This is a genomic window from Streptomyces sp. CNZ287, assembly GCF_007827615.1.
In genome coordinates, this window is sequence record NZ_VISV01000009.1 from 113,476 (window position 1) to 280,794 (window position 167,319).

The 167,319-nt window shown below is 74.7% G+C and carries 144 protein-coding genes (1 of these 144 only partly in view); 95 read left to right on the forward strand and 49 right to left on the reverse strand.

Annotation, left to right across the window (positions count from 1 at the left end; translation table 11 throughout):
* The 6 genes from FB457_RS18085 to FB457_RS18105 form a co-directional block, all read left to right on the forward strand.
* Positions 1-572, forward strand: the 3' portion of a protein-coding gene (locus FB457_RS18085) for an SAM-dependent methyltransferase (RefSeq protein ID WP_253911505.1). 244 nt of this gene lie to the left of the window's left edge; 572 of the gene's 816 nt are visible here — the last part of the coding sequence; its start codon lies off the left edge, out of view; the stop codon is at positions 570-572.
* Positions 573-953: 381 nt separating this feature from the next.
* Positions 954-1,856, forward strand: coding sequence for an aromatic prenyltransferase (locus tag FB457_RS18090; RefSeq protein WP_078898544.1), 903 nt, complete (start codon positions 954-956; stop codon positions 1,854-1,856).
* A 37-nt stretch (positions 1,857-1,893) separates the two neighbouring features.
* On the forward strand, positions 1,894-2,025 hold the full coding sequence (locus FB457_RS36245) for a hypothetical protein (RefSeq protein WP_301540191.1): 132 nt from the start codon (positions 1,894-1,896) through the stop codon (positions 2,023-2,025).
* A complete protein-coding gene (locus FB457_RS18095) occupies positions 2,025-3,251 on the forward strand; it encodes an FAD-dependent monooxygenase (RefSeq protein WP_047019093.1) in 1,227 nt (408 codons plus the stop codon). The genes FB457_RS36245 and FB457_RS18095 overlap by 1 nt, the downstream gene beginning before the upstream one ends.
* Positions 3,252-3,541: 290 nt before the next feature.
* Entirely contained in the window at positions 3,542-4,048 is a 507-nt protein-coding gene (locus FB457_RS18100; RefSeq protein ID WP_047019094.1) for a PhzA/PhzB family protein, read from the forward strand.
* Positions 4,049-4,158: 110 nt separating this feature from the next.
* The gene (locus FB457_RS18105) at positions 4,159-4,512 is read left to right on the forward strand and encodes a DUF1330 domain-containing protein (RefSeq protein ID WP_047019095.1); all 354 of its coding nucleotides are present in this window, start codon (positions 4,159-4,161) and stop codon (positions 4,510-4,512) included.
* 109 nt (positions 4,513-4,621) lie between these two features.
* Here the strand turns inward: FB457_RS18105 and FB457_RS18110 are convergent, their stop codons facing one another.
* Positions 4,622-5,518, reverse strand: a complete 897-nt coding sequence (locus FB457_RS18110; RefSeq protein WP_052770561.1) for a S1 family peptidase — start codon at positions 5,516-5,518, stop codon at positions 4,622-4,624.
* Between the two features lie 782 nt (positions 5,519-6,300).
* Here FB457_RS18110 and FB457_RS18115 point away from each other — a divergent pair.
* From FB457_RS18115 to phzG, 6 genes are all read left to right on the forward strand, one after another.
* Positions 6,301-6,762: a PhzA/PhzB family protein gene (locus FB457_RS18115; protein WP_047019096.1), complete on the forward strand. Its 462-nt coding sequence runs from the start codon at positions 6,301-6,303 to the stop codon at positions 6,760-6,762.
* A 56-nt stretch (positions 6,763-6,818) separates the two neighbouring features.
* Positions 6,819-7,988 carry a 3-deoxy-7-phosphoheptulonate synthase gene (locus FB457_RS18120; protein ID WP_486589058.1) on the forward strand — a complete coding sequence of 390 codons (1,170 nt, stop codon included), beginning with the start codon at positions 6,819-6,821 and terminating at the stop codon, positions 7,986-7,988.
* 92 nt (positions 7,989-8,080) lie between these two features.
* Positions 8,081-8,704, forward strand: a complete 624-nt coding sequence (locus tag FB457_RS18125) for an isochorismatase family protein (protein ID WP_145782413.1) — start codon at positions 8,081-8,083, stop codon at positions 8,702-8,704.
* The gene (locus FB457_RS18130; RefSeq protein WP_047019099.1) at positions 8,701-10,716 is read left to right on the forward strand and encodes an anthranilate synthase family protein; all 2,016 of its coding nucleotides are present in this window, start codon (positions 8,701-8,703) and stop codon (positions 10,714-10,716) included. Before FB457_RS18125 ends, FB457_RS18130 begins: the two co-directional genes overlap by 4 nt.
* Before the next feature lie 77 nt (positions 10,717-10,793).
* Positions 10,794-11,633, forward strand: a complete 840-nt coding sequence (locus FB457_RS18135; RefSeq protein ID WP_047019100.1) for a PhzF family phenazine biosynthesis protein — start codon at positions 10,794-10,796, stop codon at positions 11,631-11,633.
* A gap of 42 nt (positions 11,634-11,675) precedes the next feature.
* The gene (gene phzG, locus FB457_RS18140; protein WP_047019101.1) at positions 11,676-12,314 is read left to right on the forward strand and encodes a phenazine biosynthesis FMN-dependent oxidase PhzG; all 639 of its coding nucleotides are present in this window, start codon (positions 11,676-11,678) and stop codon (positions 12,312-12,314) included.
* 126 nt (positions 12,315-12,440) lie between these two features.
* On the opposite strand, the gene FB457_RS18145 is transcribed toward phzG, so the two are convergent.
* Both FB457_RS18145 and FB457_RS18150 read right to left on the reverse strand, forming a co-directional pair.
* Positions 12,441-13,448, reverse strand: coding sequence for a methyltransferase (locus FB457_RS18145; protein WP_047019102.1), 1,008 nt, complete (start codon positions 13,446-13,448; stop codon positions 12,441-12,443).
* An 88-nt stretch (positions 13,449-13,536) separates the two neighbouring features.
* The gene (locus tag FB457_RS18150) at positions 13,537-14,418 is read right to left on the reverse strand and encodes a sigma-70 family RNA polymerase sigma factor (RefSeq protein ID WP_047020581.1); all 882 of its coding nucleotides are present in this window, start codon (positions 14,416-14,418) and stop codon (positions 13,537-13,539) included.
* A gap of 164 nt (positions 14,419-14,582) precedes the next feature.
* Between FB457_RS18150 and FB457_RS18155 the strand changes: the two genes are divergently transcribed.
* Complete coding sequence (locus tag FB457_RS18155) at positions 14,583-15,104, forward strand: pyridoxamine 5'-phosphate oxidase family protein (RefSeq protein ID WP_145782415.1); 522 nt, start codon at positions 14,583-14,585, stop codon at positions 15,102-15,104.
* 112 nt (positions 15,105-15,216) lie between these two features.
* Positions 15,217-15,714 carry a lamin tail domain-containing protein gene (locus FB457_RS18160; protein ID WP_145782416.1) on the forward strand — a complete coding sequence of 166 codons (498 nt, stop codon included), beginning with the start codon at positions 15,217-15,219 and terminating at the stop codon, positions 15,712-15,714.
* A gap of 53 nt (positions 15,715-15,767) precedes the next feature.
* Here the strand turns inward: FB457_RS18160 and FB457_RS18165 are convergent, their stop codons facing one another.
* Both FB457_RS18165 and FB457_RS18170 read right to left on the reverse strand, forming a co-directional pair.
* Positions 15,768-16,481 carry an N-acetylmannosamine-6-phosphate 2-epimerase gene (locus FB457_RS18165; RefSeq protein WP_145782417.1) on the reverse strand — a complete coding sequence of 238 codons (714 nt, stop codon included), beginning with the start codon at positions 16,479-16,481 and terminating at the stop codon, positions 15,768-15,770.
* Positions 16,478-17,410 carry an ROK family protein gene (locus FB457_RS18170; protein WP_145782418.1) on the reverse strand — a complete coding sequence of 311 codons (933 nt, stop codon included), beginning with the start codon at positions 17,408-17,410 and terminating at the stop codon, positions 16,478-16,480. Before FB457_RS18170 ends, FB457_RS18165 begins: the two co-directional genes overlap by 4 nt.
* 193 nt (positions 17,411-17,603) lie before the next feature.
* On the opposite strand from FB457_RS18170, the gene FB457_RS18175 reads away from it, so the two are divergent.
* A complete protein-coding gene (locus FB457_RS18175; RefSeq protein ID WP_145782419.1) occupies positions 17,604-18,404 on the forward strand; it encodes an FCD domain-containing protein in 801 nt (266 codons plus the stop codon).
* A 94-nt stretch (positions 18,405-18,498) separates the two neighbouring features.
* On the opposite strand, the gene FB457_RS18180 is transcribed toward FB457_RS18175, so the two are convergent.
* The 3 genes from FB457_RS18180 to FB457_RS18190 form a co-directional block, all read right to left on the reverse strand.
* Positions 18,499-19,848 (reverse strand): hypothetical protein, encoded by a 1,350-nt coding sequence (locus FB457_RS18180; protein WP_145782421.1) that lies wholly within the window; start codon positions 19,846-19,848, stop codon positions 18,499-18,501.
* Between the two features lie 164 nt (positions 19,849-20,012).
* Entirely contained in the window at positions 20,013-20,471 is a 459-nt protein-coding gene (locus FB457_RS18185) for a hypothetical protein (RefSeq protein ID WP_347614237.1), read from the reverse strand.
* Positions 20,472-20,529: 58 nt separating this feature from the next.
* Positions 20,530-21,786, reverse strand: coding sequence for a DUF6745 domain-containing protein (locus tag FB457_RS18190; RefSeq protein ID WP_486589059.1), 1,257 nt, complete (start codon positions 21,784-21,786; stop codon positions 20,530-20,532).
* A gap of 204 nt (positions 21,787-21,990) precedes the next feature.
* Between FB457_RS18190 and FB457_RS18195 the strand changes: the two genes are divergently transcribed.
* Together FB457_RS18195 and FB457_RS18200 are read left to right on the forward strand one after the other, a co-directional pair.
* The gene (locus tag FB457_RS18195; protein ID WP_145782424.1) at positions 21,991-22,890 is read left to right on the forward strand and encodes a phosphotransferase; all 900 of its coding nucleotides are present in this window, start codon (positions 21,991-21,993) and stop codon (positions 22,888-22,890) included.
* Positions 22,891-22,963: 73 nt separating this feature from the next.
* Positions 22,964-23,620: a maleylpyruvate isomerase N-terminal domain-containing protein gene (locus FB457_RS18200; protein WP_047020583.1), complete on the forward strand. Its 657-nt coding sequence runs from the start codon at positions 22,964-22,966 to the stop codon at positions 23,618-23,620.
* 74 nt (positions 23,621-23,694) lie between these two features.
* Here FB457_RS18200 and FB457_RS18205 read toward each other — a convergent pair whose 3' ends face one another.
* Positions 23,695-24,291, reverse strand: coding sequence for a DUF4291 domain-containing protein (locus tag FB457_RS18205; RefSeq protein WP_047019111.1), 597 nt, complete (start codon positions 24,289-24,291; stop codon positions 23,695-23,697).
* Positions 24,288-25,157 (reverse strand): alpha/beta fold hydrolase, encoded by an 870-nt coding sequence (locus FB457_RS18210; protein WP_047019112.1) that lies wholly within the window; start codon positions 25,155-25,157, stop codon positions 24,288-24,290. The genes FB457_RS18205 and FB457_RS18210 overlap by 4 nt, the downstream gene beginning before the upstream one ends.
* Before the next feature lie 137 nt (positions 25,158-25,294).
* Here FB457_RS18210 and FB457_RS18215 point away from each other — a divergent pair, with 137 nt between their 5' ends.
* From FB457_RS18215 to FB457_RS18230, 4 genes are all read left to right on the forward strand, one after another.
* A complete protein-coding gene (locus FB457_RS18215) occupies positions 25,295-25,984 on the forward strand; it encodes a helix-turn-helix domain-containing protein (protein ID WP_486589060.1) in 690 nt (229 codons plus the stop codon).
* On the forward strand, positions 25,981-26,784 hold the full coding sequence (locus tag FB457_RS18220) for an SRPBCC family protein (RefSeq protein WP_145782425.1): 804 nt from the start codon (positions 25,981-25,983) through the stop codon (positions 26,782-26,784). The genes FB457_RS18215 and FB457_RS18220 overlap by 4 nt, the downstream gene beginning before the upstream one ends.
* Before the next feature lie 88 nt (positions 26,785-26,872).
* A complete protein-coding gene (locus tag FB457_RS18225) occupies positions 26,873-27,625 on the forward strand; it encodes an SDR family NAD(P)-dependent oxidoreductase (protein WP_047020585.1) in 753 nt (250 codons plus the stop codon).
* A 123-nt stretch (positions 27,626-27,748) separates the two neighbouring features.
* Complete coding sequence (locus tag FB457_RS18230) at positions 27,749-29,092, forward strand: extracellular solute-binding protein (RefSeq protein WP_145782426.1); 1,344 nt, start codon at positions 27,749-27,751, stop codon at positions 29,090-29,092.
* A gap of 27 nt (positions 29,093-29,119) precedes the next feature.
* On the opposite strand, the gene FB457_RS18235 is transcribed toward FB457_RS18230, so the two are convergent.
* Positions 29,120-30,589 (reverse strand): aminotransferase-like domain-containing protein, encoded by a 1,470-nt coding sequence (locus FB457_RS18235; RefSeq protein WP_047019115.1) that lies wholly within the window; start codon positions 30,587-30,589, stop codon positions 29,120-29,122.
* A 73-nt stretch (positions 30,590-30,662) separates the two neighbouring features.
* On the opposite strand from FB457_RS18235, the gene FB457_RS18240 reads away from it, so the two are divergent.
* Both FB457_RS18240 and FB457_RS18245 read left to right on the forward strand, forming a co-directional pair.
* The gene (locus tag FB457_RS18240; RefSeq protein WP_047019116.1) at positions 30,663-31,484 is read left to right on the forward strand and encodes a DMT family transporter; all 822 of its coding nucleotides are present in this window, start codon (positions 30,663-30,665) and stop codon (positions 31,482-31,484) included.
* Between the two features lie 131 nt (positions 31,485-31,615).
* Complete coding sequence (locus FB457_RS18245; RefSeq protein ID WP_047020586.1) at positions 31,616-32,194, forward strand: TerD family protein; 579 nt, start codon at positions 31,616-31,618, stop codon at positions 32,192-32,194.
* Here FB457_RS18245 and FB457_RS18250 read toward each other — a convergent pair.
* Positions 32,181-33,470: an MFS transporter gene (locus FB457_RS18250; RefSeq protein ID WP_145782428.1), complete on the reverse strand. Its 1,290-nt coding sequence runs from the start codon at positions 33,468-33,470 to the stop codon at positions 32,181-32,183. The genes FB457_RS18245 and FB457_RS18250 overlap by 14 nt on opposite strands.
* A gap of 214 nt (positions 33,471-33,684) precedes the next feature.
* The gene (locus FB457_RS18255) at positions 33,685-34,473 is read right to left on the reverse strand and encodes an MBL fold metallo-hydrolase (protein WP_047019118.1); all 789 of its coding nucleotides are present in this window, start codon (positions 34,471-34,473) and stop codon (positions 33,685-33,687) included.
* Between the two features lie 85 nt (positions 34,474-34,558).
* Here FB457_RS18255 and FB457_RS18260 point away from each other — a divergent pair, with 85 nt between their 5' ends.
* On the forward strand, positions 34,559-35,158 hold the full coding sequence (locus tag FB457_RS18260) for a CGNR zinc finger domain-containing protein (protein WP_047019119.1): 600 nt from the start codon (positions 34,559-34,561) through the stop codon (positions 35,156-35,158).
* Here FB457_RS18260 and FB457_RS18265 read toward each other — a convergent pair.
* Together FB457_RS18265 and FB457_RS18270 are read right to left on the reverse strand one after the other, a co-directional pair.
* Positions 35,125-35,670: a SigE family RNA polymerase sigma factor gene (locus FB457_RS18265; protein WP_047019120.1), complete on the reverse strand. Its 546-nt coding sequence runs from the start codon at positions 35,668-35,670 to the stop codon at positions 35,125-35,127. The genes FB457_RS18260 and FB457_RS18265 overlap by 34 nt on opposite strands.
* A gap of 164 nt (positions 35,671-35,834) precedes the next feature.
* On the reverse strand, positions 35,835-36,677 hold the full coding sequence (locus FB457_RS18270) for a peptidoglycan-binding domain-containing protein (protein WP_047019121.1): 843 nt from the start codon (positions 36,675-36,677) through the stop codon (positions 35,835-35,837).
* A gap of 592 nt (positions 36,678-37,269) precedes the next feature.
* Between FB457_RS18270 and FB457_RS18275 the strand changes: the two genes are divergently transcribed.
* Positions 37,270-38,361: a glycoside hydrolase family 5 protein gene (locus FB457_RS18275; RefSeq protein ID WP_145782429.1), complete on the forward strand. Its 1,092-nt coding sequence runs from the start codon at positions 37,270-37,272 to the stop codon at positions 38,359-38,361.
* A gap of 87 nt (positions 38,362-38,448) precedes the next feature.
* On the opposite strand, the gene FB457_RS18280 is transcribed toward FB457_RS18275, so the two are convergent.
* From FB457_RS18280 to FB457_RS18295, 4 genes are all read right to left on the reverse strand, one after another.
* On the reverse strand, positions 38,449-39,135 hold the full coding sequence (locus FB457_RS18280; protein WP_047019123.1) for a glycoside hydrolase family 11 protein: 687 nt from the start codon (positions 39,133-39,135) through the stop codon (positions 38,449-38,451).
* Between the two features lie 264 nt (positions 39,136-39,399).
* A complete protein-coding gene (locus FB457_RS18285) occupies positions 39,400-42,072 on the reverse strand; it encodes a protein kinase domain-containing protein (RefSeq protein ID WP_145782430.1) in 2,673 nt (890 codons plus the stop codon).
* A gap of 13 nt (positions 42,073-42,085) precedes the next feature.
* Positions 42,086-44,278 carry a bifunctional serine/threonine-protein kinase/ABC transporter substrate-binding protein gene (locus FB457_RS18290; protein ID WP_047019125.1) on the reverse strand — a complete coding sequence of 731 codons (2,193 nt, stop codon included), beginning with the start codon at positions 44,276-44,278 and terminating at the stop codon, positions 42,086-42,088.
* The gene (locus FB457_RS18295; protein ID WP_253911509.1) at positions 44,278-45,138 is read right to left on the reverse strand and encodes a hypothetical protein; all 861 of its coding nucleotides are present in this window, start codon (positions 45,136-45,138) and stop codon (positions 44,278-44,280) included. The genes FB457_RS18290 and FB457_RS18295 overlap by 1 nt, the downstream gene beginning before the upstream one ends.
* Before the next feature lie 412 nt (positions 45,139-45,550).
* Between FB457_RS18295 and FB457_RS18300 the strand changes: the two genes are divergently transcribed.
* Together FB457_RS18300 and FB457_RS18305 are read left to right on the forward strand one after the other, a co-directional pair.
* The gene (locus tag FB457_RS18300; RefSeq protein WP_145782431.1) at positions 45,551-47,257 is read left to right on the forward strand and encodes a TlrC/CarA/OleB/SrmB family ABC-F type ribosomal protection protein; all 1,707 of its coding nucleotides are present in this window, start codon (positions 45,551-45,553) and stop codon (positions 47,255-47,257) included.
* Between the two features lie 152 nt (positions 47,258-47,409).
* Positions 47,410-48,630 carry a PP2C family protein-serine/threonine phosphatase gene (locus FB457_RS18305; RefSeq protein ID WP_047019127.1) on the forward strand — a complete coding sequence of 407 codons (1,221 nt, stop codon included), beginning with the start codon at positions 47,410-47,412 and terminating at the stop codon, positions 48,628-48,630.
* Here the strand turns inward: FB457_RS18305 and FB457_RS18310 are convergent.
* Positions 48,570-49,931, reverse strand: a complete 1,362-nt coding sequence (locus tag FB457_RS18310; RefSeq protein ID WP_047019128.1) for a cation:proton antiporter — start codon at positions 49,929-49,931, stop codon at positions 48,570-48,572. The two genes, FB457_RS18305 and FB457_RS18310, sit on opposite strands and share 61 nt — an antisense overlap.
* Positions 49,932-49,935: 4 nt before the next feature.
* A complete protein-coding gene (locus FB457_RS18315; protein ID WP_047019129.1) occupies positions 49,936-50,409 on the reverse strand; it encodes a cation:proton antiporter regulatory subunit in 474 nt (157 codons plus the stop codon).
* A gap of 271 nt (positions 50,410-50,680) precedes the next feature.
* Between FB457_RS18315 and FB457_RS18320 the strand changes: the two genes are divergently transcribed.
* The gene (locus FB457_RS18320; protein WP_047019130.1) at positions 50,681-51,346 is read left to right on the forward strand and encodes a response regulator; all 666 of its coding nucleotides are present in this window, start codon (positions 50,681-50,683) and stop codon (positions 51,344-51,346) included.
* A 152-nt stretch (positions 51,347-51,498) separates the two neighbouring features.
* On the opposite strand, the gene FB457_RS18325 is transcribed toward FB457_RS18320, so the two are convergent.
* Entirely contained in the window at positions 51,499-52,908 is a 1,410-nt protein-coding gene (locus FB457_RS18325) for an MFS transporter (protein ID WP_047019131.1), read from the reverse strand.
* A 90-nt stretch (positions 52,909-52,998) separates the two neighbouring features.
* Here FB457_RS18325 and FB457_RS18330 point away from each other — a divergent pair, with 90 nt between their 5' ends.
* Positions 52,999-53,610, forward strand: a complete 612-nt coding sequence (locus FB457_RS18330) for a TetR/AcrR family transcriptional regulator (RefSeq protein WP_047019132.1) — start codon at positions 52,999-53,001, stop codon at positions 53,608-53,610.
* 39 nt (positions 53,611-53,649) lie between these two features.
* Here FB457_RS18330 and FB457_RS18335 read toward each other — a convergent pair whose 3' ends face one another.
* On the reverse strand, positions 53,650-53,892 hold the full coding sequence (locus FB457_RS18335; protein ID WP_164492608.1) for a hypothetical protein: 243 nt from the start codon (positions 53,890-53,892) through the stop codon (positions 53,650-53,652).
* 38 nt (positions 53,893-53,930) lie between these two features.
* Between FB457_RS18335 and FB457_RS18340 the strand changes: the two genes are divergently transcribed.
* The 6 genes from FB457_RS18340 to FB457_RS18365 all read left to right on the forward strand — a co-directional run bounded on the left by FB457_RS18340 (position 53,931) and on the right by FB457_RS18365 (position 61,757).
* Entirely contained in the window at positions 53,931-54,929 is a 999-nt protein-coding gene (locus FB457_RS18340; RefSeq protein ID WP_047019133.1) for a HAMP domain-containing sensor histidine kinase, read from the forward strand.
* Between the two features lie 194 nt (positions 54,930-55,123).
* Complete coding sequence (locus tag FB457_RS18345) at positions 55,124-57,628, forward strand: GH116 family glycosyl-hydrolase (protein ID WP_047019134.1); 2,505 nt, start codon at positions 55,124-55,126, stop codon at positions 57,626-57,628.
* 325 nt (positions 57,629-57,953) lie between these two features.
* Positions 57,954-59,240, forward strand: coding sequence for an ABC transporter substrate-binding protein (locus FB457_RS18350; protein WP_486589061.1), 1,287 nt, complete (start codon positions 57,954-57,956; stop codon positions 59,238-59,240).
* The gene (locus FB457_RS18355; protein WP_145782432.1) at positions 59,237-60,181 is read left to right on the forward strand and encodes a carbohydrate ABC transporter permease; all 945 of its coding nucleotides are present in this window, start codon (positions 59,237-59,239) and stop codon (positions 60,179-60,181) included. Before FB457_RS18350 ends, FB457_RS18355 begins: the two co-directional genes overlap by 4 nt.
* Positions 60,178-61,023: a carbohydrate ABC transporter permease gene (locus FB457_RS18360; protein WP_047019136.1), complete on the forward strand. Its 846-nt coding sequence runs from the start codon at positions 60,178-60,180 to the stop codon at positions 61,021-61,023. The genes FB457_RS18355 and FB457_RS18360 overlap by 4 nt, the downstream gene beginning before the upstream one ends.
* Positions 61,020-61,757: a hypothetical protein gene (locus tag FB457_RS18365; RefSeq protein WP_486589062.1), complete on the forward strand. Its 738-nt coding sequence runs from the start codon at positions 61,020-61,022 to the stop codon at positions 61,755-61,757. Before FB457_RS18360 ends, FB457_RS18365 begins: the two co-directional genes overlap by 4 nt.
* A 67-nt stretch (positions 61,758-61,824) precedes the next feature.
* Here FB457_RS18365 and FB457_RS18370 read toward each other — a convergent pair whose 3' ends face one another.
* From FB457_RS18370 to FB457_RS18410, 8 genes are all read right to left on the reverse strand, one after another.
* A complete protein-coding gene (locus FB457_RS18370) occupies positions 61,825-64,239 on the reverse strand; it encodes a phosphoinositide-specific phospholipase C-related protein (RefSeq protein WP_145782433.1) in 2,415 nt (804 codons plus the stop codon).
* 140 nt (positions 64,240-64,379) lie between these two features.
* Positions 64,380-66,302 (reverse strand): LamG-like jellyroll fold domain-containing protein, encoded by a 1,923-nt coding sequence (locus tag FB457_RS18375; protein WP_145782493.1) that lies wholly within the window; start codon positions 66,300-66,302, stop codon positions 64,380-64,382.
* Positions 66,303-67,195: 893 nt separating this feature from the next.
* Entirely contained in the window at positions 67,196-68,035 is an 840-nt protein-coding gene (locus FB457_RS18385; RefSeq protein WP_047019138.1) for a carbohydrate ABC transporter permease, read from the reverse strand.
* Positions 68,025-68,978 (reverse strand): carbohydrate ABC transporter permease, encoded by a 954-nt coding sequence (locus tag FB457_RS18390; protein ID WP_047019139.1) that lies wholly within the window; start codon positions 68,976-68,978, stop codon positions 68,025-68,027. Before FB457_RS18390 ends, FB457_RS18385 begins: the two co-directional genes overlap by 11 nt.
* 10 nt (positions 68,979-68,988) lie before the next feature.
* Positions 68,989-70,284 carry an ABC transporter substrate-binding protein gene (locus tag FB457_RS18395; protein ID WP_145782435.1) on the reverse strand — a complete coding sequence of 432 codons (1,296 nt, stop codon included), beginning with the start codon at positions 70,282-70,284 and terminating at the stop codon, positions 68,989-68,991.
* 42 nt (positions 70,285-70,326) lie between these two features.
* The gene (locus FB457_RS18400) at positions 70,327-71,925 is read right to left on the reverse strand and encodes an FAD-dependent oxidoreductase (RefSeq protein ID WP_047019141.1); all 1,599 of its coding nucleotides are present in this window, start codon (positions 71,923-71,925) and stop codon (positions 70,327-70,329) included.
* 74 nt (positions 71,926-71,999) lie between these two features.
* A complete protein-coding gene (locus tag FB457_RS18405) occupies positions 72,000-73,022 on the reverse strand; it encodes a LacI family DNA-binding transcriptional regulator (RefSeq protein ID WP_047019142.1) in 1,023 nt (340 codons plus the stop codon).
* Between the two features lie 327 nt (positions 73,023-73,349).
* A complete protein-coding gene (locus FB457_RS18410; protein ID WP_486589063.1) occupies positions 73,350-74,594 on the reverse strand; it encodes a beta propeller lectin in 1,245 nt (414 codons plus the stop codon).
* Positions 74,595-74,812: 218 nt separating this feature from the next.
* Here FB457_RS18410 and FB457_RS18415 point away from each other — a divergent pair, with 218 nt between their 5' ends.
* Positions 74,813-76,465 carry an FAD-binding oxidoreductase gene (locus tag FB457_RS18415; protein ID WP_145782436.1) on the forward strand — a complete coding sequence of 551 codons (1,653 nt, stop codon included), beginning with the start codon at positions 74,813-74,815 and terminating at the stop codon, positions 76,463-76,465.
* 43 nt (positions 76,466-76,508) lie between these two features.
* Here FB457_RS18415 and FB457_RS18420 read toward each other — a convergent pair whose 3' ends face one another.
* On the reverse strand, positions 76,509-77,627 hold the full coding sequence (locus FB457_RS18420; protein WP_486589064.1) for a hypothetical protein: 1,119 nt from the start codon (positions 77,625-77,627) through the stop codon (positions 76,509-76,511).
* 290 nt (positions 77,628-77,917) lie between these two features.
* On the opposite strand from FB457_RS18420, the gene FB457_RS18425 reads away from it, so the two are divergent.
* Positions 77,918-78,970, forward strand: a complete 1,053-nt coding sequence (locus FB457_RS18425; protein WP_145782438.1) for a LacI family DNA-binding transcriptional regulator — start codon at positions 77,918-77,920, stop codon at positions 78,968-78,970.
* Between the two features lie 78 nt (positions 78,971-79,048).
* Here the strand turns inward: FB457_RS18425 and FB457_RS18430 are convergent, their stop codons facing one another.
* On the reverse strand, positions 79,049-80,854 hold the full coding sequence (locus FB457_RS18430) for a coagulation factor 5/8 type domain-containing protein (RefSeq protein ID WP_145782439.1): 1,806 nt from the start codon (positions 80,852-80,854) through the stop codon (positions 79,049-79,051).
* Positions 80,855-81,098: 244 nt separating this feature from the next.
* On the opposite strand from FB457_RS18430, the gene FB457_RS18435 reads away from it, so the two are divergent.
* From FB457_RS18435 to FB457_RS18450, 4 genes are read left to right on the forward strand one after another with little or no spacing between them, the layout of a single operon-like run.
* Entirely contained in the window at positions 81,099-81,314 is a 216-nt protein-coding gene (locus FB457_RS18435; RefSeq protein WP_101420395.1) for a hypothetical protein, read from the forward strand.
* Entirely contained in the window at positions 81,311-81,772 is a 462-nt protein-coding gene (locus FB457_RS18440) for a Clp protease N-terminal domain-containing protein (protein WP_047019148.1), read from the forward strand. The genes FB457_RS18435 and FB457_RS18440 overlap by 4 nt, the downstream gene beginning before the upstream one ends.
* Positions 81,769-82,665 (forward strand): ABC transporter ATP-binding protein, encoded by an 897-nt coding sequence (locus tag FB457_RS18445; RefSeq protein ID WP_145782440.1) that lies wholly within the window; start codon positions 81,769-81,771, stop codon positions 82,663-82,665. Before FB457_RS18440 ends, FB457_RS18445 begins: the two co-directional genes overlap by 4 nt.
* Positions 82,662-83,501 carry an ABC transporter permease gene (locus tag FB457_RS18450; RefSeq protein WP_145782442.1) on the forward strand — a complete coding sequence of 280 codons (840 nt, stop codon included), beginning with the start codon at positions 82,662-82,664 and terminating at the stop codon, positions 83,499-83,501. The genes FB457_RS18445 and FB457_RS18450 overlap by 4 nt, the downstream gene beginning before the upstream one ends.
* 37 nt (positions 83,502-83,538) lie before the next feature.
* Here the strand turns inward: FB457_RS18450 and sigJ are convergent, their stop codons facing one another.
* Positions 83,539-84,480: an RNA polymerase sigma factor SigJ gene (gene sigJ / locus FB457_RS18455; protein ID WP_047019151.1), complete on the reverse strand. Its 942-nt coding sequence runs from the start codon at positions 84,478-84,480 to the stop codon at positions 83,539-83,541.
* A 190-nt stretch (positions 84,481-84,670) separates the two neighbouring features.
* Between sigJ and FB457_RS18460 the strand changes: the two genes are divergently transcribed.
* Complete coding sequence (locus tag FB457_RS18460; protein ID WP_047019152.1) at positions 84,671-85,264, forward strand: flavodoxin family protein; 594 nt, start codon at positions 84,671-84,673, stop codon at positions 85,262-85,264.
* 72 nt (positions 85,265-85,336) lie between these two features.
* Here FB457_RS18460 and FB457_RS18465 read toward each other — a convergent pair whose 3' ends face one another.
* Positions 85,337-87,232, reverse strand: coding sequence for an ABC transporter transmembrane domain-containing protein (locus FB457_RS18465; RefSeq protein ID WP_145782443.1), 1,896 nt, complete (start codon positions 87,230-87,232; stop codon positions 85,337-85,339).
* Positions 87,229-89,067, reverse strand: a complete 1,839-nt coding sequence (locus FB457_RS18470) for an ABC transporter ATP-binding protein (protein WP_145782444.1) — start codon at positions 89,065-89,067, stop codon at positions 87,229-87,231. The genes FB457_RS18465 and FB457_RS18470 overlap by 4 nt, the downstream gene beginning before the upstream one ends.
* A 251-nt stretch (positions 89,068-89,318) precedes the next feature.
* Here FB457_RS18470 and FB457_RS18475 point away from each other — a divergent pair, with 251 nt between their 5' ends.
* From FB457_RS18475 to FB457_RS18510, 8 genes are all read left to right on the forward strand, one after another.
* The gene (locus tag FB457_RS18475) at positions 89,319-90,539 is read left to right on the forward strand and encodes an FAD-dependent monooxygenase (RefSeq protein ID WP_145782445.1); all 1,221 of its coding nucleotides are present in this window, start codon (positions 89,319-89,321) and stop codon (positions 90,537-90,539) included.
* 358 nt (positions 90,540-90,897) lie between these two features.
* Entirely contained in the window at positions 90,898-93,402 is a 2,505-nt protein-coding gene (locus FB457_RS18480) for a sensor histidine kinase (protein ID WP_253911516.1), read from the forward strand.
* Positions 93,402-93,806: a roadblock/LC7 domain-containing protein gene (locus FB457_RS18485; protein ID WP_047019156.1), complete on the forward strand. Its 405-nt coding sequence runs from the start codon at positions 93,402-93,404 to the stop codon at positions 93,804-93,806. Before FB457_RS18480 ends, FB457_RS18485 begins: the two co-directional genes overlap by 1 nt.
* A 156-nt stretch (positions 93,807-93,962) precedes the next feature.
* Positions 93,963-95,174, forward strand: coding sequence for an ABC transporter substrate-binding protein (locus tag FB457_RS18490; RefSeq protein WP_047019157.1), 1,212 nt, complete (start codon positions 93,963-93,965; stop codon positions 95,172-95,174).
* Position 95,175: 1 nt separating this feature from the next.
* Entirely contained in the window at positions 95,176-97,263 is a 2,088-nt protein-coding gene (locus tag FB457_RS18495; protein ID WP_145782446.1) for an ABC transporter permease, read from the forward strand.
* Between the two features lie 136 nt (positions 97,264-97,399).
* On the forward strand, positions 97,400-98,233 hold the full coding sequence (locus FB457_RS18500; RefSeq protein WP_047019159.1) for an ABC transporter ATP-binding protein: 834 nt from the start codon (positions 97,400-97,402) through the stop codon (positions 98,231-98,233).
* Positions 98,234-98,241: 8 nt separating this feature from the next.
* Positions 98,242-98,958 (forward strand): branched-chain amino acid ABC transporter ATP-binding protein, encoded by a 717-nt coding sequence (locus tag FB457_RS18505; protein WP_145782448.1) that lies wholly within the window; start codon positions 98,242-98,244, stop codon positions 98,956-98,958.
* A gap of 159 nt (positions 98,959-99,117) precedes the next feature.
* Positions 99,118-100,014, forward strand: a complete 897-nt coding sequence (locus FB457_RS18510; RefSeq protein WP_047019161.1) for a universal stress protein — start codon at positions 99,118-99,120, stop codon at positions 100,012-100,014.
* 66 nt (positions 100,015-100,080) lie between these two features.
* Here FB457_RS18510 and FB457_RS18515 read toward each other — a convergent pair whose 3' ends face one another.
* Positions 100,081-101,583: an MFS transporter gene (locus FB457_RS18515; RefSeq protein WP_047019162.1), complete on the reverse strand. Its 1,503-nt coding sequence runs from the start codon at positions 101,581-101,583 to the stop codon at positions 100,081-100,083.
* 97 nt (positions 101,584-101,680) lie between these two features.
* Between FB457_RS18515 and FB457_RS18520 the strand changes: the two genes are divergently transcribed.
* Entirely contained in the window at positions 101,681-102,322 is a 642-nt protein-coding gene (locus FB457_RS18520) for a TetR/AcrR family transcriptional regulator (RefSeq protein ID WP_052770563.1), read from the forward strand.
* A 252-nt stretch (positions 102,323-102,574) separates the two neighbouring features.
* Here the strand turns inward: FB457_RS18520 and FB457_RS18525 are convergent, their stop codons facing one another.
* The 3 genes from FB457_RS18525 to FB457_RS36250 form a co-directional block, all read right to left on the reverse strand.
* Positions 102,575-105,757 (reverse strand): AfsR/SARP family transcriptional regulator, encoded by a 3,183-nt coding sequence (locus FB457_RS18525; protein ID WP_486589065.1) that lies wholly within the window; start codon positions 105,755-105,757, stop codon positions 102,575-102,577.
* A gap of 268 nt (positions 105,758-106,025) precedes the next feature.
* Complete coding sequence (locus FB457_RS18530) at positions 106,026-106,622, reverse strand: TetR/AcrR family transcriptional regulator (RefSeq protein WP_047019164.1); 597 nt, start codon at positions 106,620-106,622, stop codon at positions 106,026-106,028.
* Between the two features lie 19 nt (positions 106,623-106,641).
* The gene (locus FB457_RS36250; protein ID WP_276314984.1) at positions 106,642-106,773 is read right to left on the reverse strand and encodes a hypothetical protein; all 132 of its coding nucleotides are present in this window, start codon (positions 106,771-106,773) and stop codon (positions 106,642-106,644) included.
* 188 nt (positions 106,774-106,961) lie between these two features.
* Here FB457_RS36250 and FB457_RS18535 point away from each other — a divergent pair, with 188 nt between their 5' ends.
* Entirely contained in the window at positions 106,962-108,086 is a 1,125-nt protein-coding gene (locus FB457_RS18535) for a M24 family metallopeptidase (RefSeq protein WP_145782450.1), read from the forward strand.
* 31 nt (positions 108,087-108,117) lie between these two features.
* Here FB457_RS18535 and FB457_RS18540 read toward each other — a convergent pair whose 3' ends face one another.
* Positions 108,118-108,876 carry a DUF427 domain-containing protein gene (locus FB457_RS18540; RefSeq protein ID WP_145782451.1) on the reverse strand — a complete coding sequence of 253 codons (759 nt, stop codon included), beginning with the start codon at positions 108,874-108,876 and terminating at the stop codon, positions 108,118-108,120.
* Between the two features lie 367 nt (positions 108,877-109,243).
* Between FB457_RS18540 and FB457_RS18545 the strand changes: the two genes are divergently transcribed.
* From FB457_RS18545 to FB457_RS18575, 7 genes are all read left to right on the forward strand, one after another.
* Positions 109,244-110,785 (forward strand): glycoside hydrolase family 3 N-terminal domain-containing protein, encoded by a 1,542-nt coding sequence (locus FB457_RS18545; RefSeq protein WP_145782452.1) that lies wholly within the window; start codon positions 109,244-109,246, stop codon positions 110,783-110,785.
* A 39-nt stretch (positions 110,786-110,824) separates the two neighbouring features.
* Positions 110,825-111,931, forward strand: coding sequence for a phytanoyl-CoA dioxygenase family protein (locus FB457_RS18550; protein ID WP_347614274.1), 1,107 nt, complete (start codon positions 110,825-110,827; stop codon positions 111,929-111,931).
* Complete coding sequence (locus FB457_RS18555; protein WP_145782453.1) at positions 111,913-113,226, forward strand: DUF6271 family protein; 1,314 nt, start codon at positions 111,913-111,915, stop codon at positions 113,224-113,226. Before FB457_RS18550 ends, FB457_RS18555 begins: the two co-directional genes overlap by 19 nt.
* Positions 113,227-113,285: 59 nt before the next feature.
* Entirely contained in the window at positions 113,286-114,452 is a 1,167-nt protein-coding gene (locus FB457_RS18560; protein WP_486589066.1) for a type III PLP-dependent enzyme, read from the forward strand.
* Entirely contained in the window at positions 114,415-114,942 is a 528-nt protein-coding gene (locus FB457_RS18565) for a GNAT family N-acetyltransferase (RefSeq protein ID WP_047019170.1), read from the forward strand. The genes FB457_RS18560 and FB457_RS18565 overlap by 38 nt, the downstream gene beginning before the upstream one ends.
* Before the next feature lie 2 nt (positions 114,943-114,944).
* Entirely contained in the window at positions 114,945-116,099 is a 1,155-nt protein-coding gene (locus tag FB457_RS18570) for an MFS transporter (protein ID WP_145782496.1), read from the forward strand.
* Between the two features lie 61 nt (positions 116,100-116,160).
* Positions 116,161-117,036 carry a 4'-phosphopantetheinyl transferase family protein gene (locus FB457_RS18575; protein WP_052770564.1) on the forward strand — a complete coding sequence of 292 codons (876 nt, stop codon included), beginning with the start codon at positions 116,161-116,163 and terminating at the stop codon, positions 117,034-117,036.
* 26 nt (positions 117,037-117,062) lie between these two features.
* On the opposite strand, the gene FB457_RS18580 is transcribed toward FB457_RS18575, so the two are convergent.
* A complete protein-coding gene (locus FB457_RS18580; RefSeq protein WP_347614279.1) occupies positions 117,063-117,569 on the reverse strand; it encodes a DUF4188 domain-containing protein in 507 nt (168 codons plus the stop codon).
* 474 nt (positions 117,570-118,043) lie between these two features.
* Here FB457_RS18580 and FB457_RS18585 point away from each other — a divergent pair, with 474 nt between their 5' ends.
* From FB457_RS18585 to FB457_RS18700, 24 genes are all read left to right on the forward strand, one after another.
* Complete coding sequence (locus FB457_RS18585; protein WP_253911520.1) at positions 118,044-118,685, forward strand: HAD-IA family hydrolase; 642 nt, start codon at positions 118,044-118,046, stop codon at positions 118,683-118,685.
* Positions 118,686-118,774: 89 nt separating this feature from the next.
* Positions 118,775-120,328: an acyltransferase domain-containing protein gene (locus FB457_RS18590; protein WP_047019173.1), complete on the forward strand. Its 1,554-nt coding sequence runs from the start codon at positions 118,775-118,777 to the stop codon at positions 120,326-120,328.
* Positions 120,321-125,345: an SDR family NAD(P)-dependent oxidoreductase gene (locus FB457_RS18595; RefSeq protein ID WP_145782456.1), complete on the forward strand. Its 5,025-nt coding sequence runs from the start codon at positions 120,321-120,323 to the stop codon at positions 125,343-125,345. Before FB457_RS18590 ends, FB457_RS18595 begins: the two co-directional genes overlap by 8 nt.
* Positions 125,342-126,271 carry a 3-oxoacyl-[acyl-carrier-protein] synthase III C-terminal domain-containing protein gene (locus FB457_RS18600; RefSeq protein ID WP_145782457.1) on the forward strand — a complete coding sequence of 310 codons (930 nt, stop codon included), beginning with the start codon at positions 125,342-125,344 and terminating at the stop codon, positions 126,269-126,271. The genes FB457_RS18595 and FB457_RS18600 overlap by 4 nt, the downstream gene beginning before the upstream one ends.
* A 53-nt stretch (positions 126,272-126,324) precedes the next feature.
* A complete protein-coding gene (locus FB457_RS18605; protein ID WP_486589067.1) occupies positions 126,325-127,701 on the forward strand; it encodes a preATP grasp domain-containing protein in 1,377 nt (458 codons plus the stop codon).
* Positions 127,698-128,969, forward strand: coding sequence for an alanine racemase (locus tag FB457_RS18610; protein ID WP_145782459.1), 1,272 nt, complete (start codon positions 127,698-127,700; stop codon positions 128,967-128,969). The genes FB457_RS18605 and FB457_RS18610 overlap by 4 nt, the downstream gene beginning before the upstream one ends.
* 63 nt (positions 128,970-129,032) lie before the next feature.
* Positions 129,033-129,314, forward strand: coding sequence for an acyl carrier protein (locus tag FB457_RS18615; RefSeq protein WP_125938269.1), 282 nt, complete (start codon positions 129,033-129,035; stop codon positions 129,312-129,314).
* A gap of 9 nt (positions 129,315-129,323) precedes the next feature.
* Entirely contained in the window at positions 129,324-130,085 is a 762-nt protein-coding gene (locus FB457_RS18620) for a beta-ketoacyl-[acyl-carrier-protein] synthase family protein (RefSeq protein ID WP_347614287.1), read from the forward strand.
* The gene (locus FB457_RS36255) at positions 130,082-131,002 is read left to right on the forward strand and encodes an acyl-CoA dehydrogenase family protein (protein ID WP_486589068.1); all 921 of its coding nucleotides are present in this window, start codon (positions 130,082-130,084) and stop codon (positions 131,000-131,002) included. The genes FB457_RS18620 and FB457_RS36255 overlap by 4 nt, the downstream gene beginning before the upstream one ends.
* Complete coding sequence (locus tag FB457_RS18630; protein ID WP_145782462.1) at positions 130,999-132,225, forward strand: acyl-CoA dehydrogenase family protein; 1,227 nt, start codon at positions 130,999-131,001, stop codon at positions 132,223-132,225. Before FB457_RS36255 ends, FB457_RS18630 begins: the two co-directional genes overlap by 4 nt.
* The gene (locus FB457_RS18635; protein WP_145782463.1) at positions 132,218-133,576 is read left to right on the forward strand and encodes an MATE family efflux transporter; all 1,359 of its coding nucleotides are present in this window, start codon (positions 132,218-132,220) and stop codon (positions 133,574-133,576) included. The genes FB457_RS18630 and FB457_RS18635 overlap by 8 nt, the downstream gene beginning before the upstream one ends.
* Positions 133,577-134,293: a 4'-phosphopantetheinyl transferase superfamily protein gene (locus tag FB457_RS18640; protein WP_145782464.1), complete on the forward strand. Its 717-nt coding sequence runs from the start codon at positions 133,577-133,579 to the stop codon at positions 134,291-134,293. It abuts the gene before it with no gap.
* Positions 134,278-135,756 (forward strand): condensation domain-containing protein, encoded by a 1,479-nt coding sequence (locus FB457_RS18645; RefSeq protein ID WP_145782465.1) that lies wholly within the window; start codon positions 134,278-134,280, stop codon positions 135,754-135,756. The genes FB457_RS18640 and FB457_RS18645 overlap by 16 nt, the downstream gene beginning before the upstream one ends.
* Complete coding sequence (locus FB457_RS35285) at positions 135,753-137,459, forward strand: hypothetical protein (RefSeq protein WP_186462002.1); 1,707 nt, start codon at positions 135,753-135,755, stop codon at positions 137,457-137,459. Before FB457_RS18645 ends, FB457_RS35285 begins: the two co-directional genes overlap by 4 nt.
* Positions 137,460-137,728: 269 nt before the next feature.
* Positions 137,729-138,472, forward strand: coding sequence for an ABC transporter ATP-binding protein (locus FB457_RS18655; protein WP_047019175.1), 744 nt, complete (start codon positions 137,729-137,731; stop codon positions 138,470-138,472).
* Position 138,473: 1 nt separating this feature from the next.
* On the forward strand, positions 138,474-139,319 hold the full coding sequence (locus FB457_RS18660; protein WP_145782467.1) for an ABC transporter permease: 846 nt from the start codon (positions 138,474-138,476) through the stop codon (positions 139,317-139,319).
* Between the two features lie 38 nt (positions 139,320-139,357).
* Positions 139,358-140,464 (forward strand): ABC transporter substrate-binding protein, encoded by a 1,107-nt coding sequence (locus tag FB457_RS18665; protein WP_047019177.1) that lies wholly within the window; start codon positions 139,358-139,360, stop codon positions 140,462-140,464.
* 52 nt (positions 140,465-140,516) lie between these two features.
* The gene (locus FB457_RS18670; RefSeq protein ID WP_253911521.1) at positions 140,517-141,665 is read left to right on the forward strand and encodes an FAD-dependent oxidoreductase; all 1,149 of its coding nucleotides are present in this window, start codon (positions 140,517-140,519) and stop codon (positions 141,663-141,665) included.
* Positions 141,666-141,679: 14 nt separating this feature from the next.
* Positions 141,680-142,288 carry an amino acid synthesis family protein gene (locus tag FB457_RS18675; protein ID WP_047019178.1) on the forward strand — a complete coding sequence of 203 codons (609 nt, stop codon included), beginning with the start codon at positions 141,680-141,682 and terminating at the stop codon, positions 142,286-142,288.
* A gap of 14 nt (positions 142,289-142,302) precedes the next feature.
* Positions 142,303-143,043 (forward strand): class II aldolase/adducin family protein, encoded by a 741-nt coding sequence (locus tag FB457_RS18680; RefSeq protein ID WP_047019179.1) that lies wholly within the window; start codon positions 142,303-142,305, stop codon positions 143,041-143,043.
* Positions 143,044-143,096: 53 nt separating this feature from the next.
* On the forward strand, positions 143,097-144,029 hold the full coding sequence (locus tag FB457_RS18685) for a 3-hydroxyacyl-CoA dehydrogenase NAD-binding domain-containing protein (protein ID WP_145782469.1): 933 nt from the start codon (positions 143,097-143,099) through the stop codon (positions 144,027-144,029).
* A 17-nt stretch (positions 144,030-144,046) separates the two neighbouring features.
* Positions 144,047-144,982: an alpha/beta fold hydrolase gene (locus FB457_RS18690; RefSeq protein WP_145782470.1), complete on the forward strand. Its 936-nt coding sequence runs from the start codon at positions 144,047-144,049 to the stop codon at positions 144,980-144,982.
* Positions 144,973-145,434, forward strand: a complete 462-nt coding sequence (locus FB457_RS18695) for a YbhB/YbcL family Raf kinase inhibitor-like protein (protein ID WP_047019182.1) — start codon at positions 144,973-144,975, stop codon at positions 145,432-145,434. Before FB457_RS18690 ends, FB457_RS18695 begins: the two co-directional genes overlap by 10 nt.
* Before the next feature lie 44 nt (positions 145,435-145,478).
* Positions 145,479-146,243, forward strand: coding sequence for an IclR family transcriptional regulator (locus tag FB457_RS18700; protein ID WP_253911522.1), 765 nt, complete (start codon positions 145,479-145,481; stop codon positions 146,241-146,243).
* Positions 146,244-146,569: 326 nt separating this feature from the next.
* On the opposite strand, the gene FB457_RS18710 is transcribed toward FB457_RS18700, so the two are convergent.
* On the reverse strand, positions 146,570-147,103 hold the full coding sequence (locus tag FB457_RS18710) for a TerD family protein (protein WP_047019183.1): 534 nt from the start codon (positions 147,101-147,103) through the stop codon (positions 146,570-146,572).
* A gap of 374 nt (positions 147,104-147,477) precedes the next feature.
* Here FB457_RS18710 and FB457_RS18715 point away from each other — a divergent pair, with 374 nt between their 5' ends.
* From FB457_RS18715 to FB457_RS18725, 3 genes are read left to right on the forward strand one after another with little or no spacing between them, the layout of a single operon-like run.
* Positions 147,478-147,903 carry an RlpA-like double-psi beta-barrel domain-containing protein gene (locus FB457_RS18715; RefSeq protein WP_047019184.1) on the forward strand — a complete coding sequence of 142 codons (426 nt, stop codon included), beginning with the start codon at positions 147,478-147,480 and terminating at the stop codon, positions 147,901-147,903.
* A 14-nt stretch (positions 147,904-147,917) separates the two neighbouring features.
* A complete protein-coding gene (locus tag FB457_RS18720) occupies positions 147,918-148,535 on the forward strand; it encodes a hypothetical protein (RefSeq protein WP_047019185.1) in 618 nt (205 codons plus the stop codon).
* A 31-nt stretch (positions 148,536-148,566) separates the two neighbouring features.
* Positions 148,567-149,505, forward strand: a complete 939-nt coding sequence (locus tag FB457_RS18725) for a MauE/DoxX family redox-associated membrane protein (RefSeq protein WP_047019186.1) — start codon at positions 148,567-148,569, stop codon at positions 149,503-149,505.
* Positions 149,506-149,574: 69 nt separating this feature from the next.
* Here FB457_RS18725 and FB457_RS18730 read toward each other — a convergent pair whose 3' ends face one another.
* Positions 149,575-150,744, reverse strand: coding sequence for an LLM class flavin-dependent oxidoreductase (locus FB457_RS18730; protein WP_486589069.1), 1,170 nt, complete (start codon positions 150,742-150,744; stop codon positions 149,575-149,577).
* A gap of 232 nt (positions 150,745-150,976) precedes the next feature.
* Positions 150,977-151,126 (reverse strand): carbohydrate-binding protein, encoded by a 150-nt coding sequence (locus FB457_RS18735; protein WP_145782472.1) that lies wholly within the window; start codon positions 151,124-151,126, stop codon positions 150,977-150,979.
* Between the two features lie 85 nt (positions 151,127-151,211).
* Between FB457_RS18735 and FB457_RS18740 the strand changes: the two genes are divergently transcribed.
* Positions 151,212-151,670, forward strand: coding sequence for a type 2 periplasmic-binding domain-containing protein (locus tag FB457_RS18740; RefSeq protein WP_486589070.1), 459 nt, complete (start codon positions 151,212-151,214; stop codon positions 151,668-151,670).
* A 121-nt stretch (positions 151,671-151,791) separates the two neighbouring features.
* A complete protein-coding gene (locus FB457_RS18745) occupies positions 151,792-153,024 on the forward strand; it encodes a S8 family peptidase (RefSeq protein ID WP_047019188.1) in 1,233 nt (410 codons plus the stop codon).
* Positions 153,025-153,135: 111 nt separating this feature from the next.
* On the opposite strand, the gene FB457_RS18750 is transcribed toward FB457_RS18745, so the two are convergent.
* Positions 153,136-156,060, reverse strand: a complete 2,925-nt coding sequence (locus FB457_RS18750; protein ID WP_078898552.1) for a glycoside hydrolase family 2 TIM barrel-domain containing protein — start codon at positions 156,058-156,060, stop codon at positions 153,136-153,138.
* Positions 156,061-156,188: 128 nt separating this feature from the next.
* Positions 156,189-157,295 (reverse strand): chitinase, encoded by a 1,107-nt coding sequence (locus tag FB457_RS18755; protein ID WP_047019189.1) that lies wholly within the window; start codon positions 157,293-157,295, stop codon positions 156,189-156,191.
* Positions 157,296-157,477: 182 nt separating this feature from the next.
* On the opposite strand from FB457_RS18755, the gene FB457_RS18760 reads away from it, so the two are divergent.
* From FB457_RS18760 to FB457_RS18790, 7 genes are all read left to right on the forward strand, one after another.
* Complete coding sequence (locus tag FB457_RS18760; RefSeq protein WP_145782474.1) at positions 157,478-158,632, forward strand: hypothetical protein; 1,155 nt, start codon at positions 157,478-157,480, stop codon at positions 158,630-158,632.
* Positions 158,633-158,840: 208 nt separating this feature from the next.
* Entirely contained in the window at positions 158,841-159,617 is a 777-nt protein-coding gene (locus tag FB457_RS18765; RefSeq protein ID WP_047019191.1) for an ABC transporter ATP-binding protein, read from the forward strand.
* Between the two features lie 51 nt (positions 159,618-159,668).
* Positions 159,669-160,862 (forward strand): hypothetical protein, encoded by a 1,194-nt coding sequence (locus tag FB457_RS18770; RefSeq protein WP_047019192.1) that lies wholly within the window; start codon positions 159,669-159,671, stop codon positions 160,860-160,862.
* A 130-nt stretch (positions 160,863-160,992) separates the two neighbouring features.
* Positions 160,993-161,811, forward strand: coding sequence for an SAM-dependent methyltransferase (locus FB457_RS18775; protein ID WP_047019193.1), 819 nt, complete (start codon positions 160,993-160,995; stop codon positions 161,809-161,811).
* Positions 161,808-162,611 (forward strand): ABC transporter permease, encoded by an 804-nt coding sequence (locus FB457_RS18780; protein WP_047019194.1) that lies wholly within the window; start codon positions 161,808-161,810, stop codon positions 162,609-162,611. Before FB457_RS18775 ends, FB457_RS18780 begins: the two co-directional genes overlap by 4 nt.
* Positions 162,612-162,779: 168 nt before the next feature.
* Entirely contained in the window at positions 162,780-163,679 is a 900-nt protein-coding gene (locus FB457_RS18785; protein ID WP_047019195.1) for a DUF5753 domain-containing protein, read from the forward strand.
* A gap of 210 nt (positions 163,680-163,889) precedes the next feature.
* Positions 163,890-164,132: a DUF397 domain-containing protein gene (locus FB457_RS18790; protein WP_047019196.1), complete on the forward strand. Its 243-nt coding sequence runs from the start codon at positions 163,890-163,892 to the stop codon at positions 164,130-164,132.
* Between the two features lie 24 nt (positions 164,133-164,156).
* Here FB457_RS18790 and glpK read toward each other — a convergent pair whose 3' ends face one another.
* Together glpK and FB457_RS18800 are read right to left on the reverse strand one after the other, a co-directional pair.
* Complete coding sequence (glpK, locus tag FB457_RS18795) at positions 164,157-166,163, reverse strand: glycerol kinase GlpK (protein ID WP_145782477.1); 2,007 nt, start codon at positions 166,161-166,163, stop codon at positions 164,157-164,159.
* A gap of 69 nt (positions 166,164-166,232) precedes the next feature.
* Positions 166,233-167,000: an IclR family transcriptional regulator gene (locus tag FB457_RS18800; protein WP_047019198.1), complete on the reverse strand. Its 768-nt coding sequence runs from the start codon at positions 166,998-167,000 to the stop codon at positions 166,233-166,235.
* Between the last annotated feature and the right edge of the window lie 319 nt (positions 167,001-167,319).

Here is a 167,319-nt window from a genome sequence, read left to right on the forward strand (position 1 = left end):
TCCTCGACATCGGCGGGGGCATGCCCACGGGCATCTACGACAACGTCCACGAGGTCGCCCACCGCATCGCGCCGGACACCCGGGTCGTCTACGTCGACAAGAACCCCGTCGCCGTCGCGCACATGGCGGCCCTCCAGGCCGACGGCGAGTACACGGTGGCCCTCGAGGGCGACGTGCGCGACCCGGACACCATCCTCTTCGACGAAGTCGTCAGGTCCACCCTGGACTTCACGTTGCCGGTCGGCGTTCTGCTCTCGGGCATCCTGCACTTCATCACCGACGAGGAGGACCCGGCGGCCATCGTGTCCCGGATCCACGAGGCGGTGGTGCCGGGCAGCTTCCTGTCGGTCAACCACATCTCCTCCGACATCGACCCGCGCGTTCCCGACGTCATCGAGATCTTCCGCCGGGCCAGCGACCCGCTGATCGACCGGGACCGCGCGGAGCTGGAGCGGATCCTGGCGCCCTGGACTCCGGTCGACCCCGGTCTGGTTCCGGTGAGCCGCTGGCGCCCGGCAGGCGAGGCGCAGAACGCGTGCGACGCCTACGGGGCGGTGCTCCGCAAGGCGTGAGGCGAACCGCGCCGTGAGGCGCGTGCGGTGACGGCCGCCGCCGGGGACTCCCCGGCGGCGGCCGCCCGCGTGCGGTGCGGGTCCGGTCCCGCCGCCGTGAATGCGCGGCCCCCCGGCCGCTGCCCGCCGGTTTAATTGACTAATTGTCCCCGGCCGTACACTGGCTGTGAATATCCAGCATTCCATTTCCGGCGGCGGCGCGGCTGTCAAGCGATCGCCAAGCCATCGTAAAGTCAAAGGCAAGCGAGGGCTGGGAGGATCCGGGCGTGTTCCCAGGCCGACAGCGGGGTGTTCACCCTTGCCCACGCCTGCTTCGGGCAGTCCGGCTAGGAATTTGCGGTTCCGATGACTCAACCGAGGTCGACCCCTCTGGAGGGAAGAATGCCCGAGGCCACCAAGCTGGAAACCATCTATTCGGCCGTCGAGCAGACTTCCAGACTGGTGGATGCGCCGTGTGCCCGGGAGAAGATCTGGCCGGCCCTGGACACGTTCGGCAAGTGGCTCGTGGACGACGCCCACATCATCTTCAGCATGGGAACGGGCGAGCGTTACCGGGGCGAGCTGGCCTTCGACTTCACCCTGCCCACCGAGGCGGGCGACCCTTATGCCGCCGCGGTCGCCGGCGGTCTGCTCGAAGAGACCGACCACGCGATCACGGGACTGTTCACCGAGATCCGCGACCGTTTTCCCGTCGACGCCTACGCGGTGGATTTCGGCGTCGTCGGCGGTTTCCGGAAAGCGGTGACGTTCTTTCCGCTCGCCAAACCGCAGAGCATGAAGGCACTCACGGAATTGCCGTCCATTCCGCCGGGCCTCGCCGCGCACGCCGATTCCTTCGCCGAGGCCGGGCTCGACGGCAAGGTCTCCGCCATCGGCGTCGACTACCGCAGCCGCAGCTGGAACCTCTACGTCAGCGGGCTCACCCCGGAATACACCCGCCCCGACGCCCTCATCCCCACCCTGCGCGACATGGGGCTGCCGGAGCCGAGTGAGCACATGCTGGAGTTCATCGGCACCTCGTACGCCATGTACCCGACCTTCGGCTGGGACACCACCCGGATCGAGCGTATGTGCTTCTCCACCCGGACCTCGGACCCGGATCTGCTGCCGTCCCGGATAGCGCCCGAGGTCGGGAGGTTCGCCCGCGACATGCCGACCGTGCACGGCGGCGAGCCGAGTTACGTCTACGCCGGCACGGTGGCGAGGGGCGAGGAGTTCTTCAAGCTCGCCTCGTACTACCAGATGTCATCCCAGGTTTCCGACCGCGTACGCCCCGCGGACTGAAACCGGCCGGAAAGCAAGTGAGCACAAGGAGCCGAGCATGACCGAGACCCGAGAACGCACCGAACCCGAGGACCCGGCCACGCTGTCCGTCCACCTCCGCAACCACGAACCCGCATCTGCCGGAAACGCCTCCACCCGGCGTTCCGGCGCAACCGGGGGAGGCGCCTGATGGCCGCTCCCGTGCTCATCGCCGGCGGCGGCATCGGCGGGCTCACCACCGCGCTGAGCCTGCACGCCGCCGGCATCCCCTCCCTCGTCGTCGAGAGCGCCCGCCGCATCGAACCCCTCGGCGTCGGCATCAGCCTCCTCACCCACGGCGTCCGCGAGCTGACCGAACTGGGCCTCGGCGACCGACTCGCCGAACTCGGCGTGCCCACCGCGGAGTACTTCTTCTGCGACAAGTCCGGCAACAAGCTCTTCGCCCAGCCCCGCGGCAAGGCGACCGGCTCCGAGTGGCCGCAGTACTGCATCCACCGCGGCGAACTGCACCTGCTGCTCCTGGACGAGGTCCGCAGCCGGCTCGGCGCCGACGCCGTCCGCACCGGCACCCGGCTGCAGGACTTCACCCAGCACGGCGACGGCGTCGAGGTCGTCGTGACGGACCGCGACAGCGGTGCCGCCGAGACCCTCCGGGCCGCCGCGCTGATCGGCGCGGACGGCCTGAACTCCACGGTCCGCGCCCGGCTGCACCCCGACGAGAGGGAGCTGGCCTGGTCCGGCCAGCGGATGTGGCGCGGTGTGACGGAGGGCGTCCCGCCGTTCCTCACCGGCCGTTCCTGGGTCGGGGCGAGCGACGGCGACGTGACGCTCGTCGCGTACCCGATCGGCAAGGACCGCACCAACTGGGTCTGCCTGGTGCGGGTCGCGGAGCCCGGCCTGCTGCCCGAGGCCGCCGACGGCCCGGTCGACGACCGCCGCGAGGGTCTGCTCAAGGAGGTGCTGTCGCACTACGAGGGCTGGTCGCTGGGCTGGCTCGACGTGCGCGACCTGCTGGAGCGCTCCGTGGAGGTCCTGGAGTACCCCATGGTCGACCGCGACCCGCTGCCCGCCTGGGGCAGCGGCCGCGTCACGCTCCTCGGCGACGCCGCCCACCCCATGTACCCGGCGGGTGGCAACGGCGCGGCACAGGCCATCCTGGACGCGCGGGTGCTCGCGTACGAACTGGCGCGGGCCGACGGGGACGTGTCGGCGGGGCTGGCCGCGTACGAGCGCACCCGGCTGGAGGAGGCCAACGGCGTCGTCATGGCCGCCAGGGCGATGGAGCGGGCCACGAGCCCCGACACCTGGGACCGCGCCCAGATCACGCAGATGATGGAGATGTACCGGAAGAAGGCCGAGAGCGAGGTGGCGCAGCTCAACTCCCGCCCCTCCTACACCCCGCCGCGCCGGGAGTAGAGCCGCCGTCACGACCGGCCCCGGCCGGAACGAGGACTCGGTGCGCGGGCACACAGCGGTGCCCGCGGCGTCCCGGCGACGGGAACACCGCGGAGTCGAGACCGAAGGGGCCCGCCGGCATCCGCCGGCGGGCCCCGGCTGCTCTCCGGCGCCGTCCCCGCACCCGCCCCGGCCGGGCCGGCTCCCGGCCGGGGACCTGCGCGTAGGTCCGCATCCGTCCCCCACGGCGGCGTACGCGTTTCTCCCCACGGCACCACCGACCACATCCGACACATGCGCCAGGAGACGCCATGACCCCGTCCGTGTCCCGACCACCCGACACCGCCGCTCCGGTGTTCACCGACCACCACGACCTGCGGGCCCGCAACCTCCTGGCCGTCGAGCAGTACATGCGGACCGGCGCGGAGGCCCGGCTGCGCCGCTACACCCTCTACACCGACGACGGCACCGCGTCGCTCTTCTACACCGACATGGGGCGGCCCATCGTCGTCAGGGGGCGCGAGAAGCTGAAGCGCCACGGCGAGTTGTCGATGCAGGTGCTGCCGGACTGGCAGTGGCACGACGTGCAGATCTACCAGACGCAGGACCCGTCGGTCATCTGGGTCGAGTGCCAGGGCGAGGGCACCATCCGCTTCCCCGGCTATCCCCACGGCCGCTACCGGAACCACTTCATCCACGGCTTCACCCTCAGCGACGGACATATCCTGGCGAGCCGCGAGTACACCAACCCGATCGAGCACATGCGCGCGCTGAGCATCGAGACCCCCCACATCGAGCGGGACTGGATCCCCTCCTGACGGGTGCGTCCCGCGTGCCGGGGTCGCCCTACCCGGCGGGTAATCGACCCCGGTCCGCCCTGCTGCGAAGATCGGCAGGGAACGGACCGCGAGGGAACGGAAGGACCGCCATGACCGCCTACGCCATCGCCAAGCTGCAGGACGCCGCCCCCCACCCGGAGGTCGCCGACTACATCGAGCGGCTGCCGGCCACCTTCGAGCCGTACGGCGGCCGCTTCCTCGTGCACGCCACGCCGCACGAGGTGAAGGAGGGCGACTGGCCGGGCGGCGTGGTCATGATCGGCTTCCCCGGCATCGCCGAGGCGCGGGCCTGGTGGGACTCGCCGGCCTACCGGGAGCTGGCGCCGCTGCGTTCGCGGCACATCGACGGCGACATCATCCTGGTCGAGGGCGTGCCCGAGGACTACGTCCCGACCGCCGCGGTCCGCGCGATCCGCGAGGCCGCCGCCGGGGGCGCCGCGTAGCGGCGGTCCGTCACCGCGGCCGGGGGCCGGGGCGCCCGGGAACGCGCGAACCCCGGCCGGCGGGTGCCGGCCGGGGCGAGGTGCCGTGTGCCGCGTGTGCTGCGCCGGGTTAGAAGACGCTGACGCCGTAGGCGTTCAGGGCCTCGACGACCGGCTGGTAGAACGTCGTGCCGCCGGAGGAGCAGTTGCCGCTGCCGCCGGAGGTGAGGCCGAGGGCCGTGCTGCCGGCGAAGAGCGGGCCGCCGCTGTCGCCGGGCTCGGCGCAGACGTTCGTCTGGATCATGCCGTACACGACGTCGCCGCCGCCGTAGTTGACGGTGGCGTTCAGGCCCGTGACGGACCCGCCGTGCAGACCGGTGGTGCTGCCGCTACGCCGGACCGACTGGCCGACCGAGGGGTTGGCGGCGTTGGTGATGTCCTGGTAACTCCCGTTCCACAGGTACACCCGGCCGTCGGCCGCTGCGGGGTTGGAGTGCCGGATGATGCCGTAGTCGTTCGTCGGGAAGCTGGTGCCGGACCTGGTGCCGATCGACCACGAACTGCCGATGTTGGTGCAGTGACCGGCGGTCAGGGCGAACTTGGTACCACTGCTGTTCTGGACGTTGAAGCCGAGCGAGCAGCGGGCGCCGCCGGTGGTGATGGCTTCGCCGCCGGCGATGTACTTGGTGAACTTGCCTTCGGTGCGGTTGATGTCGACGGCTCCGGCGTGCTCGCCGGCCGCCTCGGTGATCCGGGCCACCTCGGCCTTCGAGACGGTGCTGTCGACGGTGACCACGACGGTGTCGCTGGCGCGGTCGACGTACCAGGCGCTGCCCGCGACGTCCGCGTCGCCGACCGCCTGGTCGACGGCCCGGAGCTCTGCCGCGCTGAACGAGGGCGAGGCTTCCTGTGCGTTCGCACCCGCGGGCAGCGCGAGCGCTGCCACGGCGGCGAGGCCGGCGGTCGCGGTGAGGAACCGCAGTCTGCCGCGGGAAGCCCCGGTGGGGGTGGTGCGAGGGATCTTCACAGATGTCTCCTCTGGTCTGGGGGAAACCAGGGCCCGAAGTGACGGGCCCGTGAGACACACCGTCAGCGGCCCGGTTTTTGCCGTGCCCCTGACATGTCGTAGGGGAGTCTTGGGCACCCGGCGGCGAAGCGCAAGACCGCCCCGGGGGCGGTCCGCCCCGTGCGCCCCGCGGGCACGCCCACGCCCCACGCGTACGCCCCGCCGCGCCCGTCCGCCGCCCGCCCGCCCAAATGCCCGCGGGATCCGGCCCGCAGGCGGCCGCCCCAGCGGTTTTCGACCCGTACTCTATGAAGGCGCACATTCACGTCACGGCGCCCGCGCGACGTATTGAACATGCTGCCGGAATCAGAATGGCAAATCATTGCCACGCATCCGCGCAGAGGCGCTTGCGCGCATTGAAACGGCCCGGCGGGCGGATATGGTGCTGTAGTAGATCCGATCCGTACAAGGGACAAGGGGGGCTCGACCCGGTGGTGCGTGTTTCAGTCCGATCTTCCACCGTGGCCACACCTCCGCTGCGGCACCTCCAGGTCCCGAGAAGCCGACCCGCGCGGTGGTTTGCCCGCGGCGCGCCAAGGCCGTCATGGAATTACGCCCGGACCCGCTGACGCGCGGGTCCTGTTCACTGCACTAACCGGAATTCCATGGAAACCGCCGGTTCCGCAAGGGCCTCCGACGCCCGCGTCCCCGGCGGCTGTTCGACCGTATTCGGGACGACGGAGTCCGCACGGTCCTTCACCCTCCCATCCGCCCTCCAGAGTAAAAGGGAAGCGAGAGCACGTATGTCCACAGATAAAGAGGTACGTGACCACAACCGTGCCATCGTCGAGAAGTACATGCACTGCCGCGGCCAGGACCGGCTGGAGCGGCACCTGCTGTTCACCGAGGACGGCACCGGCGGCCTGTGGACCACGGAAACCGGCGAGCCCATCGTCATCAGCGGCCGGGACACCCTCGGCGAGCACGCCGTCTGGTCGCTGAAGTGCTTCCCCGACTGGGCCTGGATCAACATCGAGATATTCGACACCCAGGACCCCAACCGCTTCTGGGTGGAGTGCGACGGCGAAGGCAAGATCCTCTTCCCCGGTTACGAGCCCGGCCACTACCGCAACCACTTCCTGCACTCCTTCCTCTTCGAGGACGGCAAGATCAAGCAGCAGCGCGAGTTCATGAACCCCTGCCAGCAGTTCCGCGCCCTGGGCATCGAAGTGCCCTCGGTACGCCGCGAAGGCATCCCGACCTGACCGCTGCCGGCCCACCACCCGCGAACCTCGACATGCACACCCGGCAGGGGGAGACCGTGCCAACCTCAGTCCAGGACTTCCACGCACGACCCGCGCTCCAGCAACCCGTGTGGGAGGACACCGGCCAGGTGCGACGGGTACGCGAGGCCCTCGACGCCGCGCCGCCGCTCGTCACCGACGACGGCGCGGCGCGGCTGCGGCGCTTACTCGCCGACGTCGCCGAGGGACGCGCCGACCTCATCCAGGCCGGCGACTGCGCGGAGGACCCCGCGGAGTCCACCCCGTACCACGTGCGGCGCAAGAGGGACCTTCTCGACGCGCTCGCCGGCACCGCGGCCGGGATCACCGGCCGTCCCGCCCTGCGCGTCGGCCGCATGGCCGGGCAGTTCGCCAAACCCCGCTCCAAGCCCGTCGAGCAGATCGGCGACACCACCCTGCCCGTCTACCGCGGGCACATGGTCAACGCCCCCGAGCCGGACGCCCAGGCGCGCCGCCCCGACCCGTGGCGCATCCTCACCTGCTTCCGTGCCGCCCAGGCCGTCGTCCGCGAACTCGACAGCGTCAACGCCGGCCGCCCGGACGCGGAACAGGTGTGGATCAGCCACGAGGCGCTGCTCCTCGACTACGAGACGCCGATGCTGCGGCGCACCGCCACCGGCGCGAGCTACCTCGCCTCCGCGCACCTGCCGTGGGTCGGCGAGCGCACCCGCCGGCCCGACGGCGCCCACGTCGGGCTGCTGGCCGGTGTCGTCAACCCCGTGGCGTGCAAGGTCGGTTCCGGCACCACCGCCGAGGACGTCACCGAACTCGCCGCCCGCCTCGACCCCGACCGCAGCCCCGGGCGCCTCGTGCTCATCGCCCGCATGGGCGCCGGCTTCGTCAGCAGCCGGCTGCCCGCCCTCGTCCAGGCCGTGCGGGCCGCCGGCCACCCCGCCGTGTGGATCTGCGACCCCATGCACGGCAACACCATCACGGGACCCGACGGGCTGAAGACCCGTCTCATGGGCGCCATGCTCGCGGAGATCCACGGGTTCTGCGACGTCGTCGGCGCCGCCGGCGGCATCAACGGCGGACTCCACCTGGAGACCACCCCGGACCCGGTCACCGAGTGCGCCACCGACGTGGCCGCCATCGGGTCCGCCGGCCGGCGCACCACCTTCTGCGACCCCCGGCTCAACCCCGGCCAGGCCCACCGGCTCGTCGCCGCGTGGGCCGAGGCCCGCTGACAGCCACACCGGGCACCGGGCCCTCCCGGCCCCGGCGGCGCGGCCCCGCCCCTCAGCCCGCGCACCCACCGCACCCCGAAAGGAGCCCCACCATGGTCGGCATACCTGCCATCGACCCGTACGAGCTGCCGACGGCAGAGACCCTGCCGGCCAACCTCGCGGCGTGGACCCCCGACCCCGCCCGCGCGGTGCTCGTCGTCCACGACATGCAGCGGTTCTTCCTGCGCCCCTTCCCCGAGCCGGTCCGCGGCCAGCTCGTCCACAACGCGGCGCTGCTCCGCAGGCGCGCCGCCGGACTCGGCGTCCCCGTCGCCTACTCCGCGCAGCCCGGCGGCATGACCCCGGAAGAGCGCGGCCTGCTCGTCGACTTCTGGGGCCCCGGCATGCGCACCGCACCCGAGGACCGCGAAGTCGTCCCCGAACTCGCCCCCGCCGACGGCGACTGGCTGCTCACCAAGTGGCGCTACAGCGCCTTCCACAAGTCCGGCCTGCTCGACAGGCTGCGCGCCGAGGGCCGGGACCAGCTCGTGCTCTGCGGCGTCTACGCCCACGTCGGCGTACTCGCCACCGCCATCGACGCGTTCACCCACGACATCCAGGTGTTCCTCGCCGCCGACGCCGTCGCCGACTTCTCCGCCGACCGGCACCGCATGACCCTCGAATACGTGGCCCAGCGCTGCGGCATGGTCGTCCCGAGCGCGGAGATCTTCGCATGACCACCGCCCCCGGTTCCCGCCGGTCCGCCGCCGCCGGCGCCGCGCTGCTCGACCGGCTGCTGGCCGGGCCCCTCCCGCCCGCGTACGCCCTCCTGCACCGCCCGGAGAGCGGCACCCCGGGAACCGTCGACGTCCTCCTCGGCGACGTCACCCACCCCGCCACCCTCGCCGGCCTCCCGCTGCCCGACCAGGGCGCGGAACCGCCGGCCGCGACCGCCCACCGCACGCTCCTCGTCGTGCCCTACCGGCAGCTCACCGAACGCGGCTTCGCCGCCCCCGACGACGGCGCCCCGCTCATCGCCATGAACGTCACCGAGCAGGCCGCGGTGCCGCTCGACGACACCCTCGCGCGGCTCCCCGACACCCCCGCCGCGCTCACCGGCCACCGCTTCGACCTCTCCGACGAGGAGTACGCCGACGTCGTACGGCGCGTCGTGACCGGCGAGATCGGCACCGGCGAAGGCGCCAACTTCGTCATCAAGCGCACCCTCCTCGCCGACGTCGGCGACGACCCCGCGCGCGCCGCGCTCACCGTCTTCCGGCGGCTCATCGCCCTGGAGCCCAGCGCCTACTGGACGTTCGCCATCCACGCCGACGGCCGCACCTTCGTCGGCGCCACCCCCGAACGGCACCTCTCCGTCCACGAGGGCCGCGCCGTGATGAACCCCATCAGCGGCACCTACCGCTACCCCGCCGGCGGCCCCACCCTCGACGGCCTCACCGCCTTCCTGCGCGACCGCAAGGAGACCGACGAGCTGTACATGGTGCTCGACGAGGAACTGAAGATGATGTCCCGCATCTGCCCCGCGGGCGGCCGGGTCACCGGGCCCGCGCTGAAGGAGATGGCGCGGCTCGCCCACACCGAGTACTTCATCGAGGGCCACACCACCCGCGACATCCGCGACGTGCTGCGCGAAACGCTCTTCGCGCCGACCGTCACCGGCAGCCCTCTCGAGAGCGCCGCGCGTGTCATCGCCCGCCACGAACCCCACGGCCGCGGCTACTACAGCGGCATCGCCGCGCTCGTCAGCGACGAGCCCACCGGCAGCCGCAACCTCGACTCGGCCATCCTCATCCGCACCGCCGACATCGCCGACGACGGGCGGCTCGCGCTCTCCGTCGGCGCCACCCTCGTACGCCACTCGTCCCCGGAGGGCGAGGCGGCGGAGACCCGCGCCAAGGCCGCCGCGCTGCTCGACGCCCTCGGCGCGGACGGCACCGCGGACACCGCCGCAGACCCGGCCCGTACCCCGGCGACCGCCGCGGCCGACGCGGCACCGGCCGCGGAGCCCGGGGCCGCCGGCACCGCGCCCCGCCCCCCGGGCTTCGCCGACCACCCCGCCGTCCGCGACGTGCTGCGCGGCCGCAACACCGGCATCGCCGACTTCTGGCTCGCCGCCACCGCCGCCCGACCGCTGACCGTACCCGCGCTGGAAGGCATGAAGGTCCTCGTCGTCGACGCCGAGGACACCTTCACCGCCATGATGGTCCAGCAGCTCGAAGCCCTCGGCCCCACCGCCGAGGTACGCCGCTTCGACGAGCCCTACGCCGTCGACGGCTTCGACCTCGTCGTCATGGGCCCGGGACCCGGCGACCCCCGCGCCACCGCCGACCCGAAGATCGCCGCACTCGACACCGCCGTCGCGGGACTGCTCCGCGACCGCACCCCGTTCCTCGCCGTCTGCCTCAGCCACCAGGTGCTCAGCCTCCGCCTCGGGCTCGACCTCGTCCGCCGCGACCGCCCCAACCAGGGCGTCCAGCGCGCCATCGACCTCTTCGGCCGCCGCGAACACGTCGGCTACTACAACACCTTCGCCGCCGTCAGCCCCGCGGACGCACTCGACGTCCCCGGCGTCGGCCGCGTCCGCGTCAGCCGCGACCCGGCCACCGGCCAGATCGACGCGCTGCGCGGCCCGCACTTCGCGTCCTACCAGTTCCACGCCGAATCCGTCCTCACCGTCGAAGGACCCCGGCTCATCGGCGACGCCCTGCTCGGGGCGATCGGCCGGTGAGCCACCCGGTGCCCACCACCTGAACCCCGCCACCCGGGGCCACCCACGAACCCGTATCCGCCCGTCAGGAGCCGTACATGCCCGAACTCGACTACATGCTGGTGGACGCCTTCTCCCGCAAGCCGCTGAGCGGCAACCCCGTCGCCGTGTTCCTCGACGCCAGGGAACTGACACCCGACCTGATGCAGCGCATCGCCCGGGAGATGAACCTCTCCGAGACCACCTTCGTGCTCCCGCCCGGCGAAGGCGGCGACGCCCGCATCCGCATCTTCACCCCGGTCAACGAGCTGCCCTTCGCGGGACACCCCCTGCTCGGCACCGCCGTCGCCCTCGGCGAGACCCGCAAGCAGGACGAACTGCAGCTCGAAACCGCGATGGGCGTCATCCCCGTCCACCTCACCGACGACGACGGCGCCGTCAAGGTCAGCATGCGCCAGCCCCACCCCGTGTGGGAGCCCTACGCGGAAGCCGACGAACTCCTCGCCGCCCTCGGCGCCGACACCTCCGTCGCCCCCGTCGAGGTCTACCGCAACGGCCCCCGGCACGTCTTCGTCGGCCTCGAAAGCGTCCCCGCGCTCTCCGCACTGCGGCCCGACCACCGCGCCCTGTCCGAGTTCCCCGACATGGCCGCCAACTGCTTCGCGGGACAGGGCCGGCAGTGGCGCGCCCGGATGTTCTCACCCGCGTACGGCGTCGTCGAGGACGCCGCCACCGGCTCGGCCGCGGGTCCGCTCGCCATCCACCTCGCCCGGCACGGCCTCGCCGCGTACGGGGAACAGGTCGAGATACTCCAGGGCGTCGAGATGGGCCGCCCCTCCCTGATGCTCGCCACCGCGGAAGGCGACGGCGACCGGATCCACGCCGTGCACGTCGGCGGCAACGGCGTCACCGTAGGACGCGGCACCCTCTTCCTCTAGACCCCGCACGCCCGGCGGGCGGCCACCGCAGAAAGGCACCACATGCACACCAGCAAGTTCGAAAGCCTCACCGTCGAGAACGACGCGGACTTCCCCGAGTACGACGATCCGCCCGCCGACCCCGTGGGCCTCGTCCAGCGCTGGCTCGACCGCGCCGTCGAACTGCAGGTCCGCGAACCCAAAGCGCTCGCGCTGGCCACCGCCGACAAGCGCGGCCGGCCCTCCTCGCGCATCGTCCTCGTCAGCGCGATCGACGACCGCGGCGTGCTCTTCACCAGCCACGCCACCAGCCGCAAGGGCCGCGAGATCGAAGAGAACAACTGGGCCGCGGGGCTTCTCTACTGGCGCGAGACCGGCCAGCAGATCAAACTCTCCGGGCCCGTCGAGCCCGTCTCCCTCGCCGAGTCCGACAGCCTCTGGCAGGCCCGGGCCGTCCCGCTGCACGCCATGTCGGCGGCCTCCCGGCAGAGCGAACCGCTGGCCGACCCGGCGGCGCTGCGCGCGGAAGCCGCCCGCCTCGGCGCCGACGGCAAGGCCCTCGACCGCCCCGAGCGCTTCTACGGCTACCGGCTGCAGCCCCACGACATCGAGTTCTGGGCCCACCGCCCGGACCGGCTCCACCTGCGGCTGCGCTACGACCGCGACGGCGACGGCTGGACCTCCGTCCGCCTCCAGCCGTAGCCGCGCGCGGCGCCCGCGGGCGCCGCGCCCGTACCACGGCGAACGGCGCGGGCGGCCGGCGCCCCGGATCCCTCCGGGCCGCCGGCCGCCCGCGCCGCATGTCGCGCGCCCCGGCCGCCGGGTCTCTCAGGCCTTCGTCGCCTCGATGATCGCCGCGTGCTGCGAGACGTGCAGCACCTGCCCCGGTACCAGCCCGGCCTTGCGCATCAGGTCCTCGTACTCCGCCTGCGTCCTGCCCTTGCCGTTGAGGACCGTCAGCATCACCATGTCGACGTCCTTCGCCGGATGCGGCTCGTTGCCCTCCGGCACCAGCGCGTTGACCATGAGCAACCGGCCGTCGTCGGGCATCGCGTCCCGGCACACCTCCAGGATCCGCACGCACTGATCGTCGGGCCAGCTCGCCAGCACGTGCTTCAGGATGTAGACGTCCCCGCCCTCCGGCACCGCCGAGAAGAAGTCACCGCCCACCGCGCGCCACCGGCCCGTCAGCTCCGGCACGTCCAGCACATGCCCCGCCACCACCGGCTCGCGGTCCATCAGCGTGCCCTCGAGATGCGCGTTGCGCCGCAGAACCGCCAGCAACTGCCCGCCGCGGCCACCGCCCACGTCCACCACCGAGCGGGCGGAACCGAAGTCGTAGGCCGCGGCGACCTGGTCGCTCAGCGCCTCGGAGAACGACGCCATACTCGCGTCGAACTGCATGCCCAACTCGCGGTTGCCGAAGAGGTACTGGTAGAAGGGCATCCCGAACTCGGCCTCGAACGGGTTCCCGCCCGTGCGGACCGCCTGGGCGAGCCCCGTCGCCGACCGCACGAAGATGTCGTGGCCGTGCATCTCCACGTACGAGCGCATCGACCCCGGCACATCCGAGCGCAGCAACTGCGCCAGCGGGGTGAGCGCGAACCGGCCGTCGTCCTCCTGCCGGAACACCCCGAACGCCGCCAGATAGCGCAGCAGCCGTGCCAGATGGGGGGCGTCGAGACCCGCCTCCGCCGCCAGATCGTCCGCGCCGCGCGGACCCCCGGCCAGCAGATCGGCGAGCCGCAGCTCCGCGGCCGCGTGGAGCGAGGCCGTGCGCAGATAGCCCTGAGATAAATCCAGTAACCGCTCGGTGAGATCGGTAGATTCGTCCATGCACACACCTTAGGTCGCGCCTCGATCGGCTGATAGCAGCCCGGTCGTGGCAGGTTCCTGTTACCATTCGCCCCCGCGGTCGGGGCGCTTACTCGAAGACGATGCCGAGACCGTCGAGATCGGCCTTGATGTCGATCGCCGTGATCCTGTCGTTCTCCGTGGCGAAGCAGAACGCCACATGCGGCCGCCCGCGTACGAGCCACACCAGCCCCGCCGCACCGTCGATCAGCGCCGGAGCCGGATTCCACGTCCGGCCCGCGAACACGCGCGTCACCGCGTCCGCGCCGCGGATCTCGGGCACGTCCGTGATCGGATGCATTCCCCGCAGCCCGGCCTCCAGACTCATCCGCATCGCCGCCGCATCCGTACGCAGCACGATGTCCGGTGCCAGCATCGCCAGCAGCGCCTCGAAATTCCCTTCCCGGGACGCCGCGAGGAACGCCGTCGCCAGATCCGCCTTCCCCGAGGGGAGAGAGGCGGCGGCGTCGTACACACCGAAGGACTCCCCGCGCCGCGCGGTCGGCGTCGACCGCTGCACACGCCGCCGCGCCCGGCTGGCGAGCTGCCGGGCCGCGGCGGGGGAGCGGTCGACTATCGTCGCGATCTCCTCGAAGGGCACGGCGAACATGTCGTGCAGCACGAACGCGAGCCGCTCGGCCGGCGTCAGTGTGTCCAGGACGACGAGGAGCGCCAGCCCGACCGAGTCGGCGATCACCGCCTCCTCCTCCGGGTCCTCCGGCGACAGCTCGTCCTGGGGATCGCCCGCGTCCGTCGTGTCCACCAGCACCTCGGGGCGGGACCTGCGGGACTGCAGCATGTTCAGGGACACCCGGGCGACGATCGTCGTGACCCAGCCGCTGAGGTTCTCCACCTCGCTGGTGTCGGAGCGGCTGAGCCGGATCCACGCCTCCTGGACGGCGTCATCCGCCTCCGGGACCGACCCCAGCATCCGGTACGCCACCGCGCGCAACCGGGGCCGATCGGTCTCGAAGCGCTCCGCCAGCCAGTCGTGTTCACTCTTCAAAGCCCGGTCCTCTCCCCGTTCCCTGTCATGTATCTGACCCGCGAGAACACGCCGATGTGACGCGCGCCCGAACACCCGGCCGAGGGCTACTGCCCCGCTACGGTGACCGGATGCGCGAAACCCCGGAAGAACTCCGACGCCTCCAGGACCTGCTCGACACCTCGCTGGCCCGCTCCACCGGCCATCTCCGCTCGATCATCGACGCCGACCGCACGCTCACCGCGGACCAGCTCACCCGCGTCCTCACCGGGATGTGCACCCTCGCCCTGTCGACCGTGACCGCCAAGGGCGAACCCCGCATCAGCGGCGCCGACGGCCACTTCCTCCACGGCACCTGGTACTTCGGCACCGCCCGCACCGCGGCCAAGGCCCGCCACCTCGCTGCCCGCCCCGGGGCCAGCGTGGCGCACATGCGCGGCGAGGACCTCGGCGTGTTCACCCACGGCGACGCGGTCACCCTCAACCCCGCCGAGGGGGAGCCGGACCCAAAGTGGCCGGAACTCCTCGCGTACTTCAAGGACTTCTACGGCGAGAACGCCTTCCGCTGGGACGAGGAAGTCGTCTTCTACCGGCTCACCCCGCACTGGATGACGGTCTTCGCCCCGGACGCCGCCAAGCTGGGCGTCGCCTAGGGGCCGGGGCGCAAGGGCCGGGCAGGCCGTTTCGGGTGCCCTCTCGGCACGCTCGCGTGCGGTGCTACGCGCATAACCTCCTGCCGAATCGAGACATGGGGGGTTCGCACACATGCGTAACCACGGAGTCGTCTCCGCCATCGCCGCCGCCGGCGGCGCGCTGACGATGCTCGCCGTCACACCGGCACAGGCCGCCGAGTACAGCTCGCCGCTGAAGGTCCGCGGCGTCCAGTACGACGCACCCGGCCGGGACTCCCACAGGTGTTCCGGCGGGAACACCCACAAGGAGTACCTGGCGATCAAGAACTATTCGTCCAGCCGGACGGTGAACCTGAAGGGATGGGTCGTCAAGGACGCGGCCGGGAACCGGTTCGAGTTCCGCGCGAACCACTATCTGCAGCCCGGTGACCACGTGAAGCTGCGCGGCGGGAACGGCCGCGACTCGGACGCGGACAACGTCGTCTACCGCGACAACTGCAACTTCATGTGGAACAACGACAAGGACACGATCTACCTGGTCAAGTCGAGCGGCAGCCGGGCGGACGTGCACGGGTACACCAAGAGCGCCGACGACCGGGACGGCAACGGCTACATCACGTACCACGGCTGAACGCCGGGGGACGGACGGCCGAGGGGGCGGGCGCCGGTCGCCCGGTGGATGCGTCACCCACGGGTGGCGTCGAGTGCGGCGGTGAACCGGCGGGTGAGCGTCGTCGGGTGGGTGATCGCCGTGCCGACGACCACCGCGTACGCACCGTGCGCCAGCGCCTCCGCCGCCTCGGCCGGCGTCCCGATCCGCCCCTCCGCGAGCACCGGCACCCGCACCGCCGCCGCCAGCCGCTCCACCAGACCGAGGTCGGGACCCGTGCCGGGGGCGGGGGAGCGGCCGGTGTAGCCGGAGAGGGTGGTGCCGATCAGGTCGGCGCCCGCGTCGGCCGCCCGCAGCCCCTCCTCGTACGTCGAGACATCGGCCATCACGAGCCTGCCCGCCCGCCGCACCGCCTCGAACGACTCCGCCACGTCCCGGCCGTCCGGCCGCGGGCGGTCCGTGGCGTCGACGGCGACGATGTCCGCGCCGGCCTCCGCGACCGCCCGCGCGTGCGCCGCCGTGGGCGTGATCACGACGCCGCCGTCCCCGTCCTTCCAGAGCCCGATCAGCGGCGCACCGGTCGCGGCCCGGATCGCCCGCAGGTCCGCGAGCCCCTGTGCGCGGATGCCCGCGGCCCCGCCGTCGAGCACGGCGAGCGCCATGCGGCGCATGGTGTCGGGGTCGCGCAGCGGCTCGCCCGGATACGCCTGGCAGGACACCACCAACCGCCCGCGCAGCCGCGCGAGAAGACCACCATCCCGGCCGCCATCGTCGCTACGCGCGCTCACGCGATCGCCTCCCGTGCGAGCCGTGCGGCGCCGAGCAGCGCCGCGTCGTCTCCCAGCTCTCCCGGGACGACCGGGACGTCCGACAGCAGGGGCAGCGCCGTCGTGGTGATCGCCGCCCGCAGCGGTCGCCACCAGACCGGGCCGCACCGGCTCACGCCGCCGGTGACGAGGACGAGTTCGGGATCGAGCGCGTTGACGAGCCCGCCCACCGCCTCGCCCAGCGCCGCGGCGCCCTCCGCCAGCACCGCCACCGCCGCCGTGTCACCGGCCGCCGCCCGCTCCGCGACGACCGCGAGACCGCGGCCCCCGGCCGGGTCTCCGCCCGCCGCCTCCCCCGCGCGGCGGTGGTACTCCGCCGCCATCGCCGGGCCCGCCGCGACGGCCTCCGCGTGGCCCGTACCGCCGCAGGTGCACGGGCGGCCCGCCGCGGCCGGGACCGGCAGGTGGCCCAGGTGTCCCGCCGCGGAGCGGGCGCCCCGCAGGGGCCGGCCGTCGAGGACCAGCGAGCCGCCGATGCCGGTGCCCGCGGCGACGAGCAGGACGTGCGTGCGTCCTGCCGCCGCGCCGCGCCAGGTTTCGCCGAGCGCGTGCGCGTGCACGTCGTTGTCGACGGCGACGGGGACGCCGAGGCGGCGGCCGAGTTCGTCGCGGAGCGCGGTGCCGGCCCACCCCGGCAGCGCGGCGGTGGCGGAGAGCACGGTGCCGGCCGCGGCGTCGATCACGCCGGCGCTGCCGACGCCGACGGCCGCGTACGGGCCGCCGGCCGCGGTGAGTTCCGCCACGGCCGCCGCCGCGGCGTCGAGGACCGCCGCGGGCCCGGCCGCGGCCGGCGTGGGCGCGGTGCGGCGGTGCAGCATCCGCCCGTCCTCGCCGACCAGGGCGGCGGCGGTCTTCGTACCGCCGATGTCGAGCGCGGCGACGACGGTCATCGCGGCCCGGCGGCGGGTCGGTTGCGGCGGGGCACGCGTCCTCCCGGTACGTACGGCATGTCAACGAAGGCGGAGGCAGAGGCGGTTGGAGCGGAGTGAGGGGAGTAGGAGATCGGATGTCTGATGTCCGATGCCTGATAGCGTGTGACCGTAGCCCGGGGGTCGAAGCGGGTCAAGAGGCGGGAGCGCGCGCATGACCGAAGCCCGTGCCAGGGAAGTCCGTGCGAGCGCGGCCCGCGCGGCGGGTACGCCCACCGGCAGATCCCTGCTCCGGCTGGAGGTCACCGAGGGCATCAAGCGCTACATCCTCGCCAACCGGCTGCGCCCCGGCGACCCGCTGCCCACCGAGGCCGACCTGTGCGCCGCCCTCGGCGCCAGCCGCTCCAGCGTCCGCGAAGCGGTCAAGACGCTCCACGCCCTCGACATCGTCGACGTACGGCACGGGCACGGCACCTACGTCGGCAGGCTGAGCCTGTCGGCGCTCGTCGAGAGCCTCGCGTTCCGCGGGCTGCTCGGCCCGGAGGGCGACGTGCAGGTGATGGCCGATCTCGTGGACGTGCGCGAGCTGTTCGAGCGGGGCATGGCGGAGCGGATCGTGGCCCGGCTCGACGGCGACCGGCTCGACGCGCTGGACGCGCTGGTGGAGGAGATGCGCGCGGACGCGGGCGGCGCCGAGGCGGACTTCGTGGCGGCGGACCGTGCCTTCCACGCCCTGCTGGTCGAGCCGCTGGGCAACGATCTGATGGGGCAGCTCTCGATGGCCTTCTGGGACGTGTACGCCATCGTCGCCCCGCAGTTGCGGATGCCCACGGGCGAAGACCGGGCGCAGACGACTGCCGCGCACGCGGGCATCGTGCACGCGGCGCGCAGCGGCGACCCGGCCGCCTTCACCCGGGCCGTCGCGGCGCACTACGCCCCCGTACGCCGCCGCCTCGCGGCCGTCGGCAACGGCGGCGGGGACGCGGGGCACCGACCCGCGGGAGCCCGCCGGTAGTGCGGCGGAACGGAGGGTGCGTACCGTCAACGCCCCTGCGCACACCCGGCACCCGGCCCGCCCGACCCCGGCGGGGCCGGCCGGCTCCGCCCGCTCAACGCCGCTTGAACCTGCGCACCAGCCGCCCCCACGTGCCCATCCGCAGCGCCTCGTACTCGGCGAACCGCTCCCGGTCCGCCGGCTCGGCGACGTCCTCGAAGACCGCCCGGGCCTCCTCGCGGAGCACCGCGTCCTCGTGCAGCATCAGCACGAACAGCATCCCGTCGCGGCGCAGCGCGCGCAGCGCGCCCGCGCGTCCCGCCGGGTACGAGGTGAGTCCGTGCAGCGCGCGGAGCAGCGGCAGGTGCTCCGCCACCCGGTCGGGATGGAGCCGCAGGGCCAGCCGCAGCGCGAGTTCCAGCTCGGCGTCGGGGGCCCGCGGCTCGCGGGCGAGAACGGCGGTGACGGCCCGGGCGGCGGCCGGGGCGTCCTCGGCCATGTGCCGCAGCCGGCGCCGGAGTTCGCCGTCGTGTCCCGGCGGGTTGCCGTGCGCGGCGAGGACGATCGCGGCGTGGACCGCCTCGGCGGGCGGCGGCGCCTCCATGACGGCGCCGCCCGGGGCCGCGTCCCACGAGCCGTGCGCGTCCACCGCGTCCCCCGGCAGGGCGTCGAGCGTGCCGAGAGCCTTCAGCTCCCTGAGGGCCCCGTGCCGGTCCGTGGCCGACCGGCTCATCGCGAGGAAGACGAGCGCGTCGGCGATCTCCTCGTCCGCCGGCCGGCCGGAGCCGTCACCGGGCAGCTTCCTCATCACGTGCATGAGGCTGACCCGGGCCCGCGGCCCGGACTCGGCCTCGAACCGGGCCCGTACCTGCGCCTTCGTGGCGCCGTAGTGCTCCAGCGTGCGCAACACCTCGGGGAAGGCCATGTCGTCGGGCTCGATGCTCGCGGCGGCGTCGAGCAGCGCGGGCACGGCGCCGTCGAGGTGCGTGCCGCGCAGCGCGGTCGCGGCGTAGCGGATGCAGGCCCGGTCGCGCAGCGCGCGGCCGTAGACGGGCGCCGCCCGGTCGTCGCCGATGCGGCGCAGCGCCTCCACCAGGCCCTGCTTGAGGTCGTACGGGTCCTGGTAGTGCTCGTCCCGGGGCTCGCGCTGGGGGAGGCTGTCGCTGGGGACGGTGCGGTACCGCTCCAGCTCGAACACCTTGCCCACGCCGTGCTCGTCGACGAGGGCGTCGCCCTCCTCGTACCAGGCGTCCCACACCGCGGTGACGGCCGCGACCCGCTCCAGGTGCGCGGCGTGGTCGGCGAGGAGGGCGTCGAGCCGGTCGACGAGCACCGGGACGACCTCGGGTCCCCGCTCCTGGAGCGCGACGATCGCCCGCTCCCGGAGGCTCACCTCGTCGTAGCCGCCGTCCCCGGTCCGCCACAGGGCGAGCCGCTCGATCAGCTCGCCGACGTCGTCCGCCACTGGTTCACCCCTGTGCTACGGGCCGATTCCGAAGCCAGGACCGTACCGGAACGAGAAGGGGAAGGCTCCCGAACGACAGAACCGGTCCGGTTCCGTCACCTCCCGGGTCCACCGCGCGGGCCACGGCCCGCCCCGGGGCGTGCCGCCCCGGGGGTGGCCCGCCGTCAGTCCGCGATGAACCGGTTGCCCAACCGCCCCGTGCTCTCGCTCCGTTCGCGCTGGCGCCGGATGACGTACGTGCCCGGGGCGATGCCCGTACCGCCGTGTTCCGGGTGGATGAGGTACGCGACCGCCGTGGCGTCGAGGACGCCGAGGGCGAGGCGCTGCGGGTCGTGCACGCGCCGGCTCCAGCGGCAGGTGCCGGGGTCGGCGACGAGCGTGTGCGGGTTGCCGCCGGCGGCGCCGCGCAGCAGCTCGACGCCGCCCGCGGGGACGGCCGTCCAGCGGGTGTGCGGCGGGACGGTGACGTCGTCGAGGAGCGCCAGCGGTACGACGATGAGGTCGCCCTGTGCCTGGAGGCCGGCGACGACGGGGATGGTCACCTCGCGCTCCAGGTGGGCGAGGACGTCGAGGCCGGTCCTGGCGGTGAGGTCGGCGAGGGTCACGGCTGCGGACGTGGTCATGTGCATCACCTCGGGGTGAGAGAAGGGGAGCAGGTGGGAGGAGAAGGAGGGCCGCACGTCAGGTGCGGCGGGCGAGCCGTGCGTACTGCGGGCCGCTGAGCCCGTACGACCAGCCGGCCGCGGCGACCGGGTCGTCGATGCCGGCGGGCACGCTCAGCCCGTACCGGCGGCGCCGCCCGTCGGGTTCGACGGAGCCGTTGACGACGAGCAGGACGCGCCCGGGTGTGCCCCACACGCGCCGCGGCACGTGGTAGAGGTGCAGGTGGGACCCGGGGTTGCCGGGGTCGGGGGCCTGCGCGAGCAGGTGCAGTCCCGCTCGGTCGACGTACGTGTCCCAGCCGATGCGCTCGATGGCGCAGCGGCGCACCTCGACGTTCGGCTCGCGGTGGATCCGCGCCACCGTCGGCTCCGTGACGACCCACCGCGGCACGGCGGTGCCGTGCAGCGCGTACACCTCGGCACCGTCGCCGTACCGGACGGCGGGGCGGCCGGGGTGGTGCAGCCGCAGTTCGCCGTGGCGGGCGCCGGGCAGCGGCTCCGTGTGCACCTCGGCGGGCCGCTCGGCGACGACGCACACCCCGTCACCGGGCCACCACCAGCCGGCGGCGCGGGCCAGGGCGGCCCACAGGGCGAGTTGGCGGGTGTCGGCGGCGCGGTAGGCGGCGAGGCCGAGGCGGGCGTGGATGTCGTAGTGCCCGATCCAGTGCGCGTCGTGCTGGCCGTGGAAGGTGAGCCCGAGCGGTCCGGCGTCGGCGGCCGGCAGCAGGGCGGTGCGGAGCGCGGGCCGCGGGCCGTCGAGCAGCGTGGCGGAGAGCGGGTCGTGGACGGCGGTCCACAGGACGTCGCGCAGCGCGTACCCGTCGCTGAGCGCGTCCTCGGCCGTCATGGTGTGCGCGACCTGGTGCCATGCCGGGCGCGGGCGGTGCCCCACCGACCAGGGGCGCGGGACGCGCCGGTCCAGCCGGGTGCGCAGCGCGGAGAGCAGCGACGCGAGCCGGGAGGCGACGGGCCAGTCCGCCCACCGCGCCGGGGCGTCGGCGGCCCGCAGCCGCGGGCGGGCGAAGGCGGGTTGCTCGTCCCGCAGCGCCGGCGGGGCCGCCGCGGGGGAGGGGATCCAGACGAACCGCGGTGGCGGCGCGCCCGCCAGGCCGTAGAGCCCGGTGACGGCGGCTTCTGCCGCCGGCCGGTCCGCGGGCAGGGTGGAGAAGGCGTGCCCCAGCCAGTCGTCGCGCAGGGCGACGGCGAGGGACAGGCGTTCGCGGGAAGAGGAGAGTGAACCGTCGAAGCGGGGAGAAGCCCCGCGCGCAGAGGTCACCGCGGTCACCAGAGGGAGGCGGTGTGCGCCTTTCCGTGAGTCATGGCGGCCAGGGTGCCAGCGGCGGCGCGGGGGCGCAAGGGGATTACGGGCCGCGAGCGCGGGCCGGCGCCGTGGCGGGGAAAGGGCGCGGCGCCGCCGCGCCGCCGTGTGATCGAATGCGGGGAGAGGACGTCGTAGCGCGAAAGGGGCAGGTGAACGCTCGTGGTCTTCGTGGAGGTGCCGCTGACGGCGGCGGTACGGGAGGCGACGGGCGTCACCGGCTTCGCGGAACGGCTCTACGGCGGCGAGGAGTCCGCCGCCTGGCGGGTCGGCGCGCACGTGGTGCGGATCGGCGCGTACGACAAGGACACCGCGGAGACGGAATGGTGCCACCGCGTCGCGGTCGCCGCGCGGACCGGCGGCTGCCCCGAGGCGGTAGCCCCGTTGCCCATCCCGGGCCGGGACGGCGCCACGGTCGTACGGGTCGAGGGCCGCACGGTGTCGCTCTGGCCGTACGTCGACGGGGTCTGGGCCGACGGCGACGACCCCCGCTCCGCGACGGCCGCGGCCCGCATGCTGGCCCGTCTGCACCGCGCGCTGGCCGGCGCCCGACTGCCGCCCCGGCCGCGGCGGAACTTCCTCGAAGCCGGCCTCGCCGGCGACGAGGCGTACGACGACCCGCGGCTGCACGACCCGCAACTGGACACGTGGCTGGCCGGGTTCACCGCCCGCGCGCTGCCGCGCCACGCCCTGCACGGCGACTACCACCACGGCAACCTGCTGGTCGACCGTGGTGACCCGGCGCGGATCGTCGCCGTGCTCGACTGGGACGAGTCCTTCGTCGCCCCGCCGGAGGTGGAAGTGGGCGGCGCGGCGCTGGAGTTCGCCGACGAGTTCTGCGAGAACCCGGCGGACGCGCGCCGGTTCGCCGACGCCTACCGGGAGGCCGGCGGCACCGCCGAGGCGCTGGACGAGGAGACGCTGACGCAGTTGATGCGGCACCGGCTGCGGCGCGAGGGCGCGTACTTCGCGCTCGCCGTGGCCCGGGGCGTCCGGCACGACGAGGAGGACCTGGAGTACCACCGGCGCCGCATGGAGGCGTTCGCCAGACTCCGGCCGTAGCCCTGCGCGCGTGAGCGGGGGGTGCCGGCAAATCGGGTTGTCCGGCGGCACGGCAGCCGACTACGTTGCCGAGGTGGAACAATTCGTGCCCTCCTGGGCGGCGTTGCGCGCCGCGGTCGCGGGTCTGAGAGACGAGGACTTCGCACAGCCCTCCGGCTGCACCGGCTGGCTCGTCCGCGACCTCGCCTCCCACCTCGTGATCGACGCGCAGGACGTGCTCATCACCCTGGTCACCCCCGCCGACGGCGAGCCGACGGTCGACGCGGCGCGCTACTGGCACGTCAGCGACGAGCCGCCGACCGGCGCGGACCCCCTCGACGCACTCACCGTCCGGCTGGCGGCGGCGTACGAGGATCCGGCGCTGCTGAAGTTCCACCTCGACGACGTCGGCTCCGCCGCGGGCCGGGCCGCGCAACTCGCCGACCCGGCGCTGCGGGTGAGCACGCAGGACATGGTCCTCACCGCGGGCGACTACCTCGCGGCGTACGTCCTGGAGTGGACCCTGCACCACCTCGACCTGACCGCGCACCTCCCCCACGTGCCGGGACCGCCCGCCGCGGGCCTGGCCGACACCCGGGCCCTGCTGGAGCGGATCGCGGGCGCGGCGTTCCCGGCGTCCTTCACGGACACCGACGCCCTCCTGATCGCCACCGGCCGCCGCACCCCCACCGAAGCGGAACGCACCGCCCTCGGCCCCCTGGCGGCGAAGCTCCCCCTGATCCTGGGCTGACCGTGGACCGGCGGCCACGGCTCTACGGGACCGGAGGCCGCCGCCGCACGCGGGGGAGGCCCGCAGGTCACCGCCTAGCCGGCGCCGATGCGGGCCAGGACGTCGTCCGGCAGCGGGCAGGGCTCCTCCCTCGGCAGCAGCGCGGCCGCCTCCTCGCGCCGCCGCTCCCGCAGCAGCGCGCGCACTTCCCGCGCGAGCGGCGTGACGTCCTCGATCCCGCGGATCCACTCCTCGACGTACCCACCGACCGCGGGACCGGAGAGCCCGATCTGGATCGCGCGCCGCTCCAGCGGCCGCAGAGCCGTGTCCCGCTCCGGATCCCACTGGATCCGCACCGGGCTGGTCCTCTTCGCCGCCAGCCAGTCCTCCCGGGTGGCGTACACGCGGCCGTCGTGGTGGCTCAGGCAGGAGTGGCGCAGCGCCCACTCGAAGCCCCGCCGGCTGATCTCGACGGCCAGCACGCGCTCCTGGCCGGGCTTCTCCGCCCAGCCGCAGCGGTACATCATCCACAGGAACGACGGCTTGATCCACGTCATCCGCTCGCGCTTGAACGGCGGCACGAACGTGCCCGCCCGCAGCGCCGGCCCGGCGACGGCGGGCGCGTACGCCTGGTAGACGGTGACCGTGTCCGCGGTCTGCCGCGCGCGGACCTGCCGTGCTTCCGTCGTCATGCCGGCAACTCCTCCGCCCGCGTGGGGGATCCGGTCAGGAACGCCGCCGTGGCCGCCGTGAAGAGCGCCGGGTCGTCCAGCCACGGGTGGTGGCCCGCGGCGGGCTGGACGGCACAGCGGGCGTTCGCGAAGAGGGCCGCGTACGCGGCCATCGCCGGGGGCGGCGAGTTGACGTCCACCTCCCCGGCGAGGACCAGCGCGGGGGCGGTCAGGCGGGCCAGGGCGGCGCGGGTGGCGGGCGGGTCGTAGGCGCCGGGGGCGCCGTAGGCGGCCGCGGCTTCGGCGTTGCGGTCCTCGCCGGACGCGGCGTCCAGGGCGCGGGCCGCGTCGTCCCAGCGGCCGTGGAAGAACGGTGCGATGGCGCCGCGTTCGCCGCCGCGGCCGGCGGTCAGGTCCGCCAGCGCCGCGTACGCCCCGGGGAACCACGGCTCCGCCGCCCGCAGCCGGGCCGCCGCCAGCCGGTCCTCCGCGGTGACGTCGATGCCGACCGCCGCGACGCTCGGCGTGATCAGCGCGAGCCGGCGGACGCGCTCGGGGTGGCGGGCCGCGTAGAGCACCGCGAGGTTGGCGCCGGCGCAGTGCGCGAGCAGGTCGAGGCGGTCCAGACCGAGGTGCGCGCGCAGCGCGTCGACGTCGGTGACGAGGCGGTCGCAGCGGTACGACGCGGGGTCGGCCGGGGTGGCGGAGTCGCCGGTGCCGCGCGGGTCGAGGCGGATCAGCCTGCGGTGCGCGGTCAGCCCGCCGAGGTCGCCGAGGTAGGCGGAGGACTGCATGGGCCCGCCCGGCAGGCAGACGACGGGCGCGCCGTCGCCACCGGAGTCGTGGTAGGCGAGCGCGGTCCCGTCGGGGGCGGTGAAGTCCTTCATGGCGACGACCCTGTCAGCGGCGTTCCCCGCGCGGCAACCGGATTCCGGCCCGCCGGCCGGGTGCCCGCGTACCCGATCGGGCGCGGGCGCCCAGGTCAGCGCTTGACAAATTTATTTGTCAAGGGAAGTCTTGCGGCATGGAGGACATCGACGTGATCGCGGACCCGGCCTCGGCCGCCGCCGCCCTGGATCCGGTGCGGGCCCGGCTGCTCGCGGAACTGCGCGCGCCCGCCTCGGCCTCCGCCCTGGCGAGCCGGCTCGGCGTGCCCCGGCAGCGGGTCAACTACCACCTGCGGCTGCTGGAGAAGCACGGCCTCGTGGAGGTCGCGGGCACCCGCGTCTGGGGCGGGCTGACGGAGCGGCAGCTCGTCGCCAGCGCCGCCGGGTACGTGGTCTCCCCGGAGGCGCTCGGAGCCGCCGCCGGAGGGCCGCGGGCGGACGGCGACCGGCTGTCGGCGGCGTACGTCGTCGCGCTGGCGGCCCGGGTCGTCGCGGAGGTCGGCGGCATGGCGCGTAACGCCTTGCGCGGACGCAAGCGGCTGCCGGTCTACGGGCTGGACGCCGCCGTGCGGTTCCGCTCGCCGGCCGACCGGGCGGCGTTCGCCGAGGAGCTGACGGCCGCGGTGAACGGGCTGGTCTCCAAGTACCACGACGAGGCCGCGCCGGACGGTCGCTGGCAGCGGCTGACGGTCTCCGTCCACCCCGTGCCGAAGGGCGTCGACCCCGGCGCACCGGAGGCACCGGAGGCACCGGAAGCGACGGACGCGGCGCAGGCGACGGACGTACCGGAGGCGCCGGACGGCGCCGAGGGCGGCGAGCGGCCGTGACGGACGACGACCCCACGGCCCGCCTCAGCAGCCACGAGATCACGGTCCCCGGCACCCCCGACGAGGTGTGGCGCGCCATCGCCACCGGGCCGGGACACGCCGCCTGGCTCTTCCCCGCCGACATCGACCCCGCCGCGGGCGGCGCGATGACCGTGCACCGCGAGCCCTACGGCGAGACCGCGCACGCCACCGTCACCGACTGGGACCCGCCGCACCGCTTCGGCTACGAGGAGCCCGCGGGCCCCGACGCGCCGCCGCTGGCCACGGAGTTCCTCGTGGAGGCCGCGGGCGGCGGCAGTTGCGTCGTCCGCGTCGTCAACGGCTTCCGCCACGACGGCGAGGGCTGGGAGGACCTGGTCGAGGGGGCGGGCGAGGGCTGGCGGATGTCGCTGACCGTCCTGCGCGCCTACCTCACGCACTTCGCCGGCCGCCCGGCCGGCAGCGTCGGCGTGCTCGTCGGCCTCGGCCTGCCCGCCGCCGAACGGCCCCGCGCCGCCGCCGTCCTCGACCGCCTCCTCGGCATCGGGGCGGCCCCCGCCGGCGCCGCGTTCCGCACCCCCACGGGCGCACCGGAGCTGACCGGCACGGTCGAGGCCAGGAGCCCGGGCTACGTACTGCTGCGCGCCGCCGAGCCGTACCCCGCGCTGTACGCCTTCTCCTGCTTCCCGATGGCCCCCGGCGCCCCGCTCTCGGTCAACCTCCTCGCCCGCCTGTACGGCGCCCCGCCCGGCGCCGCCGCACGCGAGGAGGACAGGTGGCGCGCCTGGCTCACCAGCGCCCGCCACGCGTTCGGCAACTGAGGACGACGACCCCGAAGGGGGCCGCGTACCACCACCGCGTTCGACAACTGAGGACCATCACAGCCGCGTTCGACAAGTGAGGATCATCATGCTGCTGAAGGAGAAGAACGCCCTCGTCTACGGTGCAGGCGGCATCGGCCGCGCCGTCGCGCTGGGCTTCGCCCGCGAAGGCGCCACCGTGCACCTGGCCAGCCGGACCCCCGCGCGCCTGGAGGCCGTTGCCGCGGACGTGCGCGAGGCCGGCGGGAAGGTGTCGACGGCCGCCGTCGACGCGCTGGACGAGAGCGCCGTCGACGCGCACGCCGACGCCGTGGCCAAGGAGGCGGGCAGCGTCGACGTCTCCATCAACCTCGTCTCCGTGGGCGACATCCAGGGCACGCCCCTGGCCGAGATGACGCTGAGCGACTTCGAAGCGCCCGTCCGCAACGCCGTACGCACCACCTTCCTGACCTCGAAGGCCGCCGCCCGGCACATGATCCGGCAGAAGTCCGGCGTGCTGCTCACCTTCGGCGGCGTCGGCGACCCGATGCACGACTACTTCATCGGCGGCTTCCAGGTCGCGCTGAGCGCCGTCGACATGCTGCGCAAGCAGTTCGCCGCCGAACTGGGCCCGCACGGCGTGCGCGTCGTCGGGCTGAAGACCGGCGGTATCCCGGAGTCGATCCCCGAGGGCTTCGAGGGCCGCGACGAACTGGTCGCCTCGCTGGTCGAGCCGACCATGCTGGGCCGGACGGCGACGTACGAGGACGTCGGCAACGCCGCCGCGTTCGCGGCCTCCGACCGGGCCGCGTCGATCACGGCGGCCGAGCTGAACATCACCTGCGGTGCGATCGTGGACTGAACCGTTCCGCGGCGATCGAAAAATGTGCAGATGGGCTGACTCGGGAGCGCTCCCACGCTACGCTCCCAAGCCACGCCGCGCCCCGTCACCGGGAGGGGGCGCGGCGGCTTCCGGGGGAGTCCCATGCGCATACGCCCACGTACCAGCAACCGCACCCGTACCCGCACGTCCCGTGGTCTCGCCGCCGTGCTGGCCGCCGGCCTCCTCGCCGGCTGCGCGCTGCTCGACGACGGCCCGCCCGCCGCGGAGCCGGACGGGGGAGGCGGCGACGGCGGGCCCGTCACGCTGACGGTCGGCGTCTTCGGCGTCTTCGGCTTCGAGGAGGCCGGGCTCTACGACGAGTACGAGAAGCTGTACCCCGACGTCACCATCGTGGAGAAGGCGGCGCCCAGCAACGAGGAGTACTACCCGGCGCTGCGCGACGCCCTCGACTCCGGCCGCGGGCTCGCCGACATCCAGGCCGTCGAGGTCGGCAACATCAGCGAGGTCGTCGCCACCCGCGCCGACCGGCTCATGGACCTCGGCACCGCGACCGGCGTCGACGAGGGCGCGTTCCTGCCCTGGAAGTGGGACCAGGCGACGACCGACGAAAACAAGACCGTCGGCCTCGGCACCGACATCGGCCCGATGGCGGTCTGCTACCGCAAGGACCTCTTCCGCGCCGCCGGGCTGCCGACCGACCGCGAGGAGGTCGCCGCGCTGTGGTTCTCCGACTGGGAGAAGTACCTCGGGATCGGCGCGGACTACATGGCGAACGCCCCCGCGGGCACCGCCTTCGTCGACTCGGCCGCCGGCGTCTACAACGGCTCGATCAGCAGCTTCCCCGTGCGCTACTTCGGCCGCGAGGGCGAGGTCATCTACCAGGACAGTCCCGCCGTCGAGGTCTCCTGGGACCTGGCGATGCAGGCGGCACAGGGTGAAATGACGGCCCGGCTCAAGCAGTTCACCCCCGCCTGGGACGAGGGCTTCGCCGAGGGCGGCTTCGCGACCGTCATCTGCCCGTCCTGGATGCTGGGTTACATCCAGGAGAAGGCGGGGCCGGGGGCCGCGGACAAGTGGGACATCGCCACCGCACCCAAGCCCGCCAACTGGGGCGGCTCGTTCCTGACGGTCCCCGAGGCCGGCGAGCACCGGGAGGCGGCGGCCCGGCTCGCGGCCTGGCTGACCGCGCCCGAGCAGCAGGCCAGGCTCTTCGAGAAGCGGGCGAGCTTCCCCAGTTCGCAGGCCGCGTACGAGCTGCCGCAGGTCGCGGACGCCACCCACCCGTACTTCAACGACGCGCCGACCGGCGAGATCTTCTCCATCGCCGCGAAGAGCATCCCGACCCTCGAACTCGGCGCGAAGGACCAGCCGATCCAGCAGCAGATCACCGACGCGGGCATCCTGCCGGTCGAGCAGGGGAAGCTGACGCCCACGCAGGCATGGCGGGCGGCGGAGCGGAAGATCGACGCGCTGCTGAACCGCTGACGTCACGGGGTCCCGCCGCTGCCCCCCTCAATCCCCGCCCGCGAGCGGCGAGTCGGCGGGGAACGCGCGGCGCAGCCTGCGTACGCCCTCGCGCAACTGCGCCGTGCCCGAGCCGGCGGCGTAGCTCAGCCGGAGGTGCGGCGCCGGCGCCTCGGCGGTGAAGTACGGGGCCCCCGGGGTGACCGCGACGCCGTGGCGCAGCGCCGCCGCGGCCACGGCCGCCTCGTCGGCGCCGTCCGGCAGCCGCAGCCACAGGTGGTAGCCGCCGAGGGGCGGCCGGTCCGGTACGAGCCCCGGCAGCTCGGCGTGGAGCGCGGCCAGGACGGCGCTCCGGCGCTCGCGCAACGCGCCCGCGAGCGCCCGCAGATGGCTCGCCCAGGCGGGGGAGCCGACGAGTTCGAGCGCGGTCTCCTGCAGCGGGCGGGGCACGAAGAGGCTGTCGACGACCTGGACCGCGCGCAGCCGCTCCAGCACGGGCCCGCGCGCCGACAGCGCCCCGACCCGCAGGCTGGGCGAGGCCGCCTTGGTCAGCGAGCGGACGTGCACCACCACGCCGTCCGGGTCGTCGGCGGCGAGCGCCGGCGGAAGCGGCGCGGCGTCCGCGTGCGCGAGCCGGCGTGCGAAGTCGTCCTCGACGACGAACGCCCCGGCGGCCCGCGCGGTGCGGAGCACGGCCGCACGCCGCCCCGGCGCCAGCACGGCGCCGGTGGGGTTGTGGAACAGCGGCTGGCAGACGAACACCCGGGCGCGGGTCGCGGCGAACGCCTCGGCCAGCAGGTCGGCCCGTACGCCGTCGGCGTCGAGCGGCACCGGCACCGGCCGCAGCCCCGCCGCGCGGGCCACGGCGAGCAGCCCCGGGTACGTGGGCGACTCGACCAGCACCGCGGAGCCGGGAGCGGCCAGCGCCCGCAGCGCGGTCGTCAGCCCGCTCTGCCCGCCGGCGGTGACCAGTACGTCGGCGGCGCCGAGCGGCCCGGCGGGGCCGCCGATGTCGCGGGCGAACCAGTCGCGCAGCTCGGCCAGCCCCGCGACCGGCGGCCGGGACCAGGTGCCGGGCCGCCGGCCGGCCCGGGCCAGCGCCCCGGCCAGCGCGCGCTCCGGGCGCAGCGAGGCGTGCGGATAGCCGCCGCTCAGGTCGACGACCTCAGCGGGCGGGGCGGCGAGCGTGGCCAGCACCCCGGCCGCGTCGGCGGCGCGCGGGCCGGTGTCGACGGCGGCGTACGGCGGGTCCGCGGTGAGCGCCACCTCCTGCCACGAGACGTCGCCGAGGGCGCGGGCGGGAGCGCGGACGGGGGCCTTGAACACGCCGGCGCCCGGCCTGCTGGTCACCAGGCCCTCGGCGGTGAGGGCGGCGATGGCGCGGGAGACCGTCACGGGGCTCACCCGGTGGCGCGCCACGAGCGCCCGGCTGGACGGCAGCTTCTCGCCCTCGGAGTAGCGGCTCAGCTCGTCACGCAGGACCGCGACCAACTGGGCGACACTGCTACTGTCGTTCATGACAGCACAAGATAGCGCTACTCTGCCGGCGGCGATATCGGTCCGCAGCGGCACGCTCCTGGCCGCCCTCGCCGTGGTGTCCTTCTCCTTCAGCTTCCCCGCCACCGTCTGGGCCCTGGACGGCCTCGGCCCGTGGACGGCCACGGGCGTACGCGGCCTGCTGGCCGGCCTGCTCGCCGCGGGCTGCCTCGCCGCCGCCCGGGCGCCGGTCCCGCCGCGCCGCGACCTGGCCGCGCTGCTCACCGTCGCAGTCGGCTGCGTCCTCGGCTTCCCCCTGCTGACCACCCTGGCGCTGCAGACCTCCACCACCGGCCACTCCGCCGTCGTCATCGGCGTGCTGCCGCTGGCCACCGCCGCCTGCTCGGCCGCGCTCACCGGCCGCCGCCCGTCGCGTACGTTCTGGACCGCCGCCGGCGCCGGCGCCCTCGCGGTGCTCGCCTTCACGCTGAGCCAGAGCCGCGGCCTGCCCGGCACCGGCGACCTCTGCCTCTTCGGTGCGCTGCTGCTGTGCGCGGCGGGCTACGCCCAGGGGGGCCGGCTCGCCGGGCGCATGCCCGGCTGGCAGGTCATCGCCTGGGGCTGCGTCGCCGCCCTGCCCGTCACCGCCCTCGTCGCCGCGCTGGCCCTGCCGCGGGAGCCGGCAGACCTGACGGGGCAGTCGGTGGCGGGACTTGCGTACATCGCGGCGGTGGCCCAGTTCGGCGGGTTCGTGCTCTGGTACCGCGGCATGGCCGTCATCGGGGTGCCGCGGGCGAGCCAGCTCCAGCTCGCCCAGCCGCTGCTCACCCTCGTCTGGTCGGTGCTGCTCATGGGCGAACACCTCGCCCCGCTCGCCCCGGTGACCGCGGTGATCGTCCTGGCCTGCATCGCCGTCACCCAGCGGGCGCGTACCTGACGTCCGGCCGTTCCGGTACGCCCCCGGGCGGCCGGCCGATCGCGTCCCGTACGGCGTACGACAGAAGGTCTCCGCACGTGCGGCGACCGCCTGTAGGGTGGCGAAGGGACATCAGAGGTGGAGGGGTGATCGTGGGAGTTTCCCTGGCCAAGGGCGGCAACGTCTCGCTCAGCAAGGAGGCACCGGGGCTGACGGCCGTGACCGTGGGGCTCGGCTGGGACGTGCGCACCACGACGGGCGCCGCGCACGACCTGGACGCCTCGGCGCTGATGTGCGGGGCTTCCGGGAAGGTGCTGTCCGACCAGCACTTCATCTTCTACAACAACCTCACCAGTCCGGACGGCTCGGTCGAGCACACCGGCGACAACCTCACCGGCGAGGGCGACGGCGACGACGAGTCGATCAACGTGGACCTCAGCCTGGTCCCGCCGCAGGTCGAGAAGATCGTCTTCCCGGTCTCCATCCACGACGCCGATCTGCGCGGGCAGAACTTCGGCCAGGTCAGCAACGCCTTCATCCGGGTCGTCAACCGCAGCGACGGCGTCGAGCTGGTCCGCTTCGACCTGAGCGAGGACGCCTCGACCGAGACCGCGATGGTCTTCGGCGAGCTGTACCGGCGGGCCGGGGAGTGGAAGTTCCGCGCCGTCGGCCAGGGTTACGCCTCGGGGCTGCACGGCATCGCCACCGACTACGGCGTCAACGTCGGCTGATCCCGCCCGCCGCGGCGACGGCCGCGGGCACGACGGCAAGGGCGAGTATGCCGCCGCCCACGGTCAGCAGCGGATAGCCGGCGCCGGCCACCACCGCGCCCGACGCCAGCCCGCCGCCGGCGCCCGCGGCCGAGATCGCGACGTCGACCAGGCCCTGGGTACGGGCCCGGGTGGCGGGCGGTATGGCGCTGGTGACCATCGCCGTACCGCTGACGAGCCCCAGGCTCCAGCCCACCCCCAGCAGTGCGAGGGCCACCGCGAACACGGCGGTGGACTCGGCGGTGGTGGCGGCGACCACGCCCGCGGCCAGCATGGCGAGTCCCGCGGCGACGGCGACGACGAGCGGGCCGCGGCGGTCCACGAGCCAGCCGGACAGCGGCGCCGGCAGGTACATCGCGCCGATGTGGACGGCGATGACCAGTCCGGAGGCGGCGGTGCCGTGGCCGTTGTCGTGCATGTGGACCGGTGTCATCGTCATGATCGCGACCATGACGAGCTGGGTGACCACCATGACCAGCGCACCCGGCAGCACCCCCGGGCCGCGCCGTCCTGCCGGCGGCTTCGCGCCGGGCTCCGCCCCGATAGCCGCGCCGGGCTCCGCCGCGGGCGGCGCGGCGGAGCCCTCCGCGGCGTCGAGTTCGCGCGCGAGCAGGAGCGGGTCGGGGCGTAGCCACACCGCCAGCACCAGGGCGGCGGCGCCGTACGCGGCGGCCGAGACGAGGAACAGCCCGGACAGCCGCGGGACGCCGAGCGCGGCGCCCAGATCGCCCGCGGGCACGGCCAGGTTGGGACCCGCCACCCCGCCCAGCGTGGTGGCGACCAGCACGGTGGACACGGCGCGGCCACGGTACGCGGGCGCGGCCAGATCGGCGCCCGCGTAGCGGGCCTGGAGGTTCGTGGCGGTGCCTGCGCCGTAGACGACCATCGCCGCGAACAGCAGCGCCGAACTGCCGGCCACCGCCGCCGCGACGGCCCCCGCGCTGCCGACGGCGCCGGCCAGATACCCGGCGGCCAGCCCGGGGCGGCGGCCGTACGCGTCGGAGAGCTGCCCGACGACGGCCGCCGCCAGCGCGGCCCCAGCGGTGGCCAGCGCGCCGAGCAGCCCGGCCAGGCTCGTGGAGCCGAGCATGTCCTGCGCGAGCAGCGCGCCGTTGACCACGCCCGCGGCAAGTCCCGCGCCGCTGAGGACCTGGGCGGCGAAGAGGACGGTGAGGGCCCGGCGTTGCGCGCGGGCCCGCGTGCGGACGGCGGGCCCGGCGGGCGCGGTCGTGGTCACCTGGGGTTCCTTCACTCGGGGATGCGACACATGTGCGATTCGGGCGTACGGCGCCGACGGTACGCGGCACTCTCCCGCCGACTCCCGCCGGGGTACGGGTGCGGGCCACGGCGGCAGACCGCGCCCGCGGCCCGGCGACCGGCCCGGCCGGACGGCGCGGGGCGGTCACCGGGCCGGGGCGGCCGGCGCGCGCCCGGCGGGACGGTCCGCGGGATCAGCCCCGCAGCCCCCAGTCGAGCCGGTCCCGCAGCCCGGCCGCGTCGAACGCGGCGGCCAGTTCGGTGCGGCCCTCGGTGAAATGCGACCAACTGTCGTAGTGGACGGGGACCACCCGGCGGGCGCCGAGGACCCGCGCCGCCTCGGCGGCCTGCGCGCTGTCCAGGACCAGCGGTTCGCCGCCGAAGAGCACCGGCACCCGCGGTGCCCCGGCGAAGAGGATCGCGGTGTCCACGGGGCCGAACCGCCCGGCCGTCTCCGCGACCGCCGCCGTCGAGGCGTTGTCGCCGCTGACGTAGACGACGGGCAGCCCCGCCCCGGTGAGGACGAACCCGGTGACCTCCCCGATCGCGGCCTCCACGACCGCGCGCGGCTCGGGGCCGTGCACGGCGGGCACGGCGGTGACCGTGACCGTGCCGCCGCCGGGCCGGTCAAGCTCGGCCGTCTCCCAGCCGGCCAGCCCTCTGGCGCCCGCGCCCAGCCGCTTTCCGCCGCCGGGCGTGGTCAGCGTCAGCGGGACGTCGGCGAGCAGCGCCCGGCCGGACTCGTCGAGGTTGTCGGGGTGTTCGTCGTGCGAGAGCAGGACCACGTCGATACGGCCCAGCGCGGCCGGCGCCGCCGCCGGGGGCGCGGTCTTGGTGAGCGACCCGCCCGGCACCTCGTAGACGCGGGGCTCGTCGAAGGTGGGATCGGTCAGGAAGCGCAGACCGCCGTACTCGAAGAGGGCGGTGGGCCCGCCGAGGACGCGTACGGGGAACTGCTCGGCGGACGTGCCGGTTTCGGCCATGATGAACCTCACGGATAGCAGTTGAATTATCCGTGAGGACCATAGCCCTGCCTCACGGATGACGGCAACCCGTACCATGAGACCTATGCCCGAGAGCCCGACCGGCGACTTCACCGCCACCCCCGCCCCCGGGGCCGCGGACTACCCGTCGCTCGACTTCGTCAACAGCGCCATGGCGCTGCCCGGGGGGCAGTTCACCGACCTCCTCGGCACCCCCGCGGACGCCAACCGCTGGCTCACCGGGCACGGCCTCGCCCCGGCGGACGCCGGGATACGGGAGATGTGCGCGGCGCAGCTGCGCTCGCTGCGCGAGCATCTGCGGGTGCTCTTCGCCGCCCGCGCCGAGGGGCTGCCCGCCCTGCCGGCGGCGCTGGCCGCCGTGAACGACGCGCTCAGCCGTGCCCCCACGGCCGCGCTGCTGTACTGGGACGAGAAGAACGGCCCCTACCGCGCGGCGCCGTGCCCCACCAACGAGATCCTCGACCGCGCCCTCGCCGTCCTCGCCGCCGACGCCGCCGACCTGCTGACCGCGCCCGACGCCGACCGCCTCACCCGCTGCGGCTCCAGCCCCTGCAACCGCTACCTGCTACGCCACGGCCGCCGCCACTGGTGCTCCACCCGCTGCGGCGACCGGGCCCGCGCCGCCCGCGCCTATGCGCGGCGCACCCGGCCGGACGGCGGCTGAGCCCCGCCGGCCAGCGCCGCTTCCAGTTGGGCGACGCCCTTGGCGGTCTGGCTCTTGACCGTGCCCACCGAGATGCCCAGGGTGTGCGCCGTCTCGCGCTCGGAGAGGTCGAAGGCGTGCCGCAGCACGACGCAGGCGCGCTTGCGGAACGTCAGCCCGCGCAGCGCGTCGCGTACGTCCACGACCGCCGGCACGTCCGGTCCCTCGGCGTGCTCGTGGCCGCCGGTCCAGTACAGGGCGAGGCGGCGGCGTTCGCGTACGGCGCTGCGGATGCGGCTGCGGACGAGGTTGGCGACGACCCCGCGGGCGTACGCGGCCGGGTGGTCGGCGGCGCGCACCCGGTCCCAGCGGTGCCAGAGCGCGGCCAGCGCGTCGGCCGCCACGTCGTCGGCGCCCTCCGCCTCGCCGCTCAACGAGTTCGCCAGCCGGGTGAGTTCGGCGTAGTGGTGCTCGAAGAACTCGCGGAACTCCGCGGTCGCCGCGGCGTCGTGACCGGCGCTGGGTATGCCCACGGTGGCCTCTCCTCGCTCTCGCGTGTCCAGGCCCCTGTTCACGTCGTCAGTCATCGTTCAAGATGGTGAACGCAATCTAAGGCAGGGCGACCCGGGCGGCAACCCCCGCGACCGACACGGGTCTTCGCCGCCGGCAGGGTCCTGCCCCGCGGGCGCGGCCGGACTCAGGGCTCGTCCGTGCGCGACTCCAGTTCCCGCCGGGTCTCCGGGCCGTAGACGCCGCGCTCGTCCTCCTCCAGGTTGTTGACCGACTGGAAGGTGCGCACGCTGGTGCGTACGCCGTCGTCGTACGCGCCGTCCGCGGGCTGGAGCAGGCCCAGCCCGACCTGGCGCAGCCGGTGCTGGAGTTCGGTCACCTCGGGTCCCGAGTCGCCGGGCCCGAGCACCGGCGGGAGGACGGGGACGGCGGGGGCGCCGTCGGTGGGGGAGGAGGATGGCGGGGGGTGGGAGGCGCCGTACGCGGGCGGGGCGGTGGGGGCGATCGAGCCGATCTGCCCGTTCGTACGGCCCGGCGCGAGGTCGCCGGCGTGGTCGTCGCCCGCGGCCCGGCGGCCGGCGGGGGGCGCGTTCCCGTCCCCGCGGTCGCGCCCGGCGCGGTCGTCGGGATGTGCGCCCGTACCGTCCGCCGGTGCGCCCTCGTCGTCGCCCAGCGGGCCCCCGTCCGCCTCGCCGCCGCCGGACGGACCGGTGCTGATGCGGGCCGGTCCCGGGCCCGCCTCGTCCGACTCCGGACCGCCGGTCAGCAGCCCGGCGGTGACGACGAGCCCGGCGATCACCGCCGCCGCCCCGCCGGCCGCGAGCAGCAGCCCGGTGGGGCGGCGGCGGTGCCCGCCCCCGACCACCGTGTCATCCGGCTCCGGCTGCGCCGCCTCGATGCGCGCGACCGCACTCCCCGGCGCCACCTGCGGCAGGAACGCCGCGCGCGGCACCGGCAACAGCTCGGTTCCGGGCCCCGGTTCGCTCCCGCCGTCCGCGTCCTGCCCGCCCCCGGCCTCGGTCGCGCGCATGACGTACGGTCTGATCAGCCGGGGTTCGGCGCGCTGCCCGGTCGCAGGCGTGCTGCCGGTCGTCGGCGTATCCGATTGCGGTGCCGCGTCCGCCGCACACGCGCAACTCGGCCTGCCGTCCTCCTTGAGCGGTGCGAAGCACCGCGGACACCCGTCGGATGGCACTGGCGTTCCCCTCCAGTTCGATGCCGACGATTATGCAAGCAGGCCGCGGTTCGCGCGGCCGATTCGCCCCCCGTCCCCGGCCTGTTTGCCGTACATGTGCTCGGGCAAAACGCCCCACCACCCGCTCAATCCGACGCATACTGGCGTCGCCCCCCTCTTGGCCGATTCTCGGCTGTACCAGGGAGGCCCCTATGGACAACGACCGCACTTTCGGCGTCACGGCCTGGATCATCGCGCTGACCATCACGGTCGTCGCACCGCTGGCGCTGGTGTTCTACCTCGTGCTGTAGCCGGCCAACGGCCCGCTCTCCGGGCGTGGTTAGGAAAGTTTCCTTCCAGTCTTGACGGCGTGCGGAAAGGACCTTAGCTTTCCGGCCACGCCCATCCGCACTCCGGATGGGACGACCCCCAAAACTGGAGACCCCCCATGCGAAGGACCAAGCCCCTCCTGCTCGGTTCCGCCAGCGTCGCGACCGCCGCGCTGCTGTTCGCCCTCACCCCGCAGCTCAGCGCGGGAGCCGACGAGGACTCCGCCGCGACCGGCCGCGACGCCCGCGGCACGACCTCGGCCCAGGCCGCCGCCCGCGCCGCGGCCCCGGCGGGCTCGCCCGTCGCCGAGAACGGCCGGCTGGCGGTCTGCGACACCAGGCTCTGCAACGAGCAGGGCCAGGCCGTCCAGTTGAACGGCATGAGCTCGCACGGCACCCAGTGGTACGAGCAGTGCCTCACCGACGGCTCCCTCGACGCGCTGGCGCAGGACTGGGACGCGGACGTGCTGCGCGTCTCCACGTACGTACAGGAAGACGGCTACGAGACCGACCCCGAGCGCTTCACCGCCCTCGCCCAGCGCGTCGTCGACCAGGCGGTAGACCGCGGCATGTACGCGGTCTTCGACTGGCACATGCTCAGTCCCGGCGACCCCAACGCCAACACCGCCCTCGCCAAGCGCTTCTTCACCGACATGGCGAGCAGGTACAAGGACCAGCCCAACGTCTTCTACGAGATCGCCAACGAGCCCAACGGCGTCGGCTGGGGCGCGGTCAAGAGGTACGCCGAGGAGATCATCCCCGTCGTCCGGCAGCACGACCCGGACGGCGTCGTCCTCGTCGGCACCCGCGCCTGGTCCTCCTTCGGCGTCTCGGACGGGGCGGACGAGCGCGAGGTGATCGACAATCCGGTCGACGCCGGGAACATCATGTACACCTTCCACTTCTACGCCGCCTCACACGGGGACGAGTACCTGCAGACGCTCTCCCGCGCCGCCGACGCGCTGCCGGTGTTCGTCACCGAGTTCGGCACCCAGGACTACGCGGGCGAGGGCGCGAACGACTTCGCGATGTCGCAGCGGTACCTGGACCTCATGAAGCAGAAGGGCATCTCCTGGACCAACTGGAACTTCTCCGACGACTGGCGCTCGGGCGCGGTGTTCAAGGAGGGCACCTGCGACGGTGACCAGTGGACGGGAACCGGCGTGCTGAAGGAGGCCGGGGTCTGGATCCGGGCGCGTATCAAGGAGTGACGGCGGGGGCCACGACACCGCGGGACCGGCTCGGTGCGGGCCGGTCCCGCGGCTCTTTCCCGCCGCCTTCCTCGGTTTTCCCCGGTTTCAGCCGACGTTGATGTTGGAGCTGCCGCTGCTCTGGAAACCCTCCGTTGCCATGATCATGTAGTAGCTGAAGTTGCCGAGTTGCATCCCGGCCCGGGACCACGCGTCGAAGTGCGTGCCGGTGTTGATCGTGCCGCCGACCCGCCGCGACCTGTTGACGCTCCAGAACTGCGGGAAGGTCTTCGTGCCCTCGACGGAGGGGGCGTTGTAGCGCATCGTCCGGTAGATGTCGTACGTGACGCCGTCGCTGCTCACCGAGCCGTGGTTCTCGCCGGTGGGCCGGTAGGTGCCGTAGCTGTCGACGATGTAGTACTCGACGAGCGGGTTCGAGGTCCAGCCGTAGAGGCAGAGGTAGCCGTTGCCGGAGGGGCTGAAGCTGCCGGAGTAGTTCACGTTGCGGCGGCTGCCGTTGCTCCAGCCCTTGCCGCAGACGAAGTTGCCGGTGTTGCGCCACGAGGTGCTGTAGTTGCCGCCGTTGCCCAGCGTCATCGAGACCGTGCCCTGCGCGTCGGTCCAGAACGAGTAGTAGTACCCGTTGTGGTTGCCGGTCTGGTTGGTCGTGATGGTCTGCGCGTGGGCGACGCCGGCGGGCAGGAGCGTGGCCGCGGACGCGCCGAGGGCGACTGCTCCGGCGCGGCCGACGAACTGCCGGCGGCTCACGCCGTGGGGGGTGCCGTTCGTGTTCATTCTTCCTCCTCGTGACGGCAGGCGGGAGGGCCTGCCGCCGGGCCAGTGTGGCGCCGAACGGGTCGTGCGTCAGTGTTGAACCGCCGGGGAAGGGTGTCAATAGTTTCGGCGGTGATTCCGAAACATTGCAGTGAGGTGTCCTCGAGGTGGGTAAGTATCGCCGCAGTTCAGGCGGTTATACGCGAGAGAGGTGCAACGCAAGTCCGTCGGGGGAGTATTGAGAAGATCCCAAGAGAGGATTCTGCGCCCGAAAGTTTCGAAGGATCAGGTGACCTGGTCGTGACGGCCGAGAAAACGGAACGCTCCGTTGTGGGCCTCGTAGAGGAACGCCGTCCTGCTCGGCTCCAGCATGTGCACCAGGTCCGCGGTGAAGCGCAGCGGCTTGGCCACGCCCGCGTGGCTCACCTCCACGATCCGCTCCGCGACCTGGCCCGGCACGATCTCCGTGCCGCCGCCCAGCGCGTCGAGCGCGGCGGCGATCAGGCCCACGGCGTCGTACGCCTCGGCGGCCCAGCGGGGCGGCGGGCCGTCGTAGCGCTCGCGGTACGCGGCCGTGAAGGCGCGGGCCGCCTTCGACGTCGCCTGCTCCGCCGCCGTGTACGGCGCGCCGAAGACCCAGCCCTCGGCCGCTGCCCCCGCCTCCCGCAGGAACGCCGGCCGCATCACCGGCTCGAACGACGTCCGCGGCCCGTCGAAGCCGGCCGCGGCGAGCGCGCGGGCGCACGACGCCGCGCGCCCGGGTGAGGCGCCGGCGTAGACGACGGCCTCCGGCCGGCGCGCGAGCGCCGCGGCGACGGCCGCGCCGAACCCGTCCGCCGCCGCCACCGGATGGAAACTCGCCTCGCCCTCCCCGGGCGGCGACTCGCGCAGGGTGTCGACCACGCCCTGCACCTCGCCGCCCGCGGCGGCGTCCTGCACGACCGCGGTACGGACCACGCCGCGTACCCGCGTCAGGTAGTCGAGGACCGGGTGCGTGTGATAGGCGCCCGACAGCCGGGTGCCGACGAGCGACGGGGCGTCGGTCCTGCCCACCCCGACCGCTTCGGTGTCGACCGACACGTTCACGGCGGCCAGCGACTCCTCGCCGTAGAGCGGGAGCGCGGCGCGCAGGGTGCCGGCGGTGGTCGGGCCGAGTACCGCCCGGAAGGACCGCTCGCCGAGCACCTGCCGGGCCACGTCCTCCGCCCGGCCGGGGTCGCCGCGGTCGTCGTACGGGACGAGGGCGAGCCGGTAGCGGGCGCCGTCGCGGGCGTTGTGCAGCGCCACGGCGAGCCGGGCGCCGCGCTCGTGGGCGACGCCGACGGCGCTCTGATCACCCGTCAGGGCGGCGTGCAGGGCGATGGGGTGGGTGGGCAGGCGCGGTGAAGCGCCGCCGTCCCCGCCGCCGTTGCCGTCGCGGAAGAGCGCGGCCGCCCCGCCCCCCGCGGCGGTGAGCACGGCGGCGGCGCCGCCGACGAGGAACCGCCGCCGGGAGGGCCCGTGCCGGCCCGCGGTGACGGTGTCCGCCGCGCCGGGCGGCGCGGCGCCGGCGAGCGCGCTCTGCCGCGGCGGCGGGTCGAGTGCCCGGGCGGACCGCTCGGCGACGAGCCGCAACACGGGCGACGGCAGCCAGTCATGGGGGCCGGCGGGCAGGCCCGCAACGGGCGCGGGGGGCGGGGCGGCCGGGATACGGGGCGCCGGGTCGCCGGGCCGGTCCGCGGCGCGTGCGCGGGGGAGCCGCGGATCGCCCGCGCCGTCCGCGGCCCGTACGCCGGAGGGCCGTGCCTCACCGGCGCCGTCCGCGGCGGGCGGGCCGTCCGCGGAGCCGTCCTCGCGCCCCTGCGGGTCGTCGGCGTTCCCGCCGGACTCCCGGCCCCCGGCGCCGCGGTCGTCCACCGCGCGGCGCTCACCCGCGAGTTCGTCCGCCTCCGTCCAGCGGCCCGCCGCGCCGTGTCCTGCGGCCTCCGTCGCTTCGTACGGCAGCGTCTCCGACGCCGGCCCGCCTTCTCCGGCCTCTCCTGCCACCTGGTCCCGCAGGACCCGGGTGGCCGCGTCCGGCGGCGGGGGCGCCGGGACCCGCGGGTCGACGGGTCCCTCCGCGGGCGCCGCGGACGCGTCACCCGGTGCCCGGCTCGCGGCGGCGCCCGGCTCCGCCGCCAGCGCCGTCCGCAGCTCCGCCGCCGTGGGCCTGTCGTCCGGGGCCTTCGCCAGGCACGCCGTGATCGCCGCCCGCAGTCCCCGCGGCAGCACCTCGAGTCCCGCCAGATCCGGCGCCTCGTGCACCGTGCGGTACAGGACCGCGGCCGGGTTGCCCGTGCCGTACGGGCGGCGGGCCGTGGCCGCGTACGCCAGTACGCAGCCCAGCGCGAACACGTCGCTCGGCGGCCCCGCCCGGCCGCCCGCCCTGATCTGCTCCGGCGCCAGGTACCCGGGCGTCCCGATCACCGCGTCCGGTGCCGTCAGCGCCGTTGCCCCGGAGTCGTGCGCGATGCCGAAGTCGATCAGCCGCGGCCCGTCGAGCGCGAGCAGCACGTTGCCCGGCTTGACGTCCCGGTGCACGAGCCCCGCCGCGTGCACTTCCGCCAGCGCCTCCGCCAGCCGCGCGCCCAGTGCCGAGACGGCGTACGGCGGCAGCGGCCCGTACCCGTCGACCGCCTCCACCAGCGCGGGCCCCGGCACGAACGCCGTGGCCAGCCACGGCGCCCGGGCCTCGGCGTCGGCCGCGGTCACCGGCACCACCCAGCGGCCCGTCAGCCCCGTCGCGAGACGCACCTCGCGCCGGAACCGGGCGCGGAACGCCGGGTTCGCCGCGTGCTCGGGCCGGATGACCTTCAGCGCCACCAGCGTGCCGTCGCCCGCGCGCGCCAGGTAGACCACGCCCATGCCGCCCGCGCCGAGCCGGGCGAGCAGCCTGTGCCCGCCCAGCTCGTCCGGGTCGTCCGCGCGCAGCGCCCGCATCGTCCGCCCCCCGTCAGGAGCCGGGGAGGGCCACCGGGCCGACGTAGCCGAACCGGCCGTCCTCGACGCGGTAGTGGTGGATCTTCCCCTGCTCGATCTCCCTGCTCTCGTCGAAGCTGTACGTGGCCGTCAGCCCCTTGAACCGGGCGGCGGTCAGCGACGCGGCCAGCGCCTCGCGCGTGGGCCTGCGCCTGCTCTTGCGCGCGAGCGCGGCCAGCCGGTCGGCGATCAGCCGCGTCACGTCGTACGCCTCCGCCGCCCACGGCCCCGGCGCGCCGCCGAACCGCTTGCGGTACGCGGCGGCGAAGTCCCGTACCGCATCGGCGTCCGCTCCGACGTACGGCGTCAGCGTCTGCCAGCCCTCCGCCGCGTCGGCGGCCGCGGCCGTGAACGCGCCGCCGGCCGCGGGCTCGTCGAGGAACCGCGGTCCGTCGAAGCCGCGCTTCGCCAGCTCGCGCGCGACCGCCGCGGCGCGCTCGGGCGTGCCGGTGTAGAAGAAACCGTCGACGCCGTGGTCGACGATGTCCGCGACCACCGGGCCCAGCGCACCGGCGTCCGCGGCGGCGGGTACGACGCGCAGGTACAGTCCCAGCTCCGCGCCCGTCGCCGCGTTGTGCGCGATGGTGCTGTGTTCGAAGGCACGGATCCCGCCCGCCCGGTCGGACAGCAGGCCGATGTTCGCCGCGCCCTGGCCCAGGAGCACGTACACGGTGGTCAAGGCGGGCCGCAGGCTGAGAGCAGTGGCGTGGAAGTACGCCTTCGGCTCCCCGTTGACCAGCGCCGCCTGCGCGGCGCTGTACGACCCCTCCGAGACCGTCAGCAGCGGCATCCCCGCGCCGTTGTAGGCGTCCAGGGACGCCTGGGCGGAGCCGTAGCCGGTCGGGCCGAGGACGGCGAGCACATCGCGGTCGCCGACGAGCCGCCGGGCGACGGTGAGCGCGCGGGCCGGGTCCCCGCCGTCGTCGGCGACGGTCAGCTCCAGCGTGAACGGCGCGTTCTCACGGGCGTTGAACTGCTCCACCGCCAGCCGCGCGGCCCGCTCCTGGGCCGCCCCGGCTTCTCTCTGAGGTCCCGTCAGGTCCGCGTGCAGCCCGAGGGTGCGGCGCGGGCCGCGCGCCTCAGCGGGCGCCTCGCCGTCGTCGCGCAGCACCGCCCACAGCGCCGCTCCGCCGCCCGCGGCGAGGAGCGCGCCGCCGCCGGCCAGCGCGAGGATCCGGCGGCGGCCGGGACGGGCGGGTGCCGCCGGGGCCGCGGTGGTGTCCACGTCCCCCGCGTCTCCGGCACGCGTCCCTGAGACCTCGGTGGGCTCCACGCCGGGCAGTCGCAGCATCTCCGCAGAACGCTCGGCGACCATCCGCACCACCGCGTCCGGCAGCCAGTCGATGTCGCCCTCGGGCGCGTCCGCGACCAGTTCGGCGTCCAACCCGGCCGCGGTCGGCCGCCCTTCTGCCTCCTTCGAAAGGCACCGCACGAGCAGCGCCCGCAGCCCCTCGTCCGCGAGGCCGTCCAGATCCGGCTCGTCGTGCACCGTGCGGTAGAGCAGCGCGTCCGCGGCGCCCGTACCGAACGGCGGCCGGCCGGTGGCCGCGTACGCCAGCACGCACCCCAGCGAGAAGACGTCGCTCGCCGGGCCGACCCGCTGCGCCCGCGCCTGCTCGGGGGAGAGGAACCCGGGCGTGCCGACGACCATGCTGTCCGACGTCAGCTCCGTCTCCTCGGCCGCCGTGGGCCGGGCGATGCCGAAGTCGATGAGCCGCGGGCCGTCGAGCGCGAGCAGCACGTTGCCCGGCTTGAGGTCGCGGTGGACAAGACCGGCGTCGTGCACCGCGGCGACCGCGCGCGCGAGCACCTTGCCCAGCACCCGTACGCCGTGGCCGGGAAGCGGACCGCACGCCTCGACCGCCTCGGCCAGCGAGGGGCCCGGCACGAAGGCCGTGGCCAGCCACGGCGCGTCGGCCTCGGTGTCGGCGTCGAGCACCGGCACCACCCACGGGCTGGCGACCCGGCGGGCGGACGCCGCCTCACGGCGGAACCGGGCCCGGAACTCGGGCCGTTCCGCGTACTCGGGCTGGATCACCTTGACCGCGGCCGGGGAGCCGGCCCGGGTGCGGGCGAGGTAGACCACGCCCATGCCGCCGGCGCCGAGCCGGCCCAGCAGCCGGTTCCCGCCGAGGTGCGCGGGGTCGGAGGGGAGCAACCGCTCCATCAGTCGCCCTCCTTCGTTCCCGGTGAGCCGTCTCCGGCGTCTCCCGCGTCTCCCGGGTCCTCGCGGGCGATCGCGCCCTGGGCCCGCTGCATCATCGTCACCAGCGGCTTGACGCTCATGGTCGCCACGTCCCCGGCGACGGTCTTCTCTCCGGCGCAGACGGACACGCCGACGACCACCGGGCCGAACGTCGACTGGTCCCACGTGTACGGGTACGGCCCGCCCCGGCTGTCGCTCACGCACTCGCCGCGCTCCGAGAGCGCGTCGTCGCTCGTCTCGTTGGCGCCCTCGCCGTACGCGAGCGCCAGCGACGTCAGGCCCGTCAGCCGCTCGCCGGCCCGCAGCGTCTGCTCCGGGCAGCCGACCGCCTCCTCCAGCATCCGCGCCTGCTCCCACGCCGCGTCGAGAGTCGTACGGTGCACGGTGACGGTGGCGGAGACCTCCATGGCCCCCTTGCCGCCCGCGGCGGGGATCTCGAAGTAGCGGGTGCGCGTGGCCAGTACGTCGTCCGGAAGCCCCTCCGTGCGCCACGCGCAGTCCTCGGCGAGCACGGTCCAGCGCGCCGGATCGCTCTCGTACGGCGTCGCCTTCACCGTGCCGGGGCCGAAGTGCTCCGGCTCGGCGAGGACGTCCTGGACCAACCGCCGCGCCTGCGCCGCGGTCCGCGGGACCTTCTCCGGGTCGGCCTCGGGCCTCGGTGCCCGCGTGGGCGCCGTATCGCCGCCGGCCGTCGCGCTCCTGCTCGCGGTCGCCTTCTTCCCGGGCTCGCTTCCGCTGTCGCAGGCGGCCGCGCCCGCGAGCAGCATCGCGACTAACGCCGCCGGAACACCCCGGCGGCGCACGCGTCTTCCGTACGCCATGACTCCCACCCCTGCCCCCTGCCCTCCGCGACCCTCCGGCCCGGCGTGCCGAACGCCACGCGGCGGCCACCCCTACGGATGCCGCTCCGGTGTCCGGCGGTTCCGCTGCCGGACACCGGAGCGGCATCGCGTCTTGGCGGTGAACTCTACAAGGGCGCCGGGCCTCCGTCTGCGCCGGAAAATGGCCGTTGCCCGGGCGGGCTGGCATGCCGTACGTTGTGCGTATGGGAACTCTGTGATCACCGCCGGGCGCACGACCGCGTAGAGCCACGCTCCGCGTGCCGTCGCGCCCGTCCGTGCGCGAGTCCCGCTTCCCCCGCCCTTCCGTGCGGCGCCGCGGCGCGCTCTCGTGTACGGACCCGTCCTCGATCCGTCGCGAACGGCCACGGCCGGGAACAGGGGCACCCACCTCATGACCACCGCACAACTCTCCCTCCACACCGTCACCAAGCGCTACGGCGAGCGCGTCGTGCTCGGCGACGTGACGCTCACCGTCCGCCCCGGCGAGAAGGCCGGCGTCATCGGCGACAACGGCTCCGGCAAGTCCACGCTGCTGCGCCTCCTCGCCGGCAGGACCCGTCCCGACACGGGCGAGGCGACCCTCGTCACCCCCGGCGGCCTCGGCTATCTGCCGCAGAGCCTCGACCTGCCGCAGGAGGCCACCGTCCAGGACGCGGTCGACACGGCGCTCGCCGGGCTCCGCGCGCTCGAAGCGGAGCTGCGGCGGGCCGAGTCGGGGCTCGCCGGAGCGGCGCCGGGCGCGCTGCTGGACGCGGCGCTGGCCGCGTACGGGCGGCTCGTCGAGGAGTACGAGACCCGCGACGGGTACCGCGCGGACACCCGCGTCGACGCCGCCCTCACCGGCCTCGGCCTCCCTGCCCTCGCCCGCGACCGCCGCCTGGGGACTCTCTCCGGCGGCGAGCGCTCCCGCCTCGCGCTGGCCGCGACCCTGGCGGCCCGCCCGGAGGTCCTGCTGCTCGACGAGCCGACCAACGACCTGGACGACCGCGCGGTCGCCTGGCTGGAGGACCACCTGCGCGCCCACCGCGGCACCCTCGTCGCGGTCACCCACGACCGGCTGTTCCTGGAGCGGCTGACGACGACGGTCCTGGAGGTCGACGGCGGCCGGGTCACCCGCTACGGCGACGGCTACGACGGCTATCTCGCCGCGAAGGCCGCGGAACGCGCCCGCATGCTGCGCGAGTACGAGGAGTGGCGCGCGGAACTCGCCCGCAACCGCCGCCTGGCCGAGTCCGCCGCGACCCGTCTCACGGCGATCCCGCGGTCGCAGCCGCTGGCGGTCTTCGGCCACGGCGCGTTCCGCACCCGCAGCAGGACGCACGGCGCCGCGGTCCGCATCCGCAACGCGAAGGAGCGGGTGGCCCGCCTCACCTCGAACCCGGTCCGGCCCCCGCCGCAGCCGCTGGTGTTCCGCGCCCGGCTGGAGTCCGGCGGCCCCGGTGCGGCGCCGCCCGGCGGAAGCGCGGCAGTCGCGGACGCGGGCGGCACCCCGGCCGGCCCGGAACCGGCGGCGGAGGTGCCCGCCGCCGAACTGGCGGACGTCGTCGTCGGGGACCGGCTGCGGCTGCCGTCGCTGCGCCTGGGGGCCGCCGAGCGGCTGCTGGTCACCGGGCCCAACGGGGCCGGGAAGACCACCCTGCTGCGGGTGCTGGCCGGTGAGCTGCGGCCGGACTCCGGGACGGTGCGGGTGCCCGGCAGCGTGGGGCACCTGCGGCAGGGGGAGACCGCGTGGCCGCCCGGCGCCACGGTGTTGCGGGCGTTCGCCGCCGACCGCCCCGGCACCCTGGACGAGCACGCCGAGCGACTCCTGTCGTACGGCCTCTTCCGCCCGGCGGACCTGCGGCTGCGGGTGGGGGAGCTGTCGTACGGGCAGCGCCGCCGCATCGACCTCGCCCGGCTCATCGCCGAGCCGGTCGACCTGCTGCTCCTGGACGAGCCGACGAACCACCTGTCGCCGGCGCTCGTCGAGGAACTGGAGCAGGCGCTCGCCGGCTACGCGGGCGCGCTGGTCGTGGTCACCCACGACCGCCGCATGCGCGCCCGCTTCACCGGCAACCGCCTCCACCTGGACGCGGGCACCCCTCGCCCACATGAGTGACGCCCGCCGTACCCGTCCCGCCGGTCCTTCACCCGGCCGGTCCCCGGGCGGGCGCCGTTCCGCGGCCCGCCGGCCGCTGCCGCGCCCGCCGCTGGGGGTACCTTCCGGCGGGCCGTCCCCGAGGGTGGGGATCCGCCGCGCATGCTGGGGAGATGTCCGTCGCCGCGTTCGTTTCGTCCCGGTGGTTCGTGGCGGCGCTCTTCGTCGTCATCACGTTCGCCGACCTGGTGACCGCCCGGGGGCAGTCGCTCGGCGCCCTCTTCTCCATCCTCCCCGTGCTGGTCGCGGTGAACGGCGGGCGGCGGGCCGTCGTGGCCGCCGGGGCGCTCGGGGTGGTGCTGGCCGCCCTGCTGAGCTGGTACAACCACGACGCCGGGCAGGCCCGGTTCTTCGCCCGGTTCATCGCCGTCGTCGGCGCCACCGGGCTCGGGCTCGTCCTCCAGGCGGTGCGTGTCGACCGCGAGAGGCGGCTCGCGCGGGCGCAGCGGATCGCGGACGTGGCGCAGCGGGCGCTGCTGCCGGTGCCGCCCCGCCGCGTGGGGCCCTTCGAGGTCGCCGCGACCTACGCGTCCGCGGCGCACGACGCGCAGGTCGGCGGCGACCTCTACGACGTCGTGGGCACCGGCTCCGGGCTGCGTGCCGTGATCGGCGACGTACGCGGCAAGGGGCTGCCCGCCGTCCGCATCGCCGGCGGCGCGCTCGGCGTCTTCCGGGCCGTCGGGCACGACGAGCGGGATCTGCCGCTGATCGGCCGCCGGATGGAGCACAGCGTGCTGCGCGAGGCGGGTCCGGAGGACTTCGTCACCGTGCTGCTGGTGGAGGTCACCACGGGCGGCCGCTGCACGCTCCTGTCGTACGGGCACCCCCCGCCCCTGGTCCGCAACGTCGCGGGCGAGGTGCGCGAGGCGCCCGTCGCCGCGCACCCCCCGATCGGCCTCGGGCTGCTGCGGGACCCCGCCCCCGAGGACCGCGCGGACGGCGGGTACGGGGCCGCCGGGGCAAGCGGCGGCCCCGGCGACGCCGGCGTCGTCTCCGCCGCCGACCCCGCCATCGACCCCCTCGCCACCCCCGACAGCGCCTCCGCGCGGACCACCGAACTGATCCTCGTCCCCGGCGACGAACTGCTCCTCGTCACCGACGGCGTCCTGGAGGCCCGCAACGCCGCCGGCGAGTTCTACCCGCTGACCCCGCGCTACGCCGGCTGTCTGGGCCCTCACGACCCGCCCGCCGAGGTGCTCGCCGCGCTCAACGCCGACATGCGCGTCTACTGCGGCGGCGAACTCGACGACGACTCCGCGCTCGTCCTGCTGCGCTACACGCCGCCGCTGCCCGGCGAACGCTCGTCCTCCACCGGGGCCGTCTCGCCCCGCTGAGCCGGCAGCCGCGGCACCTCGGCCGCACCGGCCTCCGCGTGCCCCTCCTCGTCACCCGGGGAGCCGGCCCGCGCGTCCGCCGCCTCGACGGGGGCCGCCGCGTGCTCCGCCGCCGGCGCCGCGCGCTCCGCCTGCCGTTCCTCGCGCCACGCCGTCACCCGCAGCGCGACCGGCTCCGTGTACCGCGCCGCGAGCGGTCCGACGATCACCAGCACCAGCACGTACGCCGTCGCCAGCGGCCCCAGCTCCGGCTCGACCCCGGCGGTGACCGCGATCCCGGCGATGACGATGGAGAATTCGCCGCGCGCGACGAGCGTGCCGCCCGCCCGCCAGCGGCCCTTCTCCGAGATGCCGGCGCGTTTCGCCGCCCAGTGTCCCGTCGCGATCTTCGTCAGCGCCGTCACGACCGCCAGCGCCAGCGCCGGCAGGATCACCGGCGGGATCGACTGCGGGTCGGTGTGCAGGCCGAAGAAGACGAAGAACACCGCGGCGAAGAGGTCCCGCAGCGGACTGAGCAGGTTGTGCGCGCCCTCCGCGACCTCGCCCGACAGGGCGATGCCCACCAGGAACGCGCCCACCGCCGCCGACACCTGGAGCTGCTGCGCGAACCCGGCGACAAGCAGCGTGAGCCCCAGGACGACGAGCAGCAGCTTCTCGGGGTCGTCGCTGGAGACGAAGCGGGAGATCAGCCGCCCGTAGCGGACGGCGATGAAGAGCACCGCGCCCGCCGCCCCGAGGGCGATGGCCAGCGTGGCGCTGCCCTGCGCGATGCCGACGCCGGCGACCAGCGCGGTGACGATCGGCAGGTACACCGCCATCGCCAGGTCCTCCAGGACCAGCACGCTGAGGATGACCGGCGTCTCGCGGTTACCGAGCCGGCCGAGGTCGCCGAGGACCTTGGCGATGACGCCGGAGGAGGAGATCCAGGTGACGCCGGCCAGCACCACGGCGGCGACGCCGCCCCAGCCGAGCAGCAGCGCCATGATCGCGCCCGGCAGGGCGTTGAACGTGAAGTCGACGAGGCCGGCCGGGTACTGGGTCTTGAGGTTCGAGACCAGGTCGCTGGCCGTGTACTCCAGGCCCAGCATGAGCAGCAGCAGGATGACACCGATCTCGGCGCCGATCGCCACGAAGTCCTCGCTGGCGCCCAGCGGCAGCAGCCCGCCCTCGCCGAAGGCGAGCCCGGCCAGCAGGTACAGCGGGATGGGGGAGAACTGGAAGCGGCCCGCGAACCGCCCGAGCAGACCGAGTCCGAGGATGATCGCGCCGAACTCGATGAGGAAAACCGCGTAGGAGTGCAAGCGCTCACTCCCGCCCGAGCAGCGCCGCGGCCGCCTCGATGCCTTCGCGGGTGCCGATCACGATGAGCGTGTCGCCGCCGGCGAACCGGAAGTCGGGGGCGGGGGAGGGGATGGCCTCCGCGCGCCGCAGCACGGCCACGATCGACGCGCCCGTCTCGGTGCGGACCCGCGTCTCGCCCAGCACCCGGCCGTTCCAGTACGACGTCGCCGACAGCTCGACGCGCTCGGCGACCAGCCCCAGGTCGGTGGTGTGCAGCAGGTTCGGGCTGTGGTGCGAGGGCGTGAGCGCGTCGATGAGCGCCGCCGTCTCGGCGCCGTTCAGATGCAGCGACTGCATGCAGGCGTCCGGGTCGTCGGAGCGGTAGACGTTGATCGACCGGGTGCCGTCCCGGTGCGCGATCACCGACAGGTGCTTCTTCTGCGCACGAGTGGTGAGGTCGTACTTCACGCCGATGCCCGGCAGTGGCGTGGTGCTCATCCTTGGAGCAGGCACGGCCCGTCCCCTTTCCGACGTCCGCTGAATGTCGCGTGTCCGCGGCCCCTGGGATGCGGGCAGCCGATCCCCCGCGCGGCGCAGCAGATATCGTGCCATCCCGCCGTACGGCGGGAACATGGGTGTCAGCACGGATGGACAGCCCGGCCCGTGGCGGGCCACCATCAGTGCCGGGACAGTCGTCGTCTCCGCCGGTCGCAGCCCCGGTCAGGCCCGGTCCCGCCCGCTGCGTCCACCGTCCCCGGGGAACCCGCGAATGAACCGAGCGGTCAAGGCCCGCGTCCTGCTCGCCGACGACCACGCCCTCGTACGCCGCGGGATCCGGCTCATCCTGGACGCCGAACCCGACCTGACCGTCGCCGCAGAGGCGGGCGACGGCGCCGAGGCCGTGGCGCTCGCCCGGGACCCGGCGGTGGCCGTGGACCTGGCGATCCTGGACGTCGCGATGCCCCGGCTGACCGGACTCCAGGCGGCGCGCGAGCTTTGCCGCGTACGGCCGGGGCTGCGGATACTCATCCTGACGATGCACGACAACGAGCAGTACTTCTTCGAGTCGCTGAAGGCCGGTGCCGCCGGCTACGTGCCGAAGTCCGTCGCGGACCGGGACCTCGTCGAGGCGTGCCGGGCCGCGCTGCGCGACGAGCCGTTCATCTACCCGGGCGCCGAGACGGCCCTCGTCCGCCGCTACCTCGACCGCGCCCGGCAGGGCGATCCGCTGCCGGCCCGGCCGATCACGGAGCGGGAGGAGGAGATCCTCAAGCTCGTCGCCGAGGGGCACACCTCGAAGGAGATCGGCGACCTGCTGGTCATCAGCGCCAGGACGGTGGAGCGGCACCGGGCCAACCTGCTGCAGAAGCTGGGCCTGCGCGACCGCCTGGAGCTGACCCGGTACGCGATCCGCGCGGGCCTGATCGAGCCCTGACGCCGCACCGGGCGCGGACCGGGTCGCGGCCGGGGCAGTGGACCGCCCGGCCCGCGTGCCCCGGCCGGGAGACCGGCGGGGTACGGCCCGTGGCCGCACCCCGCCGCCCCCTGTTCTCCGGCGGCCCGCTCAACCGCCGTCCCGGTGGCCGCTCAGGCCGCCGGCTCCGCGGCCGCCGGTGCCGTCCGTGCCGGGGTCAGCGCCCCCGCGACCGCCGCCGACACCGCCGCCGCGACGGCCGCCACCGTGAACGCCTCCGTGAACCCCTCCAGCGTGCTGCCGACGAGGCTCGCCGCCGCCACGCTGGAGACCACCGCGGCGCCCAGCGAGGCGCCGAACTCGTGGAACGTGCTCACGATGCCGGAGGCGATCCCCGCCTCGTGCGGCGCCACCTGCCCCAGCGCCGTGGCCGAGGCGACCACGAACATCGCGCCCGTGCCCAGCGCCGCGACCGTCACCCCGATCGCGACCGTCACCGGCCGCATCGAGACCGCGGGCACCGCGAGTCCGGCCGCCGCCGCGGTCAGCGCGGCGATGGCGGGCGCCCGCGCGCCCGTCCGGCCGATCAGCCGCCCCGTCAGGTCCGCCCCCACCATCGCCGCGAACGCGACGGGCAGGAAGAGCAGCCCGGTGTGCAGCGCCCCGTAGCCGCGGGCGTGCTGGTAGTAGAAGGTGCCCAGGAAGAACACGGCCACCATCAGCGCCGTCGCCATCAGGATGAGGAACGCGCCCGTGGCCACCGGCCGCCGGGCCAGCAGCCGCACGTCCATCAGCGGGCTGCGGGCGCGCCGCTGCCAGACGGTGAACAGCAGGTAGCCGACGGCCGCGAGCAGGACGAGCCCGCCGGTGCGGGCGGTGAGCCAGCCGCGTTCGCCGGCGTCGATGAGCCCGTAGATCAGCGTCGCCGTCGAGGCGGTCACCAGCGCCGCGCCGAGCAGGTCCACCCGCGACCGCTCCGCGGGCGCGGGCCGGTTCGGCAGCAGCACGGCGAGCACGGCGACGATGACGAGCCCGATGGGCACGTTGACGTAGAAGACCCACGGCCAGCCCGGGCCCGCGGTGAGCAGCCCGCCGAGGAGGACGCCGAGCGCCGCCCCGCCGCCGCCGAGCGCGGACCAGATGCCCAGGGCCTTGTTGCGCTCCTCGCCTTCGAAGAGCGTGACCACGAGCGAGAGCGCCGCGGGCGACAGCAGCGCCGCGCCGACGCCCTGCGCGATGCGCCCGCCGACGAGCATGCCGCCGGACTCGGCGAGCCCGGTGGTCAGGGACGCCGCGGTGAAGACCAGCAGCCCGGCGAGGACGACGCGCTTGGGGCCGATCAGGTCGGCGATCCGCCCGCCGAGCAGCATCAGCCCGCCGAACGTCAGCGTGTACGCGCTGACCGTCCAGGTCAGCGCCGCGCGGCCGAGCCCGAGGTCGGCCCCGATGTGCGGCAGCGCGATGGCCACCACCGTGACGTCGAGGATCAGCATGAGCTGGGCGACCCCGAGGAAGCCGAGGATGCGCCAGCGGGCGGGATGCCGCCCTTCCTTGGTCGTGTGCCCGACCCCGTGCGAAGTCATCAGTGCCCTCCTGGTATCTCGTACGTTGACGTACGAGTTCTAACGGAGGACTGTAACGTAAACATTCCCGTACGAGTTAAGCTGGCCCGCATGGCCGCCTCCCCCCGCCCCCGGGCCGCCGCGCGCCCGCGCCGCCGGGCCGACGCCGAGCGCAGCATCGCCCGCATCGTCGCCGCCGCCCGGGAGGAGTTGCGCTCCGATCCCGCCGCGACCACCGACGACATCGCCAAGGCCGCGGGCGTGGGGCGGATGACGCTCTACGGGCACTTCAAGACCCGCGCCGACCTGGTCGACGCGGCGCTGAGGGACGCGGTGGAGGACGGCGACAGGACGCTGGCGGCGGTGGATCTGGCGGGCGACGCGTACGAGGCGATGCGCCGGCTGCTGGTGTCGAGCTGGGCCCTGGTCGCCGAGTCCGCGGCGCTGCTGACCGCCGCCCAGGGCGTGCTGCCCGCGGGCCGGGTGCGGGAGCTGCACGAGGGTCCGGCGGCGCGCGTCGGCGAACTCGTCCGCCGCGGCCGGGACCAGGGCGTCTTCCGCACCGACATGCCGACCGCCTGGCTCGTCGGCGTCGTGCAGCACATCCTGCACGGCGCCGCGGAGGAGGTCCGCGCCGGCCGGCTGGAGATGGCGCCGGACGAGGTCTCCGACGTGGTCACGAAGTCGGTGCTGGCGGTGCTGGCGACGCCGCCCGGTTCCTAGCCCGCGGTCCGTACGGTCAGGCGGGGACGGGCCGCGGGCTCAGCTTCCGTCCGGGTACGCCCTGTTCGTGATCTCCACCGCGTCCTGGTGCACCAGCCGGCGCGTCAGATACGCCCAGCCCGCGTGCATCGCCACCCACTCCTCCCGGCCCTGGTACGGGTCCGCGTCCTCGGGCGCGTACGTCCGCCCGTCCGCGTGCCGCTCCTGCACCGCCAGCGCCCGGCCCGCGTGAACCCCTCCCGCGCCCGGCCCGCCCCCGGCCGCCGCCCGCCGATCGCACATAGTGGTACGCACCGTACGAACCGAGGAGGCCCCGCCCCGTGTCCCTGTTCTGGCGGATCTTCGGGCTCAACGCCCTGGTGCTCGGCACGGCCGCGGGCGTGCTGATGCTGGCGCCCGTGACCGTCTCCGCGTCGGTCCTGCTCGCCGAGGCCGTGGTCCTGGTGGCGGGCATGGGCGTCATGCTCGTCGCCAACGCCGCGCTGCTGCGCGTCGGGCTCGCCCCGCTCGAACGCCTCACCGGGCTGATGACCACCGTCGACCTGCTCCGCCCCGGCCAGCGGCTCACCGTGCCGGGCACCGGCGACGTCGCCGACCTCATCAGCACCTTCAACGCCATGCTCGACCGGCTGGAGGCCGAGCGCGCCGCCAGCACCGGGCGCGCGCTGTCGGCGCAGGAGGCCGAGCGGCGCCGTATCGCGCAGGAACTCCACGACGAGGTCGGGCAGAGCATGACCACCGTGCTGCTGGAGCTGAAGCGCGCCGCCGAGCGCGCGCCCGATTCGCTCCGCGAGGACCTGCGGCGGGCACAGGAGACCACCAGGGAGAGCCTGGAGGAGGTGCGCAGGCTGGCCCGCCGGCTGCGCCCCGGGGTGCTGGAGGACCTGGGCCTGGTCAGCGCGCTGACCGCGCTGGGCACGGACCTCGCGGGGCACACCGGGATGCGGGTGGAACGGCGCCTCGATGCGGAGCTGCCGGCGCTGGACCCGGACGTCGAGCTGGTGCTCTACCGCGTCGCGCAGGCGGCGCTGACGAACGTCGTCCGGCACGCCGCCGCGGACCGGGTGGAGCTGAGCCTCGTGCGCACCGGGGCCGCGGTGGAGCTGCGGGTCGCGGACGACGGCCGCGGGGTGGGGGCCACCCGCGAGGGCGCCGGGATCCGCGGCATGCGCGAGCGGGCCCTGCTGGTCGGCGCGGCGCTGGACGTCACGCGCGCCCCGGGCGGCGGCACGCAGGTGGTGCTCACCGTCCCGGCCGGTGGCCGCCCCCGCGCGGAGGCGCCGGACGGCGGCCGGGACCCGTCCGCGGTGAGGCGGTAGCCGAGCGGAACCGGCCACCCCGTTCCGGCCCCGGTCCCCTCGTATCGGACCACGATCACCCCTGTACGGCATCTGCCGGATGAAATCGATTTCGGATACGGTCCCCTACCAGCGGGCGCCCGGGGGACGTACGCCGCGCACACGGGGGCGTACGTCCCGGGCGTCCGCACCGGCACCCGAGGAAACGAGGAACCATGCACGACACCCCCTGGCCGGTGGTACGCCGCTACCGAGGCGACCGGCTCGCCCGCATCGCCATGCCGGTCGGCGGTATCGGCACCGGCTCCATCGGCTTCGGCGGGCGCGGCCAACTGCTCGACTGGGAGCTGTTCAACCGACCCGCCAAGGGCTTCACCCCCGACTCGTTCTTCTGCCTGCGCGCCGAAGGCGCCGCCGGGTCCTTCACCCGCGTCCTCGAATCGGCGCTGCTCCCCGGCGAGTACGCGGGCCACGGCGGCAGCCCGTCCGCGCTGCACGGCCTGCCCCGCTTCCGCGAGGGCGAGTTCGCCGCCGCCTACCCCTTCGGCCAGGTGCGGCTCACCGACCCGGAGCTGCCGGTCGCGGCCACCGTACGGGTCTTCAACCCGCTCGTCCCCGGCGACGCCGACGCCAGCGGCGTCCCCGCCCTCGTCTACCGGGTGACGGTCCGCAACACCGGCGCCGGGGAGCTGGCCGTCGACGTCTGCGGCAATCTCCAGCATGTCGCGGGCCGCCGCCCCACCGGCGGCCTGCCCGCGGGCAACGCCTTCCGCCTCGTCGAACTCGACGGCGCCACCGTGCTGTCCGGCCACACCACCGAGGTCGCCGAGGGCGACGAGAGCTGGGGCACGCTGGCGCTCGCCGCCCTCGAAGGCCCCGTCACCAGCCACCGGCTGACCTGGGCGCGCCGCTCCTGGGGCGACTCGCTGCTGGACTTCTGGGACGACTTCGCCGCCGACGGCCGGCTGGCCGAGCCCGCCGAGGGCGCCCGCGTGCCCACCGGATCCCTCGTGGTCTCCGACCGCCTCCCGGCGGGCGCCGAGCGGGAGTTCACCTTCGTCCTCGCCTGGCACTTCCCGAACCGCCGCGGCTGGAGCCACCGCTTCCAGGGCCCGCCGGACTACGGCCACAGCGCCGACACCGTCGGCAACCACTACGCCACCCGCTACACCGACGCCGCCGACGTGGTCCGCAGGATCGCGCCCCGGCTGCCGGACCACGAGCGCCGCACCCGCGCCTACGTCGAGGCCGTCACGACCTCCAGCCTGCCGCCCGCCGTCCAGGACGCCGTGCTCTCCAACGCCGCCGTGCTGAAGACGCAGACCTGCTTCCGCATCGCCGACGGCACCTTCCTGGCCTGGGAGGGCGGCAACCCCGACCACGGGAGCTGCCACGGCAGTTGCACGCACGTGTGGAACTACCAGTACGCGCTGGAGCAGCTCTTCCCCGACCTGGCCTGGACGATGCGCGAGGTCGAGTTCGCGCACGCGCTGGACGGGCGCGGCATGATGAGCTTCCGCGCCGGGCTGCCGCTGGACCGCGAGGGTACCGGCTGGCGGATCGCCGCCGCCGACGGGCAGATGGGCGCCCTCGTCCGGCTCTACCGCACCTGGCGGCTGACCGGGCGCGACGACCTGCTGGCGGCGCTCTGGCCGGGTGCGCGCCGGGCGCTCGAGTTCGCCTGGATCCCGCTCGGCTGGGACGCGGACCGCGACGGGCTGATGGAGGGCTGCCAGCACAGCACCAGCGACGTCGAGTACTACGGGCCGAGCGGCGTCAACCAGTCCTGGTACCTGGCCGCACTCGCCGCCTGCGAGCGGATGGCGCGGGCCCTCGGCGACCACGCCTTCGCCGCCACCTGTGCGGAGGTGCTGGCCGGCGGCGCGGCCAGGACGGACGCGGAGCTGTTCAACGGCGCGTACTACGAGCAGAAGGTGCTGCCCGCCGGCTCCGCGGACAACATCGCCGACGGGCTGCGCATCCGCTACGACGGCGACAACCCCGACGTCGGCTCCGACGACCTCGTCGACCCGGACCTGCAGATCGGCCCCGGCTGCATGGGCGACCAGCTCGCCGGCCACACGTACGCCGTGCTCTGCGGCCTCGACGACCGGCTCGACGCCGCGCACACCAGGACCGCGCTGCGCAGCGTGCTGCGGCACAACCACCGCGGGGAGTTCCACTCGCACATGAACCACCTGCGCACCTTCGCGCTCGGCGACGAGCACGGGCTGCTGAACTGCACGTATCCACACGGCGGCCGGCCGACGCGACCGTTTCCGTACTGCAACGAGGTGTGGACGGGCGTGGAGTACACCGCGGCCCTCGGGCTCGCCGCGCAGGGCGACCGGGAGGCGGCGGAGCACGTGGTGGCGGACGTCAGGGACCGCTACGACGGCCGGGTGCGCAATCCGTTCAACGAGGTGGAGTGCGGCAACCACTACGTGCGCTCCATGGCCTCGTTCGGGCTGGCGCACGCGTGGCCGCGGACCGTCGTGGACGCCGGCGCCGGGACCGTCGAACTCGACCCGCTGCCGGGCCGCTGGCCGGTCGTCGCCGGGGGGCACGTGGGGACCGTGCGCGTCACCGCGGGCCCGGAAGGGGCCGCGGCTGAGGCGGTGTGGGAGTCGGTGGCGGAGGGGAGCGGAGGGCCGCTCACGGTACGGCTGCGCGCCGCGGCCGCGGGCGCGGGGGAGGCCGCCGCGCCGCCGCCCGCGTAGCGGGGGTCCCGGCCCGTACGGACCGGGGCGCCCGGCTCGTACGGGCAGAGGGCTCCCGGTCCGCACGGAGGGGCAAACCGCCCGCGTACGGCACGGAAGTCCGCCCCGTACCGTCCCGGACGGCCGCACCCGCGGCAGCCGTACGGCGATTGCGCGTGCACGCCTCTTGACCCCCGCGGTGACGCGCTGCTTCCATGGCTGGCCATCAGGTAAGAAATCGATTTCACGCCCTGTTCTGCCCGTACATGCCGAAAAGTCCGCGCTGCCGAAAACCGGCGCAGGACCAGCGAGAGGAGCCGCAATGGGTTGGGTCGGACCGGGAGGAATGTCGCGCCGTCAGGTGCTGCGGTCACTGGGCGCGGCGGCGCTCGCCGCGCCCGCCGCGGGGAGCCTGGCGGCGTGCGGGGGGTCGGCGTCGGGGGACTCGTCCTCGCTCGACCTCGTGTATCTGGGCGACGCCACCCAGCAGGAGGCGTTCAACGCGCTCTTCGCCGAGTTCAACAAGTCCAAGCCGAAGGTGAAGATCAAGGCCCGCGGCATCGCCGCCGAGACCTGGGGCAACTTCGCCAACACCGTCTCCACCCAGATCGCCGGCGGCAAAGTCCCCGACATCGTCCAGGTCGCCACCGAGGGCCAGCGGCTCTTCGCCTCCAAGGACCTCCTGGAACCCCTCGACCCGTACCTGGACCGGGACAAGAAGATCGTCGAGGACTACTTCTCCGACACCGACCCCAAGCTGAGGGAGTGGACCGAGACCTACGGCTCCACCGACGGCAAGACGTACTACATACCCGGCGGCTACAACACCTCGGTCCTGTACTGCAACACCAAGGTCTTCGCCGACGCCGGCGTCGACCTGCCCGAGGCCGAGTGGACCTGGGACGACTTCCGTGCCGCAGGCGAGCGCATCAAGGCGAAGACCGGCGCGTTCCTGCTGCCCGCCGGCTTCGCGTTCCCCTTCCTCGACATCATGCCGTGGCTGCTCACCAACGGTGCCAGCACCCACAACGCCGCCTGGGACGAGGCGACGTTCGACAGCCCCGCGGCCGTCGAGGCCGCCGAGTACGTCAAGAGCCTCATCGACGCGGGACTCTCGCCCAAGCCGGGCGGCAACTTCAACGCCGCGGGCCAGCTCCGGAAGGGCAAGCTCGCCGCCTTCGGCGCCGGCCGGTGGGCCACGCTCGACATGCGCCGGCTGGGGCTCACCGACTCCGTGCGCATCGTGCCCTGGCCGAGCAACGCCCAGGCCGGCGCCACCGTCGGCTGGGACGGCTGGCCGATCCTGCGCGCCTCCAGGAACAAGGACGCCGCCTGGGAGTTCCTCACGTGGATGATGTCGAAGAAGGCGTCCACCTTCTACGCCTCCGCCGGCGGCACCAACATCCCCGCCCGCAACTCGGTCGCCGCAGGACCGGCGTTCACCGACGACGCCCCGGCCGGCACCGAGAACCTGCCCGCCGCCCTCGGCTACGGCACGCCCATCCCGTCGCCCGAGCGCGGCGCGGAGGCCCAGGCCGCCATCACCCAGGGCTGGCAGGCGGCCATCCTCGGCAACCAGCCCGCCGCCGAGGCCCTGGGCAGCGCGAACGACAAGCTCAGCGGGCTGCTGTGACCCTGACCCAGGTACGGCCCGAGCGGGCCGCCGCCCCGCGCCCGGCGGGGCGCGGCGGCGGCCGGTTCCGGCGCGGCGAGTGGGTCGGGTACGCGTTCCTCAGCCCGGCGCTGCTGCTCTTCCTCGCCTTCGTGGCCGGGCCGTTCGCCGTCGCCATCGTGCTGGCCTTCTTCAGTTGGGACATGCTCACCCCCGCCGAGTTCAACGGCGTCGGCAACTTCACCGAGATGTTCTCCGACCCGCTGCTCTACGAGGCGCTGGCCAACACGTTCGTCTTCGCCTTCGCCTCCGTCCTCACCCATCTCGGCGGCGGGCTGCTGCTCGCCATGGGCGTCAACCGGATGATGAGCAGGGCGCTTTCGTACTTCGTCCGCACCACGCTGTTCTTCCCGTTCGTCATCTCCTGGGCCGCGGTCGCGCTGCTCTGGAAGTACGTGCTCGACCCGACGTTCGGGCTCGTCACGCACTACGCCGGCGAGATCGGCGTCGAGCCGCCCGAGTGGTTCACCGACCCGGCGTGGGCGCTGCCCGCCATCATCGCGATCGACTTCTGGCACACCATCGGCTTCACCTTCGTCATCATGCTCGCCGGGCTGCAGACCGTTCCGCGCGAACTCCACGAGGCGGCACGCGTGGACGGCGCCCGGCCGCACCAGGTCTTCTGGCGGGTGACCCTGCCGATGATGTCCCCGACGATCTTCTTCGCCGCCGTCGTCACCTTCATCGGGGCGTTCCAGATCTTCGACCCCGTGCAGATCATCACGCCCGACGGCGGGCCGGAGAACTCGACCATCACCATCGTCATGTACCTCTACCAGAAGGGCTTCCAGTCCTTCCAGATCGGCTACGCCGCGGCCGTGTCCATCCTGGTCTTCGTGATCATGATGGCCGTCACGCTGCTGCAGTTCTGGGGCTCGCGGAAGTGGGTGCACCAGCAGTGACCGTACGGATCCGCAGCCGCCGGCGCGTACGCCCGGCCCCTCTGCTCCTCGAACTCCTCCTGGTCGCCGTCGGGCTCGTCATGATCGCCCCGCTGGTCTGGCTCGTCGTGCAGAGCCTCACGGCGGAGGAGGCGGCCTTCGAGCTGCCGCCCACCTGGATCCCCAAGCCCTTCACCACCGACAACTTCGCCGCCGTGCCGGACGCCATCCCGTTCGGCCGGATGGCACTCAACAGTCTCCAGGTCGCGGTGATCGCCACCGTCGGCTCGCTGCTGGTCAGCGTGCTCGCCGCGTACGCCTTCTCCCGGCTCACCTTCCGCGGCCGGGACGGGATCTTCCTCGTGCTGCTGAGCGCGCTGATGATCCCGGCGCAGATGACGGTCATCCCCGTCTTCGTGCTCATGCGCAACCTCGGCCTCATCGACTCGCTGCCCGCGCTGTGGCTGCCCGCGCTGATCAACGTCTTCTCGATCTTCTTCTTCCGGCAGTACTTCAACACCATCCCGCGCGAACTGGACGAGGCCGCGCGCATCGACGGCGCCGGGCATCTGTGGATCCTCTTCCGGATCATCGTGCCGCTGTCGGGCCCCGCGCTCGCGGCGATGGCGATCCTGACGTTCCAGGCCGTCTGGAACAACTACCTCGGCCCGCTGATCTTCCTCAGCACCCCGGAGAACATGACGCTGCCGGTGGGCCTCGTCACCCTCCAGGCCAGCCACGGCGGTTCGCCGGTGGTGGTGTTCGCGGCGATCACGGCGGTGGTGGTGCCGGTGCTGGCGCTGTTCCTGGTCTTCCAGCGCTCGTTCGTGGCGAGCATCGCGCAGGCGGGACTGCGCGGATGAGCGGGCACACGACGGCGCTCCCGCGGACAGGCGCCGTGCCGGGCGCGTCCGACACCGAGAACGAGGCGCTGCGGCGCGTGCTGCGCGGCGCCTGGCCGAGTCTGCCCGCGCTGGCCGTCGCGGGCGCGGCGGTCTGCGCCGCCGGCACCCTCGCCGTGCTCCTCGCGCCGGGCGTCACGCCCGTCTCCGTCCTCGTTGCCGCCGTGCTCACCGGCCCCTGGCTGGCCGCGCTCGGCGCCGCGGCCGACCGGATCGCCGCGGCCGGCGAGGCCGGGATCCGGGACTGGTGGCGCGGGCTGCGCGCGCTGTGGCGGTTCGGCCCGGCGCAGGCCCTGGTGCCCGCCGTGCCGGCGGCGGCGTTCCTGGCCACGCTGGATCTGTGGCAGCAGACGCGGGGCCCGTGGCTGCTGCCGTCGCTGGCGGCCGGCGGCGCGTGTGCCGTGGCCGGGTTACTCGCCCTGCCGGCCGCGCTGTCGCTCGGCGCCGCCCGCCCGGGGCTGCGCGGCCGGCTGCTGTGGATCTGCGCGGTGCACCTCGTCGCCCGCCACCCGACGCGGTTCCTCGCCGCCCCGTCGCTGGCGCTGCTCGGCCTCGCGGCCTCGCTGCGCTGGACGGCCTCGCTGCTGCTCCTCGTCCCGCCGCTGGTGGCGCTCGTCGCTGCCGCCGCGACGGCGACGGCCCTGGTGCGGCACGACGCGGCCGGCGCCGGGGGAGGGGAGCCGGGGCGGGGCTGACGCGCGTACGGCGGCGCCGGCACGCCGCCCGTACGCCGTCGGCCCCGGGTACGGGGCGCCGCGCCGCTCAGCCCTCGCGGCGGGCGAGGCGCTCGTCGTTGAGTACTTTCACGGCGCCGCGGGCGTCGCCGATCGTGGCGTAGTCGACGGCCACCAGGTTCACCGGCCGGCCGCGCACCCGCTCGCACTCCCGGGCCCGGTCGAGCACGAAGTCGCGGGCGTTGATCCGGCCGGCGTCCAGGCGGCTGCCGCCGCTGTTGGTGATGAAGTGGTTCATGAGGAACAGCTGCTTGTCCTCGCCGCCGCGGTTCGCCGTGCAGGTCATGTCCTCGGGCGTACGGAACGCGAACGGGGTCTCCATGCCGTACCGGTAGAAGTTGCGGTACCAGGGCGCCGGGCCGTCCGCCTTCTCCGCGAACACCACCAGGCGCCGGTCCTCGTCGATCATCTCGCCGAGCGTGGGCCACGGCTCGTCCGGGTCGTCTGCCGGCGTGAACGCCAGGTCCTCCAGCCCGGCCTGGCGCATCGCCGTGCGGGTGTCGGCGCCGCTGATGCCGTCCTGGACCACCAGCGTGACGACGTCGGACGGGTTCTGCTCCAGCCAGTCGCCGATCTTCTGGAGCTCCGGGACCAGCGGCAGCGCGCCGCCGCGGCAGACGGCGTGGCACAGCCATTCGCCCTTGCGGGGCGGGTCGACGGTGTTGAGCACGGAGCGGATCTGCCGCTGCATGGTCGGGGTGAAGTCCGACTCCGCCAGCCGGTCGGTGATCTCCGGCGGTGTCTCCCAGCGGTGGGTGTCGATGAGCAGGGCGCGGACGCCGTCGTTGAGCTGGCCGGTGATCGACGGGTCCTGGAGCGGGGCGATGAACCGGTCCTGGGAGGTGGCCATCGCGTTGTGCGAGGCGAGCTGGGCCACCTCGTCGTAGCGCAGCTCGCACAGCTCCTCGCGCCCGTTGCAGCGGCGGTCGGACTCACCGCCGAAGGCGTTGGGGACGAAGACGGCGCCGGCCAGCGCGGCGGCGACGACGCCGACCGCGCCCCAGCGGTAGCGCGGCGGCAGGGGCGACACGGGCGCGGGCACGGGCGGCCAGGCGGCACCGGCCGGGCCCGCCTCCCCACCGTCTGCTTGACCTGTCTCCGGCGTCGCAACGGCCTCCGGCCCGCCGGCCTCCCCGGTCGCCGGCTCCGCGCCCGCCACCGCCTCCGCGTCCCGCTCGGCCGCCGCGGTCCGTGCGGCGGCGATAGCGGTCGCCCTGCGGTGCCACAGCCAGCCGCCGGCGGTCAGCAGCACTCCCGCCGTCAGCGGTACCGCCGCGGTCGTCAGGGCGACCGTGTAGAGCCGGTCGAGCGCGGTGCGCTGTACGTCGTCAAGGAGCCGGGCGGCGGTGTCCGGCCAGTTCCGCGGTGCGGCGGCGATGTTGCCGCCGACGTTCCCGCGCACCACCAGTGCCAGCACGAAGGTCAGTGCACCGCCGCATGCCAGTGTCCCGCCGATGCGCACCAGCCGGCGGCCCGGGGCGCGTGGCCCGTACCGCCACAGCACGCCCAGGGAGGCCAGCCCCAGCAGGATCGCGCCGGTCTGCACCCAGCCGAGGCCCAGCTTGGTGAAGGCGCGGGCCTCCCGCGCCGGGCCCAGCTCGTCGCCGCCGGAGCCGAACTCGGAGGCCAGGTCCCACGACACCCCGTCCGCCGTGTTCCGCAACGCGGAGGACGCGCTCTCCTCCCGCCCGGAGAAGAGCGCGGGCCCGACCTCCGCGAGCGCCGTGGCCAGGTCCCCGACGCCGAGCGCGGCGAGCAGCCGCGGGCGCAGTTCCGCCCGCTCGTCCGCGGGTACGGCCCGCAGCACGGTGTCGGTGGCGGTCCTCGCCTGCGCCTCGGTGAGGTCGAGGGTCGGCAGGCCCTCGGGGCGCTCGCCGTCGGCGATCCGGTCTACGGCCTCGCCCAGGTCGGACTGGAAGGCGGCGTAGTCGGGGGCGGGCTTGTCCTGGAGGTTCGCGACGACGTCGGCGAAGTGGACGTTGCCCACCGCGCCCAGGTTGTCGAGCACCGGCCGCAGGTCGACCTCCAGGGTCAGGTCGTCCTTCTCGCCGCGCAGGTAGGCCACCGCGTCCCCGATGACGTCCTCGGCCAGGGCCCGCGCGGTGGTCGGCGGCAGCACCGTCTTCAGGTTCGAGGTGACGACGGACTCGGGCACGGGCAGCCGGGCGAGCAGGTCGCGGGTGACGCCCGATGCCTCGGGGTCGACGAGCACCTGGTCGTAGAGCCGGTCGTAGGCGTGCTCCCGGTCGAGCGCGGCCCGGTAGAAGCCGGCGTCGGCGACGGTGGAGCGGGCCGTACCCGCGATGACCAGCACCGCGGTGGCGAGCGCCGCCACCACGAAGGCGAGCCACCGCAGGACGGCGGCGTTCCGCGGCGGCGCGGCCTCGCCGACCCGCCGCACCGCGTGGGCGAGCCGGGCTCTGAGCTTGTCGAACGAGGTCATACGCTTCCTGCCTGCTGTTACCCCTTGAGCCTAGGGGGTGCGCGCAGGAAACGTCCCGGCCGCGATCGGACCCGCCGCCGGACCCGGCCCGGAGCGGGCCCGGACCGGCCCGGCGGCGGGTTCCGGCGGCGGGCACGGCGTCAGGGGGCGGCGGGGGCCAGGAAGTCCCGCGGGGCCAGCGCCCGGGCCACGATGCGGGTGTCGCCGATCCAGCCGTAGAAGCCCTGCCCGAACTTCTCGTCGAACTGCGTGGCCCCGACGACGAACGGCTTGCCGAGGGTGGCGATGCCGGTCGAGCGCTGCGCGGGATTGCGGGCGATCTTCGAGCCGTCCACGTAGACGACCGTGCGGCGGCCGTCGTTGACGACGGCCAGGTGCATCCAGCGGCCCACCGGCAGTGTGTGGCTCCACGAAGTGGGATCGGCGTCCTGGCGGTGCGGATAGACGACGTACTGGAGGAACCGCTCGGGGGAGAGGTTGAGGCTGCACGTCGGCTCGTCCGGCGACCAGCCCGTGGTCTTGCCGGCGTCGCCGTTGCGGCCCTCCCAGCTCAGGATCCCCATCCAGGCGTGGTCGCCCTCGAAGGGCTCGGGCAGCTTGACGAACGTCTCGATCGTGTAGCCGGACGTGAACTTCTCGCTGTTGAGCGGCGCGCCCGCCGCCGTGGTCAGGACCGCGCCGCGATCCGGGCCCTTCCCGCCGTCGAAGCGCAGGCTCGCGTGCGCCGGCTGGCCCTCGTGGTGGCCGTCCGACCAGGTCAGCGCCGCGGGGCCGCTGTCGTGCAGCCGCCGTACGGTCAGGTCGTTGCCGTTGCCGCTGAGGTCCCGGGCGCGTGCCCCGTCGGCGACCGGCTCGCCGTCCCGGCCGGCCGCGGCGAGGCCGTCGGCGTCGAAGCGCCAGTACGCGACCGTGCCGCGCGGCAGCACCGTGGCCGGCGGCCGGGGCCGCGGCCGTACGGGCGGGGCGAAGCCGGCGAACCGCCCGGTGAAGCCGATCTCCATCGAGAACCGGTCGGCCGGCCCTGTCAGCTCCACCGTCTCCGCCGCCAGCGGCGACCTGCGCCCCGGGTCGCGGGCCAGGAACCACGGCGAGAACGTCTCCACGTCGATCACGCCGCGCGCCAGGTCGAAGCCGTACAGCCGGATCATCCCGGCGCCGCCGTAGTAGCGGTCCTGGTAGTTCGTGAGGTGCACGTGGACATCGTTGCCCGCGTCGTTGGTCAGCACCGTGCGCCCCGGCGGCCAGTAGTGCCCGCCCAGCGCCAGGAAGATCTGGTCGTTGCCGCGGATCAGCCCGTCCCACAGCCGCCGCCCGTGGTCGGAGAGCTGTGCCGCGCCGTCGTCGCCGGACCAGGCCAGGTCGTGCGTGGTCAGGATCGCCGGCAGCTTCGGGAACCGGTCCAGGACGCCCTGCGCCCAGCGCAGCCCGCGGTCGGAGATCCGCCAGTCCAGCGCCAGCACCAGCCACTCGCGCCCGCCGCCGCGCAGCACATGGCAGGTGTTGTAGCCGTCGTCGGAGGCGCCGCGGAACGTCGGCATGCGCCGGTAGCGGTCCGGGCCGAAGTCGTCGAGGTACGGGCTGTCGCCCCGCTGGTCGTCCTGGGAGCCGTCGACGTCGTGGTTGCCCGCGAGCACGCTGTACGGAACCGAGCCGTCCAGGGCGCGGAAGGTGGCGGCGGCCAGCCGGAGCTCGTCGGCCGTGCCGTGCTCGGTGACGTCCCCGAGGTGCGCCATGAACGCGATGTTCGCCTTCCCGCGCTCGGCGGTCAGGTACCGGAACGTGGCGCGCAGCGGCTCGGGGTCGGCGCTGTCGGCGTCGAAGAGGTACTGCGTGTCCGGCAGCACGGCCAGCGCGAAGCGCGGGCTCTCGGCGTCGTACCCGTGCCGTCCGCCGGTCCCGGCCGCCCCCGGCGCGGCGCCGCCGGCCGCCACCGCGGGGTCGGCCGCCAGCGCCGCCACCGCGCCGGCGGCCGGCACGGCGACGGCGCTCTGGAGCAGCGCCCGTCTGTCGAGGCGGGTGCGCTGCCCGCCGCGGTCCTCTTCCTCTTCAGTTGTCCGGCCCATGGGAACTCCGTCCGCGAGACGTGGTGTCAGCGGCACTGTGCTGATCATCCGTGGCCGCGGGATGGCACGTACCTGAACGACGCATGTTCTTCGCCGTACCAAAGCGGCCCCGGACGGCCCGCTCCGCACCGCCGCCCGGCACTGCCCCTCGAAGCGGCAGTCCAGCAGCGTCGTCTGCCAGCCCGCGGATGCGGCGTACGCGTGCAGCCCGCCCCCGCCGCCGCGCACCCGGACCTGGTAGATCTGGTTCGCGTTGTGGTCGATGCCCGCGCGGGCGTCACCCGCGTCGATGTCGAGGTCCTGGAGCAGGCACAGCTGCGCGCCGCCGAAGCGCACGGCGATCGCCTCCGGGTTGCGGGGCCGATCCGGATGTCGAGGTTGACCAGGCCCGAACCGAAGGTGCCGTTGTGCGCGTACGACACGGGCCCGCCGACCGGTCGCCGCCGGAAGGCGAACACGTCGCGGGCCGTCCCGCGGCGTACCCGGGGGTGGCCGAGCCGAGCACGAACACCGGCCGCCGGGCGCCGAACCTGACGATGCGCACCGAGTCGTGCACGTCGACGGGCCCGGTCAGCAGGTACGTACCGGCCGGGACGAGGACGACGCCGCCGCCGTCGCCGTACGGGAAGTCGCGTGCGCCGCCGAGGAGTACGGCACCGGGGTCCGGCGGCCGGGCGGTGTACGTCGAGCCGAAGCGGACCGGGTCCCACAACGGACCGCCGGACGGTGCGGCGGCGGAGGGGACGGCGGCTCCGGCGGCTCCGGCGGTGAGGCCGCCGAGGGCGAGCGCCGTGCCGCCGGCGGCGGCGCCGAGCAGCACGCCGCGCGGTTCAGGGCAGATGAGGACATGACGGCTCCCGTGGCAGGAGGGGACGTACGGGAAGGGAAGGCGGTCACTTCAGACCGGTGTGCGCGAGGCCCTCCACGAACTGGCGCTGCGCGAAGACGAACACGGCCAGCACCGGCAGCGCGGTCAGCGACGCGGCGGCGAGCTGCACGTCCCACATCGGGCCGCCGTAGGCGTCGGTGAACTGCGTCAGCGCCTGCGGCAGCGTGAACTTCTCCGGCGTGGAGAGGTACACGATCGGCTCCAGGTACAGGTTCCAGCTGTGCAGGAACGTGAAGATCCCGACCGCCGCCAGCGCCGGCCGCGCCAGCGGCAGCGCGATGCGCCAGTAGAGGGCGAAGCGGCCCAGGCCGTCCATCCGCGCCGCCTCCTCCAGCTCGGCCGGCAGCGTGATGAAGAACTGCCGCATGATGAACGTCGCCAGCACGCTCGGCGCGCCGAGGATCGGCACCAGGACCAGCGGCCAGTGGGTGTCCGTCAGCCCCCAGTCGTTGAACATCTGGAAGAGCGGCACGATGGTGACCTCGCTGGGGATCAGCAGGCCGGTGAGGACCACCAGGAACAGCGCGTTCTGGCCGCGGAAGCGGATGCGCGCGAACGCGTAGCCGGCCATCGACGACACCGCGAGCGTGCCGATCGTCACCACCACCGCGATGTACATGCTGTTCCAGTACTGCTGCGCGAACGGCTGGAGGTCGAAGACCCGCTCGTACGCGCCGAACCCGGGGTCGCCGGGGAGCAGCGACGGCGGGAACGCGAAGATCTCGCTCGCCGGCTTCAGCGAGGACGTCACCATCCACCACGTCGGGAAGACGAACGGGACGAGGAGCACCAGCAGCACCCCGTAGAGCACGAGCCTGGCGCGCCGGGGCAGCTTATGACTCATGGAAGACCCACTTCTTGCGCATCTGCCACTGCACGACGGTGAGCACGAGCACGATGAGGAAGAGCAGCACGGAGAGCGTCGCGCCGTAGCCGAAGTGGTGGAACTCGAACGCCTGCTGGTAGAGGTAGTAGACGAGGACCGTGGTGGAGTTGCCGGGGCCGCCCTGGGTGAGCACGGCGATCTGGGCGAACACCTGGAGCGAGCCGACCACCGTGATGATCGAGGTCAGCAGGATCGTCGGGCTGATCAGCGGCACCGTGATGCGGAGGAACTGCCGCCACCGCCCGGCGCCGTCCACCGTGGCGGCCTCGTACAGCTCCCGCGGCACGCCCTGCAGCGCGGCCAGGAACAGGACCATGTTCAGGCCCACGTTCTTGAAGACCTGCACGACGACCACCGAGATCATCGACGAGGTCTCGCCGCGCAGCCAGTTGGGCCCCTCGACGCCGATCAGGTCGAGCCCGGCGTTGATGCCGCCGTTCTTCTGCAGCAGGAAGCCCCACACGATCGTCCAGGCGACCAGCGAGACCACGACGGGCGAGAAGAACAGCGTGCGGAGGACGATGCTGCCGCGCAGCTTCTGGTTGAGCAGCACTGCGAGCGCCAGCGCGAGGCTCAGGTTCAGCACCACCAGGCCGACGGAGAAGAACGCGGTGGCGCGCAGCACGCCCGGCAGCTTGGGGTCGTCGGCCAGCGCCCGGTAGTTGTCCGCGCCGACCCCGTGGAAGCTGCCGGCCAGCACGTTCCACTCGTGGAAGCTGTACCAGAAGACCAGGACCAGCGGGATGAGGACGAACAGGACGCTGCCCAGCAACTGCGGGGCGATGAACAGGTAGCCGGCCAACTGGTCCCGGCGGCGGGCGGTCCAGAAGGGCCGCCGGGAGCCGTCCCCGCGCGGGCGCGGGTCCGCCGCCTTGGTCCGGGCGCGTTCCAGGGTCGCCATGGCGGCGCCGTCACTTCTCCAGTTGCGGCTGGATCGCCGAGCAGACGTCCTGGAGCGTCTTCGCCACGTCGGCGTCCGGCTTCCAGAGCGGGTCGAGCGCGGCGCGTACGGCGTCGAAGAGCTCGGCCTGGTTGGTGTGGGTGGGCTTGACCTTCCCGTTCTCGATGCCGCCGATGACGACCTCTTCGAGCTGCGCGGGCTTGAGCTGCGGGTTGCTCGTGGCGAGGGTGTCCGCGTCCAGTTGGGAGGCGCGGGCCTGCGGGAAGTAGCGGCCGAGTGCGGCGGAGTTCTTCTCGTTCGTCATGAACGCCAGGAAGTCGACGGCCTCCTCCACGTTGTCGCCGTTGCCCAGGACTCCGAGACCGGCCTGCCCGATCACGTCGTACGAGCCGGCGGGGCCCTCCGGCAGCGGCACGAAGTCCCAGCCGAAGCTGTCGTCCAGCAGCGAGGCGCGGCTGATCTGGGTGACGGTCATCGCCGCCTCGCCGGCGAAGAAGTCCGCGGTGGTGCCCGGCGCGGGCATCGCCTCGTCGGCGAAGATCGCGTCGTGCAGGAAGGTCATCGCCTCGGTCATCTCCGGCTCGTCGAACGCGCAGGTTCTGCCGTCCTCGCTCCAGGGCTCGGCGCCCCAGCCGTCCCAGACGGTGGCGAGGTTGTCCCACATCTTGTAGTCGAAGTCGCGGATGACCATGCCGGCCTCGCCGGTCTCGGCCCGTACCGCGCCGCCGACCTTCGCCACCTCCTCCCAGGTCCACTTGGATTGCTCGATCAGCTCGGCCGGGGCGGGCTGGCCGGCCTCCTTCAGCATGTCGGTGTTGACGAAGACGCCGAACGGGGAGGTGGAGAAGGGGTAGGCGTAGAGCTTGCCCTCGTGCTGCCACAGCTTCTTCGCCGCCGGCAGCACGTCCTCGTCGTCCTCGATCTCGGCGAGCGCGCCGGAGGCGACGAAGTCGGGCGCAGAGTTCTCGAAGATCCAGGCCAGGTCCGGGGCCTTGCCGCCGGCTATCTGGGTGGTCAGCGCGGTGGTGTAGCTCTCGACCGGCAGGGTGTCGAACTTGATCTCCTTCACGTCCGGGTTCTTCTTGCGGTAGTCCGCGGCGATCGAGTTCAGCAGCTTCAGATGCTCCTCGTTGCCGGTCCAGATGGTCATGCGCAGCGTGACCGGGCCGCCGTCGGAGCCGGAGCCGCCGTCGGAGCCGCCGCACGCGGTGAGTGCGAGCAGGCCGGCGGCGGCGAGGGCGACGGGCCTTCCGCGGACGAGTGTTCCCCGGCCGGGCCGGGTGCGATGCCGTGTTGACGAAGACATGCGGGTGCCTCCTGTGATGTCGGGTCGGTCGGTGACCGCCGGTCAGTAACCGCTGATGTCGGGCCAGCGCAGTTCGACGCCGTGGGCGGTCAGCGTGCGCTGGAAGTCCTGGAGAAGGCGGGGGGTGTTGCGTACGGCGCGGGGGGTGAGGCCGTGCGTGAGGCAGTGGGCCGCGAGCAGCCCGGCGGCCTCGCCGATGTTCCACTCGACGGGGTGCAGGCGGTAGCAGCCGTTGGTGATGTGGGTGGTGCCGATGTTCTTGCCGGCGGGGACCAGGTTCTCCGTGCGCTGCGGAAGCAGCGCGCCGAGCGGGATCTCGAACGGGCTGGACGGCACGTCGATGTAGGTGTCGCGGCCGGTGGAGGGGTGCAGGTCGATGCGGTACATGCCGATGCCGACCGAGTCCGGGTAGCTCACCGCACCCTTGCCGCCGCGCACGTCGAGCGACAGGTCCTGCTCCACGACGGTGTACTCGGCCCGGATGCGCCGCGATTCGCGGATGTACGGGGCCATCGCCAGCCCGTCCGCGCCGCCGCCGGTGACGTCGCCGCGCAGCCGCAGGCCGGGGAAGCCGGTGCCGCCGTCGGGCCGCGGGGCCTCGGTCTGCATCCAGTACAGCAGCGACAGCGACAGCCCGCGGGCTTCCTCCAGCCGCGCCGCCGCGTCCGGCACGTCGATCACCGGGGCCTCGAAGTAGTCGACCATCGGCCAGTTGACGAGCGTGACGTCGCTGGCGTACGTCCCGGGCGCGAACTGGTCGCGGGCGGCGATCCGCCGGAACGTCCACAGGTTCGTGTCCCCGCCGCTGCGCCGCTGGTCGGCGACGACGGCGAGCGGGTCGTCGCCCGGGTTCGGGGTGAACTCGCGCTCCACCAGCTCCAGCGTCCGCGGGTGCGGGGCCCGCCAGGAGAGCAGCGGAGCGCCCCAGAACTCCGGCTCGTAGTCGCGCCAGAAGCCGTACGAGGCGGGCCGGTCGATGGTGTGGTCGCCGTCGACGTGGTCGACCGCGAAGCAGTACGACACCGCCTGCATGTTGAGCGGCTGTGCCTCGTCCGGGCCGCTTGGCTCGCCGGTCTCGGCGCCGGACTCGAAGCCGGTGACGTACTCGGTGCCGGTCAGCGGCAGCAGTTCGCCGGTCTCGGTGGCGTCCAGCACGTACGGCGCGGTGAGCACCAGCGGCTCGCCGCCGCCGGGGCGCTCCACCGTCACCGAGACGACCCGGTCGCCGTCCGTCTCCGCGGCCACCGGGCGGTAGGGCTGCAGCACGGTCAGCCGGCCCGCGCCGCGGTACGGGGCCAGCAGCTCGTCGATCACCGCGACGGCCACCCGCGGCTCGTGGCAGAGCCGGCTGACGTGCCCGGCACCCGGGTTGAGGTCCGGCTTGGCGCGGGCGGCGGCCGTGAGCGGGTAGTGGCGGCGGTAGTAGTCGCGGATGCCGTCGCGCAGCGCCCGGTACGAGGCGGTGGCGCCGAACTGCTCGATCCAGGTGTGCTCGTCGGGGGGCACGGCCTGGCTGGTGAGCTGGCCGCCCAGCCACTCGTACTCCTCGGTGAGGATCACCGAGCGGCCGGCGCGCAGCGCGCCGAGCGCTGCGGCGACGCCTCCGGTGCCGCCGCCGACGACGAGGACGTCCGCGTGCATGGGCTACTCCTTGGGGTGCTGAGTGGGAGGTGGGGGCAGGTGGGTCGCGGGCAGGTGGGTCGCGGGCAGGGGTGTCAGCGGGCGGGGGCGGCGAGCGTGACGCCCTCGACGAGGCGGCAGTCCAGCAGCCGGCGGGTGTGCTCCGCCCGGCCGTGCAGCATGCCGGTGAGCAGGTCGACGGCCTGCCGGCCCATCTCGGTGCGGCGCAGCCGGAAGCCGGTGAAGTCCACCGGCGGGTCCACCGGCGCGGTGGGGTCGCCGAGCGCCAGCATCGACAGATCCCGCGGTACGTCCAGGCCGCGGGCCGCAGCCGCCTCGTACAGCTTGACCGCGTCGTGCAGGAACTCCACGAACACCGCGGTCACCCCCGCGTCGAGCAACTGCTCCAACTGCTCCGCGGCCGGCTCCCCGCGCGCCCCCAGGTGCGGCGCGCCGGATCCTGCCACCTGCCGGAAGCCGGTGAGCCGGTCGTCGGACGACTCCGCGCCCGCGCCCGGCCCGGCGAACGCCAGCCGCCGGTGCCCCAGGGCCCGCACCCGCTCCACGAGCCGGGCGGTGGCGGAGACGTAGTCGGCGCCGATGTACGGCACGGGCCCGCCGTCCGCGTCGTCGCGGCGGCCCACGCAGACGAAGGGGTAGCGCTCGGCGACCAGCCGGCTCAGCTCCTCGTGCGGGATCTCGCGGCCGAGGAGCACGCAGCCGTCCGCGACCCGCAGCCGGTTGTTCTCGTGGAAGATGCGCCGCCGCCCGGCAGTCACCGGGGCGGAGGTGAAGAGCAGCAGGTCGCAGCCGCTGCGCTCGGCGCTCTCCTCGATGCCGCGCAGGAACGGGTGGTAGAAGTCGGCGCTGGTGCTGGGGAAGACGGGCTCGTAGGTGAAGACCCCGAGTATCTGGTTGAGCTGCTTGGTCAGCCGGCGGGCCATGGGGTCGGCGGCGTAGCCGGTCTCGCGGATCACGCGCAGCACCCGCTCGCGGGTCTCGGGGGCGATCCGGGCGGCGTCGGGGCGGTCGTTGAGCACGAGCGAGACCGTGGTCTGACTGACGCCGGCGAGCCGGGCGATGTCGCGCTGGGTGAGCCTGCCGGGGGCTTCTGGCATGGGAGTCGGGGCCTTCACAGTGGGTAGCTAATGCGTATTGCCTGACTGTTGTGCGAGGAACCTAGAGCTGCCCGCGGAGGGCCGTCAAGGGGTGTTGCAGCAGTGGTAATGCGAATTAGCAGATTACCGAGGGGATGGGCGCCCCGATTGCACCAAGTTCGTGGCATACGCGGGGGAATGCGTACCGCGCGGCCGTGGCGGCGGCCAACCGGACGCGGACCGGCCCGCCTTCGCCGTCGCTGCGGCCCGCCGGTCCCGGACCGAGGAAGGGCGGCCACGGGCCCTCGCGGCAGCGGCCGCGAGCGGCACCGGGCCCCGGCCGCGCCCTCACGCGCCGGGCACGGGCCCCCGGTGGGTCAGCGACACGGCCGCCCCGCGCGCCGCGGACCCCGGCGGCGCGATCTCCTCCGGCTCGCGCCAGCTCCCGTCCCGCAGCGTCCACGTGGCGTGCACCGCGCCGTCCGCGCCCGCGAAGACCGCGTCCAGCCGCTGCGCCGCCGCCCGCTGCCCGAGGCCGATCGCGGTCGCCGGCGCGCACATGCCCGGCGGGGCGGCGGTCACAGGACCGCGCCAGCCCTCCTCGCCGCCCGCCGACAGCGCCAGCACCGAGCCGTCGACGCCGGCGACCATCGCGGTCAGCCGCTCCGCGGACTTCCCGTACGCGAGCGAGACCGGTGAGCCGGGCGCGCAGTTGCCCGCGGGCGCGACGACCTCGGGACCGGTCCACGGGCCGCCGCCGTCGGCCAGCATGACCTGCACCGAGCCGTCCGCGCCGGTGAACAGCGCGGTCAGCCGGCCGGCGTCGGCCTGGGACGCGAGCGTCACCCCCGTGCCCGGCGCGCAGGTGCCGGGCGGGGCCAGGACGGCGGGCCCGTGCCACGGGTGGTCGACGTCCGCCCACAGCACCTGTACGGACCCGTCGGCACCCGCGAACACCGCCTCCAGCCGCTCGGCGGGACCGCTCCGGCCCAGCCCGACCGGGGTACCGGGCGCGCAGGTGCCGGGCGGGGTGAGGGGCGCGGGCCCGCGCCACGGCTCACCGCCCGCGGCCCACAGCGTCAGTACCGCGCCGTCGGCCCCGGTGCACAGGGCGTCCAACTGGTCCCGCGTCCGCTGGTGCCCGAGCGTGACGGCGGCGCCGGGCGGGCAGGTCCCCGGCGGGGCGACCGCCGCCGGGGCGTGCCAACCCCGGTTCCGTACGGACGACATGACTTGAATCGACCCGTCCCTGCCCGCGTACGCCGCGTCCAGCCGGCCGGCGGACGCGCGGTGGGCCAGCCTGACGGGGGCGCCGGGACGGCAACTCCCCGCGGGTGCGACGACAGTGGGCCCGCGCCAGGGTCCGCCGTCCGCCGCCGACAGTGAACACACCGTTCCGTCCGGTCCGGTGAAGAGCGCACCCGCCTGGGAAGGGGCGTCCGATTGCGGCATCGTGGCCTCCGGGTCAGAGGCCGCCGGCCCCGTTTCGAGCGCGACGACCTGGGGGGACCTCACCACGTGTTCGACGGCGATCACGCCGTGCGGCGGCGGGTCCCGGAATGCGGAACCGCCGTCGTGTCGGAAGTGCGTCACGTCATCCCCTTCAGATGGCACGGTGCTGTCCCCGTGCGGTGCCCCTCGTTGGTAACACCCTGCCCCCCGGCAGTCGATCGTCGTTTGAGGCTATGCCGCGCCCCGGCCGTGCGGCGGCTGTCAAGACCGCGGAGACGCCTGAAGGGGTGATCACGTGGGGGGAATTCCAGCCATGATGCGGCCGGATTCGGCCCCGGGCGCGGGGGAAGGAGGGGCCTATGACGCGATCGTGGTGGGGCTGGGGCACCGTCGAGGACGCCGTGCGGGGCACCGAACTCGCCGCACTGCTCGACCGGGTGCGGCTGCTGTCGAGCGCCGAGCCCGTCGACCACGCGCCCCCGCCCGTCGCCGCCCTCGGCCTGCCCCCGCCCCGGGTCGAGCCGCCCGCCGCGCTGGCCGGCCTCTGCTCCGCCGACCCCGGGGACCGCGCCGCGCACACCCACGGCAAGGCGTTCCGCGACGTCGTACGCAACCTCCACGGCGACCTGCGCCACCCGCCGGACCTCGTCGCCCGCCCGCGCCACGAGCGCGACGTCGCCGACCTGCTCGACTGGTGCACCGGCGCGGGCGTCGCCGCGATCCCCTACGGCGGCGGCAGTTCCGTGGTCGGCGGCATCGAGCCGCGCTTCACGGACGGGCGCCCGGCCGTCACCCTCGACCTGGGGCGGCTGGACGCCGTGCTGGAGGTGGACGCGACGAGCCGCGCCGCCCGCATCCAGGCGGGCGTGTACGGGCCGCGGCTCGCGGCCCAACTGCGCCCGCACGGGCTGGCGCTGCGGCACTTCCCGCAGTCCTTCGAGTTCTCCACCCTCGGCGGCTGGCTGGCCACCCGCGCCGGCGGCCACTACGCCACCCTCCACACCCACATCGACGATCTCGTGGAGTCCCTGCGGGTGGTCGCGCCGGTTGGCACCGGTGAGTCCCGCCGGCTGCCGGGCTCCGGCGCGGGCCCGTCGCCCGACCGGCTCTTCCTCGGCAGCGAGGGCGCGCTCGGGGTGATCACGGAGGCGTGGCTGCGGCTCCAGGCGCGGCCGCGGTGGCGCGCGCGGGCGTCGGTGCGCTTCGATGACTTCGCCGCGGCGGTGGCGGCGACCCGGGCGGTCGCGCAGACCGGCCTGCACCCGGCGAACTGCCGGCTGCTCGACCCGGCCGAGGCACTGGTCAACGCGGGGGTCGGCAGCGGCGGTGGCGTACTGGTGCTGGGCTTCGAGTCCGCGGACCACCCGGTGGCCGGCCGGCTCGCGCGGGCGCTGGAGCTGTGCCGCGACCACGGCGGCGTACCGGACGAGCCGGGGGAGTCGGGCGTACGGGACGAGTCCGGCGGTGCTGCGCAGCGGGGCGGGCGGCCCGGCGCCGGGGAGCCGGGCGAGCCGGGTACCGGCGGCGGCGCGGGCGCGGCCTGGCGGTCGGCGTTCCTGCGGATGCCGTACCAGCGCGACGCCCTCGCCCGGCACGGCATGATCGCCGAGACCTTCGAAACCGCCTGCACCTGGGACGCCTTCGGCGCGCTCCACCACGCCGTCACCGACGCGGCGCACCGCGCCGTGCGCGCGGTCACCGGCGGCGCGGGCGTGGTCACCTGCCGCTTCACGCACGTCTATCCGGACGGCCCGGCGCCGTACTTCGGCGTCATCGCGCCGGGCCGCTGGGGCAGCACCGTGGCGCAGTGGGACGACATCAAGGCCGCGGTCTCGGAGGCGATCGCGGCGCACGGCGGCACCATCACGCACCACCACGCCGTCGGCCGCGACCACCGGCCGTGGTACGACCGGCAGCGCCCGGACCCCTTCGCCGCGGCGCTCGCCGCCGCCAAGTCGGCGCTCGACCCGGCCGGCATCCTCAACCCCGGGGTGCTCGTCCCCGAGCGCTGACACCGCGTGGCCCCACCGCGGGGCGGCGGCCGCGGCGGAAGCGCTACTGCCCCGGCTGCCCGGTCGCGGGCTGCTGCGCCGGCTGCGGCGGTACGGGCGGGGGCCGGTGCTGCGGCTGCTGCGGGACTGCCTGCGCGGGCGGCTGCGGCTCCCGGGCCTCCTGGCCGGGCGCGGACTGCCGTGCCTGCGCGGCCTGTTGCGGCTGCCGGTCCTGCGGTTCCCGGTGCTGCGGCTCCCGGTCCTGGGGCTGCCGGTCCTGCGGCTGCCGGTCCTGGGGCCGGCCCAGGCGCCGTCCGGCCGGGTCCGCGATGGCGACCACCGACTGCTGCGCCTCCGCGAGCCGTGTGCGCGCCTCCTCGATGCGCTTGGCGTAGCGTTCCTGCTCCACCGCCGCCCGGATCTCGATCCGCTCCGCGGCCTGCCAGGCCCGGTCGCGCAGGTCCGCCGCCTCCAGCTCGGCCTCGCGCAGCAGCCCGGTCGCGTACTTCGCGTTGCCGTCGCGCCGCCGCAGATACTCCGAGCGCACCGCCTCGGCCTGCCGCTCCGCCGCCCCCAGGGCGTCCTCCAGTTCCTGCAGCCGCGAGCCCGTCTCGCCGGCCAGCTTGCCCTCGCGCTCGGCCTGCGCCGCCTGCTGCGCACCGATGTGCGCGGCGGCCTCCAGCGTCACCTGCTGCGCGCGCTGCCGGGCGTCCTCGCGGGTGGCGTCCGCCTGCCGCTGCGCGTCGGCGACGATCTGCCCCGCGGTCTCGTGCGCCTGCTTGATCCGCTGCCGCGCCCGCTGCTCGGCGTCGGCCCGTATGCGCTCGGCGTGCCGCTCCGACTCCTTGGCGCGCTCGGTCGCGGCGGCGCGGGCGGCCTCCTTCAGCTCCCGGCACTCCTCCGCGGCCCGGGCGAGCACCCGGTCCGCCTCGGCCTTGGCGTCCAGGAAGAGCTTGCGGGCGGTCTCACCCAGCGACTCGTACGTCTGCGGGCCCAGCGCGGCGGCCTGTTCGAGGAGCTGTGCCAGATGCCGCCCGCTCGCCTCCACCCGCGCTTCCAGGTCTCTGGCGTGGCGTACGGCGGCCTCCCGCTCGGCGAGCAGGTCGCCGACGACGCGGTCGACCTGCTGCGGCGAGTAGCCGCGGCTCCTCGTGGCCATCATGAAATCGCCGGGTTGCATCATCTCGCCCATCGTGCCCTGTCGTCTCGGCTACGCACTTCACCCCATGATGCTGCATCCGCGACCCGGAACCGGTGCCCGGGCCGGGTCGCAGGCGGGTAGCGTGGCGTCGTCGGCGCGCTCGCGCAAGTCCCGTGGCAGAGCCGCGCGGTGGCGCCCCGGGGAGCACCGCGCCGCCGCCGCGGGCGGGCGCCGCCCGCGGTGTCGGACGCGTCACATTTCGGCGGCGTACGGTCCCGGGTGCGGGAGAGAGCGCTCTCTCACCGCCGCCCCCCGGACGGTATAAAGGCTGCATGGCAACAGAACCCCGGCCGCCCGGCCGCCCCGCCACCCTGGAGGACGTGGCCCGGGAGGCGGGGGTGTCCCGGGCGACGGCCTCGCGGGTCATCAACGGCTCGTCCACCGTCGACGCCGCGCTGCGCCGCAAGGTGGAGGAGGCGATCACCGCCACCAGCTACGCGCCGAACCGGGCCGCCCGCTCCCTGGTCACCCGGCGCACCGACTCCGTCGCGCTGGTGGTCTCCGAGCGCGAACAGCGCCACGTCGCCACGCCGTTCATCGGCCGGATGTTCACCGACCCGCACTTCGGCCGCGTCCTCAGCGGGCTGCTCCAGGTGCTGCGCCCGGCCGGGATGCAGACGGTGCTGATGGTCGCCGACGACGACGCGTCGCGGCGGCAGGTGCTCGCGTACCTGCGCCAGGGACACGTCGACGGCGTCGTCCTCATCTCCTCGCACCCCGACGACCCGCTGCCCCGGATGCTCTCGGAGACGGCGCTGCCCACCGTGCTGGCCGGCCGCCCGAACCGGGCGGCGGTGCTGCCGTACGTGGAGGTGGACCAGCGCGCGGGCGCCAGGCTGGCCGCGGAGCGCCTGGTCGCCCAGGGGCGCCGGCTGATCTGCACGGTGGCGGGCCCGCAGGACATGCCGGCCGCGCAGGAGCGCCTGGAGGGGTTCCGCGACGCGCTCGCCGCGCTGGGCGTGGCCGGACTGCCGTGGGCGGAGGGCGACTTCACCCGGGCGGGCGGCGCCGCCGCGATGCGCCGGCTGCTGGGGGAACATCCCGGAGTGGACGGGGTGTTCGTCGCCTCCGACCTGATGGCGCTGGGCGTGGTGCCGGTGCTGCTGCGGGCCGGGCGCCGGGTGCCGGAGGACGTGGGCGTGGTCGGGTTCGACGACAGCGAGGCCGCGGAGGCGTCGGAGCCGGCCCTGACGACCGTGCGGCAGCCGGTGGAGGACATGGCGTGCGAGATGGCGCGGCTGCTGCTGCGGCAGATCAGGGAGCCCGCCGCCGCGCCGCCCTCGGTGGTCTTCCGCCCCACGCTCGTCGTACGGGAGTCCTCCTGAGGCCCGGTCCCCGCGGGACCCCCCCGCCCCCGGCGTCCGCATGACCGGGGGCGGGGCCTGCGCACCCGCCGGTGCGGCTCAGGGGTAGGAGACGACCTTGGAGGGGATCGTCGAGGTACCCGAGGTCGGTGCGCCGTGGTCGTTGATCACGTGGGCGTACTGCCCCTGACCGCCGAGCGAGACGACCATGATGTGGTGGAACGTGATCCCGGAGCCGGTCGGCGTGGCGAAGCCGTGCTCCTGCACGATGCTCGGGGCGACGTTGTAGTAGCAGTAACTGCCCATGCCCCAGCCCTCGTGCTGGCCGACGTCGTCGGCGACCTTGTACGCGGCGTAGCCGCGCAGGCTGCCGTTCTGGATGGCGGCCTGGTTCGGCGCGTCGTACGCCTTCTCGTTCTGGAAGAAGATCGTCCGGCCGCGCTCGCCGTTCCACTGCACGTCGTACTTGTTGAAGTGCTCGACGAAGAGCCCGGTGGCCAGCACGTCGTCGCCGTTGACCACGACGCCGTAGTCGCACCGGTTGGTCTCCCAGCCGACGCCGTCGCCGTGGTCGGCGCGCCACACCCAGGTGTGGTCGACGACCACGTGCCGGCTGTTGATCACCATGCTGGTGGTCGCCTTGCCGGGACCCGCCCCGCCGATGCGGATGAACACGTCCTGGAGCGTCGTCGGGTTGTTCGCGTGGTCCGCGGCCGAGCCGTCCGGGCCGACCTGGAGCAGCACGTCGGAGTTCTGCGGCCCGGCGTCCAGCAGGAAGCCGGCGAGGCGTACCCCGTCGACGTCGGCGACGGTCATGGCGCGCACCCCGCCGTCCGGGATGATCGTGGGGTAGCCGATGCCGAGCACCACGGTGTCCGCCCGGTCGATCGCGATCGGCGCGTCGACGTGATAGATGCCCGGGGTGAGCAGGAGGTGCTTGCCCTCCCGCAGGGCCGCGTTGATGCTCGCGGCGGTCGCGCCCTGCTTGACGATGTGGAAGTCGGACAGCGGCAGTGACTGTCCCTGCGGGCTGCCGCCGCCCCAGGTGGTGCCGCGGGCGTTGCGGCGCAGCGCGGGGAGGAAGACGCGGTACCCGTCGCCGTCGACGTAGAGGAACGGCTTCTCGCGGGAGATCGGCGTGGTGTCCAAAGTGGTGTACGGCGGGTCGGGGAAGGACTGCGCCGGGGCGCCCTCGACGCCGGAGAAGACCATGTTCCACACGGCGTTGAGCCAGCCGCCGATGCTGCTGCCGCGGGTGTACCACTGCTGCTGCGAGTACGGCTGCACCGTGCCGTCGATGCGGCTGTCGGCGATGTAGCCGCCGCTGGCCCAGCCGTAGCCGTCGGGCGCGAGGTTGAGGTTGCCGCGCACGTGCATGCGGCGGAACGGGGCGGCCTGGGAGACGGCGAAGCGGTTGGTGCCGTTGACGGGGCTGAGCGACAGGTTCTCCGCGGAGCGCCAGAAGTTCTGGGTGGCGTTGCCCTGGAACCAGCCGGCGTCCACGGTCACGTCCCCGTTGATGTGCGTGTCGTCGGGGGAGAGGCCCAGGCCGATGATCGAGGTGTAGAAGCCGAGCTGGGCGTTGAGGCCGTTGTACGTGCCGGGCTTGAAGAGCAGCGCGTAGCGGCCGGTGCCGAACTGCGCCGACTCCTGCTGCCGGAAGATCTGGTCCAGCCGCCCCTGGATGTCGGGCGAGGACGGGTCGAAGAAGATCACGTTGGGCCCGAGGTCCGGGTCGGCGAGCGGCCGGGCCGCGGACCGCCGCGGCGCCGCGGTCGCCTGGGAGACCGCCGCGCCCGTGGCCGGCACCGCGGCCGCCGCCGCGGCGGCGGCGAGCACGGTGCGGCGGGACGGGCCGGATCTGGCGGGCGGAGCGGGCGAGTCACCGGTGGGGGGTACGCGCATGGGTCACGTCTCCTGAGTCGTCGGCTCTTCGATCAGGCTTCAAGGAATGAACGCTCCAGCGGGAGAGAGCGCTCTCTCGTGCCCGATTCGGTTTACGCCCGCGGGGACGCGCCGTCAAGGGGATGCGCACACAACGGCCGTAGCCGCGTGGTGAGTTCAAGGAGTGTGCACAGGCGGGCCCGCCTTCCCCGATGCTAAGCAACCCGGGTTGACTATCTGCCGTTAGTCAACTTAGGTTGCCTGTATGGCAGACGACGATCCGGCAGACGCGCTGGCGGCGGTCGCGGCCCTGCGCCGCCTCGCCGACCGGCTGGAGGACGCCGCCGTGGAGCGGGCGATGCGCACCGGCTGGAGCTGGCCGCAGGTCGCCGAGGCGCTCGGCGTCACGCGCCAGGCGGTGCACAAGAAGCACGCCAAGCGGCTCATCGCCGCCGGCGTGACGCTGAGGAGGCGGGGATGAGCACGTTCGACAGGTATCTGCAGGCGGTGCTCCTGACCGCCGAGGCCGAGGCCCGCGAGGACGGCTCCGCGGCCATGGAGGCGCGGCACGTGCTGCTCGCGGTCGCCGCCCAGGACGGCACCGAGCCGCAGCGTGTCCTGGCCGCCGCCGGTCTCGGCCGCGCGGAGCTGAAGGCCGCGCTCGACCGGGAGTTCGCGCACAGCCTCGGCGCCGCGGGCGTCGCGCCCGGCGCGTTCGACCTGCGCGCCACCCCCGACCCCGGCCGCCGGCCGCAGTTCGGCGCCTCGCTCAAGCTCGTCCTCGACCGGATGGCCGGCGCCCACCGCAAGAAGGACCTCACGCCGCTGCACGTGCTGGACGCCCTCCTCCGGGCCGAGGTCGGCACCGTGCCCCGCGCGCTGGACCTGGCGGGCGTCGACCGGGCCGCCCTCGCGGCGCGCGTACGGGAGGCGCTGTGAGCGCCGCCGCGGCCGTCGCGGTCGAGGGGCTGCGCATGCGCTACGGCGCCGCGGACGTCCTGCACGGCGTGGACCTGCACGTCCGGTACGGCGAGACGGTCGCCCTCCTCGGGCCCAACGGCGCCGGCAAGACCACCACGATCGAGATCCTCGAAGGCTTCAGGCCCCGCTCCGCCGGCGAGGTCGCCGTGCTGGGCACCGACCCCGCGCAGGGCGACGAGCGGTGGCGCGCCCGCGTCGGCGTCGTGCTGCAGTCCTGGCGTGATCACGGCAAGTGGCGCGTCCGTGAACTGCTCGCCCACCTCGCCTCGTACTACGCCTGTGCCGGCCGCACCCCCTGGGACCCCGGCGAACTCGCCGACGCCGTCGGCCTCGGCGGCCGGGGCGAGCAGAGGATCCGGACCCTCTCCGGCGGCCAGCGCCGCCGCCTGGACGTCGCCATCGGCATCGTCGGCCGCCCCGACCTGCTCTTCCTCGACGAGCCCACGACCGGCTTCGACCCCGAGGCCCGGCGCGGCTTCCACCGTCTCGTACGGGACCTGCGCGCCGCCGGCACCACCGTGCTGGTCACCACCCACGACCTGCACGAGGCCGAAGTCCTCGCCGACCGCATCGTCATCCTCGACGCCGGCCGCGTCCTCGCCGACGGCACCCCCGCGGAGCTGGCCCGCCGCATCGCGGGCGCCGACCGCGTCCGCTGGCGCCACCGCGGCCGGCCCCGCGTCCACGCCACCGACGACTCCACCGCCTTCGTCCGCGGCCTCTTCGAGCGGCACGGCGAGGAGATCGCCGAACTGGAGGTCCGGCGCGCGTCGCTGGAGCAGACCTACCTCGCCCTCGTCCAGGCGGCGGAAGGCGCGCCCGCGGGCGCGGCGGAAGGCGGCGCCCGGTGAACGCCTGCGTGCTGCGCGCCGGGCTGCGGCGCGGCGCCATCGAGCTGCGCCAGTCCTTCACCAACGGCGCCGAGCTCTTCAGCCACCTCTTCTGGCCGCTGCTGATGCTGGGCGTGCTCTGGTTCCTGCGCGGGCGGGAGTTCGGCTCCACCGGCTTCATGCTCGGCGCCCTGACCCTCCCCGGCATCCTCGGCATGAACGTGTCCTTCGGCATGGTCACCATGAGCCAACTGCTCACCGCCGAGCGGGAGGACGGCACCCTGCTGCGCGCCAAGGCCACCCCCCACGGCATGGGCGGCTACCTCGTCGGCAAGGTCGTCTCCGTCGCCGGCGGCCTCCTCGCCGACCTCGCGCTCTTCCTCGTCCCCGCGCTCTTCCTCGTCGGCGGCCTGCACCTCGACCCGGGCGCCTGGCTCCACCTGGCGGGGATCGTCGCGCTCGGCATGGTGGCGACGCTGCCCGCCGGGGCCGTGCTGGGCTCGGTGTTCGGCGACGCCCGTGCACAGGGCCTGATCCAGCTCCCGGTGCTCGCGCTGATCGGGATCTCCGGCATCTTCTACCCGATCACCGCGCTGCCCGAGTGGCTGCAGTGGACCGCGCAGGTCTTCCCGCTCTACTGGCTCGGGCTCGGCATGCGCGCCGTGATGCTGCCCGACGCGGCGGCGGCGGTGGAGCTCGGCGACTCCTGGCGGCAGGCCGAGACGGTGGGCGTGCTCGGCGCCTGGGCGGTGCTGGGCCTGGCGGTGGCGCCGGTGGTGCTGCGCCGGATGGCGCGCCGGGAGTCCGGTTCGAAGGTGGCCGCCCGCCGCGAGCGCGCCCTGCAGCGGGTGCGCTGAGCGCCGGTACGGGCCGCGCCCCGGCCCGCCGGGGTCGTCAGGCTGCCGTCCAGGCGCGGAGCTTCTCCGGGTTGCGCATCGCCCAGATGCGCGTGATCCGCCCGTCCGCCACGGCGAACGCGAGCACCGACACCGTGACCCCGTCCAGCCGTGCCACCACCCCGGGCTGCCCGTTCACCGTACGTTCGAGCAGCTCGATGCCGGGCTGCTGCTCCCGTACCTCCGCCAGCCCCCGCGCGATCGACTCGCTCCCGACCACGGGCCGCAGCACCGCCGGCACCAGCCCGCCGCTGTCCGGGGTGGACGTCGCGGCCGGGTCCAGGAGCCCGACCAGGGCGCCGATGTCTTTCGCCGCCCAGGCCCGCCGGAACTCCCGTACCAGCGCGGCGTGGTGCTCCGCCGCCGCGGGGCGCCGCGCCGTACGGATCCGGCGGCGGGCCGACGACGCCAGCTGCCGGCACGCCGCGGGCGACCGGCCGACGATCCCGGCCACCTCCGGGAACGGGTAGCGGAACACGTCGTGCAGCACGAACGCCACCCGCTCCGCCGGTGTCATCGACTCCAGCACCACGAGGAACGCCATGTGCACCGACTCGTCCATCGTCACGAGGTCCGCCGGATCCACCGCGTCCGCGTACGCCCCGCCCACCCGGCCGCCCACCAGCTCCGCCCGGTCCGGCAGCGGCTCCGGCAGCCACTCGCCCACGTACCGCTCCCGCCGGACCCGCGCGGACCCGAGCAGGTCCAGGCAGACGCGCCCCGCGACCTTCGTCAGCCAGCCGCCCGGGGAGACGACGGCGGCCCGCCGCTCCGCGGGCATCGCATACCAGCGGGCGTACGTCTCCTGCACCACGTCCTCGGCGTCGGCCAGGGAGCCGAGCAGCCGGTAGGCGAGGTTCGTCAGCCGCCGCCGCTCGCTCGCGATCCCGGCGGGCCCCGGGTCGAGGCGGCCGGGTTGCTGCGCGGACGGTGTGGTCATGGTGCGGGTGCTCCTCGGTCGCGTGACAGGTCTCCCCCGTAGGACGAAACGGGCCGCCCGACTGTGAGGCCGGGCCCGCGGTCTCACACTTGGGGCGGCCGGTACGTCTTAGTCACAGGGATCGCGCGGGCGAAGCGCGTGCCCCGTCGTGAACCACCCCCGAGCCGGACCGCGGAGTGAGAGGCCCACCATGGAATCCGAGAGCCCCGTCAAGGCGGCCGTCATCTACTACAGCGCCACCGGCATTGTGCACTCGCTCGCGCTCGCGGCGGTGGAGGGCGCCGAGAAGGCGGGTGCGGAGGTGCGGCTGCGGCGCGTGCCGGAGACGGCGGGGGAGGGGGCGATAGCGGCGAGACCCGAGTGGGCACGGCACCGCGGCGGGACCGCGGACGTGCCCGAGGCCGCCGTCGACGACCTGGACTGGGCCGACGTGGTGCTCTTCGGCACCCCGACGCGGCTCGGGAACATGTCCGCCCAGGTGAAGGCGTTCATCGACACCACGGGACCGCTGTCGTCCGCGGGCGGGCTCGCGGACAAGGTGTACTCCGCCTTCACCGCCGTCGACACCGCCCACGGCGGGCAGGGCGCCGGCCTCCTGGCCCTGGCCAACGTCTTCTACCACTGGGGCGGCATCATCGTGCCGCCCGGCAGCCCGGAGCCCGTCCCGGACGGCTCGGGGGAGGGGCCGCCCGGCGACGTGGCGCTGGAGGCGGCCCGCTACCAGGCGTGGCGCGCCGTCACGACCGCCGCCGCGCTCGGCGCCCGCCGCCCGCACCCCGTCTGAGGGCCGCGGCGGTACGGGCCGGGGGCCGGGGCCCGTTCCCCTGCCGACGGCGGGCGTGATCCGTACGATCCGCTACGGCCCGGAGCGCCCGGCGCCGCCCGCCTGCCGCTCCGTGCTCCGCTCCGCGACCCGCTCCGCATCCTGCTCCGCGTCCGCCGCGCGCCCCGCCGACCACGCCCGCCACAGCGCCGCGTACGGCCCGTCCGCGGCCCGCAGTTCGTCGTGCGTCCCGCTCTCCGCGACCCGGCCCCCCTCCATCACCACGACCCGGTCCGCCGCCGCGGCCTGGCTCAGCCGGTGCGCGACGACCAGCGCCGTACGCCCTTCGAGCGCGCGCTCCGCCGCCTCCTCCAGCCGCCGGGCGCCGAGGCTGCCCGCCTCCGCGGTGGCCTCGTCGAGCACCGCGACCGGCGGGTCGGCCAGCACCAGCCGGGCCAGCGCGAGCTGCTGGGCCCGGTCCGCCGTCAGCCGGTGACCGCCCTCGCCCACCACCGTGTCCAGTCCCTCCGGCAGCGCCTCGGCCCAGCCCAGCGCGCCCACCCGGGCCAGCGCCTCGCGCAGCTCCTCGTCGTCGGCGCCCGGCCGGGCCAGCCGCAGGTCGTCGGCGAGCCGGCCGGCGAAGACGTGCACCTCCTGGGTGACCAGCGCGACAGTACGGCCCGGCTCGTCCGGTGCCGCGCCGCCCACGTCGATGCTCCCGGCGGCCGGGACGTGGATGCCCGCGAGCAGCTTGGCCAGCGTGCTCTTGCCCGCCCCGCTCGCACCCACCAGCGCCACCTTCTCCTTCGGCCGCAGCTCCAGGTCCACGTCGCGCAGCACAGGACGGCCCGGCTCGTACGCGTGGGAGACCCCGCTCACCGACACCCCGACCGCGGGCCGCGGGCCCTCCGCGGGCCCCGTCCGGCCGGCGCCTGCGCGCGCGTCCACGACGCCGACCAGCCGTGCAAGACCCGCCGTCGCCGCCTGCGCGTCGTCGAGGAGCACCAGCGCCACGTTCACGGGCCCGAACAGCGAGTGGAAGTAGAGCGCGGCGGCCGTCGCCGTGCCGATCGACGCGGAGCCGTCGCGCACCAGCACGTACCCCGCCACAAGCACCGCGGACAGTCCCAGGTACTCCGCCACGTGCAGCCGGTTGTAGAAGCCCGTCAGCAGTCGCACCCCGCGCAGCCTGAGGTCCACCGCGGCGCGCGAGCGGGCGTCCACGCGCCCGGCGTGCAGCGCCTCCAGCCGGTGCGCGCGTACGGTGGCCGCGCCGCTGACGGTGTCGAGGAGCTGCTGTTGCTGCGCCCCGGTGGCGACGCGCTCGCGCGCGTAGAGGGGCACCGCGCGGCGGACGTACCAGCGGGCCGTGTACGCCTGCACGGGCACCGCGAGCAGCGCGGCGAGGAGGAAGCGCCAGTCGAGGACCGCCAGCGCGCCGAGCGTGAGCACGATGGCCAGGACGGAGGAGGCGAGTTGGGGCAGCGCGCCGCGGACCGCCTCGGCGACGCGGGAGACGTCGCGGGTGACGCGAGCGGTCAGGTCGCCGGAGCCGGCCTTCTCCAGCCGGTCGAGCGGCAGCCGCAGCGCGCGCTCGACGAACCGTTCGCGCAGCTCGGCGAGGACGGTCTCGCCGAGCCGGGAGACCATCGTCCGGCCGATCGCGGTCAGCACGCCCTGGCCGGCGGCCACGGCGACCAGCAGCACGACGGGCAGCGTGAGCGCGCCGGCCTCGCGGCGGTCGGTGACCAGGTCGACGATGTGGCCCAGCAGTGGCTGGGTGAGCAGCCCGACGGCGGTGGCCGCGGCCATCATCGCGAACGCGGTCCACGCCAGCGCCCGGCGCGGGCGCAGCAGTTCGCGCACGGCGGCGCGGGTGCGGGCGGGGGTGGCGGTGGGGAGCAGGTCGCGGGCGTCGCCGCCGCGCCGGTCCCGGGCCCCGTCGGGGCCGTCGTGCGCGTCGTCGTACGGGCCGGGAGCCGCGGTCATGCGAGCACCGCCGCCCGGTAGGCCGACTCGTCGCGTACGAGGTCCGCGTGCGGCCCTTCGGCGGCGACCCGGCCGGCGTCGACGAACACGACCCGGTCGGCGACCGCGAGCAGGGCGGGGCTGTTGGTGACCAGCAGGGTGGTCATCCCGGCGCGGTGGTCGCGCAGCCCCTCGGCTATCCGGGCCTCGGTGACCACGTCCACGGCGGTGGTCTGGTCGTGGACGACGAGCACGGGCCGCCCGGCGTGCAGCGCGCGGGCCAGGGCGACGCGCTGCCGCTGCCCGCCGGAGAGCGCGCGCCCGGCCTCGCCGACCTCGGTTTCGCTGCCGCGGGGCAGCGCCCGGCACACCTCGTCGGCCGCAGCGGCGGCCATCGCCGGTCCGGGGTCGCGCCCGGGCGGCTCGGGCCCGGAACGGGCGGCCCCTGCAGGTGCTTTGCCGCCGTCCGCGGGTCCGGTACTGCCGGCGTCGCCTCCCGCGCCGCCGGCTCCGGTACGGGCACCGTCCGCGAGCCCGCTGCCCACGGCGGCCGTACCCCCCTGCCCCGCGCCCGCCGCGACGTTCTCGCCCACCGTGCCCGCGAAGAGGTCCGCGTCGTGCGCCGCCACCAGGACCGCCGTCCGCAGCTCCGCCGGGTCGAGCCCCGTCAGCGGGACCCCGTCCAGCTCCACCACCCCCGCCGCCGGGTCCTCGATCCGGCCCAGGCACCGCAGCAGGGCCTCCGCTGCGGCCGGTTCCGTCGTTGCGACCCCGACCAGCTCCCCGGCCGCGACCGCCAAGTCCACCTCGGTGAGCGCCCCGAGTTCCACGCCGCGCAGCCGCAGTTCGCCGCGGACGGGCTCGGCGAGCCGCCGGTCGCCGGGCACCACGGCGGGCGCCGCGGCCAGCACCTCGGCGACCCGCGCCGCCGACGCCCGCGCCTGGGCGAACTCGGCGTTGACGTAGGCGAACACCTGCAGCGGCGTCAGCAGGAACTGCGCGAGCCCGACGGCCGCGACGAGCTGCCCCAGCGTGATGTCGCCGCTGAGCGCGAGCCGGCCGCCGACCAGCGCCACCAGCGCGATGAAGCCGCCGGTCAGCGTGAGTACGACGCCGTTCTGCCAGCTCTCGGCGCGCGCGGCGCGCAGCGTGGCGGCCAGCGAGTCGCGGCTGGTGGCCCGGTAGCGCTCGACGGCCGCGTCCCGCGCGCCGATGCCCTTGAGCACCCGCAGCCCGGCGATCAGGTCGGCGGCGACGCCCGACGCGGTGGCCGCCTGCTCCTGCTCGGCCGCGCTGCGGTGCTCCAGCGGCTTGCTCAGCAGATGGCCCAGCCACACCAGCACGGGCGTGCCGGCCAGCACGAGAAGTCCCAGGGGTACGGAGATGAGCAGCAGCGCCACCGCGCTGACCGCCGCGCCCGCGAGCCCCGAGACGCCGACGGTCACGACCATGACGATGGAGCCGACGCGCTTGGCGTCGTCGGTGGCGATGTTCGCCACCGCGCCCGGCAGCCGGCCGCGCTCGGCGCCGCCGCGCGGGTCGAGCACCCGGCCCACCAGCTCCAGCCGCACCCGGTGCGCGGCGAGTTCCGCCGCCCGCTCGGCCGCCCTGACCCCGAGGCGGAAGCTGAACGCGAGCATGACGTACACCGCGACGAGCACGAGGAGCCAGCGCACCAGCGCGCCCGCGTCGTCCCCGGCGACCGCGTCGTCGATGACCATGCCGATGAGCACCGGCACCAGTGCCTCGCCGAGCTGGTGCCCGACCGCCAGCACCGAGCCGATCGCGACACCGCGCCGCTGTCCCGCGATCGCGCCCTTCAGCACGTCCCGCCCCGACGGTTTCTGCGCAGCCACCCGCCACCCCACCTCTTCTTCTCCCGGTTCGGAACCGAATAGGTAAGGCTAGCCTAAGTAATCGATCCGGATCCCGGGGGTCCGCGAGCGGGTTCGCGGACCCGACTCGGCCGTACGCAGGGGTGGTTGGGGCCCCGCCGATCTCTTGACGCGGTGATCGCGTTGGGGAAGGTTGTTGCCCGGACGTGCGGGAGAGCCGGCCCGGCGCGGAGCGTCGCGGTGCCGGCCCGAGGAACAGAGGGGAGACCGTGGTGGACGAGGACTCCGTCGCCGTGGTGGGCGGGAGCATCGCGGGGTGCGCCACGGCGCAGGCGGTGGCGCGGGCGGGTGCGGGGCGGGTCACCGTCTTCGAGCGGGCCGGCGGCGAGCTGCGCGACCGCGGCGTGGGCATAGGTCTGCACGACGCGCGGTTCGCGGAGCTGGAGGCCGCGGGGTACGTGGACTCGTCGATGCCCTGGTCGGGGCTGAACCGCCGGGTGTGGACGATCCGCGACGGAGACGCCGAGCTGGGCCACGGGTTCGCCGAGCAGCACTTCCCGTTCCGCTCCTACAACTGGGGCTCGCTCTGGCACGAGCTGCGCAACCGGGTGCCCGAGTCGGTCACGTACCACACGGGCGCGGCCGTGACCGTCGTGGAGCAGGACGCGGACGGCGTCACCCTCAAGCTCGCCGACGGCCGGCAGGAGCGCTTCGCCGCGGTGATCGGCGCGGACGGGTACCGCTCGGTGGTCCGCGAGGCGATGTTCCCCGGGCTCGCCCCCGACTACGCCGGCTACCTCGGCTGGCGCGGCACGTCTGCCCCGGTCGCGGGCGACCCCGAGACGGACGGCGCCGAGGCGCGCGTGGTCGTCTTCCCCGGCGGCCACTGCATGATGTACCTCATCCCCGCCGCGGGCGGCGGCTTCCGGATGAACTGGGTGCTCTACGCCGTCCCGCCGGACGACCCCGACCTGCTGCTCGACCTGCGCACCCCGACCTCGCTGCCGCCGGGCCGGGTCGCCGCGAAGCTCACCGCGTACCTGCGCGACCTGGTCGCCGAGCACTTCCCCCCGTACTGGGGCCGGTGCGTGCTGCGTACCGCGCCCGAGGACTCCTTCATCCAGCCGATCTACGACCTGGAGGTGCCGCGGCTCGCCGTGGGCCGGCTGCTGCTCGCGGGCGACGCCGCCACCGTCGTACGGCCGCACACCGGCGGCGGCAGCGTCAAGGCGCTTCAGGACGCCACGGCGCTGGAGGCCGCCTGCCGCGCCGGGGGCGACTGGCCGGAGATCGCCGCCGCGTACGACGCGGACCGCACCGCCGTCGGCGCCGCCATGGTCGCCCTCGGCCGCCGGCTCGGCCGGGCCCAGGTCGAAGAGACCCCGGACTGGCAGAAGATGGGGCAGCAGGAGTTCGATGCCTGGTGGCAGGAGCAGAACCAGGGCTCCGACCGCAGCAGCGGCTTCGGCGGGCACGCGCTCAAACGCGGCTGAGGGGTGCCGACTTGACCGTGCCCCGGTTCGAACTGCCGTACTATCTCTGAAATTTCAGACGGAACCTGATCGAAACGGATTGGTCGCAGGTAGAGATTGCATCTCCCTCGTGCATATTTTGATGTTGTACTCGCCCGTAACTTATACTTCCGACTTAGCATCAGACACATCGCTCAGCCCACCCTCAGCAGGAGCGATGGATGCACCGACCCCCACATGTCACACCCTCCCCATCGCAAGGTAATCCCGTGTCAGCTTTACTGTGTCATGACCCCGACGTAGGGGTTGCGTAGTGAGGATCAACCGTCGACTCGTCCTCCTGGTCGCCGTTCCCCTTGTGGTGGCCATCGCTTTTTCCGTGCGAGCACTCGCGCCGGCGACCACCCAGGCGTTCCAGGCCAACAGGCTGGCGCAGATGGTGGATGCCGCCGAGTCCGCCGCGGAGCTGACCGCCCGGTTGCAGGACGAACGTGCCGCCGCAACCGCGCTGGTCGCCTCCCAGGGCGATGCCACCGCGTTCCGCAAGGCGACAGACGCCACGGACGCGGGTATCTCGGAGTACACCGAGAAGCGCAGGAAGCTCGAGTCCCTGCCGCACAACGCCAATCTCGCCGTGCAGCGGATCGACCGCTCGCTGGCCGAACTGCCCTCGCTGCGCGCTCAGGCGCGCTCGGGCAGCGGCACGCTGTCCGCGCTCGCGTTCGGATACCGGATCACGATCGCCGACCTCGTCGACTACCGGGACGGCATCGCCCAGGCCGACGGCGTCGACGCCGACATCGCCGACCGGATCCGGGCCTCCGCCTCGTTCGCGCGCGCCGAGGAGCACTCGGCTCAGCAACAGGTCGTGGTCCTCAGGGCGTTGGACAACGGCGGCTTCACCGCGGCCTCCCGGCGCACCTTCGACGCCACCGAGATCGGCTTCTTCGAGACGATGAGCTCCTTCGTCGCCCTCGGTCCGCAGGAGTGGCGCGCGTGGCTGGAACACGCGCTCTCCGCTCCTGGCACCCTGCCCGCGCAGGGGATGCAGGACCAGGTGAGCCGCACCCCGATCGGGGCGGAGCTCAGCATCTCCGCCACCGAGTGGAAGGAGGCCACGGCCGACCGGCTTACCGAGCTGCGCTCGGTGGAGCGCCGCGTCAACGCGGCCGTGCACAAGGAGGTCACCGAGGAACGGTCCACGCTCATCTGGTGGGCGGTCATCGAGACCATCGTGGTGCTGGTGACGCTGGTCGGCGTGCTGCTCTTCGCGCTCCGGGTCGGCCGCGTTATCATCCGCCGGCTGCGCGACCTGCGCAACGCGGCGCACTCGGTGGCCACGGAACGGCTGCCGCAGATCGTCACCGACCTCTCCCAACCCGGCGCGCTCGGCGGCGCCACCCCGGAACAGGTCGCCGACAGCTCCGGCAGCCCGGTGGAGACCACCGGCGAGGATGAGATCGGCGAGGTCGGCGAGGCGTTCAACTCCGTCCACCACGAGGCGGTACGGCTCGCGGCCCAGCAGGCGCACGCGCACGAGCAGTTCGCGGAGACCCTGGTCGGCGTCGCCCGCCGCGGTGCGCAGCTCACCTCCGTCATGGTGTCCGAGCTGGACGCGGTCCAGCGCGACGAGGCCGACCCGGAGCGGATGAAGATCCTCTTCGCGCTCGACCACCTCGCCATCCGCATGGAGCGCAACACCAACAACCTGCTGGTGATGGGCGGTTACGGACACGCCCGGGTACGCGAATCCGACGCGCCCTGCGCGACGGTGGTCGTCGCCGCCGCCCAGCAGATCGAACGGTTCGAGCGCGTCGCCATGGGGATCGTGGAGCAGGGGATCGGCATCGCCGCCCGCGCGGTGCACGACCTCGCGCACATCCTCGCCGAACTCCTCGACAACGCCACCCGGTTCTCGCCCCCCGACAAGCAGGTGGGCGTGGCGGTCTGGCGGCTGTGGGACCGCGCCGTGGTGCAGATCGTCGACGAGGGCGTCGGCATGACCCCCGAGCGCCGCGACGAGCTGAACGCCCGGCTGGCCAACCCGCAGACCGGCGTCGGCGCCGTGCGGTCCATGGGTCTGCACGTCGTGGCCCGGCTCGCCGACCGGCACGGCATCGTGGTCGAGCTGCGCTCCTCCGCGGGCCCCGGCACCATCGCCGAGGTCACCCTCCCGCCGACGGTCCTCGTGGCCGTCGAGGAGGAGACGATGGTCGAGGGCGAACGGCCGCTGACGGAGGGGGAGACGAGCGTCTTCGCCGCCCCCAACCGCGCCGTGCCGGGCCCGCGCAAGCCGGTGGACGAGCCCGTCGCCGCCGCCGCGCCCCGGCGTGGCGCGGCGGGCGCGGGCGGTGCCGCCCCCGGCGGCACCACCCCGCGCGGCGGGACCCCTGGCGCCGCCGCTCCGGGCGGCGCCGTGCCGGGCAGCGGGGAGGCGGAGGCCGGAGACGGTGGCGCCCGGCGCAACCTGCCGTTCGGCCCGGACTACGACCCGGCCGACCGCGTCGCCGGCGTCAGCCCCTCGGGGCTGCCCGTGCGGATGCGCCAGCCGGCGGACCAATGGCCGCGGTTCCCCAAGCGCGACGGGGAGAACAAGCCGGGCGGCCGGAGCGAGCGGAAGGCGGCGCCCACGAAGCGCCGGGACTCCCGGCAGATCTCCGACGTGCTGGCCGCTTACACCCAGGGCATCAGCAGGAGCACCGGCCGCCGTGAGGGAGCCGGAGGGGCCGCCGATCGCGGCCGCCCGGCAGGTACGGGCGGCAGCGGTGGCGACGGCAACGGCGACGGCCGTCCCCGTAACGACGACGGAGGCCGTGCCCGTACCGCCAGGAACAGCGGCCGTACCCGGACCGCAAAAGACGACGACTCGCAACGGAGCACGTGATGACTACCCCATCCACCGCCGACCTGAGCTGGCTGCTGAGTGACTTCGCCCGTCGTATTCCCGAGGTCACCCAGGTCATCGCCGTCTCCGTGGACGGCCTCGCCCTGGCCTTCACCGGGGTGGACCAGGACGACGCGGACCGGCTGGCAGCCATCGCCTCCGGCATCGTCAACCTGCTCTCCGGCGCTGCCCAGTTGATCGAGGCCGACCCCGTCGAGCACAGCCTGACGGCCATGGAGGGCGGCTACATGTTCTCCATGGCGGTCTCCAGCGGTGCGTCCCTCCTGGTCACCACCAACAGGGACGCCGACATCGGCGAGGTCAGCTACATGATGTCCGAGCTGATCAACCAGGTGGGCGACGCCCTCAGCCCGCAACTGCGCGACTCGCAGCCCGCTTCCTGACGCCGCCGCACGGGCGGGACCCCCCTCACCCCGCCCGCGCGCCCGGTCGCAAGCTCCGTCGTTCGTCTGCCTGTCGTCGCCCCTCTTCTGCCCCCACCCCGCCCCCCCCGGATCGACCCCCAGCCCATCCCTCATACTTTTCCCTCGGGAGCCTTCGTGTTCGTCAACGCATCCATACGCCGTCCCGGCCGTAGCAGAACCCGGGCCGTCGCCGCCACAGCAGCAGCAGTCTCGCTGGCCCTCGCCGGCTGCAGCGGCGGCGACAGCGGCTCCGGCGACGAGACGGTGAAGGTGGGCCTGCTGGCCGCCCTCTCGGGGACGTACGAGGCCGTGGGCACCGACCTGCGCAACGGATTCCAGCTCTACCTGGACACGCACAACGGCAAGCTGGGCGGGCGCGAGGTCGAACTGTCGGTGGGCGACGAGGGGGACGGCCCGCCCACCGCGGTGCCGGCGGCCACCAAGCTGGTGAAGAAGGACCGGGTCGACGTGATGACCGGCATCGTCGCCAACGGCTCCTACCAGGCCGTGCTGCCGATGCTGGAGCAGAACAAGATCCCGCTGGTCAGCTCCAACGGCCGGCCGGAGCTCAAGGACGTCTCCCGCGTCTGGCACACCAGCTTCCTGTCGAAGGACTACGGCACCGCCATCGCCCAGTACGTCAAGGACGAGGTCGACGGCCCGGTCTACGCCATCGGCCCCGACTACCAGGGCGGCTACGACCAGCTCGGCGGCTTCACCGAGACCTTCGACGAGATCGGCGGTGAACTGGCCAACTCCGACGGCGAGACCACCTGGACGCCGTTCCCCGACACGACCAACTTCACCCCGTACTTCGCCGACATCGCCCAGTCCGACGCCAAGGCGGTGTACACCTTCTACGCGGGCAAGGCGGCGATCGACTTCGTCAAGCAGTACGCCCAGTCCGACGTCGCCGACCTGCCGCTGTACGCCTCCGGCTCGCTCACCGAGGGCAGCGTCCTCCAGGCCCAGGGCGAGGCGGCGGACGGCATCCAGTCGGTCTCCAACTACGTCGCGGACCTGGACAACGACGCCAACCGGAAGTTCGTCTCCGACTGGACCGCCAAGCACGACACCCCGCCCACCGGGTACGCCATGGCCTCGTACGATGCCGCCGCCGTGCTCGACATGGCCATCGCCGCGGCCGCCGAGAAGGGCGAGGTGAACTCGGACACCATCAACACCGCCCTCGGCAGTCTCGGTCAGATCGAAAGCCCGCGCGGCATCTGGGCGTTCGGCAAGAAGTCGCACGCGCCGGTGCAGAAGTGGTACCTGCGCGAGGTCCGCAAGGACGGCAAGCAACTCTCCAACGTCACGGTCCAGGACCTGGCCACGCTCGGCGACTGACATGGGGGCGCTCGATGCCCAGCTCGTGCCGGCGGTCGACGGCGTCGCCTACGGGCTGCTGCTGTTCGTCGTCGCCGCCGGTCTGAGCCTGGCGTTCGGCACCGCCGGGGTGCTGAACCTGGCGCACGGCACGCTGTACGCGGTCGGCGCCTACACCGGCGCCGAGCTGAGCGACGGGACCTGGGGCGGCCTCGCCCTCGGTCTCGTCGCCGGCACCGCGGCCGCCTGCGCGGCGGGAGCCCTGCTCTCCGCGGCGACGGCGCCGCTCGCCCGCCGCGGGCATCTGGACCAGGCGCTGCTCACCTTCGGCCTCGCGCTGATCGGCGGCAACCTGCTCGTGGAGGGGTTCGGCGCGGACGAGATGCCGGTACGCATCCCGGACGCGCTGGACACCTCCGTCGACCTCCTCGGCCACCGCTACCCCGCCTACCGGCTCGGGTTCATCGTCATGGCCGTCGTCCTCGCCGCGGCCGGCACCTGGGTGCTCACCCGCACCCGCGCGGGCGCCGCCGTACGGGCCGCCGCCGACGACCCCGAGATGCTGGCCACCACCGGGCTCAGCCCCCGGGTCGTGCACACCGGCGTGCTCGCCGCGGCGGGCGCGCTGGCCGGCGCCGCGGGTGTACTCGGCGCGCCGATCATCGGCCCCGGTCCCGGCACCGGGGACACCGTGCTGATGCTCTCCCTCGTGGTCGTCGTCCTCGGCGGGCTCCGCTCGCTGTGGGCGACCCTGGTCGCCGCCATCGGCGTCGGCGAGGTGCAGACGCTGGGCGTGTCGGTCGCCCCCGACTGGGCGCCGTACCTCCTCTTCGCCGCCATGGCCGCGGTGCTGATCCTGCGCTCGGGACGCGGGCTCGCCGAGCCGCACGGCCCGGAGCACGACGCCGACCCGCCGCCCGACCCGGCGGAGCGGCTGCGCCGCAGGCTGGCCCGAGTGCCGTGGCCCTGGCGGGGGATGCGGGCGGCGCGCGGTGCCCAAGCGGCAGCCGCCGTTTCCGGCGCCGCGCGGACCGCCACGGCGGTCCGCGCCGCCGCCCCGCTGCTCGCGCTGGTCGTCGTGCTGGCCGTGCTGCCGACGATGCTCGACGCGTACGCGCTCTCCCTCGCCGGCTACGCCCTGGCCCTCGGCCTGCTCGCGGTGAGCGTCACCGTGGTCACCGGCTACGCCGGGCTGCCCACCCTCGGGCAGACCGCGCCGTTCGCCGTCGGCGCGTACACCACCGCCAAACTCGCCGAGAACGACTGGACGGTCGGGCCCGTGCAGGTGGTGATCTCCGCCGCCGTCGCCGCCGCGTTCTGCGTCGTGACGGGCCCCGCGGTGATCCGCGCCCGCGGCACCACCGTGCTCATGATCACCGTCGCGGTCGGCGAGCTGACCGCCATCGCCATCGGCCAGTGGAAGTCCGTGACCGGCGGCACCGACGGCCTCGCCGGCTTCCCCTCCACGCAGGCGTTCTGGGGCGGCGAACCGCTCTTCGAGGAACTGGCGATCTACCAGTACGCGGCCGTGGTCGTCGTCTGCGTCGTCGCCGTCGCGCTGGTGCTGCTGCGCTCGCCGGCCGGCAAGCTGCTCACCGGCTCGCGGGAGGCGGAGGAGCGGATGCGCGCCTCGGGCCACCCCGTGACCCGGTACCTGCTGCTGGCGTACGTCGGCGCGGGCGCACTCGCGGGCGCGGGCGGCTCGCTGCTCATCGCCGTGCAGAGCTACGTCTCGCCGGCCGACGTCGGCTTCGAGATCGCCGCGCTCGCGCTGCTCGCGGCCGTCATCGGCGGCATCACCTCGGTGATCGGCGCGCTGGTGGGCGCGGGGCTCATCGTCTACACCCGCGACTGGCTGGCCGGTTCGTGGCCGGGCCACGGGCCGCTGCTGCTCGGCGTGCTGTTCGTCGCGGCTGTCTACCTGCTGCCGCGCGGGCTCGCCGGGCTCGTGTCCGGCGCACCCCGCGTGGTCGCCGCGGACGGCGAGGACGACGGCGGCGCCGCGGGGCGGCTGCCCGCGCCCCGCAGCCCGGGTGACGCCGAGCCGCAGGAGCCGCCGGAACCGGCGGAGGCGGGCCCGCCGGCCCGGGGACGGAAGGGGACGACGTGACCGCGCGCGCCGCGGCTCGCCCCGCCCGTCGTACGGGCCGGACGGCGGCCTCCGCCGCCCGCCGTCCCGCTCCTCGTACGGAAGGCGGCCGTGTGACCGCATCCGGCCCCGCCGCCCGCGTACGGAAGGGCACCCCGTGACCGCATCCACCACAGCCTCCACCGCCCTCGAACTCGCCGGTCTCACCCGCCGCTTCGGCAGCCTCACCGCCGTCGACGACGTCTCCCTCGACCTGCCCGCCGGCGCCCGGCACGCCCTCATCGGGCCCAACGGCGCGGGCAAGACCACCCTGCTCAACCTCATCGCCGGCACCGAGCGCCCCGACCAGGGCTCCATCACCTTCCTCGGCCGCGACGTGACCCGTACCGCGCCCGCGCGGCGCAGCCGCCTCGGCGTGGCCCGCAGCTTCCAGCAGCCCACCGCCGTCGCGGACCTCACCGTCCTGGACAACGTGCTGCTCGCTTCCTGGCGCCACCACCCCGAGCGCCGCGGCGCCTGGCGGCGGAGCGCGCGCCGGGGGCGGCTGGCCGCCGCGGCGGCGGAGCGGCTCGCCGACGTGGGCCTCGCCGGGGTGGCGGACCGGCCGGCCGGCTCGCTGTCGCACGGCCAGCGCCGGCTGCTCGACCTCGCCGCCGCGCTCGTCGCCCGCCCGCGCGTGCTGCTGCTCGACGAGCCCGCCGCCGGACTCACCGACCGGGACGTGGTCCGGCTGCTCGACGTGCTCGGCTCCCTGGACGACGACATCGCCGTGCTGCTGGTGGAGCACAACACCGAGGTGGTCGCGCGGCTGGCCCGTACGGTCACGGTGCTGGTGACCGGGCGGGTGCTGGCCTCCGGCCGGGTCCGGGAGGTCTTCGAACTGCCCGAGGTGCGCAGTGCGTACCTGGACGCCGCCGCCACGGCCGACGCCCCGGCGCCCGCCGGCACTCCGGATGCCGCCGACGCCCACGACACCGGCGCCAAGAGGTGACCCGACCCATGCTCCGCATCTCCGGGCTGTCCGCCGGCTACCACGGCGGGACCGTCCTCCACGACCTCGGCCTGGATGTCCCCGAAGGCAGCGTGCACGCCGTCGTCGGCCACAACGGCGCCGGGAAGACCACCCTCGTGCACACCGTCGCCGGCCTGCTGCGCCCGGCCACCGGCACTGTCGAGGTCGCGGGGCGCGACGTCACCGGGCGCCCGGCGCACCGCATCGCCCGCGCCGGCGTCGGCCTCGTACCCCAGGGCCGCCGGGTGTTCGCCCGGCTCACCGTCGCCGAGCACATCCGCCTCGCCCACCGCCCGCCCCGCGACTGCGGGGCCGTCCGCTCCTGGACGCCGGAGCGGGTGCTCGCCCTGCTGCCCCGGCTCGGCGAGCGCAGCACCCACCGCGGCACCGACCTGTCCGGCGGCGAGCAGCAGATGCTCGCGCTGGCCCGCGCGCTGCTGGGCTCACCGCGCGTGCTGCTGCTCGACGAGCCGACGGAGGGCCTGGCGCCGGTGCTGGTGGGGCAGATCCTCGACCTGGTCCGCACGCTGGCGGGGGAGGGGCTGGCGGTGCTGCTGGTCTCGCCGAGCCCGGCGTCGGCCGCACAGTGTGCCGACACGGTGACGGTGCTGACGTCGGGCCGGGTCACGGCCCGGCTGGCCGGTCCCGAGGTGCGCAAGGACCCGGCGGAGCTGCACGAGGCGCTGGCGCTGACGGCCCACTGACGCGGGGGCCCGCGCGCCCGTCACGCCTGGGAGGCGGGCACGGCGCCGCTCACCCGCTCACCCGCCGCCGCTGGCGGTACCGGCGGCGCTGGGCAAGTCTGGTGACCGTACGTGGATCCAGCGGCGCCCGCGCGCCGCGCGCGCTGACGGAGGAGGCCGATGGTGAGTGCACCGGTGCTGGTGGGCGTCGACGGGTCCGCTGAGGGCCTGGCGGCCGTCGCCGTGGCGGCCCGCGAGGCGCGGCTGCGCGGCACCGCGCTGCGTGTCGTGCACGCCTTCTTCTGGCCGATGATGCGGGTACCGCTGGAGCCGTCGTCGATGGGCCCGCCCGAGGGCGGGCTGCGCAACCAGGCGGAGCAGGTGGTCGCCGAGGCCGTGCGGCACGCGCGCGAGGCGGAACCGGACGTCGAGGCGGAGGGCGCCGTCGTCACCGGCGACACCCTGCCGGTGATGGCGGAGGAGTCGCGCGGCGCGGTGCTGGCCGTCGTCGGCAGCCGCGGGCTCGGCGCGTTCGCCGGCCTGCTGCTGGGCTCGACGGCCGTGCACCTGGCGGCGCACGGCCACTGCCCGGTGCTCGTCGTACGCGGTGAGGGCGGTCCGGCGCGCGAGGGCCCGGTGGTCGCGGGCGTGGACGGCTCGCGGTCCGGCGACGCGGCCGTCGGGTTCGCCTTCGCCGAGGCGTCGATGCGCGGCACGGGACTGGTCGCGGTGCACGCCTGGTCGCCGTGGCGGGACGAGGCCCCGCGGCCGCAGGACCCGGCGGCGCCGTACGCGAGCGGGTCGGGCGACCTCGCCGTGAACGAGGAGCGCGTCCTCGCCGAGTCGCTGGCGGGCCGTCAGGAGCGCTATCCCGACGTGTCCGTCGACCGCCGCGTGCTGCGAGGCGGTCCCAGGGAGGCGCTGATCGAGGCGAGCCGGGAGGCGTCGCTGGTGGTCGTGGGCGCCCGGGGCCGCGGGGGCTTCACCGGGATGCTGCTGGGCTCGGTAAGCCAGGCGCTGCTCCACCACGCGCACAGCCCGGTGGCGGTGGTGCGGCCGGAGCCGGACACGCGCTGACGGCCCGTACGAAGGGGGCCCGGCGCTCCGCCCGCGCGTACCGGCCCCGCCCGCCGCCCGACCCGGCTACCGGACCCGACGCAGCAGTGTCACCGCCACCCCGCCGCCCAGCACGACGACCGCGAGCCCGCCGACCAGGGCGCTGGACATCCCGGAGTTGAACGCCTCCCGCGCCGCCCCCGCAAACTCCGCGCCCCGCGGGCCGCCGATGCCGTCGGCGACGCGCAGCGCGCCCGCCAGCGAGTCGCGGGCGGTGTCGGAGGCACCGTCGGGCAGCCCCTCGGCGGCCCGGCCGACCTCGCTCCGGTAGGCGGAGTTGAAGACGCTGCCGAGGACGGCGATGCCGAGGACGCCGCCCAGTTCGCGGGTGAGGTCGTTGAGCGCGGAGGCGACGCCCTGCTTCCCGTCCGGGAGCGCGGCGACGATCGCCTCCGTCGCCGGGGTCGCCGCGAAGGCGACGCCGGCGCCCAGGACGGCGGTGGCGACGAGGAAGCCCCGGACGCCGGAGCCGCCGACGACGGCCGCCAGCACCAGCAGCCCGGCGGCGATCAGCGCCATGCCCAGCCCGATGACGACGGCCATGCCGTACCGCTTGGCCAGCGCGGGTGCGACGGGGGAGAAGACCATGGCGCCGGCGGCCATCGCGACGAGCGCGAGCCCGGCGCGTATCGGCGAATAGCCGAGGATCTCCTGGAGGTACTGCAGGCCGAGGAAGAAGAACCCGAACATGGCGAGCGTCTCGGCCGTGATGATCAGCGACCCGGCCGAGACCCCCGGCAGCCGGAGAACCCGCAGATCGAGCAGTGGATACGGGGTGCGCAGCTCCCACCGAACGAACGCGCCGAGCGCCGCGGCCCCGACGGCGAAGCCGCCGAGCACCGAGCCGTGCACCCAGCCCCGTTCCGGCCCCTCCACGATGCCGAAGACCACCGCGCCGATGCCGGTCACCGAGAGCAGGGCGCCCACGACGTCCAGCGGCGCGGCGGAGGCGGCGCGGGAGGCGGGGGCGAGCACGGCGGCGGCGAGCAGGGCGACGGCGGCGAGCCCGGCGTTGACGGCGAAGACCGAGCGCCACGAGTACGCCTCCAGCAGCCCGCCGGCGAGCAGCACGGCCAGCAGCGCGGAGCCGAAGCTGACGCCGGACCAGATGCCGACGGCCCGCCCGCGGCTCTCCGGCGGATGGACGGCGGTGATGATCGAGAGGGTCATCGGCATGACGAGCGCGGCGCCCACCCCGGCCACGCCCCGGAGAACGATGACGAGGGTCACGTCGTCGATGAGCAGGACGGCACCGGAGGCGAGGCCGAAGACGGCGAGCCCGGTGAGGAGGACGCCCTTGCGCCCGTAGCGGTCGCCGAGCGCGCCGCCGGCGAGGAGGAGCCCGGCGAAGGTCACGCCGTACGCGTTCATGACCCACTGCAGTTCCGCTTCCGTGGCCTCCAGGTCGCGGGCCATACCGGGCACGGCCACGAGCAGCGAGGCGAGCATGCCGACGACCACGGCGAGGGCGAGGCACATCACGGTGAGCACGGCGGTGCGGCGGCCGGGGCCGACGGCGGGTGGCGGCATGGGCACTCCGAAGATTCAAACGAATGATTGAAGCGAGCGTTTGAATCTCTACCACGGGATCCATGCCGTCTTCAAGCGAGCGTTTAAACTCCGGTCGATGTCCACGCCACGCTCCACCGCCACCCGCACCCGCCTCCTCGATGCCGCCGAGCGGCTCTTCGCCGAGCACGGGTTCGCCGCGACCTCCCTGCGCACCGTGACCGACGCCGCGGAGGCGAACGTGGCCGCGGTGAACTACCACTTCGGCTCGAAGGAAGGGCTGCTTCGCGCCGTCGTCGAACGCGCGATGGCCGCCGTGAACGGCGAACGCCGCCGCCTCCTCGGCGAACTCCGCGCCGCCGCCGACCCTCCGGGCGCGGCGGACCTGGTGCGCGCCTTCGTCGCCACCGGTGCGCACGTCGGCGACCCCGGGGCGGGCGGTGCGGACCTGCGCCGCTTCCTGGGGCGGGTCGTCTGCGAACCGGACCCGGCGATCCGCCGCCTCTTCGGCGCGGAAGTCGCCCCGGTGGAAGGCGAGTACCTGGACGCCCTCACGACGGCGCTGCCCCACCTCACCCCGGCCGAGGTCGCATACCGCTACCGCGCCATGGTCGGCCTCCTGGCCCTCCACCAGTCCGGCACCCTCACCGACTTCCACCCGGGCCCGTCCCCGGCGGACCCGCGGGGCCAGGACGACGTGGAACGCCTGACGACCCTCCTGACGGCGGCCTTCGAGGCCCCGGCTTCCCGGAAAACTTGAGCGAACGCCCCGTTCGCGGTAGAAAATGGGGGCCCTCGCGCGGAGGATCACGCAATGAAGTCTTCCAATCCAGAACCCTCAAGGAGAAGTGCGTCTTGAGCCCCATATTCCGGCTGACCGCCTGCGCCGTATTTGCAGTCGCATTCATTGCAGGTGCCGACCAGTGGATGTACGAGGCGCCCACCGCCGCCGGCGTACACGCGACTGTCTGACGCAGCGTCAGCACCCCCGGAGGCCGGCTCTCTGGCTTACTCAGGAGCCGGTCATTCCATGCTCCCGGAGCAGCCGCGCCACCCTGTCCGCGTCCGAGTCCGCCTCCCGCGCGCGGTAGAGCGCCATCGCCAGTTCCGCGCACCGCCTCATCTCGCCCGCATCACTCGCCGCCAGCGCCACCCTTGCCAGCCCCTCCAGCGCGTGCGCGCTGCCGAGAGGGATGCCGGCCTCGTCGGCGATCCGGTGGCCCAGTTCGTAGGTCTCGCGCGCGGCCGTGAGCTTGCCGGACCGCCGGTGTACGTCGGCCATCCCGACCAGCGCCCGCTGCCGTTCGTACGCGTTCCCGATCGTCGCGGCCAGCCGCGCGGCCATGCCGAAGTGCAGCACCGCCTCGCTGCGCCGGCCGCACTCCGCGTACAAGTTGCCCAGGCTCGTCAGCGCGTGGACCTCGCCCAGGGCGTCACCCGCCGCCCGGTGGCTCTGCAGCGCCTGGTGGAAGGAGGCCAGCGCTTCCGTGGTGTGGCCGGTCGCGTGGTGCACGATGCCCAGGTTGGTGGAGAGGATGGCCAGGTCACCGCGCTCACCGCACCGCCGCATCAGGGCCAGCGACTGCTCGTAGCAGGCGCGGGCGGCGTCATAGTCGCCCTCGCCGCGCCGAAGCTCCCCCATGTTGTTCAACGCCATGGCCTCCCCGTAGAGATCGCCGATCTCGCGGCGCAGGGCCAGCGTCGCGTGTGCGGTCTCCACCGCCTCGCGGTGCCGCCCGGCGTACCGGAGCGCGAGTCCCCGGACGTTCAGGCACTGGGCCTCGCCGTGGCGGTCGCCGTCCTTCGCGTACAGGCTCAGCGCCTCGTTCAGCACGCGCAGGGTCGCCTCGCTGTCCCCGGCCGTGACATGGGCCCTGGCCACCTGCAACAGCGCGTCGGCGCACCCGAGTGCGTCCCCTCCCCGGCGGAACTCCGCCAGCGCCTCGCGGGCGTTGCGCAGGGCCCCCTCCGGGTTCTCTTTGGCCAGCCGCGCCGCCCGGTCCACCAGGGTGCGGGCCAGGGCGGCGGTGTCGCCGTGCGTGCGCAGGACGGCGAGGGCCGCGTCGTAGAGGGCCGCCGCGGGCTCCCGGGCGCCCCAGCGCTCCAGGGACGGGGCGAGTACGTGTGGAAAGAGGGCCGCCGTCGTCGGGGACGCGGTGGCGGCGTGGGTCGCGGTGGCCAGGAGGTTGGCCCGTTCCACCGACAGCCAGACGGACGCCACGTCGGCGTCCGCGAACTGCGGTGCGTACGGGGAGACCAGGCCCGGCGGCAGCGGCAGGATGCGGTGGTGCGGGTGGGCGAGGCGGGTCGCGCGGTGGGCCGCGGTCAGGTAATGGGCGGCGAGGCGGTCGAACGCCGCCTGCCGCGCGGCCGGTTGCAGGTCGTGCTGGCCGGCCTGGAGGCCGAAGGCGCGGGTGAGGTCGTGGAGGCGGTAGCGGTCGCGGACGGGCTCGTCCAGCAGGTTGCAGTCCTGCAGTTCGTCGATGCTGCGCCGCGGCCCCGCAGGAGGCACGTCCGGCGCGGCGCCCACGAGCGCCAGCACCGCGGTCGGCGGCAGGTCGGGACCGGGGGCCAGGGCCAGGGCGCAGAGCATCTCCCGGGCCGGGGCGTTGAGTTCCTCGTACGACAGCCGGAACGCGGCGGCCACCGCGGGGTCCAGCTCGTCGAGGGGGTCGGCGGCCTGGCTGAGCCGGTCGAGGAGGTGCGGGAGGTCCCAGGAGCCGCGGTGCCGGAAGCGGCCCGCGAGGAGTCGCAGCGCGAGCGGGTTGCAGCCGCAGGCGGACACGACCCCGGCCAGCGTCGCGCCGTCACCGGGTAGCCGGGCCGCGCCGACGACCCGCGTGAACAACTCCGCCGCCTCCGCCGCCGACGGCACCTCCAGGTGCAGTTCCTCGGCGCCGTCCAGCCGCAGCCGGTTGCGGCTGGTGACGATCGCCCGGCAGGCGGGCGAGGCGGGCAGCAGCGGCTCGACCTGCGCGGCGTCGCGGGCGTTGTCGAGGACCAGGAGCAGCCGCCGGCGCGCCGTCCACTCCCGCCACGCGCTCGCGCGCTCGTCCAGCGTGTCCGGCAGCTTCGGCGCCCCGCACGTCTGCAGCAGCACGGCGAGCGCCTCGGCCGGACCGTAGGGCTGCTGCCCGCTGAACCCGCGCAGGTCGAGGAAGAGCTGCCCGTCGGGGTACGCGTGGCCGAGCCCGTACGCGACGTGGACGGCCAGACTGGTCTTGCCGACGCCGGGCATCCCCTCGATCACGGTGAGCGGTAACGCCCGTTTCTCCCTCCCGCCGTCCGCGGCCCTCGCTCCGCTGCCCGTGCGCGCGTCGGTGAGGAGCAGGCTCAACTCGCTCGTCCGGCCGGTGAAGTCGTGGGTGTCGCGCGGCAGGTTGGTACGGGGCGCGGGCGTCACCGCCGCGTCGACCGGGGTGCCGGCGGCGGGCGTGGGCGCGGCGAGCAGCTCGCGGTCCTGCTCCAGGATGCGCCGGTGCAGCTCGCGCAGTTCCGCCGCAGGCGCCATGCCCTGCTCCTCGTCGAGCCTGCGGTGCGTGGTGCGGTAGAGGTCGAGGGCCTCGGCGTGCCGGCCGCACCGGTACAGCGCCAGCATCAGGGAGGCGACGAGCCGCTGGGCGAGCGGGTTCTCCGCCACCAGTTCCCGTAACTCCCCGATCAGATCCGAGTGCCGGCCCGCCTCCAGCTCCAGCCGGATCCGCTGCTCCCGCACCCGGCGCAGGTCCTCCAGCAACCGGGCGCGGGTGGCGGTCGCCCACGTCCCCGGGAACTCGGCCAGCGGCTCGCCCCGCCAGAGCGACTCCGCCGTGCGCAGCAGCCCGACCGCCCGCCGCCGCTCGCCCTGCGCGACGGCCGTCGCGGTCTGGGTCCGTAACTCCTCGAACCGCAGCAGGTCGACGCTCCCCGGCCGGACCCGCAGCCGGTAGACGCCGGGCGAGGGCCGCTCCAGTTCGATCGCGTCCCGGTACGGCTTCAGCCTGCTGCGCAGCCGCGAGAGCAGGCTGTGCAGGGTGCCCTGCGCGCTCGGCGGCGGAGAGCCGTCCCAGACGCGCTCCGTCAGTGCCTCTGCGGTGACCGACCGCCCGCGCGCGTGCACCAGTACGGCCAGGACACAGCGTTCCTTGACCGAACCGAGGTCGCGGCGCTGCTCGCCCTGCCAGAGTTCCAGCGGTCCCAGAGCCCGTAGTTCCACCCGTCGCTCCACCATCGACCCGCGGGGCCTTCGCCCCGCGGTCGGATCCCCTCCGTGGCGGCGGCGCCCCGCCCGCACGCCGGGGACACCACACCATCGCCACGCCGGTACGGATACACCAGGGGAGCGGGACGGGGCGCACGGATGCGTGCGCCGGGCGCGCAAAGGACATCCCGCAGGCGAGCGCAGGATTGCCGCAGGCCCCCGCACGCCCGCCCCGCCGTGCCGGGCGCCTGCGGCGCGGAAGCGGTCGGTGCCGGGTGGGTGTTCAGGTGGCGATGCCCGACAGCAGCAGGTCCACCGTGCCCTCCAGGAAGGTCTCGTCCAGTGGTTCGCGGGTCAGCAGCAGGCGGGTGTGGAGCGGGCCCGTCAGGGCCTCGAAGGCCAGGCGGCGGTCGACGCCCGGGCGGAGTTCGCCGCGGGCCTCGGCGCGGTCGAGGACCGTCGCGCCGACCGCGAACCGCGTGGTCCAGAACTGGTCGCGGGCCGCCTCGTACTCCGCGAGGTCCTCCTGCACCGCCATGCGCAGCAGCAGGCCGCCCAGCGGGGTGCGGACGAAGGCGGCGGTGTCGTGGAGGAGGGCGAGGAGGTCGGTGCGGAGGGCGCCGGTGTCGGGGGTGGGGAGGTCGGTGCGGGTGCGGTCGAGGACCGCGTCGAGGGCGAGGGCGGACTTGGTGCCCCAGCGGCGGTAGATCGACGTCTCGTGGACGCCGGCGCGCTGGGCGACCTCGGCGATCGACAGCGCGTCGGCGCCGCGCTCCAGGACGACGTCGACCGTCGCCTGCAGCACGGCGGCGCGGACGCGGGCGCTGCGGCCGCCCGTTCTGCGGGCGGCGGTGGCGGGCTGGCGGCTGCTTTCCGGCATCCCGCCAACGTAGCGCAGGTCAGTGCGGCGCCGGCCGGTCGGCGCGGTGGCGGGGGAGGGCGGCGACGAGCGCCGCGGTCGCGGCGGTGAGCGCCATGCCGCCGGCGGCGAACACGGTGAACAGCGTCCAGAAGTCAGGGGTGAGAACCATCGGGGTGCCTCCAGCCAGTTAACGCAGTAGGTCTTGCTTTAAGGTACGACCCGGGCGGTCCCTAATGCAAGTTGACTTGCGTTACGTGCATCACGGTGGTGCGGGGAGTACGTTCATGGCAGCCGGCCCACCCCGCCGACCAGCCCTGAAGAGCCCAGAAGAGCCCAGAAGAGCCCCGAGGAGCCCGTATGACCGGCGACTTCGCCCCGTTCACCGCCGACGACTACCGCGCCCGCATGCGGCACGCCGCCCGCGCCGCCGCCGGCGCCGGGCTCGCCGGGCTGCTCGTCGCCCCCGGCCCCGACCTCCTCTGGCTCACCGGCTACGCGCCGCCCGCCGCCACCGAGCGGCTCACCCTGCTCGTGCTGGCGCCCGGGGCGGATCCGGTGCTGGTGGTGCCGAAGCTGGAGGCCGGCGACGCCGCCAAGGCGGCCGGCGGACCGGCGTTCGCCCTGTGCGACTGGACCGACGGCACCAGCCCGTACGCCGTGACCGCGCCGCTGCTCGACCCCCGCGGCCGGTACGCCGTCAGCGACGACGCCTGGGCCCTGCACCTGCTCGGGCTCCAGCGCGAACTGCCCGACTCCGCCTACGTCGCCGTCTCCGACGGGCTGCCGATGCTGCGCGCCGTCAAGGACGACGCCGAGCTGGCGCGGCTGGCCGCGGCCGGCGCCGCCGCGGACGCCGCGTACGAGGAGATCAGGAAGGCGCGCTTCGCCGGCCGCAAGGAGTCCGACGTCGCCGTGGAACTGGCCGCGCTGCTGCGCCGGTTCGGCCACTCCCAGGTCGACTTCACCGTCGTCGGATCGGGCCCCAACGGCGCCGACCCGCACCACGAGGCCGGCGAACGGGTCATCCGCGACGGCGACATGGTCGTCCTCGACTTCGGCGGCCTCGTCCACGGCTACGGCTCCGACACCACCCGCACCGTGCACGTCGGCGAACCCACCGCAGAGGAGCGGGAGATCCACGACGTCGTCCGCGCGGCGCAGGAGGCCGGTTTCCGGGCCGTCCGTCCCGGCGCCGCCTGCCAGGACGTCGACCGGGCGGCGCGCCGGGTCATCGACGACGCCGGCTACGGCGAGTACTTCATCCACCGCACCGGGCACGGCATCGGCACCACCACCCACGAGCCGCCGTACATGATCGAGGGCGAGGAGCAGCCGCTGGTGCCCGGCATGTGCTTCTCCGTAGAACCCGGCATCTACCTGCCGGGCCGCTTCGGCGTGCGCATCGAGGACATCGTGACCGTCACGGAGACCGGCGGGCGGCGGCTCAACGACACCGCCCGCGAGATGGCGATCGTGTCGTAGACGCCGGTCCCCAGCAGGTCCCGGCGAGACCTCAGCCGGTACGGCCGCCGCGGCGCCGGCGCGTCCGCGGCAGCCGGCGCAGCCCGTTCTCCAGCAGCGCGAACGCGTGCTCCGCGGCCGCCACCGCGCCCGGATAGCGGTCGTCCGCGGACTCCCCCCCGTCCACCACGACGTCCGCCACCGAGTCGTAGAACGCCACGTACCCCGCCAGCGGCGCGGCCTCGGGCAGCGGATCCTCGTACGACCACGCCACGTCCGCGCGCTCCGGTGTCCCCTCGCCGCGGTACGTCCGGTAGGACGCGTAGCCCTTGTACGGGCACCCCGTGCGCGTCGCCGTGGGCTCGAAGAGCTCCAGCCGCACGTCCTCGGGCGGCAGGTAGAACTGCGCCGGCAGCCCGGTCTCGAAGACCGCCAGCGGCCGGCGCGACTCCGCGACCACCTGCCCGTCGATCGCGACCCGTACGTGCCGCGTGCTGCGCACCGCGTCCACCCGGTGATACGGGTCCTGCGGGCCCACCAGCCGCTCCTCGTCCTCCTCGTACCAGTGGTCGAGCGCCGACCACCGCACCGACACGTAGTCCGCCAGGTCGGGGTCCCCGTCGTACGTCCGCAACGCGTCCGGCACGAGGTCGGTGCGGACGTCGCGGCGCGGGAAGGCGTAGGTCACGTACGGCCTGCCCGCCTCCCGCACCAGCAGCGCGGCCCCGCTGTCGACCACGACCGCGCCGCCGAGGCTGCCGCGCACCCGCCGCTCGCTCGGCTCCCAGGTCCTGGTGTCGAAGGTCAGCATCTTCCTGCCTCCCGGCGGTCAAGATCTGTCAAAGGCTGTCAGCGTCAACACCCGCGGAGGACCGGGGCTTCCCGCCCGGGAGCGCGCCCACGTACCGCCCCGCCGGAGCGTGGTCCCCAGGCCACCCGCAGGCCGGCCCCCGGCCGCCCACCGTTGCGGAGCAGGGTATTCCGCCTTCGCCCGGATCGCGGACTTCCTTGACACTCCCGATTGGTATAGGCCAGTATCCGGCATTGGTCTGTACCAAGTCTTTCCTCGCCACGTCAGTCCCTTCCCATCCGCCTTCCACACCACTCGCACCCGTCGCGCGGACGGCCCCGCAGTCCGCCGCGGCCGCCGTCCCGCCCCTGCTCCCGCGGAGGTCTCCATGGCAGCCAACAACCCCGAACTCGCCCGGCTTGCCAACTCGGTTCTCCAGCCGGGGTTCGTGGGCACGACCGCGCCCGACTGGCTGCGCCGCAGAATCGGCGAGGGCCTGGCGTCCGTGGTCCTCTTCGGCCGCAACATCGTCCACCCCGAGCAGGTGGCCGCCCTCACCGCCGAGCTGCGCGCCGAGAACCCGGACCTGATCATCGCCATCGACGAGGAGGCCGGCGACGTCACCAGGATCGAGGCCGGCACCGGCGCCACCCGCCCCGGCAACCTTGCCCTCGGCGCCGTCGACGACGTCGAGCTGACCGAGCAGGTCGCGTACGACATCGGCCGCCAACTGCACGCCATGGGCGTCTCGCTCAACTACGCCCCCTCCGCCGACGTCAACTCCAACCCCAAGAACCCCGTCATCGGCGTCCGCTCCTTCGGCGCCCGCACCGACCTCGTCTGCCGGCACACCGCCGCCTGGATCCGCGGGCTGCAGTCCGCCGGCGTCGCCGCCTGCGCCAAGCACTTCCCCGGCCACGGCGACACCAGCGTCGACTCCCACCACGGCCTGCCGCACGTCGCCGACGACGCCCGCGAGATCGCCCGCACCGCGCTACCGCCGTTCACCGCCGCCATGGAGGCGGGCGTACGCACCGTCATGACGGCGCACATGCTCATCCCCGCCTACGACGACACCCTCCCCGCCACCCTCAGCCCCCGCATCATCCGCGACCTGCTCCGCGACGAACTCGGCTTCACCGGCCTCGTCGTCACCGACGGCATCGAGATGGGCGCCGTCTCCGACCTGTACGGCATCGACGGCGCCACCGTCCGCGCGCTCGCCGGCGGCGTCGACGCCGTGTGCGTCGGCGGCGAGAACGCCGAGGAGTCCGTCACCACCGGCCTGACCGACGCCATCGTCGCCGCCATGCGCGACGGCAGCCTGCCCGGGGAGCGGCTCGCGGAAGCCGCCGCCCGGGTGCACGAGTTCGCCGCCTGGTCCGCCGCGCTGACCCGCGGCGTCCCCGCCGGCGACCCCCGCGGCGGTGACGGGGCCGACCACCAGATCGGCCTCGTCGCCGCCCGCCGCGCCGTCCGGGTCCACCACGACCCGGCGGGCCCGGCCCGCTTCCCGCTCGCCGGCGATCCGCACGTCGTCGAGTTCTCACCCGTCACCAGCCTCGCCATCGACGGCCGTACGCCCTGGGGCGTTGCGGATCCGCTGCGCGCCCTGCGCCCCGGCACCACGTCGGTGCGCCTCGGCGAGTCCGAGCTGACCGGCGCCGCCGGCGGTGCCGCGGAGGTGCTCGACGGCCGGGCGCTGCGCCCGGCCGACGGCCGCGAGCTGGTCGTCGTCGTCCGCGACGCCGCCCGCCACCCGTGGATGTGGCAGGCCCTGGCCGACCTGCTGCGGCGGCGGCCCGACGCGCTCGTCGTCGAGATGGGGCTGCCCGCCGAGGACCGGCTCGGCGCCGTGCACCTGTCGACCCACGGGGCCACGCGCGTCTCCGGCATCGCCGCGGCCGAGGTCCTCACCGGCGCGGTGTGACGGCAGCACGCAACGAGTTCCACTTCTGGAGGACGTTCCATGCCCGACCCCGGCCCGTACCTGTACCGTGCCGCTTCCGACATCCCGTACTTCAGCGCCGACGGCGAGTCCTACCTCGCCCGCACCCCGTTACGCGACATCCGCAAGTCCCGGCCGCTGCGCGTGCTCTCCGACGAGGACTACGCCCACTGGCAGACCTACGGCTACGTCGTGGTGAGGGAAGCGATACCCGCCGAAGCCGCCGCCCTGCTGCTCGACTTCGCCTGGGACTTCCAGGGCCTGGACCCCGACCGCCCCGAGACCTGGTACGAGGACCGCGAGTTCCGCTCCGACCTCGACCGCGACCTGCACGTCTACGGCTTCGTCGAGGCGTACCAGCACCAGTTGATCTGGGACAGCCGCCAGACCCGCCGCGTCTACGACGCCTTCGCCGACGTCTGGGACTGCGACGAGCTGTGGGTGACGCTCGACCGGCTGAACCTCAACCCGCCCAACGTCGGCAACCGCAGCCGCACCCTCATCGAGCCCACCGACACCGGCTTCGACATCGAGCTGCACTGGGACGTCGACACCACCCTCGCCGTCCTCCCGCAGCGCGTGCAGGGCATCATCGCGCTCAACGACACCCGCCCCGACCACGGCGGCTTCCAGTGCGCGCCCGAGCTCTTCCGCGACTTCGAGAAGTGGAAGCTCGCCCAGCCCGCCGGCCGCGACCCGATCCGGCCGGACACCGACCCCGCCGAGTTCCCGGTCGTACGCCCCGAACTTGCCGCCGGCGACCTGCTCATCTGGAACGGGCTGCTGGCCCACGGCGTCGCCGCGAATGCCTCGGAGAGCGGCGTACGCGCCGTGCAGTACCTCGCGATGATGCCCGCCCTGGAGGAGCACGAGCGGCTGCGCCGCTCGCGCGTCGAGTCCTGGCGCACCCTGAGCACCCCCGACTGGAACGCCACCCTGCTCGGCGACTCCCGGCGGCACGAGTCCGAGCGGTACGGACCGGCCGCGCTGACCGGGCTAGGCCGCAAGCTCCTCGGGCTCGACTCCTGGCGCGCCCCCGCGACGGACGCCGCGCCCGGCGGGACCGAAGAGGGCCGGGCCGGGGCGGAGCCGGAGCGGACGGGGGAGCCGTGGCACGCATCTGCCTGACGCTGCCGACGAACCGCGCCTGCGCGGCCACCATCGCCGCCGTCCACGAGGAAGCCGTCCACGCCGCCGCCCACTTCGGGGCCGAGGTGCACTTCCTGATCCTCGACTCCGCCGCCGACCGCGACCGCGCGGGCCACGCCGCCGCGGTCGCCGGGCTGCCGCGCGTGCCCGGGGTCGTCGTGCACCACTTCGGCGAGGCCGAGCAGCGCACGTTCCTCACCGCCGTGCTCCGCCGTGCCCGGGTCGCGGGCGCCGGGAAGCTGCTGCGCCTGCTGCTGCCCGACGCCGTCTCGTACGGCGCCTGCACCGACCGCGCGTTCCTCCTCGCCGCCGCCCTCGGCTGCGGCTCGGTGCACCGCCGGGACTCCGACAGCCGCTACCAGACCGCCGGCGGCCGGCCCGTCTTCCCCGTCCACCACGAACTCGCCACCCTCGGCCTGCCCGCCGCGGAAGCCGCCCGGCGGGTCGATGCAGACGCGCTGAACCCGCTCCACGCCCCCAAGCCCGTCTCGCTCGTCGGCGCCTCCTTCGTCGGCGAGATGTCCGTCGACATCGCTGAGATCCACGACCTCGATCCCGCCGTCTACCACGACGTCGTCAGCCTCTGGGCGCCGCCGCACTGGCCGGAGGAGCGCAAGCGGGCGCTGGTCGAGGAGTCCTTCAAGGGCGCGGGCACCGAGGCGTTCGGCGGCGACCACGCCGTCCTCGGCGCCGTCGACCCGATGCGCGTCGACATGTGCAACGTCGCCTTCCACCGCGGCGTGTACGAGGCCGTACCGCTGCCGCCCGCCACCGACACGATCGGCAGCGACTACTTCCTCCTCCACCTCGTCCACGACGCCACCCTGCCCGGCGTCCTCCACAACCGGCACATCGTCAACTACCACACCGACGAGCGGAAGACCGGCGCCGGCTTCACGGCCTACCAGATGCGATTCGCCAAGTTCCTGCTGTCGATGCGCTACTTCAACGTCGTCTACGACGAACTCGCCGCCGCCGGCGCCGCGCTCCTCGACGACCGGCACCGCCTGCGCGCCGCCGCCGTCGGTGAACTGGTCGCGCGCAGCTCCCGGCTCGACCGCGACGAGAACGTCATGCGGCTGACCGCCCTGGAGATCGCGTACCGCAAACTCGGCGGCACATACGCGGAGTTCGCCGGCGTGCTGGCGGCCCGCGCCTCCGGCCTGCCGGCGGAGGCCGCCCGCGACATGGCCGACTTCGCGCTGCTCATCGCCGCGTGGGAGCCGCTGGTGCGGGCGAGCAGGGCGACGGACGTGCCGGGGGCCGGCCGGTGACCGCGGCCGTACGGTCCCCGCGGCCGGCCCCGCCGGCCCCGCCCGTGACGACCGCAGCCGTGACCGCACGGCTGCGCGCCGCCCTCGCCGCCGCGGACGACGACCGGATCATCTACGACCTGCCCGGCATCGAGGAGCGCTACGACGAGCTGCGGCGCCGGCTGCCCGGCGTCGACGTCAGGTTCGCGATGAAGGCATGCCCCGTCGACGAGGTGCTGGCCCGGCTCGCGGAGAAGGGCGCCGGGTTCGACGCCGCGAGTCCCGGCGAAGTGGCGCAGGCGCTCGGCGCCGGTGCGCCCGCGGCCCGTATCCACTACGGCAACACCGTCAAGTCCGACCGCGGCATCCTCGCCGCGCACCGCCTCGGCGTCCGCGACTTCGCCACCGACAGCCCCGAGGACGTGCTGGCCATCGCCGCACTCGCGCCCGGCGCGCGGGTGTTCTGCCGGCTGGCCACCACCGGCGAGGGCGCGCTGTGGGGGCTCAGCCGGAAGTTCGGCTGCACGCCGGACGAGGCGGTGCGGGTGCTCGCCGGGGCGCGGGCCGCAGGGCTCACCCCGGCCGGGCTCTCCGTGCACGTCGGCTCGCAGCAGATGACGGCCGCGGCATGGCGCCGCGCCTTCGACACCTTCGCGGACGTACTCGCGGCCCTGGCCCGGCGCGGTATCCACCCCGACCACGTCAACCTCGGCGGCGGCCTGCCCGCGCTCGGCTACCGCGACCTGCGCGGCCGGCCGCTGGTGCCGGAGCTGGACGAGACGTTCGCGGCGATCCGCGGGGGCATGGCGCGGCTGCGCGCCGCGGCCCGCGACCCGCTGCGCTTCGTCGTCGAACCGGGCCGGCACCTGGTCGCCGACCACGGCGCGATCCGGGCGCACGTCGCACGGCTCTCCTCGCGCCGGCACCCGGACGGCGGGCGGGACTACTGGCTCTTCCTGAGCTGCGGCAGGTTCAACGGCCTGTACGAGGTCGACCGGTTGCACTACCCGCTGGTGTTCCCCTCCCACGGCGCCGCCGCGGAGCTGGTGCCGGCGGTCGTCGCCGGACCCACGTGCGACAGCGACGACGTCGTGGCGGAGGGCCGCGTACCGGTGCAGGTGCCCAGGGCGGCCGCGTCCGGGGATCCGGTGTGGATCCTCTCCAGCGGCGCGTACGCCGTCAGTTACATGACCCGGGGGTTCAACGGCTATGGCCCGCTACCGCACACCTGCCTGCGCGCCGGCTGACGTGCGCATCCGGCACATCGCCGCCCACGACTGGGGCGCCATCGCCGCGCTGGAGGACCGCGCGTACGCCGACCGGGCGCTCGCCGAGGGCCGCGCGGCCCTGGAGTTCCGCGGCCGGGCCTCGCCCGGCACCTGCTTCGTGCTGGACGCCGACGGCGCGCCCGGGGGCTACCTGCTGGCGCTGCCGTACCCGGCGTTCCGCTGCCCCGAACTGCGCGGCGCGGAGGAGTCCCGGCACGCGACCGACAACCTGCACCTGCACGACATCGTCGTGGCCGAGCACCTGCGCGGCGCCGGGCTCGCGGGACGCCTGCTCGCCCGGCTCACCGCCACCGCCCGCGCCCGGCGGTTCCGCCGGATCTCCCTCGTCGCCGTCGCCGGCACCGCGTCGTTCTGGACCCGCCGCGGCTACCGCCCGCACTACGACGTGGCACCCCCGGCCGGCTACGGCCCGTGGGCGGTCTACATGTCCAGGGAGGCGGGCCGGTGACGATGCCGCGGATACACGACGACTTCCGCCGCGCCCAGGTGGCCATCGCGGCGCTCTTCTGCTTCCTGGGCTTCCACTACGTCACCTGGGTGTCCCGGCTGCCGCGGGTCAAGGACGAGCTGGCCCTGACGGCGACCGAGCTGGGGCTGCTGCTCATGGCCTGCGGCGCGGGCGCGGCGGCGTCCTTCCCGCTGGTCGCCCACCTCATGAAGGCGATGGGCGCCAAACGGCTCGCGTTCGCGTCCGCCGGCGCCCTGCTGCTGTTCCTGCCCGCGTTCGCCGCGGCGCCCACCTACCCCGTCGCGCTGGTCCTCGTCGCGGCCGACGGCGTCGCCGTCGGCTGTCTGAACGTGGCGATGAACGCGCAGGGCGCCGCACTGGAGGAGATCCACGAGCGCACCGCGATGGCGAAGATGCACGCCACCTTCAGCGCCGGTTCGCTGGCCGCCGCGCTGCTGGCGTCCGCCGTGCAGACCGCGACCGACGCGATGGCCGCACACTTCGCGGTGGCCGCGGTGCTGCTCCTGGCGCTCCTCGCCGTCGCCCGCACCGGGCTGCCCGCCGGGAATGGCTTCCGGCAGCCGGAGAAGGGGCGCCGCAGGTGGCGGCTGCCGTCGCGCGTCACGCTCTGGATGGGGTGCGCGATGGCCTTCGGCACCGTCACCGAGGGCGCCATGAACGACTGGTCGACGCTCTACCTGGAGGACGTCGCCGACGCGGCGCCCGAGATCGCGCCGCTGGGCATCGCGGTGGTCTCCGTGATGATGGTCGTCGCCCGCCTCTTCGCCGACGGCTGGCGCACCCGCTGGGGCGACGGACCCGTGGTCACGCTCGGCAGCGTGCTGGCGGGCACGGGCCTCGCCGTCGCGGTGCTCGCGGGCGGGGTGGTGCCGGCGCTCCTCGGGTTCGCGTGCGTCGGTCTCGGCGTCGCGGCCGTGACGCCGTGCGTGTACGTCGCGGCGGCCCGGGAGGGCCCCGACGCGCTGTCCCTGGTGGCGTCGATGGGCACCACGGGGCTGCTGGGCGGGCCCGCGGCGATCGGCTTCATCGCGGGCGCGGCCGGGCTGGCGTGGGGCATGGGCGCCGTCGCCGCGTCCGCGCTGCTCGTATCGGTGTGTACGACGCAGATACGCTGGCCCGCGCTGAGCAACGCCTGACGCTCGCGGGCGCGAACGGGGCGGCGTGGAGAGGCTGTTCGAAACGGGGGTGGGACGGGCGATGGCGGAGCACGGGCGAGGCCGACGGCCGGAGCGGGACGGGAGCGTAGCCGGGGAAGCGGCCGGGGCGGCCGCGGTCGAGAGCGGCGCCGAGGTTGCCGGAGGCGGGTTCCCGGACGGCCGCGGGGCGGCGGTGCGGGTCGCGGACGCGCCCGGCGGTGCCCTCGCGGGCGTACGGGTCACGCCCGGCGCCGCCGCGCCGCCGGGGCTGCCCGCGGGCGCGCGGGTCTGGGCGTTCGACGCCGGGCCCGGCGCCGAACCTGACCTGTCGGCGCTCGACGACGCCGAGCGGCGGCGGCACGCGAGCTTCCTGCGCCGGGCCGACCGGATCCGCTACGGCGTCGCCCACGCCGAACTGCGCCGGCTGCTGGGCGAGCTGACCGGCACCGCGCCCGCGGCGCTCCGCTTCGGCCGGCGCGCCTGCCCCCGGTGCGGCGGCCCGCACGGCCGGCCGGTGCTCGAACGGCCCGCGGACGGCCCGGAGTTCTCCCTCTCGCACGGCGGCGGGCTGGTGCTCGTCGCCGTCGCGACCGGCCGGGTGGGCGTCGACGTGGAGCCGGTCAGGGCCGCGCCGCCCGAGCGGAGCCTGGTGGAGCGGCTGCACCCGGCGGAGCGCGCGGTGGTCCTGACGGCGCCCGAGGCGCTGCGCTCCGCCGCGTTCACGCGGCTGTGGACGCGCAAGGAGGCGTACCTGAAGGGGCTCGGCGTGGGCCTCGGCCGCGCCCTCGACGCGGACGACGTCTCCACCGCCGTGCCGGGCTGGCACCTGGTCGATCTGGCGCCGGGGAACGGCCACGCGGGGGCGGTGGCCGTGGAGTCCGCGAGCGTCGCGGACACCGCCGGGGAATTGCACGAACCCGGCGCCGCATTACCCTGATCCGGTGCCGCCCGCCGCCTTCCGGCTCATTCCGGTTCGGCTCTGCGGCCCGGTTCCGCGCCGAAAGCGGCGCCGAGTCCGAATTCCGGCATGTTGATATAGCGGGCCTCATAGGAACCCGGCCGCACGTGGTACAGCTCGTGCCAGATGCCGACGTCCCCGTCGCTGCCCACGGCGCGGTTGAACCACTTCCAGTACGACCTGTGCCGGTGTTCCCGCGATTTCGAGAAATCCTCGATGTGCTCCGCCGACCGCCAGTACTGGACGACCGTGATCGTGCGTCCCCTGCGGCTCATTCTGCTGCCGAGCAGCCCGAGTTCCGGATCCTCGCCGAGTTCCACCAGCAGCTTCGGCATCGCGGTGAACGCCGGCCACCATTTGTGCACCTTCCAGAGGTAATTGATCCGCATTCCCACCAGGAAGAGGACGAATCCGTGGCCGGTGTCGACATTCACCCTGCCCTGCTCTATCCGCGCCATGCCGTCCGGGTCCTTTCCGGGGTTCCTCGCGCTCGCCGAGCCGGTCCCTGTCATCGTAGAGCGTCCTCCGCGTCGGCGACATCGCCTGTACAGGCGGTAGTTGAGGTGCATAAAAGGGCAACATACGCTGTCGCCTCCCAAGTGGGGACATGTCCGGCAAATATTTTGCGAGAAAAGAATGGTTCAGACCAACGGATTGCATGTACGATGACGCTCGCTCGAACGCAGAACCGAACGTGCGATGACCCTCCGGTCACCACCCGACTACTGTTCGTCACGCTCTGAACACGGCACCACATAACCCTCGCTGCACGGCCTGAAGTTCACCTTGCACCGAACGGACAGGTACTTATGTGGAAGGCGGCACGCGTGGAGATTCCGGTGGACTCCGCGCATCAGCCGGGACGAATCGGCAACGAACTCGACGAAGGCGCAATACCCGTGCCCGCGCGGGCGGGCAACGTTACCGGCAAGTTGTTCACGGAAAGCCCCAAGGCGGGTGCGAGCAGGACGCATTCACTGCTGAATGTGGGATTCCGCAACGTCGGCGACCCCGGCGGACCGCGCTCGCTCGACGTACACGCCCTGCTGTTCGACATGGACGGCACACTGGTGGAATCCGCGGCCGCAATGGACCGCCACACCCGCATGTGGGCGAGGCGCCATTCCCTCGACCCCGAGAAGGTCATCCGCGCCTCGCACGGGCGCCGCGACATCGACGTCATCCGCGAACTGGCCCCGCACGCCGACCCGTACGCCGAACTGGCCTGGTTCGACCACCTGTCCTGCACCGACGCCGCCGGCGTCCGCGCCGCACCCGGCGCCCCGCGGCTGCTCGCCGCCCTGCCCCCGCGCCGCTGGGGGCTGGTGACCTCCGCGACCCGGAGCGTCGCCCGCAGCCGGATGGCGGCGGCCGGACTGCCGCTGCCGGACGTCCTGGTCTGCGCCGAGGACGTCGCCGCGGGCAAGCCCAGCCCCGAGGGGTATCTGACCGCCGCGGCCCTCGTCGGCGCGCCCCCGTCGTCCTGCCTCGTGATCGAGGACGCCGACGTCGGCCTGCGCGCCGCCCGGGCCGCGGGCATGCCCGCGCTCGCGGTCGCGGGACCGCCGGGCCCCGTCCACGGCCACCGGATCGCGGGCCTCGGCGCCCTCTGCGTCACCGCCGACTGACCCACCACCCAGCCGTACGCGCCGTCCCCCGTGCCGACGGGGCCGCGGTCGCGGCTGCCGTTCTCACGCCACGCGAAGGGGAGGCGGAGATGGATCTCAGAACCGCACTGCTGCTGCCGGGCCAGGGCGCCTACCGGCCCGGCGCGTTCGCCGGGCCGGTGAGCGCCCCGGTCGCCGAGCTGCTGGCCGTCGTCGACACCGTCGCCGCCGAGTTCGGCCACGACCCGATCTCGCCGCTGCTCACCGACGCCGATGCAGCGGACGGCCGCCGGCTCGCCGAGACCGACCCGTTCGCGCTCCAGCTCGCGATCTACGCCGCGGCGCTCGTGTACGCCCGCGAGGTTGACCTGCGCGCGCCCGCCGACGTCGTACTCGGCCACAGCATGGGCGAGATGGCCGCCGCCGCCCACGCCGGCTGCTTCACCGCCGCGGACGGCGCCCGCATCGCCGCCCACCGCGCCCGCGCCCTGGAGCACGGCGCGGCCGGCACCGGCGGCATGCTCGCGCTCACCCTGCCGGCCCGCCGCGCCACCGCGCTGCTCGCCGCCGCGGAGCTGCCGGGCGCCCGGCTCGCCGTCGTCAACGCGCCGCGGCACGTCGTCGTCTCGGGCCCGGGGGACGCCCTAGGCCGCCTCGCGGCGCTCGCCGACGTCCTCGGCGTACGGGTCGTCCGGCTCACCGCGCCCTACCCGTTCCACAACCCGCTGCTGGCCACCGCCCAGGCCGAGTTCGCGGCGGCGATCGAGGGCATCCCCGAGCGCCCGGCGCAGCGCCGCCTGTACTCGCCGGCCCTCGGCGGGCTCGTCGAGGACGACACCGACGTCAAGGCGTCGCTGATCGCCGCGGTGACCCGGCCCGTCGACTTCCTCGCCGCACTGCGCGAGTTGCAGACGTACGGGCTGGAGTCGGTGGTGGAGTGCGGCCGCGCGGGCCTCGGGGAACTGGTGCGGCAGGCGGTGGGCTGCGGGACGCAGACCGCGGACCGGTGGCTCGCGACAGGAACGGCGGAGGGCTCGGCGGCACCGGTCGCCACACCGACGGCATCTCCGGTGCCCGACCCCGGTGCGGGGGCGCCGGTCCCGGCGCCTGTGGCGTGGGAGGTGCCCGCGGCGGCGATACCGGTCGCGGAGCCCGCCCCCGTTCCCGTACCCGCAACGGCGCCCGCGGCACCGGATTCCGCGGCGGCCGGGCCTGCGGCGCGCGTCCCCGGTTCCGCACCCGGACGTGTGACGGAGTCCGCCGCGTCCGGCCGGGCGGCGGGCCCGGCCATCCCTTCCGCACCCCCGACCGCGGCTGTGCCACCCCCTGCCGCGGCCGGGCCCGGCCCTCTGCCCGCACCTTCACCCGCGGGGCCCGCGGCAGGCGGTGGCGTGCTGGCCGCACTTCAGCAGGTCTACGCCGACCGGCTCGGGTACCCCGTGGAGGCCATGGACCCGGACGCCGACCTCGAAGGCGACCTCGGCATCGACTCGCTCAAGCGCATGGAGGTGCTGAGCACGCTGATCGACCGCTTCGGCCTGCACCACGTGGCCGACGACACCCGCTTCGCCCTCCAGTCCACCCTCGGCGATCTCGCCCGCCTCATCGACGAGACCGGCCGCACCACAGGACCGGCCGCCGCCGCCCTACGGGCCGATGGCTGACGGCACCGGGGGCGGCGCTCCCCGCCCGCCGCGCTACCGCGTCGAGGCCGCCGCCGCCGACCGCGCCGCCGCCGAGGCCGCGGCGGCCGAGCTGCGGGCGCGCGGCCTGGACGCCGCCGTACGCACCGCAGGGTCGCTGCCGTCGCTCACGGCCGGTGCCCCCGCCGGCCCCGGCGCGATCGTCGCCGTCGGCATGGGCCTGGCGGTGCCCGGCGCCTGCTCGCCCGACGAGCTGTGGGACCTGCTGCGCGACCGCGTACCGCAGTTCAGCGAGCCCGGGGGCCGCATGGACATCGACACGCTGTGGTCCGCGGACCCGGCCGCGCCGGACAAGACGTACACCCGCACCTCCGGCTTCATCCACGACCTGCGCCCCCACCCCCGGCTGCGCGCCGAACTCGCCGCCGGCCGCGCCCCGCAGCGCGAGCCGAGCGGCCTGTGGCTGCGGCACAGCGTCCTCCAGGCGCTCGACGGGGTGCGTCTCGACGCCGGTACGCGCACCTTCGCCGCCGTCGGCATGACCGCGGACGGCGGCCACGCCGCCGAGCACAGCCTCCTGCGGCACGGCACCCGGCTGCTGGCCGGGCCGGCGGCCGCGGACCCGGAACCGCTGGCCGCGCTCTACCCGGCAGGATCGCCCGACCTCGCCGGCACCGCGCCGTACCGCGTCGTGCGCGACGCGCTGGCCGGCATCGCGGACCCGGTGGAGACCGTCGTCGTCGACACGGCCTGCTCCTCGTCCCTCTACAGCTTCGACTTCGGCATGCGCGCGCTGCGCGAGGGCCGCGCGGACGTCGCGCTCTGCGGCGGCGCGTACTCCGTCAACGCCCAGACCATGGTGCTGTTCGCGAAGCTCGACGGGCTGGCCAGGGGCGGCCTCGTGCGGTCACTGGACCGCGGCGCGGACGGGGTGCTCTTCTCGGACGGCGCCGCGGTCGTGGCGCTCAAGACGTACGCGCGGGCCCTCGCGGACGGCGATCCCGTCCTCGGGTTCGTCCGCGGCTTCGGCGGCTCGTCCGACGGGCGCGGCAAGGCGGTGTACGCGCCGAACCCCGCCGGGCAGCGGATCGCCCTCGAACGGGCCTGGTCGGCGGCCGGCGTCGGCCCGGAGGACGTCGACTGGATCGTCGCCCACGCGACCGGCACCGCCGCGGGCGACCGGGCGGAGCTGCGGGCGCTGGCCGCCGCGGCACCCGGCAGGCGGTGGACGCTGACGTCGAACAAGTCGCTGATCGGCCACACCGGTTGGGCGGCGGGCGCGGTCAACGTCATCCACGCGCTGCTCGCGCTCCGCCACGAGGCGATCCCCGCGCAGCACCTCTACACCGGACCGGTCGCGGGCGACGTCACCGTTCCCGTACGCACCCTGCCGTGGCGGCCGTCGCCGGACGGCCGGGCCCGTACGGCGGGGGTCTCGGCGATGGGGTTCGGGGGCACGAACGCGCACGTCGTCGTCAGCGACCGCCCGGGCCCGGCCGCCCCCGCCCCCGCGGCCGCGGACCCGGCGCCGGTCGTGGTGGTGGCGACGACGGCCCTGGAGCCGCCGTCGCCGGGCCCGGTCTTCGGCGCGTCGTTCCCGGCGCCTGCGCCGCTCGACGTGCGGCTGCCGCCCGCGGTGCTGGAGCGGCTGGACCGCAGCCAGCTCATGGCGCTGCGGTGCGCGCTGGACCTGCGGTCCGGGTGGGAGGAACCGGAACTCCTCGCCCGTACGGGGGTGTTCGTCGGCCACAGCGGTCAGGTGCGGCAGGCGCTGGCGTGCACGATGCGGGCGTACCTGGACGACATCGAGGCGCGGGCGGAGGGGGACGTGTCCGCGCTGACCGCGGGCGTACGGGCGCTGGCGCCCGAGAGCAACAGCGACTCCCTGCCGGGGCTGATGCCCAACATCATCGCCTCCCGCGTGGCCCAGCTCCTCGACCTGCACGGCCCGAACATGACCCTGGACGCCGGCCCCGACTCCTCCCACGCGGCCCTGGCGGCGGCCTGCCGCCACCTCGCGGCGGGCGACCTGTCCGCGGCGGTGGTGATCGGCACGCTGGCGGCGGCGGAACTGGTGACCCCGCCTGCGGGCATGACCACGACGGAGACGGCCGCGGCGGCGGTCCTCATGCGCCGGGAGGAGGCGGAGGCGCGGGGCCTGCGGGTGATGGGGGAGCTGCGGGTCCCGCCGCCCGCGGGGGCGGGAGCGGACACGGCCGCGGTGACAGACCGGCCGGGTGTTCCTCGCGGTGCGGTCGAGGGGGCGGCCCCGGACGCGGCGGACGCCGCGCCGTACTTCCACGCCGCCGAAGGGCTCGTCGCCCTGCACCGCGCCGTACGCGCGAACGACGCGGCGGCGGAGCTGACCCCGGTCGCGCCCGGCACCCCCGCGCTCACCTACGTACCGGAGTCGCCCGCGGCCCCGGAACGCCTCGGCGATCTGCGCCCGTACGTCCTGCGCCTGAAGCGCATGGACCGCACCGCGGTACGTCCCGCACTGCCCGCGCTCCCGCCCGGCACCCTGGTGCTGACGAACGCCCCGGAGGCGCCGGCAGGTCTCGCACTGCCGCCGGGCTGCGTCGTCGCGGCGCCGCGCGCGGCCCAGGCGGGGCGGGCACCGGACGTGCACGTACTCGACGCCCCGGAGGATCTGGCCGGCATCCTCACGGACCGCGACCTCCGCCACGTGCGCGTCCTCTTCGACACGAGGCACCCCCCGGCCGCCCCGGGGCTCGCGGTGCCCGTGGACCACGGCACCCGCGGTCCGTCCGGCGCGGTCCCCGACGTGTGCGCCTCCGGTACCGCCCGGCCCGCGGGCTCGCCGGACGCCCTCCCCACGGCCTCGCTCGAACTGCAGGAACTTGCCTTCGCCGCCGCGCACCTCCTCGCCGAACCCCTCGGCGACCGCGGGTCCTTCGCCGTGCTCGTCCTCGACCCCGGCGATCCCTCGCCCGGCCCCGCCACCGGGCTCTTCACCGGGCTCGTGCGGGCGCTCGGCGCCGATCTGCCCGGCGGGCTCGTCTACGGCGTCGTCACCGACGCCCCGGATCTGCCCGCCGGGCTCGGCCTGCTGAGCCGGGAGTCCGCCGTCGAGCGGCATCTCGGCGTCGCCCACCACCGCCGCGGCGTACGGGCCGAAGCCGTGCTCGCGCCCGCCGGGGACCGGCCCGCCGCGCCCCGGCTGCCGCGGGCGCCCGTCGTCGTCGCCACCGGCGGCGGCCGGGGCATCACCGCGGAACTCGTGGACCAGCTCGCCGGGCTCTCCCGGCCCGCCGCGATCTGGCTGCTCGGCTCCGGACCCTCCCCCGGCCCCGCGGACGCCGCGGAACCCCCCGCCGACCGGCCCGCCGCGCTGCGGCGGTTGATGGCCGAGCACCCCGGCGCCAAGCTCGCCGACCTGAACCACCGCCACAACCGCGCGCTGCAAGCCGCCGAGCGCGGCCGCACCCTCCGCCGGCTCGCCGCCCGCTACGGCGCCGACCGCGTGCACTACCGGCAGTGCGACGTGCTCGACCCCGGCGCGCTGCGGGAAGTGGCCGCCGAGATCGCCGCGGCCGGGGGCGCCGACGTCGTCGTGCACGGCGCCGGCGTCGAGCGGGCCACGGCGCTGCGGCGCAAGACGCCCGCGGAGTTCCGGGCCGTACGGGACGTGAAGGTGCGCGGCTGGCTCCACCTCCGCGCCGCCTTCGCCGCCCACGACCCCGCGCTGTGGCTGGCGATCAGCTCGGTCACCACCGTCGTGGCCCGGCCAGGCGAGGCCGACTACATCTCCGCCAACGAGTTCCTCACCCACGCCGCCGCCCACGCCCGCGCCACCACGGGCGCCGACGTGCACGCCCTGGTCTCCGGCCTGTGGACCGAGAGCGGGATGGTGACGCACACCCAGGTCCAGGACGCGTACCTCGCCCGCGAGGACAACTTCACCCACCTCGACGACGCCCTCGGCCGCCGCTACTTCCGCACCGAACTGCTCCACCGCAGAAGCGACCCCCGCACCTCCGTGTGGCTCGGGGAGACCGAATGGCGCATGCTCACCGCCGCCGCGCCGGAGCTGCGCGCCGCCGGCGCGCGGCCACCGGCCCCCGCCGGGGCCTTCGTCCGCGGGCCCGGCGCGCCCGCCGAGGGCGGCGGCACGGCCTGGGAGGTACGCCTCGGGCTGGACGGCCACGGGTACGTGCGCGACCACCGCGTGGACGAACGGCCCACCCTGCCCGGGACGTTCCTCATGGAGATCGCCGCCGAGGCCGCCGCCGCGGTCGGTGCCGGGCGGACCGTGGCCATCGTGGACGCGGTGTTCGCGCGGTTCGTGCGTGCGGCGGAGGAGCAGTGGCCGCGGCGGCTGCTGGTCACCGCGCGGGCGGAGACGCCCGGCCGCGTCCTGGTGGTCGTCGCCGGCCCGCCCCGGGGGCCCATCCCGGCGCAGGAGTACAGCCGGATGACGGTCCTCCTCGACGGCCCGTACGGTGCCCGGCCCGCCCCCGAGCCCGCCGCGGCCGGACTCGTCCCCGCCCGTGACGCCTACGCGCTCGCCGGTTCCCCGGTCCTGCTCCGCGGCATGTTCGACTCGCTCCGCGAACTGCGCACGGGCCCCGCCGGCGGCTCCGCGCGGCTGCACCTGCCGTCCCCCGGGCACCTCGGCCCGCTACGGGACTTCCTCCTCCCCGCGCTGGCCATGGACAGCCTCCTCCGGGCCACCGCCGCCACCCCCGCCCTCACCTCCGCCGAGGACGCCGCCGGCGCGCCGGCCCCCGTGCCCGTCCGCATCGGCCGGTTCGACCTCTTCGCCCCCGGTAACGACGCCGTGCTCGCCGAGGCCCCCGCCCCGGTCGGCCTCCGCCACCGCACCGCCGCCGACGGCACGGTGGCCCGCTGCGAGGCGGTCGGCGACGGGGGCCGGGTGCTCTTCGCGTTCACCGGCCTCGCGACCCGCGACAAACGGGCTACGGCAACGCTCGCCACCCGCCCCGCGGAGCCGCGGCGGGACCCCGGCCGCCCGCCGTCCCCGTCCCGTACCGCCGCCGGAAGGAGCCCCCGATGACCGCCCTGTACGACGTGGCCGCCCACGTCGCACCCGTGTCCGTGCCCATCGCCGACCTCGCCCCCCGCCTCGGCGTCGGCGACCGCGACCTCGCTCTGTTCCACCGCTACTTCGGCCTCCGCGACGTCCGCATGGCGCCCGGCGCGGGGCTGCGCGAGATGACGGTGGCCGCCGCCCGCGAGCTGACCGCGCTCGCGGGCAACGAGCACCGCGTGTCGTACGTCGTCAGCGCCCGCACCATCCCCATCGGCTCCCGCGCCTCGCAGAACCCCGTGCACGACGCCGCCGACGCACTCGGCCTCGGGCACGCCGCCGTCTTCACCCTCACCCAGCAGGCGTGCTCCTCGGGACTCGCCGCCGTGGACCTCGCCGGGCGGCTCCTCGCCGAGGACGGCGACCCCGACGCGCTGGCGCTCGTCGTCGCGGGGGAGAAGGCCGACTGGCCCACCGCGCAGCTCATCCCGGGCACCACCGTGATGGGCGAGTCATCGGCCGCCTGCCTAGTGGCGGCGGGCGGCGGCGGGGACGTGCTGCGCAGCTACGTCGCCCGTACCTTCGGCGAATACCACGACGTGAAGCTCCCGCCGCCGCGCGGCGAGGAGTTCGAGCGGCGCTACGCGGAGCGGCTGACGACCGTGATCCGCGAGGCGGTGGCCGCGGCCGGGATCCGGCTGGAGGACCTGGCATGGATCCTGCCGCACAACGTCAACCGCATCTCCTGGGCCAAGGCCGCCCAACTGCTGGACTTCCCGCGCTCGCGCATCTGCCTGGACAACGTCGCCGCGCTCGGGCACTGCTTCGGCGCCGACTCCTTCCTCAACTACGTGACCCTGCGCGACGCCGGCCGGCTCCGCAGGGGCGACTGCTACCTGATGGCCGCGGTGGGGCTCGGCGCCACCTTCGCGGCCGCGGTGTTCCGTCACTGACGGCGGGCCGCACACGAGGACGCCGCCACGAACGCCACGAGATGGGGGACGACATGACGGCCGACGACTTCATGAGCGGCGTCCGGCGCGCCTGCACCGGCGACCCGGCCGCACCGCTCGTACTGCTCGGCAACATCGAGGTCGAACGCGACTGGGCGCGCGGCGAGCCCGGCGTGCCGGCCGTCGGCGACAACGCGCCCTCCGCGGTCGTCGCGCGCATGGACGAGTTCGCGCTGCTGCTCGGCGGCGCGGGCGACCACGTGATCCTCAAGTCCGCGCCCGACCCCGGCTATCTGGACTATCTGCGCGGCCTGGGCCTCGACCTGCCGCACGTGCAGGTCACCGACCGGTGCGAGGCCGCCGTGCCCGTCACCGAGGAGGCACTCGACTCGCCCGCCCTGCTCGCCCGGCTGCGCGCGCTCGGCGCCGTCCGGCTCCTCCCGCACGGGATGTCCGCCGCCGAGGAGGAGCTGTGCCGGCGGGCCGGACTCGCCGCCGCGCTGCCGGCCGCGGCGCTCGCCAAGCGGGTCAACAGCAAAATCTACAGCCGCCGGGTCGCCGCCGAGCTGGGCCTGCCCCTGGCCGAGGGCTGGGAGTGCGAGTCGGTCGCGGAGTTCGAGGCCGTGGCGGCGAAGGCCGCGGCCCGGATCGCGGACGGCGCGGTCGTCGGCGTCAAGGACGCGTACGGCGTCTCCGGCAAGGGCATCGTCGTCGCCGACCGGGCGCGGCGGCTGGAGCAGATGGTGCGGATGGTGCGGCGGCGCGCGGAACGCACCGGGGACGACCGGCTCGCCGTCGTCGTGGAGGTGTGGGCCGACAAGGCCGCCGACCTCAACTACCACCTCACCGTGGGCCGGGACGGTTCCGTGCGCTTCGACTTCGTCAAGGAGGCGTTCACCGCGGGCGGCGTCCACAAGGGGCACCGTTTCCCCGCCCGGCTCACCCCGGAGCAGCACGCCGTCGTACGGGAGACCGCGGCCCTCCTCGGCGGTCGGCTCGCCGCCGACGGCTACCACGGCCCCGTGGGCGTCGACGCCCTCGTACGGACCGACGGCTCGCTGCTGCCGGTGCTGGAGATCAACGCCCGCAACAACATGTCCACGTACCAGACCCGGCTGCACGAGCAGTGCGTGCCCGCGGACACGGTCGTCCTCGCCCGGCAGTACGACGTCCGGCTGCCCGAGCCCGTCCCGTTCGACCGGCTCGCCGCCGTCCTCGGCCCGCTGCTCTTCGAGCGCGCCGCCGGCCGCGGCGCGCTCCCCGACAACCACGCGACCGTCAACGCCGCCTTCGCCTGCCCGGACGCGCGCCCGGCCGCCCCCGCGGACGGCCGCTTCCACTTCCTGCTCGCCGCCCCCGGCCAGGCGGCGGCCGACGCCCTGGACGCCGCAGTGGCCGCGCGCCTGACCGAGTTCGGAGACGTACGATGACCGACGCCACGCCCGCCGCCCACTGCCAGGGCCTCGCGCTCACCGACCTGGCCGCCGAGTTCGGCACCCCGCTCTACCTCTACGACGCCGACCGGCTGCGCTCCCAGTACACCGGCCTGCGCGAGCGGCTGCACCCGGTGCTGCGCCTCTTCTACTCCCTCAAGGCCAACCCCAACCTCGCCGTCACCCGCACCATGCGCGAGCTGGGCGCCGGCCTCGAACTGTCGTCGCTGGCCGAGCTGGCGACCGCGCAGCGCGCCGGCGCCACCGGCGCGGAGATGCTCTTCCTCGGCCCGGGCAAGAGCCGCGACGAGATCGCCGCCTGCCTCAAGGCCGGCGCCCGGCTGATCGCCGAGTCGCTGCCCGAGCTGGCCGTCATCGACGAGGAGGCCCGCCACCGCGGCACCACCGCGGAGGTGCTGCTGCGCGTCAACCCGGCGTTCGAGCTGAAGGGCGGCGGGCTGACGATGGGCGGCAAGCCGCGGCAGTTCGGCATCGACGAGGAAGTGCTCGACGCACTCGCCCCGGCCGATCTGCGCCGGTACGGGAACGTCCGGGTGACCGGCGTGCACGCGTACATGGGCACCCGCATCCTCGCCGCCGCCGCGATCGTGGAGAACACCCGGCGCATCCTGGAGCTGGCGGAACGGCTCGCCGGGCGGCTCGGGTTCGGCCTCGGCACGGTCGACGTCGGCGGCGGCCTCGGCGTGGCGTACCACGCGGCCGAGAGCGACCTCGACATCGGCGAGCTGATCGCGGGCCTCAACGCCGTCGTCGCAGCCTTCCACGCCGCGCACCCGGACACCCGGCTGGTGATGGAGCTGGGCCGCTACCTCGCCGCGCCGGCCGGGACGTACCTGACCCGCGTCCGCTACACCAAGGAGTCGCGCGGCGAGCGCTTCGCCGTCTGCGACGGCGGCACCAACCACCACATGGCCGCCGTCGGTATCGGCTCGCCCTTCCGCCGCAACTTCCCCATGCACCGCGTCGGCGGCGGCGGACCGCTCGTCCCGTGGAACGTCACCGGGCCCCTGTGCACCCCCAACGACACCCTCGGCAAGGCCGTCGACCTGCCCGCGGACCTGGCTCCGGGCGACCTCGTCGCCGTCGCCCGCTCCGGCGCGTACGGGCCGAGCGCGTCGCCCGTGCTGTTCCTCAGCCACGGCCACCCCGCCGAGGTGCTGGTCGCCGGCGGTCGCGCGCGTCTCGTACGGCGCCGCGACACCGTCGACGACCTGCTGGAGCGCCAGCCGGACCCCGCGCCGTAGCGCCCGCCCCCCGACCACCGTACGAAGCACGCACGCACCACCGATCCCCTCAGGAGGCAGAGCATGACCACGCACGTCGATGAGGCCGGGGCCGACCTTGCGGCCAAAGTCATCAAGTCGCTGGAGGCCGTGCTGCGCAAGGACCTCGGCGAGGCCACCGCGCAGACGAAGCTCTTCGAGGAACTGGGCCTGGACTCCACCAGCGTCCTCGAACTCCTCATGACGCTGGAGGACGACCACGGCATCGAGATCGACCCCGAGACCCTGGAGCCCGAGCACCTGGAGACGGTCGGCGCCGTGTGCGCCTTCATCGAGGCGTCCGCGGGACCGGGCGCGGCGGGCTAGGCGGTGGCGATGCCCGTCGCACTGGAGCGGCTGACCGCCGTCGGCCCGCCGCCGGCAGGCCACGGCGGCACCACGGCCGCGGACCTGCGGGAGTACGCCGACGACCTGGAGACGGTCTACGGCCCGCTGCCCGACCGCACCTGGCTGGAGCGCGGCGAGCGGGTCTCGTACCCGGACCTCGTGACGGCCGCCGCCGGCGTGCTCGGCGGCCGGGACAGCGGCGTGGACCTGCTGCTCACCGTCACCCCCGTGCCGGACTGCCAGGCGCGGGTGCTGCCCGGCTGCCTGCTGGCGGAACTGCTCGGCGGCCGGCCACAGGTCGCCGGCGTCAACGACCAGGGTGCGGCCGGTGCGTTCACCGCGCTGCGGCTGGCGCGCGGCCGGATCGCGGGCGGCGAGGCGCGGCGGGCCGCGATCGTCGTCATGGAGCAGTCGACGTTGCCTCCCGAGCCCGGGTACGCGCTGCCGCCGGGCGGCGGCGCGGCCGTCCTCGTGCTCGGCACCGGCACCGGCCCGCGCCTCGCCGAGCTGACCGTACGCCGCGTGCCGGCCGCTGCCCGGCGCCCCGGCCGGCGGTCGGGCGGCTGGCTGCGGCCGTGGTACGAGGCCGCGCTGCGGTACGCCGCCGACCCCGGCGGCGGGCTCGCCGTCGCCGACCGGGACGACGTCCTGGGCTACGACTGCCGGGTGCTCTTCACGCCGGTGCCCGCCGCCGGCGGCCGGCCCACCACCCCGTTCCCGCGGCAGAGCGCACTGGAGGCGCGGACGTGACCGTACGACCGACCCGGCAGCGGGGACCCGTGCTCGACACCGCGCTCGGGCTGCGCTGCCGCGCCCGCGCCAAGACCGAGGGCCCGGCCCCGGCCCTCGCCGAACTCCGCGCGGGACTCGGCCCCGACGCCCGCGCCTGGGGCCCCGGCGGGCACACCGTGCTGCCGCTGGCCGCCGCAGAGGCGCCGGGCGGCGCACCGGTCGCGACCCTGGAGTTCGCCTCCGGCGACCTCGGTGCGTGGCGCGATGCCCGCCACCGCGACGGCATCACGGGGCCCTGGGCCACGGGCGTGCTGTGGATCCGGCTCGGCCTCACCGAGCAACTGCTGCGCACCGCGGCCGACCACCTGGCGGGCCGCCGGGTGGGCGGCGAGGTGCTGGCCGACATCGCGTCCGTACGAGCCGCGCTCGGCGAAGCCGCCGCGGACCTCCTGGAGGCCCGCCTCCTGCTCGAACACGGCCCGGACGACGGTATGCCCGGGACCGCGGTGGCCGCACCGCCAGGTGAATCCGCGACCGGCCCGGACCGCCGGCCGGCGTCCGGGCCCGGCGCCGCGGAAGGCGCCCGCGGGACGGTGGAGGCCGCGCGCGCCACCTCCTCCGGCGGGTCCGCGACCGGGCCGGGCCACCACACCGTGTCCGGGCGGGCCGCAGGCGCCGCCGCCCCGCAGCCGCCGGGACCCCGGACCCCGGCCGGCGGCCCCGCCGCGCCCGCCGCGCCCGGCGCCGAAGGCGCCTCCCGCGCGGCCGAAGCGCTCGTACGGGCGCAGCGTGCCGTGCTGCGGCTGCTCGGTGCCGCCGGGTATCTCGACGCCGGGCCCGGGCGGCTCGCCCGCGCCGTCGACCTGCTGGCCGACGTCCATCCCGTCGCCGCGGAGCCTGCGGCCCGCCACCACGCCACCGAGGTGAGCCCATGACCACGACCCCCATCCGCACCCCGCCGCGGGCCGGGCACCGGCCGCCGCCCCCCGACCCCGCGCGGCTCCGCGCGGCCGTCGAGGAGTACGCGCGGGCGTTCCGCGCCACCGCCCTGGCCATGGACGAGCCCGGCGCCGACCCCCGGACCCTCAACCCCGTCGTCCACGACGCCTACTTCCCCGTCCTCCTCGGCCTCCCGCCCGCGTACAACCCCGACCCGCTGGTCGTCGACGGCCGCCCCTGCCACCTCCACTCCTGCGTCGAGCGCGTCGTCGTCTACGAACGCCTCGCCTGGGGCGACGCCGCGCTGATGGTCGCCGCCCCCGGGCCCTCCCTCTCCGGCGTGCTCACCGAGGAACTGGGCGACGACGACCAGAAGGAGCGCTACTACACCACCCTTGCCGCCGGCCCCACCTGGACGTTCTTCGCGCTCACCGAGCCGCACGCCGGATCCGACGCCACGGCGCTGACGACCGCGCTCACGGAGACGGGGACCGGGGCCGGGGCCGGGGACGGCGCCCCGGCCCCGTACCGGCTCAGCGGCGTCAAGAAGTACATCGGCAACGCCGTCCGCGCCGACCTCGGCGTCGTCTTCGCCCGTATCAAGCCGGGCCCCGTCGGCGTCGTCGCCGTGCTGATCGAGCCCGCCAGGACGGGCTTCACCGCCACCGCGCTGCCCACCACCGGGATGCGCGCCATCGGGCTCGGCGAGATCCGCCTCGACGGCGTGCCCGTGGACCGCTCCGACATCCTCGGCATGCATCTGTCCCCCACCCGCCGCGGCATCGTCGGCGCGATGCGCACCTTCAACCGCGCCCGCCCCGTCGTCGCCGCCATGGCCCTCGGCATCGCCCAGGCCGCCTGGGACTACGCCCGCGACCACCGCCGCACGCTGCGCGCCGGCGAATCCGGCGCCATGGACGCGCTGCGCCGCCGGCTGGCCGGCACCCGGCGGCTGGTGCTGGCCGCCGCGGAGCAGGCCGACCGCGACGCCGGGGACGGCACCGTCGCCTCGGCCGCCAAGTACCGGGCCGCGGAACTCGCCCTGGAGACCGCCGAGTACGCCCTCGGGCTCCTCGGCCCCGGCGCCCGGCTGGAGCACCCGCTCCTCGACAAGCTGCACCGCGACGCCCGCGCCTTCGAGTTCATGGAGGGCACCGGCACCATGCAGCGGCTCAACCTCGCCCTGGGCCACCGGAAAGGCAGGATCCTCGATGACTGACGTCAAGGAGCACGGCGACCCGGCAGCGGGCGCCGCCCCGGCCCCGCAAGGCGACCTGCGCGCCAGGCTGCGCGGCCTGGCCGTCCCCATCTGCCTCGGCGTCGTCACCGGCCTCGGCGCCCAGTTCGCCGTCTCGGCGCTGCTCGGCAACATGGGCGGCGACGCGCTCTACATCCGCGCCCTGTTCATCCCCATCTCCTTCTTCTTCCTGGCGCTGGAGGAGGGCATCGAGATCAGCAGCCAGGTCGTCTCCGCGCGCCGCCGCGGCGCCGACGCGGGCGACGACTCGCAACCCCCGCTGGTACGCATCGGGGCCATCGCCCTCGGCTGCTTCGCCGTCGCCGCCGCGGTCATCGCGCTGGCCGCACCGCAGATGGCCGGGACGCTCGACGTCGACGCCGCCTCGCACGACGACTTCGTGCTCTTCGCCCGCCTGGTCGCCGCGTCGTTCCTGCTCGCCGTCCTCACCTCGGTGGTCGCGGGCACGCTGCGCGGCTGGGGCAGCGCGCGGTCGGCGTCGGTCATCACCATCGCCGTCGCCGGGATGCAGGTCCTCGGGGTGTGGCTCCTCGGCTTCCACGCGGACATGGGCGTCTTCGCCGTGCCCGCGTCCATCGCCGGTGCCTCCGTGGTGGGCCTCACGTCGGGGCTGGTGCTGCTGGCGCGCACCGGACTGCTGCGCTTCGGCCGCCCCGCCGAGCCGCTGAGGCGGACGGTGGGGATCCTGGTCACCGTCGGGGTGCCGGTGGCGGTCTCGTACCTCTTCATCGCGGGCATGAACTACACCTCGCTGTGGGTGCTCTCGGACTTCGGCTCCGACGCGGTGGCCGGCTACGGCGGCGCGCACGCCGTCCAGGTGCTGTCCCTGTCGCCCGCGATCGCACTCGGCTCGGCCGTCGCCATCACCATGAACCAGTCCCTCGGCGCGGGCGAGAGCCACCTGCTGCGGCCGGTCCTGCGCGAGGGCGTGCGGTACGTGCTGATGGTGTACGCGGTCCTGGCCGCCGCAGGCTTCGCGCTCGCCGGCCCGCTCGGCAGGCTGATGAGCGACGACGCCGGCACGGCCGCCTTCACCGACGAGTACCTGACGGTCGTCGCGCCGAGCTGGCTGGCGTTCGGGCTGCTGAACATGGTGACGATGAGCCTGCAGCAGGTACGCAGCGGGCACCTCACCATCGCCTCCGACATCGTCTACCTCGGCGCCGTCAACGTCGGCGGCGGACTGCTCGCGCGCGCCGTGGACCACGCCGAGGCGTACTTCGCGGCCCTGGCCGCCGGGAACGTCGTCATCGGCGGGCTGCTGCTCGCCACCGCCTGGCGGCGCTTCGGGCGCGCCGCGGAGGCGGCCTAGGTGGGCGGGGCCGGGGGAGGCCGGGGCGTACGGGTCTGGGCCGTCGACCTGTCCGGCGACGCGGGTGCGGCGGAACCCGCCGCGGGGCTGCTCACCGACGCCGAACGGGCCCGCGCCGCACGGCTTGCCGACCCCGTACGCCGCACGGCGCTGCTCCGCTCGCACGCAGCCGCCCGGCGGCTCCTCGCCGGCCACCTGGGGCTGCCCCCCGGGGAGATCGGCTGGACCGCGGGCCCGCACGGCAAGCCGGCGCTGACCGGTGCGGGCCGCGGCTGCGAGTGGAACCTGTCCCGCTCGGGGCTGCGCGCCCTCGTCGCCGTCGGCGGCGCCGTGCCCGTCGGCGTCGACCTCCAGGCGGAGCACCCGCACGGCGACCCGCTGGCGCTGGCCCGGCGGTTCTTCGCCCCCGCCGAGGCGGCACAGCTCGCGGCGCTGCCCGCGGGCGGCGCCCGGGTGCGGCGGCTGTGCCTGCTGCTGGCCCGCAAGGAGGCGTGGGCGAAGGCCGCCGGCGGGCGGCTGCTCGACTTCCTGCGCCGCGACGCCGGCACCCTCACGGCGTCGCCCGGGGTGTCCCGGCCGGTGGGCGGCGCCGGGTACGCCGTCGCCGACCTCCCGGCCGGACCGGGGTACGCCGCCGCGGTCGCCACCACCGGCCGTACGACCGGCCGCATCGACTACCGCAGTTGTGACTGGAGGGACCTGTGCGTACCGAACTGAGCGAGGTGGCGGGCCACACCGCCCGCGCCGTCACCGTCGGCATCGCCGGAGCGCCCGCGGGCCGCGGGCCCGTGACCTGGGGCCAGTGGGCCATCCGGCGGGCGATGCTCGACACCGAACCCGACGACCACGGCACCAACGTCAAGCTCCTGGTGCCCGTCGAACCCGCCGTCCCCGCCGGCCGTGCGGTCGACGCCGTACGAGGGCTGCTCACCGTGTACGACGCGCTGCGCACCCGCGTCCACGTGGACGGCGACGGCGCGATGCACCAGGAACTCGACGGCGGCGGCACGTTCGACGTGCACCTCTTCGACGCCGAGGACGCCGACGCGGCCACCGCGCTCGCCGACGCCGTGGAACGCCGGTGGCGCGCCGTGCGGTTCGCGTACGACCGCGAGTGGCCGGTGCGCGCCGCGCTGGTGTGCGTCGACGGCAAGGCGGTGCGCGCCGTGCTCGTCCTCGCGCACGTCGCCACCGACGCGATGGGCCTGACCCTGCTGTACCGCGCCCTGACCGAGCTGCTGCACGGCGCCGACCCCGCGGCGCTGCGCGCCGCGAGCCGCGGCCACCAGCCGCTGGCGGAGGCGGGGTTCCAGGCGTCGGAGAAGGGCCGCAGGCGCGACGCGGCTGCCCGGCGGCACTGGGTGGAGTCCCTGCGCGACGCCCCCGAGCGGCTGTTCGTGCGCCGGCCCGGGGCGCGCCCGCGGTTCCGGCAGGCGGTGCTCGCCTCGCCGAGCCTGCCGGGGGCGCTGCGGACGCTGGAGGAGCGCCGGCGGATCGGCTCCTCTGCGGTGTTGCTCGCCGCCGCCTCCGCGGTGGTGGCCCGGCAGTCGCGGCACGACCGCGCCGTCTTCCAGGTGATGGTGAGCAACCGGTTCCAGCCCGCGCTGCGGGAGGCGGTGAGCACGGTGACGCTGGAGGGCCTGTTCACGCTCGACGCGGGGCTCGAACCCGGCGCGGGGCCCGCCGCGTTCGAGGCGCTGGCCCGGCGCGCGGCGCAGGCGGCGATGAAGACGTATTACCACGCGTACTATGACAAGTCGGCGCTCCTCGCTGACCTGCGCGGGCTGGACGAGCGGCGCGGCCGGCCGACGGACCGCACCTGCTGGTACAACGACCTGCGCGACATGATCACCGAGGCGCGGTCGGTGGACCGGCGCGAACACGAGGGCGTGCGGCCGGAGAAGTCGGTCATCGAGTGGCAGACGCTGGGACGGCAATCGGAGACGTCGGTGGCCTGGCACGTCTATCGCAGCCGGCACTTCATGCCGGTGTCGCTGACCGTGGACACCGGCCTGATCGACGAGCCGGCCGCGGAGGCGATGCTGACGGGCTTCGAGGCACTGATCGTCGACGCGGCGCGTGCGGTGGAGGCGGCGGACGCGGTGGAGGCGGCGGAACCGGGCGCCGGACCGGCCGCGGACGCGGGTGCCGCGGGCCCGAGCCGGGCGGCGCTCGCATGACGCGACCGCCCGTCCGGCTCAGCACCGTCGTCATGTGCCACCCCTCGCGCCTCGCCGGTGCCGAGCGGGTCGCCGCCGAGTGCGCGCCGCTGCCCGCCCGTATCGTCCGTGACCCCGACCCCGGCGGCTTCCCGAGCCCGCTGCGCACCGCGAAGGCCGCCTGGGCGGCGGTCGCGCCCGGCGCCACCCACCACCTGGTGGTGCAGGACGACGCCCACCTCGCCCCCGGCTTCGCGGGACACGTCACCGCGCTTCTCGAACGGCACCCGGACCGGGCCGTGTCGCTGAGCGTGCTCTGGGTGTCGCCGTACAACTCCTACCGGGTGCGGCAGGCGGCCGTGGGCGGCTACGCCTCGGTGCGGCTGGCGCCCTGGGAGTGGGTGCCGTCGCTGGCCCTGGCGCTGCCCGCGGGCACCGCGCACGAACTCGCCGCGTACCTCGCGGAGTTCCCCGACGACACCCGGGACGACGACGAGCACATCGCGGTGTTCTGCGCCGAGCGCGGGATCCCCGTGGTGGCGCCGGTGCCGCACCTGCTCGACCACGGCGTCGGGCCCTCCGTCGCGGGCAACGACCACCACGGCATCCGGCTCGCCGTCGCCTGCGCGAACGGGCCCGTCGCCACCGCCCACTGGGACGGCCCGGAGCTGACCGACCCCGCGCGCCACGGCGGCCTCGGCTATGCCGTCGAACTCGTCGCGTCCCGCTGCCACGTACGGATCCGGCGCAGCGGCGAACAGGAGGCGGCGGAGCAGCCGTTCACCTGGCCGTGGCGCCCCTGGTCGGCGCTGCTCGGCGTGGCGCACGAGACGATCGCCGCCGCCGCCCGCGCGGCCGGACCCGCGCCCCGGGCGCTGCCCGCGGAACCCGCGGGGGAGGTGTGGGCCGCGGGTTACCTCCTCGGCGCGCTCACCCCGGACGGCGGCGACGCGCGGGCGGAGCACCGGCGGGTCCGCGAGGACGCCCGCGCGGCGGCGCTGCGGAGCTGGATCACGGCGGGGCTGCGCCCCGGCGATCTGGAGGCCCTCGGCGAGGAGGGGTGCGCGGCGGCGGCGGAGTGGGCCGCGCGCGCGGTCGCCGGGGGCCGGTCGGCGCGGGAGGCGGGGAAGCGGACGGCGGCGTACGGAGGGGGCGTACCGGCACCGAACGAGGAGACGCCCGCTCCCGAACACGCCGCCGTGGAGCGGATGGCGCGCCGCGAGGCCCGCCTCCTGCTCGGCCCCGCGCCCGGGGAACTGCCCGACGTGCGGCTCAGGGTCGTGCCGTGCCCGGAGCACCCCGGCGCCGATCCGGCGCTGCCCGTCAGCGACTTGCCGGTGCGCTGGCTCGGCGAGCACCTCAGCGAGGCGGCCGGCGACTCCACCCTCGTCGTCCACGCCTGCGAACGCCTCGAACCCCGTCCGCTCGCCGGCCTCGCCGCCCTCCTCGACGGCGGCTGGAAGGGCACCGTCGAGACCCGCGCCGCCACCGTGGCGCGGCTGCGCGCCGCCGGGCTGCGCGGCGCGGCGCTGACCGCGGCGGTGGACGACGCCGAGCGCCGGTTCGCCGCCGGCGACGGCGCCGTTGTCACCCTCCCCGCGGCCTGCCGCGCGGCCGGCGGCACGCCGCGCCGGCTCTGGCCGCACGACGACGCGGAACTGTCCGCGGCCGACGGCGTCTACGCGCGGCTGCGGCTGCGCCGCGTACGGGAGACCCCGCTCTAGACCTGTCGGTACAGAGCCGTCCGCGCCGGAGGGGCGGCCGGTGCACCGGGTGACCACCGGTGCACCGGCCGCCCTTCCGTGTGTCCGCGCTGGGTCGTCCGAGGGAAATCCATGTTTCTTCTCTTGACGGGCTCGGGGTGACGTGCCTAGCGTGTTTGATAACACATTCTTAGACAGTGATAACCCGATCGGCCAACTCCGGTGTCGCTCTGATGCGCGGAGAGGAGCTTTCCATGGAATCCATGGGGATTTCAGCGCAGGGTATCGCGATGAGTTTTGCTCGGCGCGAGCAGGAACAGACGGTTCTGGAGAACCTGGACCTCGACATCACCCCCGGCAGCTTTGTCACGCTGCTCGGCCCCTCAGGATGCGGCAAGAGCACGCTGCTGAAAATTCTGGGCGGCATTCTCGAACCCACGGAGGGCACCGTGAGGATCGGCGGGCAGCCGGCCGCGGACGCGGTCAAGGACCGCGTGATCGGGCTCGTACCGCAGCGGCCCGCGCTGCTGCCCTGGAAGTCCGCGCTGCAGAACGCGAGCATGCTGCGGCAGCTCGCCGCCGACGAGCGCGCCGCCGAGGCCGCCCCCGCGGCGCGCCGGGCGCTGGAACTGGTCGGCCTCGCCGCGGCGGAGGACAAGCTGCCGCACGAACTGTCCGGCGGCATGGCGCAGCGCGTGTCCATCGCCCGCGCGCTGGCCATGGACCCGGCCATCCTGCTGATGGACGAGCCGTTCGGCGCCCTGGACGCCATCACCAGGGACGAGATGAACCTGAAGCTCGCCGAGATCTGGGCGACGACCGGCAAGACCGTCGTCTTCGTCACCCACTCCATCTCCGAGGCGGTCTTCCTCTCCGACACCGTGCACGTGATGGGCCTGGACCGGGGGCGCTTCCTGGAGACGCTCGACGTCGCCCTGCCCCGGCCCCGCACCCGCGAGGTGCTCGACGACCCCGTGTTCACCGAGTACACGGGGCGGCTCCGCGGCCACCTGGAACCGAAAGCGACGGTCTGACATGGTGCTCGCACAGGACGACGTGAAGAAGCCGGCCGGGCGCCGCCCCGGCGGCGGATCCGGCGGCGGCGCGGTGCGTGCCTGGATCCGGCGCGTGTGGCCCAGCCTCGCCGTGTTCGTCGCCGCCTTCCTGCTCTGGGAGCTGGCCGTCGAGGTCTTCGGCATCTCCAGCTTCGAGCTGGCCAAGCCGAGCGAGTTCCTCGCCGAGATGTGGCGCTCGCGCGACATGCTGGGCGACGCCGCCTGGGTCACCACCCAGGAGATCCTGTACGGCTTCCTGCTCAGCTTCGCCATCGGCGTGCTGCTCGCCGTGCTGATCGTCCGCTTCGGCTGGCTGGAGCGCGCCCTCTACCCGTTGATCGTGCTCTTCCAGGTCGTCCCCAAGGTCGCCCTGGCGCCGATCTTCATCCTCTGGTTCGGCTACGGCCTCGCGCCGAAGCTGCTGCTCATCGTGGTGATCACGTTCTTCCCGATCACCCTGAACACGATCGTCGGGCTCAAGGCCATCGACCAGGACCTGCTCCTGCTCATGCGGTCCGTGGGCTCGTCGCGCAACCAGATCCTCACCCGGATCCAGATCCCCACCTCGCTGCCGTACCTCTTCGCCGGCATGCGTATCGCGATCACCCTCGCGGTCATCGGCGCGGTGGTGGCGGAGTTCTCCGGCGCCCAGAACGGCCTCGGCTACCTCATCCAGTTCGCCTCGACGCAACTGGACACCCCGCTCATGTTTGCGGCCCTGACCCTCGTGTCCCTGCTCGGCCTGATCCTCTATTACGGGATGTCGCTGCTCGAGTTCCTGCTCCGCAAGCGATTCCCGCACATCACGGCCGACACCACCCGTTGAATCCGGCTTGGCATTCTCTCCTGCACTAGGAGCCCATCATGTTCCCCTCCGGAAAGAAAATCAGGAAGAGTAGGAAAACCGTCGCCGGTATCGCGGGCGCGACGACAGCGGCACTTCTTCTCGCCGCCTGCGGCGGCGACTCGGGAGGCGACTCCGCCGACGGCGGACTTGACAAGGTCACCATCCAGCTCGACTACCAACTCCGCGGCAACCACGGCATGTTCTACGTCGCCGACAAGCTCGGCTACTTCAAGGACGAGGGCATCGACGTCGACACCATCAAGACCGGCACCGGCTCGCCCGACGCGCTGCGCATCGTCGGCACCGGAGGCGCCGACTTCGGCTTCGCCGACCTGCCGTCGCTCGTCACCGCGCGCTCCCAGGAGGTGCCCGTCACCACCCTGGCGGCGGTCAACCAGACCTCGCCGCTGGCGATGTGCACGGTGAAGGACGAGAACAAGCTGACGTCGATCGACGACCTGAAGGGCATGACGGTCGGCATCCACGCCGCCGGCTCCACCTTCCTCTTCTATCAGGCGCTGCTCGGGGACAACGGCCTCGACCGCGGGGACCTCAAGGAGGTCAGCGTCACCCCGCCGTACGAGAACTACCTGATCCAGGGCAAGGTCGACACCGTCCCCTGCTACATCGACGCCGAGGTGCCGCAACTGGAGGACGCCGCCGGCGGCGAGGGCTCCCTCGACGTCCTGCTCGGCTCCGACTACGGCTATGAGGCGTACGGCTCCGGCCTCTTCACCAGCGACGACATGGTCAAGAACGACCCCGGCCTGGTGCAGCGCTTCACCAACGCCTACATCAAGGCGTTCGGCTACGTGATGGAGAACCCGGACAAGACCGCCCAGATCCTCGCCGAGTCCTCCCCGGAGACCCGCGACAAGGCCGACCTGTTCGAGCGGCAGATCCAGGCGGACATCGACCACACCTTCACCAGCGCCGTCACCGAGAAGCACGGCCTGGGCGCCATGGACAAGCAGGCGTGGCAGGCGACCATCGACGCCCTCGCCGACCAGGACGTGCTCAAGGGCAGCCCGCCCAGCGTCGCGGACGTCCACCAGGAGAAGTTCGTCGAGAAGGCCGCGAAGACCGGCGCCGGATCCGGTGCCGGGAACGACGCCGGCAACTGAAGGCGCGGCCGGCCGCCCCCGGGCGGCCGGCACGACGAGTGAGAGCGGAGCTATGGAAACCACGGTTGACAGGCGGAAGCGCCACGCGGAGGTGTCCGGCGCCGGGTTCGCGGGGCTGACCGCCGCCGCGGCGCTCGCCCGGTGCGGGTGGTCGGTGCGGGTGCACGAGAAGGGGGCGGAGCTGCGCGAGCAGGGGGCGGGCATCGTCCTGTGGCACAACAGCCTCAAGGTGCTGAAGGCCATCGGCGCATACGAGGCGGTGATGGCCGACTCGATGACACCCCCGCACTACGAGACCCGCTTCCAGCACGCCAGCGTCTCCCACGAGGACTTCGGCGGCCTGCCCTGGCGCACCATGACCCGGCCCTACCTGCACAAGTGCCTGCTGGACGCCGCGCTCGCGGCCGGCGTGGAGATCCGCACCGGCTCCGAGGTGGTCGCCGCGGACCCGCGCGGCCGGCTCACCCTCGCCTCCGGCGAGACGCTCTACGCCGACCTCGTCGTCGGCGCCGACGGGGTGAAGTCGAAGGTCCGCGACTCCATAGGCTTCGAGCAGGAGCGCTGGAAGTCCCGCGACGGGATCACCCGGTTCCTCGTGCCGCGCCACAAGGCCGAACTCGGCCCCGGCGAGTGGGACAACGTCATCGACTTCTGGAACCTCGAACCCCGTTACCTGCGGGTGCTCTACGTGCCCTGCAACGACCGCGAGCTGTACCTCGCCCTCGGCGCGCCCCGCGCCGACGAACAGGGCAGCCGCACCCCCATCGACCTGGACCTGTGGACGTCGGCCTACCCCGAGCTGACCCCCGTCCTCCGGGCCGCGGCCACCGCTGCCGACCCCCGGTACTACGGCTACGAGACCACCGCCGTCGCCGAGTGGCGCCGCGGCGCCGTCGCCCTCGTCGGCGACGCCGCGCACGCCATGCCCCCCGCCCTCGCGCAGGGCGCCGGCTGCGCGATGGCCAACGCCTACACCCTCGCGGTCGCCGCCACCGAGGCCGCCGACGGCGAAGTCGAGGCGGCCCTGGCCCGGTGGGAGGAACTGGAGCGGCCGTTCACCGACCGCTGCCAGCGCCGCTCCGCCGACTTCGCCGCCACCCGCGCGATGTCCGAGGGCAACCAGTTCACGCTGGAGAACCTCGAGACCGCCCTCTACGACCCGACCAACCCCAACCGCCACGCGCTGTCCGTCAGCCCCTGAGAGGAGATGACCTGATGACCCCCGAGGACCAGGTGACCAAGGACTACCAGGTACGGCGCTGGGTCGGCCTGGTCGAGGAGACGCTGCACGAGAACGGCCCCGTCGCCGCCGTGCCGCTGCGCAAGGCCGTCTGCGGCGTCGTGGTCAGGAACCCGTTCGCCGGCCGGTACGCCGACGACCTGTCCCCGCTCACCGCGCCGAGCGCCGCGCTGGGGACGGCGCTCGGCCGGCGGGCCGCGGCCCTCCTCGGCGCCCCGGTGGAGAGCTACGGCAAGGGCGGTCTCGCCGGCCTGGCCGGCGAGCAGGAGCACGTCGTCGCCTGCGTCACCACCGTCTTCGGCAACGCGCTGCGCGAGGCGATCGGCGGCGGCGAGGCGTGGATCTCCTCGGCGACCAAGACCGCCGCCGCCGGCGCCTCCCTGGACATCCCGCTGGCGTACAAGGACGAGGTGTACGTCCGTTCCCACTACGACGCCGTCACCGTCTCCGTACCCGATGTGCCGCGCCCCGACGAGCTGTTCGTCTGCGTGGCCGTCGCCAGCGGCGGCCGGGTCCACGAGCGCGTCGGCGGCCTGACCGCGGCCGAGGCGCGTGCGCAGACCGCGGCCGGCCAGGCCCGGTGAGAAGGAGCAACCCGATGCAGACCAGCGATGCGCTGTACTCCCAGGACGACTCCGTCGCCAACGTGCTCGACAACCTCGCCAGGGCCCACCGGATCCTGGAGATGGAGGGCCACGGCGACATGTCCATGGGCCACCTGTCCTACCGCGACCCGCACGGCCGCGGGCTGTGGCTCAAGCGCGGCAACCTCGGCATGGAGGAGGTCCGGGCCGGCGACTACATCCTCATCGACTTCGACGGCACCGTCCTCGAAGGCCAGGGGCTGCGCCATCTCGAATGGCCGCTGCACGCCGAGATCATGCTCGCCCGGCCCGACGTCAACGTCGTCGGCCACTCGCATCCGTTCCAGGCCACCGTCCTCGGCGCCGGCCGGGGGCGGATCGAGCCGGTGAACAACCACGGCGTGTGGTTCGCCGAGCACGGCGTCCCGCGCTTCGACGCCACCAGCCACATCATCACCACCCAGGAGCTGGGCCGGGACCTCGCCCGCGTACTCGGCGAGGCCGACGCCGTACTCCAGGCCAACCACGGCGCCTCCTTCACGGGCCGCAACGTCCGCGACGCGACGCTCGCCGGGATCTTCCTGGAGAAGGCCGCCGCCTTCCAGCTCGCCCTGGCCGGCTCCGGCCTGCCGTACGACCCGCCGGACGCGGCCGAGAGCGTCGAGAAGAACCTCCGCATCTATCCCGAACGCGCCCGCGAGAACTACTGGATGTACTTCAACCGCAAGCTCGACCGGCTCGAAGCCGCCCGCTGAGCCCGCCCGCGCGGCCGCAGCAGCCGCCGCGGCACAGCACGAAAGGAACCATCGTGAGCATTCCCACCACCAGCGCCGTCCTCGGCTCGGGGAGCATGGGTCCCGGCATCGCCGCGCTGCTCGCCCGTTACGGATCCGACGTACGGCTCTACGACGTGAGCGAGGAGGCCCTGGCGCGGGCGGAGGTGACCTGCGCCGGCGTGGTCGCGCACCTCGACCGCCTCGACGTGCCGGTCACCCCCGGCGGCTCCGTCACCTTTCAACGCGACCAGGCCAAGGCGCTGGCGGGCGCCGGCCTCGTCATCGAGGCGGTGCCGGAGCAACTGGAGCTGAAGAAGACGGTGCTCGCCCAGGTCGAGGCCGCGGTGCGGGACGACACGATCATCGCGACCAACACCTCCGGCATCCCGATCTCCGACATGGCGGTGGACATGGCCCACCCCGAGCGCCTGATCGGCATGCACTGGTCCAACCCGCCGCACCTCATCCCGATGATCGAGATCGTCAGGGGCGCACGCACCGACGATGCCGTCGAGGACCGCCTCGTCGGCATCGTCGAGGCGTTCGGCTACGAGGCCGTGGTCGAGAAGGAGGTGCCGGGATTCGTCGAGAACCGGGTGCTCTACGCCGTGCTGCGCGAGTGCATGGCCCTCGTCGAGGAGGGCGTGGTCTCCCAGCGCGACCTGGACACCGTCGTGAAGTGGGGCGTCGGCTACAAGCTCGCCGTCATCGGCCCGATGCGGCTGGTCGACATGGCGGGCCTGGACATCTACCAGGCCGTGGGCTCCTACCTGAACCGCGACCTGTCCACCGAGACCGGCGTCTCCTCCCTGGTCACCGAGCTGACCGCCGAGGGCAAGCTCGGCATGAAGACGGGCGGCGGACTGTACGAGTACGGCGAGGACGAAGTCGCCGCCAAGCGCGCCGACATCGTCGACGGCCTGGTGAGCGTCCGCAAGACGCTCTCCGCGATCAAGCCGGTCTGAGCGGACGGGAGCCGACCGTGAACCGCGCACCGCAGCCGGCCGGGCCGGAGCCGCACGCCGCCCCCGCCGCGCCCCCTGACGCGCCGCCGGGCCTGGCGTTCGTGGCCGCCGGAGAGGTCGAGTTGTGCGTGCGCGACGCGGGCGCCGGGCCGGCGGTCGTGCTGCTCCACGGCACGACCGCCAGCCTGGGCGTCTGGGACCCGGTGGTCGACCTGCTGGGCGGGGCGGTACGGACCGTGGCCGTCGACCAGCGCGGCCACGGCCGCAGCGGCAAGCCCGCCGCCGGGTACGGTGCCGCCGCGTACACCGCCGACGTGCTCGCGCTGGTCCGGGCGCTGGGGATCGGCCCGGTGGTCGTCGCCGGGCACTCCCTCGGGGCCCGCAACGCCGTCGTGCTCGCCGCCACGCACCCCGACGCGGTCGCCGGCGTCGTCGCCGTCGACTACACCCCGTACGTCGAACCCGCCGTGCTCGACGCCCTGGAGACCCGGGTACGCGGCGGCGACCGCACTTTCGCCTCCGGCACGGACGTCGAGACGTACCTGCACGAGCGCTACCCCCTGCTGCCCGCCGATGCCGTACGCCGCCGGCGCCGCTACGGCTACGCCCCGGCCGCCCGGGGCGGGGCGCTGCGCCCGCTCGCCGACCCCGCGGCCATGGTCCGCACCGTCGACGGGCTGCGCCGCGACTTCGCCGCCGAGACCCGGGCCGTCGGCGTACCCGTCACCCTGCTGCGCGGCGAGCACAGCGCGATCGTCTCCCCGCGCGCCTTCGCCGCCACCCGCGCGCTGCGCCCCGACTTCCGCGCCGTCGAACTCCCCGGGCTCGACCACTACGTGCCCGAGGAGGACCCGCGGACCGTCGCGGACGAGATCGTCCGCATGCTCGACCGGACGACGGGCCGACCCCGCCCGCGTCCCGCCACCGAGAGGAATCCAGACCCATGCCCCTGAACATCAAGGACCTCGCCGTCGCCGTCCGCGGCGTCGCCCCCGGCGAGCGGATCCCGGACCGGCACGCCGCCGACCACGGCAACGCCGCCCCCGAGGTCGAGATCACCGGAGTGCCCGCCGGCACGGCGGAACTCGCGCTGATCCTCCACGACCCCGACGCACCGCTGCCGCACGGCTTCACCCACTGGGTGGTCTACGGCATCGACCCGGCCGCGCCCGCGGTGACCGCCCCGGGGCCCGCGGGCACGGTGCGCGAAGGCCCCAACTCCCTTGGCGACAAGGCGTATGCGGGCCCCCAGCCGCCGCCGGGGCACGGCACCCATCACTACTATCTCTGGGTGTACGCCCTCGACACCCCGGTCGCGGGCGAACCGTCGCGCGAGGAGTTCCTCAGCGCGTACGGCGATCGCGTCATCGAGCAGAACCGGCTCGTCGGCACCTACTCCGCCTGACGCACCCCCGGGGCCACACCACGAGTACAGAAGGCGAGCGCATCGTGTCTGAAGGGCGGGAGCGGACCCCCGGCGTGGACAGCGCCAGGAGGGTGCTGAAGATCCTTCTCCTCTTCACGGAGAAGGGGCCGGAGTTGAGCGTGGAGGAGATCGCGCACTCCGTCGGCATCTCGGTGCCCTCCGCGTACCGGTTCGTCTCGCTGCTGCGCGAGATGGACATGGTGGAGGACAACGGCGGCGGCACGTACGTGCTCTCGCCGCGGATCTTCCTGCTGGCCCGCAGCGCGGAGCAGGCGTTCCCCGTCTCCAAGGTGCTCCGCCCGCTCGTCGAGCGGCTGTCGAAGGACACCGGCGAGGCGGCGCTGGTGATCCGGCGCGTGGGCGACTTCGCGACTTGCGTGGAGATGAGCCAGCCCGAGCACACGATCCGGCTGTCGTTCGAGCCGGGGCAGATCATGAGCCTGCACCGCGGCGCAGGGCCCAAGGTGCTGCTCGCCGCGATGGGCGAGGCGTGGGCGCAGCGGTACTTCGACCGGCTGCGGCCCGCGCCGTCGGCCGCCGAGCGGGACGCGGTGCTGGCCGAGGTGCAGGGCGTGGCCGCGCAGGGGTGGTCCAAGAGCGAGGCGGAGGTCGACGAGGGCGTGTGGGCGGTGGCCGCGCCGATCGGGGTCGGCGAGAAGGTCGTCGCCGCGGTCACGGTCGCGGGCCCGCACTTCCGCATCGACGACGAGCGCGCCGGGCACATCACGGAGCGCGTTGTGGCCGCCGCGGCGGAGCTGTCCGACTCACTCAGCACCTGGCGGCGCTAGGGTCTGTCTTCCATCTCGCGTCGTTCGCCCGCAGGGCGGGCGGGGCAGGGGGCACCGCCCACGCCCCCCGGGGCGTAGGGGGAGTCTGGTGCGTGCGATCGCAAGGCGGAGGGCCGACCGCATAGTGGGCCTCTTCGGTCGATCCCGACAACGCAGCGAGCGTGCGTGCCAGGCTCCCCCACAGCGCGCTGCGCGCGCGTGGGCGGTACCCCCAGCCGCAGACGGGAGATTGAAGGCAGACCCTAGCGCACCCTAGCGCCCGCCCCGGGGGGTGCCACCGTCGGCCTCGCGTGGCGCGGTGGCACCCCCCGGGGCGGACGCCTGCCTCAACCGCCCGCCACGGTCCCCATGAGGGCCGAGAACGACGCGGGGTCGGTGTCGAAGCCCTGCACCACCGGGCGGAACCGCCAGGTGCCGGCGGGCTCGCGGACGAACTCCGCGACGGTGGCCGCGGTCGCGTCCGCCACCCCGGCGAAGTCGTCGGCGGCCAGCTCGGCGTAGCCCTCGCGGATCTGCACTCCGGTGCTCGCCACCTCGCCGAACGTCCGCCGGCCGGCGCCCTGCTGGATCGCGACGCCGACGACCACGCGCCCGTACGCGGGGGCGATCCGCGCGAACTCCAGCGTCATCACCTCGTCGGCGCCGAAGCCCTGGCCGGTCTGGCTCTGCCGCTGCAGGGTGATCGTGCCGTCGGGGGAGCGGCTGTCGAAGTGGACCAGGTAGGCCGGCTCGCCCCGCGGGTCGTCGGCTCGGTACGTCGCCGCGATCAGGTCCAGGTCGTGGGGCGGCGCGCCGAGCGGGCTGGGGTCCCACTTCAGCGCGATCTCCACCTTGCCGACACCCCTGTTGAGACCGGTCACCGGGCTCCCCTCTCCCGTACTCCTGCGTGCTCCTGGCGCAACTGCCCGGCGCGGTCCGCCGGTTGCCCTATCGTGTCACGTCCCACCGCGCGGGGGAGCGGCGCGCGGGGAGCGCGGGGCGGCACGCACCGCGGGGGCGCGCCCCGGGGCCGCACGGGGGAGCACCGGGTCGCGCGGAGCGGCTTGCGCGGCGGTTACACCAGAGGACCGGTCCACTGGCGCCGCGGCGCCCGATTGACGGTCCGTGTGCGGCGCGTCACGCTCGGGCCGTCCGCCACCCGTGTCCGACCGGCGGGCTCTCGGCACCCGTACGCCACCCCCACATGGCACTTCGGACTGTCATGTACGGGCCAATCTGAAGGGAGCTCGAACACATGGCTTGCAGTACGAACTACCTCTGGCGCGGCGAGGCCACCTGGTTCTGCTGCGGCGCCGCCTGGGGCCCCTGCGGCTCCGCCGGCGGCGGCGCCTGCGGCAACTGCCGCTCCGCCTCGAACCACGGCGCCTGGCCGAACGCCTCCGCGGCGTGCTGGGACATCACCCGGCCCGACCTGTGCGGCGAGGGCGGCATCCCGCGGCGCGGCTGCGGCTCCGTCATGCGCGTCGTCCAGGAGTGCTCCAAGGCGGCGGTCTGCATCACCATCACCGACTGCGGCCCGCGGACCAAGAGCTTCTGCGGCGAGGCGTCCTGCTGCAACGGCGTCTGCCGCACCAACCGCATCCTGGACCTGACGCCCGCGGCCTACTCCCAGATCGCCAGCCTCAGCTCCGGCAAGACCGGCGTCTGGATCTACGAGTGAACGGAGGCGCGGCCATGAAGGACGCAACGGGCTCGACGTTCGACCGGCGGCGCTTCCTGTCCGCCAGCGCACTCGGCGGCGCCACCGTCGTCGGCGCCACGGCGCTCGGCGCGGTGGACCCCGACGCCGCGTTCGCGGCACCCACCCCGCCGCTCGACCCGGCGGTCGCCGCCACCTCGTTCGCCGAGGGCCTGATCACCGGCATCGACGGCGGCACCCTGCTGCACGTCAAGGGCTCCTACGGCGAACGGCACCGCATCCAGCTCACCAACGCCACGAGCATCTGGAAACTCCACCCCACCACCGCCGACGACGTCGAGACCGGCGACGGCCTCTACGCCCGCGGCCTGGAGATGCCCGACGGCACCATCGCCGCCGACGCGGTCTGGGTGAACATCGTCAACCTCGACGTCACGGTCCGCGGCATCGGCAAGGACCGGCTCGCCCTCGGCTACCACGGCGGCGAGCTGATCGGCCGCATCGTCCCGGGCCGCTCCACCGCCTCGTACGCGGGCGCCGCGCTCACCGACGACCTGTCGGGCGTGCGGATGGGCCAGCACGCGCTGGTGCTCGGCGCCTGGCGGCCGAAGGACGGTGCCGTCGACATCGCCAGGATCACGGTCGGGCACTGACCGCCGCGGCCACTTCGAGGACGGAGGCAGCATGATCGCACTGCTGGTCGGCGGCGTGCTCGGCTGGAGCGGGAGCACCAAGCTGTTCGGACGCAACACCCCCGTGCAGGCGTCGGGCACCGTGCTGGAGCGCAAGCTCGGCGGGCTGCCGCGCGCCACGGCCGCGCTGCGCGCGGTCGGGGCGGCGGAACTGCTCGTCGCGCTCGCGCTGGTGGCGCTGCCGGTGCCGCTGGTCACCGGGGCACTCGCGGCGCTCGCGGGCGCGGGCTTCGCGGCGTACCTCGGTTACGCCAGGGCCACCGCGCCCGACTCGTCCTGCGGCTGCACCGCGCGGGACAAGGCGCCCATCGGCGTACGGGCCTTCGCCAGAGCCGGGTTCGTCCTGGCCGGCGGGGCGGTCGTGCTGGCCGGAGGGCTCGCCGCCGACGGTCTGCCGGCGCCGGCCGGCGGGCCCTGGTGGGAGGCGCTGCGGGACCGGCCCGGCGCCGCGCTCGGCCTCCTGGCCGCGGGCACGGCGCTGGCCTGGCTGCTCTTCGGCGACCCCGACCGGGCCGTCCGGCTGCCGCTGCGCCGCCTGCGGCTGCGGCTCTTCGGCAATCCGCTGCACGGCGGGGCGGGACCGGGCGGCGACCCCGAGGCGGTGCCCGTCGAGGGCTCCGTCGAACTGCTGGAACGCTCGCTGGCGTGGCAGACGGTGACCCACGTCGTCCGCTCCGGGCTGCGCGAGCACTGGGACGACGAGGGCTGGCGCTTCCTGCGCTACACCGGCCTGCACGACAGCGGTCCCGACGGTGCCGAGGGCGCCGGCCGCCCGGTGTCCGTGGTCTTCGCGATGGACGCGAAGGCCGGCCTCGACAGCCCGCGGCCGCCGGTCATCCGGGTCGGCGTCGTGGACGAGGAGACCGGCGAGCGCGTGGACGTCACCGCCGGCCGGGAGCGCCCCGGCGCGCTGCTCGGCGAAGGCGTCTGAGAGCGGTGCCCGGAGCCCGTACGGGGCCGGGCTCCGGGCACCGCCCCGGCTACTTCTCCGCCGCCCCGGCTACTTCTCCGCCGCCGCGGCGGCGGGCATGTCATAGGCGTCGGCGATCAGATCGTACGAGCGCAGCCGCGCCGCGGGTCCGTGCACGTTCGTGGTGAGCATCAGCTCGTCGGCGCCCGTGCGCTTGCGCAGGTCGTCGAGACCGGTCGTCACCTCGTCCGGGGTGCCGTACACCACGTTGCCGATCCGGGAGTCGGCGAACTCCCGCTCCAGCGGGCTGAACTCGTAGGACTCCGCCTCCTCGGGCGAGGGCACCAGACCGGGCCTGCCGGTGCGCAGCCGCAGCATGTTGAGCGCTCCCGCCATGACCTGCCGCCGCGCCTCGCGCGCGTCCTCCGCGGCCATGACCGAGACGCCGATCAGGGCGTACGGGGCGGAGAGCACGGCCGACGGCTGGAACGCCTCGCGGTACAGCTCCAGCGCGGGCCCGGTGTGCTGCCCGGCGAAGTGGTGCGCGAACGCGAACGGCAGCCCCAGCTCGGCGGCGAGCCGGGCGCTGAACATCGACGAGCCCAGCAGCCACACCGGCGGCCGGTGCGGCGACTGCACCCCGCCTGCCGCCGTGCCCTGCACCGGGCCCGGCACCGCGTGGATCCTGCGGTACGGATGCCCGTCGGGGAAGTCGTCGTCGAGGAACCTGATCAGCTCCGCCAGTTGCTGCGGAAACTCCTCGGCGCCCTCGCGCAGCCGGTCCGTGCGGCGCAGCGCCGCCGCCGTCGCGCCGTCCGTGCCGGGGGCGCGGCCCAGGCCCAGGTCGACGCGGCCGGGAGCGAGCGCCTCCAGCGTGCCGAACTGCTCGGCGACGACGAGCGGCGCGTGGTTGGGCAGCATCACGCCGCCGGAGCCGAGCCGGATGGCCGTCGTGTGCGCGGCCAGGTGCGCCAGGATCACGGCGGGCGAGGAGGACGCGACGCCGGGCATCGAGTGGTGCTCGGCGACCCAGTAGCGGTGGAAGCCGCGCGCTTCGGCGAGCCGGGCCAGCGCCACCCCGGTGCGCAGCGCGTCGGTCGCGGTGTACCCGGCGCCCACGGTGGCCAGGTCCAGCACGGAGAGCGGCACGGGGGCGGAGCCGCCCGCCCGGCCCCGTATCTCGTCCTGCGCGTCGGGTGCCGTCACGTCCGCTGCCGCCACGTGGTCCTCCTGGTCTCCGGTGTCTGTGGTCCTCCCCATGCCGACAACAGGAGGAGGGCTCCGTATTCCCGCAATCCAGGGATCCGGGAATACGGCCGGCGGATCCGGGACCGGGACCCGGCGGGCACGGCGCTGCCGCCCGCGGTGACGGCGCGGGCGGCAGCGGGCGGCGGGCGCGTGGCGGGGCGGGTGACGCGCCCGCCGGGGCCGGAGCGGAAGACCCGGGCGGCGAGGGCCGGGCCTTCCGCGGTCCGCGGGGACCGGGGGCGGCTCAGCAGGCCCTGACGTCCTGCCGGACGCGCCACTCGCCGGTGGTGCCCGGTTCCTGGCCCTGCGTCCACCACTTCGCCCGCCAGACGCGGCCCTTGCGGGAGACCTCGGCGCCGGAGTCGTACACCGTCGCGCCCGCCCAGGCGGGCACTGTGCAGGTGCCGGGGCCGCCCCCGCCGCCACCCGGTGTGCCTGAGCCCCGGCAGACCGCTGGCGGAGCGGACGAGGTCAGCGCCGTGGAACTGCTCGCCGAGCCGCTGGTCGGGGTGCGCTCCGGCTGCCTCGTGCACCGGCTGCTGCACCGCCTCGGCGCCGTCCGCCCGCCGCTGCCCGCCTACGCGGCCGACACCCCCGACGCGGCGAAGCACCTCGTCGCCGCAGGGCTGGGGGTGACGGTGCTGCCGGACTTCGGGCTCGCCGGCGACCCGCTGGAACGGCACGGCGCGGTCACCTGGCGGCCCCTCGCCGGTGCCGGTGTTCCCGCCGTGCACCTGATGCTCCGGCGCAGCCGTACCCGGGCCATCCCGCCCGCCGCCCGCCCGCCGCCCGCGCGCTGCACGACGCCACCGCCGCCGCGGCGGCCGGGCCGGTACCGGCCTGAGGCCCGGGCCGAGCCGGGGCCGAGGCCCCGTCAGCCCCGCCGGTTGTCCCACGCATCGCCCGCCACCAGGATCTTCGGCTCGGATTTGGCGTGAACCTGCCACTTGTGGTCGCGTCCGGCATGCGAGACGCTGCCGTGGCACCGCCCGTATCCGGGCGGGCCACCCGCACCGCACTACGCCTCATTGCCCGTAATCCGGTCAACGAAAGGTTCTGGTGCACGAGATGAGACTCACCCCCACGCCCCTGCGCCGCGCGGCCACCGTGCTCACCGCGCTCGGCCTCGCCGCCGGCCTCCAACTGGCCGCCGGCACCGGCGCGAACAGCGCACCCGCCGACGGCGACCTCCGGCTCGCCCCGGCCGCCACGGCCGTCGACGGCCAGTGGATCGTCGTGCTGAAGAACGGCGAGGTCGCCAAGGTCGACACCCGCTCCGTGGCCCGGGACCTGGCCGGCACCGCGGACGTCAGGCCCGAGCACGTCTTCCGCACCGCGCTGCGCGGCTTCTCCGCCGAGATGAGCAAGGCGGAGGCGGCCGAGGTGGCCCGCGACCCGCGGGTGGCGTACGTCGAGCAGGACGCCGTCGTACGGACCGCGGAGACCCAGGCCAACGCCACCTGGGGCCTGGACCGCATCGACCAGCGCGACCTGCCGCTGAGCACCACGTACACGTACAACACCACCGCGGCGAACGTCACCGCCTACATCATCGACACCGGCATCCGCACCACGCACAGCGAGTTCGGCGGCCGGGCCTCGGTCGGCACCGACACCGTGGGCGGCGGCCAGAACGGCCAGGACTGCAACGGCCACGGCACCCACGTCGCGGGCACCGTCGGCGGCAAGACGTACGGCGTCGCCAAGCAGGCGAAGCTCGTCGCCGTACGCGTCCTGAACTGCAGCGGTTCCGGCACCACCGCCGGCGTCGTCGCCGGCATCGACTGGGTGACCGCCAACGCCACCAGCCCGTCCGTGGCCAACATGAGCCTCGGCGGCGGCGCCAGCACCACGCTCGACAACGCCGTCAAGCGGTCGGTGGCCGCCGGTGTGACGTACGCGATCGCCGCCGGCAACGGCAACATCTTCGGCACCCCGCAGAACGCCTGCAACTACTCGCCGGCGCGGGTGCCCGAGGCCATCACGGTCGGCGCCACGGACAGCACCGACCGGCGCGCCTCGTGGTCCAACTTCGGCACCTGCCTCGACCTGTTCGCGCCCGGCGTGAGCATCACCTCCGGCTGGTACACCTCGGACACGGCCACCAACACCATCTCCGGCACCTCGATGGCCACCCCGCACACCGCGGGCGTCGCCGCGCTGTACCTCCAGGGCAACCCCTCGGCCAGCCCCGCCCAGGTCAGCCAGGCCATCGTGAACGGCACCACGCCGAACAAGGTGCAGGACCCGCGCACCGGTTCGCCGAACCGGCTGCTCTACTCGCTGTTCTGACAGCCGTGACGGCTCCGCCGGCGGTGACGGAACCGCCGGTGACGCCGGCCTGAGGACGGGCGCCACGGCCCGCCCCGCCCGGGAGGAGCCGGGCGGGGCGGGTCCCGCGCGTCAGCGCCCTTCGGCGGCGGAGAAGACGAAGGTGAACGCCGCCGGGCGCGCCGCCAGTGCGTACTGCGGCAGCACGCCGGGACCGCAGGACGCCGAGCCGATGCCGTGGCGGGCGTGGTCGAGCGTCACATGCACCCGGTCGCCCGGCACCAGGTCGGTGCGGTGCGTCGCGGCGTCCAGCTCCGCGGTGGTCCAGCGCCTGGCCGTGAGCGCGAACTCCGGCTCACCCTCGACCCGCAGCCCCGTACCGGCCCCGGCGTCCGTCAGCTCCGCCCAGCGCACCCGGGCCCGCGCGCCGTTCTCCTGCGGGCGTACGTACGGCGTCTGCAACTCGTCGACGCTCGCCGTCCAGCGCCCCAGCAGCGCCGCCGTGCCCGTGTCCGGGTACGCCTCGCCGGGCCCGCCGCCGTACCAGCGCACCGCGCCGTACGCGGCGGGCAGCGCGAAGCGGATCCCCAGCCGCGGCAGCGGCATCCGCCAGTCGCCCTCCGGCGTCACCGACACGGTCAGCGCCACCCGGTCCGCGTCCGCGGTCCAGCGGAACTCGGCGGCGAGGCCCAGGTCGGTGGCCGCGGGCGCCACCCGGGTACGGACCGTCAGTCCGCCGTCCGCGGTCTCCACCGCGTCCGTCCGGTGCCGCATCCGGTGCAGCCCCGCCTTGCGCCAGCGGCGCGCCAGTTCGGTCTCGGGCAGCCAGTCGGCGCCGAGGTCGTTGTCCGTCGGCGCCCGCCACACCTCCAGCCGCAGTCCCTCCACGGGCACCCCGGCCAGGGTCCGCGGCCCGCCCGTCCGCGCGTCGAACACCGCCGGGCCGAGCCGGATCAGCGCGTCGTCGCGTACGGGCGCCGCCGCGGCCGGCCGCGCGAGCGGCGGGCGCGGCGCGGCGGACCACTGCCCGCGCGCCACGACGTGCCCCGCCGGCGCCCACGCGGTGTCCGCGGCGAGCCGCGCGCTGACGGTCCACTGCGCCTCGCCCGCGGGCGGGGCGCCGGGCGCGGGCAGGCCGACCTTCGCGCTCTCGCCGGGCGCCAGCGGCGGCACCGCCGCCGGTCCGCTCTCCGTCTCGGCGCCGTCCACGGCGTACGACCAGGAGAACGCGAGGTGGTCGAGGCCGGCGAAGTCGTGCAGGTTGGTGACCACGGCCTGTTCCGGCGAGTCCCCGGGCCCGATGCGCACGGGCTGGATGACGTGGCCGAACTCGGTGAGCCCCGGCGACGGCGTGCGGTCGGGGAAGACCAGGCCATCGCAGACGAACGCGCCGTCGTGCAGTTCCTCGCCGAAGTCGCCGCCGTAGGCGAAGCCCAGCTCGGGGTGGGCGATGCCGTGGTCGATCCACTCCCAGACGAAGCCGCCCTGACAGCGCTCGTACGTCTCGAACAGCCGCTGGTAGTCCGCCAGTCCGCCGGGGCCGTTGCCCATGGCGTGCGCGTACTCGCAGAGCACGAACGGCTGTGCCCGGCGGCGCGCGTCCAGCGCCGGGTCTTCGAGGGGGGCCTCGGTGCGCTCGCCGATGCGGCGGACCTCGTCGTGGTCGGCGTACATCCGCGAGTAGACGTCGGTGTCGCGGCTGGTCGGATCGCCCTCGTAGTGCAGGAGCCGGCCGGGGTCGCGGCCGCGGATCCAGTCGGCCATGGCGGTCAGTCCCGCGCCGGAGCCGCACTCGTTGCCCAGGGACCACATGATGACCGACGGGTGGTTCTTGTCCCGCTCGACCATGCGCGCGGCGCGGTCCAGCAGCGCCGGGGTCCAGCGCTCGTCGGCGACGGGGTTGCCGCGCCAGCCGAGGGCACCGAAGCCGTGCGTCTCCAGGTCGCACTCGTCGATCACCCACAGCCCCAGCTCGTCGCAGAGGTCGAGGAACGCGGGGTGCGGCGGGTAGTGGCTGGTGCGTACGGCGTTGACGTTGTGCCGCTTCATCAGCAGCACGTCCGCGCGCATCGCCGCCTCGTCGACGGCGCGGCCGTGCTCGGGGTGGAACTCGTGCCGGTTCACGCCGCGCAGCAGGATGCGGCGGCCGTTCACCCTGAGCACGCCGTCCTCGACGGCGACGGTGCGGAAGCCCACCCGCAGCGGGATCCGCTCGCCCGCGGTGGCCAGCTCGGCCGCGTACAGCCGCGGCACCTCCGCGGTCCACGGCTCGGCCGGCAGCGTGACGGACTCGCCGGTGGCGATGTCGACGCCCAGCTCCGGCAGGGCGACCCGGCCGCCGGGCGCGCAGTCCACGCGCAGGGTGCCGGTGCCGGTCACGTGGTCGTACGAGGCGTGCACGAAGAAGTCGCGGACGGCGCCAGCGGGCCGGTGCAGCAGCGTGACGTCGCGGAAGATGCCGGGGAGCCACCACTGGTCCTGGTCCTCCAGGTACGAGCCGGCCGACCACTGGTGGACGCGGACGGCCAGCACGTTGCCCGCGGGGCGCAGCAGCGCGCCGACGGCGAACTCGTGCGGCAGCCGGGAGCCCTTGAACTCGCCCAGCTCCGTGCCGTTCAGCCAGACCCGCGCGTGCGAGTCCACCCCGTCGAAGCGCAGCACCGCCTCGTCCGGGGGCAGCGGGGCGGCGGGCCAGCCGCCGGGCAGGTCGAAGGTGCGCAGGTGGTCGCCGGTCGGGTTCTCGGCCGGCACCCGCGGCGGGTCGACCGGGAAGGGGTAGGGGGTGTTGGTGTACGCGGGCGTGCCGTACCGGCCACCGCCCTGGAGCACCCAGTGCCCGGGGACGGTGATCTCGTCCCAGCCGGAGGTGTCGTGGCCGGGTTCCGCGAAGGATGTGTCGTGGGTGGTGGCGGTGGGGGAGAGCCGGAAGCGCCAGGCCCCGTTCAGCGGCAGCCGGGCGGCGTCGGAGCTGGCGTACCACGCGCGCGGCGGCAGGGTGCCGGTGCCGGGTGCGGGGTCTTCGTGGGCGGGGAGAGCCGGATCGTGCATGAGATCCATCTGATCCCGCCGGGGGGCGCGGTACAACAGACGCCGCGCCGCGATCCATTGGACTTTTCGGACACCGGTTGGACTTCTGTGCCGCCCCGGCCGCTCGCCGTGGGGGACGAGCGGCCGGGGCGCGTCGGTCAGCGGCCCTGGAGCGACTTGACGTTGTCGCCGAAGGACCAGCCGCGCGCGCCGTCCCAGTTGATCGACCAGGTCATCAGGCCCTTGAGGGCGCCGCCGAAGTGGCTCCATGCCTGCGACACCAGCCCCGGCGTCATGTGGCCGCCGCCCGCGCCGGGCTGGGCGGGCAGGCCGGGGGCCTGCTTGTCGTACGGGACGCGGATGGTGGTGCCCTGCACCACGAGGCCGCGGTTCAGGCACTCGGTCTGGGCGACGAAGCCCTGGACGGTGCCCGCCTGGTACGAGTCACCGGAGCAGCCGTACATGCTGCCGTTGTAGTACTGCATGTTGAGCCACCACAGCCGGCCGTTGTCGGCGTACTTCTTGATGATCGGCAGGTACGCGCCCCAGATCGAGCCGTAGACCACGCTGCCGCCGGTGACGTACGCCGTCTCGGGGGCCATCGTCAGGCCGAAGCCGGGGGGCATCTGGGCGAGCACGCCGTCGATGATGCGGATGAGGTTGGCCTGCGAGGGGGAGAGCTGGTTGATGTTGCCGCTGCCGACGAGGCCGGTCTCGATGTCGATGTCGATGCCGTCGAAGTTGTAGCGCTTGAGGATCGGCACCAGGGTGGCGATCACCCGGTCGGCGACGGCGCTGGAGCTGAGGTCGATGCCGGCCGCGGCGCCGCCGAGCGACATGAGGATGGTGGCGCCGCTCGCCTTGGCCGCGCACATCTCGGCGGGAGCGGCGACCTTCACCGTGCTGTCCATGCCGTCCTCCCACTTGACGGTGCCGTCGGAGAGGATGACGGGGAAGGCGGCGTTGATGACGTTGTAGCCGTGGGTGCGGAGATCGGGGTTGGTGATCGGCGTCCAGCCGAACGGCGGGTGGACGCCGTTGGCGGCGCCGTCCCAGTTCTCCCAGTAGCCCTGGAGGATCTTGCCCGCGGGCCTGGGTTTGGTGGGACAGGTCTCGGCAGCCGTGGGTGCTGCCGCCGTCGTTCCTGCCGCCGCCGCCCCGGCCGGTTCCGGCGGGGTCGCCGCCGCGGCGGGGAGCTGGGCGGCGAGCACCAGCGTGAGGCCGATGCCGAAGAGACGCAGCGTCCGGCTGATCGCAGACTGCATGACACGCTCGCCTTCTGGGCTGTGGGGTTGCCAGGAGAGGTACGTGTTGCGCTGCGGCACAAGGTAAGTTGGTCCAGACCTTTCGTCAAGAGGTCTGGACCAAAGGTCGCGGGGCGGGCCGCGGGGAAGCTGTTCGTGCCGCGTTCACCCGCGAGTTCGCGGCGTTGCCTAGCGTGCCGCCCATGCCCACCACGTACGACGCGGGAGTCCCCGCGGCCCCGGACGTCCCCGAAGCCCCCGCCCCCGCGGCCGGATCAGCCGCCTCCGCCGGCCTCCTGACCGCGCCGTCCCGCCGCCGGGTGCTGCGCGGGCTCACCGCGACGGCCGGTGCCGCCGGGCTCGCCGTGCTCGGCGCCCGCCCCGCGCCGGCCGCGGGCAGTGGCCGCGGGCGCCCCGGGCGCCCGTTGCGGGTGCTCGTCGCGACGAACGAGCCGTGGGGCACGTACCACGTCAAGCCGCTGCTCGCGGAGGCCGGGCGGCGCGGCGTACGCCTCACCCAGCTCGTCCCCGACACCTCGGGAGTCCAGCCCGGCGACCCCGTGCCCGTCGCCACGCCGCAGGCCGCGCCCCGCGCCGATCTGCTGGTCGTCACCGGCGCCGGTGACTGGCCGCTGGAGTGCGTCGCGCGCTTCCCGCGGCTGCCGGTGGCGGCCGGCTCTCTGGCCTACCTCGGGCCCCAGCAGGCCCCGGGCGCACGGCTGCTGCGGCCCCGGCTGCGCGCCGTCACCTCCTCCTCGCCGGCCGAGGCGCGCGCGTTCGGCGGCTACCTGGGCGTCCGGCGCCGGATCCGGGTGGTCGGCTCGCCGCAGACCGACACGCTGCCGGACCACCGTCCCGAGCCCGGCCTCGTGCTCGTCCTCACCAGCGTCACGCACCCCGACGGCACCGGCGGCGCCGCACCCGGCACCGAACTGCTGCTCGCGGCGGCCGAGAAGCTGCGGGCCGCGGGAAAGCGGATCCTGGTCGGCCTGCACCCGCGCGAGGACCCCAAACTGTGGGACGCGTACGAGATCAGCGACGTGCCGTCGCTCCAGGCGGCGGCGCGGGCGGAGGCGGCGGTCGGCATCCCGGGCACCGTCTTCCCGCTGGTCGCGGCGGTCGGAGTGCCGCTGGTCGGCGTCACCGGCGCCGGGCTGACGGTGCCGGACTACCTGCTGGCGGTGTGCTCCTCGACCATCGACGATCCGGCGGAGGCGGTGCCGGCCGTCACTTCCGCGCGGCTGCCCGCACCGGACGTCCTCGCCGACGCCGTCGGCCCGATCGGCGGATCCGCCGCCCGGCTGCTGGAGGTCTGGCGCCACACCGCCCACCCGGGCCACCCGCACGACGGCCACTGACGCCCGCCGCGCGAACGGCCGGTGCGACGGCCCCGGGTCCGGCGCCGGGCCGCCCGCGTCCGCCGCCGTCCCCGCCCGGAGGGCACCCCGGGTGCCGGGGCACGTTCCCATCCCGTAGCCTCTGTGGCCCCGAGCCCGCGGCGCCCGCCGCGGCGCAGGAACCTGCCCGGCGGTCCTGACCACCCGCCGGAGCGCCGGGAGGTGGCCCATGACCGTCGCCGACGCCGACGAGGCCGCGCCCGTGGCCGGTGCGGGACCCGTGCTCTCCCTCGGCGCCGTCGAGAAGCGCTTCCCCGACGGCACCCGCGCGCTCGACCCCGTCGACCTCGACGTCGGCGCCGGCGAGTTCGTCTCCCTCGTGGGCCCCTCCGGCTGCGGCAAGACCACCCTGCTGCGCATCGCCGCGGGCCTCGTCGAGCCCACCGCCGGCGCCGTGGCCGCGCGCGCCGACCGCCTCGGCTACGTCTTCCAGGACCCGACGCTGCTGCCCTGGCGCTCGGTGCGCACGAACGTCGAGCTCTTCGGCGAACTGCGCGGCGTCCCGCGGGCCGAGCGGCGCAAGCGCGCCGACGCCGCGCTGGAGCTGGTCGGCCTCACCGACTTCGCCGGCTACCGGCCCCGCGCGCTGTCGGGCGGAATGCGCATGCGCGTCTCCCTGGCCCGCTCCCTCACGCTGCGCCCGGAACTGTTCCTGCTCGACGAGCCGTTCGGCACCCTGGACGAGATCACCCGCGAGCGGCTGGACGACGACCTGCTGCGGCTCTTCGCCGCCGAGCGGTTCGCGGCCGTCTTCGTCACCCACTCCGTGCTGGAGGCGGTCTACCTCTCCACCAGGGTCCTGGTGATGTCCCCCCGGCCCGGGCGCGTGTGCGGCGAGTTCACCGTCCCGTTCGGCTACCCGCGGACCGAGAGCCTGCGCTACGACCCCGAGCTGAACCGCATCGCGGCCGAGGTGTCCGCCTGCATGCGCGCCTCCGCCCGCTGAGCACCGTACGAAGCACCGACCGGCCCCCGACCCCCTCCGGAGGAACCCGCGATGCCCCTGAAGCGTCACCTGCGCTCCTTAGCCCTGCCGCTCGTCGCCGGCGTGCTGCTGACCACCGCCGCCTGCGGAGACGACGGGGACGGCGGGGCCGGCGGCAAGGAGTCCCCCGCGGCGAAGAGCGGCGCGGGTTCCCTGGCCGGCGTGTGCCCCGAGACCGTGACCGTGCAGACGTCGTGGCTGCCGAACGCCACCGCCTTCGGCCCGCTGTACGCGCTCCTCGGCGAAGACCCCGAGGTGGACGCCGACCGCAAACGGGCCACCGCGCCGCTGGTCGCGGACGGCAGGGACACCGGCATCTCGCTCGAACTGCGTGCAGGCGGCCCGGCGATCGGCTTCGCCGCCACCTCAGCCGAGATGTACACGGACGAGGACATCGACCTCGGCGTGGTCGGCGGCTTCGACGAGATCGTCCAGCTCTCCGCCACCCAGCCGACCACCGCGGTGCTGGCGCTGCTGGAGAAGGACCCGACGATGATCTACTGGGACCCGGAGACCTACCCGGAGTTCGAGACCATCGAGGACGTCGGCAAGTCGGACACCACGGTCCTGTACTCCGGTGGCGACACGTACATGGAGTATCTGACCGGCGCCGGGATCCTCAGGAAGGACCAGGTGGACGGCTCCTTCGACGGCTCGCCCGCGCGCTTCGTGGCCTCCGGCGGCAAGCTCGCCTCCTCCGGGTACGCGGCCGAGGACCCGTACATGTTCGAGCACGAGATCGACGACTGGATGAAGCCCGTCAAGGGCCAGCTCGTCTACGAGGCCGGCTACCCGATCTACGGGCCCTCCCTCGTCGTCCGCCCCGAGGCGAAGTCCGAACTGGCGCCCTGCCTGGAGAAGCTGATCCCGGTCGTCCAGCAGTCGCAGGTCGACTACCTCCGCGACCCGGACGCGGCCATCGCCGCCATCGTGGACATCGCCGAGCAGTACAAGGGCGGCGACGTGCTCACCGAGGGCATCGCGCAGTACGGGATCGGCGAGATGAAGAGGCTCGGCATCGCCTCGGACGACGCCGAGGGCGAGGACACCACCGTCGGGAACTTCGACACCGCGCGGGTCCGGGAGATCATCGACATCGGCGAGCCGATCTTCGCCGAGCAGAAGAAGCCCGTGAAGGACGGCCTGAAGCCCGCGGACGTCGTGACCAACGAGTTCCTCGACCCCGCGATCGGACACGGCGGATGACCGGCCGCCCGACCGCCGGGACCGCGCACCGCGGGCCCCGGCGGCACGGTGGAGTACGCTGCCCTCCCGGCCCCCAGCGCGTCGCGGGGCGGCACAGCCACGGCCGTACGCGGCCGACGCGGAGAGGAACATGAGCGACGACGGCATAGCCGACGGGCCCCACGGCACGTCGCCCCTGCCCGACCCTACGGCCCCCCACGCCTCCCGCACGTACGACTACCACCTCGGCGGCAGCGACAACCTCGGCCCGGACCGCGCGCTGGTGGACGAGGTCGAGGCCACCTTCATGCCGGACGTGAAGATGCGCGTCCGCGCCCAGCGGCTCTTCCTGGAACGGGCCGTGCGCTACCTGGTCGGGGAGGCCGGCATCCGCCAGATCCTCGACATCGGCTGCGGCCTGCCGCAGCGGCGCATGCCCAACGTGCACGAGATCGCGCACGGCATCGCCCCCGACACCCGGATCGTCTACGTCGACTACAACCCCGTCGCCGTGGCGCACATGCAGGCCCTGCACGCCGACGGGATCCTGACGGTCGCCTTCGCCGGCGACGTCCGGCGGCCCGAGCTGATCCTCACCCACCCGGACACCCGTGCCGTACTGGACCTCGACCGGCCCGTGGCCGTGCTCATGGTCGGGCTGCTGCACTTCCTGCCCGACGAGGACGACCCGGCGGACCTGGTGGCGCGGGTCCGCCGCGGCGTGGTCCCGGGCAGTTACCTCGCCGTGTCCCAGATATCCGCCGAGCTCGACTCCCGGGTGAGCCGGCTCACCAAGGCGTGGGCGTGCGGCGCGACGCCGATGGTGGAGCGCAGCCGCGCCGAGCTGGAGCGGATCATCGACGGCTGGGAGCCGGTCGACCCCGGCGTGGTGGTCGCGCACCGCTGGCGCCCCCGGCCCCCGGACCGTACCGAGGGAAACGCCTACGCGCTGGTGGCCGTCAAGCCATGAACCTGCGCCCGTTGCTCCGGAGGCTGCCCGCCGTGCTGGTGGCCGGTGCCGCCGTGGGGGTGTGGTACCTGATCAGCATGGTGGTGCTGGCCGAGGACCGGCGTTTCCTCTTCCCGCCGCCGCACGACGTGGTGCGCGTGGGGTTCCTCGACGGCGACAACCGGGCCGAACTCCTCGACGCCCTGCTGCTGTCCGCGCAGGTCGCCTCGCTCGGGCTGCTCATCTCGGCGGCCGGGGCGATCGCGATGGCGATCCTGATGAGCCAGGCCCGGTGGCTGGAACGTTCCCTCTTCCCGTACTTCGTCGTGCTGCAGGTGACGCCGATCCTCGCGCTGGTCCCGCTCTTCGGCTTCTGGTGGGGCTACGGGTTCTCCACCCGGGTGCTCGTCTGCGTCATCATCGCCTTCTTCCCCATCCTCACCAGCACGCTCTTCGGCATCCGCTCCGCCGACTCCTCGTACCACGATCTGTTCAGGCTCCAGAACGCCGGCCGGCTGACCCGGCTCTGGAAGCTCCAACTGCCCGCCGCGCTGCCGCACATCTTCACCGGGCTGCGGATCGCCGCCGGGATGTCCGTGGTCGGCGCCATCGTCGGCGACTTCTTCTTCCGCCAGGGGCAGCCGGGCATCGGAGTGCTCATCGACCTGTACCAGTCGCGGCTGCAGTCCGAGCAGTTGCTCGCGGCGGTGCTGGTCTCCTCGCTCTTCGGCGTGCTGGTCTTCTGGTTCTTCGGCCGGCTCGCCCGGATCGTCGTCGGCGGCTGGCACGAGTCCGCGGACGAACCGGGCGCGAAGGACTGATCCTCTCCGGTACGCCGCCCGCTCGGGGCAACGGGTCCGTACGTCCGATCCGGTAGGCGAAAACCGGACGAAGGTTCGGGAAAGAGGCCCCGGGCGGGTATGATTCCGCGCTGGCGACGGGATGGTGAACCGACCGGCGGGGGAGGGGAGATGGCGGGGTCAGTACCGGTGGCCGGCGGGCGCCGGCTGCCCGGGGGCGGCGCGGACCCCGGCCGGGGCGGGCCCACGATCCGGCGGATCGTCCTCGGCTCCCGGCTGCGCAGGCTGCGCGTCAGGCGCGGCGTCGGACTCGACGCGGCGGCGCAGGCGATCCGGGCCTCGGTGCCCAAGATGAGCCGGCTCGAACGCGGCCAGGGCGGCTGCAAGGAGCGCGACATCGCGGACCTGCTCACGCTCTACGCGGTCACCGACATCCGGGAGCGCGAAACGTACCTCGCGCTGGCCCGCGGCGCCAACACCCCCGGCTGGTGGCAGCAGTACGGCGATCTGACGCCGCGCTGGCTGGAGACGTACCTCGGGCTCGAGGAGGGCGCGACGCTCATCCGCGGCTACCAGTCGCACCGCGTACCGGACCTGCTCCAGACCCCCGCCTACGCCGCCGCGCTCGCGCGGCTGACGTACCCCGACGACAGCGCCGGCGCCGTGGCCCGCCGCGTCGACCTGCTGGAGCGCCGCCAGCAGCTCCTCGCCAGGTCCGACCCGCCGCGCTGCTGGCAGCTCATCGACGAGGGCGCGCTGCGCCGCAGCGTGGGCGGCCCCGCGGTGATGCGCGAGCAGATACGCCATCTGATCCGGCTGCACAGCGCGGAGTTCCCGGAGATCGCGGTGCACGTCGTGCCGCTGCGGACCTCCGCGGCGACGGTGCTGGCCGGCTCGGTGACGCTGCTGCGCTTCGCCGAGGCGGACCTGCCGGACATCGCGTACCTGGAGCAGCTCACCGGAGCGCTCTACCTCGACGACGCCGACGACGTCGAGCGGCACCGGCTGGCCGTCGACCGGCTGGCGGCGCCGGCCACGGAGCTGACGAACACCGACACGTTCCTGCGGCAGCTCCTGCACGCCACCTGACGGCCCGCCCGCTCCTTCCCTTCGCAGCCCCCGGACCACACGGTCCGAGGGCCTTCCGCCTGTTCCCGTACGGTAGTTCGGCCGATTCGATCACCCTGCGCCACCGTGCTCCGAGCGCTGGGTGATAGCTGGATGAAATTTCATCTGTAAGTGCATCCGCAAGCACAGACGCAAGTACAGTACGCAAAAGATCAGTGGGAAGGAGCAGCCATGCAGGTCGTGAACGGTGTGCCCGCGGGCCGGCTGGGGAACGTCGAGTGGCGCAAGAGCCACCACAGCAACCCCAACGGCGAGTGCGTGGAGCTGGCCGGGCTGTCCGGCGGGGAGGTCGCGGTCCGCAACTCGCGGGACCCGCAGGGCCCCGCGCTGGTCTACGGGCCCGCGGGGCTGGCCGCGTTCCTGCGTGCCGCCAAGGAAGGGGACTTCGACGACCTCGTCACCGCCGGCGCCTGACCGGAACGCCACGGAGGTGCGCGGCTACGGCACGGACTCGCCCGCCAGCGCCGCGACCCGGGCCGCGCTGTCGCAGCCGGAGGCACGCAGCCGCCCGCCTGCCGCGGCGTACGCGCGGCCCAGGACGGCGCGCTCCTGCGCGGAGGCGCCGCGGCGCAGCGCGTTGAGGTGGACGCGCTCCCCGGCGGCGATGTGCCCGGCGGCGACCGTGCCCAGCCGGTCCAGCGCGGCGTCGAACTCCGGCCCGGCGGGCTCCTCCAGGCGCAGCAGCGCCAGCAGGGCGCGGGCGAGCGCCGCCGGCCCGTGGCCGGCGTCGTCGGGGCAGAGCGCGTACGCCGTCGAGCCGGCCCCGGAGCGCGCCGCGGCCCGGCCCGCCTCCACGTGCGCCACCAGCAGCCCCGTCAGCTCGCGCAGCACTGCGCGCCGGTCCGCCTCCTCGCTGCGCACCGCGCTCAGCAGGTGCTCCACCCTGCGGTGGTCGGCCAGCACCAGGTCGACCACGTCGGCCCCGGACGGCGGCGGGCTCTCCGCGGGACGGGTCCAGCCGAACGTCAGGCCCACCGCATGGCGCCAGTTGGCGTACTCCGCGGACCTGCGGCTCTCCGGCATCCGCGGCAGCCACTCCGCCGCCCGGTGCCAGTTGCGCCGCAGCCCCTCCAGGTCCGGCCAGTAGCCGACCGCGAGCCCCGCCGCGTACGCCGCGCCCAGCGAGACCGTCTCCGCCATCATCGGCCGGACGACGGGCACGTCCAGGACGTCGGCGACGAACTGCATGAGCAGGTTGTCCGCCGTCATGCCGCCGTCGACACGGAGGCCGGAGAGCGCCAGACCCGAGTCGGCGTTCATCGCGTCCACCACCTCCCGCGTCTGCCAGCCCGTCGCCTCCAGCACCGCCCGCGCCAGATGCCCCCTGGTGATGTACGAGGTGAGCCCGGCGATCACGCCCCGCGCCTCGCTGTGCCAGTGCGGCGCGAAGAGCCCCGAGAACGCCGGCACGATGTAGCAGCCGCCGTTGTCGTCGACGGTCTGCGCCAGCGTCTCGATCTCCGGCGCGCTGCCGATCAGCCGCAGCCCGTCGCGGAACCACTGCACCAGCGACCCCGTCACCGCGATCGAGCCCTCCAGCGCGTACACCGCCGGCTCGTCCCCGATCTTGAAGCCGACGGTCGTCAGCAGCCCGTGCCGGGAGGCCGCCGGCGTCTCGCCGGTGTTGAGCAGCAGAAAACTGCCCGTGCCGTACGTGCACTTGGCCTCGCCGGGAGCGAAGCAGGTCTGGCCGAAGAGCGCCGCCTGCTGGTCGCCGAGCGCCGCGGCGATGCGGATGCCGGGGACGACGGTGGTCGTCGTGCCGTACGTCTGCGTGGAGGAGCGGATCTCCGGCAGCATCGCCTGCGGCACGCCGAAGAAGTCCAGCAACTCGTCGTCCCACGACAGGGTGCGCAGGTTCATCAGCATCGTGCGGCTGGCGTTGGTGACGTCGGTGATGTGCAGCCCGCCCGCGGGCCCGCCGGTCAGGTTCCAGATCAGCCAGCTCTCCATCGTGCCGAAGAGCACGTCACCGCGCTCCGCCCGCTCCCGGAGGCCGGGGGTGGAGTCCAGCAGCCAGCGGATCCGCGGCGCGGAGAAGTACGTGGCCAGCGGCAGCCCGCAGAGCGCGCGCACCCGGTCCGCGCGCGGGTCCCGGGCGAGCCGCTCGGCCAGCTCGTCGGTACGGGTGTCCTGCCAGACGACGGCGCGGGCGGCCGGGCGGCCGGTGTGCCGGTCCCACAGCACCGTCGTCTCCCGCTGGTTGGCGATGCCCAGCGCGACGACCTGGCCGGCGTCGGCGCCCGCCTCCGCCAGGGTCCGCGGCACGATCCGGCGCAGGTTCCGCCAGATCTCCACGGCGTCGTGCTCGACCCAGCCGGGCCGCGGGAAGTACTGCTTGTGCTCGCGCTGCACCACGGAGACCAGCCGGCCCTGGGCGTCGAAGAGGATGCACCGGGTGGACGTCGTGCCCTGGTCCACCGACATCACGTACCGTTGCACCACGCCGCCTCCGCTCCGTACCGGCTGCCCCGCCCGGACAGCCCGTCTCGTCTCCTCGGTCCCGCGCGGCCGTCACCGGCGGGACGCGCCCAGGTCACGCGAGACCGACCTGGCCGTGCCGAGCACCAGACCCACCAGATCCTCGCGGAGCGCGCCGGAGCGCTCGCAGAGCCGCTCGGCCGGCCCCGAGATGCCGAGCGCGCCGACGACGAGACCGCCGGGGCCGCGCAGCGGCGCCGCGATCCCCGCCTCCTCCAGGCGCCGTTCGCCGTGCTCGCCGGCCCAGCCCGCCTCGCGCACCCGCCGCAGCTCCGCCAGGATCGCCGCGGGCGCGGTGAGCGTCCTGGGCGTGTACGCGGCCGGGGGCCCGCCGCCCACCGCCGCCGGGGCGTTCACGTCGTACGCGAGCAGCACCTTGCCCAGCGCGGTCGCGTGCGCCGGCAGCGTCGCGGCCACGTCGAGGGTCTGCTGCGGGTCGCCGGGCCGGAAGACGTGGTGGACGACGAGGACCCGGCCGTCGGCCGGGACGCCGATGCGCACCGCCTCACGGCTTCTGGCGGCCAGCCCGTCGGCCCAGTTCAGGGCGCGGGAGCGGAGTTCGTTGGCGTCGACGTGGCCGGAGCGGAGGTCGCGGAGCGTGTCGCCGATCCGGTACTTGCCGGTGTCGCGGTCCTGCTCGACGAACCCCACCTGCTGCAGCGTCCGCAGCAGCCCGTGCACCGTGCCCTTCGCCAGGCCCAGCGACCCGGCCAGCTCGCTGACTCCGAGGCGGCCGGAACCGCGCGCCAGCAAGTGCAGTATCGCCGCCGCGCGTTCAACCGACTGAACCGGACCTGGCACGCGCCGACCATAAGCCTCCGTGCCCCGCCGGTGAAAGCGGGGTGCAGCAGATTCGTTCGACAATGTCGGCAGGGCGTCGTTGACGGCGGGATTCCACGCTGGTCATGTACTCACCACGGGCCGGGGTGCCGGCGCAGCGGCACGGTCCCGGCGACCGATGCGACGTTTCGGAGCAGGAGCAGACCGTGACCGACGATTTCAGCGCCCCCTCCCCGCAGCGCCCCGGCCCGTTCATTGCGGCTATCGATCAGGGGACGACTTCGAGCCGGTGCATCGTGTTCGACACCGATGGCCGGATCGTGTCGGTGGACCAGAAGGA

Excerpts from the sequence above, each read along its gene's own strand:
- FB457_RS18655 (WP_047019175.1), top strand. The coding sequence starts at position 137,729 with ATGAGTTTTGCTCGGCGCGAGCAGGAACAGACGGTTCTGGAGAACCTG.
- FB457_RS18170 (WP_145782418.1), bottom strand. The coding sequence starts at position 17,410 with ATGACCGTCGTCGCCGCGCTCGACATCGGCGGTACGAAGACCGCCGCC.
- FB457_RS18495 (WP_145782446.1), top strand. The coding sequence starts at position 95,176 with ATGGGGGCGCTCGATGCCCAGCTCGTGCCGGCGGTCGACGGCGTCGCC.
- FB457_RS18765 (WP_047019191.1), top strand. The coding sequence starts at position 158,841 with ATGACCGTCGCCGACGCCGACGAGGCCGCGCCCGTGGCCGGTGCGGGA.
- FB457_RS18415 (WP_145782436.1), top strand. The coding sequence starts at position 74,813 with ATGACGCGATCGTGGTGGGGCTGGGGCACCGTCGAGGACGCCGTGCGG.
- FB457_RS18280 (WP_047019123.1), bottom strand. The coding sequence starts at position 39,135 with ATGAACACGAACGGCACCCCCCACGGCGTGAGCCGCCGGCAGTTCGTC.
- FB457_RS18365 (WP_486589062.1), top strand. The coding sequence starts at position 61,020 with ATGAGCGGGCACACGACGGCGCTCCCGCGGACAGGCGCCGTGCCGGGC.
- FB457_RS18345 (WP_047019134.1), top strand. The coding sequence starts at position 55,124 with ATGCACGACACCCCCTGGCCGGTGGTACGCCGCTACCGAGGCGACCGG.
- FB457_RS18610 (WP_145782459.1), top strand. The coding sequence starts at position 127,698 with ATGACCGACGCCACGCCCGCCGCCCACTGCCAGGGCCTCGCGCTCACC.
- FB457_RS18185 (WP_347614237.1), bottom strand. The coding sequence starts at position 20,471 with ATGACCACGTCCGCAGCCGTGACCCTCGCCGACCTCACCGCCAGGACC.
- FB457_RS18125 (WP_145782413.1), top strand. The coding sequence starts at position 8,081 with ATGGTCGGCATACCTGCCATCGACCCGTACGAGCTGCCGACGGCAGAG.
- FB457_RS36250 (WP_276314984.1), bottom strand. The coding sequence starts at position 106,773 with ATGGTTCTCACCCCTGACTTCTGGACGCTGTTCACCGTGTTCGCCGCC.
- FB457_RS18550 (WP_347614274.1), top strand. The coding sequence starts at position 110,825 with ATGCCCGACCCCGGCCCGTACCTGTACCGTGCCGCTTCCGACATCCCG.
- FB457_RS18235 (WP_047019115.1), bottom strand. The coding sequence starts at position 30,589 with ATGAACGACAGTAGCAGTGTCGCCCAGTTGGTCGCGGTCCTGCGTGAC.
- FB457_RS18515 (WP_047019162.1), bottom strand. The coding sequence starts at position 101,583 with ATGCCGCCACCCGCCGTCGGCCCCGGCCGCCGCACCGCCGTGCTCACC.
- FB457_RS18090 (WP_078898544.1), top strand. The coding sequence starts at position 954 with ATGCCCGAGGCCACCAAGCTGGAAACCATCTATTCGGCCGTCGAGCAG.
- FB457_RS18790 (WP_047019196.1), top strand. The coding sequence starts at position 163,890 with ATGCAGGTCGTGAACGGTGTGCCCGCGGGCCGGCTGGGGAACGTCGAG.
- FB457_RS18350 (WP_486589061.1), top strand. The coding sequence starts at position 57,954 with ATGTCGCGCCGTCAGGTGCTGCGGTCACTGGGCGCGGCGGCGCTCGCC.
- FB457_RS18505 (WP_145782448.1), top strand. The coding sequence starts at position 98,242 with ATGCTCCGCATCTCCGGGCTGTCCGCCGGCTACCACGGCGGGACCGTC.
- FB457_RS18615 (WP_125938269.1), top strand. The coding sequence starts at position 129,033 with ATGACCACGCACGTCGATGAGGCCGGGGCCGACCTTGCGGCCAAAGTC.
- FB457_RS18290 (WP_047019125.1), bottom strand. The coding sequence starts at position 44,278 with ATGGAGCGGTTGCTCCCCTCCGACCCCGCGCACCTCGGCGGGAACCGG.
- FB457_RS18305 (WP_047019127.1), top strand. The coding sequence starts at position 47,410 with ATGTCCGTCGCCGCGTTCGTTTCGTCCCGGTGGTTCGTGGCGGCGCTC.
- FB457_RS18210 (WP_047019112.1), bottom strand. The coding sequence starts at position 25,157 with ATGAAGGACTTCACCGCCCCCGACGGGACCGCGCTCGCCTACCACGAC.
- FB457_RS18100 (WP_047019094.1), top strand. The coding sequence starts at position 3,542 with ATGACCCCGTCCGTGTCCCGACCACCCGACACCGCCGCTCCGGTGTTC.
- FB457_RS18770 (WP_047019192.1), top strand. The coding sequence starts at position 159,669 with ATGCCCCTGAAGCGTCACCTGCGCTCCTTAGCCCTGCCGCTCGTCGCC.
- phzG (WP_047019101.1), top strand. The coding sequence starts at position 11,676 with ATGCACACCAGCAAGTTCGAAAGCCTCACCGTCGAGAACGACGCGGAC.
- FB457_RS18595 (WP_145782456.1), top strand. The coding sequence starts at position 120,321 with ATGGCTGACGGCACCGGGGGCGGCGCTCCCCGCCCGCCGCGCTACCGC.
- FB457_RS18775 (WP_047019193.1), top strand. The coding sequence starts at position 160,993 with ATGAGCGACGACGGCATAGCCGACGGGCCCCACGGCACGTCGCCCCTG.
- FB457_RS18460 (WP_047019152.1), top strand. The coding sequence starts at position 84,671 with ATGGAATCCGAGAGCCCCGTCAAGGCGGCCGTCATCTACTACAGCGCC.
- FB457_RS18680 (WP_047019179.1), top strand. The coding sequence starts at position 142,303 with ATGCAGACCAGCGATGCGCTGTACTCCCAGGACGACTCCGTCGCCAAC.
- FB457_RS18755 (WP_047019189.1), bottom strand. The coding sequence starts at position 157,295 with ATGCAGTCTGCGATCAGCCGGACGCTGCGTCTCTTCGGCATCGGCCTC.
- FB457_RS18425 (WP_145782438.1), top strand. The coding sequence starts at position 77,918 with ATGGCAACAGAACCCCGGCCGCCCGGCCGCCCCGCCACCCTGGAGGAC.
- FB457_RS18300 (WP_145782431.1), top strand. The coding sequence starts at position 45,551 with ATGACCACCGCACAACTCTCCCTCCACACCGTCACCAAGCGCTACGGC.
- FB457_RS18395 (WP_145782435.1), bottom strand. The coding sequence starts at position 70,284 with ATGTCTTCGTCAACACGGCATCGCACCCGGCCCGGCCGGGGAACACTC.
- FB457_RS18270 (WP_047019121.1), bottom strand. The coding sequence starts at position 36,677 with ATGCGCGCGACCGAGGCCGGGGGCGGGCAGGACGCGGACGGCGGGAGC.
- FB457_RS18520 (WP_052770563.1), top strand. The coding sequence starts at position 101,681 with ATGTCCACGCCACGCTCCACCGCCACCCGCACCCGCCTCCTCGATGCC.
- FB457_RS18715 (WP_047019184.1), top strand. The coding sequence starts at position 147,478 with ATGGCTTGCAGTACGAACTACCTCTGGCGCGGCGAGGCCACCTGGTTC.
- FB457_RS18760 (WP_145782474.1), top strand. The coding sequence starts at position 157,478 with ATGCCCACCACGTACGACGCGGGAGTCCCCGCGGCCCCGGACGTCCCC.
- FB457_RS18485 (WP_047019156.1), top strand. The coding sequence starts at position 93,402 with ATGACTACCCCATCCACCGCCGACCTGAGCTGGCTGCTGAGTGACTTC.
- FB457_RS18600 (WP_145782457.1), top strand. The coding sequence starts at position 125,342 with ATGACCGCCCTGTACGACGTGGCCGCCCACGTCGCACCCGTGTCCGTG.
- FB457_RS18465 (WP_145782443.1), bottom strand. The coding sequence starts at position 87,232 with ATGACCGCGGCTCCCGGCCCGTACGACGACGCGCACGACGGCCCCGAC.
- FB457_RS18780 (WP_047019194.1), top strand. The coding sequence starts at position 161,808 with ATGAACCTGCGCCCGTTGCTCCGGAGGCTGCCCGCCGTGCTGGTGGCC.
- FB457_RS18160 (WP_145782416.1), top strand. The coding sequence starts at position 15,217 with ATGCGTAACCACGGAGTCGTCTCCGCCATCGCCGCCGCCGGCGGCGCG.
- FB457_RS18390 (WP_047019139.1), bottom strand. The coding sequence starts at position 68,978 with ATGGCGACCCTGGAACGCGCCCGGACCAAGGCGGCGGACCCGCGCCCG.
- FB457_RS18580 (WP_347614279.1), bottom strand. The coding sequence starts at position 117,569 with ATGACAGGGACCGGCTCGGCGAGCGCGAGGAACCCCGGAAAGGACCCG.
- FB457_RS18335 (WP_164492608.1), bottom strand. The coding sequence starts at position 53,892 with ATGTGCGATCGGCGGGCGGCGGCCGGGGGCGGGCCGGGCGCGGGAGGG.
- FB457_RS18230 (WP_145782426.1), top strand. The coding sequence starts at position 27,749 with ATGCGCATACGCCCACGTACCAGCAACCGCACCCGTACCCGCACGTCC.
- FB457_RS18205 (WP_047019111.1), bottom strand. The coding sequence starts at position 24,291 with ATGACGACGGAAGCACGGCAGGTCCGCGCGCGGCAGACCGCGGACACG.
- FB457_RS18255 (WP_047019118.1), bottom strand. The coding sequence starts at position 34,473 with ATGGCCGAAACCGGCACGTCCGCCGAGCAGTTCCCCGTACGCGTCCTC.
- FB457_RS18260 (WP_047019119.1), top strand. The coding sequence starts at position 34,559 with ATGCCCGAGAGCCCGACCGGCGACTTCACCGCCACCCCCGCCCCCGGG.
- sigJ (WP_047019151.1), bottom strand. The coding sequence starts at position 84,480 with ATGACCACACCGTCCGCGCAGCAACCCGGCCGCCTCGACCCGGGGCCC.
- FB457_RS18215 (WP_486589060.1), top strand. The coding sequence starts at position 25,295 with ATGGAGGACATCGACGTGATCGCGGACCCGGCCTCGGCCGCCGCCGCC.
- FB457_RS18635 (WP_145782463.1), top strand. The coding sequence starts at position 132,218 with ATGACTGACGTCAAGGAGCACGGCGACCCGGCAGCGGGCGCCGCCCCG.
- FB457_RS18095 (WP_047019093.1), top strand. The coding sequence starts at position 2,025 with ATGGCCGCTCCCGTGCTCATCGCCGGCGGCGGCATCGGCGGGCTCACC.
- FB457_RS18725 (WP_047019186.1), top strand. The coding sequence starts at position 148,567 with ATGATCGCACTGCTGGTCGGCGGCGTGCTCGGCTGGAGCGGGAGCACC.
- FB457_RS18145 (WP_047019102.1), bottom strand. The coding sequence starts at position 13,448 with ATGGACGAATCTACCGATCTCACCGAGCGGTTACTGGATTTATCTCAG.
- FB457_RS18135 (WP_047019100.1), top strand. The coding sequence starts at position 10,794 with ATGCCCGAACTCGACTACATGCTGGTGGACGCCTTCTCCCGCAAGCCG.
- FB457_RS18130 (WP_047019099.1), top strand. The coding sequence starts at position 8,701 with ATGACCACCGCCCCCGGTTCCCGCCGGTCCGCCGCCGCCGGCGCCGCG.
- FB457_RS18545 (WP_145782452.1), top strand. The coding sequence starts at position 109,244 with ATGGCAGCCAACAACCCCGAACTCGCCCGGCTTGCCAACTCGGTTCTC.
- FB457_RS18720 (WP_047019185.1), top strand. The coding sequence starts at position 147,918 with ATGAAGGACGCAACGGGCTCGACGTTCGACCGGCGGCGCTTCCTGTCC.
- FB457_RS18660 (WP_145782467.1), top strand. The coding sequence starts at position 138,474 with ATGGTGCTCGCACAGGACGACGTGAAGAAGCCGGCCGGGCGCCGCCCC.
- FB457_RS18225 (WP_047020585.1), top strand. The coding sequence starts at position 26,873 with ATGCTGCTGAAGGAGAAGAACGCCCTCGTCTACGGTGCAGGCGGCATC.
- FB457_RS18575 (WP_052770564.1), top strand. The coding sequence starts at position 116,161 with ATGGCGGAGCACGGGCGAGGCCGACGGCCGGAGCGGGACGGGAGCGTA.
- FB457_RS18605 (WP_486589067.1), top strand. The coding sequence starts at position 126,325 with ATGACGGCCGACGACTTCATGAGCGGCGTCCGGCGCGCCTGCACCGGC.
- FB457_RS18440 (WP_047019148.1), top strand. The coding sequence starts at position 81,311 with ATGAGCACGTTCGACAGGTATCTGCAGGCGGTGCTCCTGACCGCCGAG.
- FB457_RS18420 (WP_486589064.1), bottom strand. The coding sequence starts at position 77,627 with ATGATGCAACCCGGCGATTTCATGATGGCCACGAGGAGCCGCGGCTAC.
- FB457_RS18105 (WP_047019095.1), top strand. The coding sequence starts at position 4,159 with ATGACCGCCTACGCCATCGCCAAGCTGCAGGACGCCGCCCCCCACCCG.
- FB457_RS18590 (WP_047019173.1), top strand. The coding sequence starts at position 118,775 with ATGGATCTCAGAACCGCACTGCTGCTGCCGGGCCAGGGCGCCTACCGG.
- FB457_RS18730 (WP_486589069.1), bottom strand. The coding sequence starts at position 150,744 with ATGGGGAGGACCACAGACACCGGAGACCAGGAGGACCACGTGGCGGCA.
- FB457_RS18570 (WP_145782496.1), top strand. The coding sequence starts at position 114,945 with ATGCCGCGGATACACGACGACTTCCGCCGCGCCCAGGTGGCCATCGCG.
- FB457_RS18320 (WP_047019130.1), top strand. The coding sequence starts at position 50,681 with ATGAACCGAGCGGTCAAGGCCCGCGTCCTGCTCGCCGACGACCACGCC.
- FB457_RS18530 (WP_047019164.1), bottom strand. The coding sequence starts at position 106,622 with ATGCCGGAAAGCAGCCGCCAGCCCGCCACCGCCGCCCGCAGAACGGGC.
- FB457_RS18665 (WP_047019177.1), top strand. The coding sequence starts at position 139,358 with ATGTTCCCCTCCGGAAAGAAAATCAGGAAGAGTAGGAAAACCGTCGCC.
- FB457_RS18435 (WP_101420395.1), top strand. The coding sequence starts at position 81,099 with ATGGCAGACGACGATCCGGCAGACGCGCTGGCGGCGGTCGCGGCCCTG.
- FB457_RS35285 (WP_186462002.1), top strand. The coding sequence starts at position 135,753 with ATGACGCGACCGCCCGTCCGGCTCAGCACCGTCGTCATGTGCCACCCC.
- FB457_RS18540 (WP_145782451.1), bottom strand. The coding sequence starts at position 108,876 with ATGCTGACCTTCGACACCAGGACCTGGGAGCCGAGCGAGCGGCGGGTG.
- FB457_RS18325 (WP_047019131.1), bottom strand. The coding sequence starts at position 52,908 with ATGACTTCGCACGGGGTCGGGCACACGACCAAGGAAGGGCGGCATCCC.
- FB457_RS18535 (WP_145782450.1), top strand. The coding sequence starts at position 106,962 with ATGACCGGCGACTTCGCCCCGTTCACCGCCGACGACTACCGCGCCCGC.
- FB457_RS18285 (WP_145782430.1), bottom strand. The coding sequence starts at position 42,072 with ATGCGGGCGCTGCGCGCGGACGACCCGGACGAGCTGGGCGGGCACAGG.
- FB457_RS18670 (WP_253911521.1), top strand. The coding sequence starts at position 140,517 with ATGGAAACCACGGTTGACAGGCGGAAGCGCCACGCGGAGGTGTCCGGC.
- FB457_RS18565 (WP_047019170.1), top strand. The coding sequence starts at position 114,415 with ATGGCCCGCTACCGCACACCTGCCTGCGCGCCGGCTGACGTGCGCATC.
- FB457_RS18630 (WP_145782462.1), top strand. The coding sequence starts at position 130,999 with ATGACCACGACCCCCATCCGCACCCCGCCGCGGGCCGGGCACCGGCCG.
- FB457_RS18400 (WP_047019141.1), bottom strand. The coding sequence starts at position 71,925 with ATGCACGCGGACGTCCTCGTCGTCGGCGGCGGCACCGGAGGCGTCGCC.
- FB457_RS18430 (WP_145782439.1), bottom strand. The coding sequence starts at position 80,854 with ATGCGCGTACCCCCCACCGGTGACTCGCCCGCTCCGCCCGCCAGATCC.
- FB457_RS18375 (WP_145782493.1), bottom strand. The coding sequence starts at position 66,302 with ATGGGCCGGACAACTGAAGAGGAAGAGGACCGCGGCGGGCAGCGCACC.
- FB457_RS18330 (WP_047019132.1), top strand. The coding sequence starts at position 52,999 with ATGGCCGCCTCCCCCCGCCCCCGGGCCGCCGCGCGCCCGCGCCGCCGG.
- FB457_RS18315 (WP_047019129.1), bottom strand. The coding sequence starts at position 50,409 with ATGAGCACCACGCCACTGCCGGGCATCGGCGTGAAGTACGACCTCACC.
- FB457_RS18385 (WP_047019138.1), bottom strand. The coding sequence starts at position 68,035 with ATGAGTCATAAGCTGCCCCGGCGCGCCAGGCTCGTGCTCTACGGGGTG.
- FB457_RS18750 (WP_078898552.1), bottom strand. The coding sequence starts at position 156,060 with ATGGATCTCATGCACGATCCGGCTCTCCCCGCCCACGAAGACCCCGCA.
- FB457_RS18510 (WP_047019161.1), top strand. The coding sequence starts at position 99,118 with ATGGTGAGTGCACCGGTGCTGGTGGGCGTCGACGGGTCCGCTGAGGGC.
- FB457_RS18370 (WP_145782433.1), bottom strand. The coding sequence starts at position 64,239 with ATGACCTCGTTCGACAAGCTCAGAGCCCGGCTCGCCCACGCGGTGCGG.
- FB457_RS18175 (WP_145782419.1), top strand. The coding sequence starts at position 17,604 with ATGACCGAAGCCCGTGCCAGGGAAGTCCGTGCGAGCGCGGCCCGCGCG.
- FB457_RS18405 (WP_047019142.1), bottom strand. The coding sequence starts at position 73,022 with ATGCCAGAAGCCCCCGGCAGGCTCACCCAGCGCGACATCGCCCGGCTC.
- FB457_RS36245 (WP_301540191.1), top strand. The coding sequence starts at position 1,894 with ATGACCGAGACCCGAGAACGCACCGAACCCGAGGACCCGGCCACGCTG.
- FB457_RS18620 (WP_347614287.1), top strand. The coding sequence starts at position 129,324 with ATGCCCGTCGCACTGGAGCGGCTGACCGCCGTCGGCCCGCCGCCGGCA.
- FB457_RS18695 (WP_047019182.1), top strand. The coding sequence starts at position 144,973 with ATGCCCCTGAACATCAAGGACCTCGCCGTCGCCGTCCGCGGCGTCGCC.
- FB457_RS18155 (WP_145782415.1), top strand. The coding sequence starts at position 14,583 with ATGCGCGAAACCCCGGAAGAACTCCGACGCCTCCAGGACCTGCTCGAC.
- FB457_RS18275 (WP_145782429.1), top strand. The coding sequence starts at position 37,270 with ATGCGAAGGACCAAGCCCCTCCTGCTCGGTTCCGCCAGCGTCGCGACC.
- FB457_RS18115 (WP_047019096.1), top strand. The coding sequence starts at position 6,301 with ATGTCCACAGATAAAGAGGTACGTGACCACAACCGTGCCATCGTCGAG.
- FB457_RS18295 (WP_253911509.1), bottom strand. The coding sequence starts at position 45,138 with ATGGCGTACGGAAGACGCGTGCGCCGCCGGGGTGTTCCGGCGGCGTTA.
- FB457_RS18675 (WP_047019178.1), top strand. The coding sequence starts at position 141,680 with ATGACCCCCGAGGACCAGGTGACCAAGGACTACCAGGTACGGCGCTGG.